Here is a 223,435-nt window from a genome sequence, read left to right as displayed (position 1 = left end):
GCCGTCGATGGTCAGGACGGGAGCGAGTGGATTCATGGGGGTCCCAGAGCGTGTGAAGGGGTCATTCTAGCCCCTGCCAGACGCCCCCAGCGGGGTCTTTTGTGCAACCACTTGAAACCACGAGGAAAAGCCCGGTAGAATGGCGGGCTTGAACGAGCGTCAACTGCCGATTGTCTTTCGCATATCGCGGCCACGCTCCACCCGAACAACTACTGTTTACGCCGAGGTATGCCATGAAAGTCCTGTCCTCCCTGAAGTCGGCGAAGGCCCGTCACCGCGACTGCAAGGTCGTCCGTCGTCGCGGCAAGATCTTCGTCATCTGCAAGTCGAACCCGCGTTTCAAGGCGCGTCAGCGCTAAGCCTCACAGCCTTCCGGCTGCGGCTGGCCCTACGCGGGGCCGACCCGATGCAAGAAACCGCCTTCGGGCGGTTTTTTGTTTATGCGGCTTTTTCCTGCCGTTTTTGCTGTAATCGCCTTTCTTGACCACTGGGGAGTAGATCGAGATGAAGCGTTACCTGTCCGCCCTGGCCGTGATGGCCACCCTGGCCGCCGCCACGCCGGCGCTGGCCGATACCCTGCTTGTCGACCGCGCCCGCGAGAAGCCGGCCGGTGCCCTGCCCGTGCGCGGCCAGAGCATGCAGCAGGTGCAGGCGCAGTTCGGCGCGCCGAGCGAGCAGCTGCAGCCGCGTGGCGGGCAGAAGCGGCAATGGCCGACCATCAACCGCTGGGTGTACCCGCAGTTCACCGTCTACTTCGAGAAGCAGAAGGTGATCGACGTGGTGGCCAACCAGGCGGACCCGAACGAAATCGGCCCGAAACCGCCGATCCGCTGATCCCCTTACCCGCCGTGGGCGGGCCTGTGTAGCGAGACCATGAACCCGACCCTTCGTTTTCCTGCCGAGTGGGAAGCCCAGAGCGGCGTCCTGATTGCCTGGCCCACCGCCGATACCGACTGGGCTGACCGCCTGGGCCAGGTGGAAGAGACCTACATCGCCCTGGTCGCGGCCATCACCCGCTTCCAGCCGGTGTTGATCTGCGTGGCCGACGACGATGTGGAGACCTACGCCGAGATGCGGCTGCGCTCCAACCGCATCGACATGGACAAGGTCCACTTCACCACGGCGGCCTACGACGATACCTGGCTGCGTGACTCCGGCCCGATCACCCTGCGCCGTGCCGACGGCGGTTTCCAGCTGCTGGATTTCCGCTTCACCGGCTGGGGCGGCAAGTTCGACGCCACCCTGGATGACCAGCTGGTGGGCGTGCTGGACCAGGCCGGCGTGTTCAACGACGCGCCGGTGCGCAGCATCCCGTTCGCGCTGGAAGGCGGCGGCATCGAGACCGATGGCGAAGGCACCCTGTTGACCACCTGGAAGTGCCTGCACGAGCGCCACCCGGACCGCGACCGTGCAAGCCTGAGCGCCGACCTGGCCAACTGGCTGCAGCAGGACCGCGTGCTGTGGCTGGACCACGGCTACCTGGAAGGCGACGACACCGACGCCCACATCGACACCCTGGCCCGTTTCGCCTCGCCTGACAGCATCGTCTACCAGGCCTGCGACGACGCGAGCGACTCGCACTACGCCGAACTGCAGGCGATGGGCAACGAACTGGCCGCGCTGCGTACCAAGGATGGGAAGCCGTACCGCCTGTTCCCGCTGCCGTGGGCACAGCCGGTGATCGACGAAGGCCGCCGCCTGGCGGCGTCGTACGCCAATTACCTGATCATCAACGGCGCGGTGCTGATGCCGGCCTACGGCGATCCGGCTGATGACCTGGCCCGCGACGTGCTGGCCCAGGCCCATCCGGGCCGCGAGATCGTGCAGGTGCCCTGCCGCTCGCTGATCTGGCAGAACGGCAGCCTGCACTGCATCACCATGCAGCTGCCGGAAGGGCTGTTGAAGGCATAAGCCGGACCGGTAGCGCCGGGCCAAGCCCGGCGAGCGCAGCGACGACCTGAAAATCCGCCGGGCATGGCCCGGCGCTACCGTGTGCGGACGCCATTCAGCGCGCAACACGCTGCGGCCGCCCATCCGCGCTAACATGCAGGTTTTCTCCCGCAGGAACGCCCCGCATGAACTCGCGCAGCCCCATTACCGTCGCCCTGATCCAGGAGCGCAACCACGGTGACGCCGCCGCCAACCTGGCGGTGATCGAAGCACGCGTGGCCGAGGCGGCTGCGCAGGGTGCCAAGCTGGTGCTGCTGCAGGAACTGCACAACGGTCCGTACTTCTGCCAGCACGAGTCGGTGGACGAGTTCGACCTGGCCGAGCCGATTCCCGGACCGAGCACCGAGCGTCTGGGCGCGCTGGCGAAGCAGCATGGCGTGGTGCTGGTCGGCTCGCTGTTCGAGCGCCGCGCCGCCGGCCTGTACCACAACACTGCGGTGGTGTTCGAAAAGGACGGCACCTTGCTCGGCAAGTACCGCAAGATGCACATCCCGGACGACCCGGGCTTCTACGAGAAGTTCTACTTCACCCCGGGCGACATCGGCTTCAAGCCGATCGATACCTCGGTGGGTCGCCTTGGCGTGCTGGTGTGCTGGGACCAGTGGTACCCGGAAGCGGCGCGCCTGATGGCGCTGGCCGGTGCCGAGCTGCTGCTGTACCCGACCGCGATCGGCTGGGACCCGGACGACGTGCAGGACGAGAAGACCCGCCAGCGTGACGCCTGGGTGCTGAGCCACCGCGGCCATGCCGTGGCCAACGGCCTGCCGGTGCTGAGCTGCAACCGCGTCGGCCACGAAGCCTCGCCGCTGGGTGCCTCGGGCATCCAGTTCTGGGGCAACAGCCACGTGCTCGGCCCACAGGGCGAGTTCCTGGCCGAGGCCGGCACGGACGCCACCGTGCTGCTGTGCGATGTCGACCTGCAGCGCAGCGAGCACGTGCGCCGCATCTGGCCGTTCCTGCGCGACCGTCGCATCGACGCGTACGGTGACCTGCTCAAGCGCTACATCGACTGAGCCGGAGCCGCGCATGGCCGTCCTCATCCGTGATGCCGGCCCGGCCGACATCGACGCGATCACCGCGATCTATGCGGTGGAAGTGACCGACTTCGTCAACACCTACGAGTACGACATTCCGGACGCGACCGAGATGCTGCGCCGCATGCGCGACATTGTCGATCGCGGCTTTCCCTACCTGGTCGCCGAAATCGACGGCCAGGTGGCCGGCTACGCCTACGCCAACACCTACCGCACCCGCATTGCCTACCAGTGGACCGTGGAGAACTCGGTCTACGTCGATGCCGCGTTCCAGGGCAAGGGCGTCGGCACCAGCCTGCTGCAGGCCCTGATCGATGCCTGCGTGGCGCGTGGCTACCGGCAGATGGTGGCCGTGATCGGCGAACCGACCAACACCGCCTCGATCAAGCTGCACGAACGCTTCGGCTTCGAGCTGGTGGGCGTGTTCCGTGGCCTCGGCCGCAAGCATGGCCGCTGGCTGGACACCGTGCAGATGCAGCGCGCGCTCGGCGATGGCGCCGAAACCGCACCTTTCAATGAATGAACCCATGACCGAAACCCTTCCCGAGACCGGCGACGATCTGTTCGCCGGCCAGCCGGTGCGCGTCGTCGAACGCGACGGCGTGCGCTACACCCTGCTGGGCACCGCCCACGTTTCACGCGCCAGCGTCGAAGCAGTGGAGAAAGCCATCGACAGCGGCCGCTTCGATGCCGTTGCCGTTGAACTGGACCCGCAGCGCCTGCAGGCGCTGAGCGACCCGGATACGCTGGCCAAGCTCGACCTGGTCGAGGTGATCCGCAAGGGCCGCGTCGCCCTGTTCGCCGCCAACCTGGCCCTGTCCGCCTACCAGCGCCGTCTGGCCGAACAGCTCGACATCGAGCCCGGTGCCGAGCTGAAGCGCGCGGTGGAGCTGGCCCGCGAGCGCAACCTGCCGGTGCACCTGATCGACCGCGAGGTCGGCCTGACCTTCCGTCGTGCGTCGCAACGGCTGGGCTTCTTCGGCAAGCTGAAGCTGGTTGCCGGGCTGGGCGCGGGCCTGTTCTCGTCGGAAGAAGTGGGCGAGAACGAGATCGAGAAGCTCAAGCAGGGCGACATGCTCGAGTCGAGCTTTGGCGAGTTCGCCAGCGAGAGCCCGGCACTGTACGAGACCATCATCGGCGAGCGCGACCGCTACATGGCCACGCGCCTGCGCGAGGAACACGACCCGCAGCAGCGTGAAGTGCTGGCGGTTGTCGGTGCGGGTCATCTGGCAGGCCTGGCGCGTTACCTGGAAACCGACACCGAGGCACCGGCACCGCTGCGCGCCGAGCTGGAGGCGGTACCGAAGAAGCGCAACATTCCGTGGTTCACGCTGGGCATCCTGGCCATCGTGGCGACCGGCATCGGCGTGGGCTTCTACCGCGGCGGGCTGGGCGTGGGTACCGAACTGCTGGCGACCTGGGCGATGTTTACCGGCGGCTTGGCGGGCCTGGGCTGCCTGCTGGCAGGCGGTCACCCGCTGAGCATCCTCACCGCGATCGCGGTGGCCCCGTTCAAGCCGTTCCGCCTGAGCATCCCGACCGGCGCATTCTCGGCACTGGTGGAAGCGCGTGTACGCAAGCCAGCCTACGAGGACTTCCTGAAGCTGCGCGACGATGCGCAGAGCCTGAAGGGCTGGTACCGCAATCGCGTTACCCGCGTGGTGCTGACGTTCATGCTGACCAACATCGGCAGCATGCTCGGCCTGTGGCTGACCACGTTCAAGGTGTGGGGCAAGGTGGCGGGGTAAACCCCTCAACCGGCCACAGAATCTGTAGCGCACGAGCCCACGCTCGGGCGACGCGGTGACTCGGCGACGCGGCAACGCGGCGAACAGCAGCCGAGCATGGGCTCGGCTCTACAGAGACAAACAGACGCGGCGAGCAGAAAAAAGGGGGAGGCCGCCCCACTACGACCGGCCTCCCCCACACCACAACACGTTGTCGCGCATTACGGTCGAGCAAGCTCGACCACTACACCGGGGTACCCGCCACGACCTCCAGGCCGCGCGCGCGGCGGATCAGCCGCGTCACGGCATTGCGCAGGTCATCCAGCACCGCGTAGATCGTCGGCAGGAACAGCAGGCTGACCACGGTCGAGAACGCCAGGCCCCCGGCAATCGCGCGCGCCATCGGCGCGTACTCCGGACCATTGCCGAACATCTGCGTATTGGTCAGCGAGATCGGCACCATCGCCAGGATCGCCGTGCCCATCGTCATCATGATCGGGCGCAATCGCTCGCGTGAGCCCTCAACCAGCGCCTGCGTGCGTCCCATGCCGCCGCGCCGCAGGTTGTTGATGTGCTCGATCATCACGATGCCGTTGTTCACCACCACGCCCATCAGCACCAGGATGCCGATGAAGGACATGATCCCGAACGAGGTACCGGTGATCCAGAACAGCCAGAACACACCGAAGATCGAGAACAGCACGCCACTCATGATCGCCGCCGGGAAAAGCAGCGACTCGAACACCGCCGCCATCACCACGTAGATCATCACCAGCGCGATCAGCAGGTTGAACACCATCTGCTGCATCGCTTCGTCGTCGTTGCCGTAGTCGCCGCCATCGAAGGTGAAGCCATAGCCGGCCGGGAAGTTCATCGGCTTGAGCACCGATTCCATCGCCTTGCGGCCATCCGGTGCGGTGACCTTCTCGGCCAGGTTGGCCTTGATGGTCAGCGTCGTCTGGCGGTTGGTGCGACCGATCTGGGTCGCCGATGAACCGACGTCAACGGTGACCAGGCTCAGCAGTGGCACGCTGCGACCGTCGCCGGTGCGCACGCTGAAGCCGGCCAGGTCTTCCGGGCTGCTCTGCTCGGCGCCAGCGAAGCGCACCCATACCGGTACTTCATTGTCGCCGCGGCGGAACTCGCGCATCGGCGCACCGCGCAGGGCCAGGCCGACGAAGCTGGCGACCTGCTCGGCATTGAAGCCGAATGCGGCGGCACGCTCGCGGTCGACGCGCACCTTCAGCTCACCGCCCTTCTCACCATTGTCGATGCGCACATCGCGCAGCTCGGCACGCTGGGCCAGCAGCGGCACCACTTCCTGGCCGATCTCCTGCAGCATCGAACTGGAGTCGCCGACCAGCTGCACCTGCACGCCCTGGTTGCCGCCACCACCGCCGTCGCCACCCTGGTTGCCGACGAAGTAGTCGGTACGCGCCGACTTCGGCAGGCCCTTGCGCAGCTCTTCCTGCAGCGCCTTGATGTCCTTGGCGTACTTCTCGTCCAGGGTGACCACGGTCGAGCTGCCTTCCTGCTCGCTGTACCAGGAGTACACCTGCTTGACGTGCAGGCGCTCGCGGTTGGCGTCGATCCAGTTCTCCACGCGCGCCACCTCCTCGGACATCTGCCGATAGGTATAGGCGCCCTTCCACATGTAGCCGATGAAGATGTCCTTGCCGCCATCACCGCCGAACATGTCGACCTTGGTCAGCTTCATCGGCACCAGGCTGACCAGCACCACCAGCACGATGCCGAGCAGGCTCCAGCCGCGATGGTGCAGCGACCAGTCCAGCAGCCTGGCGTAGCGGCGCTGCAGCCGCGCGATCAGGCCGGTCTGCGAGTGCACCAGCTTGGGCGTGGCCATGCGCGCGGACAGCATCGGGATCAGGCTGACCGCGACCAGCCACGAGGCCAGCAGCGAGACCGAGATGGTGATCGCGATCTGCGCCATGAAGATGCTGATGTTGTTGGTCTCGCCGAACAGGTTCGGCACGAACACGATGCAGTGGCACAAGGTGCCAGCGCTGAGCGCGATGGCCACGTTGCGGGTGCCGATGATCGAGGCCAGGCGCGGCTGTCCCCGCATGCGCTCGCGCTCCTGGTAGATGCTCTCCACCACCACCACGGCGTTGTCGACCAGCATGCCCACCGCCAACAGCAGGCCCATCATGGTCAGGATGTTCAGCGTCACCCCGACGAAGTACATGAAACCCAGGGTGATGGTGAAGCAGATCGGAATGGCCAGGGTCACCATCAGCGTGGACGGCCAATGGCGCAGGAAGAAGAACAGCACCGTGATCGACAGGATCAGGCCGACCGCACCGGCCTCGGCCAGTTCCAGCAGCGAGGAGGTCACCGCCCTGCCCTGGTTGTCGATCACCTTGATCTGCACGTCGCGCATCGATGCTTCGGCACGGATCGACTCGACTTCAGCCAGCGCCGCGCGCGACACCTCCACCAGGTTGGCGCTGCGCTCCTTGAAGATGTCCAGGCCGACGGCCGGGTTGCCGTCCAGGCGGCGCCCGTAGTTCATCCGCGCCGGCTTCAGGCGCACGTCGGCGATATCGCCCAGGCGCAGGCCCTTGGCGTTGATCACCAGGTCGCGCATTTCCTGCAGGTCGGTGATCTCGCCCACCGGCTGCACGCGCACGCGCTGGCCGTTGTCGTCGATCTGCCCGGCCGAGATCGAGAAGTTCAGCGTGCGCAGGCGCTCGCTCAGCTCGTTGATGCTCAACCCATGCGCGTTGAGCCGGTTCGGATCGATGGCGATCTCCACCTCGTTCGGCGGCGCGCCGGTGATGTCGACGCGGGCCACGCCGGGGATGCGCTCGATGCGCCGCTTGAACTCGCGGTCGAGCATGTCGTAAGCGGTGGTCAGGTCGGTGGTGCTGGCCAGGCGCACCTTCAGCACCGGCTGGTCGCTGCTGGACCACTTGAACACGTTGTAGCGCTGCAGGTCATCGGGCAGGTCGCTGCGGATCGCATCGATGCGCTCGCGTGCATCGGACGCGGCGATGGCGATGTCCCGGTCCCAGTCGCTGAACTCGATGAAGATCAGCGCCGCCTCGGAGGTCGCCGACGAGCGCATCCGCTTGATGCCGGTCATCGTCGCCAGCGATTCCTCCACCGGGCGGATGATGGTCCGCTCCACTTCCTCCGGGGTTGAACCGGTGTACGGAATCTGCACGAACAGGAACGGCGCGGAGATGTCCGGCAGCGCTTCCAGCGGCAGCCGGAACGAGGCTATCAGGCCGATCACCACCAGTGACACGAAACACATGATGGTGGTGACCGGACGGCGGATGGAGAACTCGGCAACACTCATGCCGGTTCCTCCGCGCCCGCCGCGCTGCCTGCTGCACCCGGCTCGATCTCGCCGGCGTGCTTGCGGCCACGCTCGCGGTAGTAGGCGTCACCACGGCGGTCCATCAGGTCGTATACCACCGGGATCACCAGCAGGGTGAGCAGGGTTGACACCAGCAGGCCACCGATCACGGTGATCGCCATCGGCGCGCGCACTTCGGCACCCTCGCCCATCGCCACCGCCAGCGGCAGGAAGCCGAACAGCGTGCACAAGGTGGTCATGATGATCGGCCGCAGGCGCGAGCGTGCCCCTTCCACCAGGGCCTCGTGCTTGGCCACGCCGGCCTCGCGCAGCTGGTTGACCTTGTCGATCAGGATGATCGCGTTCTTGGTGACCAGCCCGACCAGCAGGATCAGGCCGATGAACACCACCACCGAGATGGGCTTGCCGGTCAGTGCCAGCGCCAGGATGGCACCGACCAGCGCCAGCGGAATGGTGAACAGGATCACGAACGGGTGCAGGAGCGATTCGAACTGCGAGGCCATCACCAGGTAGACCAGGAAGATGGCCAGGCCGAAGGCGAAGATCAGCGACTTCGCCGCCTGCGCCAGCTCCTCACCCTGGCCACCGATGTGCAGGCCGACACCCGCGCCCAGCGGCTGCTCGGCCACCATCTGCTGCACTTCGCGCATGGCCGCGCCCAGATCGATATCGCGCAGGTTGGCCGACACGACGGCCACCCGGGTCTGGTCAGCGCGATGGATCTCGCTGGGACCAGTGGTGGCGACCACGTCGGCCACCGCGTCCAGCGTCACCGGACGGGTACTGCCCGGATTGACGATCAGCCGGCGGATGCTCTCCACGCTGGCACGGTCGCCTTCCTGGGCACGCACCAGCACGTCGATCTTGCGGTCGCGGAAGCTGTAGCGGGTCGCCACGTCGCCGCGCACCTTCTTCACCACCACGTCGGCGATCTGGCGGGTGGTCAGGCCCAGCGCACCGGCACGTTCCTGGTCGAAGCGGATCTGGATTTCCGGGAAGCCCTCTTCAACCGTGGACTTCACGTCGGCGTAGTGCGCGTTGCCGCGCAGCATTGCCGCCAGGCGCTGGCCGGCCACTTCCAGCGTCGCCATGTCCTGCCCACGCAGCTCGATTTCCAGCGGCGTGGAGAAGCTGAACAACGCCGGGCGCGCGAAGTCGACCTGTGCACCAGGATGCTGGCCCATGGTGTCACGCAGGCGCTCGGTGATGTCCGCCTCGGTACGCGCGTTGCCGCCGCCTTCCATCACCACGGTCAGCTTGCCGATGTTCTCGCCGCTCTCGGTTGGGCTGGCATCCAGGCGGGTGCCGCTGCCGCTGACGCCATACAGCGAGGCCACGCCCTCGCCGTTGCCGTGGGCCAGCTGCAGCTCGCGCACCAGCGCATCGGTCTGCTTCAGCGGCGTGCCGGCCGGCAGCTTCACCGTCATTTCGAAACGGTCCTGCGCCAGCTGCGGGATCAGGTCGGCACCGAGCATCGGCACCAGTGCCATGGTCGCCACGAAGATGATCGTGGCCACGCCCAGCACCTTGCCCGGATGGGCCAGCGCGCTCGGCAGCAGGCGCAGGTAGCCGCGCTCGGCACCGGCATAGGGCTTCATCGCCAGATCGCTGGCCTTGCGCATCACCGGGCCAACCACGGCCACCACGCCACGCCACGCCCGCACGACCAGCCAGGCCAGTGCATAGAAGCTCCAGCGCGCGGTCGCCACGGCACCACGGCGACCCAGCGCCACCGGCTTCTGCCAACGGTTCTGCGGCTGCCACGGTTCGTTCGGTGCCTCTTCCGGGAACGCCAGCGGCGGCCGTCCCTTCAGCGAGCTCAGCATCGGGATCAGGGTCATCGACACCAGCAGCGAGATCGCAATGGCGATCGCCACGGTCAGTGCCTGGTCGCGGAACAGCTGGCCGGCGATGCCATCGACGAACACCAGCGGCAGGAACACCGCGATGGTGGTCAGGGTCGAGGCGACCACCGCCATGCTCACTTCGCGGGTACCTACGATGGCCGCCTGCAGGATACCCAGGCCGCGTTCGCGCGCCTTGGCAATGCTCTCCAGCACCACGATCGAGTCGTCCACCACCAGGCCGGTGGCCAGCGCCAGGCCGCCCAGCGACATCACGTTCAAGCTGAGGCCGAGCTGGCCCATGAAGAAGAACGTGGCGATGATCGAGACCGGCAACGACAGGCTGATCACGAAGGTGCTCCAGCCATCGCGCAGGAACAGGAAGATGATCAGGATCGCCAGCAGGCCACCGATCACCGCATCCTTCTTGACGTCGGCGATGGCGTGCTCGATGAAGCGCGACTGGTCCTCGATGGTGGTCATTTCGACATCGGACGGGAACGTGCCCTTGATCTGCTCCAGGCGCTTGCGCAGCGCTTCGGCGGTGGACACGGTATTGGCGTCGCCTTCCTTGTAGATCGCCAGTTCCACCGATTCCTTGCCGCCCAAGCGGATCACCGCTTCACGCTCCTTGTAGCCCTGGCGCACGGTGGCCACGTCCTTCAGGCGCACCGGCACGCCGTTGGCGACCACGCTGGAGCCACTACCGGACGATGCGCTCTGTGCCGCCGACGCCGCCGCGATGGCGGCCGCCGACCCGGTCGACGCGGCGATGTTGAACATCTGCTGCAACGCCGAGTCGGCCGCGCTGCCGTTCGAGCCCTGGGTGGTGACCAGCAGGTTGCGGATTTCCTCCAGGTCGGCGAACTGGTTGACGGTACGCACCAGGAAGCGCTGCGAGCCCTCCTCCAGGCGGCCACCGGAGATGTTGATGTTCTCGTCCTTCAGGCGCTTGATGACGGTGTCGATCGGCAGGTTCAGCTGGGCCAGCTTCTGCTGGTCGATGTCGACCTGGATCTCGTCCTCGAGGCCGCCACCGACCTTGACCGCTGCCACGCCGGTGACCGGCTCCAGCTTCTTCTTCAGGTCTTCATCGGCATAGCGGCGCAGGCCGGTCAGCTCGCGGATCGCATCGGCATCGGTGGCTGGCGCGTCCTTGCTCGACAGCACCAGACGCATGATCGGCTCGGTGGATGGATTGAACCGCAGCAGTACCGGGGCCTTGGCCTCCAGCGGCAGGTTCAGCGCTTCCATCTTGTCGCGCACCTCCAGGCTGGCCTGGTCCATGTTGGTGCCCCAGGCGAACTCCAGCACCACATCGCTCTGGCCGGTGCGCGAGACCGACTTCAGCTTGCGCAGGTTCTTGACCACGCCCACCGCTTCTTCGACCGGCTGGGTGATCAGGGTTTCGATTTCGGTCGGCGCCGCACCGGTGTACTCGGTGCGCACGGTCAGCGTCGGGTAGCTCAGGTCGGGCAGCAGGTTGACCTTGAGGTTGCCCAGCGCGATCAGCCCGAACAGCAGCAGGGTGACCGTGCACATGGCGATGGTCACGCGGCGGCGGGTGGCGAATTCCACCAGGCCGCCGCGCATGCCAGCGGCGGCGCCGTCGCTCGCCGGCGAGGCACCGTGGTCGTGGCCCGGGGCGGTCATTGCTTGCTCCCGGCCTTGTCTGCCGGCTTGGCGGCCGCTGCGACCGTCTTCGCCTTTGCCTTCGGATCAGCGATCACCTGCACTGCGGTGCCGTCGCGCAGCGCGACCTTGCCGGCGGTGACCACCTGATCACCGGCCGCCAGGCCATCACGGATCTCCACCCACGGGCCCTCGGCGTAACCCAGCTTGACCGGAACGCGTGCGACCTTGCCTTCGCGCACCCGGAACACCGCCGGCTCACCGTCGTCGAGCAGCGCCAGGCGCGGCACCACCAGCGCATCGGCACGCTGGTCGTAATCGATGCGGATGCGGCCGAACATGCCGGGCTGCAGCGCATGCGCGGCGCCATCGAAGGCACTGACCACGCGAAACGTGCCGCTGCCCGAATCCACCACCGGCGCGATGCGGTCGACGGTGCCGGTGAAGCTCTGGCCCGGCAACGCGTCGGCGGCCAGGGTTACCGGCTGACCGGCGCGCAACGTGGCCAGCTCGCGCTCGGGCACGTTGAGGGTGGCTTCCAGGCGCGAGTTGTCGACGATGCGGAAGATCGGCGTGTTGATCTGCACGAAGTTGCCGGTCTTGATCGAGCGCGAGGCGATCACGCCGGAGATCGGCGCCACCACCGTGGTATAGGACAGTTCCAGCGTGGCCAGGCGGTACTGCGCGCGGACGTTCTCCAGGTCGAAACGCAGCTGGTCGACATCGGCCGTACTGACCATCTGCTGGCCGACCAGCTTCTGCGCGCGCTGGTAGTTGTTCTCCAGCTTGCGCATCTGCGCTTCGCTCTGGGCAACGGCCAGGCGCGCGCGGTCAGGGTCCAGGCGCACCAGCGGCTGGCCGGCGGTGACCCGCTGACCCTCCTCCACAAGCACCGCCAGCGCCACGCCGGAGGTCTTGGCCACCACCTGCGATTCGGCGCGCGGCTCCAGCGCGGCGGTACCCGTGTAGCTGGCCGCGACCGCGCGATGGCTGGCCACGGCCACTTCGACCGGGACCGCATCGACCTTCTTCTCCTCCTTGGTGTCGGCGGCCTTTGCTTCGGAATTGGGCCCTGCGGCGCAACCGCCCAGCAGCAGGGAGGTGAAGATCAGCAGTGCGGCAGCGCAGATTCCGCTGCGACGGCCGGACAGGAAGGTTGGGTGCGACATCGTCAGGTCCCTGGAGGATGCGTGGACAGGTGTGGTAGCAAAGTAATGCACCACTTCACGGCAACACCATATCCCAAAGGTCATGGTGTCTTCACGCCGCTGGTCGGCCCGCCCCCATTTCAGCTAGATGAAACCTGAGGCTATACTCGGGGCGTTCCGTACCCCACGCCGGAACGACCAGACCCGAATCCCCGGAAACGACACCATGCGCCCGCAGCCGCTCGCCGCTTGTCTCGCTCTGGCCGTCCTCCTGCCCCTTGGGGCCGCCGCACAGCCCGCTCCTGCTTCTGCTCCCGCCACACCTGCCCCGGCCCCGGCTCCCGCCGCCGCGCCGGCGCCTGCCACGCCCACCGGCAACTTCGACAATGGCCGCGTGCTGGCCTACACCTGCCAGGGCTGCCACGGCATTACCGGCTACAAGAACGCCTACCCCAGTTACCGGGTGCCGAAGATCGGCGGCCAGACCCAGCAGTACCTGGCCCAGGCCCTGGCCGAGTACCGCCAGGGCAAGCGCCGGCATCCGACGATGCAGGCACAGTCGATGAGTTTCAGCGAACAGGAGATCGCCGATCTCTCTGTTTACCTGTCCACCGTCAAGTAAGGCCCGCCCATGTCGAAAGCCGCGCATCCGATGCGTCACGCCATCGCCCTGTCCGTTGCCCTGCTGCTGGCCGCCTGTTCACAGTCGCAGGTGGAAAACAGCGAAAAATCCGCCGCCGACCCGGGCCATGCCAGCGGCGAACACGGTTCTTCGTCCTCCGCCGGCCTGCCCGCTGGCCGCGAGGCTGCCGGTGAAGCCCGCGCCAAGGTGAAGGGCAAGGCCACCAACCAGAGCTGCATCGACTGCCACGGGGCCGATGGCAATGCGCCGATCGATCCGACCTATCCGAAGCTGGGTGGGCAGTACGGTGACTACCTGGCGCATGCACTGCAGGCCTACCGCGCCGGTGACCGCCAGCATGCGCTGATGACGCCGCAGGCGAAGGACCTCAGCGATCAGGACATCGCCGATCTGGCGGCGTATTTCGGCAGCCGGCCGAGCCAGCTGCGGGATCTGCACGGGGTCAAATGACGGCCGGCCCCCCGGTCGGTGCGGACCGTCGGTTGGTAGGTGCGGACCGTTGGTCCGCACAGATTCCGGATATCCACGCATGGCGTGGATCTGCTGAGCCGAGCGTGGGCTCGGCTCTACATCAATCGGCGCGATCGCTGGCGCCGGTCAACGCTCAGCCTTCCAGCTCTTCCCAGCGCGCGTAAGCGGCATCCAGTTCGGCCTGCACCTTGGCCAGCTGCTGGGTGTGCGCCGTCACTTCAGCACTGCTGCGGGTGTAGAACGACGGGTCGTTCATCGCCGAGGTCAGGCCTTCGACATCGCCTTCCAGCTTCTCGATGGTCTTCGGCAGCTGCTCCAGTTCGCGCGCTTCCTTGTAGGCCAGCTTGCGCTTGGGTGCGGCCGGAGCTGCGGTAGCCGGGATGGCCGGCGCAGCGGCCGCCGGCTTGGCCGCAGGGGCCGCGGCAGGCGCTGCGATGCTGGCCGCATAACGCTGCCAGTCGCTGTAACCGCCCACGTACTCGCCGATCACGCCATCGCCCTCCATCACCAGCGTGGAGGTGACCACGTTGTCGATGAAGTCACGGTCGTGGCTGACCAGCAGCAGGGTGCCGGTGTATTCGGCCAGCAGCTCTTCCAGCAGCTCCAGGGTTTCCACGTCCAGGTCGTTGGTCGGTTCGTCCATCACCAGCAGGTTGGACGGCTGTGCGAACAGCTTGGCCAGCAGCAGGCGGTTGCGCTCGCCACCGGACAGGCGGGTAATCGGCGCACGCGCACGTTCCGGGGTGAACATGAAGTCCTGCAGGTAGGCATGCACGTGCTTGCGCTTGCCGTTGAACTCGAGGAAATCGCGGCCTTCGGCGACGTTCTCGATCGCGCTCCAGTCTTCGCGGAGCACCGCGCGGTACTGGTCGAAATACGCGATCTGCAGGTTGGTGCCGGCATTGACTTCGCCCTTGGCCGGCTGCAGCTCGCCCAGCAGGAGCTTCAACAGCGTGGTCTTGCCGCTGCCGTTGGGGCCGATCAGGCCGATGCGGTCGCCGCGCAGAATGGTCGTGGTGAAATCGCGGACCATGGTGCGCTCGCCGAAGGCGAACGAAATGTCCTTGACGTCGATGACCTTCTTGCCGGAGCTGATGCCCTGCGCGGCTTCCATCTTGACGTTGCCGCTGAGATCACGGCGCTGCGAACGCTCCACGCGCATCGCCTTCAGGCGGCGCACGCGGCCTTCGTCGCGGGTGCGACGGGCCTTGATGCCCTGCCGGATCCAGACTTCTTCCTGCGCCAGCAGCTTGTCGAAGCGGGCGTTTTCCTGCGCCTGCGCGTTGAGGCGTTCCTCGCGGCGGCGCTCGTAGTTGGCCCAGTCGCCTGGCCAGCTGGTGACCTGGCCGCGGTCGATCTCGACGATGCGGGTGGCCAGGGCACGCAGGAATCGACGGTCATGGGTGACAAACACCACGCTGCCGCTCCAGCCCTTCAGGAACGCTTCGAGCCAGTCGATGGCCTCGATGTCCAGGTGGTTGGTCGGTTCGTCCAGCAGCAGCACATCGGGGCTGGACACCAGCGCGCGGGCGAGCAGCACGCGGCGCTTCATGCCGCCGGACAGGCGGCCGAACTCGGCCTCGCCGTCCAGGTCGAGCTTGGTCAGGGTTTCGCTGACGCGCTGGTCCAGGCCCCAGCCGTTGGCGGCGTCGATCTTGGCCTGCACGTTGCCGAGGGCTTCGCCGTCGAAGACTTCGGCATGGCTGAGGTGGTGGAATTCGGCCAGCCACTGGCCCAGCTCGCCGAGGCCATCGGCGACGACGTCGAACACCGAGCCGGCGGCGCCGTGCGGCACTTCCTGCTCCAGGCGGGTGACGCGCACGCCCTGCTGCACGCGGACTTCGCCGTCATCGGGCTTGTGGTCGCCGGACAGCAGCTTGAGCAGGGTGGATTTGCCGGCGCCGTTGCGGCCGATCAGGGCGATGCGTTCGCCCGGCTCGATCGACAGTTCGGCTTTTTCCAGCAACAACGGGCCGCCGACGCTGAAGTCGACGTTCTGTAGGGTAATCAGAGGCATCCGGATATTGTACGGGTTGGGGGCGTCGGCCGGGTTGCACCCGGCACCCGCAGCGGCCACTGCTGCTGCCGAAGCAACAGCCAAAGCTGGTTTCCTGTGGGATGGCGGGGCGGTATGGGTCTGCAGGACACGCCGTAAACCCATCCATGGGGGCTCGATGGCGCCATCCATGGCGCCAACGGTCCTGCAGACCCACACCACCCCGCCTCTGACAGTTTCCCGCGATCTGTCGGAACGGCATTCTGCTCTGGTGGGTGTCGACCTTGGTCGACACGATAGATCCACCCCATGCGTGGATGAGCGCTGCAGGGACTGTCGATGGATGGAATCGACTAGGGGTCTGATGGCTTACTCCACGTCCCCCAACAACGCCTGCAATCCCGGCAGCCACTGCTTGCCCGGATGGCGTACCAGCCACAGGGTGCGCTGCAGGGCCGGCAGCGGAGTCTCGAGCACGCGCAGGCGGCCCAGGGCCAGCGGCTCTTCCAGCGCGTGGCGCGATAGGCAGGCCAGGCCGAGGCCGGCGATGGCGGCCTGCTTGATCGCCTCGGTATTGCCCAGCTGCAGGGTCTGGGCGAAGCCGCGCAGGTGCGGCAACAACGCCTGCTCCACCGCTTCGCGGGTACCCGAGCCGGGCTCGCGCAACAGCCAGCGTGCACGGCGCAGTTCGTCCAGCGACCAGCGTGCGGGGGCGTCGGCGGCGGCGACGATCACCAGCGGGTCCTGCTGCCAGGCCGTGACCTGGAGGCCACGCTCGTGGCACGGGCCTTCGATCAAGCCGGCGTCGACGTCCAGGCGCTGCACGGCGGCGACCACGCCAGCACTGTTGTCGATGCGCAGATCAACCTCGGCCTGCGGCGCCTGTCGCAGCAGCTCGGCGATGCGCGGCGGCAACAGGTAGTTGCCGATGGTGGTACTGGCGGCCAGCACCAGCCGCAGCGGCGCGCCCTGCCCCGGATCGCCGCCGGCGGCCAACTGCCGCTCCAGGTCGGCGGCGTTGACCAGCAGCGTGCGGGCCGGCTCCAGCAGCGCGCGGCCGTGGCCGTTCAGGGCCAAGCGGCGGCCGATGCGGTCGAACAACGGGGTACCGAAGTGTGCCTCCAGTTCCTGCAGCGCAGCACTGCTGGCCGACTGCGATAGCGCGATGGCTTGGCCAGCGGCGGTGGTGCTGCCGTGATCGGCGATGGCGACGAAGACCTGAAGCTGGCGCAGGGTCAGGCGCATGGCAATTATGCGTTTTATAGGTAGTTTTCACCCATATTATTCGTTTTACAGGTCAGTTGTGCAGGCGCACGCTTGCCCCATCACTCCAGCCCTGCCCCTGCCATGAACGCCCGCGCTCTCTCCTCCTGGTCCCTGCCTGCCCTGCGCCAGCGCTGGCAACCGCGCCTGCCCGGCCTGCTGCTGGTCGGCCTGATCGCAGCGGCGTCGCTGTACCTGGCCGAGCTTCCCTGGTTGCAGGCGCATGGTCTGAGTGCACTGACCGTCGCCATCGTCGCCGGCATCGTGGTCGGCAACACCTTCTACCCGCGGCTGGCGCCGAGCAGCGCGGCCGGTGTCGGCTTCTCCAAGCACTGGCTGCTGCGCGCCGGCATCGTGCTGTACGGCCTGCGCCTGACCTTCCAGGACATCGGCCACGTCGGCGTCAGCGGCGTGCTGATGGACGTACTGGTGGTCGCCAGCACCTTCGGCCTGGCCTGCTGGCTGGGCGTGCGCGTGTTCAAGATGGAACGCGAGGCGGCGATGTTGATCGGCGCCGGCAGCGCAATCTGCGGTGCAGCGGCAGTGATGGCCGCCGAACCGGTAGTGCGTGGCCGTGCGGCGCAGGTCACGGTGGCGGTCTCTACGGTGGTGGTGTTCGGCACGCTGGCGATGTTCCTGTACCCGGCGCTGTATGCGCTGGTGCAATCGCACGGCTGGCTGGTGATGGACTCGCGGCAGTACGGCCTGTTCACCGGTGCGACGGTGCATGAAGTGGCACAGGTGGTGGCAGCCGGCCGTGCGGTCAACGAAGCTGCGGCTGATACTGCCGTGATCACCAAGATGGTGAGGGTGATGCTGCTGGCACCGTTCCTGGTCGCCCTGTCGCTGTGGCTGGCGCGTGGCGGCAAGGCCAGCGCCGACGGCAGCAAGGCACGCATCGTGGTGCCGTGGTTTGCGTTCGGTTTCGTGGCGGTGGCCGGGTTCAACTCGCTGCACCTGCTGCCGGCCGGCCTGCAGGCCGGGCTGGTGCAGCTGGATACCGTGCTGCTGGCGATGGCGATGGCCGCGCTGGGCCTGACCACCCACGTCTCGGCGCTGCGCCAGGCGGGCCTGAGGCCGCTGCTGCTGGCGCTGATCCTGTTCGCCTGGCTGCTCTTCGGTGGCCTGGCGATTCATCAGGGCGTGCTGGCGGTGCTGGGCTGAGCAGGAGCGTGCCGACCAGCCGTCGGCACCCACCCGTAGATCCACGCCATGCGTGAATGGCGGGCCCAGTTGGGGGTCAGAGCCCTTTCCTGCGGAAAGGAGGCCGACCCCACCCCATCAGGCGGGACCGGCCGCGCAGGCAGGTACAATGCGCCATGACTGACTTCTCGACCCTGCCGCTGAGCCCGGCCCTGCAGCCCGGCCTGGATGCCCTCGGCTACACCACCCTCACCCCCGTGCAGGCGCAGAGCCTGCCGGCCATCCTCGATGGCCGCGATGTGATCGCACAGGCGCCAACCGGCAGCGGCAAGACCGCCGCCTTCGGCCTGGGCCTGCTGCAGGCCATCGATCCCAGCCTGATCCGCGTGCAGGCACTGGTGCTGTGCCCGACCCGCGAACTGGCCGACCAGGTCGGCAAGCAGATCCGCAAGCTGGCTACCGGCATCCCCAACCTGAAGCTGTTGCTGCTGGTGGGCGGCGTGCCGCTGGGCCCGCAGCTGGCGTCGCTGGAAGGCCACGACCCGCACGTGGTGGTCGGCACGCCCGGCCGCGTGCAGGAGCTGGCGCGCAAGCGCGCGCTGAATCTTGGCGCGGTGCGCACGCTGGTGCTGGACGAAGCCGACCGCATGCTCGACATGGGCTTCGAGGAACCGATCCGCGAGATCGCCGGCCGTACCCACAAGGATCGACAGAGCCTGCTGTTCTCGGCCACCTTCCCCGACAGCATCCGTGCCATGGCACGCGACCTGCTGCGCGACGCGGTGGAAGTGACCGTGGAAGGTGCTGACCAGGCCCCGGCCATCCGCCATATGTTCTGCGAAGTGGAACCGGCGCACCGGCAGAAGGCGCTGGCCGGCCTGCTGCTGAAGTACACGCCGGAATCGGCGGTGGTGTTCTGCAACACCCGCAAGGACGTGGACGAAGTGGCGAACTCGCTGCAGCAGTTCGGCTTCTCGGCACTGGCCCTGCACGGCGACATGGAGCAGCGCGACCGCGAGGAAGTGCTGCTGCTGCTGGCCAACCGCAGCTGCAACGTGCTGGTCGCCAGCGACGTGGCCGCACGTGGCCTGGACGTGGAAGAGCTGGCCGCGGTGATCAACTACGAGCTGCCGACCGACGTGGAGAGCTACCAGCACCGCGTGGGCCGTACCGGCCGTGCCGGTGCCAGTGGCCTGGCGATCAGCCTGGTGGCCGGCCGCGAGAAGACCCGCGCCGAAGCGATCGAAGCACAGATGGGGCAACCGCTGGATTGGCAGAAGACGCCGCTGGCGACGGCGCGCCCGGCCGAGCTGCCGCAGGCGGCGATGCGTACGCTGCGCATCGATGGTGGCAAGACCGACAAGCTGCGCCCGGGTGACATCCTCGGCGCACTGACCGGCGACGCCGGCCTGTCAGCCAAGTTCATCGGCAAGATCGCGATCTTCCCGACCCGCTCCTACGTGGCGATCGCCCGTGAGCAGGCCAACACGGCCGTGGCCAGGCTGGAAGCCGGCAAGATCAAGGGCCGTCGTTTCCGCGTGCGGATGATGTAAGGAACAGGGTGGTCGCCGGGCGTGGCCCGGCGCTACCCGCATGCCGTGCGTAGCGCCGGGCCATGCCCGGCGACAGGCTCAGAACACCAGTTCGGTGTGCAGCGGCAGGTCCGCTTCCCAGCGCGCGGCCGCCGAGGCCGTCCAGCTCGACCAGCACGCCGGCACCCACCACCTCGACACCAGGCGGCGGCGCACCAGCGACAACGCGGCGACCAGCGTGCCGCCCGTGGCCAGCACGTCGTCGATGATCGCCACGCGGGCACCGGCCGGCAGCGCATCGGCGTGCACTTCGATGCAGTCGCTGCGGTATTCGAGCGTGTATTCCTCGCGCAGCACCTGGCCCGGCAGCTTGCCCGGCTTGCGCACCGGCACGAAGCCCACCCCCAGTTCCAGCGCCATCGCGGCGCCGAGGATGAAGCCGCGCGATTCGATGCCCACCACGGCATCCAGCTTCTGGTCGCGCCAGCGGTCGGCCATCGCGGTGATGGCACCGCGGAAGTCCTCGCCATGGGCGAGCAGCGGCATGATGTCCTTGAAGAGGATGCCGGGCTTGGGGAAGTCGGCGATGTCGCGCAGGCGGGAGGCCCACTGCGGAGCGACGAGGGCGTCGGTCATGTCACGTTGGCTATCTGATGGCGGCATAGGGTACCTGTTCCGGGCGCCGGCTGCCTGTTGGGGTGTTCGGCCGGGCTGCGCCGGGCGCCTGCGGTAGTGCCGGCCGCTGGCCGGCAACCTCAACAGCAACAGCAACAGCGTGCATTCCGTGGGATGGCGGGGTGGGTCCGGCTGCGGGGGCGCCGTAGATACGTCCGTGTAGGCTCGGTCGCGCCATCCATGGCGCTCACGCCCCCGCAACCGGACCCACCCCGCCTTCGACAGATTTCTGCGATCTGTCGGGCATTGCTTTCTGTAGATCCACGCCATGCGTGGATGAATCTTCATCGAAATCGAGTATTTCGAAGATTGAACGAAGAGCATCCACGCATGGCGTGGATCTACCGTGTCGACCAAGGTCGACACCTACCCACAGCAGCGGGAATCTGTCGGAGGTGGGGCGGTGTGGGGCTGCAGGACCGTTGGCGCCATGGATGGCGCCATCGAGCCCCCAGGGGTGAGGGCGCTTTGCTTGCGAAGCACTGCTTCGCAAGCGCCCGAACGCACAGCCGCCAGCGGCTGGGCCGGTTTGGGGGTTTACGGCGTGTCCTGCAGCCCCACACCGTCCCGCCAGACCATCAGCAATCCAGAGCCGCTTTGGCTTTGGCCGTTGCTTGCGCGGTGGCCTCTGCAGGTGCAGGGCGCAGCCCTGCCGAAACCCACCCTCAGGAACTGCAGGACAGCATCGAGCAGCCGGCGCGGTTGTCGGCCCACGCCGGGCGCTTGCCGGCAAAGTGCTCCAGCCCGGCGCGTTCGGTATACGGGTCACGCAATACGTCCTGCAATGCGTGAACACCGCCGAGGTCGCCCTGCTCGGCGCGATCGATGGCCTCCTGGGCCAGCCAGTTGCGCAGCACGTACAGCGGATTGGCCGCGGCCATTTTCACCGTGCGCTCGCTGGCCGACAGCGGATCCACGCGCAGCCGCGCCGTGTAGTCCTGCAACCACTGCTGCAGCGGTGCCTGCACCGACTGCTGGCGCGCCTCGTCGTAGTACACCGCGTCAAGCACGCCCACATCGGGCGACGTTGGATCAACGCGCATCAGCGCGCGCCAGGCCAGCGTCATGTCCATGCTGCCGTCCTGCATCAGCTGCTGCCAGCGCAGGTAGAGCTGCAGGTCCTCATCATCCGCCGCTGCCAGGCCGAGCTTGGCCGCTGCATCGCGACGGGTGCAGGCAACGAACGTGGACTGGTACGCCGCCAGTCCCGCTTGCAACGGTTCGACATCGGCAAACAATGGCGACAACGCCTGCGCCAGTCGGCTCAGGTTCCAGTACGCCACCTGCGGTTGGGTGCCGAAACGATAGCGCCGGCCTTGGGCATCGGTGGTGTTCGGCGTCCAGTCCGGATCGAAGTCCTCGACCCATCCATAGGGACCGTAATCCAGCGTCTGGCCTATCACGGACAGGTTGTCGGTGTTCATCACGCCATGCACGAAGCCGACGCGCATCCAGTGCGCCATCATCTCGGCAGTGCGCACCGCGATCTGCGCGAACCAGTCACCGTACAGCGCCTCGCCCTGCCCTTCGAGCTCCGGAAAGTCGCGGGCGATGCACGCGTCGACCAGCTGCCGCAACAAGCCAGTTTCACCACGCGAGGCCGGCAGTTCGAATGAGCCGAAGCGCAGGAACGACGGCGATACACGGCATACGATGGCGCCGGGCTCGGCACGCGGATGACCGTCGTAGAACATGTCGCGCACCACGTCGTCGCCGGTACCAACCAGCGACAGCGCACGCGTGGTCGGCACGCCAAGGTGGTGCATCGCTTCACTGCACAGGAACTCGCGGATCGACGAGCGCAGTACCGCGCGACCATCGGCGCCGCGCGAGTACGGCGTCGGCCCCGCCCCCTTCAGCTGCAGCTCCCAATGACGGCCATCGGGCGCGACCAGTTCACCCAGCGAGATCGCGCGACCGTCGCCGAGCTGGCCGGCCCAGTGACCAAACTGATGGCCGCCATAATTGGCCGCCCACGGCTGCATGCCGGGGTACAGCGCATTGCCACCGAACACATCGGCGAAGCCATCGCTCTCCACTTCATCGGCATCGAAGCCGAGCATCGCCGCCACCTCCGGCGACCAGGCCAACAGCGTGGGCGCCGCCACGGGCGTCGGCATCACCGGCGACCAGGCGGCGCCCAGCACTTCACGCCTGCGCGGGCCGGACTCTGGGTCACCCGGCAGGGCATTCAGCAGGCGATTGTCGAAACGGGGGCTGTCGTTATCCATGGTGTTGAAGATGGGGGCGACGGCCGACGGCCTCAATTGCCGCTCAGCGCCTGCAGATGTCCACCGTGGGCCTCGGCGCGCTGGTAGGCCGGGCGCTCGCCAATGCGCTTGAGGAAGCCGCGAAGCGCCGGCTTGTCGTCGAGGCCACCGCCGCGCGCGGCCGCAGCCTGGATCGGAAAGCTCATCTGGATGTCGGCCGCGCTGAACCGATCACCCGCGAACCAGGGGCTTTCGGCCAGGCGGCGCTCCATCCAGTCCAGGTGCAGGCGCCGCTGCGGACCGATGAAGCCGCGCTCGGCCTTGTCGGCAACGCTGCGCGCGATCGGGCGGGCGAAGAACGGCATCGGCGCGTTGCGGATGCGGCCCATCACCAGGGTCAACAGCAGCGGCGGCATCGCTGAGCCTTCGGCGTAGTGCAGCCAGTAACGGTAGGCGATGCGCTCGGCGCCATCGGCCGGTGTCGGGGACGGCGACAGCTGGCGTTGGGTGTCATAGCGATCCGCGAGGTAGTCGAGGATGGCGCCGGACTCGGCCAGTACCAGCTCACCGTCCTGCAGCACGGGGGACTTGCCGAGCGGATGCACCCTGCGCAGCTCGGGCGGTGCCAGCAGCGTCTTCGGATCACGGGGATAACGGCGCAGTTCGTAGTCCAGCCCCAGCTCCTCCAGCATCCACAGCACGCGCAGGGAACGGGAGTTTTCCAAGTGATGGACAATGCGCATGGGGATGATCCTTGGGGAGGCCCACATCGTACCGCGCGCAGTGCATGCCCTTTGTAGAGTCGAGCGTGGCTCGACTCTACAAAAAAACAACGGGCAATAAAAACGCCGGAAGCTCTCGCTTCCGGCGTTCTGGCTACCAAACGGCAGCAGACGGATTAGACCGCCTGCACCTGGTCAGCCTGCATACCCTTCTGACCCTGGACGGCGATGAAGGTAACCTTCTGGCCTTCCTGCAGGGTCTTGAAGCCGGTGCCCTGGATGGCACGGAAGTGCACGAACAGGTCCGGGCCGCTTTCCGGGGTGATGAAGCCGAAGCCCTTGGCGTCGTTGAACCACTTGACGGTGCCGGTCTGACGATCAGACATTTGACTAACTCCTGAAACACATGTTGAAAAAAATCGCAGCCACCGGGTATCGGGGCCGAGACTGAGTTGCAGGCGTTGGTAAAGCGGATCGATGAGCGGATCGTGAGATCAACTGCACCAGGCCACGATTCACGGTGACCCTAGCAAACACAGTGGGTCGAACGATACGCGTGTTTTCTGCAAAAAGCGATAGCCCGGACGTTCATGGGCAAACCCGCCCGCTAGGCGTGGCAAGGCTTGGCAACCGGTCAAGCCTAACCCCGAGTCCCCATTCAGGTTTTTCCTACCCTACACTGGGTAAATGACTGAAGCTGAAACCCAAGCTGAACCCGCCCTCCCCCGCATCTGGGTGGACGCGGACGCCTGCCCCGCCGTCATTCGCGACATCCTGTTCCGGGCCGCTGAACGGGTCGGGATCGAACTGACTCTGGTTGCCAACCAGTGGATCCGCACCCCGCCGTCGCGCTGGTTGCGCTCGATCCAGGTGCCCCAGGGCCTGGACGTGGCCGACAGCGCCATCGTCGAACGGGTCGCCGCTGGAGACCTGGTCGTCACCCAGGACATTCCGCTGGCCGCGCTGGTGCTGGAGAAGAAGGCCGTGGCGCTGAACCCCCGCGGCCAGCTGTACACGCCGAACAACATGGCCGAGCGGCTGTCGATGCGCAATTTCATGGAAGAACTGCGCGGCGCCGGGGTCCAGACCGGCGGCCCGCCGCCACTGGGACCGCGCGACCGGCAGCTGTTCGCGGCCGAGCTGGACCGCTGGCTGGCGCGGCGCCCGGCCCGCTGACCCGCGCTAGCCGCCCTGCTCCATTCGGCACAGGCGGCGCTGGCTGCTGAACCGCCGCGGTTCCCCGGTCAGCGGATCATCGAAGACCAGCACCTGTGCCAGCAGCTGCAGTGCAGGCTCGGCGCTGCCCTCCGGCCGCGACTGCAGCTGCGGGTAAAGGTCGTCGCCCTCGATCGGAGCGCCCAGCGCGGCCATGTGCACGCGCAGCTGGTGCTTGCGACCGGTTTCCGGCTTCAGCCGGTAGCGCCAGATCGGCCCTTCGGCCTCGATCGGCTCGATCAGGCTGCGCGCATTGGGCTCGCCCGGCACTTCGGCCATGCGGAAGAACGGCTCCCCCGGCACCAGACGGCTGTCCCGCTGCAACGGGAACGCCAGCCCAGGCAGCGCCGGTGCCAGCGCCTCGTAGGTCTTTTCAACGCGGCGCTCGCGGAACAAGCGCTGATAGGCATCGCGTGTCGCCGGCTGGGTCGAAAACAACACCAGCCCCGCCGTGAGCCGGTCCAGGCGGTGCAGTGGTACCAGATCCGTGTTGCCGGTGCGGGCGACCAGGCGCGACAGCAGGGTTTCGCGCACATACCCACCGGCCGGCGTTACCGGCAGGAAGTGCGGCTTGTCGGCCACCAGCAGGTGCGCATCCAGATGCAGGAGGGTCTCGGCGAAGGGAATCACCGGCTCGTCGGCAACCTCGCGGAAGTACTGGATTTCCAGCCCCACCTGCCAGGGCATGTCCGGCGCCAGTGCCCTGCCCTGCGCATCCTGCACACGGCCTCGGGCGAAGCGGTCCTGCCATTGCGCGCGACCGATGCGCGGGAAACGCGCGCACAGGCCATCGAGCAGGCTGGGCCAGTGGCCGGGGGGCAGCTGCAGGTGGCTGGGCAGGGTCATGGCGTCCATTCCGGCCACGGGAAAGAGCGCCAAGAGTGCCACCGTTGACGCTGCGCAGACAGCCCGGCAACGGACACCCTTCGAGCAAACCTCTATCATTGACGTCTTTAGTCCACGGATCCCCCATGGCTCTTACCGCCACCATCCGCAAGGCCGAACTGCAGATCAGCGACATGGATCGCGGCTACTACGCGACCCACAACCTGACCCTGGCCCAGCACCCGTCCGAGACCGACGAACGATTGATGGTGCGCCTGCTCGCCTTCGCGCTGAACGCCGGCGACCGCCTGGAATTCGGCCGCGGCCTGAGTACCGACGATGAGCCGGACCTGTGGGAACACGACTACACTGGCGACATCCTGCAATGGATCGACCTGGGCCATCCCGACGAAACCCGCATCCGCAAGGCCAGCAACCGCAGCCGACAGGTGCAGGTGGTCAATTACGGCGGCAACGCCTCGGAAATCTGGTGGGGCAAGCAGGGCAAGGGCCTGGCGCGCTTCGACAACCTGTCGGTGGTTGACCTCGATGGTGCCTTCGTCGAACTGTGGGGCCAGCGGATCCAGCGCGCGATGCGCTGGAGCGTGCTGATCCAGGACGGTGAAGTGCAGCTGCTCAACGATCAGATGCAACTCGACGTGATCCCGAACTGGCGCAAGCGCGCCAAGGCATGAGCACGATCCGCTGCGACGTGGTGGTCATCGGCGCCGGCGCGGCCGGGCTGATGACCGCGATCACGGCTGGCCAGCGCGGCCGCCAGGTGCAGGTGATCGACCATGCCAACAAGGTCGGCAAGAAGATCCTGATGTCCGGCGGTGGCCGCTGCAACTTCACCAATACCGGCACCACCCCGGCCAACTTCCTGTCGGCCAACCCGCACTTCTGCAAGTCCGCGCTGGCGCGCTACACGCCCTGGCACTTCATCGAGCTGGTCAGCAAGCACGGCATCGCCTATCACGAAAAGGAACTGGGCCAGCTGTTCTGCGACATTTCGTCCAAGCAGATCGTGAAGATGCTGGTGGACGAATGCCAGGCGGCCGGTGCCCAGATCCGCACCGAATGCAGCGTGCAGCGCATCGAGCACGGCAGCGATGGTTTCCGCGTGCACACCACCCATGGCCTGTTCCACTGCGCCTCGCTGGTGGTGGCCACCGGCGGCCTGTCGATTCCGAGCATGGGCGCCACCGGCTTCGGCTACGAGATTGCCCGCCAGTTCGGCCACCAGGTACTGCCGACCCGCGCCGGGCTGGTCCCGCTGACGCTGAGCGGCAAGCACCAGGAGCGGCTGGCCGACCTCAGCGGCGTCGCACTGCCGGTCGAGGCGCGCTGCAACGGAAAGAGTTTCCAGAACTTCATGCTGCTGACCCACCGCGGCGTGAGCGGCCCGGCCATCCTGCAGATTTCGTCGTTCTGGCAGCCCGGCGATGCGCTGGAGCTGGACCTGTTGCCGGGCCAGGATGCGGGCGAGTGGCTGCGCCAGATGAAGCGCGAGCGGCCCGCCGCCGAGCTGCGCACCGTGCTGGGCGACGTGATGCCCAAGCGGCTGGCGCAGCGCCTGTGCGAGCACTGGCTGCCGGACCGCCCGGTGCGTCAGCTGGACGAGCCGGTGCTGCGCCAGGCCGCGCAGCTGCTGGGCGCGTTCCCGCTGGTGGCCAGCGGCACCGAGGGCTATCGCACCGCCGAAGTCACCCTGGGCGGCGTGGATACCGCCGAGGTGTCGTCCTCGACAATGGAATCCAAGCGCGTGCCCGGCCTGCATTTCGTCGGCGAGGTGCTGGATGTGACCGGCTGGCTGGGCGGCTACAACTTCCAGTGGGCCTGGGCCAGCGGCCACGCGGCCGGCGGCGTGGTGTGAACCACATCGCCGTTCGTTGCGCGCAAGGGGTGCGCGCATGGACGGTTCGCCGCGCATCGTGTATCTAGATTCGCAGATTGGGGAGCAGTGCATGCAGAACGCGAACGACATCACCATCCGCCTGCTGATCGTCGATGACAGCGGCGAGAATGCCGAAGCCATCGTCAGCACCCTGCGCAACAGCGGCATCGCGGTGCGTCCGTGGCGCCCGCAGGATGCTGCCGAGCTGGCCCAGGTGCTGGCCAGCCAGGCCATCGACCTGGTGCTGGCCTCGCCTTCGCAGGGCATTCCGCTGCCGCTGGTGGCCCAGCATATTGCCGCCAGCGGCAAGGATATTCCGCTGGTACTGCTGGCCGAGCGCATCGACGAAGACGAACTGGTACAGGCCAGCAGCCATGGCATCCGCGCCCTCGCCCTGCGCCAGCGTTCCGAGCACCTGCTGGCCGTGGTCCGTGACCAGTGGGTGGACCTGCAGGCACGGCGTGGCCTGCGCCGCATCGAGGCGCAGATGCGTGAGACCGAGCGCCGCTGCGATGCGCTGATTGCCTCCTCGCGCGATCCCATCGCCTACGTGCATGAAGGCATGCACATCCGTGCCAACGACGCTTACCTGGAGATGTTCGGTTACGAGCATTTCGACGATATCGAAGGCATCTCGCTGCTGGACATGGTTGCCGCGCAGCACGTGGAAGGCTTCAAGCAGCTGCTGAAGGGCCTCAGCCGCGGCGAAGCGCCGCCGCCGCAGTACCAGCTCGACGCGCGCCACCAGGATGGCAGTGCGTTCCCGGCGACGATGGAATTCACCGCCGCCACCTACGAGGGCGAATCCTGCCTGCAGGTGGTGCTCCGCCGCCGCATGGAGTTCGATCCCGAGTTGGCACGCGAGGTCGAGGACCTGCGCCAGCGTGACCAGGTGACCGGCCTGCTCAACCGACCGACCTTCATGCTGCAGTTGGAAAGCGCAGTGGCCCAGGCCGGGCGCAGCGAGGGCCAGTTCGGACTACTGCTGATCGAGCCGGACCACTATGCGCGCCTGCTGCCGGACATCGGCCTGGCCTCGGCCGATACGCTGATCGGCGCCCTCGCCGGCCTGCTGGCCGAAGTAGTTGGCGCGGACGCGCAACTGGCCCGCTTCGGCGAACACAATTTTGCCGTGTTGCAGGCCGGGCCCTACGCGCAGACCGTGGCGCTGGCCGAGCGCATCCGCGAAGCCTACGCCGCACACGTCTTCAGCATCGGCGCGCGTTCGGCCACGGTAACGGTCAGCATCGGTGGCGTGCAGGTGGGCGAGAAGATCGCCAGCATCGGCCAGGTGCTGGCACGCGCGAGCGAATGCACGCAGGCCGCCGCCGAACTGGGCAACACCTGCCGCATCTTCGACCCGGCCGCCGCCGACCGGGTCGAGGAAGAGCGCGTGCTGCGCTGGGTCGCCCGCATCCGCGAGGCGCTGGCTGGCGACGGCTTCCAGCTGCACTACCAGCCGGTGCTGAACCTGCAGGGCGAGCCACTGGAGCTTTACGAGGCCTACCTGCGCCTGGAACACAATGGCGAACTGCTGAGCCCGACCGCGTTCCTGGGCATCGCCGAAGAACACGGGCTGCTGGCCGACATCAACCGCTGGGTGGTCTCGCAGGCGATCGCGGTGCTGGGTGAACGCGCGCGTGCGGGTCATGCCACCCAGGTGCTGGTGAAGGTCACGCCGGAATCGTTCGATGACCCGCAGATGATCGCCACCCTGCGCCGCGAGCTGCAGGCGCAGGGTTTACCCGGCGAACGGCTGTGGCTGCATGCGCCGGAAGCCAAGGTGTTCACCCACCTGCGCAGTGCGCAGCAGTTCCTTGCTGAAGTGGCGCCCCTGGGCTGCCGCATCGGCCTGGAACAGTTCGGTTCCGGACTGGATTCGTTCCAGCTGCTCGCCCACTTCCAGCCGCAGTTCCTCAAGCTGGACCGCGGTTTCACCAGCGATCTGGCGGCCACCCGCGAGAACATCGATCGCATCAGCCAGATCACCGCACGCGCGCAGGAGGCCGGTATCCGCACCATCGCCGAGTTCGTCAGCGACGCCAATTCGATGACCCTGCTGTTCAGTGCCGGCGTGGATTACGTGCAGGGCGATTTCGTCGGCCCGGCGTTGCCGGAGATGGGTTTCGAGTTTGGGTGATGCCTCTCTGTAGAGCCGAGCCATGCTCGGCTGCGGGACTCAAGCGAAGAGCAGCCGAGCATGGCTCGGCTCTACACAAAGAGAAGGCCGGCTTTCGCCGGCCTTTTCGTTGATCAGGTCATGTCGACCAGGTTGTCGATCTTCACGTCCGGATTGACGTCGGCCTCGTAGTCGACGCCCTCCACGCCAAAACCGAACAGGCGCAGGAAGTCGGCCTTGTAACCGGCCAGGTCGCTGATTTCGTACAGGTTCTCGTTGGTCACCTGCGGCCACAGCGCGACCACCTTGCCCTGCACGTCCGCCGCCATTTCCTTGTAGTCGGCACGCAGGCGGCCTTCCTCGTCGACCAGCGCAACGGTGTGGCCATCGCCATCGACCAGATCGTGGCGCAGGCGGTCGACCGCCGTGCCATCGGCCCTGCCGCCGTAAAGGATGTCGTACAGCACGTCGAGCTGCTCGATGCAGCCTTCGTGGGTACCCTTTTCCTTCATCACCTTGAACAGCAGCGACAGGTACAGCGGCATGGTCGGAATGGCCGAGCTGGCCTGGGTCACCACGGCCTTCAGCACCGACACGCGCGCGTCGCCGCCGATTTTCGCCAGCTTCTCGCGCAGGCCCAGCACCTTGGTGTCCAGGTCCTTCTTGGCGGCGCCGATCGAGCCGTTCCAGTAAATCGCCTGGGTGATCTCTTCGCCCACGTAGGTGAAGGCCGTGGTGGTGCAGCCGTTGGCCAGCACGCCGGCATCGGCCAGCGCGTCGATCCACATCTGCCAGTCTTCGCCACCCATCACCGCAACGGTGCCGGCGATCTCTTCCGGCGTGGCAGGCTGCAGAGTGGTCTCGGTGATCACTTCCTTGTCGGTATCCAGGCCACGCAGGGTGATCGGCTCGCCGATCGGCTTCAGCGTGGAGCTGATGATCTCGCCGGTCTTGGGGTGCTTGCGGCGCGGTGCAGCCAGGCTGTACACGACCTGGTCGACCTGGCCGAGATCGGCCTTGATCATCTCGATGGTTTTCGCCTTCACCTCATCGGAGAAGGCATCGCCGTTGATGCTCTTGGCATACAGGCCGGCTTCGTCGGCGTACTTGTGGAACGCGGCCGAGTTGTACCAGCCGGCGGTACCCGGCTTGGATTCACTGCCCGGGCGTTCGAAGAAGATGCCCAGCGTTGCCGCGCCACTGCCGAACGCAGCGGTAATGCGTGCGGCCAGGCCGTAGCCGGTGGAGGCGCCGATCACCAGCACGCGCTTGGGGCCGTTCTGGATCGGCGGGCGCGCGCGGATGTAGTCGATCTGCTGCTTGACCGCGGCTTCGCAGCCAGTCGGGTGGGTAGTGACGCAGATGAAGCCGCGGACACGCGGTTTGATGACCATGGATACCTCGGGTTGGCAGATGCGGCGCACGGGGCGCTCAGCAGGAATACGGGCGCGCGCCTGTGCGCGCGAACCGCAGGATCGTAGTGTGCGGGGGCCGAATGCACAACCGACGCTGGCGTAGGGTGGGGTTTCTTTGCAGGGTTGCACCCTGCACCTGCGGTAGTGCCGGCCGCTGGCCGGCAACCTCAACAGCAACGTCAAAAGCCGGGCTACTGAGGGATGCCGGGGTGGGTCCGGTTGCGGGGGACGCCGTTAACCCGTCCATGGGGGCTTGGCCGCGGCATCCATGCCGCGGACACCCCCGCAACCCGACCCACCCCGCCTTTGACAGTCTTCCGCGATCTGTCGGAACAGCTCTTGGGGTCAGATCCGTTTTTCGAAGGAAAACGGATCTGACCCCAGAATTGTTTCGATATCTGACAAATGTGTCGTCCAAGGTCGACACCTACCCACAGCCGTGGGGATCTGTCAGAGGCGGGGCGGTGTCGGAGTGCGGGGTGTCAGCCGCATGGGCCCGAGGCATGCCTCGGGCGGGTTGGGCAGGACGCCCAACCCCGGTCTTGCCGGGCGCGCAGGACTGCGCGCACGAGCAAGCGGCTGCCAAGCCTACAGGGACGTAATTGCGGCGCCCCCGCACTCCGACACCGCCCCACCAATCCACGGAATGCCCGCTGTTGCTGTTGCTGTTGCTGTTGCCTCTGCAGGTGCAGGGCTGCAAGCCCTGCCAACAAAAAACCCCGCTTGCGCGGGGTTCTCTGCGTGTTGCGTGCAGCGGGACGCTTACGGGCGACGGGCCAGGGCCTCGACGTCCTTCGCCTTCGGCAGGAGGTCCTGCTTGCTGACGCGCAGGAAGCCGATCGTCAGCATCGGCACCGCCACCAGGATCGAGGACAGCACCACGATCACTGCACCGATCATGTGCGTCTCGGCCAGGCCTTCCATCGAGCTGCCACCGTACAGGTACAGGGCCAGCGCGGACAGGAAGAACATCACCGCGGTGATCACCGTACGCGACAGCGTCTGGTTGATCGAGCGGTTCAGCACTTCCATCGAGTCCACGCGCAGGCTGCGGAAGTTCTCGCGGACGCGGTCGAAGACCACGATGATGTCGTTGATCGCAAAGCCCATCACCGAGAGCAGGCCGGCCAGCACGGTCAGGTCGAACTCACGGCCCAGCAGGGACACGTAAGCCACCGTCACGATCAGGTCGAACATCGCCACGATGCTGGCGGTGACCGCGAACTTCCATTCGAAGCGCACCGCGATGTAGATCAGGAAGCCGGCCAGCATGAAGATGGTGGCGTACAGGCCATTCATCGCCAGGTCCTTGCCGATCTGCGGGCCGACGAACTCGTTGCGCAGCACGGTGGCCTGGTTGTCAGCCGTGGACAGTGCCTTCACCACGGCAGCGGCAGTGGCCTTGTCCTCGGCAGCGGCATCACCGGTGCCCGGCGCATGCTCGCCGTGCGGCGCCAGGCGGATGAGCAGATCGGTGTTGCCACCGACGCTCTGCACCTGCGCGCCTTCGAAGCCGTTCTGCTCGAGCTTGGTGCGGACCTGCTCGACGTCCACCGCCTTGTCGAAGCGGGCTTCGATCAGGGTGCCGCCGGTGAAGTCCAGTGCGTAGTTGAAGCCCTTGATGCCGATGATGGCGACCGAGGCCAGGAACACCACGATGGTGACTGCCATGGCGACATGGCGCCAGCGCATGAAGTCGATCTTGGTGTCGTTCGGGAGGATGTGCAGCGGAAACAGTTTCATGTGCGTGTCGTCCCGTCAGATGGCCACGTTCTGGAGCTTCTTGCGGCGGCCGTAGATCAGCGTCGCCAGCGCACGCGACACGGTGATCGCGGTGAACATGGAGGCGAAAATACCGATGATCATGGTCAGCGCGAAGCCCTTCAGCGGACCGGTACCGAATGCAAACAGCGCCACACCGACGATCAGGCCGGTCAGGTTGGCGTCGAGGATGGTGCCCGAAGCACGCTCGTAACCGGTCACGATCGCGGTCTTGCCCGGCACGCCGGCACGCAGCTCTTCTCGGATACGCTCGTTGATCAGCACGTTGGCGTCCACCGACAGGCCGACCGACAACGCCAGGCCGGCGAAGCCCGGCAGGGTCATGGTCGCGCCGAACAGCGACATCACCGCCACCACGATCAGCAGGTTGAACAGCATCGCCGCCGAGGTGATCACACCGAACATGCGGTAGTAGATGCTGAAGAACACCAGGGTGAACAGGAATGCGAACACAACCGCGCGCATGCCGTTCTTGACGTTCTCGGCGCCCAGGCTCGGGCCGACCACGCGCTCTTCGACGAAGTCCATCGGCGCAGCCAGCGAACCCGACTTCAGCAGCTTGGCCAGGTCCTCGGCTTCCTTCTTCTGCAGGCCGGTGGTCTGGAAGTTCTTGCCGAACACACCATTGATGTTGGCCACCGAGATCACTTCCTCGTTGACCTTGAAGCCACGCACTTCCTGGCCGTCGACGACGGTCACGGTCGGCACGCGCTCGGTGTAGACCACCGCCATCGGCTTGTTCACGTTGGCGCTGGTGAAGTCGAACATGCGCTGGCCGCCGACATTGTTCAGCGTCACGCTGACGGCCGGAGAGCCACTGTTCGGATCGGTCACCGCCTGCGCGCCGACCATCTGGTCACCGGTGACGATCACGCGCTTGTTCAGCAGCACCGGGCCCAGGCCGTCACGACGCTGGTACACCTTCGCCTCCGGCGGGATGCGGCCGGAATTGATGGCGTCCTGCGCATTGCCCTCGACCACCGCGCGGTACTCCAGGGTGGCGGTGGCGCCGATCATGCGCTTGGCTTCGGCGGTGTCCTGCACACCCGGCAGCTGCACGACCACGCGGTCTGCACCCTGCCGCTGGATGATCGGTTCGGCCACGCCCAACTGGTTCACACGGTTGCGCAGGGTGTTGATGTTCTGCTCGATGGCGCCATTGGCGATCTGGGTGATCTCGGTCTCCGGCACGGTGACTGTGATGCGGTTGCCACTGACGTCATAGCCCAGCGTCGGCTGCGCCTTCACCAGGGCGGCGCGCGCACGCTGCGCGGCGTCGTCGCCGGCGGACGGGCTCAGGTTGGCCACGATGCTGTTGTCGGCACGGCGTTCCACCGACTGGTACGGAATGCGGGCGTCGCGCAGCGTGCTGCGCACGTCTTCGGTGTAGGCATCCAGGCGCTTGTCGAGGGCAGCCTTCTGGTCGACCTGCAGCACGAAATGCACGCCGCCCTGCAGGTCCAGGCCCAGCACCATCGGGCGACCGCCGAGGTTGGCCAGCCAGTCCGGCACGGTCGAAGCCAGGTTCAGCGCCACGGTGTACTTCTCGCCGACGGTGTCACGCAGGACGTCGCTGGCAGCGGACTGCGACTTCAGGTCCGACAGGCGGACGATCAGGCTTTCCCCTTCCTTTTCGGCACCGATGGTGGCGATGCCGGCCTTTTTCAGGTCGGCCAGCACACGGTCGCGCAGCGCATCGTCGATCTGCCCGCCACGGTTGGCGGTGATCTGGATGGCCGGGTCCTTCTGGTAGATGTTGGGCAGCGCGTACAGCGCGCTGAGCGCCAGTACGATCAGGATGACGACGTACTTCCAGCGTGGAAATTCGAGCATTGCTTGGGTCCCGCGCGGCGCCATCCCCGGCGCCGCGGTTGTGCTTCGGAAAGGGAGTGGCTTACTGGGCCGACTTCAGGGTACCGGCCGGCAGCACGTTGCCGACAGCGCCCTTCTGCACGCGGATGCGCACGTTGTCAGCCACTTCAATGGTGATGAAGTTGTCGCCGATGTCGGTGACGATGCCGGCGATGCCGCCGTTGGTCAGCACTTCGTCGCCGCGCTTGATCTTCTCCAGCATGGCCTTGTGCTCCTTCTGCCGCTTCATCTGCGGGCGGATCATCAGGAAGTACATGATGGCGATCAGGATGATCGGGAACAGCAGCGTGGTCAGGCCCATGCCCTGCGGTTGGCCGCCGGCGGCCTGGGCGTGGGCGGCGGGAATCAGGAAGGCAAGCAGGTTCATCGTTGGTCCTTTGGTTGGGCGGCGCTCCCGTCCCTTCAGGGGCGGGGGTGTCGACCGCGGATCTGGGTCAGCCTTGAAGTATGCCACGGCCCCGGGCGTTCGTCCTTGGGCCGTTTGGCAGGGGGCGTCCGGGTTACAGGACCGGCGCGACCGCTCCGCGTGCCGCGTAGAAAGACTCACGGAAGGCCAGGAAGGTTCCCGCCTCGATGGCCGCACGGATGTCGGCCATGAGCTTTTCGTAATAGAACAGGTTGTGCAGGGTGCCCAGCATCGGCGCCAGCATCTCGTTGCAACGGTCCAGGTGGCGCAGGTAGGAACGGGTATAGCCACCGGTGCAGGCCACGCAGCCGCAGCCCGGCTCGATCGGTTCCATGTCGCGCGCGTACTGGGAATTACGGATGCGGACGGTGCCGAACGAGGTGAAATAATGGCCGTTGCGCGCATTGCGGGTCGGCATCACGCAGTCGAACATGTCCACGCCACGTGCGACACCCTCGACCAGGTCCTCCGGCCGGCCCACACCCATCAGATAGCGCGGACGGTCGCTTGGCAGCTCCGGGTCCAGGTGGTCGAGCATGGCGTTGCGCTCGTGCTCCGGCTCGCCCACGGCCAGGCCGCCGATGGCATAGCCGTCGAAGCCGATCGCCTGCAGGGCCTCGGCCGAACGGCTGCGCAGATCGGTGTGCACGCCCCCTTGGACGATGCCGAACAGGGCCGCGTCGTTGCCGAGCTCGTCATGCGCGTTGCGGCTGCGCTGGGCCCAGCGCAGGCTCAGCTCCATCGAGCGGCGCGCCACATCCTCGGTGGCCGGATAAGGGGTGCACTCGTCGAAGATCATCACCACGTCCGAATCGAGCACCTTCTGGATCTTCATGCTCTCTTCCGGGCCCAGGAACACGCGGGCACCATCGGTGGGCGAGGCGAAGGTCACGCCCTGCTCGGTGATCTTGCGGCGGTGGGCCAGCGAGAACACCTGGAAACCACCCGAATCGGTCAGGATCGGGCCATCCCAGCGGCAGAAGCCATGCAGGCCGCCGTGGTCGGCGATGATGTCCAGGCCCGGGCGCAGGTACAGGTGGAAGGTGTTGCCGAGGATGATCTCGGCGCCCAGCGCCCGCACCTGGTCCGGCAGGATGCCCTTGACCGAGCCATAGGTCCCCACCGGCATGAAGGCCGGCGTTTCCACCGTGCCACGCGGGAAGGTCAGGCGGCCACGGCGGGCACGGCCGTCGCGGGTCTGGAGCTGGAACTGCAATCGGGACATGGAGCGGTCATTCGGGCAAATAGTTGCCCATTGTCTCCCAAAACCGCCCTCCCTGCTCCGGTAGCGCCGGGCCATGCCCGGCGGAGCGGTTTGCCCGGGATGGCCGGGGCTACCGGATTCATCACGCATGGTGTGGATCTACCTGGGCAGTAGAGCCACGCCTTGCGTGGCTTTCCTGGTCTCCAGGCACCTGCAAGTGCGCACCAACGGTGCCCACCCACCACAAGCAGGCAGAGGTCAGCGCCCTACCCCCGCCTGCGGGAACAGCAGCATCGCGTCGCCGTAGCTGAAGAAGCGGTAGCGCTGCTCGATCGCGTGCCGGTAGGCCTCGAACACCCGCTCCTTGCCGGCAAACGCGGAAATCATCATCAGCAGGGTGCTTTCCGGCAGGTGGAAGTTGGTCACCATCGCGTCGACGCTGCGGATGCGGTAGCCCGGGGTGATGAAGATCTGCGTTTCACCGGCAAACGGCAGCAGCTCGCCATCGCGCATCGCACTTTCCAGCGCGCGCACCACGGTGGTGCCGACGCCGATCACCCGGCCGCCGGCGGCGCGCGTGCGCCGCACCTGCTGCACCAGTTCGGCGCCGACGTTCAGCCACTCTCGGTGCATCACGTGGTCCTTCAGGTCATCGGCGCGCACCGGCTGGAAGGTGCCCGCCCCCACGTGCAGGGTGACGTGGCCGAAGTCCACGCCCTTCTCCTTCAGCGCGGCCAGCAGCGGTTCGTCGAAATGCAGGCCGGCGGTCGGTGCCGCCACCGCGCCCACTTCGCGCGCGAACACGGTCTGGTAGCGCTCGCGATCGTCCACGCCCGGCTCACGCTGGATGTACGGCGGCAGCGGCAGGCGGCCGGCGTGCAGCAGCCACTGCTCCAGCGACTCAGGCACGTGGAACTGCAGCACGTAGAACTCGCCATCGCGACCCAGCACCTCGGCCTCCCCACCGGCATCCAGCGCAATGCGGCTGCCGGCCTTCGGCGACTTGCTGGCGCCGACCTGGGCACGGGCCTGCTGGCCACCGAGCAGGCGCTCGATCAGGATCTCCACGCGGCCGCCGCTGGCCTTCTGCCCGAACAGGCGCGCCGGGATCACGCGGGTGTCGTTGAACACCAGCAGGTCGCCCGGCTGCAGCAGGGACGGCAGGTCGCGCACCTGCAGATCGGTGAAGGCCGCAGGTGCGGCCGGCACCAGCATCAGGCGGCTGGCGGAACGTTCGGCCAAGGGAGCCTGCGCGATCAGTTCAGCCGGCAGGTCGTAGTGGAAATCGGACTTCTTCAAGGCAGTGGGCGGCAACAGGTCGACAATGGCGCGCATTGTACGTCCAGCGTCTGGGAGCCGGCGCGCTTCGCGGCGAACGTCGCGCAAAATGCTGCTATGCAGCAGGTTTCTGCGGGGTTATCGCGCAAAAAAACAAGTGCTAGCATCGAACCGGAAGTCCGCTGCACGAGCCTGCCCCCAAGCGCGCGTGATGACGCGCGTTTTGCATTTGAAGGCCCGTGCGACCCATCGTTTCAGGAGATCTGCAATGAGCTTCATCGAACGCCTCGCCCCCCTGCGCGCCCAGCCCGGCACCCGCCTCACCTCCGGCCTGGACGACGCCACGCTGACCGCCCTGTCCGCCAACCACCCGCAGCTGATCGCCGCGGTGGACGCCGCCGCCGAGGAATTCGCGCGCGTGCAGGCCGACCTGGGGCCGCTGCTGGCGCAGGACGAACAGGCGCAGATCGACGCGATGCAGGATGGTTTCGTCAACTTCTACGCCGATGACGCGGTGACCCCGTACGTGGCACTGGCTGCGCGCGGCCCGTGGGTGGTCACCCTGAAGGGCGCCGTGCTGTACGACGCTGGCGGCTACGGCATGCTCGGCTTCGGGCACACCCCGGACGCCGTGTTGGAGGCAATGGCCCGCCCGCAGGTGATGGCCAACATCATGACCCCCAGCCTGTCGCAGCAGCGCTTCATCACCGCCCTGCGCGCCGAGATCGGCCATCGCCGTGGCGGCTGCCCATTCGCCCGTTTCATGTGCCTGAATTCCGGCTCCGAAGCGGTCGGCCTGGCCGCGCGCATCGCCGACGTCAACGCCAAGCTGCAGACCGACCCGGGTGCGCGCCACGCTGGCGCTGCGATCAAGCGCGTGGTGGTCAAGGGCAGCTTCCATGGCCGTACCGACCGCCCTGCCCTGTATTCCGATTCCAGCCGCAAGAGCTACATGCAGCACCTGGCCAGCTACCGTGGCGAGGATTCGGTGATCACCGTGGCGCCGTACGATGAGGCCGGCCTGCGCAAGGTGTTCGAGGACGCCGCACGCAACCAGTGGTTCATCGAGGCGGTGTTCCTGGAGCCGGTGATGGGCGAAGGCGACCCGGGCCGCTCGGTGCCGCCGTCGTTCTACGCCGTGGCCCGCGAACTGACCCGTGCGCATGGCAGCCTGCTGCTGCTCGACTCGATCCAGGCCGGCCTGCGCGCGCATGGCGTGCTCTCGGTGGTCGATTACCCGGGCTTCGAAGGCTTGGACCCGCCGGACATGGAAACCTATTCGAAGGCGCTGAACGCCGCGCAGTACCCGCTGTCGGTGCTGGCGGTGACCGAGCATGCCGCGCAGCTGTACCGCAAGGGCATCTACGGCAACACCATGACCAGCAACCCGCGTGCGCTGGACGTGGCCTGCGCCACGCTGGCCCAGCTGACCCCACAGGTGCGCGCCAACATCGCCGAACGTGGCGCCGAAGCCGTACGCAAGCTGGAGCAGCTGAAGAACGAGCTGGGCGGCCTGATCACCAAGGTGCAGGGTACCGGCCTGCTGTTCTCCTGCGAGCTGGCGCCGCAGTTCAAGTGCTACGGCGCCAATTCCACCGAAGAATGGCTGCGCCAGCACGGCATCAACGTGATCCACGGTGGCGAGAACTCGCTGCGCTTCACCCCGCACTTCGGCATGGACAGCGAGGAGCTGGACCTGCTGGTGGGGATGGTCGGCCGTGCCCTGCGTGAAGGCCCGCACCGCGAACAGGCCGCTGCCGCGTAAGCCTGCTTGGCGTTTGTAGAGTCGAGCCATGCTCGACTCGGCCTTTGCCGCGATCTGAACGAAGAGCAGCCGAGCATGGCTCGGCTCTACAGAAGGGCTCATAATCCAAGGACACCCCGTCCCCGACCGCCCTGCGGTTGGCGACGGGGCGTTTTCGTTTCCGGCCAAGAGACAGGAAGATCCATGAAATCGATCTGTGTGTACTGTGGTTCCAACGCTGGCAGCAAGCCGGCCTACACCGAACGCGCCATTGCCCTGGGCGACCGCATTGCCCGCGACGGCCTGCGCCTGGTGTATGGCGGCGGCAACGTCGGCCTGATGGGAACCGTGGCCAATGCCGTGCTCGCCGCTGGCGGCGAGGTGACCGGCGTGATCCCGCGCCAGCTGGCCGACTGGGAAGTGGCCCACCGCGGCCTGACCGAACTGGAGATCGTCGGTTCGATGCATGAGCGCAAGTCGCGCATGTTCGATCTTGCTGACGGCTTCGTCGCCCTGCCCGGCGGCTTCGGCACCATGGAAGAGATCTTTGAAATGCTGACCTGGCGCCAGCTGGGCATCGGCAACAAGCCGTGCGCCTTCCTCGATGTGGAAGGTTTCTACGCCCCGCTGATCGGCATGATCGATCGCATGGTGGAAGAGCGCTTCCTGCACCCGGACCAGCGCCAGGACCTGTGGTACGGCTCGGACATCGAAGCGATGCTGGAGTGGATGCAGAACTACCAGCCGGCCCAGGCCTCGAAGTGGATCGACGAGAAGCGTCGCGCTGCCCTGCGTTGATGCAGCCGCACGCGGTGGGCTCAGGCCGCCGCGTGCGACCACGGGGCGGGCCGCCCCAACAGGTAGCCCTGGCCGTAGTCGCAACCCAGTTCGCGCAGGGTCTGCCGCTGCGCCTCGGTCTCGATTCCTTCGCCGATGGTTTCGATGCCCAGCGTGCGCGCCAGCGACAGCACGCCCTCGACCAGCGCGCGCGTGCTCTGCACTTCCGGCCCATGCAGGCCTGCGATGAAACTCTGGTCGATCTTCAACGTGCTGATCGGGAAACGGTGCAGGTAGGACAGCGCGGAGAAGCCCGTACCGAAATCGTCCAGCTGCACCTGGATGCCGCGCTCGCGCAGCCCCTGCAGGATGCGCAGGGTGTGCGGGGCATCATCCAGCAGCGCCACCTCGGTTATTTCCAGCCGCAGCCGCTGCGGATCGGCCCCGTATGCGTCCAGCAGGCCGAACAGGCGGCCGCTGAACTCCGCAGAGCGGAAATGCCGCGGTGATACGTTGACCGATACATAGCTGTGCCCGCCTTCGGCGAGGCCAATGATCACCTGTTCGTAGATCAGCCAGTCGACCTGCTCGATCAGGCCGCTTTCCTCGCCCAGCTCCAGGAACGCGCCGGGCAGCAGCAGGCCACGGCGCTCATGCTGCCAGCGCAGCAGCGCCTCGTGGCCGACCACTTCACCGTCGGACAAGCGCACGATCGGCTGGTAGAACGGTACGAAATCGCGGTTGTTGATCGCACGGCGCAGGTCGGCTTCCAGGTCCAGGCTGCGCATGGCTTCTTCGCGCATGTCCTCGTCGAAAATCGCACAGCGGTCATGGCCCTGCGCCTTGGCCCGGTACATGGCCGCATCCGCATCGCGCAGCAGCTCTTCTCCGGTGCGGTAGCGCGGATTCCACAGGGCAATGCCCAGGCTGCCGGACGGAAACAGTTCGCGCCCGGCGATCCACATCGATTCCTGCAACGCCAGCAGCAGCCGCTGGCCGAAATCCAGTGCCTGGGCCAGACCTTGCGGGCATTGCAGCAGCACCGCGAATTCATCACCGCCCAGCCGTGCCACCACGTCGTCGGCGCCGGCCATCGATACGATGCGCTTGGCCACTTCCTCCAGCATGCGGTCGCCGGCGGCATGCCCGATGCTGTCGTTGACCAGCTTGAAGCGATCCAGATCGAGGAACAGTACGGCGAACACCGGGCCACCCTCACGCCTGGCCAGCACCAGCGCATCCTGCAGTCGATCCAGCAGGTGCAGGCGATTGGGCAGGCCGGTCAGCGCATCGTGCATGGCCTGATGGGTGAGCCGCTGCTCGGCCCGCAGCCGCTCGCCGATCTGCCCGAGCAGCTTTTCGTTGACCTCGGCCAGCTCGCGGGTACGTTCTTCCACGCGCTTTTCCAGTTCGGCATGCGCCGAACGCAGCCGCTGCTGGTCGCGTTGACGGGCCAGGCCGGTACCGATGTTCTGCGCGACGAAGGTCAGCAGGCGCTGGTCGTGAACGCTGAACGTGCTGTTCTCGCTGTAGCTCTGCACCACGATCGCGCCGACCACTTCGTCGTCGCGCAGCAGCGGCACGCCCAGCCAGCAGTGCGAACGTGCACCGGATTCACGCACCTCGCCACTGGCCAGCAGCGCATCGATCTGCGCGCGCGAGGCCAGCAGCGGGCGCCGGTTGCGCACCACGTATTCGGTCAGGCCCCGGCTGAAGGGCCGTGGCGCGCGGCTGGCATTGTGCTCGTCCACCGAATACACGAAATCCAGGCCGTTGCCGGCAGGGTTGACCAGGGCGATGTAGAAATTGCGCGCGTCGAGCAGGCGCCCGACCACGCCGTGCACCTGCCCGTAGAACTGAGCCAGGCTGTCGGCCGACATCGCCATTTCGGCGATGTTGTACAGGGCGGTCTGCAGCTGTTCGGCACGACGACGCTCGGCTACCTCGTCCTGCAGGCTGTGGTTGGCCCGCTGCAGTTCCTGGGTGCGCCGCGCCACCTGCTGTTCCAACCGGACCTGCGCCTGGCGCCGATCCATCGCGGTCTGCACGTGCTGGGCGACGAAGCCCAGCAGTGCGCGCTCGGCCTCGCCGTAGCGGGCGGCCTGTTCATAGCTCTGAACCACGATGGCCCCGCAGACGCGGCCGTCGCGCAGCATCGGCACGCCCAGCCAGTCCAGGCTTTCGGGACCGCGCTGCGGGTCATGCTCCTGTTCCATCACCTGCGCCAGCAGTTTGCGCGAAGGGCCACTGAGCGGCTTGCCATGGCGCAGCAGCGCCACGGTCAGGCTGCGCGGCATCTCGCTGGCGTCATGGCTCTGCGTGGGATCGGCGACGAAGTCATCGACCTGATCGGCAAAGTACAGGAACCGGATCTGGTCGCGCACATCGTCGTATTCCACGATGTAGCAGTTCTCGGCATACATCAGCGTGCCGAGCACGCCATGCACGTGGCGCAGCATCTCGGGCATTTCCAGGTCGGCACCGGCCAGATCGGCAATCTGGAACAGGGCCTGCTGCAGCCGCTCGGCCTCTTCCAGTGCCTTGATCTGGCCGGCTTGGCGGCCGCGCTGCAGCGCCAGCTCCATCGCCTGCCGGGCAACCCCCCACCATGCAGGCGAAGGCGCCGCCCCGGCTACCGACAACAGCAACCGCGCACCGTCGTATTCCCAGCCATGCTGACCCTCGCCGATTCCCGGCTCCGCGGCCACCGGGCCGGCAACTGCTGGCGACGGCCAGCCGCCCTGGCCACGACCGAGCTGCGGGTCGTCCCAGCCAACGCGAACCACGGCCGTTTCCGGCAAAAGCGCATGCAACGCGCGCACCAGCGCCGTGCTCAGCACGGCCTCGTGTGGTGACTCTTCCGCCGGTTCAGCATGCGTGGACAAATGACAATCTCTTGGCGCCGTCTGTGCGTCGCCTCCCCTGAGCCGCCGAGCATAGCGCGCCACCCGGGGGGCAATGGAAGCCCGTAAACCCCGAATCGTGCACCCGTACGTTTTTCCTGCTGTCCGTAGCCCCATCCGAGCCATGACCCTCGCCCTGCCCGCCCCCGCCACCGGCTATGCGCCATCGCCCGCAGGCCTTACCCTGTACGCCGTGGAAGCCAGCGCACTGCCAACCGATGAAGCCTTGATGCTGGCCTGGGCCGGTGGCGACCTGCGCGCCTTCGAAAGCCTGTATGCGCGCCACCGCAAGCGCCTGTTCGGCTTCCTGCTGCGGCAACTGCGCGACAACGCGCTGGCCGAGGAGATCTTCCAGGACGTCTGGCAGCGGGTGATCAGCGCCCGCGCCGGCTGGCAGCCCGAGGCCGCGTTCAGCACCTGGCTGTTCCGCATCGCCCACAACCGCCTGAATGACCATTGGCGTGCCGCCCGTCATCGCCCCGCCGCGCCGGCCGACGCCGATCTGCGCCTGGCCGCGATCGAGGATGGGCAGACCCCGGAAGGCGAGCTATCCGAATTCGAGCAACGTCGCCGCATCCAGCTGGCGATGGAACAACTGCCGCCGGAGCAGCGCGAAGTGCTGCAGCTGCGGCTGGATCAGGAACTGAGCCTGGAGGAGATCGGCCAGATCACCGGCGTAGGCCGGGAAACCGTGAAATCGCGGCTGCGCTATGCGATGGACAAGCTGCGTGCGGGATTGAACGCATGAACCGAGACGAACCACTGACGCCGGAAGAACGCGAGCTGTCCCGGCTGCTCGGCCGTCGCGCCGAACAGGCACCGCCGGCTGCACTGGACACCGCCATTCTGGCCGCGGCCCGTGCCGCCGTGGATGCTCCGCCTGCCGATGCAGTGGCCTCTCCGGAGGCGCCGCGCACGCAGCGCACACGCCCGCGTTGGCCGGCCGTGTTCGGCATCGCCGCCTCGATGGTGTTCGCCATCGGCATCGCCTGGCAGCTGCGTCCGGAGCCGCCGCCGATTCCGGCCGGTGAGGCGGCCGTGGCTGCGGCACCGGCTGCGGCAGAAGACAGCGCGGCTGCCGATCAGGCCGCTGGCAACCGCGCAGCCGACAGCGCGGTGGTGGCAGCGGATCCTGCTACTGCGCCCGCAGCACCCGAGGCGGCCCCCGTTGCCGCCGCCCCGGCACCGGCCATCGCGCGGGCGTCCAAGCCCGTTCCGGCCGAACCCGATGAAGCGTCGGCCCAGGCAGCACGATCGATGGCTGCGGATGCGGCCGCCGATGTCTCCTTTGCGGCCCTCCCGCCCGCACCGGCAGCGGCGCCGCCTGCGCCACCTGCGCCGGCCGCCTACCCGGCACCCACACCGGCACCGGCCCTCGCGCCGGCAGCGTCCGGGGCACTGAAAGCACGCGCGGCCAGCGCACCGGCCGCCAATGCAGCCGAGGTCGAGCGGGCGCAGGCGCTGGATCGGGTGGAGATCACCTCGATGAAGCGTGAGGCTCCCAGCCGTTCCGCACCGGGCATCATGCGCCGCGGCAGCGATGCGCGCCTGAGCGCGGATGCCGTGCAGGCCGAAGTGGACGCCGACGCACGACTGCCGCGCCGGCAGTGGCTGCAGAAAATCCGCACACGACGCGACGACGGCCAGCGCGATCTGGCCCGTGCCAGCCTGGAGCGCTACATGCAGCAGTACCCGGAAGCGCGCCTGCCGCGCGACCTGCGGCCGCTGCTGGACGATTGAAGCGGACGGGAACACCCGGCAACCCCGTAGAATGACGGGAATGCTCGATACCCTCGCCCAGCCGGTCAGCCACACGCTGGAAGTCAAACACAGCCGTTTCATCACCCAGGCCGCGCCCATCGACGGCGCCGCAGCGGCCATGGCGTTCCTGCAGCAGGTCGCGGTGACCGATGCCACCCACAACTGCTGGGCCTACCGGCACGGCCAGGACTATCGTTCCAGCGACGATGGCGAGCCGGCCGGCACGGCTGGACGTCCGATCCTTGCGGCGATCGACGGGCAGGGCTTCGACCGGGTGATGGTGGTGGTGACGCGCTGGTTCGGCGGCATCAAACTCGGCGCCGGTGGCCTGGTACGCGCCTACGGTGGCGCCGCCGCCGAGTGCCTGCGTACCGCCCCGCGCCTGCCGCTGGTGGCGCTGGCCCGGTTGCAGCTGCTGGCTGGCTTTGAGGACCTCGGCACCCTGCACGCCACCCTGCCCGCCTTCAGCGCGGAAAAGCGCGATGAACAGTTCGATGCCAACGGTGTGTGCCTGCGGATCGAACTGCCTGCCGATCAGGTCGACGCATTGAAAATCCGCCTGCGCGACGCCACCCGTGACCGTATCCGCATAGAAGACGACCAGGATGACTGACAAGGACGACGCCCCCGCTTCGACCCCGCCGCTGCGGCGCCTCGGCAGCCTGCGCACGCTGTGGCCATTCGTACGCCGCCACAGCGGGCTGTTCACCGCCTGGCTGCTGGCCCTGGCGGTGTCTTCGGCCGCCACGCTGAGCCTGCCTCCGGCGGTGAAGCAGATGATCGATCATGGTTTCAGCAGCGGCGGCCAGATCAACCGTGCGTTCGCCCTGCTGATGCTGGTGGCGGTAGTGATGGCGTTGGGCACGGCCGCGCGCTTCTACTTCGTGTCGCTGCTTGGCGAGAAAGTCGTGGCCGACCTGCGCAGCCAGCTGTATGCCCACCTGATCCAGCTGGGCGCCGGCTTCCACGACCGCAGCCGCAGCGGAGAGCTGGTTTCGCGCCTGACCGCAGACACCGAACTTCTGCGCAGCGTGGTCGGCTCGACCATGTCGGTGGCTCTGCGCAGCACGGTCACGGTCATCGGCAGTCTGGCGATGCTGTTCGTCACCAGCCCGCGGCTGGCCGCATGGTCGCTGCTTGGCATCCCACTGGCGGTGCTGCCCATCATCATCGGCGCACGCAAGCTGCGCACGGTCGCGCGCAACAGCCAGGACCGCATCGCCGACGCCAACAGCCTGGCCAGTGAGACACTGGGAGCGGTGCGCACGGTACAGGCACATGCGCGCGAAGCCTATGAACGCGGACGCTTTGACAAGGCACTCGGTGATGCCATCGGTGCCGCTCGGCGCCGCATCGGCGCGCAGTCGCTGGTCACCGCCAGCGCCATCCTGCTGGTGTTCGGCGCCATCGTCGGCGTGTTGTGGCTGGGCGCGCACGATGTCATCGACGGCCGCCTCAGCGCCGGCACGCTGGGTCAGTTCGTGCTGTATGCATTGATCGGCGGCGGTTCGGTGGGCGCGCTGGCCGAAGTATGGAATGAGCTGCAGCGCGCCGCCGGCGGCATGGGCCGCATCGGCGAGCTGCTGCAGGAAGACATCGAGATCCGCGCGCCGGCCCAGCCGCACGCGTTGCCGCAACCGCTGCGTGGCGAGATACGATTCGACGACGTGGTGTTCCACTACCCGCAGCGACCAGACCAGGCCGCACTGGACCACTTCAACCTGCATGTGCGCCCCGGCGAGACCGTAGCGCTGGTGGGTCCGTCAGGGGCGGGCAAGAGCACGGTGCTTTCGATGCTGCTGCGCTTCCATGACCCAGCCAGCGGCCGCATCGACGTGGACGGCATCGACGTGCGCCAGGTCGACCCGGCCGAGCTGCGCGCGCAGCTGGCACTGGTGCCGCAGCAGCCGACGCTGTTCGCGGCCAGTGCACGCGACAACATCCGCTATGGCCGCCTGCAGGCCAGCGACGCGGAAGTCGAGGATGCCGCGCGTGCCGCCGAGGCCGATGCTTTCCTGCGCGCGTTGCCGCAGGGCTATGACAGCGAGCTGGGTGAGCGCGGTGCCCGCCTTTCCGGTGGCCAGCAGCAGCGTGTGGCGATTGCCCGCGCGCTGCTGAAGGATGCGCCGATCCTGCTGCTGGATGAAGCCACCAGCGCGCTGGATGCACAGAGCGAACACAGCGTGCAGCAGGCATTGGAACGGTTGATGGCGGGTCGCACCACGCTGGTCATCGCCCACCGCCTGGCCACCGTGCTCAAGGCCGACCGCATCGTGGTGATGGACCAGGGCCGCATCGTCGCCGAGGGCACGCATGCACAGCTGCTGGCCGAAGACGGACTGTACGCTGAACTGGCACGCCTGCAGTTCATCGATTGATGACGTCCGGCTAACATCGGCGCGGCCAAGCTGGCCGCGCAACAGCAGCATCCGCTGAAGGAGGTGCACGATGTCGTTCCGTCAGTTCCCCGCCGTCGACAGCAACGGCGAAAGCCACATCATCATCGAGTTCAAGCCCGAAGCGAGTGGCAGCGGGCACCACTCCGAAGCTACGCCACGCTATGAGCTGGATGACGGGCGCCAGCTGGTGCGCAATGGCCGTGAATTCACCACCAGTGGCGGCGAGTTGAGGTTGACGATCTGAGGCTCGCCGGGCATGGCCCGGCGCTACCGGATTTCATTCCGCCCCGCTCTGGTGGGTGTCAACCTTGGTCGACATGCTTTTTGCCAAAGGCGGTCGAGCATGGCTCGATGCTACAAAAAAGCATGGTCAATTTTTGACCAACCATCTTGACAGCCTTGGCTGCCAAAGGCTGCGCGCGGTTATCCACATGTTTGCTCAGAATCCATCCACACCACCTGTGGATGAATGTGTTCAACCCAGCACCCGTCCGATGCCGCTGGCGTCCACCTCGGCCGCTGCCCGACGGATCGCCGTCGGATCACTGCCGGCCACGAATCCGATACGGAAATGCACCTCGCCCCCGGGCGTGCGTGAGGAATGGATCGAGGCCAGGCTGATGCGGTGCTGCTCGAACACGTTCAACAGTTCACGCAGCGAGCCCGGCCGGTCCTCCGGCAAATGCACCGACAGCGCGTTGCGCTCGGTCAGGTCCGCCAACAGGTAACCCACGCGTTCGAAGGTGTAGTTGCCGTCAGCCAGTTCCTGCTCGCCGAAGGCATTGCGATTGGCCAACAACAGCTGCTCACGGAATGCACTGCGTGCAGTGTCGTCGCCCTGCCCGACCTGGGCCTGCAGGGCCTGCAGCTGGCCGACCAAGCGCTCCAGCATCGGCGCCACGTACGGGTTGCCGAACTGGATGTCCTCGTAGATCGCGGGGTTCAGCGACAGGATGCGCGAGATGATCGCCGTATCCAGTTCGAACGATGCCGACCGGTACGGCATCATCGCGGCCAGGTCGCCCAGCTGCGGCTGGTACTGGCGCAGCACGCCGGCCTGGGCCAGGTGGGTGGCATGCACCATCGCCTGCACCAGCGCCATCATCTGGTCGTGATGCTGCGGCGTGGCGCGCACGCACTCAGCCTGCAACGCCGTGCACAGCGTATCAACCCACGGTTGCCAGTGCCGCAGCCGCGCTTCGCAGACCACCATCACCCGGCCCTTCAGGGTCGGCGCCTTGGGCGGCGCGGTCATCGGGTGCAGGCCGACCACTTCGGCTTGAGAGGCCAACATCGCCTGCACCGGCGCTTCTTTTACCGAGGTCACGTCCAGCCACAGCCGGTCCTGCTCGCGGCCGGCCGACTGCTGCACGTACGCGGCAATCAGAGCCGGCGTATGCCGGATCGGTGCCGAGAACACCAGCACGTCAGCCTGCGCCAGCAGCTGTTCCGGCGTATGCGAGTCCCGATCGGCCGGATCGTGGCCGATCACCTGCAGCTGCATGTGCTGCTGGAAGAAGCGGGTCAGCCAGCGCCCGTAGGCGCCGGCACTGCCGATGATGCCGACCGTGCGCGGCGTGCGTGGGTCCAGGCCGCTCATGCCACGCGTTCGGCGCGGAAGCGCGTTCCTTCGGCCAGCGCCGCCGGCGCTGCAGCAATCACGTCGAACTCTTCGAAGCCGTTGTCGAGGGTCGCCTCCAGCGCCGCATGGGTGCCGGCAATCGCGCGCGAGATCGCTTGCTGCATCGATTCGCCGCGCAGCAGGAACGACACCACCAGCGACATCAGCACATCACCGGTGCCTGCCACGTCCACTGGCAGCAACGGCGAGGTCCAGCGCCAGGTTTCCTCGCGGCCAACGGCCAGGGTTACCAGTTCACCCGGGGTGCCGCCCACGCTGTGCGCGATCACCCAATGCGGGCCGCGATCCAGCAGCGTGCGCGCGGCGGCGATGGCATCGGCCTCGGCCAGCGCTGGCATGCCGGTCAGGCGATTGAGTTCAAAGGCGTTCGGGGTCACCAGCCAGGCATGGGGCAGCAGGCGCTCGGCGAAGATCGCTTCCAGGCCCGGTTCCACGTACGGGCCGGTGTGGGTGTCACCGATCACCGGGTCCAGGCAATAACGCAGTTGCGGGCAGCCCGGCAGGATCGCGTCCAGCCAGTCGGCGAAGGCGGCACCGTTGGCGGTGCTGCCGAAGTAGCCGGACACCAGCATCTTCGCGCGTTGCGGCAGGCCGCGCTCGTGGCTGCCGAGCAGCAGGTCGGCGAACCAGTCGGCCGGCAGCACGCGGCCACGCGTGGTGTCGTAGAACGGCGCGTTGCTGAGCAGCACCGTCGGAATGCTTGCCACACGCACGCCCAGCGCGCGCATCGGCGGGATTGCCGCGCTGTTGCCGGCATGACCGTAGACGAGTTGCGACTGGACCGAGATGACATCGATCGGCGACGGACCGTCGGGCCGCTGGCGGCGGCCGTGGACCAGGTGGTTATCAAGGGATTCGCTCATGGCCGCATTCTACGCCCAAGGGGGTTTTCGGCAGGGCTTGCAGCCCTGCACCTGCCGAAGCTGCAAGCAACGGCAACGGCAACGGCAACGGCAACGGCAAAAGCGAGCTATCCGTGGGGTGGCGGGGCGGTGTCGGAGTGCGGGGACGCCGCAAGTACGTCCGTGTAGGCTTGGCAGCCGCATCCATGCGGCTGACACCCCGCACTCCGACACCGCCCCGCCTTCGACAGGTTCACGCGGCTGTTGGTAACTGCGGCTGTTGGTGGGTGTCGACCTTGGTCGACACATCTGTCAGATATCGTATGAATTCATCCACGCATGGCATGGATCTACCGTGTCGACCAAGGTCGACACCTACCAGTGCCGGACGCTGTTCCAACAGATCGCGGAAAACCGTCGAAGGCGGGGTGGGTCCGGTGGCGGGGGCGTGAGCCGCATGGATGCGGCGACCGAGCTTACATGGACGTACTTGCAGCGGCCCCCGCCACCGGACCCACCCCCCCCCCCCACGGATAGCGCGCTTCGGCTGTTGCCGTTGCCTCTGCGGGTGCAGGGCTGCAAGCCCTGCAAACCAAAACCCCTCAGTGAGCAGCAGGCCGCGACGGCGGCAGCCACGCCGCCACGATGCCCAGCAGCGGCAGGAACGCAGTCAGCTGATAGACGTACTCGATGCTGGTCTTGTCCGCCAGCAGGCCCAGCACGGCGGCACCCAGCCCGCCCATACCGAACGCGAAACCGAAGAACAGGCCGGACACCATGCCGATCCGGTGCGGCATCATTTCCTGCGCATAGACCACGATGGCCGAGAACGCAGAGGACAGCACGAAACCGATCAGCACCGCCAGCACCGTGGTCCAGAACAGATCGGCATGCGGCAGCATCAGTGCGAACGGCGCAACGCCCAGGATCGAGGTCCAGATGATCGGCTTGCGGCCGATGCGGTCACCCAGCGGGCCGCCGAGGAAGCCGCCGGCCGCGGACGCCACCAGGAATGCGAACAGGTGCAGCTGCGCCTGTGCCACCGGAATGCCGAAATGGTGGATCAGGTAAAAGGTGAAGTAGCTGCCGATGCTGGCCATGTAGAAGTACTTGCTGAAGATCAGCACCAGCAGGATCGCCAGCACCTTGGCCACGGTGCGCGGCGGATGGCGCGGCGCCGTCGAGGCGGTGCTGGCCGGGCGCGGGATGCCCAGGTGCAGCGCGTACCAGCGGCCGACATAGGTCAGCAGCGCGATGCCGATCAGGGCGGCGCCGGCAAACCACGATGCGGCATGCTGGCCATACGGCACGATCACCGCCGCTGCAATCAGCGGGCCCAGCGCGGTACCGAAGTTGCCACCGACCTGGAACACCGACTGCGCGAAACCATGGCGACCGCCCGAGGCCAGCCGCGCGATGCGCGAGGCTTCCGGATGGAAGATGGCCGAACCAATGCCGACCATCGCCGCCGCCATCAGCACCACCGCGTAGTTCGGTGCGAAGCCCAGCAGCAGCATGCCGCACAGGGTCGAGGCCATGCCGATCGGCAGCGAGTACGGCGCCGGGCGGCGGTCGGTAGCCATGCCGATCAACGGCTGGAAGATCGAGGCGGTGAGCTGGTAGGTCAGCGTGATCAGGCCGATCTGGGTGAAGCTGAGGTTGAAGCCGCCCTTGATCACTGGATAGATGGCCAGGATCAGCGACTGCATCATGTCGTTGACGACATGCGAGGTGGAGATGGCGGCCAGCACGCCGGGGGCCACCGGGCGTGAGGTGGTTGCGGGAGAAGCCAGGGTCGACATGGATACAGTCAGGTTGGGGGCGAGCCACGCATGCTACGGTGACCTCCCCCTCCCTTCTGCCGCGTTCGGGTCATGGCATATCGCAAAAAGGACATCCCCTGCCAGGTCCGCGAGACTGCGCCGTGGAACGAGGTTCCGGTGCACCGCCCAGTGACCTGCCGCGCCCGCCATTACAAGCCCGGGACCCACATCGCGCCCCACCGGCACCGGCGTCACCAGCTGGTGTTCGCCATGTCCGGACTGATGGTGGTGCGTGCAGACGGCGGCCGCTGGGTAGTGCCTTCAACCCGCGCGATCTGGGTCCCGGCCGGCACGGCCCATGCGGTGGACTGCATCGCCGAAGTACACATGCGCAGCCTGTACGTGGAGCCGGACTTCGCGCCGCAGCTGCCGGACGAACCGTTCGCGGTACAGGTGGCGCCGCTGCTGCGCGAGCTGCTGCTGGCCGCCAGCCTGATCGAGACCGCGCATGTGGACGACAGCCGCGACGGCCGCGTGGTGCGCCTGCTGCTGGACGAGCTGCACCGCATGGACGTGCTGCCGCTGCACCTGCCCTCGCCCACCGACCCGCGCCTGCAGCGGATCTGCCAGCACATCCAGAAGCATCCCGGCGACGACGCCACGCTGCAGGATTGGGCGCAGGCCCTGCAGGTGGACGTGAAAACCATCCAGCGCCATTTCGCCAGCGAACTGGGCATGACCTTCGGGCAGTGGCGACAACAGGCGCGGCTGCTGGCCGCACTGGAACGGCTGGCCGTCGGCGACAAGGTCATCGATGTCGCGCTGGCGATGGGTTACGACAGCCCAAGCGCGTTCACCAGCATGTTCAAGCGGCAGCTGGGGCAGACACCTGCGGCGTTTTTCCGCTGACCGCATACGAAAACGCCGGGCATGGCCCGGCGCTACCGTTCAATGCTTGCGTTGAGAACTCAGGACGTCATGCGGTCCCAGAAGCCCTTCACGCCATCGATGAAGGTGGCCGACTTCGGCGAATGCTTGCGCGCTTCCTCACCAACGAAGGTGGCTTCGAACTGCTCCAGCAGCTTGCGCTGCTCGTTGGTGAGGTTGACCGGGGTCTCCACCACCACACGGCAGTACAGGTCACCCTCGCTGCGGCTGCGCACCGAACGTACGCCCTTGCCACGCAGGCGGAACAGCTTGCCGGTCTGGGTCTCGGCCGGGATGCGGATCTCCGCCTCGCCGCCGAGCGTGGCCACGCGCACGGTGTCACCCAGTGCCGCCTGCGAGATGCGGATCGGCACTTCGCAGTGCAGGTCGTCGCCATCGCGCTGGAAGATCGCATGCTCGCGCACGCGCACTTCCACGTACAGGTCACCCGGCGGCGTACCGGCCGGACCGGCTTCGCCCTCGCCCTGCAGGCGGATGCGGTCGCCGGTATCGACGCCGGCCGGCACCTTCACCGACAGCACCTTGTCTTCCTCGACGCGGCCGTTGCCGTGGCAGGTCTTGCAGGGCTTGGCGATGATCTGGCCACGGCCGCCGCAGTTGTGGCAGGCCTGCTGCATGGCGAAGATGCCGCGCTGGATGCGCACCTGGCCACGGCCGTGGCACACGTTGCAGGTCTCGACCTTGCCGTCCTCGGAGCCACTGCCATCGCAGTCGCTGCACTCGGCCAGGGTCGGAATCTCGATGCGGCGCTCGACGCCGCGCACGGCTTCTTCCAGGTCCAGCTCCATCACGTAGCCGATGTCGGCGCCGCGACGGGCCTGGCGCGGACCACCGCCGCCACCAAAGATGTTGCCGAAGATATCGCCGAAGATATCGTTCATGTCCGGGCCGCCCGGACCACCGCCGCCCATGCCGTGCTCGAACGCGGCGTGGCCGTGGCTGTCGTACATGCGGCGCTTGTTGCCGTCGGACAGTACTTCGTAGGCTTCCTTGCACTCCTTGAAGGAGGCTTCGGCCGCCGCATCACCCGGGTTGCGGTCCGGGTGGAACTTCATCGCGCAGCGACGGTAGGCCTTCTTCAGCTCGTCGTCGGTGGCGGTGCGGGCAACGCCCAGCACTTCGTAGTAATCGCGCTTGCTCATATCGTGAATCGGGTTCCGGAACGTCGGGATTCGTCAAAGCGGAAGAGCGGAACCAGGTCCGCTCTTGCGTCGGGCGCCCCGACACGCCGGTGGGCGGTCAGGACCCTGATGCGACAACGGGACGCTGGTGGCCAGCGTCCCGCGTCGGTCCGGATCAGGACTTCTTGTCGTCCTTGACTTCGGTGAACTCAGCGTCGACCACGTCGTCCTGCGCCTTGCCGGCATTGCCGGCGTCGGCACCCGGGGCACCGCCCTGGTCGGCCGAAGCAGCGGCGAACAGCGACTGGCCAGCTTCTTCCAGTGCCTTCGACTTGGCTTCGATCTGTGCCTTGTCGTCGCCCTTCATCGCGGTTTCCAGGTCAGCCAGCGCTGCCTCGACCTTGCCGATGACATCGCCGCCGACCTTGCTGCCGTGCTCGGTGATCGCGCTGCGGGTGCCGTGGATCAGGGCGTCGGCCTGGTTGCGGGCCTGCACCAGTTCCTGGAACTTCTTGTCTTCTTCGCGGTTGGCTTCCGCGTCGGCGACCATGCGCGCGATCTCCTCCTCGGACAGGCCCGAACCGGCCTTGATCTCGACCTTCTGTTCCTTGTTGGTCTTCTTGTCCTTGGCCGACACATGCAGGATGCCGTTGGCGTCGATGTCGAAGGACACTTCCACCTGCGGCAGACCGCGCGGGGCCGGCTCGATGCCGGACAGGTCGAACTTGGCCAGCGACTTGTTGAAGCGGGCCTGTTCGCGCTCACCCTGCAGCACGTGCACGGTCACGGCCGACTGGTTGTCCTCGGCGGTGGAGAACACCTGCGAAGCCTTGGTCGGGATGGTGGTGTTCTTCTCGATGATCTTGGTGAACACGCCGCCCATGGTCTCGATGCCCAGCGACAGCGGGGTCACGTCCAGCAGCAGCACGTCCTTGACGTCGCCGCCCAGCACGCCGCCCTGGATCGCCGCACCCAGTGCCACGGCCTCGTCCGGGTTGACGTCCTTGCGCGGTTCCTTGCCGAAGAACTCGGTCACCGCCTGCTGCACCTTCGGCATGCGGGTCTGGCCGCCGACCAGGATCACTTCGCTGATGTCGCTCGAACGCAGGCCGGCATCGTTCAGGGCGACGCGGCACGGCTCGATCGACTTCCTGATCAGGTCGTCCACCAGCGCTTCCAGCTTGGCGCGGGTCAGCTTGATGTTCAGGTGCTTCGGACCCGACGCGTCAGCGGTGACGTACGGCAGGTTCACTTCGGTCTGCTGGGCGCTGGACAGCTCGATCTTAGCGCGCTCGGCAGCGTCCTTCAGGCGCTGCAGGGCCAGCGGATCCTTGCGCAGGTCGATGCCCTGGTCCTTGTTGAACTCTTCAACCAGGTACTCGATGACGCGGTTGTCGAAGTCTTCGCCGCCCAGGAAGGTGTCGCCGTTGGTGGCCAGCACTTCGAACTGCTTTTCACCGTCGACGTTGGCGATCTCGATCACCGAGACGTCGAAGGTGCCGCCGCCCAGGTCGTACACCACGATCTTGCGATCCTTGTTGTCGCCCTTGTCCAGGCCATAGGCCAGCGCGGCCGCGGTCGGCTCGTTGATGATGCGCTTGACGTCCAGGCCGGCGATGCGGCCGGCGTCCTTGGTCGCCTGGCGCTGGCTGTCGTTGAAGTAGGCCGGCACGGTGATGACCGCTTCGGTGACCTTCTCACCGAGGAAGTCCTCGGCGGTCTTCTTCATCTTTTCCAGCACCTTGGCCGAGATTTCCTGCGGCGCCATCTTCTTGCCGTCGCTGGTGGCCACCCAGGCGTCGCCATTGTCATGGGCCAGGATGCTGTACGGGACGTGGGCGATGTCCTTCTGCACCTCGCCATCGGTGAACTTGCGGCCGATCAGGCGCTTCACCGCGTAGAAGGTGTTCTTCGGGTTGGTCACGGCCTGGCGCTTGGCCGAGGCACCGACCAGGACTTCGCCGTCCTTGGTGTAGGCGACGATCGACGGAGTGGTGCGATCGCCTTCCGAATTCTCGATGACGCGGGCCTTGCCGCCGTCCATGATCGCCACGCACGAGTTGGTGGTGCCGAGGTCGATACCAATGATCTTGCCCATGGGGGAGACTCCTGAGGATGCTAGTTGGGGTCAGTCCGGCCGTTCGGCCGGTGGATGAATACGATGTGGGGGAGGCTCGTGGAACATTCAAGCCATCCTCCGAACGCTGTGTTTCCGGTCATCCGGCGCGTTCAGCGTCGGGTCGGGTGGCGGTGGCTGTCCGCCGCCCGGCCCCGCGGGATCACTCGGCGGCCACCACCACCAGCGCCGGCCGCAGCAGGCGCTCGTTGAGCAGGTAGCCCTTCTGGAACACGGTCACCACGCTGCCCGGGGCGGCGCCCGGGGTCGGGGCCTGGCTGATCGCCTGGTGGTGTTCCGGGTTGAACGGCTGGCCGATCGGGTCCAGCAGGACCAGGCCGTTGTCGGCAGCGACCTTGAGCAGCTGCTTGTAGGTCAGCTCCAGGCCTTCGCGCAGCGGGTGCGGGTCGTCGCCGGCGGCCTTCAGGCCGGCGTCCAGGCTGTCGAACACGGGGAGCAGATCGCCCAGCAGCTTCTCGTTGGCGAACTTGCGGGCCTGTTCGATGTCACGGGCAACGCGCTTGCGCTGGTTCTCCAGGTCGGCGCGCTCACGCAGGGCATCGGCCTTGACCTGTTCGATTTCGGCGCGCAGGCGCTCGACTTCGTCGTTGACGCCGGCGGTGGCGGCCGCATCGGCGGCACTCTGCTGGGATTCGATATCTGGCTGTTCGTGGTTCATGTCTGGGTCCCTGGCGGTCAAACTCCGCCTCCAACCACCCTAGTGTGGGCGGGATGCTGCGTTTCAAGCGTCGGATGTTCCCGGCGTGCGCGAGGCCGGTGAAAAGGCCGCGCCGAGCACATCGGCCGTGGCCTGGACCAGCGGGATCACGCGGTCGTAGGCCATCCGCTTGGGACCGATCACGCCCAGCACGCCCAGCACCTGGCCGTTGGCGGTGTAAGGGGCGGTGACCAGCGAGACGCCCTGCAGCGGCATCATCCCGGTCTCCTCGCCGATGAAGATGCGCACGCCCGGCGCCTGGATGGTCCGCTCCAGCAGCTGCAGGATCTCGCGCTTGCTGGAGAACAGCTCGAACAGTTCGCGCAGGCGCTCCAGGTCAGACAGGTCCTGCACCCCCATCAGCCGGGTCTGGCCGGCCACCAGCATGTCGTCGGCCGGCGGCTGCAGGGCCTGTTCGGCCAGTTCGATGCTGTGCGCCAGCAGCTGTTCCAGTTCGGACCGGGCATCGCGCAGTTCCAGCAGCAGGCGGGTGCGGATCTCGGCCAGCGGCAGGCCGGCGAAATGCGCATTGAGGTAGTTGGCGACCTGCTCCAGCTGCCCCGGCGCAAACTCCTGGCGGGTCTCAATGACCCGGTTCTGTACCTCGTTGTCGGCGAACACCAGGATCGCCAGCACCCGCCGTCCGTCCAGCGCCACGAAATCGATCTGGCGGAAGGCGAACTGCTCCCGCCGCGGGGCGCTGACCACGCCGACGAAGTGGCTCATCGCCGACAACAGTTCCGAAGCGCTGCCGAGCAGGGCCTGGGTGCTGCCACCGCCGGCCAGCTCCTGGCGCAGCCGGGCCAGCTCGCCCTCGCCCGGCGGCTGCATCTGCAGCAGGCTGTCGACGAATACCCGGTAGCCGTGCGCGGTCGGTACCCGCCCGGCCGAGGTATGCGGCGAGGCCAGCAGGCCCAGGTCCTCCAGGTCGCCGAGGATGTTGCGGATGGTGGCCGGGCTGACCTCCAGCCCGGCCACGCGTGCCAGCGTCTGCGAGCCCACCGGCTCACCGTCCTGGATATAACGCGCGATCAGCGTGCGCAGCAGATGGCGCGCACGCGGGGCAAGCTGGTCGGGAGAACCGTGCATGGAATCAACCTGTGAGACACGGACACTAGATAATGGCGGCGCATCACCTTGGCAAGTCATTGGACCTCCCGCGCCCGCGTGCTAGCGTTGCGCGGCTGCTGATACCCCCTTACCCATGCTCAGACATCTTTCGATCAAGGATTTCGCCGTCGTCCGCGCTACCGAACTGGAGTTCGGGCCAGGCATGACCGTGGTTTCAGGCGAGACCGGCGCCGGCAAGTCGCTGATGGTCGACGCGCTGGGCTTCCTGTCCGGCCTGCGCGCCGACAGCGGCGTGGTCCGCCATGGCGCCGCCCGCGCCGAGCTTTCCGCCGAATTCGCGCTGGAGCAGCTGCAGGCCGCCCGCCAGTGGCTGGCCGACAACGAGCTGGACGACGAGGACCAATGCCAGCTGCGCCGCGTGATCCGCGCCGACGGCGGTTCCCGGGCCTGGATCAACGGCCGCCCGGTGACCCTGGCCCAGCTGGGCGACCTGGCCTCGTTGCTGGTGGAGATCCACGGCCAGCACGAACAGCAGGCCCTGCTGACGCGCCCGTCGCAGCTGGCGCTGCTGGATGCCTATGCCGGCAACGAGAACGAACGCCGCCAGGTACGGCGCGCCGCCGCGGCCTGGCAGGCACTGGTCGATGAATCGCTGGCGCTGTCGCAACAGGGCGACGTCAGTGACCGGATCGGCTTCCTCGAGCACCAGCTGCGCGAACTGGACCGGGAAGACCTTGAGCCGGAATCGATCGCGGCACTCGGCGCCAGCCACCGTCGCCAGGCCCACGCCAGCGCCCTGCTGAGTGCCTGCCAGGCGGCCAGCAACCAGCTCAACGGTGACGACGGCAGCTCCGCGCTGGACCTGTTGCAGCAGGTGCGCCACGAGCTGTCGCGCCTGATCGAACACGACCCACGGCTGGGCGAGGTGGACGGCCTGATCGAGAATGCCTCGATCCAGCTGCACGAAGCCCTGTCGCTGCTTGACCGCGTGCACGACGATCTGGATGCCGACCCGGAACAGTTCGAGGAGAACGAGCGCCGCCTCGGCCGCCTGCACGACCTGGCCCGCAAGCACCGCGTGCCGATGGACGAGCTGGGCGCGCAACGCGAGCGCATGCATGCCGAAGTGGAGCAACTGCGCGGCGCCGACGAGCGCCTGCAGCGCCTGGCCGGCGAGATCGACAAGGCCGCCGCCGCCTGGCGCGTGCAGGCTGAAGTGCTGACCGCCAGCCGCCGCAGCGCCGCCGCCGAACTGTCGGCCACCACCACCGGCATCATCGCCGAGCTGGGCATGGGCGGCGGCCAGTTCCTGATCGAGCTGGAACCCCAGGACGCCGGCAAGCCCGACCCACAGGGCGCCGAACGCGTGGAGTTCCTGGTCGCCGCCAACGCCGGCCAGCCGCCGCGCGCCCTGCGCAAGGTGGCCTCGGGCGGTGAACTGTCACGCATCTCGCTGGCCATTGAAGTGGCCGCGCTGGACCTGGATGCGGTGCCCACCATGGTGTTTGACGAGGTCGACTCCGGCATCGGCGGCGCGGTGGCCGACATCGTCGGCCAGAAGCTGCGCGCACTGGGCGAGAAGCGCCAGGTGCTGTGCGTGACCCATCTGCCGCAGGTCGCCTCCAAAGGCCATGCCCATTACCGGGTCAGCAAGGCGCCGGTGGAAGGCATGACCCAGAGCGCCGTGGAAAAGCTGGACAGCAAGGCGCGCGAAGAAGAGCTGGCGCGCATGCTGGGTGGCGTGGAAGTGAGCAAGGAAGCGCGCGCCGCCGCACGCAAGCTGCTGCAGGTGTAACGCCGCCCGAGCCGGGCATAGGCCCGGCTTCCGCGCGGTAGTGCCGGCCGCTGGCCGGCAACCCAACACGGGTGGGCGAAGATCGTGAGGTTGCCGGCCAGCGGCCGGCCCTACCCCCGTGGCTGCGTCAGATCGACCTGTTCCACCAGGAAATCGAGGAACGCGCGCACCCGCAGCGGCAGGTAACCGCCCTGCCCCAGGAACACGGCGTGCACTTCTTCCAGGTCACCCGGATTGGCCTCTTCCAGCACCGGCAGCAGGCGCCCGGCGGCGACGTCGTCCTGCACCTGGAACGCGGCCAGGCGGGCCATGCCCAGACCACCCAGCACCAGCTGGCGCAGTGCATCGCCGTTGCTCGCACGGGCGTTGCCGCTGGGCAGCACCATCCGCTCTCGCCCCTCCTGCAGCAGCGGCCAGCCCTGCATCGCACGCGCGTGGCCGATGTCCAGCCGGTTGTGCGACTGCAGTTCGTCGGCGTTGCGCGGCATCCCGTGCCGCTGCAGGTACGCCGGCGCGGCCACGATCATCATCCGCGTCGCGCCCAGCCGTCGCGCCACCAGGCTGGAGCTCTTCAGCGGACCAGCCCTTACCGCAACGTCGGTGCGCTGCTCCAGAAGGTCGATCACTTCATCATTGAGGGTCAGGTCCACCCCCACCTGCGGGTTGCGCGCCAGGAACGCCGGCAGCAGCGGCAACAGGAAATGCTGGCCGAACGGCACGTTGGAGTTGACCCGCAGGCGTCCACGCGGTTCGGCATGGGCACTGGCGCAGCGCTCTGCTTCTTCCAGATCGGCCAGCACCCGCAGGCCCCGCTCGTAGAACGCGCAGCCTTCCGGGGTCAGCTGCAGCTGGCGGGTGGATCGCTGCAGCAGTCGCGTGCCCAGCCGCTGCTCCAATCGTGCCACGAGCTTGCTCACCGCAGACGGCGTCATGTCGAGCGTGCGCGCGGCGGCGGAGAAGCCGCCGGTCTCGATGACCCGCACGAACACTTCCAGCTCGCCGGATCGGTTGATGTCGGGTCGCGCCATGACGATGAATCCAGTTCACAGATGATTATCCATGCGCAGTCTAGTTCACAGATGGCCGGAGAATCACCATGGCGATTCCTCCTTCCCGGGATTGCCCGATGAACCGCTTGAGCCAGTTCACCGCCGCCGCATTGATTGCCCTGTCCGGCGCTGCCAGCGCGGCCACGGCCCCGCACTGGGTCGCCAGCTGGCAGGCCAGCCCGCAACCGGTCTGGGGCGCGGATTTCCTCTTCCCAACCCTGGTTCCGGCCGCGCTGCATGACAAGACTTTCCGCCAGACCGCGCGCATCAGCCTGGGCGGGGCGCGGCTGCGGGTGCGGCTGAGCAATGCCTACGGTACCCAGCCGTTGCGGATCGGAGCGGCCAGCATCTCCGCACGCATGGGCGGCGCGCCTCACCCGCTCAGCTTCGACGGCCAGCCCAGCGTGGTGATCGGCCCCGGCCAGGAACGGCTGAGCGATCCGCTGGCGCTTGCCACGGATGACCGGCAGGCGCTGCAGGTCAGTGTCTTCGTGCCGGGGCCGGCGGCGGTCCAGACGTTCCATTGGGACGGTCGCCAGACCAACTGGATCGCCGCTGGCGACCAGAGCCGGGCCCAAGCGCTGCGCGCTGCCAGCAGCACCACCGCGCGCCTGCTCCTGGCCGGTATCGAGGTCGAGGCCAACGCCAGCGCGCGCAGCGTGGTGGTGATCGGCGACTCGATCACCGATGGCGCCACGGCCAGCCTCGACCAGGACCAGCGCTGGACCGACCATCTGGCCGCGCGCCTCGCCCCGCGCGGGGTGGCGGTGGTCAATGCGGGCATTTCCGGCAATCGGCTGCTGAGCGACGGCATGGGTGAGTCCGCCCTGGCCCGTTTCCAGCGCGATGCACTGGATCAACCCGGCGTGGCGAGCGTCATCGTGCTGATCGGCATCAACGACATCAGCTGGCCCGGCACGGCGTTCGCCCGGGGCCAGGCCAGGCCAACGCTGGCCGAACTGCAGGCGGGCTATCGCACCCTGGCAGAACAGGCCCGCAGGCGTGGTGTGCGGATAATCGGCGCCACCCTGCCACCGTTCGCTGGTGCCCTGCCCGGCACGCCGCTGGACGACTACTACCACCCGGACAAGGACGCCCTGCGGCGGCAACTCAATGCCTGGCTGCGTACGGACAGCCCGTTCGACGCGGTGATCGACCTGGACGCGGCGCTGCGCGACCCGGCCGAGCCGTTACGGATGGCCGCCGCCTACGACTCCGGCGATCACCTGCATCCGGGTGATGCAGGGAACCGGGCGATGGCCGAGGCGGTGGACCTGGACCTCCTGATGGGATCATCCAGGCGTGGCGGGAATCTACCGTAAGCAACGAAAAACCCCGGGCAGGCCCGGGGTTTCGTCGCATCCAGCGGGCCTGAACGGCCTACTTCCGCTTCTTGCGCACGTACAGCACCAGCGAGTGCTCTTCCAGCTCGTAGCCATGGTCGGCTGCGATCTTGCGCTGCAGCTCCTCGATCTCATGGCTCTCGAACTCGATGATCTTGCCGCTGTCCACGTCGACCATGTGGTCGTGGTGGCCACCACGGTCCAGTTCGTAAACGGCCTGGCCGCCCTCGAAATTGTGCTTGAGCACGAGGCCGGCAGCCTCGAACTGGGTCAGCACCCGGTAGACGGTCGCCAGGCCGATCTCGTCGCCATGCTCGAGCAGCTGGCGGTAGATGTCCTCGGCGGTCATGTGATGCTGGTGGTGCTGGGCATTGCGCTGCTCGAGCAGCGCCAGGATCCGCATCCGCGGATGGGTCACCTTCAGGCCGACTTTACGCAGGTCGTGGGTTTCCATAGGTCTCCGTTCATTGGCGATTTAGCGCCAGCTGCCTCGGATTGGGTCGCGGTGGCACGCCGGGAGTGTATCATCGGTTTGATTTCCCCAACCGCCAGTCCCGATGCGCAATCTCCTGTTGGTCGCCGCCGTCGCCCTGTCCACCACCGGGTGCGGCATCATCTACAAGCAACCCATCTATCAGGGCAACCTGATCCGGGAAGATGCCGTGGCCAAGCTGCAGGTCGGGCAGAGCAAGCAGCAGGTCACCGCGCTGCTGGGCACCCCGTCCATTCCCGACCCGTTCCACGCCCAGCGCTGGGACTACACGTCCAGCCAGCGCGTGAACCGCCTGGGCCGTACCGAAGTGAAGAACTTCGTGGTGTTCTTCGAGAATGACACCGTGACCCGCTGGGAGGGCGATTACTTCCCGGGCAACGACAAGGCCCTGGCCCAGCAGACCGTGCGCCAGTTCGGCCGCAACCTGCCCAAGGACAAGAAGAAGAAGGGCCGTTAAGCGCCCAGCCCCGTCCGCAGGGACGGGTTGCCGGGATCAACCGCCGAGCGCGCGACGCCGGCGGTTGTCCTTGGGATCGGCCAGCAGCGGGCGCAACAGCTCGACGCGGTCGCCATCCAGCAGCACCTGCTGCGGACGCGCCAGGACGCCGTGCACGGCAGCGGCCGGACAATCGGCACTGCCTTCCAGCGCCGCAGCGGCAATGGCGTCGGCCACGGTGGCACCCTCCTCCAGTTTCAGTCGGCGCGACAGCACCTGCTGCGGCCAAGCCAGTACCACTTCGACCTCGATCACCGCTCAGTCCTCGTCGGCGACGCGGACGAAATCGTTGACCATCCGATCGGCCAGGCCCTGGAAGCCGATCGCCAGCGCCGGACCGAGCAGGCGCGAGCTGGGCTCGAACTCCAGGGTGAGGGTGACCTTGCAGGCGTCCTCGGCCAGCGCATGGAATTCCCAGCGGCCGTGCAGCTGCTTGAACGGTCCATCGCGCAGCTGCATATCGATGCTGTGTGGGCGCTGCAGCGTGTTTTCGGTCTGGAACCAGGTGCTGAACGAACCCAGGCCCAGGTCCAGGCGTGCCACCAGGCGGTCCTCGCCCTGCTCCAGGATCTGGGCGGCCGAACACCAGCGGAAACGGCGCGGATAGGCCTGGACATCGTTGACCAGGTCGAACATGCGCGCAGCCGAATGTTCGACCAGGGCGCTGCGGCGGATAGTAGGCATGAATACAGGACGTTTCGGCAATCGACCGGGCGGGCCCGAATCGGAGACAATACGGAAATGAGCAAGAACAGCGGCAAGGATAAAGCAAAGAGCGCGACGGCCAACAAAACCATCGCGTTGAACAAGCGTGCCCGCCACGAATACCACATCGAAGAGCGCTTCGAGGCCGGCCTCGCCCTGCAGGGCTGGGAGGTCAAGTCGATCCGCGCAGGCCGCGGCAACATCATCGACGCCTACGCCTATGTGAAGCGCGGCGAGATCTACCTGATCGGCGCACAGATCACCCCGTTGATCCAGGCCTCCACCCACGTGGTGGCCAATGACCGGCGCGAGCGCAAGCTGCTGCTGCACCGGAACGAGATCGACAAGCTGATCGGCAAGGTCGAGCGCGACGGCTACACGATCGTGCCTACCGCGATGTACTGGAGCAAGAACAAGATCAAGCTTGAGATCGCACTGGCCAAGGGCAAGCAGAACCACGACAAGCGCGATGCCGCCAAGGACCGCGACTGGGCGATCGAGAAACAACGCGTGATGCGTCGCGGCAACCGCGACGCGTAAGGCGGCTGCGCAGCACCCTGTAGAGCCGAGCCATGCTCGGCTGCTTTGGCTTTCTGTAGAGCCGAGCCACGCTCGGCTGCTTTGGCTTTCTGTAGAGCCGAGCTGTGTTCGACTGCCGTGAAGCAGCCGAGCATAGGCTCGGCTCTACAACACGATGCGGCTCAGCTGGCCAGAACGCCCTGCCTGCGCATCCTCGGCGCCAGCGCCGCATGCATCACCGCCAGGTGCATCACCACCGAAAGTTCCGGAGCGTGGCGATCATCACCGGCGCGCCACTGCTGCGCCAGCCGCGCGGCGTCGACGGGCAGCAGGGCCAGCAACTGGGCGTCGTCCAGCGCATCGGCGGAAGCCTGCAACTGTCGCGCAACTTGCCGCGACTGCCACACATGCACGCCAATGCTGAGGCTGGCCAGCGACATCAAGGTCAGGGCCAGGCCATGTTCGAACCACTGTGACAGTACATCCGGGCCCCACAGCAGCGCGGCGAGCACCGCCAGCGCCGGCAGCCGCCAGCCCAGCCAATGCAAGCGCCCACGCTGCGGCCAGTGCACCACCACCGCACTGGAGACCAGCGCGGCTGCCGCCGTCGCCGGCAGCTCGGTCGGCCAGGTGGCCGCCAGCAGCACCGCCAGCACCGCCCAGACCCAGCCGGGCGGCAACGCGCGCCGCTGGTAGTCGGCCCCGACGGGTCCAACCAGCTGTCGCAGGCTGCGTTGTTGGCTTGCCTCGGTCACCCACAGTCTCCCTGTCTGTCCTGGCTTGGATGGTCGTCGCCAGTGTGTCGCAAATTCGTGCCCATGACGTTACCAATCCGCTATGACGGAGGCTCTACAACTTGTTGTGGATTGCCACGGTGACTGTTCAGCTGTTTTGGCGTAGCATTGGCAGCGTTGGGCAGGCCCCGCTCGTGGCAACACGGCATTGGCCCTGTACATTGCAGCACTGTAGAAACCGGGGGTGCATTGGTTTCGACGGGGGTTGTGAAGTCGCCTGGCGCATGCCGAGGGGGTAGCTTTCCTCGTAAATCCAGCTGCAAAACTCTAGTTGCCAACGACGACAACTACGCTCTGGCCGCTTAAGGCCTAAGCCTCGAAACCGCTTGTGTCCATGCTCGCGGTGTAGAGTCACTATCATGGAATCGCGCTGGGCGGCTGCCTGTCAGCCCGGCACTAGAACACAACAGGCTGGTTCCCGGATGCGCTTTGCGCACCGTGCTGTTCGGGGGCGAGATCCAACGGTGAGCTAAGCATGTAGTGCTGGGGATGGAGTGCCTTCGGACGGCGGTTCAATTCCGCCCACCTCCACCAACGAACGGTTCGTCAAGGACCGGAGAAGCCCGGAAACCCCCGCATCACAAGGGCTTCCGGGCTTTTTTATTGTTCGCAGCAGACCGGGGCAATCCGTTTCAATCCATGAGACGGTGGGGGTATATCAAGGGGTATCCGACCGCACCCACTGAAGCGATACCCCCAATGCCTCTGACCGACGCAGCCATCAGGCGCGCCAAGCCCAGCGACAAGCCGCAGAAGATCACCGACGGTGGTGGCCTGTACCTCTACCTCACCCCGACCGGCGCACGCAGCTGGCGCTGGAAGTACCGCATCGCCGGCAAGGAGAAGCTGCTGTCGATCGGCCTGTACCCGGATGTCTCCTTGGCGCGCGCGCGCGAGGCCCGCGACGAAGCCCGCCGGCTGCTGGCCCGAGGCGTCGACCCGGGCGCGCAGAAGAAGGCTGCTGCCCTCGCCCACTCCGCCCTTGGCTCGGACAGCTTCGAGACCATCGCCAATGAGTGGCTGGCCACACGCCCCTGGGTGCCCAGCTATGCGGAGAAGGTCGAAGCCTGGATGAAGAACGACGTGTACCCCTGGATCGGGTCACGCTCTGTCGCCGACCTCACCGCGCCTGACTTCCTCCGGGTGGCCCGGCGCATCGAGGACCGCGGCGCGATCGAGTCCGCGCACCGAATCATGCAGAACTGCGGCCAGATCATGCGGTACGCCGTGGCCACTGGCCGGGCCGAGCGAAACCCGGTTGCCGACCTGAAGGGAGCGCTCGCGCCGCCGAAGGAAGCCCACCACGCAGCGATTACCGACCCCGTGCAGCTGGGTGGCCTGCTGCGCTCCATCGAGGAATACAGCGGCTCTGCCATCACCCGCTCGGCGCTGCGGCTGGCGCCGCTGGTGTTCCTGCGTCCTGGAGAACTGCGGCATGCGGAGTGGGAGGAGTTCGACCTCGACGCGGCCGTGTGGACCATCCCTGCCAGCAAGATGAAGATGCGTGCTGCGCACCTGGTGCCGCTGTCCAGGCAGGCGCTGCAGATCCTGGAGGACATCAAGCCGATCACCGGCCGGCACAAATGGGTGTTCTCTGGCGCCCGCGATGCCAAACGCCCGATGTCGGAGAACGCCGTTACTGCGGCGCTGCGCAATATGGGTTACGACCGAACGATGATGACCGGCCACGGCTTCCGCGCGACGGCTCGCACCATTCTGGACGAGGTCCTGCACTTCCGCCCGGACATCATCGAGCACCAGCTTGCTCACGCGGTGAAGGATCCCAACGGACGGGCCTACAACCGCACATCGCACCTGCAGGAGCGCGTGCGGATGATGCAGGTCTGGGCGGATTACCTCGATGGTCTGCGCGACGGCAACGTGGTGAAGCTGCGGGCAGGATGAGGCCTACACGCCCCGCCGCATCTGCTGCAGCCCTGCCCTCACCCACGCCTTGGTGCGGACGTCCCTCGCTCGGGGTTTCGTCTCTGACGGCAGCTTGCGCGGCTCAAGCGCCGCCTTGATCCGCTCGATTTCCCTCGCCCCGGCCTCGGCCAGGCGCCGGGCCTGTTGCCGCTGCTCGCGGGTCGGAGGCAGGCCGGGCAGTGGCGGCTCCGGTTGGATCGGGGTGCTGTCGGTCAGCCGGGTGACGGCCTCACGCAGCGGGAGCTCCGGATACAGCCTGGCCGCGCACCAGCGCTCGGCGTAGCGCTTCGCCTGCCGGACGTTGGCCGCGCGCACTTCCTTCACCTGCCACATCTTCTGGCCTTCCATCCATAGCCGGACCCCGGGACCGCCATCAGGCGTGACGCTGGCCGTCTCCCGGCCGTTGTACCAAAGCGCCCAGCGCTCGCCGGTCTGGACCCAGCCAGAGGGGATCGGGGCGGTGCGGAAGCCGTGGGAAGAGCGCATGGCCTGAAGGATACGGCCGGGCGTCGCAGATCCTGCGAACGCGGCGGCGACCTGGCTGAATCGTTCGAGGAAGGAGTTGTTAAGCACTGCATCGGCGGTTTGACGAAATCGTCAATTTCCCCGAACTGCAGGGCCGAGCCTTGCTCGGCCCCCTCCGTAATCCGTCACGGCTTGCGCGGCTCAGGCTTGCAGCATCTGTTGCGCCCGGTCCAAGAAGTATTCGCGGACGGAAGGGTCATGGATCTTGTCAGCGGCGTGGAAGCTGGCATCTGCCAACCGGGCCTCGTTCGCGACCAGGCTTGCCAGGAACTCGTCAGCGATTTGGCGACTGTGGATTTCAAACTTTTCGATCATCTGCATGCTCCGTGTTTGGGAGCGCAGAACGTAGACCCAGCAAACTCGCGAGTCAACGAAAATTCCATTATTTCTCTATATTTTTCAATGTCTTGTAACTCAACCATACCAACAGTGTTATGCGCGCAGGACGGAGTCGTAACGACGGCGCTGGAGGCCATACACGCCTTGAGCACGGCAGGCCGGGCTACCCTCCGGCCATGTGCGGCCGATTCGTCCAGCTCCCCGTGATCGACTTCGGCCAGCCGGGGCTGGCTGACCTTGCCCACGGCCTGGCCGAGATCCAGCCCAGCTACAACCTCGCGCCTACGCAGCGCGCCTCGGTGATCCTGGACCGCGGCGAAGGCCGGCAGGTAACCCGGCTGGCGTGGGGCCTGCTGCCGTTCTGGGCCAAGGCCAAAGGCCTGCAGGGCTCGACCATCAACGCCCGGATCGAGACGGTAGCCACCAAGCCGGCGTTCCGGTCGGCCTTCAAGGAGCGCCGCTGCGTCATCCCGATGGCCGGCTACTACGAGTGGTCGGTCAGCCCCGAGGACGGGAAGAAGGACCCTTGGTTCATCCACGCCACCGGGCCGCTGCTGGCCGCCGGCCTGTGGGAGGACACCAGCCCCCTGCTGCCCGACGGCAACCTGGGCACCTTCACCATCATCACCGGCGACAGTAGCGGCGTCTCGGCCGACATCCACGACCGCATGCCCGTCTGGCTGCAAGCCAGCCAGATCGATGAGTGGATGGCAGCCGGCCCGGACGACGCGATGGCGATGCTGCTGGCCAGCGAGACGCCGGCAATGGAGGCCTACCGCGTCAGCCGCGCGGTGAACACGCCGCGGAACAACCACGAGGATCTGCTGGGGCAAATGGATTGATTGCGGGACCAGGAGGCGCGCTACCTCAGCGCGCGGGAGCACTTCCGCTGCGCACAACGGTGCCTCGCTCACCTTCGACTACTAGCCGCCTTCCCCACAGTATTGCCTTTCGGTCAATGAACTTCTCAAAAGCCACTGCCACTAGCACTGAGGCAGGCAGCGAAACCACCAAAGCGAACCCGACGGCAACTGATCTACCAACGCCCACCTCACTCACAGCCCACCAGAAGACAGGACACCCCACTCCGATGATGATTGGGGCGTGAACTAAGTACAGGGAATAGGAGATCCTCCCCAGGAACTGCGAAAACTTCGACGCCAGAAAGGAACGCGCCGTATCCCCCCTCACTGCCAAGAAGACCAATGCGGCGCCCGCTGTGGACAGAATCCATTTCAGCGAATCGGCCGGCACACCAAGCCGATCAAATGGCGAATAGATGACGCTGCTGCTATACCCCCCCAGATATAGCCCTGCGATGATGAGTGGCCAACCTGCCCAGGGGCTAGCCCTCAAACCTGACTGCGCCAAGAAGGCGCCCAAGAGGAATGCCAGAAAGTGCGGCCAACCAGGCACCACTCCAATAACAACAATCATAAGAACTGTTAGGGCAACAACAACTGTCTGCCTACGGCTTCCCGATAGTAGCGTGTAAGCGAACACGAGGAAGGAGCCAATGAGTTCCACCCGCATGGTCCAGAACACAGTATTGAAACGGTTGGAACCCTCTAAAAGAACACCATATGCGGCGTCCTTAAGTGCGTCCCAGAATCCCAAACCAGCCAGAGAGTTGCCGCGAAGCCAAGCTGAGCCAGTAGCGGTCGAAACCTGCTCTATAACGTCTGGCGTCGCCTTCCCAAGAGCCCAAGCAAAGAAGACCGAAGCTGCTACCGGAAGCCCAAGGCGAAGATACCGCCGACTCGCCATAGAGCGAACAACACCTGCGTCACCAGTATCAACGTAGCGCTTGCATAGGACAAAGCCACTTAATACAAAGAACACGCTAACGGCAAAGCTGCCGTTCCATAGTGTGGAAAGAACTGGAACGGCAAGAACCACCTCAACTGAGCTAGAAGGGGATCCTGATACCGATACACCTGGAAACCAAGGCTCGAACGCTACCGGGTAAAAGGGCAATAGAAAATGGGCGAAGAACACCGCCAACGATGCTACTCCCCGCAGACCGTCAGCAGCGATGTCCTTTCTCATAGCTATCTCAGTTGGATTCACAGCGGGCCAATGCGGCGGCGGCCCCATACATTGTGCAATGTTACCCTTCGGCCCCTCTAGCCGCCATGGGAGCTTAGAAGGCTCGCGCGGGAACATCCCTGCCCAGTCTTCAACCAAACCCGAGCGGCACCTCCGTCAGGTCCACGATGAAGATCGTGGCGTTCTGCGGCCCCATCGTCACGCCGCCAACCGGAAAGGTGTTGGTGATCAGGGTCTGCTGGACCGTCTGCAGCCGGGAAATGAAGATCCGGTTGTCACTGGTCATGTGGAAGTAGTCGGCCGTCATCGTGCAGCGGTCCTGCGACGGCGAGTTGTAGTAGAACCGCGGCGATGGAATGGCAATACCGATCTTGACCCCGGGAAAGAACTGGCCAACCTCCACGGGTGGGCCAGCTACTGTCGGCAGGGCCACCACTTGCAGGACCCGCAGCCCCTTCCGGCGCGAATCGTAGAACACCGTGCCGTCTTCGCCGCGCATCCGTAGCCCGACCGGTCCGCTCGCCGCTCGTTCGGCCGCGCTGAAGGTGTAGTACTCCAGCGATTTGTTGGGGGCGGCGGTGGAGGCATACACGTCGCACGTCACCCCGCTCTGAACCAGCGAGAACCCCGTGTTCGTCGATACGGCGTCGTTGATGTAGCGGCAGACATGGAGATTCGTTGTCCCGTTCGTTGAAGCCAGGGCGCCTCGCGGCGACCATGAAGCGAACGGGGGCGAGCCGCCAGTCGAGCCGCCGGAGAAAGAACCTGTGTTGAGCGTCCCGGACTTGGCCAGCTGCAGGTTGCGATAGCCGGCGCCAATCTGGATTTGACCAGTGCCCTGGTTCCGCACGCGTAGTCCAACGGCCATCAGCTGTAGATCCCGTAGTGAAGGGTGATACCGCCCACCGTGTCCGTGGTGGGCCGGCTCGGAAACATCTCCATCCTGACGTGGTAGTTCACCACGTCAGGGTCCCAGCTCCAGTTGATGCTGTTCCCCGAGATGGTCACCGAAGGCACCAGCATGCCGTAGACCGACCGCTGCCCCTCGCAGGTGAAGTAGTAGAAGGGCTCACCGCCGGAAAAGTCGTTGACGATGAGTCCCCCATTCGCTTCGGGCGGGGCCACCCACTTGTTGTTGGAGTTGACCGGGTTGTAGAGCGGGAACGTGTAGGACCCGATGATCTTGGTCAAACGCGTGGTGACTGTAGTCTCCACATACCCGCTCTCGCTCCTCACTCGCAGACCCACATCGGCCATTACAGCAGCACTCCAAGTTCGACGGCCGGGTTGCCGTTCGGGTAGTAGATGTAGACGCCCTGGTTGGTGATGTTGAGACGATACCCACCGGCCACCATTCCGTTGAACTGGAACCCGCCGCCGGCAGCCTTGTCGATCCTCCAGCCGGTCTGGCCAGCGACGTAGTCATCCGACTGGATCGTGCCGCTGATCTTCGCGTTGGTGATCGCCGCATCGGCGATCTTGGCGCTGGTGATCCACGCGGTGCCGATCAGCGCCTGGTTGATGAAGGTCTGCCCGCCCTGAATCACGAAGGGCGAGGTGACCTGCCCGTTCACCAAGTTGATCACCGCGAACCGGTCGGCCTGGAACAGGATCTGGCTCTGGTAGCTGCCGTCGGGCTGGTTCTCGATGCCGATGCCCATCCCGGCCGCGTAGTACTGGCCATTGGCCGCCACCTGCAGCTTCAGGGTCCACGAAGCGCTGATCCGGCCATCCATATCGACGACAGCCTGAGAGGTCTGCTGCACCATTGCCTGCGTGTCGCCAACCTTTGCCTCCACCGTGTCCTGCCGCTGCGACAGCGCGTAGTCGCCTTGGGCGATGACGGTCTGGATGGTGATGGTGCCGGCGAACACAGTCTCATCGCCAGCGCCCCAGTCACTGTCGCCGGCCGCCTGTACATCCAGCTGTGCGAACAGTCCGTCGGTCTTCTGGCCAATCGCCTGCAGGCCGGTTTCCGGATCATTGACCTGCAGCTCCAGCGTGTTCACCTGGCCGACGACCGCCCCAGCCTGAGCGACCGCGTCGCCGACGTCCTTCCATTTCGTGCCCGGCGGCTCCTCATTGCCTGGCGCACTGTCGTTCCACAGCCAGATCTTGCCGTTGTGCACGACCGTATCGCCGGGGTCATAGGTGGCACCCGCCTCCCAGATCAGCGGCACGATCTGGTCAATGCTGTCGATCTTGGAAAGCAGATCCTGCCCCAGCGCACTCTCGGTGATGCGGCCGGAGAAGTAGGCATCGTATTCCGACTGGTTCGTGCTGGCCTCGCCCATCACGCCAGTGCCAGCTGGATACCACGGGCCGATGTTCCCGCTGCGATCCACCAAGCGTGCCCAGAAGAAGAACCGCGCACCGGCGGCCAGCCCGTCCAGTTCGAGACGGTTCTGCGGGTAGGCATAGTCGCCCAACTTCGTGGCCGTCTCGCGGTTCGGGCTGGGGCTGCGCCAGATTTCGGTGCGCTGCGTGTCCGTTGCGCCTGGCGGGAAAGCCCAGGCCAGTCGGATGCCGAACACGATGGACGCGGCAGTCAGCGAGGTCACCGCCGGCGGCGGCTCGGTCTTGCCTGCGATGGTCGTGAGCGGGCTCATAGCCGGAAGCGACACGGCGTTGAGCGCGTTCACGGCCCTGACGCGTGCAAGGTACTGGCCGGCGTAGATCCCGGGCACCTCGATGCTGCTGGTGGCCACGCGCCCAGCGCGCACCCAGTTGAGGTCGTCGCGGCGCCACTCTACGTCGTAAGCGATGGCCTTCTCGGCGGGGTCCCACTGGATGGTCAGCGTCGGAGTGGCGATGCCCTGCTCGATCACCACGTGCGAGGACAGGGTCACGTTGGTCGGCGGCGGCTGGACGCTGGGCGGGATGATGCTGATGGGCGGCAGTTCCAGGCGCGTACCGTCGTCGATCGCCGCATACTTGCCCGGGACGTGCTTCAGCGCGGTGATGTTGTAGGTCAGTTCCTCGCCTTCAGTGACGGCGATCACGCGGAACAGCTGCAGCACCAGGTCGCTGGATTCGGTGGCCCAGACAGACTGCGGCACCGGGACCGCCGACCACGGCGCCGAGACCGTGACCACTCCCGTGGCGGCATCGATCCCGTTGATGGTCCGGCCTTCCGTGCGCCCACTGGGCAGCGTGGCTCGCAAGGTGTCGCCCACCGCCATCGTCTCGGGCACCAGGTCCAGGGTGAGACTGCTGGCGCCCGCAGCACGAATGCGGCCGGCGTTCCGGCGCCCCGCCCGGTTGGGGTCGGCCACCTGGATGACATCGCCCGGCATGCAGTTGAGTGCGTCCAAGCCCACCGCGAAGCTGACGGTCTCGGTCTCCAGGCTCTCCGTGTACAGGATGTGGTTGCCCACCCGCTGCGCCTGCGCACGCGAATGGCAGCCGATCGCCGTCACCTCGGTCTGGTTGACGCCGTAGCGCGCGATGGCGTCGAGGTGCTGAACGACCTCCACCTTCTGCCGGCCGAAGTCGTCCGGATCGGTCCACGACACCAGCGCGACGGTGTGGCGTGCCTTCCGGCCGCTACCTTCGTAATGGAAACGGCCCTCGATCACGTTGGCCTGGCTGTATGTCGGGCCCGGGTCCTTGGGCATGTCGGCCGAGGCCATGACCTGGCCAGCCGCGTAGAAGCTGATGCCTCGGAACATGCCGGCCATGTCCTGCAGCACCTTGTAGGCGTCCGCCCTGCTCTGCAGGTACAGGCTGCAGGTGAACCGCGGCTCCTGGCCGCCCATGCCATCGCTCACCAACTGGTCGCAATACTGGGCGATCTGGTACAGCCGCCACTTGTCCACCCAGTCCAGCGGGATGCGGTTGCCGAGGCCGAACCGGTCGTTGGTAACGATGTCGAAGAACACCCAGGCTGGGTTGTTCGTCCATGCCGACTTGAAGGTGCCGTCCCACACGCCACTGTAGGTGCGGGCGATGGGGTCGTAGTTGCTGGGCACGCGGATGATCCGCCCCCATACCCGGTAGGACCGCGACGGGATGTTCTGGAACTGGCTCGCGTCGACCTGCACCGCACATAGCGCGCTGTTGGGATAGCGAAGCTTCACGTCGATGATCTCGGTCATCGAAAGCACGTTCACCGTGTCCGAGATCAGCGAGTTGTTCTGGTTCGGGGTCAGCCGGCGAATGCGAACCTGCCACTGCGAGCCGGCCGGCAAGTCAATTCGACGGCTGCGCTCATACTGCGTTGTGGTCTTGCCGGTGATCGCATCGTTGAGCACGGTGGTGTAGGCGCCACCGTCGACGGAAAGATCCACGGCGTAGCTGATCGAGTAGCCGTTCCGGTCGCCGTTCTCCTCATCCACCTTCTGCAGGGCCGGGACGGCCAGCCGGATGCGCACAGCCGAGAGATCAGACCCGCTTACGGTGCGCACGACCGGCTGGTCGCTGCGCAGCTCCACGTTCACCGAGATTTCGTTCTCGACCGAGGGGAACCCGGGGATGTACTCCTGGTCCTGCGTACCTGATCGGGTGTCGACGGTGACGCCAGAAAAGTTCAGCCCGCCGTCCGGGTTCTGGATGGGAACCTGGTTCAGGTAGATCGACTGGTTGCCGGCCACCAAGCCACGGATCTCGCCCTCGCTGACGAGGTCGATGATCCTGGCCACGGCCATCGAGTGCAGGCTGTCCGGGGTCTCGACCGGCGTGCGGCCGTTGCTGCCGCTCTTGCCGCCGGCGCCGGCCAGCTGCAGCCCGCGTGCGATTGAAGTTGCGACTGGCAGGTTCAAAGCTGGTCCTCCGCCATAATGCCGCCGCTGATTACCGCGCTGCCGGTGAGCATGCCCTTCTGGTCGTGGCCGCCGTAGGCGACCGGCACAGGATTGCCCTGCGCTTGGGTATTGACGGTGCCGTTCATGCTGTAGCTCGGTCGGTTCTCGGCACTGTCTTGGGAGCCAAGCCCTTTAGGCTGAGGCCCCAGCATCTGGGCAACGCCTCCAATGACCATACCCACGCCGGCATTGATGAACGGCTGTCCCCAGCCACCAGCAATGTTCCCGTAGATGCCGACGACGATCAGGACAACCCCGAGGATGGTCTGCAGCACACCGCCTCGCTTGCTACCAAGCAGCACCGGCGCTATGCGGATGTCTTCATTTCCTGGTGGGTCCTGCAGCTGCTCCTTGGAGAGGTTCTGCTTGCCGATGAAAACAGCGAAGGCCATGCCATTCCGCTGGGCGGCATGGAGATAGCGCTCGAAGCCCGGCAGGACCGCACACAGCGCGCGCACAGCCTCGGCAGGGCTGTTCACGGCCAGGCGGAAGGAGCGGCCGAAGCGGCTGCCCAACTGACCGTACAGACGGATCGTGCGCAGGCGCTCAGACACGGGCTGCCTCCTTGTGGCGGACGATGTAACGGGTACGCTCGGCCCACATGCCGCCGTAGGTGATCACCTCCGACAGACGGCCGTGCATGTGATGGAGCAGCTGGCCGTCGCCGAGATAGACACCGGCGTGGTTCGGGACGGGCGAACGGATCTGCATCAGCACCATGTCACCGCGCTGCGGCTCACCCTCGATCAATTCAAAGCCCTCGGCGCGCAGCCGGTCCAGGCTGTAGAGGTCCTGGCCCTTATCCCACCAGTCGTCCTCCCGCTCGTACTGGCTGAGCTGGATGCCAAGCTCGCGCTCGTAGAAGTCGCGCACCAGGGTGTAGCAGTCCAGGGTGCCGTGGGCGAACTGCCGGCCGACCAGCGGCGCCTCGTAGCCGCACGGCTCGATGGTCTGCAGGTCGCCACACTCGGGATCGGCACCGGTGACCTGGCCAACGCTTACGATGTGCCACGTCAGGCCGCTTGCCTCGCACATGACGCGGTCTGCGTCCGAAGCTGTAGCGGGGGCGTTCGGATGGCTGTGCACCAGGGCCAGCACCTCACCCACGTCCTCAGCATCGGCGAAGTCCTCCGCTGGCAGCCGGAAGTGTTCGCTGGGTGTGGTCGCCACGTTCCGGCACGGGATGTACGTTTCCCCGCCGCGGCCGGCCACGATCAGGCCGCAGCACTCGCGTGGGTACTCGGCAATGGCGTGCGCCTGGAGGGCCTGCAGAGTCGTCTGTTGCATGGTCTCGCCCATGAAAGCCCGCACATGGCGGGCTGTAGTAGATAATTGGGGCACGAACCCAAGGGGTACTGCTATGTCAAGTCAGAATGCCGGGGAGGGCCCAATCCCCAACTTTCAGTTCCAGCTGGATGGCATTTCTGCAAGCCGCTTTGCCGATGAACTTGAAAAGCTGGCCCGCTCCATTCGCCAAGGCCGCATCGCCCATGTTGGCGGCGGAATGGTCATACAGCCCTCTGGCTGCACCATCCGAATAGAGAGCAACCTGGAACTGCTGGTGCTGGGCGAATCGTACTAGGTCCGCAGCAGGCCTGCGGCCGGGAAGCCACCGTAGGGCAGCGGCTTGTCGGCACCGAAGCGCAGCTTGCAGCTGCCGACCCTGCCCCCGCACTGGTCACGCGCGGGGTCAGTGGTGGGGACGTCGTTGGCATCGGCCACGGCCGGACCGTTGTAGCCGCAGTAAGGGCCGCGGTAGCCGCCCCGGATCAGCCAACCGCAGACACCGGCGATGACCTGACGGCCCGGCAGCTGCTCGCCGTTGAGGTCTATCGCTGTGGTCAGCTCGAACTCGACCGTTTCCTTCGTCTCGGAGACCTTGCGTTCGATGAACCAGATCTCATCCAAGAAGTGCTCGTTGGGATCAGCGGTGGGGTGTCTATCCTTGACGGGGTCATTCGTGGTGACTTGAAAAGTCGTTGCATTCTGGCCGAGCTCCAGCTGAGCGCCCAGCAGGATTACGTCCTGTCCAACCACGGCGCTGGTAGGCCCGACCTGCAACGTCGGCGCCGCCGAATTGGCCCCGTTGTAGACGATCCTCACCGTCACCCTAACTACACCACCTGCGCGTTGCTCAAACCCCAGAAGCTCCAGCGGACCGGCGGCCGATGTTGCAGCCGCTACGCTCCCGTCAGCATTCAGATTGAACAGAGACTCACGGTAAGCACCGCCTACCGTGTTCGACAGTACGATGCGCACCCGCTGTGAGCTGCCGAACCGAACATAGACGGTTGCAACCGCAGCCTGACCCGCCGAGACGGCGAAAGGCCGCAACGGCGCGCGACGGTTGTTGGAGGTGCCCCCGTTGCTGGAGATTCGCGTCGGCGTGAAGGTAATGCCATCCACCACTTCGCCCGGAACCGGTGCCGCGACAGCACCGTTGTTCGTCCAACCCGCACCGTTCGGATTGCTGCTGAAGTTGACCAGATTCACAATGGGCGGAAAGTTCGCCCCGTCCAGATACTTCACCAGGGTCTGCCGGCGGATGACGCGCGCGCCAACCAGATCATCGAACATCAGGCACAGCGCGGTGATGCGCCCATCAATGTTGCTGACCTTCAGCCGTGGGTTCGGTGGCTGATCGCTGGTGCGGGAAAAGCCGGTCGCCTCGATCGGCCAAGGCCCGTACTCCTGGCCCTGCCACCAGATCACGCCCGACTGCAAGTGAGCGTGGAAGAACAGCTGGTCGGCGCCGAAGCTGCTGGCGTCAAGCTCGAACAGCGTGATGCGCCCACCTGGTTCGAGCTGCTGGGCATCAGCAGTGATCATTCCAGCACCGCCGTCTCGTTAATCTTCAACGGCAGCTCAACCTCATCGGGCCACCCGAAAGTTTCTGGCTGCGGCAACAAGGGGCGTACCTGATCCCACGTGACTACGCCTGCCGGAGGGGCCAGCACCAACTGCTCCAGCGCTTGGTTGACCTGGTCGCGCCAAGCAACCATTGCGCGCGCCTCAAGCCTGTATCGCTCCACTCCGCTGTTGTAGTAGCCGACACAGGTCTCGATGGTGTCATATCGCCGTTCGTTGACCCATGCGGTCATCCAGTCCCATGCAGAGGAGCGAATCGCCTCATAGTGCTGCGGGCTCCCTACCGAATATGGAGGGGCTGCGGGAAGTGCAGTATTTCCCGCCCTGCACCAATCCTTGTAGTCCTCCCACAACCTATGCTCGGCCGGAATGAACACTCCGGTTTCAACGCAAATAACCACATCCTCTTTGCTGGTCAGCTGATACATGGTCAGATCTCCGCGTCGAAAAGCAAGCGAGCTGGATCCGACACCAGGCCCGTTATGTAGCTGGAGCTGCCTGCCGTCCCGCTTGCCACATTGCCTACAATGGCCACGCGCCGATTGCTCGCTGGGGTGAGAGAAACCGAGGTCACTGCGACGCCGTCCGAGAACCCGATCTGGCCTGATGCCAGCCGCACCGCCGGAACCATCGCCATGTCGACGGAAGTATCCAGCCATCCAATGATGGATGTCGCGCTGAGGCGAAACACCGGGGCAAAAGCGGTCCCTGCAGGGAACCGCATTTCGTAGCAGTAACGCTGGCAAAGCAGCAGTTCAATGGCTGGCGCGCGCCACTCAAAATCGCTCGCGTAGTCTCCCTCTTCTAGCTGAACCCCCCAGATCCTTACTGCTCCGCTCTTTTGTCCTGCGGCACTCGCACGACTTGCAAAATTTGAACCTGCGTCAAGCCACCAGTTGAGCGAAGTACTACTGCGATCCCCAACCGTTTTCCCAACCACGCTTGGAAGTGTGAAGGTATACGTGAATCGCTGAGCGGTAGTGGTAAGCGTGAATGACTGCTTTGCCGCTTCCATAACCTCAGCACTGCCGCCAGCGCCAAACAGTTGAGATGCCTCGAATCCAACCTTGAAGGTTCCCGATTCGCAATTGGCGTAGAAGCTGAGGGTTACCTTCTTGCCTGAAAGCTGGCGCACATCCTCCAGGCGGGTTCTTACAACTGCATAGTTGTTAGCACCGGCAACGGATGCCACTTGAATCCGCAGTGCGGCAGCCACTCCAGATGGAAGTGAGTCCGGGCTTGGCAGGCCTTCGCGTCCGATCCTGCTAGCGGCGATGGTTGTTCCCGCTGCGGCAAATCCAAATCGGTCGGCCAGAAAGCCGGCCGCAGTGGACGCCGCTCGCGTTGTCCCCCACTGCCACCACTGAAGGCCGCCGTTGATCACAAGATTCTTCCCGCTCCCATAGAGCTCCGCAAAGTTGGCGTTCGCCTTGTCAAATGCGATCTTGGCGGGATCGCCCTTGTAGGTCCCATGGTCGGTTGTGGTGTCGATTACTTGGCGTGCCATGGTGATCCCTTACGGCTGGAAGGTCTGTTCGAAGGTGGCGTTCAGCGTGAACACGCCATTGCCATGTGGAATCAGGTTGTACGTCTTGCACAGGTACAGGCCTTGGACGCCAAGCGGCGGCGTCCAGAGGAAGGACACGGCCCCTTTCCGCGCACGCAGGAAGGCCAGCGCCGGCCCGACCTTCGACTCGCGTCCGACGATGGAAATCGGCCAGGACTGCGTTTCGTTGTTCAGGCCGTCAGCAGCGGTCTGGCGGTAGCCATCGCCGAACTGCGCCTCACGGGTCAGGAAATCGCCGGTCCCGTTGATCTCGGTGCGCACGCACCAGTTGAAGACATCAGCCATTGCTCACCCTCATCTGATGGAAGAGGCCACCCGGCCGCGACTGTTGCGTGGCCCACTCGTTCATCTTGGAGGTGAAGAACTGATTGAGGCGGCGAGCGTCCTCGCTGCCGTCGCCCTGTTGGGTGCTGCTGGTGCCATCAGACGAAATGTTCATCGTGGTATTGAAGTTGTTGGTGATCCCGCCACCGCCGCCGACGGAGGATGTGGGCATGCCTGCAGTGATCGGACGAACCGAACCGGCGTCACCGGGGATCAGGTAGGTCTTGCCGCCCTGGTCGAACAATTCGGGCCGGCCACCCTCGCCCACGCGATACATGCTGCCGGCCGCGACCGGGCCACCCCCGGCGCGACCGCCAGACGAGCCGCTGATCGCACCGCCAATGGCATTGATCCAGCCCGCACCGGCCCCGTTGTAGCTGCTCGCCCAGTTTCCGATCATCTTGAAGATCTGCGAAGCGGCAGCCTGTGCAGCCATCTTCTGCAGCGTCTTGGCGAAGCTCTGAACCATCCCGCCCAAGCCCTCGGAGAACGGGTAGAACAGGAAGTCAGCGAATGCGTCCTGCATGTTCCGCGCAGCCTGATCCGCAAAGGTGCTCATCTGGCTGTTCGCGTCCTGGGTTCTGCTGGCCAGGTCCTGCAGCCCATCCCCATAGAGCGCGGCGAAATCGTCCTGCGCATCCTTTACCGCAGCAAGATTGCGAAGTGTTTCCGCCTGAGCCTCGCTCAGCGCTCCGTAGGCGTTTGCCTGGATATCGTAGTTCAGCTTTGCCGATTCGCTGAGGTCACCATGCAGGGCGATCTCGCGTTCCAGCTTTGCGATCTGGTCGTCGGCGCGACTGCTACCAGCGCTGTAGAGGGCGTCGTAGTCCTCTTGGATCTGCTCCAGCAGTGACTTCTCTTTGGTCAACGCACCCACGCGTCGGTCCGATGTTCCAGGACCGCCTGCGGCCGCCACCATCCCGCTGCCCGGGATCCGCGCTGTACTGTCGACGGATCCCGTAACGCCCTTGAAGTTCTCGCCGGCCGCCTCTGAGCGATAGCGCTTCGTCAGCTCTCGCTGAATCTCCAAGCGTTCCTGCTGAAGATCATTGATTCGCTTCAGGCGCGCTTCTTCCTGGTTGTCCGTCAGTGGCAGCCCGAACAGCCCCCGATCGTTCTTCTTGATGTAATTGATTCTGTCCGTGAGCCTAGCCATGCGGGTGTTCAGCGCTTCCTCGCCCGCGTCAGCTACAGCCCCGCCCGCATCGAGCTTTCGGATCTGGTTCACCTTGTCGATGAAGTTGACGATCAGTACCGCACCATTGGCCATCTCGGCCGCTAGATCGCCCACCCACTTTGTAATGGTGACAAAGGCGTTCTTGGTCTGGTCTGATCCGAGAAACGCCGTCAGCTCCTTGAACTGGGGCAAAAGTTCGGCAGCTACCTCGTTCTTCAGGCCCTGGAAGGCCAGATGGATCAGGTTGGACTGTTCCTTGACCTCCTTCATAGCAGCCAGCGTATCGGCATCAAGCACCGCTCCAAGGCGCTGCGCCTCGTCGCCCCACTTGCGGAAGCCCTCACCGTTGCGCGCCAGTAGCGGGGCCAGCATGGACGAGTCGCTGGCGATCGCCTCCATGTAGAAGACCATCTCGGCCTGGCTCGCGCCGGCCTGCTCCAACGCGCTGTAGTACCGCTGCAGCACCTCCGGCCCGCTCAGGTGTTGCAGCTCCTTCGCGGTCAACCCGATGCGCGGTGCGATCTGCTCGAAGAAGTCCTTCATCGCGCCGCCGCCGGTCTGCAGGAAATCACCCAGCTTGTCCTGGGTGTCCTTGAAGATGTCGGCGAGCTTGTCCTGCTGGATGCCAACGGTGGCTGCGCCAGCAGCCATGCGCTGGAACACCTGCTCGTTGGTGCCGGACAGACGGGAGAACTTCTCCAGTTCCGCCGATGCATCGACCAGCTGCCGGGTCCAACCCAGAACGGCCGTGCCGGCCGTGGCCAACCCACCAGCGATGGTTCCGCCGATTAGCCCGAAGGCACGCCCAATGTCGGCAGCAGTGTCCCCGGCATCCTTGCCCAGCTTCTTCATCTGCTTGGACGCGCGGTTGGTGTCGGTCTCGAACGACCCCGTGCGCATCAGTAGGTCGACAACGATTGAGCCGGCAGTGGCCATGGTGGGGTCCAGTCAGGTTAGAAGCCTAGGGCCTTGGATACATCGCGATCGGCGTCGCTCAGCACCGGGTCGTCTGGGCTCGGAGCGAGGAATCCGATGATGCTTTCGTACTTGCCGCCGAAAGCGGTTCCGATCACTGCAGCCGGCCGGTGGAACCGGTGCAGATCGTCGAAGGGATAAAGTTCGTAGAAGGCGCGCCAACCATTCAGCTCAGCGCCGGGCATTGCGTCGATCTCGCCGAGGGTCTTCCCGAGGCTCAGGGCGAGCTGGTATCGGAACCACTCTCCGCTTCCTCGGCGGGCGAGCTCTCCTTTCCCTGGTAACTGTGCACCTCGCTGATGGCCTTGGTCAGGGCAATCTGAACGGCGAACTTCAGTTTCTTGGCCTGTGCCAACGTCAGAGCTGGCTTGCCATCGGGGGTGCAGATCGCCTTGGCAACGAGGCGAGCCATCGATTCAGCCTGCTTGTCCGGGTCTTCACTGGCCTGCCCCGCGAAGAACCCGCGCAGCACGCCCGCCTCCTGCTCGCGGATGTAGAACGTGTGCTTGCTGCCGTCGGCAAGCTTGACCTCGCGCTCATGCACGTCGTCGGAGATGAAAAGCGAGGGGTCCAGTAGCGGCGCTGCAGTGTTGTTGGTCTCGGTCATGAGGGGTAGTTCCGTAGAGATGGCTCGCCACGGCGCCGCTAGGGCGCCGGGCGCTTGGATGGGATCAGGCCAGCGGCTTGCCGTAGCGGGTGACGCCGCCGCTGCGCTGGACTGTGACCGTGCCGCGCACGATCTCGTTGGTAGCGATGTCGATGTTCACATCAGCGATGTAGCCGGTGAACAGGAACCCCGAGCGAGCGGTGGCCAGCGGCGGAACCAACTCGTCTTCGGTGTCGAGAGTGGGCGCAGCAGTGCCATCGCTCAGGCCGATGTACCAGCTGACGTTCTCGCCGCTGTCCTTCAGTTTGAACAGCGCATCATGGGATGCGTCGCTGGGGATGTAGTTGAACGGGATGGACACCTGGCCAGGGTTTCCCAGCCCGCGCTGGAACGTCTTGTCCGTTGTTGCATCCAGGCAGGTGTCTTCGATCTGGTCGGCAGCGCCGCCCAGGCCGGACGCCCCGGTCGGGCATGCGAACTTGACGATCGCCGGCCCGCCGGCCGCGTTCGGGTCAACGAAGAACAGATGGGTGCCCTGGGTCTTGACGACGCCCTCGGTCATGGCAGTTTCCTCTGAAGGGCCGCGCGAGGGCGGCATTACGGATGACCAGCAATCAGCGCTGGTCGATGAAGTCGGCTTCGACGCCGACGCGGTACAGCTTGGTATCTGGGTCGCGGTTGTTGACGACGACGCGGTTGACGATCAGCACGCCATCCAGCGCGGCGCGAACAGCCTTTGCCAGCTGCTCTACGCCTGCGTCGGTCGCGTGGTAGCAGTCGATCTGCACAGTGGTGAAATCGCCGCCTGGAGCCGCGCTCAGGTTGTCAAATGCCGAACCTGTCACGATCTGCCAGACGACGTAGGGGCGAGTCTCGGTCTGCGCCACCTCACCGTGACGCCCTATCCGGTCATCGACGATCGCCGACACCGCCGCCGTGCGGATGGTTCGATACACCTTCGGGAACATCAGCGGCGCCCTCCGTTCTGCGCGGCCAGGCGCTTGGTGATCTGGTCGAGCCTCTTCAGCAGATCTTCGCTGACCACATCAATAATCTGGCTCCCTCGACGCTGTACGGCGGGGCGCAGCCAAGGCCGGGCGGGCTGCGTTGCGGATCCGTACTCCATCAACTGCGCCGCCCGCAGCGTTGTTGTCTTGGCGCCCTTGGCGTTGATGTAGCTGCGCCGTGACCCGCACCAGCTGACGCTCACCCTTTGTTCCAACAGGGGCCTTGCCGCGGCTGGCGACGATGCTCTCGACCGTGGTCTCTGTGCTGTCCGCTCCACCCTGTGCCACAGAGCGCCGGAAATTGTCCTTGGCTTGATCCCGGAGCAGGCGTGCACCCTTCGCCAGGGCCAGCTTCACTGGGCCGCCCCGCTTGCTCACAACCTCCGCTGGCAACGCCTCCAGCGTAGAAAGAACGCCGTCGATCCCGTGGATCTGAAGTTCGACCTTCATACCGGCTACCGCCCGTCGTTGACGCCGGCCGAAACCGGAATCGTGATGTACTCCAGCCCAGACGTCTTGTCAGGCAGCAGACCTGCAACGTTGAAGATCTCGCCGCGGTGTATCAGGCGCATCGACGGCAGCAGTCCATCGCGGTGGCGCATGGTGATGCGTGCGGTGACCGCCGATTGGGTCTGACCGGATTGGATGAACTCGCGGGCCGAGAGCGGCTCAACCGAAGCCCATACCGTGGCCACGTCGACCCACGTCGTGGTCTGCACGCCGTCCTCGTCCTTGGTCGTCACCTGCCGCTGGATCAGCACGCGGTGGCGGAGCTTACCTGCCGGCAGGCTCATGTCAGACCCCGAGGCCGATTCGATAAGGCCATAGCAGGCTATGGGCGCCCATCGGGACTTGGACCGTCGCCCCGTCGCTGCCCTGCACGTCCTCACGCGTGCGGTACAGGTGCGCCAACATCAGGAGGATTGCCGCCCTGATTGAGTCGTTGGCCAGCATAGGATCGACGCCCGCCGTACCATCCAGGACTGCGGCGGCCATGGATTCAGTGTCTTTGAACACACGGCGATTGAGAAACTGCTGAGCAGCCCCTTCTGACGCGGTCCCGTAAAGCTCCAACAGCGCGTCATCGTCCGTATCGACACGACAATGTGCTCGGGCCTGTTCCAGGGTGATCAGCTCCATGGTCAGGCCCTGGCCTTGCCTTGCCGTGCCTTCTTGCCAGCTGGCTGTTCGCTCACGGCGTCGGCGGCCTCCGCAGCGGCTTCAGTGACAGTGGTTTCTTCCGTCACCGGCTCCGGCAGCTCTGCCGGGGGCTGTTCGCTCACGGCGTCGGCGGCCTCCGCAGCGGCTTCAGTGACAGTGGTTTCTTCCGTCACCGGCTCCGGCAGCTCTGCCGGGGGCTGTTCGCTCACGGCGTCGGCGGCCTCCGCAGCGGCTTCAGTGACAGTGGTTTCTTCCGTCACCGGCTCCGGCAGCTCTGCCGGGGGCTGTTCGCTCACGGCGTCGGCGGCCTCCGCAGCGGCTTCAGTGACAGTGGTTTCTTCCGTCACCGGCTCCGGCAGCTCTGCCGGGGGCTGTTCGCTCACGGCGTCGGCGGCCTCCGCAGCGGCTTCAGTGACAGTGGTTTCTTCCGTCACCGGCTCCGGCAGCTCTGCCGGGGGCTGTTCGCTCACGGCGTCGGCGGCTCCGGTGTCGATGAAGTACTGCCCGCGGCTGCTGTCCATTCGAACGGTGGTGCCGGCGCGCGGATCCGGCTCTTTGAACTTGATCAGCATGATCCTCTCCGAACCCGGCCTGCACTGTGGCAGGCCGGGATAGCCTGGAACGGTGGATTAGGCGACGTTGCCCAGGTCGCCGTAGATGAAGGCCTGCGGCCGGTAGACCGCCAGCGCCAGGCGCTCTTCGGCCAGGATGGTCACCAGGTTCTTGACGAAGTCGTCTTCGTTCTCGGTGGCCACCTCGACACGTGCCTGCCAGCGATCGAACAGCTGCGCCCCCAGCTTGAATGCGCCAGTGAGGAACTTGTCCTCGGCGATCGCCTGGGTTGCAACGACCGGCAGGTTCCACAGCGTGGCGCCGATGACACCCTGCGGATTGCCGATGATGTAGCGGCCGGTGGTGTCCTTCAGGAGCTCGACACGTGCCCAGTCGATCGGGTTGAGCACGATGCCGCTGGCCGGGAACTCAGCCAGCTGCGCCTGCAGCATGGCCAGGCGGATCTTGTCGATTACCGTGGCATCGGCCGGCTCGAACGGTGCAGCGTAAGCCGTCGCCTGCGGGATGATGCCCAGCAGGTTCTGGCCGGTGCCGTCACCATTGAGAAGCTGCTGCTCTTCCTTGAACGCCAGACCGTAGCGCAGGCGGCCATCGATGTAGCTGGCGAGCTGCGAGGCATCGCTGAGGATCTGGCGCGATGCCTTCATGTAGTGCGCGACCACCTTTGCAGTGGTGCTCACCAGGTCGAACTTCAGGCTGGACTCGGGCTTCTTCGCACCCTCAGCCACCGGTGCGGCATTGTTGGTGAAGCCAGTTTCCTTCACGTACTCCAGCGTATTGCCGTCCATTCGGCCCGGCGTGATCAGGTCGCGGACAGTCAGGCGGCGGTCCGGCGGCGCGATGACACCCGGCAGACGGGTGGGGGTGACCAGGTCGCCGGCCGCGCCGTCGGTGTCGGTCGTGACCGAGGTGATCGCAGCACTGAACGTCATGTCGACGCGACCACGCGGGGTGGTCTTGCTGGCAAATGCCTGGAACTCGTCGCTGTTGACGAACTGCTGGCCGAACGACTGGTGCTGCACGTCGCCGCCGGCGCCGTTGGCCTCGATCTTTGCCAGCTTCTGCTCGGCAGCCTGCAGGTTGGCCTGCAGCTCACCTTGCTTGCTCAGCATTGCGTCGACGTCGGAGCGGAGGGCGGCGTTCAGATCGCCGGACTTTGCTGCAGCTTCGGCATGTGCCTTGAGCTGGTCGCCGACCGTCTTGAGGCTGGCGTTGATGCTCTGGATATCGGTTTCGATGGACATTGAGTTACTCCTTGTGGGACTCGGTGGTGTTGATGTTGGTGAGTGTTGCGGCCAATGCCGCCGCACTACTGAAAGCATCCGGCGATAGCCGGGGCTGTTCGGTGGGATCGCCCTCACCGCTGCCAGCGGGATCACCCCGGCTGGACTTGATTTCGCTGATCAAGCGCATGGCTTCTGACTTCGGCATGCCTGTCGCACGCAAGCCTGCCTCCACACGGCGCACCGCTGAGGCGTTCTCTTTGCTTGCGCCCTTCTCCACCTGGTCGGAGGCCAGAAGTTCATCTGCAAAGCCGTCCTCCACTGCGGAGGCGCCGCCGATCCAAGTCTCGGCATCCATCAGCTTGGACATGGCCTTCTGCTCGGCTCCGGTGCGCGCGGCGTAGATGCTTGCCATCGCGTCGTCGAAGGGCTTGAGCGTCGCAGCCACGTCAGCAAGGTCGTGCCGATTGCCTACGGCAACGACCCAAGCGTTGTGGATCATCAAGAAGCCGGCGCGCGCGATCTGGACCGTGTCACCGGCCATGGCGATGACGGACGCAGCCGATGCAGCCAAGCCCAGCACCTTCACAGTGACCTCGCCGTCGTGCTCGCGCAGCAGGTTGTAGATCGCCAGGCCTTCGAACATGTCGCCGCCGGGGCTGTTGATGTTGACCGTGACCGGTCCTTTCCCCATCGCACGCAGGGATGCCGCGATGCGCTTGGCGGTCACGCCTTCGCCCGTCCAGTAGTCGTAGCCGATCACGTCATAGATGCTGATGGACCGCTCCGCATCGGTGTCGGAAGCCGCCCTGACGCCAGCCTCCCAGCGGTCAAGGGCGCGCGGCTGGATCTGGCTGCTGACAGCGGCGCAGGGGCGGCCCTCCGGTACACCCGGCAGCGTCTTGATCGTCATGTGGTCAGTCCTTCTTGTCTTCGGAGAAGCCCAGGAACGCGCGGATAGCGGCCCGGGCCTGGTCAGCATCTGAACCAGCGCCGATGGAATCCAGCGTGGTCATCGCGGTTTGCACGGTGAGCACGGCGGCATTACCGCCCATCGGCTCCCTGTCTTCCAACTCGCGCACTTCATCACGGGTCAGAATGCCCTTGTCCACCATCACCCCGTAGAACGCAGCGCGTCCGGCGCTGTCCGCGCGCAGAAGGCCTTCCACGGTGAACTTAGGGTAGTAGCGCAGGCGCTCGGCCGGCGTCAGCAGGTCCTTGCTGATGGCCTGCTCGATGCGCCGCAGCCACGGCCCCAGCGTAAAGGTCAGGAAGCCGATCATCTGCTGCTCGATACCGGTTCCCCAGCTCGTCGACTTCTCCGTATGGCCAACCATCCACGGCGGCACGCGGAACCAGCGGCAGATCGACTCCACGGAGAATGCCCGCGACTCCAACAGCTGCGCGTCGGATGGCTTGATGCCAAGCGTACCGGCCTCGGTTCCACCTTCGAGCAGCGGGGTTTCACCGCGCTCAATGGAACCCATCAGGTTCTTCTTGAACTCCGTCCGCTGCTCAGGCTTCAGGAACGCTTGGACCTTGTAGTAGATCGTCTGGAGCAGCCCGTTTCGGAATGTGCGAGCCGCTGCTCGGTCTGCAGCGATGGCGTTGCCGAACACCTTGGCACCGTAGGCGATCACGGACACGCCGTTCTCGCCATCCAGCGTGAACCCGGGAATGCGCCAGATCCTCGCCGGCGCGATGATCCTGGGAGCACCGTTGGCGCGCAGGTAGCGATACACCTTGTTGCCGTTCAGGTCACGATTGATGGTGAGCCTGGCCGGATCAAGGAACTGCAGGCCGATCAGGCGTTCGCCGGCATAGAGCTTCTCAGCGAAGGCGTTGCCACGAAGCAGCATCGCGACAACCATGGCCTCCCAGAACACCGCCGCAGTCGAGTCGATGTTTGGCTGGTCGTGAACGACGAAATGCAGCGGGTGCTGGCTCGCGACGCGCTTTCCGGTCTTCGTCCTCTCATACATCGACAGGGGCAATGTGGCGATCGTCTCAGAGATCAAGCGGACACACGCCCAGGCTGCGTCGACTTGGAGAACCGCCTTTGCTGTGACGGCTACGCCGGCCTCATTGGCCATCTCGCGGTCAATGTAGAGCTCGGCGTCGCGGGTCGTGAATGACCGCACCCAGCCATCGACTGCCGCACGAACTCGCCCAAGGACGCCTTGCCGTGGTTTCGTCTTCATGCCCTACCCGCCATGACCGGATCGCTCAGCCAATCGTCCATAGTTCCTTTCGCTTCTGGGTTCCGCGACATGAGCTCGACCGCATTCATCGCCGCCATCAGCGGGTCGATCTTTCCGGTTCCGCTCGCCGCCTTGGTGACATAGAGGGCGTTCTTAGACGCTTCGACCTTGGCGTTGCCCACGCACCAATCCATCAGCCGCGAGCCGTCATGCTCCAGCAGGCCGTCGGAGAGCCAGCGCTCGAACACCTTGCAGGTTCCGGTCAACTGCCAACCCTGGCGGATGCCAATGATCAGATCGGGATCGATTTGCTCGGCCGCCAATGCGTCGAGCACAGTCCCCAGCCCTGATGGATCCACGCCGATTCCCGAAAGCAGGCCGGCGTCCTCCACCAACTTCACCATCCTGGCCATTTCGCGCAGGTCGGTGGCACCTTCTTCCTCCATGCCGCCGACGAACATGCTGCCGTCCTTGATGAAGCCGGCATATCGCTCTTGCTCGCTCTTGCGGCGCTCAACTGCCTTGGGGTGTGCAAAGGCAAAGGACACCAGCATTTTCCGCTTGGTGTACTTGTGCCGACCGCAGAATGAGAGCCCCAACAAGTCGTCCAGCCCGCCACCGTCGATCCCGGCCGTCATGACCTCGCAGACCTTCAGCATGTGCGCGAGTTTGAGCTTCTTGTTGGCCTGTTGCTCCCAGTACTCTGCCCCCGCCCAGCTGCCCTGGTGCAGCGCCACCCCGATCTGCACGTTGAGGTGCTGCGACGCCCAGCTGCGCAGCTCGGCCTCGCTGGTGCCCACGGCGTCGTCGAACTCTTCCACCATGCGCTCCAGCGTCATGGCCCGGCCGATGTTCGGGTTCAGCAGCGGCCACAGCTGCGGGTCCTTCCACTGCTGGTCCTTCGACTCCTGTATCTCCTGCGGGAACTCGAACAGCACCGGCAGCATCTTGCCCACCCGCTTTCCGTCGCGGATGTCCCGGGCCTTCTGCAGCTCGTCGGCGAAAACGCCGACCGGCTGCTCGTCGCTCTGCGTGGTGATGAACCACAGGAACGCTTCCGGGTACGGCACCATGCCGCCGCGGATCTGACGCAGCGCCTGGGCGGCCTTGGCCTTCTTGGCGCACACGTGCAGCTCGTCGATCAGCGCTCCGCCCGACACCTTCACGCCGGTCAACACCGCAGGGTCAAACGTCATGATCTCCAGCGAGGCCTTCGTCTCGCGATGGATGATCGTCTTCAGGTGGTGGCGGATGTGGAACTTGGCATCCAGCACCGGGTCCAGCTCGATCGCGCCGGCGGCGGCGTCGAACGCCAGCTGCGCCGTGTCCTGCACCGGTGCCGTCATCAGGAACGTGGCACGTGGGCGCTGGTTCATCAGCGTGGCTGTCACCATGCCCAGCGCTCCGAAGGTCGTCTTGGCGTTCTTCTTCGGTACCAGGGCGAACAGGTCGCGAATCTCGCGGTCTCCGTTCTCCGGGTTCACCGAGCCGAACATGTTGCGTGCCACGTCCTGGAACCACTCGCCGCCGGCCTCCGCCACGGTGGGCGTGCCAGGCACGTCCGCCAGACGAAGCCTGCCCAGAATGGCTGCCGCGCGTTCCGCCTGTTGGGTCCATAGGGGCAGCTGCGTGACCGGCAGCTGGCCGGCCTGCAGCTTGCCCCACCAGTCCCGACAGGAAAGGTCCCAGCTCACTTACTTGGCGGCCCGGCTGATGGGGGTGACGTTGTTGCCCAGCAGGCCTTCCCAGCCGGTACCGGTCTCCGCACCGACCGCATCAGCGTTGGCCTTCTCCTTCTTACCCACCGGCTTCTCCTGCGGCACCGGGGGCGCAGCCAGCGTGGGAACCTGCGCAAGGAACGCTTTCTGGGCGGCCACGTTGCCCTTAAGTGCCGTCCTCGCCATGGCGTCCATCACCTCCATTCGCCGGCGCAGTGCAGCTGCTGAGATCTCCTTTTCGAAGTACTTCTCCAAGGTGTTCCGAGAGATACCCAGCGCGATCGAGATCTCCTGGTGCGTCATGCCGCTGGCCGCTGCGTTGGTCACCAGCCGGCGCTGCACCGCGGTGGCCTTGAACGCCGGGCGGCCAGGTTTCGTGTTTTTGCGCATAAATGGCCCTCAGCCTGAAATTCCGGCCGAGAAAAAAACCTCTGAATGAGTGGGCGGCGGGTGTCCGTGGCAAAGGCCATGAAGTTTTCTCCCTCCCCCCCCGGGCCTATTCCCGCCGATGTGAAACCGTTGTTCCGTCGCGTGTTGTTCCACGCGGTCGGTTCAACGTCGCGCCGCACCTCGCCTTGCCTCTGCCTGCGTCTTCGCTTTGTGGCAGTCGTGGTTGATGGCGCGCAGGTTGGACATGTCGTCCGTGCCGCCCTCTGCCACCGGCACGATGTGGTCCACCTCGTCAGCCAGAAGCGGCAGCCGGCCTCCTGTCTGGCAGTTGTCGCACTGGCACAGGTACTGGTCCCGCTGCATGACTGCATCCCGCTTCCTACGCCAGGGCCTGCCACCTCTGCCCTTCCCATACCTGGGCACGACAGGCGTGGCCGGCTTTAGCCTGCTGGGCGCGCTGGCGATGCGCGGAGCAAGGGTGGTGACCCTCGCCATCAGCCAAGGCTCTGCGATTGGTCACGCTCGCCGGGCACTAGCTCACCGTCCAGGCTGCGGGCTGGCTGGTCGTGCTCTTCCTCACCCTCGGCGGCCAGCGCCTCAATCAGGGCGTCCAGCTTCCTGCCCTGCTCCTCCTGCCTCAGTTCGATGCGGCGCAAGCGGTCCGACAGGCTCATGCTGACGCCCCGTCAAAGAACCCACCCCAGTACAACAACAAGCCGATCAGCATCACAGTGATGAAACTAGTCACCGCGTTGTGACGTGCTGGCTTCTTCAGTTCACCGTGCCTGGCAATCTCAGCGCCAAGCCCTATCAGGACCAATAGAAGGTAGATCGCTTGCGGCCAACCAATGCTCATGGCTCCACCTGCTTCTGGTCGCCGGCCGGGGCCAGCTTCTCGATAGCGCTCATTCGGCTATCGCAGTCCTCCAGAGTCAGGAGATTGGCGTTGTATGCAGCGACGACGGCTTCTACGGTGCGGGAGGTGGCGCGCTTCGCCGGGCAGCGGGCGGTCAGCGCCGCCGGCACAGCCACGGTGCGCTCGACCGGGACATACACCACCTTGGGCAGGCCGGGCTTCTCGGCCTTGCTGCAGCTGCCGAACCCGCACAGCGGCAGGGCCGCTGCCAGGATCACAGCAACGGAATGGCGTCGCATAGGTTCTGCTCCAACTGCTGCCGGCATCCCGGCTGGTTCTTGGCCGCCTGCAGGGCCTGCTCGGCCTGGGTGGCTCGGCGCTGGCTCTGGGCTGCGGCTGCCTCGGCCAGCCGTGCGGCCTCCTTGGCTGCCTGCTGCTGACGGGCTGCTTCATCGATGGCCAGCTGCGTCTGCCGGTTCACCTCCTGCAGCAGCTGGCCGCAGGCGTTGGCGGCACGCAGGTTCTCGTCGGAGCGGGCCTTGGCCTGGTCGCGCTGCTTCTCGGCGGCGGCGATCAGGGCCTGATCCTTCTTCGCACGGTAGTCCGACCCCAGCCGGGCGCCCATCAGCAGGACCGCGCCGACTGCCCCAATCCATAGCCCCACGCGGATCAGGCCAATGTAAGGCCGCAGCGGGTCAGGGATCAGCATCGCCGTTGCTCAGCTTGGGCTGCACGAAGATGCGGGATACCGCAGCCAGGAACGACGTCAGGCCAGCAGATGCCAGGGCGCTGTAGGCCACGGCCTGCTTGAACCCGTCATGCACCACCGGCAGCCAGTCGGCGGGCAGCAGCACATACGCGCCGATGATGCCAAGCGCCGTTGCGCTGATGATGCCGGCCAGCAGCGACAGACGAACCGACCAGAACCGCCAGAAATGGCGCCGGTCGCTGGTGAGTTTCACGCTCTTCACTTCAGCCCCCTGAGCTGCTTCAGCTCCTTGATGTCCTGCTTGTTCTGCTCGACCTGCACGGCCTGCTTGGCCAGTTCGAGCTTCAGCGCTGGGACGTCGGCCAGCTGGGTGTTGAAGGTCTGCAGCTGCTGCTGCACCGTGGCCATCTGCTGGTTCGTCACCTGCTGCTGGGTCAGAACCGCCTGCATGGAGCTGATCAGCCAGTACCCGCCGGCGACGATGAATCCGGCAAAAGCGGTCACGAACCACTTTTCTACCGGGCCGAGGGAAACGCGGGTGCGGCCGTCCTGGCTCGGCTGGACTTCCATCGTCACGCCCTTACCGCCTCAACCGCGGCGCGGTAGTTCTTCGGCCAACGGTCGATGTGCGGCTTGCCGGGGCGCCAGGCGTCCAGGTATTGCGCCCAAGCCACCGAGACGTTGCCGATCGGCGGAAGGCGCTTGGGCAGCGTGAACAGCAGCAGGCGGGCGAACCCAGCTGCAAGGATGTCGTCCTGTTCCAGCTGGGCATACACGCCGGCCGGCGTCGCGGTGACACCGCGCGCGCCGCAGAGAAGCGCGGCCGCTGCCCGGGTCGACGGGTGGTTCAGCACCCCGCGCACGCCGCCGCCCTGTTCGAACTGCCACAGGCCACGGGCCGGCCCCGGCTGCTGCCGGCGGACTTTCAGCCCAGACTCCTGCCCGGAGATGGCCAGCAGCATCACTCGCGCCTCAGGCGAGTCGTAGCGGGCGGCACCCAGCAGGGCCAAGGCCGGGATGACCACGTGTTGCAGGCACTGCGCCGCGGTCATCGGCAGCGGTAGCTGTGACATCGGTGGATCTCCGGCGATAGGGTGCCCGTCACCGCAGCCCGGCAGGCTCGGCGAATGGGTCCGGTGAGGGTGGACGGGCGTAGGTGGTTGCGGGGCCCGGATTCGAACCGGGGACTTCCGGGTTATGAGCCCGGCGGCTTAGACCACTGGCCCACGCCCGCAGGAGACGATGCCCCGAAATACAGAAGCCCCGGCGTTGGCCAAGGCTTCAGGGGGGACTTCTCGAATGGTGCCAAGTTTCTAGGCCACATTGTCTAGACGCAATACCTTGCACAACGACCGGATCGCATCGAGGCTCATGTGCTTCCACCGGGTCTCGCTCACGCCGAAGTGTTTAACGACCAAGGCCGTTGCATCCTTCATCGCCTGCTTGTGGACGGGGTCAGACAGGTTCATGCGGAACCACTCACCCTGCGTGTGATAGGCGCGGAGCTGGTCATGAAACATGGCCTCAGCTGACCGAGCACCACGGGGCAGGTCCAGGTAGGCCACATCGGTGATGGGCATCGGGCAGCCGGTTTGCACGGCGCTGACCCGCGCAGCCAGATCGGTGGTCACCCCGATCTTGAAGAAGCTCTCACCACAGCAAGCGTCGGCGATCATCATGTATACGCGCATCTTCATGCTGCGTTCTCCTTCGAAAGTTGACCCATCACGAATGCCTTTGCGATGGCGAGATAGTCGTAGTAGGTCGGCCGCTTAATGTCGATCCCCGCGCGCCGCAGGTTCTGCAGCTTCAGTTCCAGTGGCGCCGACTTCAGGAAGTACTCGCATCGCAGCGTCCGACCGGGTCGGATGTAGCCATACGCCTCCATGGCAAGCACTGCGGATTGGACTTCGTCTCCAGGCGTGTTGATGAGAATGCCGCGGTAGCCACCGGTACCCGGCACGAACCCTTGATGCTCAATCAGGGACTGAAGCAGGTTCCGGCTGGAGTAGCCGATGTGCTCGTACCGGCCACCGCCGTACTCTTCCGCCCACTGGATCAGGCGCGCTTCGAGCTGCTTCTTATCCATGGGTCACCTCAGGATTCATCGCGCATCCCCTTCAACACGTTCTCATCGAAGCGAAACACCGGCAGCAGGCCGTCGGTGTCGCAGTTCCCCCTCCTGTCCGGCCGCCGCTGGCAGTGCGCCGGGCTGCTCCCGCGCTCCCGCATGGTGCAGACCGAGCAGACGCCATGCTGGCGCAGGTAGGCGTTGTATCTCTTCCGCGTGCGGGCCTCGGCCGTGGTCACGCGGCGGCCTCGCCGAACAGGCTGGGTGCCGCGGCCAAATGCTCGATGACCAGCTCGACGCGTGCGCCCTTGGCATCCGGCTCCATGCGTTCGAGCAGGATGCGGCGGTGCTTCTTGTCGTCCACCCACGCCACACCGTTGAGGGCGTCGGACAGAACCTTCTCGCAGTTGCCTAGGTCGATGCACTGCACCGTGTCGTCCCAGGTGTGCGGGTCGCGGCGCGCACGCTTCGCCCAGTCCTGCGGCAGGTTCGGGTACAGCCGGATGGTCAGCGCGATGCGGCCAGCATGCGGATGGCCAATCCCTGCAGCCTTGGCCAGCCAGGCAACCTCGGCCTTGTAGGCCTTCGCCTCTTTGGTCGGGACCATGACGGCATGACCCTTGATGGTCACAGCGCGCCAGTAACGGTTCGAGCTGATGGGATACGGGAGGGTCAGGTGGATCATCGTGCGGCCTCCTGGAGCTGCAGCCGGGAAAGGGTGACGTTGAGGGCGGCCAACTCGTCCATCTTCATGACCAGCCACATGCGCTTTTGGCCGTGGATGCCGTTGAAGCTGCCCTGATGGCAGTCCTTGCACAGGGCCACAGTCGTGAAGTGCTGGCCCTGGTTGATGTGGTGGGCATCGCTGGGCCCAGGGCGACTGCACACGCTGCACGGCAGCAGCTTCACGGCGTCCACGTGCCGCTTCTCGGCCTGGGTGAAGGCCTTGGCGTTCTTCGTTCTCACGCGGCCACCCCGGACGGTAGAATCCGTGCCAACAACAGGGGGGAGTCATGAAACAGGGACGAACAGACCGGGATTGGGCGGTGGTGGCTGTAATGGCCTTTGCCGCAGGTGCTCTTTTGGCATGGGCTCTGTTGAGCAAACATCCGCCTCAGCCACGCCCACCGATCAGCATTGACTGGCCTGCATGGGTTCAGGCCGTTGGGAGCGTGGGTGCAATACTGGCGGCGATTGGAATAGCCGCTCACGAGCGAAGCGTAGCAAGAGCTGAGGAAGCCAAGAAAGACGACTTGGAAATGAAAAGTCGCCACACCCGCGCGAATCGGGCGTTGGAGCGATTTCAGAAGGTGATCGCTGAACAGCTCGATTTCGCCCGAACCCAGCAGACGGGAAATGTTCATCCCGAGATCCATCCACTTCCCCTGCCCGACGAGGTGAAGGACGTGGAGCGAGACTGTTACTTGATGGGTGAAGCCGGCGGGGATTTCCTGACCGTAACTAACTCCTTCCTGGAAGCGCAGTCTTTGATTAAGGGAGACATTCTTCTTAGAAAGCACGAATGCGCTTTCATTCAGCATCTGGAAAATGCACAGAACATGAGCAATCAGGCGCTTAAGAAGATTCGAGAGCCCCTCTGGGAAAAATAGATCGCAGTTCATCACGCCACCCTCCTGTTCTGCCCTGCCATGTTCCAGAACTCGGCGCGCACGTCGTCGAGCATCACGTGGGTGTACCGGCGACCTATGTACTCGGTCAGGCCATCGAACAGTTCTTGGAACCGGGCCTGTTCCATCTCGTCGAATGACAGGCTCTCGGCCCGCTTGACCGAGATGGTGCGGATCTCCGGCAGCACGCCGGCCAGCACCTTGCGGGCGCCAGCACCCAGCAGCGCCTCGCAGGCATCCAGCACCGCGGCGATGACCGGCGTTGCGTCCATCTCCACCGTCTCGCAGCACACGTTGGCGTCCAGCTGCAGGCGCTTCACCGCGTCGTGCGCGTCCAGCTGCTCCCAGCCTTCGACGTTGTCGACCATCAGATGCCCGATCTTGTGGATCAACCGGTGCTGCCATTCCTCACGCGGCTGCTTCAGCTCGCCGCGGATCTCCCGGCCCACTCGAAACTTGCGATCGCGCAGCAAGCGCTGGTCGACGGCATTGGCCGGCACCAGGGCGCCCACCAGCTCGCCGGTGTTCGGGTCGATCAGCTTGGCCACCACCAGGTAAATCGGCCGACGCGCGCGCTTGGCGCGGATCTTCTTCGCTGCAGCGGTCAGGGTCATGCGACTTCCCCCAGCTCGTCGGCAGCGCTGCGGTTGACGTAGGACGTCGAGCCGCCGTGCCACGTCACCGGCACCACGCCGATGTTCCCGTGCCGGTTCTTCACCACGTTGATTTCTGCCGCGGTGCGTTCGGCTTGCGGGTTGGACAGGTCGCGCCACAGCATCATGATCTGGTCGGCTTCCTTTTCGATTTCCGAGCTGTCGGCCAGGTGCTTCATCTGCGGCCGCTCGCCGTCGGCCTCGCGGTTCACCTGCGCCAATGCCACCACGGGGATGCGCAGATCACGGGCCAGGTTCTTCAGGCTGCGGGTGATGCTGCCCACCTGCTGGTGCTTCGGTGCGCGCGACATCGACGCGATCTCGATGCGCTGCAGGTAATCGACGTAGAGCGCGCGGATGCCCAGCTGGTGCTTCCACCGGCGGGCCTCGCGCACCACCTCGGTGATGTCTGGCGATGGCCGATCGTGGATGCGCACCGGAAGCGCGCCGTACTGCTCGGCGGCGTGCAGCAGCGAGCCGACGTCGTCGTGGCGGAACTTGCCAGCACGCAGGCGACCGACGTTGACGCCCGAACCAGCGGCCAGCCAGCGCAGGCCCACCTGGTCGGCAGGCTGCTCGCCCGAGATCAGGCCCACCGGCCCGCCCTTGGCGCCAGCGGCAGTGGCGCCAAGCAGGAAGCCCGTCTTACCCATCGCCGGCCGCGCACCCACGATGATCAGGTCGCTGTCGTGGAAACCTCCCAGCGCCTCGTCCAGGTCGAAGATGCCGGTGGAAACGCCGATCAGCTTCCCGCCGTTGCGTTGCGCTTCCATGGCCTGAGCTACGGCGGCATCGAGCGCCGACTGCGAGGTGTGTTCGTAGCTCCGGTCTGCGGTGTGCAGGGTCATCAGCCGCTGGATCGCGGCGTCGACCGCGTCCTCCTGCCGCGCCTGCGCGCCTTCCTGCAGCTCCCGTGCGATCGCCAAGGCCTCACGGTCACGCCACGCGGACAGCAGGATCGACGCTTGATAGGCGGGCTGGCTGCTGGGGTACAGATCGCGGTCGACGCCGATCAGCATCGCCAGCTCGCTCAGTCGCGGGCTGCCCATCCGGTCGGCCACGTCCGAGATCGTCACCGCGTCCACCGGCTTCCCGCCGGCGTCCATGCTGCGGATCAGCTCCCACAGCTGGCCGTGCGCCTCGTTGCCAAAGTGACCCGGCAGCAGCGGCATGTCGGCGATGCTGGACGGGCGGCACATCGCCGTGTGCAGCACCTGGCGCTCGACCTGATGGATCGCCGCGCGGTGGTTGGCTTCGAGGGTCGTCATGCGCTGAGCCTCGGCAGTGCGCCCTTCTGCTGCGCTGGCGCTGTGCCCGGCCGGGTCGGCGCCTGGTTCTGCGCGCGGCTCAGCCAGGAATTCACGAACCGCATGGCACCGCTGCGGGTTTTCCGGTTCTTCGGGTTGGAGATCGTCCAAGCCTTGATCGCCCGAAGGGTCTGCATCACGTCGATGGCCGGGTACAGCTCGGCGAACTCACGGACTTGGACCTCGGTGATTTCGAAGTCCTTGCCGTCGTTCAGCAGGAAGCTGACGGCCACTGGCGAAGCAGGCTCCGGTGGCAGCAGGTCAGCAGCCGGAGCCGGCTCGGCCGGCGCAGCGCAAGTGGTTTGGTTTGGGTTCTCTCTGGGTTGGGTTGGGTTGGGTTCTGTTTGGGTAACCGTTGGGGGAACCGTTTCGGAAACGGTTTCTGCAACCGTTTGGAGAACGGTTCGGTAGTCGTTACCCAAGTGCTTGACGTACTTCAGGATTGCGCCGGCCACGCGGGCCTTTGCCTCCCCCTTCGGAAGCGCCTCGAACTCCGCCATGCGCGCCGCCGCCACGTTGCCGTTGGCGACCTTGTTCCAACGCAGGAATCCGGGCAGAAAAACAACCCCTTCGAAACGGTATGCGAAACCGTTTCGAGACAGTTCGGCAAACCCTTCCGAAACCCTTTCCAGAGACCACCCGAGGTCGGCCATCACGTAGCCATCCGGGCAGCGGTAGCAGCCCAGCCCGTTCGAGTGGGGGCCGGTCATCAGGTAAGCGGCCAGCAGCTTGCCGGCATCGGTCCACTCTTGCGCATCCTGGCTCTGCCAGAACGCGCACTGGATCTGTCCATACTCACGCATGGGACACCCCCATTCGCTTCTCCATGGAACGCACCTGCTCGGTAGAACGGGCTAGGACGGCCGCCTTGAACTCGGAATGGAGGCGGGTAGCCTCTTCCCTCTCCCCAGCAACCATCGCCACTCGCATAAGGGCGGCGAGCATCTGGATGCGCTCTTCTCGGGCCTGGTCGAAGTTGGTGGTCATGCCCCTACTCCACGCTGGCCGGTCACAGCCCGCAGGCGTGCCAGCAGGTTGATCATGGCCTCCACCTGCGCAGTGCCGGCGCTGCTGATGGCCTTCATCTCGTTCTCGCTGATCAGGCCGTCAGACAGTGCCTCCTGCAGCGCCTGCGCGAACGCGCCTTGCTTGGCAGCGTTCTCCAGCATCGCCCCCATCACGGACGCCATGCCGTCCGCCTGCATCTTCTGGAGGGTGTAGCCGTGCTCAGCGGCCATCGCATGCAGGATGCGGTCGTCACCGGTCACGCCCATGATCTCGCTGGCCTCGGCCAGGGTCAGGTGATGCGTGTTGTTGTTCGGGTTGACCTTGTTGCGCAGCACCGCGGCGGACATGCCGATGCGGACGGCCAGCGCTTCACTACCACCGGGGTAGTCCTTCACGGTCTTGTGTGCGGCGTCTGTGATGTTCATGGGCGGTCTCGGTGAACGTGGTTTGCGTTACGACGCCGGCGCAAGATGCGCGGCATGGAGAAGCGAGCGAAAAAGGAAGCAAGGCTGCTGTGGGCACCGAATGTGGTCAGGCTGGTGCACATGGCTGGAAGGGCGTACTCGATCAGGAGGGTCAAAGGCCGGGACGTGGTGCGATGCCTGCGCCAGCCCCGCCGAGCGCCAGGGATGGCGCTGGGGGCGGTGCTCCCCTTCCCGGCAATGGTTCCGTGAGTGGCCATTTCATGCCGTCGCTTCGTCCTGCTGAGCGCAACTTGTGCCCGGAGGGACCCCGAACACATCCGGGCGCAGTTCTCCACGCGGAACTCGCCCGCGCGTTGCCCGATGGATCTCGTTGGCGAGCTTTGCACTGGGCTGCTTGTTGCCAAGCGCAATCTGGTACAGCGTCCCGGCGCTGCAGCCTGCCTTTTTGGCCACCGAATCCAGAACCGGGCACTTGAGCGTCCCAGTTCCACCCTTGGATACCGCGTAGTTGGTCAGGTTCATGCCCAGCACATTACCGTTTTGGTTATGCGCGGTCAACACCGTTTCGGTCATTTCTTCGGCGGGCTGTACTTGTGACCATTACCCCCATGGACGCCAGTACCGCCCGAACCGAAAACATGCGCCGCTTGGTAACCCAGGCAGGAGGACCGGCGGATTGGGCCCGACAATATGGCGGGACCCGTTGGCAGCAACCCCAGGTGAGCCAATGGATCTCTGAAGCCTCGCCCAAGGGCATAGGCAACCGCCTTGCGCGGGACCTGGAGGCAGCCATGGGCTTGGAGCACGGCGAACTCGACCGCGCACCGTCTCGGCAGTCTCAGCCGGTGGGAATCGACATCGATACCCTTCGCTCAGCTCACCGCCTACTTCAGTTGGTGGCTGAGATCCGGGGGGAACCACCTGTCCCAGAAATCAACGTCACCGCCTTGGCCGTCGCGTATGAAACGGTCCGCGCGGAGGCAGCGTCTCTGGATGACAGCAATGTCCTCGACTTCATGCGGGCCTTCGTGGCCCGATTGGACAAAGTAAAGGGAGATGGCGATGGCACTGAGCGAAGAGCGGTTGAAGGAACTGGCTAACCGTATGGCAAAAGCGATGGGTACCGAAACACCCACGCCGCGCGCTCGCCTTCGCCTTGTGACCTGCACCCCAGCGGTTCGGCAGATGGACGACCTCACCAGGGAATCGCACTGCAGGATGATTCGCCACTTGCGGAGGCGGTGGGGATTCCCGATGCAGATGATCATTGACCAGGCGGTCTTCGGTCTTGCTGGCGTGGAACAGTTGGATGATGAAGCGCTGATCCAACTACACCGAGACCTAGAGCGTGCACAAGATTGCATGCGAGATGGCATCAGCTTTGAGGATGCCGGGTTGCTCAGGGCTCAGTTCTGAACGGGCCAAGCTCGCCGCTTTTTGATTTGACGAACGCAACTACAGGGAGATGAGTTTCATGAGGAAAATCCTTTTGCTCGCTACGGTCGTGCTAGGCCTTAGCGGCTGCGCGACAACTGGCCAGAACGCGGCGAACCTGAAGCAGGAGTTCCAAGCTGGTATTCCAGAGTGCCAGGGCAAGGAACAATGCGACGCCGCGTGGGAATCTGCGCAAGTGTGGGTTGCACAGAACAGCCGCCTGAAGATCCAAACGGCCACGAACGTCTTGATCGAGACCTACGGGAGCGGGCAGTACGACCCGACCTTGTCCATGCGTGTGCTCAAGGAACCGATCGGGAACGGCAATTACAGGATCGTTTTCAGCGGCGGGTGTAACAACATGTTTGGTTGTCAGCCCAATGCGTTCGAGGCTGGCATCCGATTCAACGATGCAATCAAGGCTGCCATAGCCGCAAAGCGCACCGACATACCCTGAGCCATCCCGTCGCGGCAAGTCCAGAAGCCCCGCCCTGCGGGGCTTTTTTACGCCTGCGAGGCGGGCAAGAAAAAGTAATTACCGTTTCGGTATTGACTGATCGTAACCGTTTCGGTAATGCTATACCCGTCGGCCCACCCGGGCCATCCAGACGGGGTCACCCATGGCAGTCCGCACCGCAAACGACCTGGCCCGCGCTGCTCAGCGCAGCCATGACGGCCGCGCACCGGCCGAACCGAACGACGAGGCCTTCCAGTTCGCCTGCGACCACGTGGCGGCGGAGCTGGAGCGCGAGGGCGACGTGGCCCCGCTGGTCGAGAAGCTGAGCCAGGCTCGGCACGTGATGACCCACCTCCTGACGCAGGAGGTTCCGGCCCACCTGTTGCCCCACTTCCGCGAGCTGGCCGATCTGGTCCGCGACATGTCCCGCCGCGTGGACGCCTCGATGAACGATTTCGAGGCCGGGCACATGGAGGACGCCGCATGACCGCCGCCGAACGCGAGCAGCGCCACCACGTGGTCGCCACTGTCGTCGCCAATACCCTGGCGTTCTGCCTGGGCGTGCTGGCCACCGTACTGCTGCAGGCGGTGCTGTCGTGAGCGCCGGGCTGCTGGCAATCGGCGTGGATGCCGCCCTCGACAACTGCGCGCACTACCTGCGCGAGGAACAGGGCCTGGCTGACGCCGCTGCACAGGTCGACGCCGTGCGCATGGCCTTCGCCAACGTCCGCGCCGCTGCCCGTGCCTACCGCGACTCCAGCGACCTGGTCGACGTGATCACAACCGGCGATCGCTTGGACGCTGCTCTGGCGGCCTGCGAACCCACCGACACCGATCACAACCGCGAGGCCGTGGACGGCCTGTGCGTGGAGGAATCCGACGATGAGCAGTAAGAGCTGGCAGCTGTGCGAACTGGAATGCGTTGCTGGGTTCCGCATCGTCCCCGAAGGGAGCGAGCGTGCCGTGGCGATCGCCATCCAGCGCGACCCGAACGCTCACGGTCTCGATGGAATCTCCGCGGACGAGGCATTGCGTCACGCCCGCCTGATCGCTGCGGCGCCGGAACTTCTGGAAGCGCTGATCCGGCTCGAAGCGGAGCTAGTCGAAGACAAGTACGGCGAGTGCTACGAGCCTTCCCCATTCGAGAACCTGGCACTCGCACGCGCCGCCATCGCCAAGGCCACAGGGGAAGCCGCATGCGCCTCCTGACCTTCTTCGGCTGCAGCAACTGGCGCGACGTCGCCGCCTGCCTCGCCTGCTACGCCATCACCGCCGCGCTCGCAGCCGCCATGTGCTGGCCGCTGGCCTGGTCCTGACTTCCCGCCGGCGCGGCCGGCTCCTACGAGAGGCACCACCGATGTTCCAACTCGATCAACACGATGCGGTGTTCTCGCATCTGAACCTGCGGAAGGAAAAGCACGGCGACGAAGACGCGGCCGCTGCTGACCTGAAGTTCTCGCTGAACGCTCCGAACACGATCCTCAACACCATCGACCCGGCCATCCTGCCGGCGTTCTGGAAGAAGGCCGACAAGGGCCAGCAGCAGAACCTGCCGATGGAAGGCAGCACGGACCTGGTGGCGCTGAATCTGCCGCTGCTGGGCGAGCAGGACATCACCGGCAAGTTCGAAGGCTACGAGCTGTCGATCGGCTCCCTGATGGACCACATCGAAGCGGTGTTCTTCGCCGATGCCAAGGTGAAGAAGATCACCTGGAAGCCGCTCGAAGGCGGCAGCGTGGCCATGGGTTTCACCGTCTCGGTGCTGCTGGACGAGGACGAAGACGCCGAGCTGATCTCTGCATGGCGCCGCGGTGAGGTGCGTCTGACCCTCACGCCGCCAAGCGCTGCCGCGCAGCAGGAAGACCTGGCCGCGTAACGCATTCCCCCGCCCTCACGGGCCCCGCGCCGGCCGGGATTCCACGACGCCGGCATCTATTCCCATCCGACAAAGGAACTGCCATGTCCGAAGCCCTAATTCCACTCGAATCCGTCAACGCCGTCGAGGTCTTCACCGGCGGCGGACTGGACGACCTGCTGGCCCGCATCCGCGCTGAGGCCGTCACCTTGGTACCGAACGTCAAGACGGTTGCCGGCCGCAAGGAAATCGCCTCGATCGCCTACAAGGTGTCGCGCTCCAAGATCGCCATCGATGACGCCGGCAAGGCGCTGGTGGCCGACCTGAAGAAGCAGACCGGCGACATCGACTCGGCCCGCAAGAAGGCCCGCGACACCCTGGACGCGCTGCGCGACGAAGTGCGCAAGCCGCTCACCGACTGGGAAGAAGAGCAGGCCCGCATTGAGCGCGAGCGCGCCGAGGCCGAGGAACGCGCGCGTTCTGAGGCCGAAGCGGCCCGCCTGGCCGAGATCGCCCGGAAGGAAGAAGAGATCCGCGCCCGCGAGGAAGCCGTGCGCGCCGCTGAAGAGGCAGAGCGCCAGCGCGTTGCAGCTGAGCAGGCCGAGCGTGAGCGCGTCGAGCGCGAGGCCCGCCTGCAGGCTGAGGCCGCAGAGAACGCGAAGCGCGAGGCGGCTGCTGCCGTGGAGCGTGCCGAACGTGAGGCGCGCGAAGCCACCGAGCGCGCGGCCCGTGAGGCAGCCGAAGCCGAGCAGCGCGCCAAGGATGCCGCCGACAAGGCCGAGCGCGAAAAGGCCGAGGCCGTCGCCGCTGCCGAGCGCCGCGCCCAGGAAGAAGCCGACCGCGCCGAACGCCAGCGCCAGGCCCAGGCCGATGCGCAGCGCAAGGCGGACGAGGCCCGCGCTGCCGACGTCGAACACCGCCGTTCGATCAACCGCGCCGCCATGGCCGCACTGATCGCACAGGGCATCAGAGAAGACGACGCCGCCACCGTCATCACCGCCATCGTGCAGGGCAAGGTCCCGGCCGTGGCCATCCGCTACTGAGGCCCCCATGAACCAGATGACCACCCGCGCCGCTGCCGGCGCCCTGATGACCAGCGAGCAGGCCGAAGCCATCCGCGGCGCGTTGAAGTCGAGCCTGTATCCGGGCGCCAGTGATGCGTCCATCGACATGGTGCTGAGCTACTGCCAGGCGGCCGGGCTCGACCCGATGACCAAGCCGGTGCACATCGTGCCGATGAAGGTGAAGATCGGCGAGAACCCCGACGGAAGCGCCGTCAACGGCATGCGCGACGTGGTCATGCCCGGCATCGGCCTGTACCGCATCAACGCTTCCCGCACGGGCCAGTACGCCGGCTGCAGCGAACCCGAGTTCGGGCCGACCTGCACCATGGAGTCGGTGCGGGACGTGTGGTCGGATGGACCCAATGGGCGCAGGCAGAAGACGCAGAAAGCCTTCCAGCTGCACTACCCGGAATGGTGCCGCGTCACGGTCCGCAAGCTGCTCGGTAACCAGGTAGTGGAGTTCTCCGCCAAGGAATACTGGCTGGAGAACTACGCGTCCAAGAGCGATGGCAGTCCCAATGCCATGTGGGAAAAGCGCGCCTTCGGCCAGCTGGCGAAGTGCGCTGAGGCCCAGGCGCTGCGCAAGGCGTTCCCGGAAGCGGTCGGCTCCCAGCCCACCGCCGAGGAAATGGAAGGCAAGGACATCATCGATGCCGAATCTGTGCGCGCTGATCGCCGCCCCTCGACCGCTGGCGCCATCACCCGCCAGCAGCAGGCCGAGCCGCAGGACACCCCGGAGCGGCAGGCCCTGTACGCCAGCCTGCAGGAGTTCGCGGAGTGCGGCATGGAGGAATACCAGGGCGCATGGGGCCGCCTGACCAAGGAACAGCGGCAGCTGATCGGCACGGCCGGCCACGAAACCCTGAAGGGCATCGCCGACCGCGCCAGCGCCACTGTGGTTGAAGAAGGCGGCCAGCAGACCGCAGCCGATGAAGAGGTGCCGCTGTGATCGTCATCGGGTGCGACCAGGGCAGCGAGGCGTGGCACCGCGCCCGCGCCGGCATCATCACGGCCAGCATGTTCGCCACCGCGCGCTCGCGCGTGGGCGAGCTGACCGACCAGCAACGCACCTATGTGGACGCGGTGCTGTCCGGCCTGGCCGAGAGAACCGCCATGGAGCGCGCCGGCTACAAGGCCGTGCCGCGCTCGGCCATCATTGAGAAGGCCATCGCCGGCGAGCCCATCGGCGACTTCAGCGAGGCGTCGAAGAACTACGCCTTCCGGCTTGCCATCGAACGCATCAGCGGCGAGCCGCTGGACGAGGGATTCGAGACGTTCGCCATGCGACGGGGCCATGAGCTGGAACCGCAGGCACGCGCCGAGCATGAGGTGCAGTCCGGGCTGCTGGTGAAGCGCGCAGGTTTCGTCCTGAGCGACTGCGGCGACTACGGCTGCTCGGCCGACGGTTTCATCGGCGAGGACGGCGGCAGCGAATACAAGTGCTTCATCAACCCGGAGAAGCTGCGCGCCTTCCACATCGACAACGATGCGAGCGAGGTGTTCGAGCAGGCCCAGGGATGCATGTGGTTGACCGGCCGGCAGTGGTGGCACATCGGCCTGTACTGCCCGGCGCTGGCCGCCGTGGGCAAGCAGCTGTGGTGGCGCCGCTTCGACCGCGACGAGGCGTTCATCGCCAAGCTGCGCGCCGACCTGGAGCCGTTCCGGCAGATGGTGGTCGGGTTCGAGCAGTCCCTGCGCGCTGACGACCACCAGGAGGCCGCATGAAGGGCCTGAACTACGTCTACCCGCACCGGGGAACGATCCGTGGTGGCAAGGCCAAGGCGGCGCTCTTCGCCCGAGTGGTCGAGGGCAAGAGCTACACCATGCGCCAGATCGCCGAGCAGCTGGGCGTTTCGCTCACCACCGCCGACACCAGGGTGAAGCGCGGCCCCTACCCGCTCACCCGGGAGAACCTCAGCAAGTCGCGCTTGGAGCAGCCATGAAGACCTGCACGAAGTGCACGGCCCGGCTGCCGCTGCGGTTCTTCCCGCTGATCAACGGCAAGGCCACCGCTGCGTGCGCGCCCTGCCGGAACACCGAGCGCCGCCTGCACGACCCGCTGCGCCCCCTGCGCCGCGATCCGCTGCAGGTCGAACTGAACCACCTCACCCAAAGCTGGCAGCGCCGCACCCGTTGGCCGCTGCTGGCGCATCAGGAGACGCATTCGTGACCAGCATCCACGTACAGCCGACCTTTGACCTGGCCACGCAGGCCGAGAAGGACCGCCAGCGGGCCGAGATCGCCGACGACGTTGCCCGCTGGGAAGCAGCAGGCGGCAAGGTCCAGATCCTCGGCAACAGCCCCATCGACCGATCCACCATCAGCCGCCGCCAGGTGATCGAAGGTGGCCACAACAGCCGCACGAAGAAGGGAGCATCCGCATGACCACCGACAAGAAGACCCTGGCGGACGTGCAGCCCGGTGGGAGGGTGAGGCTGGGGGATGCCCTGCCGCCGCTGCCGTGCACGGGCTACAGCGCCTACAGCGACGGAACCGAGCCGCTGTACACCGCCGAGCAGATGCGGGACTACGCACGCGCCGCCCTCTCCGCCCAGCCCTCCCCGGGTGGTCAGGGGGATGCGCTCGATCTGGACCGCGTGCTCTCGCTGGCCGACTTGCATGCCGAGGAAAGCCGGGAAGACGGCGTGCGCCTGCTGGATCGCGGGGGACTGCTGGCGTTCGCGCAGGACGTGGCTGCTGCCTTCGCCGCCCGCCAGCCGGTGGGGACCGATGACGCGACTGACCGGGCCTTGGGCGAAACCATCGACCAGCGCGACCGATGTGAAGAAGTGGCCGACGAGCTGGCCGCCCGCATCGCATCCATCACTGGCGTGGATATCGGCGAGCACAGCAGCGCCAACTGCCCTTGGCAGAACGCCATCGAGGCGGCCGAGGAATACAAGCCCGCGCAGGCCGTGGACCTTGGGCAGTTCCGGGATGCCATCACGCGAGAGTATGCAAATTCTCGGGCGCTGTGTGACATGCCGCGCATCTTGGAGTGCGAACGTCTGCTGGCCCTGATCGACAGCATGGCGGTGGGCAATGGCTGACAACGTGATTCAGATCGGCGAGCTGTTGATCCGCCGCCGTCAGGAAAAGCACACCTACCTGAAGGACGAGCGCTGCCACCACCGCAAGATGACGTGGGACGACAACGGCCAGATCGTGACCTGCGACGCCTGCGGCATCCAGCTTTCTCCCTACTGGGCGCTGCACCAGCTGGCCTATTTCTACGACAAGGAGATGTCCAAGCTCAAAGCCCGGGCGGAGCAGCTGGAACAGGACAAGTCGCACAACCTGCACCTGATCGCGGCGAAAAAGGTCGAGGCCGTGTGGCGAAGCCGGAACATGGCCCCGTGCTGCCCGCACTGCGGACGGGGAATCCTGCCAGAGGACAAGCTGGGGGACGCGCAAACTCGCCGTGATTTCGAGCTTCGCCGCCGACAAGCACGGCCCGAAGAAGGAAAGAAGGGGATGTTCCGTGGCTGACCAGCTGCTCACCGCTGCAATGGTCCACGTGTTCGCCCTGGCCGGGTTCCTGGCCGGCATCGCCACCCTGTGGGCGATCAGCCGCGCATGCCGCGCCGCGCGCAATGGGCTGCGCTGGTGCTGGAGGAGGTGCGCTCATGGCTGAGTTGCTGCCGATCCTCGTTGCCTGCGAGTACAGCGACACCGTGGCGTCGGCGTTCCGCGCCTTCGGCTTCGGCGCCTACTCGTGCGATCTGCGGCCCAGCGAGGGTGACCCGCGCTGGCACATCCAGGACGACGTGCGGAACCATCTGCAGGCCGGCCGCTGGCTGGCGATGGTTGCCCACCCTTACTGCACCTTCAACACGCTGGCCGGCATCCGCTGGATGTACCACCCGGACGACACCGCGCTGCCGCAGCCTGACCGCCGCCGGCACCCGAAGTACCCGAACCGCATGCGCGACTTCTTGGAGGGCGCACTGCTGTTCGCCGACCTGATGGCAGCGCCCGTGGAGTTCATCGCCGCGGAGAACTCGAAGCCGCATGGCTTGGCCATGAGCGTGCTGGGGCGGCCGACGCAGACTGTGCAGCCCTACGACTTCGGCAGCCCCTTCACCAAGGGCGCAACGCTCTGGCTGAAGAACCTGCCTGCGCTGGTGGCCAGCCACACGAAGGCGCAGGTGATCGAACAGCACGGGAAGATCGAGGCCCGCTGCCACCTGATGCCACCAGGACCGGATCGCGAGAAAGAGCGTTCGCGCTTCGATCCCGCGATTGCCGCGGCCATGGCCCAGCAGTGGGGGGGGCACATCCTCGAAACGAAGGCAGCAAACCGCACTCAGGTCACCGTGCCTGCCGATCTGTTTGCAGCCGCATGAACACCGCCACCGAGCAGCTGCGCGCTGCGCTGGCCACGAACTGAAGGAGGACAACATGGCTACCGAGCCGCTCGTTTTCATCAAGATGCCCGAGGTCAAGCGCCGCACGGGCCTGGGCAAGACCACGATCTATGATCGGATCAGCGCCGGCACCTTCCCGGCGCCTGTGCCGCTGGGCGGCAATGCGGTAGGCTGGATCGAGGCTGAGGTGGACGCCTGGCAGGCCGCCCGGGTCGCCGAGCGGGATGGAATTGAACCCGCCAAGGCTGCATAGAGTGGGGGTATTGCTGGGGGTATAGGTTTCGGACACCAGCACCAACCACCTGCTCCATCAACAACTTACGTTCACATTGCGGTAGGGCCCACCTCCACCATCTGTATGGCCTGTCGAGGCCGCAAGAAGCCGGATCTCCCGTCAACCGGGGTTCCGGCTTTTTTGTGCCTGCACGTCGCGGAGGATGTGTGGCGCATAATCGGGATGACACCTCCAACAGCCCCTCACCCCGCGATCGCCAGAAGGATCTGCCATGAAAGCCCCCCTCGCGATGTCCCTGCTCCTCACCGCCCTGGCCGCAGCCCCAGCCACGCACGCCTCCACACCCACCATCGCGCCGCCAGGCACCGCAACGTTGGAAGCCCTGCTGTCCTGCAGACCTGGCTCCAACTTCAGCAAGGCCGAAGCCATCGATGCCCTGCAGGCAGCCGGCCTGGCCAAGAAGCCGGGCGGTACATTCGAACCGGAGGACAAGCCGGTCGCGCTGTTTGGCGGCACGGTCACCAGTGCCGATGTGAACGTGGCCGAAGGCGAGAGGAGCCTCTTCGTGTACTTGAACGGTGTCGATGCCAAGCGCCTGGCCAAGGCCTGGTCGGTGACCGAAGTCAACGAGCACGCCAATACCGAAGAACCGTCGTACGCGAAGCGCATCGACAAGCGCCATACCCTGCACGTGATCGCGGGCGACGATTACGAGGGCTATTCGGCCGCAGTGAAATGCCAGATCAGCCGCTGATGGCGTAGCCAACGCTACAGCCAGCGCGGCACGCGACGACGGTACTGCGCGTACGCCTCGGGAAAGCGCGCCATCAGTGCCCGCTCCTCCGGCAGGATCTGCAACCGCGTGATGTACGCCAGGAACAGCGGGACCACGATCAGCGCGATCAGATGCTGCAGGTACACCATGGCTCCCAGCAGAACCAGCGCCTGGCCCAGATACATCGGATTCCGTGTGCGGCGGTAGACCCCGCTGGTAACCAGCACGCTCGAGGCCGAAGGTCGCAGAGGATTGACGGTGGTGCCTGCTCGCCGGAAGGAGACCTTGGGCAGCAGGTTGAGCATCACACCGAGCGCCATCGTCAGACCCGCCAGTAGCGCCGGCACCGGTGCCCGAAAGGCAGAACCCGGCCACAGCCTGCACGCTGCATAGCCGACAGCAGCATCACCACGGGCGGGGGAACACGTGTTTCCAGCCAGGTCATCACGATCACCAAGCACGTTCCACCACAGTGTCACACGGGAATGCCCGGATCGCACGGCGGACGCATCGGCCAGGCCCAATCCGGCCAGTGGATTCCACTTTGACAGACCGACCGCTAGAGTGGCGCCTCCGCGCAGGAGGATCGCATGGCTACCACGGGCTTGGGCTTGATCGGCCGCACGACCCTCATCATCACCGCGCTGCTCAGCCTGGGAGGTTGCGCGACGCTGCGGCAGTTCGGGCCTTCGGTGCAGGTCGCCTCGGTCACGCCCGGCCAGTACATCGCGCTCAAGCGCGGTGACATCCTCACCTCCGGCAAGCTCAGTGCGGCGACCACGGAGACGCTGCGCGTGGCCGGCCTTGATGAAGGTGTCTGCGCCAAGCCCGGCCTGCCCTGCATCGAAGCGATGGAAGCCAGCATCGTCGTGCGCGAGGAGGACAAGCGCTCCAGCCTGGCCGAGCTGTGGCTGCAGTATGCGATGACCCTGCCGGCGCCGAAGCGCGAGTACTCCGCCTCGGGTCGCGCCAAGACCGCAATCAACGAGTTGGATGCCGACTTCCAGCCGCGCCTGGACGCATGGATGCAGGTCGCGCGCCAGGCCTACGCCTACCTGTTCTTCACCGAGCGCACCGCCAACCAGCGCGGCTTCGAAGACCGCCAGACCCAAGTGCGCGACTATTACAACCTGGCCGTGCAGGAGGCGTCCGTGCAGCTGTACGACGCCTACGCCACCGGGCGCGTGCACAACGATGCCAACCATCTCCAGCTGGGCCGCTGGACGTTCGTGCTGGCCCCTCCAGGGGAAGCATCGGCGTTGGACGAGCGTACACCGACCGAACTGGTACCCGCCGCCTCGCTGTCGTTCACCGGCACGCTGCGCAGCGTGCACCGCCGCGATGGCTTCGGTGCCGAACTGGTGGCCGTGATGGATGACCCGGCCGCAACCACGCCCAGCACTACGCCGGCAGCGGTGCAGGCAAGCCCTTCCGCCACTCAGAGCTGGAGCGAGATGCCTTCGCCATCGATGACGGTGCTGCTGCGCTTCTCGGGAAAGAACCTGTGGGAAGTGCTGCACGATGACGAGCCGGAGCTGGAGATTCACGATCCCTACCAGGTTTCGGAAGTAACCCTGCACGGCCAGCACGTGCCATTGGCGGCCAACTTCACTGCCGGCTATGCGTTGTGGCTGGCCCGTTCCAATTTCAGCCGGCAGTCGCTGCGCTCGCTGTTCGGGGGCAAGGGCGGCATCGACACGCCGCATCTGTACATGATGCAGCCCTACGATCCCAACCGTCGCGTACTGCTGATGATCCATGGCCTGGCCAGCAGTCCGGAAGCCTGGGTCAACGTGGCCAACGAACTGCTGCGCGACGACGAGATCCGCCAGGACTTCCAGGTCTGGCAGTTCTACTACCCCACCAACATGCCCATCGCGATGAGCCACGATGCGATGCACCACACGCTGGATGAGGTGTTCAAGCATTTCGACCCCAGCGGCAAGGCGCGGGCTTCGCATGACATGGTCCTGGTCGGGCACAGCATGGGTGGGGTGATCGCGCGGTTGATGGTTTCCTCTTCCGGCGATCATCTGGTCGATACCCTGCTGGCAACCGCGCAGATGACGCCGGCACAGCGTGAACTGCTGCGCACCAAGGGCGCACCGGTGCTGACCTTCCTGCCGGAACCGGCAGTGTCGCGGGTGGTGTTCATCGCCACGCCACACCGCGGCACCGATGTGGCGGGCACCCGCCTGGGCCGCTGGATCGGTCGCCTGGTGCGGTTGCCGCTGACCGTGCTGGAAGACGTTGCCACCATCGCCAACGACGGCCAGATCGACCGCACCGACGGCAAGCACGGCTACCAGATGAACAGCATCCAGAATCTGGACAAGCACGATCCCTTCGTCCGCGCCGTGGCAGACCTGCCGATGTCGCCGAAGGTGCACTACCACTCGATCATCGCGCGGGCAAAGGCCGATGGTCCGCTGGGAAAGACCAGCGACGGGCTGGTGCCCTACTGGAGCTCGCACCTGCCGCATGCGGACTCGGAGAAGGTGATCGTCTCCGGGCACAGCGTGCAGGAAGCCACGCCGGCCATCGTCGAACTGCGGCGGATCCTGCATGAGGATATGCAGCAACACGGAAACCAGGCCAATTAGCCGTGGGCAGCTGAGGGAAATCCCTCATCGCGCGTGCGCACCCACGCTCCTATGCTGGCCTCACATTTCCCGCAGGAGATCTGCATGAACACGCAAGAGCCCAGCCGCCAGCCCAGCCCCGACCCGGCCGAGCGCGATGCCTTCTTCCCGTCGCCCTACTCGCTGTCACAGTTCACATCGCCCAAGAGCAACCTTTCCGGTGCCGACTACCCGGATGCGCGCCGCGATGGCCGCTGGAAGGTGCTGATGATCGCTGCCGACGAACGCTATCTGCCAACTGCCAATGGCCACCTGTTCTCCACCGGCAACCATCCGGTGGAGACCCTGCTGCCGATGTACCACCTCGACAAGGCCGGCTTCGGCATCGATGTAGCCACGCTGTCGGGCAACCCCGCCAAGTTCGAGTGGTGGGCATTTCCAAACGAGGACAAGGAAATCGGCGGGCTGTACGAGCGTTATGCCTCGTGCTTCCGCCAGCCGCTGCCACTGGACGAGGTGGTCGCCGGGCTCGATGCGGATTCGGACTATGTTGCAGTGTTCATCCCCGGTGGCCATGGCGCCCTGATCGGACTGCCGCAGAGCCGCGCGGTGAAGTCCGTCCTGCATTGGGCGATGGCCCAGCAACGCCACATCATCACCCTTTGCCACGGTCCGGCCGCACTGCTGGCTGCGGGCGTGGACGAGGCCGATGGCGGTTCGCTGTTCCGCGGCTACCGCATCTGCGCCTTCCCCGATGCGATGGACCGGCAGACGCCGGAGATCGGCTACATGCCTGGACAGTTGCCGTGGTTCTTCGGTGAGCGCCTGGCACAGCGGGGCGTGCAGATCGTCAATGACGGCATCGATGGCAGCGTGCTGCAGGACCGCCTGCTGCTGACCGGCGACAGCCCGTTGGCTGGCAATGCGCTGGGCAAACTGGCTGCACGCGCCCTGCTCGACGCCCTGGCCGGGCGCTGAGCCGGATGACCGAGCTGGTGCAGGCGCTGCTGGAGCTGGAACGCGCCCGTTCGCTGAGCGCGGTGGGTGCAGTCCTGCGAGGCATCGCGGCACCGCTCGGCTTCGACCGCGTGCTGGTGTTTGCCACCGGCACCGGGCTGGAGCGGGGTACGCAACGCGTGTACTGGATCGAGGGTGACTGGTTCGGCGATGGCAGCGATACCGACCTTGCGCGCTACCTCCACGCCTGCCCCGTCAATCGCCACGTGCTGGACAGCAACGCGCCGTTCTTCTGGAGCAAGCGCCTGGGCGTTCGCGGCGAGCGCTACCAGGTGGTGAAGCAGCCTCGCGGCGAAGGCCTGCATGGGCTGCAGGTGCCGGTGTTCGGCATCACCGGCCTGGAAGGCGCGGTCAGCGTTGCCGGTACGTCAATCGACGCGTCGGCCAACGCGCGCCTGCGGCTGGAAGCTGCTGCAACCGCAGCATTCCGGGCCGCGCGCCGTCTGGCCGAATCGCCTGCCGAGCGTTCGGGAAGCGCACTGAGCAACCGCGAGCGCGAAGTGCTGCGCTGGGTCGCCGCCGGGCGCCGGCAAGCTGAGATCGCGGCCACGCTTGGGCTTTCCACGCGCACGGTGGAGAACCACCTGCGCCACGCGCGGCAACGGCTGGGTGTGGCGACCACCGCGCAGGCAGTGCGTGCCGCCAGCCGTCGCGGCGAGATCGAAGACTGATCGCGGCGAGGCACTTCCGGAGCTCTGGTTCGCGTGTTACACACGCCACGCGCATGTGCGCGATTGCAGAAAGCAAGGATGATGCTTATGAAACTGCAACTGGCCGCGATGGCCGCATTGATGTTGGCATTGGGTAGTGGGATACCGGCGACTGGCCACGCGGCCGGGCCCCCCGGATCGACGACCGATTGCGTGCCCGTAAGACTTGGGCCCAACCTCGTGCATCAGCGCTGCACCGTCACCCGCACTCTGGCAGACGGCACCGTTTTCACGTCGGTGTACTGGATAGACGAGAACGGTCAGTGGTACCTCCCGGCAGACTGATCTGCATCGGACACCGACTACGGCTACAAGGAGTGTGATCAATGACGCTGCACAATCGAATGACCGCTTTTTCTTTCGCTGCAGTAGTTGCACTTGCGGCCCTGGTGCCCTCGCCGCCGGCGAATGCAGCCGAAGAGGTCGGCCTGCAGGAGGAGTGCGTGCCCTTCCGCATCAGCGGCAACGTGTTCCACCAGCGTTGCACGCTGTACGTGGTCCATGACGACGGCACCCGCGTGGCCAGCGACCACTACAACCGCGACGAGAACGGGATGATCTACGACCCCTGATCGGGCAAGGGGCATCTGCCGGGCGGAGCGTCCAGCGCCCGCCCGGCGTCTCCAAGTCGCCCGTCCCGGCATACCACTGCCCCCGCCTTCCATGGCATGCTCCATGAAACCGTTTTCATGGAATGGAGGGATTCCACGATGTTGTCGCGTTTCCGTCGCCCGGCGCTGAGTGCGCTGCTGGCGCTTGCTCTGCCTGCCGTTGCCTGGGCCGTCACGCCGGCGCCGTTGAAGGTGATGTCATTCAACGTCCGTACCCCGGCTGACACCGAGCCGGGCAAGCGCTGGCCCGACCGCCGTGATGCGATGGTCAAGGTGATCCTCGACGCGCACCCGGCAGTGATCGGCACCCAGGAACTGGTGAAGGAACAGGCCGACTACCTGTCAGGGCACCTGCCCGGCTACCGCTGGTTCGGTGAAGGCCGCCGCGGTGGCAGCGGCGATGAGCACATGGGCGTGTTCTACGACAGCAAGGTGCTGGCCATCGAGGAATCCGGCAACTTCTGGCTTTCGGATACGCCGGACGTCCCTGGCAGCATCAGCTGGGGCAACCTGTACCCGCGTATGGTCACCTGGGCCCTGTTCCGGCGCCTGGACGATGGCCGTCGCTTCTACTTCCTCAATACCCACCTGCCCTACCGCGACGAGGACGAACCGCGCCGGGTGAAGGGTGCCGAGCTCATCGGCAAGCGCCTGCAGGCCATGCCGGACGACCTGCCGGTGGTGTTGACCGGTGACTTCAACAGCGAGCCCGGCGGTGACACCTACAGGGCGTTCACCCGCCTGCTGCAGGACACCCGTACCCAGGTGAAAACACCGCAGGGTCCGCGCCCGACCTTCCACGACTTCACCGGCAAGGCCACCGTGCAGCTGGACTGGGTGCTGGTGCGTGGCTTCCGTGCGCGCAGCTTCCTTACCGATGATCGTCGCATCGACGGCGTGCTGCCGTCGGATCATTTCCCGCTGGTGGTCGAGCTGGACTGGCCGAAGCCCTGAATTCCCGCGGCAGCCGTGGCTACGGCGGCGGCTGCCGCGACAACAGCCGGTACAACGCCTGGTGCTGGTTGCGCGCCTGGCAGATGCGGGCGCCGACGGCAAGGAACACGGCGACACCGATCAGCCCGAGCCCCAGCATCGGATCGGGCAGCCGCAGGAAACCGATCGCAGCGGCCATCGTCGCCAGCACCAGCAGCACAACGACCGCCACCGAAAGGCCCGCACCGGGTGGCCCCGGGTCGCCAAACAGCATGCGCTGGGTATCCCGCCTGTCATCGCTCATCGTGTGTACTCCCTGGAATCTGCCCCACTAGTTACACGGCGGACACGGCTTCCGGCAGAGTCAGAAACGTCACGACTGTGACAACGTCCACAGCAGACGCCGCGCTACCCTGCCCCTGTTCCCGAACTGTGGAGAAAGGCATGGCACACCAGAGTCGCCTGGCCGGTTTCATCATCGATTGCGAGGGCATTCCCGCCGACGAAGGTGCCCGCTTCTGGGCCGCCGCGCTTGGCCTGAAGGCGCAGCCCGCCCGTGCCGAAGACGCCGCCGAGTACGCCGACCTGCTCGGTGCTCCGGCGGGCCTGGACGTTGAAGTCCAGCGCGTCGATCACCCGTCACGGGTGCATCTGGACATCGAGAGCGACGACATCGATGCCGAAGCCGACCGCCTGGAGAAGCTCGGCGCGCGACGGATAGGCTTCGTCAAGCGCTGGTGGGTGATGGAAGCACCAACCGGCCATCGCTTCTGCATCGTGCGCATGCGCGAGCGTGAGGTACCGGCCAACCACTGGCCCTGAAAGAACAAGGGGACGGAAGTCCCTGCTTCCGTCCCCTGCGGTTACTGCGCCTGCGCCACGCTTGGCGGCTGCGGTGATTGACCCCAACCACCCAGCGCCTTGTACACACCCACCACGCTGACGTTGACGTCGGCCTCGGCCGCCGCCAGCGCATCATCGGCTGCCAGCTGGGTCCGCTGCGCGTCCAGCAGGGTCAGGAAGTCCTCCGATCCCTCGCGATAGCGGATCTGCGCCAGCGATTCGGCACGCCGAGCCGCCTGCGCCTGCTCCACCACGATTGCCAACCGTGCCTGCTGCTTGGAATAGCGGGTCAGCGCGTTCTCGGTGTCCTCCAGGGCGAGCAGTACCGCCTGTTCGTACTGCGCGGCCACGCCTTCGGCTTCAGCCTTGCTGGCACGCAGGCGCGCACGCACGGTGCCGAAGTCGAACGCGGCCCAGCTCAGCGAGGGCGTCAGCGACCAGGCCTTGTTGCTGCCATTGACCAGGCCGCTGGCATCGCCGCCGAGGAAGCCGACGAAGCCTGACAGCGACAACCGCGGGAACAGGTCCGCTGTGGCCACGCCCACGCGTGCGGTCGCGGCAGCCAGGCGACGCTCGGCCATACGCACGTCTGCACGCTGGCGCAGCAGTTCGCGGGTATCACCCAGCGGCAAGGCCTTGGCGAACGCCGGGACTTCCTGCGGCGCCAGCATCGCCGTCAGCACTTCCGGGCGCTGGCCCAGCAGCACGGCCAGCCGGTTGCGCGACTGCGTCTCGGCTACTTCCAGCAGCGGGATATCGGCCTCGATCGCCTTCAGGCGGGCGCGGCTGCTCTGCACGTCCAGTTCGCTGCCGGCCCCAAGTTCCCAGCGTGCTTCGGTCAGCTTCTGCGTATCGCGCAGGTTCTCCAACGTGTGCTGGGCCACTGCGATGCGCTTCTGGGTGCCACGCAGTTCGAAGTAGTTGCGCGCCACTTCAGCGGCAACCAGCACCTGCGCGTCGGCCAGGTTGGCCTGCTCGGCGTCCAGGTCGGCGCGCGCGGCTTCTGCAGCACGGCGCTTGCGGCCGAACAGATCCAGCTCCCAGCCGGCGTCGAAGCCGAGCTGGTAGCTTTCACTGAACACCCGCTGCCCACCCAGCTGCGGATCGGGTTGCTTGCGGCGGTCGTAACTGCCGCCTGCGGTGATGTGCGGGGCCTGGTCGAAACGGCTTTCGACGAACACAGCACGGGCCTGGCTGACGCGGGCCACGGCCACGCGCAGGTCCAGGTTGTCCGACAGTGCGCCGTGCACCAGCTCTTCCAGCACCGGATCGTCGAACTGCGCCCACCAGCTGGCCACCGGCGAGACGGAACTGAAGACCGGCTGCTGCGCGCTCTTCAGCACCACCGGCTCCTGTACCGGGGCCTTGTAGTTCGGGCCGACGCTGACACAGCCTGCCAGCACCAGGCTGGAGACGGCCATCGCCAACGTGCGGATCACCATGGCAGCACCTCGCCCAGGTAGGTGAAGCTGCCGCTGGCACCGGACTCACCGATCAGCGCCATTTCCACGCTGGAACGCGCGCCTTCGCTGATTTCGATCTCGCCATTGCCGCCGTTCATGTCGGTCTTTACGTAACCCGGATGCACGGTATTGACCTTGATCGGCGTGTTGCGCAGCTCATAGGCCAGGCTCAGGGTCCAGCTGTTCACTGCGGCCTTGGACGCGTTATAGGCCGGGATCTTGAAATCGTAGATGCCCGAGGTCGGGTCGGCATGCAGGGTCTGCGAACCGAGCATGCTGGACACATTGACGATGCGCCCGGACTTGGCCTGCCTGATCAGCGGCAGGAAGGCCTGGGTGACTGCCACCAGCGCATAGACGTTGGTGTCGAAGGTGCGCTTCCAGGTCTCGAGCGATTGCTCCGACGGCGCCTGCGCGGGATTCTCGATCATGATGCCGGCATTGTTGACCAGGATGTCGAGGCGGCCATGGCGCTGGCGCACCTGCTCGACTGCCTCGGCGATGCTGGCCGCGTCGGTCACGTCCAGCTGCAGGGCTTCCACCGGCAGGCCCTCGGCCTGCAGCTTCAGGGCCAGCTCCACCGCCGTTTCGCGTTTGCGACCGGCCAGCAGCGTGTGCACGCCCGCCTGGGCCAGCTGGCGCACGGTTTCCAGGCCGATGCCACGGGTAGCGCCAGTGACCAGCGCGATCTTGTTCTGATGGGTGTTCATGGATTCATGCCTCGTGAGGGAAAAGCCGCCGCCGGCCGGTAGCCGGCGGCCGGGGTTCCATGTCAGTGATGGATGGTCGGTTCGCCATGCTGCACCAGCTGGCCGCCACCGTTGCGGGTAACCAGCTTGCGCAGTGCCACGTAGAACACCGGGGTGAGGAACAGGCCGAACAGGGTCACGCCCAGCATGCCGGCGAACACGGTGATACCGGTCACCGAGCGCACCTCGGCGCCTGCGCCGTGCGACAGCACCAGCGGCACGGTGCCGGCGATGAACGCGATGGAGGTCATCACGATCGGGCGCAGACGCAGGCGGCAGGCTTCCAGCGCGGCTTCAACGATGCCCTTGCCGCCCATCTCCAGCTCTCTGGCGAATTCGACGATCAGGATTGCGTTCTTGCATGCCAGGCCCATCAGCACCACCAGGCCGACCTGCACGAACACGTTGTTGTCACCACCGGTCAGCCACACGCCGAACAGCGCCGACAGCAGGGTCATGGGCACGATCAGGATCACCGCCAGCGGCAGCGACCAGCTCTCGTACAGCGCGGCCAGCACCAGGAAGGCCAGCATGATCGCCACCGGGAACACGATGAAGGCGGCCTTGCCCTGGGTTGCCTGCTGGTAGCTCAGGTCGGTCCATTCGGTGGTCATGCCGACCGGCAGTACCTTGCCGGCGATCTCGGTCAGCTTGGTCATCGCCTCGGCCGAGGACAGCAGGCGCGGGTCGGCCTCGCCGGCCAGGTCCGCTGCCGGGTAGCCATTGAAGCGCAGCACCGGATCCGGGCCGAAGGTCTGCTTGATGGTGACCATCGAACCGATCGGCACCATCTCGCCACGATCGTTGCGGGTGCGCAGCTTGCCGATGTCCTCGACCGTCTCGCGGAACGGACCGTCGGCCTGGGCGATCACCTGCCAGGTACGGCCGAACTGGTTGAAGTCGTTGACGTAGGCCGAACCCAGGTAGGTCTGCAACGTGTCGAACAACTCAGTGAGCTGCACGCCCTGTGCCTTGGCCTTGACGCGGTCCACCTCGGCATCCAGCTGCGGCACATTGGCCTGGTAGCTGGAAATCGGGAAGGCCATGCCCGGGGTCTGCGCAACGGTGCCCTGCATCGCCTGCACGGCATTCTGCAGTGCGCCGTAGCCCAGGTTGCCGCGGTCCTCGATGAACATCTGGTAGCCGTTGCCGTTACCCAGGCCGAGGATCGGCGGCGGCATCATCGCGAACGCGAAGCCCTCCTGCAGGCCAGCGATCTTCTGGTTGATCTCGGCGTTGATCTGCGCCGCGGTGCGGCCATGGCGCTCGGCGAACGGCTTGAGCGGGATGAACGCCACACCGGTGTTCGGCGTATTGGTGAACTGCAGCGCGTTCAGACCGGGGAACGAGATGGTGTGAGCGACGCCATCGGTTTCCTGGGCGATCTTGGCGACCTTGCGCAGCATTTCATCGGTGCGGGCGATCGACGAACCTTCCGGCAGCTTCACACCGGCGATCAGATACAGCTTGTCCTGGGTCGGAATGAAGCCCGGCGGCACCAGCTTGAAGATCACGCCGGTACCGACCAGCAGGATCGCGTAGACCACGAACACCGCACCACGACGGCCGAGGATGCGGGCCACGCCACGCTCGTACTTCTCCGAGCTGGACTTGAAGAAGCGGTTGAACGGACGGAACACCCAACCGAACAGGCGGTCGATCAGGCGGCTCGGGCCGTCCTTCGGGGCACCGTGGGCCTTCAGCAGGCGCGCGGCGAGGGCCGGCGACAGGGTCAGCGAGTTGATCGCCGAGATCACCGTGGAAATGGCGATGGTGACCGCGAACTGCTTGTAGAACTGGCCGGTGACACCGGACAGGAACGCCATCGGCACGAACACGGCGCACAGCACCAGCGCGATCGCCACGATCGGGCCGGAGACCTCGCGCATGGCCTGGTGGGCCGCTGCGGTGGGCGACAGCCCTTCCTCGATGTTGCGTTCGACGTTCTCCACCACCACGATCGCGTCGTCGACCACGATGCCGATCGCCAGCACCAGGCCGAACAGGCTCAGCGTGTTGATCGAGAAGCCCAGCAGGTACAGCGCGGCAAAGGTACCCACCACCGACACCGGCACCGCGATCAACGGAATGATCGACGCACGCCAGGTCTGCAGGAACAGGATCACCACCAGCACCACCAGGGCGATCGCTTCAAGCAGCGTGGAGACCACGGCCTTGATCGAGTCGCGCACGAAGATGGTGGTGTCATACACCGCTTCGTACTTCACATCGGCCGGCATGGTCTTCTGCATCTCGTCCATCGTCGAGATGACCTGGTCGCGGATTTCCAGCGCGTTCGCACCCGGCGACTGGAAGATGCCGATACCCACCGCGTTCTTGCCGTCCAGCTGCGAGCGCAGGGTGTAGTCGCCCGCGCCCAGTTCCAGGCGGGCCACGTCGGACAGGCGCACGATCTCGCCATCCGTGCCGCTCTTGAGCACGATGTCGCCGAATTCCTTTTCGGTCTTCAGCCGGCCCTGGGCATTGATGAGGGTCAGGAACTTGCTGTCCGGCAGCGGTTCGGCGCCGAGCTGGCCGGCCGACACCTGCACGTTCTGCTCGCGCATGGCGCGCACCACGTCGCTGGCGGTCAGGCCGCGCGACGCCACCTTGTCCGGGTCCAGCCAGGCACGCATGGCGTAGTCGCCGCCACCGAAGATCTGCGCGTCACCCACGCCCGGAATACGCGCCAGCGCATCCTTGACGTGCAGGCGCGCGTAGTTGCGCAGGTACAGAGTGTCGTACTTGCCTTGCGGCGAGGTCAGGTGCACCACCATCAGGAAGGTGGGCGACTGCTTCTGCGTGGTCACGCCCTGCCGGCGCACGTCCTCGGGCAGGCGTGCCTGTGCCTGCGCCACGCGGTTCTGCACCTTCACCGCCGCCGCGTCCGGGTCGGTGCCCGGGCGGAAGGTGACGGTCATCTGCAGCACGCCGTCCGAGCCGGCAACCGACTTCAGGTACATCATGCCTTCGACGCCGTTGATCGCCTCTTCGAGCGGGGTAGCAACGGTCTCGGCAATGACCTTGGGGTTGGCGCCCGGATAGACCGTGCGCACGACCACCGACGGCGGCACCACTTCGGGGTACTCGCTGATCGGCAGGATTGGAATCGTGATCAGGCCTGCGGCGAAGATCACGATCGACAGCACCGCCGCGAAGATCGGCCTGTCGATGAAGAAGCGGGAAAAGTCCATGGAGGAATTCCTGGGAAAGGCATTCGGCGGGCAACAGCCGCCCCGCCCCTCGCCAATATGACGAAGGCAGGGAAGGCTGCCGCTGGCGCCGGCAGCTAAGCGGGGACGCGGATCAGGAGCGGGCGGATCATTGGTTCAGCGCAGCGGTGGCATCGCGGCCCGGTGCGGGCTTTGCGGCCGGTGGCTGCATGGCCACCGCCTTGGCCTGCACCGGCATGCCCGGCATGAAGACCTTCTGCACACCGTCGATGATGACCTTGTCACCTGCGGCCAGGCCATGCTCGACAATGCGCAGGCCGTCGGCGGTACGGCCGAGCTGGATGTCGCGGCGCTGGGCCTTGCCATCCTTGTCGACCACATAGACGTACTTGCGGTCCTGGTCGGTCAGCACGGCCTTGTCGTCGATCAGCAGGGCCTGGAACTGGCCGCTGCCAAGCAGCTGCACGCGGGCGAACAGGCCCGGTGTGAACTGGCGGTCGGCGTTGTCCAGCAGCGCACGGACGCGGATGGTGCCGGTGCTGCGCGCCACCTGGTTGTCGAGGAAATCGACCTTGCCCGAGTGCGGATAGCCCTCTTCCCCCGACAGGCCGACCTTCACCGGCAGCTCGCTGTCCCGCTCGCTCGGGCGCTCGCCCTTGCGCGCCATCTGGGCGTAGCGCAGGAAAGTGCTCTCGTCGGCATCGAAGTAGACGAACACCGTGTCCAGCGAGACCAGCGTGGTCAGCACGCTGGCGCTGTCGCCAGCAGTGACCAGGTTGCCGGCGGTGACCATCGCGCGGCCGGCACGGCCGTCAATCGGCGCGCGCACCTTGGTGAATTCCAGGTTGAGCCGGGCTGCATCCAGGGCCGCCTGCGCGGCCTGCACGGCAGCCCCCGCCTGGTCGGCAGCCGCGCGACGCTGCTCGGCGGTCTCGGTGGAGATCGCCTGCTGCTCGGACAGCCGCTTGGCACGCTCTGACTCGCTGCGGGCCAGGCTGGCCTGGGTGCGGGCACGGGCCAGCTCGGCGGCTGCGCGGTCGTACTCGGCCTGGTAGCTGCGGGCGTCGATGGTGAAGAGCACATCGCCCTTCTTCACTTCCTGGCCTTCGACGTAGTTGACCTTGTCGATGTAGCCGGACACGCGCGGGCGCAGTTCAACGCTCTGTACCGCTTCGACGCGGCCGCTGAACTCGTCCCACTGGCTGACCTGCTTGACCAGCACCGGCGCGGCGCTGACCTGCGGCGGCGGCGGTGCACCGGCCTCTTCGGCATGGCCGCCGCTGCAGGCCGCCAGCACGGCCGCGGCGAGGATCGACACGCCAACCATCGCAATGCGATGGCCGAAACGATGTGGGGTGGTATTGGGGGAAGTCATGGCATGCATCCGTACGGAGGGGTGGTACAGCAATATGGGAACGTGTTGCAAAAATCGGCGGCGCATACTGCGACCTCAACCTTGGTCGAGGTCAAGCGACGCCTGCGGTATCGCGCCACAAAGGGGGAACTTCCAGGTGCAGCAGGCCCCGTGGCAGTTCGGCATCGCTGCTGTCGCAGCGGACGATGGCGCGGTTGTCCCGGCAACCATCGAGCAGCGAGACCACGCGGCGGCCGACCAGCAGCGAGCTGGGCCACTCGATGCAGGCGTTGGCCGCGTTGGCCGGGGTACACACCGGGCTGCAGACTTCCAGCATCTGCGCGCGCACGCCCAGCGCCTGCGCTTCCTGATGCACCACCTGCGCGTACATGCGCAGCGCGGCGGTAGTGATCGAGGTCTCGCCGTAGCCCGCCCAGGGCTTGGCGCTGGCCGGGCTGCCGATCATCACATAGCGCCGCGCATGCACGTTGTCCTGCAACAACGGCAGCAGGTGGCGCACCGCGTGCACATGCGGCATCAGGTCGGCCTGCATGGCCCCGAGCAGCTCCTCGCCGTTGCGGTCGATCACCCGGCCGCGACGGTAGGGCCCGCCCATGGCCGCGATCACCGCGGCCAATGGACGCGGGCGCTGCCCGATGCGTTCGGCCAGGGCGCGTGCCGAGCCGTCATCGCTGAGTGAACCCAGCAGCGTCTCCAGGCCCGGCTCATCGGCGAACTGCTCATGCAGCGCAGCCAGCCGGCCCGGATCGCGACCGACCACCAGCACCGGACTGCCGGCTTCCAGCAAGGCGCCGACCACGCCCTGGCCCACGGCACCGGTACCACCGAGGACCAGAACTTCGGGCGTCAGTATCCCATTCACGGGACATTTCCTCCCAAATCCGGGATAGTCCCGATCCGGCGCAGCCGGTCACCCTTGTGGGGGGCCAAGCGGATGGCGCCGCCACGCTGCTGACGCATGGGCGCGGTAAACTCACGAAAGTCCTTGTGTACCAAGGAACTCGGACGGGCTTCGACGGTCATCGCCAGGTCCAGGGTGCTCTGGCCGGCGTTCCGGAGTCGGGCAAGAATGTTGCGCAGGCTCATGGCGGACGGGCTCCAATTAACGAATGGCGCCACGATAGACCTCAAACCTTTACTTGATTAGTCCTGATTAAGGGGAATAATCATCCCGCTCCCGGTCCAATCGTTCTGTCACGATTGTCCCATCCCCGACGTCCAAGATCCCGACCATGTCCCACGATCTCAACGAGACGCTGATCTTCGTCAAAGTGGTCGAGCAAGGCAGCTTCATTGCCGCTGCCAAATCGCTCGGCCTGCCCAAGACCACGGTCAGCCGCAAAGTGCAGGAGCTGGAAACGCGCCTGGGCGCGCGCCTGCTGCACCGGACCACGCGCCGCCTCGGCCTGACCGAAGCTGGTTCGATCTACCACGAACATTGCCAGCGCATCGCACGTGAGCTTGAAGAGGCCGAAAGCGCGGTGAGCCAGCTGCAGTCCGGCCCGCGCGGCTGGCTGCGCTTCACCGTGCCCTATTCGATCGGCATCACCTGGATCGCCCCGCTGCTGGGCCAGTTCCATGCGCAGTACCCGGAGATCCGCCTGGACATGCACATGGGCAACGAAAAGCTGGACCTGATCGCCGGTGAAGCGGACCTGGCGCTGCGCGTGGGTGCCCTGCCCGATTCCAATCTGGTCGCGCGCAAGCTGGGCAGCCTGCGGACGCAGGTGTTCGCCAGCCCGGCCTACATCGAGCGCTACGGCGAGCCGCTGCATCCGGAAGAACTGCAGTTCCATCGCATCCTTGCGATGCGCAAGCCGTACCACACCGGCAACTCGCCGCGCTTCACCTGGCAGCTGGGCGAGAACGGTGGGGAACTGCGCGACTTCCCGGTTACCCCGCTGATGACCGCCAACGACATGTCTGCGTTGAATGGTGCATTGGTCTGTGGCGAAGGCCTGCTGCTGACCGGCGACGTGATGGCCAAGCCGTTCGTTGAATCGGGCATGGTGCGCCGCGTGCTGGCTGGCTGGACCGGCCCGGAAGTGGACTTCAACGCCGTGTTCGCCGGCGGCCGCCTGGTCTCGCCAAAGGTGCGTGCGTTTGTCGACTTCCTGGTCGAGAAGCTCAACTTCGACGCCAATTACATGCTGGCGCAGTGCCCGGGTGCGAAGCTGGCGCAGCAGCAGAAGGAAAAGGAAGACGCCGCTCTGGAAAGCAGCGGCAAGCGGATCCTGGAGAAGGTGGCCGCTTCGGCGGCGTAGCCGGGGGTATCCACGCATGGCGTGGCTCTACCCGGGCGCGCGATGCCGGTTTCTGTAGAGTCGAGCCACGCTCGACTGCCTCTGGTGAGTCGAGCACGGCTAGACTCCGCATACGCCATCGGCGTGCCGAGCAACGCTCGGCACCCACAAAAATGCCGCCTGCAAGGGCGGCATTTTCGCTCCGGCCGATGGCCGGACCGGCTCAAGCAGTAACGCTACGCGTTACTGCTTGAGCGGAATCACCCGAATCTCGACGCGGCGGTTCTTGGCACGGCCGGCGTCGGTGCTGTTGTCGGCAATCGGATACGCCTTGCCGGCGCCCAGCGTTTCGATACGTACGCTCTGCACGCCCTGGCCGATCAGGTACTGGGCGACCGAGTCGGCGCGTTCCTTCGACAGTCGGTTGTTCACAGCGTCGCTGCCGATGCTGTCGGTGTGGCCGACCACTTCGATCATGGTCTGGTTGTACTCACGCAGCGTACCGGCGACGCCGTTGAGCGAGCCGTAGAACTGCGGCTTCAGGGTGGCCTTGCCGAAGTCGAAGGTGATGCCGTCCGGCAGGTTCAGCATGATGTTGTCGCCCTGGCGCTGCACATCGATGCCGGTGTTGGCGGTGCGCTCGCGCAGCGCGCGTTCCTGGCGATCCTGGTACTGGCCGACCGCGGCGCCGCTGAGCGCACCGATACCGGCACCGATCAATGCGTGCTGACGGCGCTCGGTGGCGCTGTCGCCGGTCAACAGGCCGGCAGCCACGCCGATGGCGGTACCGATCAGCGCGTTACGACCAGTGCGGTTCTGCTGCTCGGTCGGATTGCCGTACTGGTCACTCTGCACGTAGGAGCCGCCGGTGGCGCAGGCCGACAGGACGGCCGCACTCATCAGGGCCAGTGCGACGTTGCGGGTGGTGTTGCGGATCATGAGGTTCTCCTTGGTTTCCGGACGGGCCGGCGGCTTGCGGGCGCAGAGAGAATAAACAGCCCGATGCGACGTCGGGATGATGATCCGGTGCGCCGACAGGGCCGCGTTCAGCTAACTGACCGGATCGCTCGGGTCACCCTTTACCCCGCCCCAGACTGGCGGTATGCCGCCAATGCGGCGTCGCGGCCCGCGGCCAGGTCCACCAGCGGCGTACGCGGATAGCCCGGGGCATGCGCCGCCAGCAGCAGCGGATGCTGCCACGGCGCAAACCGGGCCTTCACCGGCAGCGCGGCCAGTTCGGGCACCCAGCGGCTGATGTACCGTGCCTGCGGATCGAATTTCTCGGCCTGAGTCACGGGGTTGAACACCCGGAAGTACGGAGCGGCATCGGCGCCAGTCCCGGCCACCCATTGCCAGCCCATGGTGTTATTGGCCAGGTCGGCGTCGACCAGGGTGTCCCAGAACCAGCGCGCGCCATGCAGCCAGTGCGCGCGCAGGTGCTTGCACAGGTAGCTGGCCACGATCATCCGCACCCGGTTGTGCATGTAGCCGGTGTGCCACAGCTCGCGCAGGCCGGCATCGACGATCGGCACGCCGGTATTGCCGCGCTGCCAGTCGTGCAGCTGCGTGGCACTCGGAGTGGCCCACGGGAAACGGTCGAAGCGCGGGTTGAGGTTGTCGGTCGGCGTCTTCGGGAAGTGATGCAGCAGGTGGTAGGCGAAGTCACGCCAGCCCAGCTGGCGCAGGTAGCCGTCGATGTCGGCATCGGTGGCCGCACTGCGCAGCCCTTCCAGGGCTTGCGCGATGCGCCACGGCGCGATCTCGCCGAAATGCAGATGGGGCGACAACCGCGAGGTCCCGACACGGTCCGGCAGGTCACGCTGCTCGCGATACCCGCGAAGGGCACCGTCTTTAAAGACGGACAGTGCTTCCAGCGCACCGGCTTCACCCGGCTGCCAGTGCTCCCAGAACCCGGTATCCCAGTCCAGCGTCGGTGCCAGCTGGAGATCATCCAATGCCAGGCTGTCGACCGCGTGCGGCGCCAGTGCTTCCGGTGCAGCCTGCAGTGCCGGCAGGCGCCAATGACTGAGTACATTGCGCCAGTACGGCGTAAATACCTTGTACGGCTGGCCCTGCTGGGTGGCAATGTCCCAGGGTTCGAACAACAGGCTGCCATTGCAGCTCTGCGCGTCGATGCCCTGCTCGCGCAGCGTGCGCTTGATGGCCGCGTCGCGGGGCTGGGTGGCCGGTTCGTACTTGCGGTTCCAGTACACCGCCTCGGCGCCCGCCTGCTCGATCAGCAACTGCAGGGCCGGCAGGCTATCGCCGCTGCGCAGCACCAGCGAGGAACCCCGCGCGCGCAGGTCCGAATCCAGCGCGGCCAGTGAACGGTGGCGCCAGGCATCGGAGGCCGCACCGGGCACCCATTCGCCTTCCTCGTGCGGCGCGTGGATGTAGACCGGCACCACATCGTGACCTTCATCCAGCGCGGCCTGCAGGGCCGGATTGTCCTGCAGCCGCAGATCACGGCGGAACCATACCAACGCTACCGACACAGGCACTGCCTTCGTTGTGGAAGGCGCACATGATAGCCAGCGGTGGTGAAGGCGATGCGCGCAGACGCTGTCTGCTAGGCTGCACGGCCGCTACCCGTTGGACTCTGACATGGAAGATCTGCACGCCTCATTCGCCCGCTTCGGGCTGCTGCATGCCCAGCACGAGCGTGACTGGCAGGGCCCGTTCCCGCTGCCCCCCGTACTGGCACGTTTTTACGCGCAGGTGGGGCCGCTGGGCGAAGAGATCAATGCCAGGGTTGGCCGCGCCGGCATCACCGTTCCCGGCCTTGATGTCTGGATACCGCCACTGCAACGCCTGTGGAGCCAGCAGGCCGGCTATCGATGGCACGGCGTCAGCGGCGAACGGATCAACGACTGGCCATCGAACTGGCTGGTGATTGCCGATCGCAGCGCCGATCCGTTCATCCTCGACCTGGACGATGGCCGTGTACTGTTCAGCCATCACGGTGCCGGCCTGCTGGATGCCGGCGAGATCACCGCCGATGTGCCGACCCTGATGGCGGCTCTGGCTGCAGCGGGCACGGTATACCTCGATGCCGGCGATGACCTCTACAACGACGATGATGATGGCGGCATCCGCCCTGAACACCAGGAGGCAGCAGTACAGGCGGTGGCCCGGGTACTGGGCGACCGCCTGCAGGCCGAATCGTTCATCGAGACGTTGCTGGACTGAATCCACGCATGGCGTGGATCTACTTTTCGAAGCGCTTCATCGCTTCGCTGATCAGTGCCCTCGCCTCGGCGGCGTTGCCCCAACCGTTGAGCTGCACCGGGTTGCGCCCGGCCGGCAGGTCCTTGTAGACCCGGAAGAAGGCCTCGATGCGCTGGCGCTCGACCTCCGGCAGATCCTTCAGATCGCGGATCGTGGCGTAGGTCGGGTCGACCTTGTCGGTCGGTACGCCGATGATCTTTTCGTCGTGCTCGCCGCCATCGATCATCTTCAGGTAACCGATCGGCCGGAAGCGCACGATCACGCCCGGATGCAGGGGTTCACGGGTCAGCACCAGCGCGTCCAGCGGATCGTTGTCGCCAGCCAGCGTGCGCGGCATCGAACCGTAGTTGGCCGGATAGGCGACCGGCATCGACTGGAAGCGATCCACATGCACCAGGCCATCTTCCTTGATCTCGTACTTGGTGAAGCTGCCGGCAGGAATCTCCACCGCCAGGTGAACTTCATCCGGGGCCTGCTTCGGCTGGTCGGCCAGGAACGGGTGCAGCACTGTATCGGCAGCGGTCACTGCACTGGCCAGCAACAGCAGTGCCGCACCGATGGCAGCGAGAGGAACGATACGGCGGTGCGTGGTCATCGGCATCTCCTCATTCCCAGCAGCGGTCGGTACGACCCTTGGCCGTCTGTGCGCGCGGGCAGTCGCGTGGCGTAATGCGGCCTTCAGTCAGCTCCGTGCGCTGCTTGCCCCCCTTGGCATCGCGGCGCAACTCGAAGGCATCGTAGAGACGACCGGTCACGGTACGCGCCTCATAGCGCAGGCGCTGCGGATCGATGTTCAACACCTGGAACAGCTGGGTGTCCTCGGCCACCGGATCCATCGTCTTTCGCGCCTCGTCGGAGAGACGGTACTGCTTGGGCCCGGCCACGGTCACCACGTACTGCGGGGTTGCGGCCTGCCCTTCGCCACGGCGGCCGTAGGTGTGATCGTGGCCCTGCAACACCAGGTCAACATTGTGGCGGCGCACCACCGGCAGCAGCACGTCACGCAATGCGGCGTTCTCGCGGCCTTCGCGCGGCGAATAGAACGGCTGGTGCAGCAGCACGATGGTCCACGGCTGGGGATTTCCGGTCAGCACCTTGTCCAGCCATTGTGCCTGTGCCGTGGCGGTGCCCAGGTCGAGTGCTGACGTGCCATCGACCACGGCCACGCGCACGCTCTGCGCGTCGAACCAATAGCTGGTCTGCTGTGCAGCGGTGGCACCATTTCCCGGCAGTGCGAACGTCACCGGCCAGTGCCTGCCCAGCACGCGGCGTTCCTGCGGAGTGTCCTCGAACTCCTCGAAATACTCGTGGTTGCCGATCGCCGGCGCCACCAGGGTCTCCTGCGCCAGCCAACCGGTGGCGGCAAACCATTCGCCCCACTCGCTGTCATCGGCACCATCACCTCCACTGACCAGATCGCCAGCGAACAGGCTCATGCGCGCCTCGGGTGCGGCCTTCTGCGCGGCGCGCACCACCCGGCTGACATGGCTGACGTTCTTGTTCTGGGTGTCGCCAAAGTACAGCAGGGTCAGCGGCTGGTCGGCGGCGGCCAGCGTACGCAGCTGGTTCCAGGCGCTCCAGCTGCCGTTGCCCTGCACCCGGTAGACGTACTGGGTATCCGGCCGCAGGCCGCTGATGTCGGCGCGATGATGATGCGACAGACCGTTCTCGGTCTGTAGCGAACGGGTCGTTGCGCGCACCTGGCGGATGCCCTCGATGGCGGGCGAATCCGCGGCGGGGGCAATCTCCAGCAGCGGTGCCTGCACGCTGCCGTCGGTACGCCAGGCCACGGCGAACCCATGGCTGGGATCGGCCGACGGGGAGGCGACGATGCGGTCCGGTACCGTCGTCGCCGCGTAGTGGCGGCTGCCCGCCGGCACCTGGGTATTGGCTTCGGCTGCTGCGAACGACAGCGACGGGAGGGCCAGCAGCAGGCCCAGTGCCAACGTAGGCATCACGCAGTGCCGGCTCATGCACCACACTCCAGCGGTAGCGCCAGCTGCTTGGCGATGCTCTCCCAGTCGAAGGCCACCACGCCCTGGTCGTCGTGCACGGCGTACAGCGCACCATGCGGGAAGCGCGCGCTGGGTTGCTGCATCATCCAGATGCCATCGGTGTTGGCCACGGTATTGCCCTGGAACGCGCCGACCGGTTTCAGCGTGTGCCGGTCGAACAGGTGGAACACGCTGCGCTGCTTGCCCTGTTCGGTGGTGATCCACCAGCCTTCCTTGCCACAGGTGCGCAGGGTCACGCCTTCGGCCTGTGCCTTGAAAACGTCGCGGCCGAAGGTGGTGCCGGTGAAGCGGCCCGCCAGGGTGTAGACCTTGAACTCGCTGGCGTAGCTCTCGTCCTCTTCGGCGATCAGCAGGCGGTCGTTCTCGGGATCGCCCCAGATCGACTCGACCACGCGCAGCGCACCGGCCTCGGTGGTGTCACCGATGCTGGCGACAAGCTTCGCGTCGACCTTCGCGCCATTGCGGGACACCTGGTACTGGCGCACGCGCTTGTCCAGCTCGGCCAGCGGCGGCAGGATGTCACGCCCCTGCGCATCCTCGCCGTTGTCCCAGGAGTCGGTGACGTAGACGCTGTAGCCATCGGCACGGCGGTCGACCCACAGCCCGTACGGCTTGCGCAGGTCGTCGGCAGCGAACGTCGCCAGCGGCGTGAAGTCCGGCAGGCTCAGCACCTGCACACGGTGATTGTCGCGCTCCACGATCCACAGCAGGTCGTCGATCACCGCGATACCGTTTGGGCGGTCGAACTGCCCCGGTGCGGTGCCGCTGCTGCCGACGTCACGCAGGTGCTGCCCGGTGCTGCCGTCGTAGACCACCAGCTTGTCGGTGGCCTTGGCGGTGGCGATCAGCCACAGCGCGCCGTCCGGCGCGCGCCAGGCTGCAGGCGAGTCGATGTTGTCGGCCGGGGTCATCGGTGACAGGAAGGCCTCGGCGATGGTGGTCACCACGCGCTCGCCCCCGGCGGCCGGCGCGGCTACTCCCGCAACCGGATCGGTGCCGGTGGCCGGCGTGCAGCCGGCGACCAGCGCGGCTGCCAGCGCGGCGGCCAGGACGGTGAAGCCACGCCCCCTCACAGCGCCACCTTCAGGCCCAGCGCATAGGTGCGGCCGTACTCTTCCATCTGCAGGGTGCGCGAACGGGTGCCCTGGTAAAGCTCCAATGGCTTGTCCAGCAGGTTCTGCGCCTCGAAGTACACGCTCACGCGCGGGGTGAACTTGTAGTCAAGCGAGAAATCGAGCTGGGTGTTGGGTGCCACGTAGATGTCGAACGCGCGGCCCTTGCCGATGCTGTCCAGATACTCGCTGCGGTACACGGCCGCCAGGCGCGTGCTTACACCATACTTTTCATAGCCGATGTGTGCGCTGTAGACATGCTTGGAAGCGCGCGGCAGCGTGAAGTCCTCGCCCGCACGGTCCTTGATGCCGGCATCGAACTCGGTATCCAGCCAGGTGCCACTGGCGCCGACCAGCAGGCCATCCAGGCCCTCCGGCAGGAAGGCCAGCTGCTGCTGCCAATTGAATTCGGCACCACGCACGGTGGCCTTGCGGCCATTGATCGGTTGGGTCACGTCGTATCCGCCGTAGGCCGGATCATTGGTGCGCACGGTCTCCACGATGTAACCGTCGATCGATTTATGGAACAGGCCCAGCGAAACGATGCCACTGCTGCCGATGTACTTCTCCACCGAGAGGTCGATGTTCTTCGACTCGTACGGGTCCAGGTCCGGGTTGCCCAGGCGCACTTCCTCGTCACCCCGGCTGTAACCCACGCGCGGCGAAACGTCGCCGAAGGACGGGCGCGAAACGGTCTTGTTGGCCGAGGCGCGCAGCACCCAGTCATCGGCCGCGTCATAGCGCAGGTGCAGGCCCGGCAGCACGTTGGTGTAGCTGCTGTTGGCCACGCGCGGGGCAACGGTGAAGCTGCGGCCGTTGGCAGCGACGTCCACCTGGTTGCCGATCGCCTTGAACTGCGTGTTTTCCACGCGAACACCGCCGATGATGCGCAGTGCGCCCACGTCCCAGGTACCCATGGCATAGCTGGCGAAGATGTCCTCGCTTGCCACGTAATCCTCTTCCAGCGACGTCATCGCATTGCCACCGGCGTCCTGCGGGCGGGCGCTGTACTGGCCGCCGTTGGCCGCCCAATAGGCACGCATCGCGGGCGAATCCATGCCGTCGCCGATATCGCCGTGGCGGTGTTCCGGCGAGGTGGTGGTCCAGCCCGCCAGCGCCACCTTCGGGCCGACACGCAGTTCGCGCTCGTCCACATTCACATCGCGGTCGCGCCAGCGGCCCAGCAGGCCGAACTTGATGCTGCTGCTGTCGCCGTCGAAGCGCACGTTGACCTGCGCGCTGTGTTCCTTGTCATTCACCTGCTTCGGCGAGATCACGAAACGATCGAACGCGTAGTTGGCATTGTCCAGCCACTGCGGATTGTCGAAGCTGTAGCTGGGCAGGCGGCTGCGCTGGTCCAGCGTGCCGTTGAAGGCCTTTCCGTTGAGCTTGAAGCGCGCCTCCATCTCGTCATTTACCCGCTCTTCGGTACGGGTGTAGCCGATCCGGTAATCGACCACGGCATTGGTCAACTTGTTCTCGCCGCCCAGGCTGGCCGCGAAGGTGTTTTCCTTCTTGGTGCGATAGCGCATGCGCTTGTCGATGGAATCCTTCGGCATGCCGTCCAGGCGGTACTGGTCGGTGCCGGTCTTGACCATCTTCGCGTCATCGAAGTTGAAGATCACGCGCTGACGGGTCTCCGCATCATCGAACTGACTGTACAGCGTGCGCAGGTAGTACTTGCTGTTTTCGTTCGGCCGCCAGTCGAGGTTGAGGTTGGCGCCGATGCGCTTGCGCTCGATCTCGTACTTGCGGTGCTGCAGGTTGATCGCGGTGACGTCGCCAGGTGCGGCGTCATCCTCGCCGTCGTACTCCACTTCGGTGTTGTCCGACTCGAACTTCCGCTTCTGGTAGTTCACGCCCAGGGCCACGCCGAAGGTGTCGTTGAACACTTCGCTGTAGTTGAAGGCGGCCTTGGGGCTGGTTTCGCCGGACAACTGCTGGTGGCTGCCTTCGATCTTGCCACGCAGGCTGCGACCGTCGCGGTCGAAGGCCGAGGCCGATTCCACCAGCACTGCGCCACCGATGGCGTCGCCGGGCATGTCCGGGGTCGGCGACTTGACCACGCGCAGGCGCTCGGTGGAGTCGGACGGGATAACGTCCAGTGGCGCGGCGCGGCTGGAATCTTCCGGCGTGCCGACGGCGATGCCATCCACGCTGACGCTGTTGAGATTGGCATCCAGGCCGCGGATGACCACGAAGCGGCCCTCGCCCTGGTCGCGGGTTACGCTGATGCCCGGCAGGCGCTGCAGCGACTCGGCCACGTTCTTGTCCGGGTACTGGCCCAGTGCGTCGGAGGACACTGCATCCTCGATGGCGTCGCTGCTGCGCTTGAGATCGACTGCGCGGATCTGCGACTCGAGCTGTGCGCGTACTTCGATGCGGTCCAGGTCGACCGCGTCGGCGGCCACGGCGCCGGTGGCGGCTACCGCCTGCTGCCCGGCCGCCTGCAGCGGTGCGGCGGCCCCCATTGCCAGGGTCAGGGTGATGGCAACGGCCAACGGAGTCTTGATATGCACTGGGAATCCCCATTCCTGTTAAGAATGGGTCTGCACGATATGTCCGCAAGGTTGCATGGCCATGACATGCACCTGCACATTTCCGGTCACGCCGCTCCGGGGCCGGTTTGGGATTCGACACGCCAATCCGGCAAAATGGCCTCCTCTCTCTCCTTTCCCCCTTCCCGACCATGAAGATCGTCGAAGTGCGCCACCCGCTGGTGCAGCACAAGATCGGCCTGATGCGCAATGCCGCGCTCAGCACCAAGGATTTCCGCGAACTGGCCAACGAGCTGGGCACCCTGCTGGCGTACGAGGCCACCGCCGACCTGGACACCGAGCCGCACACCCTCCCCGGCTGGGCCGGCCCGGTGACGGTTCAGCGCATTGCCGGCGCCAAGATCACCGTGGTGCCGATCCTGCGTGCCGGCCTGGGCATGCTCAGCGGCGTGCTGTCGCTGATCCCGGCGGCCCGTGTCAGCGTGGTGGGCCTGCAGCGCGATGAGGAAACCCTGCAGCCGGTGCCCTACTTCGAGCGCCTGACCGGCCGCCTGGAAGAGCGCGACGCACTGATCCTCGACCCGATGCTGGCCACCGGCGGCACGCTGATCGCCACCATCGACATGCTCAAGCGCGCCGGCGCCCGTCGCATCAAGGGCATCTTCCTGGTGGCCGCGCCCGAAGGCATCGAAGCAGTGAAGGCCGTGCACCCGGACGTGGAGATCTACACCGCGGCCATCGATGCCCAGCTCAACGACAAGGGCTATATCCTGCCGGGCCTGGGCGACGCCGGCGACCGCATCTTCGGAACCCGCGTCGGGTAATCCCGGTGTACGGGTCGGATCCCTCTCCGCAGGAGAGGGCTCTGACCCGCCAACCACTCGCGGGCGCGCTTCGCCGCGGCACGTGAACGCCCGTGGACGCGGGCGTGGCCGACGCGTGGTTCTTCACGTGGCCTTACCGGTCGGAAGCGAATGCTCCGCGCACCCGCCACCGCTTGGAGCATTCCGATGAAAGCCGCTTTCCTGCTGGCCGCCGTCCTGCTGGTTGGCCTGCCCCTGGCTGCCAACGCCACCACCCCGCAGCAGCAGCGCATGGCCGAGTGCTCGGCCAAGAACAAGGGGCTGAAGGGTGATGCCTACAAGACCGCGCAGAGTTCCTGCCTCAGCGGCCACGCCGCCGAAACCAAGGCGGTCAATCCACAGCAGGAACGCATGCGCAAGTGCAATGCCGACGCGGGTGCGAAGAAGCTGGCAGGCGATGCGCGCAAGACCTTCATGAGCAGCTGCCTGAAGGCATCGTAACGACGAGTGATGTAGAGCCGAGCCCACGCTCGGCTCTGCCATTAACCCAGGGCGCGCGCCTTCAGCTCGCCCTGTTCGTGCAGGGTCACGAAGCGTCCCTTGTCATCACGGCCCAGCTGCGCCAGCGCCACCTGCGGGTCGTGGGTGAAGAACAGCCGCACGTTGCGCGCCAGCTTGTCTTCAAGGAACTGCCGCTTCTCGTCGATCAGCAGCTCGGCGTTGCGGTCGTAGCCCATGGTGATCGGCACGTGTACCCATGAGCGCCCCGGGATCAGGTCGGCACAGAACACCACGCCACCGTGAGCATCTTCACCGGCATGCGGATGACCAACGATCTCGGCCAGCATCAGCCCCGGCGTATGCCCGTCGCTGTAGCTGAAGCGCACGCTGCGGCCAAGTGCCTTCGAGTACTCCCCCTCCACCACTTCCAGGCGGCCACTGGCCTGCAGCAGGCCGGGCAGCTCAGGAATGAAACTGGCCCGATCGCGCGGGTGTGGCTGCACGGCGCGCTGCCAGTGCTGCGCACCGACCACATAGGTTGCGTTGGGGAACAGCAGCTCGGGCTCGCGCCCTTCGCTCCATGCGGCAAGCAGACCACCGGCATGATCGAAATGCAGGTGGCTGAGCACCACCACGTCGATGTCCTCGTGCTCGAAACCTGCTTCGCGCAGTGAATCGATCAGCACGTGCTGGCTTTCCTGCACGCCGTAGCGCTCGCGCATGCGCGGATCGAAGAACGCCCCGATACCGGTTTCAAACAGCACGGTCTTGCCTTCCAGCGGACTGGCAAGCAGCGCGCGGCAGGCCAGCTCGATGCGATTGAGCTCGTCCGGTGCCGCCCATTTTTCCCACAACGCGCGCGGCGCGTTGCCGAACATCGCGCCGCCATCAAGGCGTTGCGAGTTTCCACGAATAGACCAGAGTTTCATGTGTCGATTATCGGCGCCGTACCGTTAAATAATCGCTAGAAAGCAAACGGAAAACCCCGCCGGCGAAGACGGGGTTTCGATATCCGCCGAGGTGCCGGCCAGTGGCCGGCACTCCCACGTCAATGTGCCGGCACGACCTGGGCACTGCCCACCGGATTGCGCGGGTCGCTGCCGCCGAACAGTCGGTTCGCCTTGCGGTCCCATTCCACGGTCTGCAGGTTGCCCCACACGTGGCTGGAACCGCGGCCGCCTGCGGCGACATTGCCCGGCAGGTCGATCTTGTGGCCCATCGCCTGCAGCTGCTTCACCGTCGCCGCGTCGAATGCATCGTCCTCAGCTTCGATCAGGTCCGGCAGCCACTGGTGGTGATAGCGCGGCAGCGCAGCAACCTGCTGCGCGTCCAGGCCGGCGTCGTAGCCGAGGATGCCCAGCAGCACCATGGTGATGATGCGGCTGCCACCCGGGGTGCCCAGCACGATCACCTTGTCGCTGTTTTCCATGAAGGTCGGCGTCATCGAGCTGAGCATGCGCTTGCCCGGCTTCGGCGCATTGGCCTCGTAGCCCATCACGCCGAATGCATTGGGCGTGCCTGGTTTCAGCGCGAAGTCGTCCATCTCGTTGTTCAGCAGCACGCCGGTGCCCTTCGGAATCAGGCCCGAGCCGTACAGCAGATTGACGGTCTGGGTGGCGCCGACGCGGTTGCCGTCACGGTCGATGATCGAGAAGTGCGTGGTCTCGTCATCTTCCAGTGGCGTCGGGTTGCCCGACAGCAGGTCGCTGGGCGTGGCCTTCTCCGGATGGATGGTCGCGCGCAGGCCCTGCGCGTAGTCCTTGCTGGTCAGCACCTTCTGCGGGATCTGCACGAAGTCCGGATCGCCGAGGAAGAAGGTACGGTCGCGGTAGGCACGGCGCATCGATTCCACCACCAGGTGGGTGCGGTGCGCCGGGTCCATCTTCCTGATGTCCCAGCCTTCCAGGATCTGCAGCATGCTGGCCAGCGCGATGCCTCCGGATGACGGCGGCGGCGCGGTGGTGATCTTCCAGCCGTTGTAGTTGAACACGATCGGTTCGCGCTGCTTCACGCGATAACCGGCCAGCTCTTCAGCGGTCCAGTTGCCGCCAGCCTGCTTCACGCCGGCCAGCAACAGCTTTCCGGTCTGGCCCTTGTAGAAGCCATCGAAGCCACCCGCAGCCAGCCGCTCCAGCGTCTGCGCCAGTTCCGGCTGCTTGAACAGGTCTCCGGTAGCGATCGGCGTGCCGTTGCGCAGGTAGACCTCGCGCGTGCCGGGATAGCGCTCCATCACTTCACGGCGCGAGGCATAGCCCTTGGCCATGCGCTCGTACACCGGGAAGCCTTCGCGCGCGATGCGGATGGCCGGCTGCAGCGAGGCCGACAACGGCAGCCTGCCGTGCTTGGCCGACAGTTCGACCAGCGCTGCAGGCAGGCCCGGGATGCCGGCCGACCAGGCGCCGTTGACCGAGCGGTCACGGTCCAGGTTGCCCTGCTTGTCGAGGAAGGCCTGCGGGGTAGCGGCGGCCGGCGCGGTCTCGCGCGCGTCCAGCATCACGTCCTTTCCGGTGGCCGCATCGTGCAGCAGGAAGAAGCCGCCACCGCCCAGACCGGAACTGATCGGCTCGACCACCGCCAGCGTGGACGACACCGCCACTGCTGCGTCGAAGGCGTTGCCGCCCTGGGCCAGGATGTCGATACCGGCCTGGGTGGCCAGCGCATGGCCGCTGGCAATGGCGGCGCCATCAGGGCGCTCGGCACGGACCGGGCTGCCGGCCCAGGCAATCGGGCTCAGCAGCAGGCCGAGCAGCAACAGGGGGCGGACGATCAGCGTCTTCATTCGGATGGGGGCTCCGCGTAGAGTTCGGGGTGATCGTGCTGCAGCTGGCGCAGCTTGGCCAGCAGCTGGTCTTCCGTTTCCACGATCTCCGGGTCCGGGTCGATGCACTCGACCGGGCAGACGACCACGCACTGTGGCTCGTCAAAATGACCGACGCATTCGGTACAGCGCGCAGGGTCGATCACGTAGATGGTTTCACCCATCGAAATGGCCTGGTTCGGGCAGGCCGGCTCGCAGACGTCGCAGTTGACGCAGAGCTCGTTGATTTTCAGCGACATGGCGATACTCCTCGCCCGCGCCTTGGGACAAAGGACCGGCCAGCGCGGGCGCGCAGGCCGGTCAGGTCATCAGCGGCACCCTTGCGGGGTGCCGCCCGGGCCATGCCGGAGCATGGCCGCCATGGCTCGGTATTACTTGGCTTCGACGAAAATGTACTCGGCGCCGGTCGGCTGGACCGCCGCCTGCACGCGGGCGTTGTCGGCCGACTGGCCGATGAAGACGACGCGCACGCCCTTCATCGAATCCGGCGCCACGTCCTTGAACACAGCCTGGATCATGTCAGCCATCTTGCCCGAGGCCGACGAACCGAAGGCCAGCATGTTGCCCGGCTGCACGCCACGGGCCACCGCCTGGGTCGCGCTCTCGGTCTGGCGCTCGTACTTGGCCTGGAAGTCCGGGTCCGATTCCGGCGAGAGGTAGTACAGGAACGGGCTGTTGCTGATGTTGCCCATGTTCTGGATGGCCACTTCCTGCAGGTACTTCTTCCAGCCGGCATCGTCATCCTTGGACGGCGCGACCAGGGCCTGCTTGGCCTCGTCGACAGGAGCGGCCTCTTCCTTCTTGCAGGCGGTGAAGGCCAGGGCCAACGAAGCGATCAGCATCGCGCGCATGGTGGTGTTCATGGGTTTCCTCCCGGAATGGTGCGTGGTGGTGTACGTAATGGGGTGCGGGTACAGCGGGGCTTACGACTGTGCCGCCTTCGCTTCGCGGACCTTGCGCAGGGCTTCGAGCACCGCGGCCGGCACGAAGCCGGACACGTCGCCACCCAGGCGGGCGATCTCGCGGACCAGCGAGGACGAAATGAAGCTGTGCTGCTCGGCCGGGGTCAGGAACAGGGTCTCGACCTCGGGGATCAGGTGGCGGTTCATGCTGGCCATCTGGAATTCGTATTCGAAGTCGGACACCGCGCGCAGGCCGCGCAGCAGCACCCCGCCCTGCACCGAACGTACGAAATGCGCCAGCAGGGTATCGAAGCCGATGACCTCGACATTGCCGTGATGGGCCAGGGCGCCGCGTGCCAGCTGCACGCGCTGCTCCAGCGGCAGCGCCGGGCCCTTGGACGGGCTCTGCGCCACGCCGACCACGACTTTTTCGAACAGCGGCGCGGCCCGGCTGACCAGGTCGATATGACCGTTGGTGATCGGATCGAATGTGCCGGGATACACGGCAATGCGGCGGTTGGCCACGGTCATGGGCGGGTGCAGATGTTCAGATGAGGTCAAAGTGTAGCAGTGGCGCGGCGGTACAGGGCAAAGCGCACCTCGCGGGTGCCGCCCTCGCGGTGCAGCAGCCAGTCCGGCGGCAGCACCGGCACGTGGCCGGCCGGCGATTCCAGGTACAGCCAGGCATCGGCGGCCAGGTGCCGCGGCAGCTGGGCCAGCACGTCCTGCCACAGGCCATCGGCGAACGGCGGGTCGATGAAGACCAGATCGGCCTGCTGCGCCTGCGCCCCTTGCAGCCAGCGCAGGGCATCGGCCTGCACGACGGCGACCTGGCCGGAGGCCTGCAGCTTGGCCACGGCCGCGGTCAGATTGCGTCCCAGCTGCGCGTCGCGCTCGACCAGAGTGGCGTGGGCGGCGCCGCGCGAGACCGCCTCCAGGCCCAACGCGCCACTGCCGGCGAACAGGTCCAGCACCCGCGCCCCGCCCAGCTTGGGCATCAGCCAGTTGAACAGGGTTTCGCGCACGCGGTCGCTGCTGGGTCGCAGCCCCGGCAGGGTCGGCACCGGAAGGCGGGTGTTGCGCCAGCGACCACCGATGATGCGGACCTGGCCGTCATTGCCCCCACGGCCGCTCACAGGCGCCCCCGGCGGGGTTCATTCGAGAATTTCAGCATGAGCGGGATTGTAGTTCGGCCGGGCGGCGCCCGGGGACGCGCCAACGCATGCGCGCTGTCGCTCCCACGCTTCGCTGCGCGAAACGCGGGCCCCACTTACCAGCTTCCATACCCCCGCCGCTTCGCGGCCGCCCCCTGACTCAGGGGGCTCTACCCCAGACGCGATCCGATGCTCGACATACAGGCGGGGTCAGATCCGTTTTCCGTGGGAAAACGGATCTGACCCTGGATTGGATTTCGATATCTGAGAGATTTCATCCACGCATGGCGTGGATCTACTGGCTGCCAGCCAACTGTCGAAGGCGGGGCACTGTGGGTTTGCGGGGTGTGAGCGGCATGGATGCCGCGCCCAAGCCCCCAAGGGTGAGGGCGCTTTGCTTGCGAAGCACTGCTTCGCAAGCGCCCGAACGCACAGCCGCCAGCGGCTGGGCCGGACCGCGGAGCGGGGTTTACGGCGTCCCCGCAAACCCACAGTGCCCCGCCATCCCACGGAATGCCCGCTCTTGCCGTTGCTGTTGCAGTTGCGGTTGCTTCGGCCTCTGCAGGTGCAGGGCTGCAAGCCCTGCCGACCAACCCCTTGATTTCGGGACAATCAGCCATACCCCTTGGCGAGGCCGCACGCGCTGGCGCGGCATTGCACATGGAGCCCTATCGATGACCGACACCATCCAGACCGAAACCCTTGGCTTCCAGACCGAAGTCAAGCAGCTGCTGCAGCTGATGATCCACTCGCTGTACTCCAACAAGGAAATCTTCCTCCGCGAGCTGGTCTCCAACGCCGCCGACGCCGCCGACAAGCTGCGCTTCGAGGCCCTGACCCAGCCGGCGCTGCTGGAAGGCGACAGCGAACTGCGCGTGCGCGTCAGCTTCGATCCCTCCGCCCACACCATCACCATCGACGACAACGGCATTGGCATGAGCCGCGCCGAAGCCATCGCCCACCTGGGCACGATTGCCAAGTCCGGCACCGGCGACTTCCTGCGCCAGCTGTCCGGCGACCAGAAGAAGGATTCGCAGCTGATCGGCCAGTTCGGCGTCGGCTTCTACAGCGCCTTCATCGTTGCCGACGAAGTGGAAGTGACCTCGCGCCGCGCCGGCCTGGCCGCAGGCGAAGGCGTGCGCTGGACCTCGCGCGGCGAAGGCGATTTCCAAGTGGCCACCGTCGACAAGGCCGAGCGCGGTACCCGCATCGTGCTGCACCTCAAGGACGGCGAGCACGGCTTCGCCGATGGCTGGCGCCTGCGCAGCATCCTCAAGAAGTACTCGGACCATATCGGCCTGCCGATCCAGATGCCGAAGGAAGGTGGCGAAGAAGGCGCCGCGGCCGAATGGGAAACCGTCAACCGTGCCAGCGCGCTGTGGACCCGTCCGCGCACCGAGATCAGCGACGCCGAGTACACCGAGTTCTACAAGCACGTTGCACACGATCACAGCGATCCGCTGGCGTGGAGCCACAACAAGGTCGAAGGCAAGCTGGAGTACACCTCGCTGCTGTACGTGCCTGGCCGCGCGCCGTTCGACCTGTATCACCGTGATGCGCCCAAGGGCCTGAAGCTGTATGTGCAGCGCGTGTTCGTGATGGACCAGGCCGAGCAGTTCTTGCCGCTGTACCTGCGCTTCATCAAGGGCGTGGTCGATTCCAACGACCTTTCGCTGAACGTCTCGCGCGAGATCCTGCAGTCCGGCCCGGTCATCGATTCGATGAAGGCCGCGCTGACCAAGCGTTCGCTGGACATGCTGGAAAAGCTGGCCACCGACAAGCCGGAGCAGTACGCCACGTTCTGGAAGGAATTCGGCCAGGTGCTGAAGGAAGGCCCGGCCGAGGACTACAACAATCGTGAGAAGGTGGCCGGGCTGCTGCGCTTCGCCTCCACTCGTGGCGACGGCGATGCACAGACTGTGTCGCTGGCCGATTACCTCGGCCGCATGAGCGAAGGCCAGGACAAGATCTACTACCTCACCGGCGAGAGCTACAGCCAGGTACGCAACAGCCCGCACCTGGAAGTGTTCCGCAAGAAGGGCGTGGAAGTGCTGCTGCTGACCGACCGCATCGACGAGTGGCTGATGGGCTACCTGACCGATTTCGACGGCAAGGGCTTCGTCGACATCGCCCGCGGCGACCTCGACCTGGGCGCGCTGGAAACCGAAGCGGACAAGCAGGAACAGGAAGCGGCGGCCAAGGACAAGCAGGGCCTGGTCGAGCGCCTGAAGACGGTACTGGGCGATGACGTGGCCGACGTGCGCGTCTCGCACCGCCTGACCGATTCGCCGGCGGTGCTGGCCATCGGCGAGCAGGACCTGGGCCTGCAGATGCGCCAGATCCTCGAAGCCAGCGGGCAGAAGGTGCCGGACAGCAAGCCGGTGCTGGAGATCAATCCGGGCCATCCGCTGATCGCCAAGCTGGATGCAGAAGCCGACGGCGCACGCTTCGATGATCTCGGCCGGGTACTGTTCGACCAGGCCGCACTGGCCGCCGGTGACAGCCTGAAGGACCCCGGCGCCTATGTGGCGCGCCTGAACAAGCTGCTGCTGGAGTTGTCGGCCTGATCGAGGCGGTGGTCGCCGGGCATGGCCCGGCGATGCTCTGGTTGGTGCCAACCTTGGTTGGCACTTCAGCAGAGGCCAACCTTGGTTGGCGACCCAAAAGCGTGCCAACCAAGGTTGGCACCTACTCAGGGGGGCGAGCGTGTCAACCCAGGTTGAAACCCACCAAAGCCGGGCGGCTCAGACCTCCCGATCCAGCAGCGAACCCAGCATCTGGTCCTGGCGCCGTATCACCGTGGCATTGGCGGCGAAGGCCACCACCTCGGCTTTCGCCGCCAGCAGGTCCCCCAATGGCGCGCCAGCATCGGCGTCGGCAGGGGTCATCGCGGCCTGCACCCCGCCCTGCTCCGCCTCACTGCGCAGCAGTTGCAGGCGTCGGGCATCAGGAGTCGCCAGGTTGGCCACGTTGTGCGCGGCCACCTGCACGCCCTGGTGGGCCGCGCGCATCCCGCCGAGAGCGATTCCCATCACGTCGTTCATGGCGGTCTCCGGGCCGCGCTGCGCGGCCCTTCGGACCGGTTAACGGCCGGCGGGCCGCGACCTTGAGTCCACATCAGCCCGACAGGCCCGAGTGGTAGCATATCCCCCTGATTTCAGCGCCTTTTGCCAATGCTCAGTTTTTTCCGCCGCAAGAAGCCCCAGGATGCCCCCGCCACGGAGGCACCCAAGACCCAGCACTACTCGGCTGAAGAGCTGGCGGCGGCGTTCCCGTCAGCCGCCCCGGCCGAAGACGCCGCCACGATCCCGGTAGTCGAAGCCGCAGCACCGGCACCTGTACCGGAACCGGCGCCCCTCGCCGAATGGCCTGCCGTACCGGCTGCGCAGCCGGTCACCGCGCCGGAGGACGTCCAGGCCGAAGTGCTGGCTGCGGCCGCCGTGCTGGCCCCTCTGGCTCCGGTCATTCCGGTTGAGGAACCAACCGCCCCGGCCGCCGACCTGCCAGCTCTGGTGGATGCCCCGCCAGCCCCGGCCGGCAAGCCCGGCTGGCGCGAGCGCCTGCGCAACAGCGTCATCGCGCGCAGCTTCGGTGGCCTGTTCTCGCGCAATCCCAAGCTCGACGACGACCTGCTGGACGAACTGGAAACCGCACTGATCACTGCCGACGTCGGCGTGGGTGCCACTACCGATCTGGTCGAGGGCCTGCGCAAGCGCATGAAGTCGCGCGAGTTCGCTGATGCCAATGCGCTGCTGGCCGCGCTGCGCGCCGAGCTGATCGCGATCCTGCAACCGGTCGCCAAGCCGCTGGTGATCGACCGCACCGCCAAGCCCTTCGTGGTGCTCACCGTCGGCGTCAATGGTGTCGGCAAGACCACCACCATCGGCAAGCTGGCCAAGCGCTTCAAGGATGATGGCCACAGCCTGATGCTGGCCGCCGGCGATACCTTCCGTGCCGCTGCCGTGGCCCAGCTGCAGGCCTGGGGCGAGCGCAATGGCGTGGCCGTGGTCGCCCAGGGGCAGAACGCCGATGCCGCGTCGGTGGCGTTCGACGCGCTGCAGGCCGGCAAGGCACGCGGCACCTCGGTGCTGATCGCCGACACCGCCGGCCGCCTGCACACCCAGTCCGGCCTGATGAACGAGCTGGGCAAGATCCGCCGCGTGCTCGGCAAGATCGATCCCACCGCCCCGCACGAAGTGCTGATGGTGATCGATGGCACCACCGGCCAGAACGCGCTGTCGCAGCTGCGCCAGTTCAATGCTGCGGTGAACGTGACCGGCCTGGTGGTGACCAAGCTGGACGGCACTGCCAAGGGCGGCGTGGTGTTCGCACTGGCCCGCGAGTTCGGCATTCCGATCCGCTTTGCGGGCATCGGCGAGCGCCCGGAAGACCTGCGCGTGTTCGACCCGGAAGCCTTCGTCGACGCCCTGCTGCCCGAAGCGCTGGGCGCCTGATACACCGTGCAGCCACGCATGGCGTGGCTCTACTGCACCGCAACCGCAATGCAGTAGAGCCACCCTACGGGTGGCTGCCTTCCCCGGAACACCCATGCCCCGCCAGCCGCACGCCAGCGCCGACAACCCCCAGCAAGACGACTTCATCGCTCGCCTGCTGCACTGGTTCGACGACCACGGCCGCCACGACCTGCCCTGGCAGCACCCGCGCAGCCCTTACAGGGTCTGGTTGTCGGAGATCATGCTGCAGCAGACCCAGGTGACCACGGTCATCCCGTACTTCCTGCGGTTCCTGCAGGACTTCCCGACCCTGCCCGACCTCGCCGCCGCCAGCAATGACGCGGTGATGGCGCAGTGGGCAGGGCTTGGCTACTACGCCCGTGCGCGTAACCTGCATGCCGCTGCAAAGCGCTGCGTGGAACTGCACGGCGGCGACCTGCCGCGCGATTTCGATGCATTGCATGCCCTGCCCGGCATTGGCCGCAGCACCGCTGGCGCGATCCTCAGCCAGGCCTGGAACGACCCGTTCGCGATCCTTGACGGCAACGTCAAGCGCGTGCTCAGCCGCTATCACGGCATCGACGGCTTCCCCGGCCTGCCAGTCATCGAAAAGCAGCTATGGGCGATCGCCGAGGCACACGTGGCGAAGGTGCCGGCCGGTCGCATGGCCGATTACACCCAGGCACAAATGGACCTGGGCGCGTCCGTATGCAGCCGGGCCAAGCCCGCCTGCGTCATCTGCCCGCTGCAGGACACGTGCGTGGCACGCCGCGAAGGCCGCACCGCTGAACTGCCCACGCCCAAGCCCAGCAAGACCCTGCCGGAGCGCGAAGCCGTGGCTCTGCTGCTGCGTGACGCCCAGCAGCGCGTGCTGCTGCAGAAGCGGCCGGACACCGGCATCTGGGCGCAGCTGTGGACGCTGCCGCAGGCGGAGGCCGGCAGCGACCTGCAGGACTGGTTCGACGCACATGTCGACGGCTCGCTGGAAGATGCAGAGGAACTGCCGGTGCTGCAGCACACCTTCAGCCACTACAGGCTGCACCTGCAGATATTGTCACGGAAGGTGCGCGGCCTGCGCGTGGAAGAACCCACGCTGCGCTGGGTCGCCAACGACGAGCTACCCGCATTGGGCCTGCCAGCGCCGATCCGCAAACTGCTCGACGGCGCCACGATCAGGACGCCAAAACGAACTTCCAAGAAATCCCGCAACCACGAGTGAGTGCCATGCCCCGAACCGTCTTCTGCCAGTACGAACAACGCGATGCCGAGGGCCTGGACTTCGTGCCCTACCCCGGCGAGCTGGGCCAGCGCATCTTCAACAACATCGGCAAGCAGGCCTGGGCCGCATGGCTGGCGCACCAGACCATGCTGATCAACGAGAACCGGCTGTCGCCGCGCACCCCGGAGCATCGTGCGTTTCTTGAAGGCGAACTGGTCAAGTTCCTGTTCGAGAAGGACGCAGAGAAGCCGGCTGGCTTCGTTCCGGAAGCCTGACCTGCCGGTAGCGCCGGGCCATGCCCCGCGTCCAGGAATCCGCCGGGCATGGCCCGGCGCTACCCGTTTACTTCCCGGATTCCTCGCGCTCCTGCACCTGCGCCTGGCGCAGCTCCTGCTCGGACGCGCGCAGCGCCTTCACATCCAGCTTGCGGATGCTGTCGATGAAGCACGGCATGCGCGGGCCACCGGTAGGGTCGCGCACCAGCACCTTGTCGAAGCGCGCCGAAACACGATTCATCTGGCTGGTCAGGCCGATGGCGGTGGCATACGGCAGGTCCTGGCAGGGGCCTCTCAGCTCCAGCAGGTAGGCCTCGCTCGGGCGCGTCCAGACCGCCAGTGCGCTGTCGCCCAGTTCGGTCCAGCCATTGAGGGTGCCGAAGAACTGCATGTCGCTCTGCGGCGCACCGGCGTGGGCGCGGTAAAGGTCAAGCTTCTCGGCGCTGCTGAGCCGGCCGGTGGTCGCGCAGGCGACCAGGGCGAGGCAGAGGCCGGCCAGCAGGATCGGGGTCTTCATGGCGATCTCCTCGGGGAACTGTCGCCATCATGCGCCCGGGCTCGCAACGCTGGCGCGACGACCGGCAGCCCATTCAGCCGCCGGTCGGCGGCTGCTGGCCGGACCACGGTAGACGCCAACCTTGCTTGGCGCTTGCACTGAAGGAGCAGCCGACCCAGGTCGGCTTCCACCAAAGCGGGCCCAGCGCCTCAGACGTCGGCGTGGGCCAGTGCGTGCAGGCGCCCTTCCCGCAGTTCCAGCACCCGGTCCAGGCGACGCGCCAGGCTGCGGTCATGGGTCACCAGCACCAGGCTGGTATGGCGCGCGCGGTTGAGTTCAAGCATCAGCTCGAACACCGTTGCCGCCGTGCGGTCATCCAGGTTGCCGGTAGGCTCGTCGCCCAGCACGCAGGCCGGGTGATTGACCAGTGCCCGCGCCACCGCAGCACGCTGCCGCTCACCACCAGACAGCTCGCCCGGCTTGTGATCCAGGCGATGGCCGAGGCCGACCGCTTCCAGCAGCATGGTGGCCCGGCTGCTCGCTTCGGCCACCGCGGTGCCAGCCAGCAGCACCGGCATCATCACGTTTTCCAGCGCGGTGAACTCCGGCAGCAGGTGATGGAACTGGTAGACGAAGCCCAGCGCCTGGTTGCGCAGCAGGCCGCGCGCGGTGTCCGACAGCGCCGACATGCGCTGGCCGGTCACATAGACCTCACCGGCAGTGGGAATGTCCAGGCCACCCAGCAGGTGCAACAGCGTGCTCTTGCCGGCGCCGGAGGCACCGATGATCGCCACCGTTTCGCCGGCGGTCACGGTCAGGTCCAGCCCATCGAACACCGGGGTCTGCATGCGCCCTTCAGCGTAGGTCTTGCCCAGTGCTTCGGCACGGATCACTTCGTCGCCGCGGTTGAAGACCTTATTCATAACGCAGGGCCTCCGCCGGCTGGGTGCGTGCTGCCCGCCAGGCGGGATACAGGGTGGCCAGGAAGCTCATCAGCAGCGCGACCACGGTGATCGCCACCACGTCGCCCGTCTGCATGTCGGTCGGCAGGCCGGTGATGTAGTACACATCCTCCGGCAGCAGCTTGACGTTGAACACGCTCTCGATGGCGCCGAGGATGCGTTCCAGGTTGAGGGTCAGGGTGATGCCGCCGATCAGGCCAGCCAGCGTACCGAAGATGCCGATCAGCGAACCCTGCACCATGAACACCTGCATCACGCCACCCGGGGTCAGGCCGAGGGTGCGCAGGATGGCGATGTCGGCCTGCTTGTCGGTCACCAGCATCACCTGCGAAGACACCAGGTTGAACGCACCCATGGCGATGATCAGCGACAGCAGGATGCCCATCACCACCTTTTCCATGCGCAGTGAGTGGTAGAGGTTGGCATTCTGCTGGGTCCAGTCGCTTACGCGGTAGGCGCCACCGAGGTTCTGCGCAAGATCCACGCCCACCTCCAGCGAGCGGTCCATGTCGTGCAGTTTCAGGCGCACGCCGGTGGCACCGTCGCTGCGCAGCACGCGCTCCAGGTCCTGCATGTTGGCGAAGCCGACGCCGCGATCGACCTCGTTATAGCCGGCCTCGAAGAGGCCACTGACGGTGAAGCGTTTCATCCGCGGCACCGCGCCGGCCGGCGTGCCCTGCACTTCGGCAAAGGTCACCAGCACCTGGTCACCAACGTCCACGCCCAGCCAGATCGCCAGCTCCTTGCCCAGCAGCAGGTTGAAGCTGCCCGGCTTGAGGCTGTCATAGCTGCCCTTGGTGATCTTCTTGTCGATCACCGAGACGTTCGGCTCCAGCGCCGGATCGATGCCTTGGATGATCGCGCCCTGCACGCGCGGGCCGCTGATCATCGACTGGATCTCGATGTACGGTGCGGCGCCGGCCACACGCGGATCCTTCCTGGCCACGTCGACCACCCGCATCCAGTCCGGCATCGGTTCGCCGTCGCGGCTGATGGTGGTGTGCGCGGTCATCTGCAGCAGACGGCTGCGGATTTCCTTCTGGAAACCGCTCATGACGGCCAAGGTGGTGATCAGCACCGTAACGCCGAGCGCGATGCCCAGGATCGATGCCATCGAGATGAAGGAGATGAAGCCGTTGCGGCGCTTGGCACGCAGGTAGCGCAGGCCGATCGCCACGGGAATGGGTTTGAACATGCAGGCACGCCAGTCAATTCAGCTTATGGTGCCATTGACCGGGGCCGACGGGAAACGCCGCGTGCGGCCACGGCCAGTCGCAGTTCACGTCGCTGCCCGGAATCGAGCACATCGGGCCAGAACAGCAGGCGCCGGCGGCGCCGATCCTCACACCACAGCAACAACAGCCATGGGCCACGCACCACCAGCCGTGGCGTATCAACGTCCTGCCCGGCCACCTGCAGTGGTTCGGGAAGCGGCGCAAGAAGCACCTGTACGCGTGGCCTGCGCTGGCGCCAGGCCAGTTCGGCCAAGCCGACGCCCCAGGCCAGCAGCAGCGCTGGCATCAGCAGCCGCGCAGGCAGATCCGAGGCGCGCAACAGCCAGGGTGCGGCCAGCAGCACCGCCAACTGAGCGGCGGCCTGCAGCCTCGAAGGGCGCCACTCAAGGCTTGAGGGTGAGGATCTTCTGCATGAGGGGGATCGCGTGCGCATGCGGACAGGCCTCGTAGCCCATGAACCAGCGCCACAACTTATCGTCCTCGCAGTCGAGCAGGAACAGGAAAACCTCGCGCTCTTCGGTCGGCGCAGTGCGCCATTCGTGGTCGAGATAGCGCTCGAACAGCTGATCCAGCTCACGCATGCCGCGGCGGCAGCGCCAGCGCAGCTTCTTCAGCAGAACGTCTTCTTCCATCGTGCTTCTCCAGATACAGCAAAGCCACGCATGGCGTGGCTCTACTGAGGTGGTGCAGCCACGCACGGCGTGGCTCTACCAAGTACAGCCAGGCCTGATCAGGCGCGGCGTTCCATCATCAGCTTCTTGATCTCGGCGATGGCCAGCGCCGGGTTCAGGCCCTTCGGGCAGGTGCGGGCGCAGTTCATGATGGTGTGGCAGCGGTACAGCTTGAACGGATCTTCCAGATCGTCCAGGCGCGCACCGGTGTCCTCATCGCGCGAGTCGATGATCCAGCGGTAGGCCTGCAGCAGGATTGCCGGGCCCAAGTAACGCTCGCCGTTCCACCAGTAGCTCGGGCAGCTGGTCGAGCAGCAGGCGCACAGGATGCACTCGTACAGGCCGTCCAGCTTCTTGCGGTCTTCCGGCGACTGCAGGCGCTCGCGGTCCGGCGGTGCCGGGGTCTGGGTGCGGATCCACGGCTTGATCGAGGCGTACTGCGCGTAGAAGTGGGTCAGGTCCGGAACCAGATCCTTGACCACGTTCATGTGCGGCAACGGGTAGATCGGCACTTCCTTCTTGCCGCAGTCCGAGATGGCTCGGGTGCAGGCCAGGGTGTTGGTGCCGTCGATGTTCATCGCGCACGAACCACAGATGCCTTCGCGGCACGAGCGGCGGAAGGTCAGGGTCGGGTCGATCTCGTTCTTGATCTTGATCAGGGCGTCCAGGACCATCGGGCCACAGGCATCCAGATCGACCTCATAGGTATCGGTGCGCGGGTTGCTGTCGTCGTCCGGACTCCAGCGGTAGATCTTGAAGGTGCGCACATTCTTGCCGCCGTTCTTGACGGGGAAGTGCTTGCCCTTCGTGATCTTGGAATTCTTGGGGAGTGAAAACTCGGCCATGGCTGCTCTCGTTGGCTCAGGCGGCCCGCGCCCGTGGGCGCGGATTGCATGGTAGGCGGGGTCGGATCAGTACACGCGCGGCTTCGGTGGCACCACGGACACGTCGTCGGTCAACGTGTACATGTGCACCGGACGGTAGTCGAAGCTGCACTTGCCCTTCTCGTCGACGCTGACCAGGGTGTGCTTCTGCCAGTTGACGTCGTCGCGGTCCGGATAGTCCTCGTGCGCATGCGCACCACGGCTTTCCTTGCGCTGTTCGGCCGAGTTGATCGTCGCCACCGCGTTGAGCAGCAGGTTGTTCAGCTCGTAGGTCTCGATCAGGTCCGAGTTCCAGACCAGCGAGCGGTCGGAGACCTTCACGTCCTGGAACGAGTCGAAGATCTTGTCCATCTTCTCGCAGCCTTCCTTCAGCGTCTGGCTGGTGCGGAAGACCGCCGCGTCGGCCTGCATGGTGCGCTGCATGCGGTCGCGGATGACCGAGGTCGGGGTATCGCCGTTGGCGTGGCGCAGCTTGTCCAGCAGGCCCAGCGCCTTGTCGCAGGCATCGGCCGGCAGCGGCTTGTGCGCGGCGCCCGGCTTGATGGTCTCGGCGCAGCGGTTGGCCACCGCACGGCCGAACACCACCAGGTCGAGCAGCGAGTTCGAGCCCAGGCGGTTGGCGCCGTGCACGGAGACGCAGGCCGCTTCGCCGATGGCGTACAGGCCCGGCACCACGGCGTTGTCGTTGTCGCCGACCTTCTGCACCACTTCACCGTGGTAGTTGGTCGGGATGCCGCCCATGTTGTAGTGCACGGTCGGAATGACCGGGATCGGCTGCTTGTGCACGTCGACGCCGGCGAAGATGCGGGCGCTCTCGGCGATGCCCGGCAGCTTCTCGTCGATCACGCCCGGGCCGAGATGGGTCAGGTCGAGCAGGATGTGGTCCTTGTGCTCGCCGACGCCGCGGCCTTCGCGGATCTCGATGGTCATCGAACGGCTGACCACGTCGCGCGAGGCCAGATCCTTGTAGTGCGGTGCATAGCGCTCCATGAAGCGCTCGCCGCTACTGTTGCGCAGGATGCCGCCTTCACCGCGGACACCCTCGGTGATCAGGCAGCCGGCGCCGTAGATGCCGGTCGGGTGGAACTGCACGAACTCCATGTCCTGCATGGCGATGCCGGCACGCATGGCCAGGCCGCCACCGTCGCCGGTGCAGGTGTGCGCCGAGGTGGCGCTGAAGTAGGCACGGCCGTAGCCGCCGGTGGCCAGCACCACGCCCTGGGCGCGGAACAGGTGCAGCGTGCCATCGGACATGTCCAGGGCCAGCACGCCGCGGCAGGCGCCTTCGTCGTCGAAGATCAGGTCGAGCGCGAAGTACTCGATCATGAAGCGCGCATCGTGCTTCAGCGACTGCTGGTACAGGGTGTGCAGCATCGCGTGGCCGGTACGGTCGGCCGCCGCGCAGGTACGCTGCGCCGCCGGGCCTTCGCCGTACTTGGTGGTCATGCCACCGAACGGACGCTGGTAGATCTTGCCTTCGGCGGTGCGCGAGAACGGCACGCCGTAGTGTTCAAGTTCGATGATGGCCGGGATGGCCTCACGGCACATGTACTCGATGGCGTCCTGGTCACCCAGCCAGTCCGACCCCTTGATGGTGTCGAAGAAGTGGTAGCGCCAGTCGTCCTCGCCCATGTTGCCGAGTGCGGCCGAAATACCGCCCTGGGCGGCAACGGTGTGCGAACGGGTCGGGAAGACCTTGGTCAGGCACACGGTCTGCAGGCCCTTGGCGGCCAGGCCGAACGTGGCGCGCAGGCCGGCACCGCCGGCGCCGACCACGACCATGTCGTACTTGTGTTCGGTGATCTTGTAAGCGGACATCTAATCTGGATTCCTGTGTAGGTGCCTGGGCTCAGGCAACGCCGAGGGCGATGCGGCCCACCGCAAACACACTGACGATCATGCCGAGCACGGCGACGAACTTCACCGCGGTCTGCAGCACCAGGGCCAGCAGCGATTCGTGGATGTAGTCTTCCAGCACGACCTGCATGCCGAGCTGCGCGTGCCAGAACATGGCGATCAGCAGGCCGATCAGCGGCACCGCGTTCCACGGCTTGGCCACGGCGGCGGCGGCGGTCGCGTAGTCCGAGCCGAGCAGGCCCAGCACGAAGACCAGGAACCAGATGCCCAGCACCACCAGTGCGGCGGCGGTCAGGCGCTGGTGCACGAAGTGCTCGGTGCCGGTCTTGGCCGAGCCCAGGCCGCGCACGTTCTTCAACGGGGTACGGAACTTGCTCACGCGGCACCTCCGAACATCACATAGGCCCACACCAGCAGGGTGATCACCAGGCTGCCGATGACCGACAGCCAGCTGCTGCGGATGAAGGCCGGGATGCTGAAGCCGATGGCGAAGTCCTGCACCACGTGGCGGATGCCATTGCACAGGTGATAGGCGAACGACCATGTCCACGCGAACAGGAACACGCGGCCATACCAGGCCCCGGCATGGCCGGTGAAGCAGTTCCAGGACTCGGGCCCCATCATCAGGGCCAGCAGGCCGGCAGCGATGATGAGGGCACCAACAGACAGAAAGATGCCGGTGGCTCGATGCAGGATCGAGGTGGCCATCTGAATCTGCCAGCGATACACCTGAAGGTGCGGGGAAAGTGGGCGTTGTCTGGTCGCCATTCGCTGGGCTCGTTGTCTCGGCTGGGCGGCACGTGGCCGCGTTGGCTCAATGCTGATCAGAAATCGATGCAGCGTCCGTTTTTCTCCCAATCGCCATACCGCACCGGATCAAGTCCGCCGCGGCCGCCGAATTCCTCTGCCTTTTCCTGCTCCACGGGCACGGGTGCCGCAGGGACCAGCGGGGCTTCAGATTCGTCGTCGGGAGTGGGGGTTGTTTGGCCTATCATGTTCGGTCTCGCAACGCACAAATTTTAGACCTCGTTCACGTGCCTGACAACCTGCCCCCTGCTTTCGTCGGATATCCGCGCCTGCCCGGCCACCAGCTGCTGAGCCTGCAGGGCCCGGATGCGGCCGCCTTCGCCCACGCCCAGTTCAGCAGCGATGTCACCGCCCTGCCCCTGTTGCACTGGCAGTGGAGTGCCTGGCTGAGTGCCAAGGGCCGCACTCTGGCGGTGTTCCAGCTGCTCCGGCTGGCCGACGATCACGTGATGCTGGTGCTGGCCGACGGCGATGCCGATGCGATTGCGTCGCAACTGCAGCGCTTCGTGTTCCGTCGCAAGGTGAAGGTACAGGTGCGCAGCGATCTGGCAGCTGCCGGCGCCTTCACCGCACCCGAGGCCGCCAGCGGCGCGGCGATTGCGCAGGCCGCAGATGAGGGTTGGGAGCTGGACCTGGGCAGTGATGCACTGCCGCGCACCCTGCGCATCGGCAGCGCCGAAGCGTTCGCCGCCAGTTCTGAAGCCGATGAGACTGCTTTTGCCCTGGCCTGGCGCCAGGCCGACCTGCGCTACGGCCTGCCACGGCTGGAAGAGAGCCAGCGCGAAGTGTGGACCCCGCAGCAGCTGGGCCTGGACCGCCTGAATGGCTACAGCGTGAAGAAGGGCTGCTACCCCGGCCAGGAAATCGTCGCCCGCACCCATTTCCTCGGCAAGGCCAAGCGCGCGGTGCAACTGCTGCATACCGCGGCACCCGCACGTGCCGGCGATGGCGTGCAGCAGGACGGCGCGACGCTGGGCACAATCGCCAGCGTGGCCGGCGAGCTGGCGCTGGCGGTGCTGCCACTGGAGGCTGGCGACGCCGAGCTGCAGGTGGGTGATGCCATTGCGCAGCGCGTGCCGCTGCTGGATGGATTGGCGCGCTGAATCTGACGCGCCCTCATCCACGCATGGCGTGGATCTACTGACCGACCCGGTGGGTGCGGACCGTTGGCCCGCACGCCTTCGGTGAAGGAATGGTAGTGCCGGCCGCTGGCCGGCAACCATGCAGGGTTGAGGTTGCCGGCCAGCGGCCGGCGCTACCCGTTACAGGCGCTCGCCGCTCTCTGCGTTGAAGAAATGCAGGCCCTGCGGGTGGATCGCCACGCGGATGTCATCGCCCACCGCAGGCAACGCCTGCGGTGCCACGCGCATGGTCAGCGCATGCTGGCCACTGCTGAGGTTGACGAAGATCTCGTTGCCGACCGGTTCGATGCCCTCAATGCGCGCGATGAACGCGTGCGCATCATCAGCAGCAGCCGGTTGCAGGTGCTCCGGGCGCACGCCCACCGCGATCGGTTTCTGCAGCCATGCCGGATCGATCGTGGCCTGGCCCAGCGGTGCACGCCACTGGCCGTCGACCACGGTCACGCCACCGGCATCGCCCTGCAGCGTGCCACGCAGCACGTTCATCGCCGGGCTGCCGAGGAAACCAGCCACGAACAGGTTGGCCGGGCGGTCGTACAGCGCCATCGGCGTATCGATCTGCTGGATGATGCCGTCCTTCAGCACCACGATGCGCTGACCCAGGGTCATCGCTTCAACCTGGTCGTGCGTCACGTAGATCATGGTGGTGCCCAGCTTCCGGTGCAGCTGCGCAATCTCGGTACGCACGCTGTGACGCAGCTTGGCGTCGAGGTTGGACAGCGGCTCGTCGAGCAGGAACACCGCCGGCTCGCGCACCAGCGCCCGGCCCAGTGCCACGCGCTGACGCTGGCCACCGGACATCGCCTTGGGCAGCTTGTCCATCATCTCGGTCAGGCCCAGCGTCTGCGCCGCCTCGGCAATGCGCTTGTCGATGGTCGCCTTGTCATGCCCGCGCAGCTTCAGGCCGAAGGCCAGGTTCTCAGCCACGGTCATGTGCGGGTACAACGCGTAGCTCTGGAACACCATGGCGATGTCGCGATCCTTCGGCGCCACGTCGTTGACCACGCGATCACCAATGGTCAGCGTGCCACCGCTGATCTCTTCAAGGCCGGCCACCATCCGCAACAGGGTCGACTTGCCACAGCCGGACGGTCCGACCAGCACCATCAGCTCGCCATCGGCGACCTCGAAGGTGGCGTCCTTCACCGCGACCTGGCCGTTGTCATAGACCTTGCGCACACCCTGCAACTGCACTTTTGCCATATCACCTATCCGGTCCGCCCGAAGCCGGGCTGTCTTTTGGGACTGCCTCGGCCCTCCCGATGGCAGTGATGATTGCGCGCCTGCCGCATGACGGCGAGCACTGCAATCGAATACAGTTGCCCATTCTGCCATGTAAACGTTTTCACGTGGCACTATCCGATGATCGGTGCGCACCGATCTGCGTCGGCGGTTGAACGAAGGTTCCGCCGAGGTAGTGGTTTCGAATGGAACGATCTTCCGCAACACCGGAGATCGCCCCTGACGAACCTCGGACAGGCAGTTGCGCGGATGTCCCCCGAACCCCAGCCATGAAGCGATTGACAACGATGTCACCCGGATCTGAAACTCGAGCGATGCACGACACCCTCTTCCTGTTCGGTGCCACAGGTGATCTGGCCCAGCGCTACCTGTTCCCTTCGCTGCTTCGCCTGCTTGGCGACGGCCTGCTGCCGGAGGACTTCCGCATCCGCGCACTGGCCCTGTCCGGGCATGACACCGAAGCTTTCCATGACATCCTCCGGCCGCGCCTGCAGCAGGCCATGCCGATGGCCACGCAGGACGACATCGCTGCCCTGCTGCGCCGCATCGACTACCGTTCGGTGGACCTGCGCGATGTCGACTCGGTTGCCGCCGCCGTCTCCGACCTGGTACACCGCAAGTGCGTCAGCTACCTGGCCATTCCGCCGGGCCTGTACATCTCCACCTGCGAAGGCCTGGCCAAGGGCGGCGCCCTCGCCGCGCCGGCACGCCTGATGCTGGAGAAGCCGATCGGCAGCGACAGCGAGAGCGCCGAGGAAATCATCAGCACCATCGGCCAGTGGATCGACGAGGACCGCGTGTTCCGCCTCGACCACTACCTGGGCAAGGCCGCGGTGCAGAACCTGATCGCACTGCGCTTCGGCAACACGCTGCTGGAAGCGGTGTGGAACCGCAACTACATCGAATCGGTGCACATCCTGGTGGCCGAGAGCGAAGGCGTGGACGGCCGTGACGCCTACTACGCCCGCTCCGGCGCGCTGCGCGACATGGTGCAGAGCCACATCCTGCAGCTGCTGTGCATGGTGGCGATGGAACCGCCGGCCTCGCTGGAAGCCGACCGCATCCGCGACGAGAAGGTCAAGGTGCTGCGGGCCCTGCGCCCGCTCGATGCCAGGCACGCCGCGCGTGACAGCATCCGTGGCCGCTACACCGCCGGCACCATCAATGGCCAGCCGGCGCAGGCCTACCAGCCGCCGGAAGGCAGCGACGTGGAAACCTTCGCCGGTGTCACCGCGCATATCGACAACTGGCGCTGGAGCGGCGTGCCGTTCCACCTGGTCACCGGCAAGCGCCTGCCCGAGCGCACCACCCGCGTGGTGGTCACGCTGAAGCCGGTCACCCACTGGCTGTTCGAGCGCCCGCAGCGCGCGCAGGCCGCACCGAACCGCCTAGTGTTCCAGCTGCAGCCGCAGGAGAACATCGAACTGGGCCTGATGAGCAGCCTGGCCGGCCCGGAATGGGGTGCCCTGGAACTGCATCCGCTGGAACTGGAACTGTCGGTGCCGACCGGCCTGCACCGCCGCATCGCCTACGAACGCCTGTTCCTGGATGCCTTCAACGGCAACCACACGCTGTTCGTGCGCGACGACGAAGTGCGCGCAGCGTGGGCCTGGATCGACAGCGTTGCCGACGCCTGGAAGGAGGCCAAGCTGCCGCTGGAACCGTATCCTGCTGGCCAGTGGGGCCCGAGCAATGCAGGCGAGTTCCTGCCGCAGGGCGTGGACGCGCCGGACAGCGGGGCCTCGGCATGAGTGCCATCTCGCAGCCGGTGCTGGTTGCCGACATCGGCGGCACCAATGCCCGCTTCGCCCTGGCCGACACCTCGCAGGACGCGCCGCTGCTCAAGGAGAGCATCCGCGAGTACGCGGTGGCGGAATTCCCGTCGCTGGGTGATGCCGCGCGCCACCACCTGGAGCAGATCGGCGCTGCGGCCAGCCGCGGCGTGTTCGCAGTGGCCGGCCGCGTCGACGGTGACGAGGCGCGCATCACCAATCATCCGTGGGTGATCTCGCGCAGCCGCACCGCCGCGATGCTGGGGTTCGACGAGCTGCACCTGATCAACGACTTCGCCGCACAGGCGATGGCGATTTCGCTGCTGCAGCCCGAGGACGTCGTCCAGGTCGGCGGCGCCGCCTGGGTACCGGGCAAGCCGGGACAGCCGCGCAACTACGCGGTGATCGGGCCCGGTACCGGGCTCGGCGTCGGTGGCCTGATCATGCGCCACGGCCGCTGCTATCCGCTGGAAACCGAAGGCGGTCATGTCAGTTTCCCACCGGGCACACCGGAAGAAATCCGCATCCTGGAAATCCTCTCCGAGCAGTTCGGCCGCGTCTCCAACGAACGCCTGATCTGCGGACCCGGGCTGGTCAACATCCATCGCGCCGTGTGCGAGATGGCCGGCATCGACCCCGGCCAGCTGCAGCCGGTAGACGTGACCGCGCGTGCCCTGCACGGTGATCCGCAGGCAATGCGCACCGTGGACGTGTTCTGCGCGGTGTTCGGCGCCATCGCCGGCGATCTGGTACTGACCCAGGGCGCCTGGGACGGCGTGTTCCTGACGGGCGGCCTGACCCCGAAGATGCTCGATTCACTGCAGCACTCCGGCTTCCGCCAGCGCTTCGAACACAAGGGGCGGTTCTCTTCGATCATGGCGAGGGTGCCATCGCTTGCCGTGATGCATCCCCACGCCGGACTGCTGGGCGCTGCCGCCTATGCTGCCGACGCCGAACGTGACGCACCAGGAGTTGCCGCATGAGCCCCACCTTCCACGACGACCGCATCGAGTTCATCCAGCACGGCGACGCCGATGGCTGGATCGAGGCGGTGGCCGCCGAAATGGCGCAGACCCTCAGCCACGACATCAATGAGGTGGGCCGGGCCCGCATCCTGCTCTCCGGTGGCACCACGCCGGCGCCGGTATACCAGGCACTGGCCGAACTGGACGTGCATTGGGACCGGGTGGAAGTGAGCCTGGCCGATGAGCGGTGGCTGTCGCCGCAGGATCGCGACAGCAACGCCTGGCTGGTGCGCGAGCACCTGCTCAAGCGTGCCGAGGGTGCGCACTTCGATCCGCTGGTGCGGATCGGCAAGCCGCTGACGGAGTGCGTCTACACCGCCAACCTGCAGGCCCAGCACAGCCAGCCACCCAGCCTGGTGGCACTGGGCATGGGCAACGATGGCCACACCGCCTCGCTGTTCCCGGGTTCGAAGGACCTGGCCCGTGCACTGGAAAGCACCCTGCCCTATGCGGCACTGGATGCCACCGGCTGCCCGGGCGCGAACCAGTGGCCGCTGCGCATCACCCTGACCCCGCACGGCCTGCGCCAGTGCCGCCAGCGTCTGCTGCTGCTGCGCGGCAAGCAGAAGCTGCAGGTACTGCGCCAGGCACTGGACAGCAATGACCCCCAGCAGTACCCGATCCTCAATGCAATCAACCTGGAAGGCGCGCGCCTGCGCGTCCACTGGGCTGATTGATGTCGGCGGCGGCGCCACGCCGCCGCTTGCCTCTCGCCACCACGAACGCCGGTAGCCAATGAGCCTCCATCCGCAACTGCAAGCCATCACTGAGCGCGTCATCCGCCGCAGCGCGGCCTCGCGCGCCGCCTATCTGGCCGCGATCGACGCCTCCCTGCGCGAAGGCCCGTTCCGCAGCCGCCTGAGCTGCGGCAACCTCGCCCACGGATTCGCCGCCTGTGGCGGCACCGACAAGAGCCGCCTGCGCGGTGGGGTGACACCGAACCTTGGCATCATCACCGCCTACAACGACATGCTGTCGGCGCACCAGCCGTTCGAGACCTATCCCGAGCAGATCCGCCAGATCGCCCGCGAGCTGGGCGCCACCGCGCAGGTGGCCGGCGGTGTGCCGGCGATGTGCGACGGGGTCACCCAGGGCCGTGGTGGCATGGAGCTGTCGCTGTTCTCGCGCGATGTGATCGCGCAGGCGACGGCGATCGGGCTCAGCCACGACATGTTCGATACCACCGTCTACCTCGGTGTCTGCGACAAGATCGTGCCGGGGCTGCTGATCGGCGCACTGGCCTTCGGCCACCTGCCGGCGGTGTTCGTGCCGGCCGGCCCAATGACCCCGGGCATACCCAACAAGCAGAAGGCGGAAGTTCGCGAGCGCTATGCCGCCGGCGAAGCCACCCGTGAAGAACTGCTGGAAGCCGAGTCGGCCTCCTACCACGGCGCCGGCACCTGCACCTTCTACGGCACGGCCAACTCCAACCAGGTGCTGCTGGAAGCGATGGGCGTGCAGCTGCCGGGCGCGTCGTTCGTCAATCCGGGCACCCCGCTGCGCGACGCTCTTACCCGCGAAGCGACCGAACGTGCACTGGACATCACTGCGCTGGGCGATGACTTCCGTCCGCTGGGCCGGATCATCGACGAGCGCGCGATCATCAACGCGGTCATCGCGCTGATGGCCACCGGCGGTTCGACCAACCACACCATCCACTGGATCGCGGTGGCGCGTGCGGCCGGCATCGTGCTGACCTGGGACGACTTCGACGAGCTGTCGCAGCTGATTCCGCTGCTGGCCCGCGTCTACCCGAACGGCGAGGCCGACGTGAACCGCTTCGCCGCCGCCGGTGGCCCGGCGTTCGTGTTCGGCGAGCTGATCAAGGCCGGCCTGATGCATGGCGACCTGGTCAGCGTGGCCCGTGGCGGCATGGCCGACTACGCCCGCGAACCCCAGCTGCGCGACGGCCAACTGGTTTATCTGCCGGGCCTGGAACGCAGCGCCGATGACGAGGTGGTGCGTGGCGTCGACAATCCGTTCGAACACCAGGGTGGCCTGCGGCTGCTGCGCGGCAACCTGGGCAAGTCGCTGATCAAGCTGTCGGCGGTGAAGCCGCAGTACCGCACGATCGAAGCACCGGCCGTGGTGGTCGATGCACCGCAGGTGCTGAACAAGCTGCACGCCGGTGGCCTGCTGCCCGAGCATTTCGTGGCGGTGGTGCGTTACCAGGGCCCGCGTGCGAACGGCATGCCGGAACTGCATTCGCTGGCGCCGCTGCTGGGCCTGTTGCAGAACCAGGGCCGACGCGTGGCGCTGGTCACCGACGGTCGCCTGTCCGGCGCCTCGGGCAAGATTCCGGCGGCGATCCACGTGACGCCGGAAGCGGCGCGCGGCGGCCCGCTGGCGAAGGTCCGCGAAGGCGACATGATCCGGCTGGACGGCGAGGCCGGCACGCTGGAGGTGCTGGTGGACCCGGCCGAATGGGCGGCGCGTCCGCTGGCTCCGAACACTGCGCCGGCCGCGCATGACCTGGGCCGCAATCTGTTCGCGGTCAACCGTCGCGTGGTGGGCCCGGCCGACCAGGGAGCGATGTCGATTTCGTGCGGTCCGGCGGCGGCCGAGGGCGGGCCGTGGGAGTACGACGCGGAGTACGAGCTGGGGCATGATGCCGCGGCGGCGGCAGCGCCGCATGAGGCGAAAGACGCCTGAAGCGAAAAGCCGCGGCAGGCTTCCCGGCCTGGGCAGTAGAGCGCCCTGGCCGGGACACGCCGTAAACCCCCTACGGGGCCGGCCCAACCGCTGGCGGTTGGGCGTTCGGGCGCTTGCAAAGCGGTGCTTCGCAAGCAAAGCGCCCTCACCCATGGGGGCTCGGTCGCGGCATCCATGCCGCTCACGGTCCCGGCTGGGGCTGACCGCGCCCTTCTGACACTCTCCGGCGCATCAATGCCGCGAAGTGATCATTGAAAATCAAATTCGACAGCAAAGGCAGAAGCAGAGCTATGGGTATCGAACAACATCAGGTGAAGGCGGCGGAGCTGTTGCATGCGGCGGGCATCCTGCCGGTGGTGACGGTTCATACGCTGGACCAGGCGCGGGCGGTCAGTGCGGCGCTGCTGGACGGTGGTTTGCCGGCGATCGAGCTGACGCTGCGTACGCCGGTGGCGATGGAAGCGTTGGCGATGCTCAAGCGCGAGCTGCCCGATGTGGTGGTGGGTGCAGGCACGGTGCTGACCGTGGAGCAGATGCAGCAGTCGATCGATGCTGGCGCGGACTTCCTGGTGACCCCGGGCACGCCGCCAGCGCTGGCCGATGCACTGGCTGCTGCGCCGCTGCCGGTGGTGCCGGGTGCGGCCACGCCGACCGAGCTGCTGTCGCTCTACGCCCGCGGCTTCCGCGTGTGCAAGCTGTTCCCGGCCACGGCCGTGGGCGGGCTGGCGATGATCAAGGGACTGGCCGGCCCGGTGGCGGACCTGAAGCTGTGCCCGACCGGCGGCATCACCGAAAACACCGCCGCCGAATACCTCGAGCAGAAAAACGTGCTCTGCATCGGCGGTTCGTGGATGGTGCCGGGCAACTGGATTGCCAACGGCGAATGGGACAAGGTGCGCGCCAGCGCCGCCGACGCCGCGAAGATCATCAAGCGCGTTCGCGACCACTGAGCCCAACGCAGCTGTAGAGCCGAGCCCACGCTCGGCTCCACGCCAGCGGAATGGAAAGCAGCCGAGCATGGCTCAGCTCTACAGGACCAGCATCCAGAGCGCGACCCGCTCCCGCTCTTCCTTCTTCATTCCGCGGTGGCGGCGCACGAAAACCGTCCTTGGCCCTGCGGAGGGATTGCGCAGGGGCGTGAGCGCCATGGATGGCGCGACCGAGCCTCCAGGGATGGATTCACGGCGTCCCCTGCGCAATCCCTCCGCAGGGCCAACCCCACGAATCCTGCCGCACACCGCAAGGGGCTCAGCCGTTGGCCGAAACCCGTTACAGCGGCCGCGCCGGATCCACCAACCCGTACTGCCTGGCCATCCGCGCCAGCGCGATGTTGTCGTGGATCCCCATCTTCTCGAACAGCCGCGCCTTGTGCGTGTTCACCGTCTTCGCACTCAGGCTCAGCCGCCGCGCGATATCTTCCTGGCGCAGGCCCTGGGTCAGCAGCAACGCCACTTCCAGCTCGCGCGGCGACAGGCTGTCGAACGGCGAACCGTTGCCTTCCACCGTCGACAGTGCCAGATTCTGCGCGATGCTGGTGCCCAGGTAGCGGCGCCCACCTGCCACGTCACGCACCGCGCGCAGCAGTTCCTGCGCATCACAACCCTTGCCGATATATCCGGCCGCGCCGGCTTCGAGCAGCCGCTTCGGCAGCGGGCCATCTTCCAGCACCGACACGATCACTACGCGGGTGTTGCGGTGGCTGCGCACGATGCGCTCGGTCACTTCCATGCCGCTCACACCCGGCAGGTGCAGGTCACACAGCACCACATCCGGCAGCAGCTGGCGGACTTCACGCAGCGCGTCTTCGCCGGTCTCGGCTTCGCCCACCACCTCGATGTCGGTTTCCCCCGACAGAATCATCTTCATCCCGGTGCGGACCAGCGCGTGGTCATCCACCAGGTAGACTCGAATCGTCATTCACGTACCTCTTCGAATGCGGCCATTGCAGGTCAAGCTAGGCAGGGTGCCGATACCCTGCAAGCGCGTTCGGAATGCGGCCCCGGCAATCTGCCTTGCGCATCACAGTACCGCGCGTTGTGCTTGCCCCCTGTCTTGCAGAACCTGCTGCAACGAAACAACTGATCTATCACGTAGACGTCCCGCGCGGGGCATCCACGTCAATCCCCCTGTGATGATGCTTCGCTGGCCTTCGCTGGCCGCGTGCCATGATGCCGCCAAGGGTGCCGGCGACTGAACATGACCAGATAGCACCCTACCACCCAAACCAGCGCGGCACACCATCCGGCCAGGATATCGGAGGGGTAATGCACCCCCAGATAGACCCGGGAGACGCTGACCAGCAGGCTGAATGCCGGTGCCAGCAGCAGCACCGGCCAGCGCCAGCGGGTGTTCCAGGCCAGCAGTACCAGGGTCACCGCCAGGGTCATCGAGCCCATCGCGTGGCCGCTGGGAAAGCTGAACGTCGATTCCGGCGCGATCGATTCCCACAGGCTGGGGCGCTGGCGCTGGAAGAAGTGCTTGCTGCCCATGTTCAGCAGCGCCGAGCCGACGAAGCTGACCGCCACGAAGGTGGCCTCGCGCCAGCGCCGGTAGCCCAGCAGCACGCCGATGATCAGCACGTCGGCCGGGATCAGGAACCACTCATAGCCCAGTTTGGAAATGAGCACGAAGAAGCGGTCCAGCAGTGGCGAGTGCAGGCCATGCATCTGCCACAGCAGCGGCGCGTCGAAATGGAACGATTCAAACTCGTGCACCTCGTCCGCCAGGGCGACGAAGCCAGCCAGCGGCAGCAGCACGCCGCCGAACAGCAGGACCAGGCGCCAGGCATTGCGCGCCATCCAGTGGCGGAAACCGGAGGCGGACTCCGGTGCAGCGAGGATCGCAGGCTTATCCGGCGCTTCGGACATACGTGTGTTCGACGTAGTCGTCGATCAGGGCGACGAACTCCTGGGCGATGTTGTCGCCGCGCAGGGTCACCTTCTTCTCGCCATCGACAAACACCGGCGCTGCGGGTGTTTCGCCCGTGCCCGGCAGCGAGATGCCGATGTTGGCATGGCGCGACTCGCCCGGCCCGTTCACGATGCAGCCCATCACCGCCAGGGTCATGTTCTCCGCCCCCGGGTGGTGGATCTTCCACAGCGGCATCTTCTCGCGCACGTGGTTCTGCACGACCTTGGCCAGCTCCTGGAAGAACTCCGAGGTGGTGCGGCCGCAGCCCGGGCAGGCCGTGACCAGCGGCGTGAAGGCGCGTTGGCCGGTGGTCTGCAGCAGTTCCTGGGCGACAATCACTTCCTGCGTGCGCGACTGGCCCGGTTCCGGGGTCAGCGAGATGCGGATGGTGTCACCGATGCCTTCCTGCAGCAGCACGCCCAGCGCCGCCGCCGACGCGACGATGCCCTTGCTGCCGATGCCGGCTTCGGTCAGGCCCAGGTGCAGGGCGAAATCCGAGCGCTGGGCCAGGTCGCGGTATACCGCGATCAGCTCCTGCACGCCGCTGACCTTGGCCGACAGCACGATGCGGTCGCGCGGCAGGCCGAGTTCCACCGCCTGCTCGGCCGAATCCAGGGCCGAGCGGATCAGCGCTTCGCGCAGCACGCGGCCGGCATCCCAGGGCTGTTCGCGCAGGCTGTTCTCGTCCATCAGCTTCGCCGCCAGGGCCTGGTCCAGCGAGCCCCAGTTGGCGCCGATGCGCACCGGCTTGTTATAGCGGATCGCAAACTCGATCAACTGCGCGAACTGCAGGTCCTTCTTCTTGCCGAAGCCGACGTTGCCGGGGTTGATGCGGTACTTTGCCAGCGCTTCGGCACACGCCGGTTCGGCGGTCAGCAGCTGGTGGCCGTTGTAATGGAAGTCACCGATCAGCGGCACGTCGATACCCATCATCGCCAGCTTGTCGACGATGCGCGGGATCGCCGCAGCCGCTTCCACGGTGTTGACGGTCAACCGCACCATTTCCGAACCCGCGCGCCACAACTCGGCCACCTGCTTGACGCTGGAAGCCACGTCGGAGGTGTCGGTGTTGGTCATCGACTGCACCACTACCGGCTTGCCTCCGCCTACGGTGACCCCGCCGATCTGCACGGCATGGGTCTGGCGGCGGGGCCAGGAGGTGGCATCGGAGGGAGGCGTAGGGCGGGTCACGGCGTCGTGCATGGGCGCATTCTACCGCCCGCTCCCGCATTCGGGGTGACTCGCATTCAGCCGGCGGCACGGCTGCGGCCGATTGTCGCAGGCACGCGCGCCCGTGAACGCATACGATGAGCATGAATGACCGGTCCCGACGCCCCGTTCCTCCGTACCCTGTGCAGCCTGCGCTGGCTTGCCGTAGGCGGCCAGGCCGCCACCATCCTGGTCGCCAGCTGGGTGCTGGGCCTGCCGTTGCCCCAGCTGCCACTATGGGCCGGCGTGGCCGTGCTCACCTTGTTCAACATCTACACCCAGCTGCGCCCGGAAGCGGCCGACACCGCCCCGCTGACCGCATTCGGCCATATCCTGGTGGACGTGATCATCCTGACCTGGATGGTGGGCTGGAGCGGCGGCATGGCCAACCCGTTCAGTTCACTGTTCCTGATCCTGATCGCGCTGGCCGCCTTCGCCCTGCCCCTGCGCTGGGCACTGGCAGTGGCCCTGGCCTGCCTGCTCGGCTACGCCGCCAGCGGCATCTTCGGCCAGCCGCTGCCGGACGGCTATTTCCGCGCGCAGGACCTCAACCGTTGGGGCGTGGTCGCCAACTTCCTCATTTCCGCAGCGGTCGTGCTGACCTTCTCCACCCGCCTGGCGCTGGCGCTGCGACAGCGCGAACTGGAACTGTCGGCACTCAGGGAACGCTTCGCCCGCAACGAAGGCATCGTCGCCCTGGCCACCCATGCCGCCTCCGTGGCGCATGAACTGAACACGCCGCTGGCAACCATGACCCTGCTTGCCGATGACGTCGCCGAGCGCAGCGAAGAGCCCGAAGTGCGCGAAGACATGGAGACCCTGCGCGAACTGCTGGTGCAGTGCCGGGAACGCGTGCTGGCGCTGGCCGCACCGGCCTCGGCCGACGGACCGGGCCGCAGCCACTCCAGCGCCCAGCAGGTACTGGAACAGTGGCGCCTGGTGCGGCCGACCATCGACCTGCATCGCAATGACGATGCGCCGCTGCGGTTACCACTGGATCCGGGCGTGGGCCATCTGCTGATGGTCCTGCTCAACAATGCCGCAGATGCCGGCGAACAGGCCGGGCGGCCACGGGTAGATCTGGACCTGCGCATCGAAGGCGACGACCTGATCGGCGAAGTCCGCGACTACGGCCATGGTTTCGACGCCCGTGCCGCCGTGCTGCCGGGCAAGCTGTTCGGCAGCAGCAAGAGCGAGGGCATGGGCGTCGGCCTGGCCCTGTCCCATGCCACCATCGAACGCCTCGACGGCGAGATGTGGATGCGCCCGGCCCAGGGGGCCGGCAGCCGCGTCGGCTTCCGCCTGCCGCTGGCCCCACGCGAGGAAACCCCATGAGCGCCTCAACCCTTGGTCTGCTGGTCGACGACGACGAGCTGTACCTGCGCACCCTGCAGCGCAGCCTGGCCCGCAAGGGCCTGGAAACACAGACCGCACAGGATGCCGCCAGTGCCCTGGCACTGGCCCGCCAGCATCCGCCGGCGTTCGCGCTGATCGACCTGAAGCTGGGCAGCGATTCCGGCCTGGCGCTGATCCAGCCGCTGCGCGCGCTGCGCGCGGACATGCGTATCCTGCTGGTGACCGGCTACGCCAGCATCGCCACTGCCGTTGAGGCGATCAAGCTGGGGGCCGACGATTACCTGCCGAAGCCGGCCACGGTACCGATGATCCTGCGCGCGCTTGGCGAGGAAGACGACGGCCCGGCCGACGATGGCGAAATGGAAGTGCCGGACGCGATGACACCGATCAGCCGCCTGCAGTGGGAACACATCCAGCAGGCGATGCACGAGACCGGCGGCAACGTGTCCGCAGCGGCACGCCTGCTCGGCATGCACCGGCGTTCGCTGCAGCGCAAGCTGGCAAAGCGGCCGAGCCCGGAACGCGATCCGAGCCGTTGATCGCTGACGGACCGGTCCGGCTCAGGCCTCGACCAGCGCCGGCCGGTCCTGCGCGGCGCTGGAGCGCACCGCACACGCATCGGCCCGCGTGGCCATCGTCTCCTGCAGCAGCGGCGATGGCAGTACGCAGGCCGGATGCATGCGCAGGAAGCCGTAGATCGAACCCGCCAGGCCGATCATCAGGCCCGGGGTAAAGGCCGCGCGGGTGAGGCCGCCAACCATCCCCTGGTGCTCCTCGATCGAAGAAATGATCTCGATGGCGGCCTCGTCCTGCGGATAGGGACACCCTGCCGGATCCAGCGCAGCGGCCAGCACCAGCAGTTCCCGGGTGGACACATCGCCATGGCACAGGGTGTGGCTGAACCCCCATTTGCCGCGCGCATCGGCCACGGCGCGACGCATGTCGCGCAATTGCGCGGCATCACCGGTGCGGGCATACAGGTCCGCCGCCGCCAGGCCGATGCCCACGCTGCCGTGGCACCAGGTCGGGAAGTTCTTCTGCCCATCCTGCAGGTGGATGTCCCGCCAGTGCCCGGTATGTGGCTCGAACAGGGCTGCCTGGAATGCAAATGCTCCTTCGGCCAGCCGCCGCCATGCGGCCCGCTCGGGCACGCTGCCAGCCTCGGAGCGGGCCAGTCGTGCCAGCGCCCAGCCCATGCCCATCGCACCGTGGCCAAAACCACCGATCGGCTCGCTGAACTGTGGCGTCGGCCAGCGCGTACCGTCTGCGTCGACAATCGCAGCGTCCTGCATGCGGCGTCCCGCTGCGGCCGCCAGTTCCAGCCAGCGTGCGTTGCCGGTGGCTTCAGCCAGCGCCAGCAACGGCAGGATCATGCCGGACACACCATCAATCAGTTCGAACTTTGCCGCCTGCTGGAAACCGCGATGCTCCGCGGCTTCCGCGCAGCGCTCTGCCAGCGCCAGCAGCGCCGGTCGCTGCAACAGGTCGTGCAATGCCAGCAATGCCCACATTTGCGAACCGGTTCCGACGAATCCACCGTCAATTTCGGCGGGGTGCCGCTCGCACAGGGTCTGGAACACCGCAAGGGCGCCCTCGATGGCCGGATCCAGCCCGGCCACCGGATCGGCACGCCCCTGCTCCACTTCGTGGCGATAGGCTGCCAGTGCGAAAGCGATGCCGCCCAGCCCGAAGTACAGGTCTGGCTGCACCGGCTGGACGGTCCATCCGGTACGCGTCACTTCAGGTGTGATCCAGGTCATCGAGCCGTCTTCGCCGTGCACCGCCAGCCGCAGCAGGCTTTCCACCGCGCGCGTGGCCAGCGTGCGACGGCGTGCGTCCAGGTCGTCGGCGCGCGGATGCCGTGCTGCATAGCTGTAGCCGGACCGGGCCTCGGCTCGGGCCAGTGCATGCTGGTTCAGGTCGGTGGCGACCAGCGTGCTGCGGATCGTCACGTCTTCCAGGTCAATCCGCATCGCGCGCCAGTTGGCGACGACGGAGTGGATACGCGCCGCGTCCAGCTGCGATGCGAAGATCGGAATGTCACCGTGGCGCAGGTCATCGACCTCTCCGCGTACGGTTTCCAGGTCCGATGGCGCAGCGGGCGACACCGCCGCATTCCGCACCAGCAGGTCGATCGCGCGCTCAACCGCCCGAGCTTCGTTGTGAAGCGATGCTGGATGCCAGAGCATCCGCCCGAGCTCGGCGTAGGCCATTGTCGGCCGCCGTACATCCCGCACCTGGCAGCCTTCGAAGGCCGTCAGCAGCGGCATCAGTTCGCCGTTCGCGTCCAGCGCGCGCAGACGCCCACTGGCGTCGATGAAGCCCTCGCTGATGTGGTCCCAGTACAACGACACATCGGGCTGTGCGCTGGGATGGTTCTGCGCAATGGAGACCTCGGCCTCGACCATGCCCAACCGGGCCGGTTCGGTCCCGTCGTCGACGATCACCGGCACCTGCACCCGTGGCTGCTCGCCGGGCAGCGCGCCGGCTGCAGACAGGTCCACGCCCTCCATGCCCAGGCCGGCAGTACGGAACGGCACGATTCCGGTACGCAGCACTGAATTGCGCATCAGCTTGACGGCGGTGTCGTACGCATCGCCAAGCCCTGATGGCTCGATTTCGATTACCCGGCAGAACACGCTTTCGGCGTCGACCACCACCGGCACCGGCCCGACCGCGATCAGATTCTCCAGATGGATGTCGGTGCCACCGATCAGGCGCAGGATGGCCAGCCAGTGGCCGAGGCCGCGGTAATAGCACCGCAGTTCAGCCTCGCCGGAACAATAGCGATGCGCGGCGAATGCAGCCCAGCCGTGGCTGCCACGATCGATCACCTTCGGCACGCGCACGCGGTCAGGGGCGTCACCGAAGACCGCGGACAACAGGCCATCGAGCGTGGCATCGATGCGCAATGAGCGTGGCTTGTACATCACCGTGCCGCCTTCGAACTGCAGCCGTGCCACGGTGCGGCCGCCACCGTGCAGGTCACCGCGGCCCAATGCAACCGCATGCAGCGTGCCCGCCGGCGCACCCAGCAACTCGGCCAACGCAACACGATCACTGCCGATGCGTGCAGCGAGCTCCACCACGGCCGCGCATTGTCCTTCGAGCATGCGCGTCAGGCGCGGCAGCAGTACCGGATAACGTTGCTGCAGATGCGCGCGGAAGCCCTCGCTCGTGGCCAGGGCAACGAATTCGTCCAGCGCACCAGCACTGTCAAGCGGGCCGATGTCACCGCTGCGTGCAGCGGCGTGCAGCTCCAGCAGCAGCACGCGGTTGAGCTTGAGCTGGGCATGCTCATGCAGCGCCGCCTCGCCCTGCGAATGCAGCAGCGCACGTTCGCCGGGCTGCAGGGCAATGGCGGGATCATGCAGGCCGGCAGCCAGCGCAGCGCGCGCCTGGGCAAGGAAATGTTCGGTGATGCGCGCAAACGCGGCCGCAGCCGGAGAAGCGGTCATTACGCCCCCTGCAAGATTCAAAAGTCTGTTCCAGTCGCCGGCACGCAGCTGCATGCCTCTGCGTGCCGGCACGGGCTACATCAGCAACACAGGCAGTGGTTGATCACCGATACCGTGGTGGTGCACTCGTTGGTGCCACCGGTGATCATGGTGTCCGAAGCCCCGGTGAGGGCCGCTTCGGTGGCTGCCGCACCGTAGATGAACAGCGAACCCGCAGGGTTGGCGCACCCATCCACATCGTCCGAGCCATTGAGCCAGCCGGACACAACGTCGTCATTCAGATCCATTCGCAATCTCCTGTCATTCACAACATGAGGCGTTGAGGACATGGATCGATTCCACGTCCCTTCGGATACGGCCAGTCCCTGGCATCAACATCATGCTGCGAGCGATACTGGGTGACAGGTACAGCCGCCCATGCACACTGCATTGGCACGCCATGCGTAGTCAAGCTGCGCTGCCGCAGGCACGCGAATACGCTGCATGGGCAACGCCGCAGGGCCCCGGATGGCAGGAACGGAAGGCATGGGATGGCCGGCCTGTCGCCGGCGCATCCACGACCGGGCTCAGCGCTTCAGCTGCGCCAGTATCTCGCGGGTCATCGGATCGGCAATCGCCACATCCTCACCCTGCAGCGCTGGCAACAGGCCACTGGCCAGCTGCTTGCCAAGCTCGACACCGAACTGGTCGAAGGCATTGATGTTCCAGATCACCGACTGCACGTACACAGCGTGTTCGTACATGGCGATCAGTGCGCCCAGCGCCTGCGGGGTCAGTGCGTCGAGCAGGATCAGCGTGCTCGGGCGGCCCCCGGGGTAATCGCGGTGCGGGTCGTCGCTGCTCTGGCCATTGGCCAGTGCTTCGGTCTGCGCCAGCAGGTTGGCCAGCAGGGCCTGATGATTGATCGTGTAGGGATCGTCGCTGTGCACGCAGCCGATGAAGTCGGCCGGAACGATGCTGGTGCCCTGGTGCAGCGCCTGGAAGAAGCTGTGCTGCACGTCGGTGCCCGCCCCGCCCCACCACACCGGCACGGTGTCGGTGGTGACCGGCTGTCCGTCACGCTGCACGCGCTTGCCCAGGCTTTCCATCACCAGCTGCTGCAGGTAGGCTGGCAGCAGCGCCAGGCGCTGGTCGTAGGTCATCACCGCGTGCGTGGCATGGCCCAGCAGGTTGCGGTTCCAGATGTCGGTCAGGCCGTGCAACACCGGCAGGTTGCGCTCCAGCGGTGCATCCAGCGCATGCGCATCCATCTGCGCGGCGCCTTCCAGCAGCTGCTCGAAGCGCTCGAAACCGATGGCCAGCGCGATCGGGAAACCCACGGCCGACCACAGCGAATAACGGCCACCGACCCAGTCCCACATCGGCAGCACGCGATCGGCGGCGATCGCGAAAGCCTTGGCCGCGCGTTCCGGATTGGCGCTGACGGCATACAGGCGCTCGCTGCCCCCCAGCCAGTCGTGCAGGATCTGGCCGTTGAGCAGGGTTTCCTGCGTGCCGAAGGTCTTGGAAATCAGGATGCCCGCGGTCTTCGCCGGATCCAGCGTGGCCAGCGTGCGCTGCATGGCGGCGCCGTCCACGTTCGACACGAAATGCACGCGCAGGCGCGCACCGCTGACCGGACGCAGCGCATCGGCGACCAGGCGCGGACCGAGGTCGGAACCACCGATGCCGACACTGACCACGTCGGTTACGCCGCTGTCTTCCAGCGCGCGCACCAGCACGCCCATGCGCTGGCGGATCTCGCGCGCGGTGGCATAGGCCTCAGCGGCAACCGGTGCATCGACCACGTCGCCGCGCAATGCGGTGTGCAGTGCGGCGCGCCCCTCGGTCAGATTGACCTGCTCGCCACGGAACAGGCGCGTGATGGCGCCGCCGACATCACGTTCGGCAGCCAGCGCCAGCAACGCCTGCAGCGCGGCGGCATCGTATTTCTGCCGCGCGAAGTTGACGTACAACGGACCGACCCGCAGCGCCAGATCCTGCACGCGGCCGGGTTCGGCGGCGAGCAGGCTGGGGATGCTTGCGCCCTTCAGGCGCTGGGCGTGGGAATGCAGCGAGTCGAATCCGTTGTTCGTTGTCATGCGGCCTGGGTCGGGATCGTGTCGTTGGTGTGGGTGATCTGGTTCTTGCCATCAACGTACACCAGCTTCGGCTTGAAGCTGTCGGCTTCCTGCTCGGTCATGCTGGCGAACGCGGCGATGATGATGATGTCACCGACCTGCACGTGGCGCGCGGCGCCACCGTTGAGCGAGACAACGCCGCTGCCGGCCTCGGCGCGGATGGCATAGGTCGAGAAGCGCGCACCGTTGGTCACGTCCCAGATGTGCACCTGCTCGAACTCGCGGATGCCGGTGGCAGCCAGCAGGTTGTCATCGATGGCGATCGAGCCTTCGTAGTTCAGCTCGGAATGGGTGACGGTGGCGCGATGGATCTTGGTCTTGAGCAGGGACAGGTGCATGGGGGCGCTGCAACGGCAAAGGAAAGAGCGGATTCTAGCACCCGCACAGCGCGGGGCATCACGGCCGACAACCTGTTCAGGTAGGCGGTGAAACCGGGGGTCAGAACCCTTTCCCCTGGAAAAGGCATCTGACCCCATGCATCGCGCGGCGCCGCCGGAACTCAGAATTCCAGGTTGTCGATCAGACGGGTCGTACCCAGTCGCGCGGCGATCAGTGCCACGCGGCCACCGCCGTCGAAGGTCGGCTCGGCCAGCTCCGGGGTGCGCAGCACCGCATAGTCGACCTGGAAACCGGCCGCCTGCAGTGCGGCGGTGGCATCGGCCTCGATGCGTTCGCGCGGGTGACCGGCCACGTAGCCCTCGCGCATGCCCAGCAGGGTGCGGTGAATGGCGGTCGCGACCGGGCGCTGTTCGGCGCTCAGGTACTGGTTGCGCGAACTCTTGGCCAGGCCATCCTCGTCACGCACGATCTCGGCACCGACGATCTGGATCGGGAACGACAGCTCAGCCACCATCTGCCGGATCACCGCCAGCTGCTGGTAGTCCTTACGGCCGAACACGGCCACGTCCGGCTGCACCTGCAGGAACAGGCGCGCCACCACCGTGCAGACGCCATCGAAGTGGCCCGGGCGGCTGGCACCTTCCAGCACCTCGCTCACGCCGGGCGCGTGCATCTGCGTGGTCTTGTCCACGCCCAGCGGGTACATGGCCTCGACGCTGGGCAGCCACACCGCATCGCAGCCGACCTGCTCAAGCCCGGCCACATCGGCCTCGGGCGTACGCGGATAGCGACTGAAATCCTCGTTCGGCCCGAACTGGGTCGGGTTGACGAAGATGCTTGCCACCACCTTGTCGGCGTACTGGCGGGCCAAGGTCACCAGCGAATGATGGCCACCGTGAAGGTTGCCCATGGTGGGCACCAGCGCCACGCGCAGGCCCTCGCGCTTCCAGTGGGCGATCTGCTCGCGCAATGCGCCAAGCTCGTTGAAGGTCTGGATCATGAGGCGTAAGCGTGCTGTTCGTCGGGGAAGCTGCCGTCGCGCACGGCGTCGGCGTAGGCGCGGGTGGCACCGGCCACCGAACCGCCTTCGGCAAGGAAATCCTTGACGAACTTGGGGCGGCGATGGCCACTGTCCAGGCCGAGGAAATCGTGCAGCACCAGCACCTGGCCGTCGCACTGCGGGCCGGCACCGATGCCGATGGTCGGCACCTCCACCGCAGCGGTCACCTCGGCGGCGACCGGGGTCGGTACGCATTCGAGCACCATGATGCTGGCGCCGGCAGCGGCCACGGCCCTGGCATCTTCCACCAGCTGGCGCGCGGCATCGCCGCGGCCCTGGATCTTGAAGCCGCCCAGGCGCAGCACCGATTGCGGGGTCAGGCCCAGGTGCGCGCAGACCGGAATCTCGCGCTCGACCAGGTAGCGGATGATGTCGACCTTGAAGCCGGCACCTTCGATCTTGACCATCTCGGCACCGGCCTGCAGCAGCTGCAGCGAGGCATCCAGCGCGCGCTCCGGGGTGGCATCGGCGCCGAAGGGCAGGTCCGCCACCAGCAGCGCACGCTGCAGCACGCGGGCCACGGCGCGGGTGTGGTAGACCATGTCGGCCACGGTCACCGGCAGGGTCGAATCATGGCCCTGCACCACCATGCCCAGCGAATCGCCGATCAGGATCAGGTCAACGCCATTGGCGTCGAAAGTGCGGGCGAAGCCGGCGTCGTAGGCGGTCAACATGACCAGCTTCTGGCCATTGCGCTTGGCCTCGGCCAGGGCGGGAACGGTCCAGGGCTTGCTGTCTGCGTGGGTGCTCATGTGCTGATAACCGGGGGAGATAACCCGGGCATTATCACCCTATCGGGGCAATCCCGCAGGCGTCCACCCGCACCACTGCGTCCCGCACGCGGCCGTGGCCGGGAATGACCAGATCCGGCGCGATTTCGGCCAGCGGCACCAACACGAAGGCCCGTTCGTGCATGTACGGGTGTGGCACCTTCAGCCCGGGCTGGTCGAGCTCCTGCACGCCGTACAACAACAGGTCCAGGTCCAGCGCGCGCGGGCCCCAGTGCACTGCCGGATCGCGCACGCGACCGAAGCGCTGCTCCAGCGCCAGCATGGCCTGCAGCAGCTCATCGGCCGGCAAGGTGGTTTCGACCGAGGCCACCGCATTGACGAACGGCGGCTGGTCTTCATTGCCCCAGGCCGGCGTTGCGTAAAGCCGCGAGGCCTGGCGCAGCCGGGTCCCGGGCAGGCCGTCCAGCGCGGCAATCGCCGCGCCGACGGTGGCGGCCGCGTCGCCGAGGTTGGCGCCGAGGCCGATCCAGGCAGGGGTCATCGCCTACTCGCCCGCTGCACCGGCCGGGGCACCCGGACGACGGCGGCGACGGCGGCGCTTGCGCGGCGCTCCGCTCTCGTCATCGCCTTCTTCGCTGTGCATCGCATCCAGCGACGACTCCAGCTCACGCCCGGACTGCGCCTGCGCTTCGCGCCAGAACTCGACATCGGCGGCGTGCTCGGACGACGCCACCTGGCGCAGGCTGAGGAAATCGAACGCGGCACGGAAGCGCGGATGGGTCAGGGTGCGGAACACGCGCTTGCGCTGGCGCGAGCTGAAGCGCGATTGCAGCAGCCAGATTTCCTGCATCGGCAGCGAGAAGCGGCGCGGCAGCGCGATGGTGCTCAACTGCTGCACGGTGACGCGGTCGGCGGCGCGGCGCTGCGCCTCTTCCGGTGCCACGCCCTGCTTGAGCAGGGTCGCCTGTGCACGGCAGAACGCCGGCCACAGCAGCAGCGCGAACAGGAACGCCGGCGAGACCGGTTCGTCGTTGGCCACCCGCGCATCGGTATTGGCCAGGCCCTCGACCAGCATGCGGCGCAGCGCGCCGGTGCGGTTGGCTTTCAGCGCCTTGGCGCTTTCCGGGAACAGCACGTCGAGCAGGCCGTAACGCTCAAGGCCTTCGAAGCTGGCCACGCCGTGTCCGGACAGGAACAGCTTGAGCACTTCCTCAAACAGGCGCGCTGGCGCGGCTTCGTTGAGCAGGCCGGCCAGGTGCGGGATCGGCGCGGCAGTACCCTCCTCGATCTGGAAGCCGAGCTTGGCCGCCAGGCGCACCGCTCGCAGCATGCGTACCGGGTCTTCCTGGTAGCGCTGCACCGGGTCGCCGATCAGCTTCATCAGGCGCGCCTGCACGTCCTCGAAGCCACCGGTGTAGTCGCGCACCGAGAAGTCCTCGATGGCGTAGTACAGGGCGTTGCAGGTGAAGTCGCGGCGGATGGCGTCGTCTTCGATGGTCCCGTACACGTTGTCGCGCACGAGCATGCCGTTTTCCATCTCGCGGTCGCCGCTGCCGTCATCGCTGTTGGCGCGGAAAGTGGCGACTTCGATGATTTCGCGGCCGAACACAACGTGGGCGAGGCGGAACCGGCGGCCGATCAGTCGGCAGTTGCGGAACAGCTGCTTGACCTGCTCGGGCGTGGCGTCGGTGGCCACGTCGAAATCCTTGGGTTGGCCATTGACCAGCAGATCGCGCACCGCGCCGCCGACAAGGTAGGCGCCGAAGCCGGCATCGCGCAGGCGATAAAGCACGCGCAGGGCGTTCGGGCTGATGTCCTTGCGGGAGATCGTGTGCTGGTCGCGCGGGATGACGCGCAGGCTGAACGGTGATGTAGCAGAGGAAATGATGTTGGCGCTTCCGGTTGAAGTTTCGGGATTGCCCAATGGCATCGAGGTGCATATACTAGCGCTCCTGCCTCGGCAGCGACACAGTTACGCTCCCTTCGTCTAGTGGTTAGGACGTGGCCCTCTCAAGGCTAAAACAGGGGTTCGAGTCCCCTAGGGAGCGCCAGTCGCCGCAGCAGGAACCGAAAAAGCCCGCCTTGTGCGGGCTTTTCTGTTTTCCGGGGTTTGCATTGGCATCGGTCGGCCTGGTCGCAGTAGCGCCTTCCTGTTCCTGCGTGGGAGGGGGTGGGCCACCCTGACAGTTTCCCGCGACGGCGGCACGAACAGCCTCGCTCCTCCGCAGCCAATTCAATCCCGACGCGCAGACCTGCGTCCGCCAGAACCGCAATGCCTGACGCGAAGGCGGAGCAGCTCAAGCCGGGACCGTTGGCGCCATGGATGGCGCCATCGAGCCCCCATGGATGGGTTCACGGCCTGTCCCGGATTGGACTGCCCCGCCTTCGCCCTCGATGACACCGAGGCGCCAACGGAATGCAACCGAAGCCGGGCAGCGTCAGCCTTCCATCTGCTCCAGCTCCTTGCCCTTGGTCTCGCGCACGTAGCGGACCACGAAGAAGATCGAGAGGATGGCCGCCACCGTATAGATCCCGTAGGCCCCGGCCAGGCCGATGCCCGCCAGCAGCATCGGGAACGTCACGGTGATCGCGAAATTCGACGTCCACTGCGCCGCACCGGCGACGGCCAATGCCGGGCCGCGGATCTGGTTGGGGAACATTTCACCCAGCATCACCCACATCACCGGGCCCCAGGACATGTTGAAGAACACCACATAGACGTTGGCCGCCACCAGCGCCAGCCGGCCCATGCCGTCGGACAGTTGCAGGCGACCGTCGGCGAGACTGCCACTGGCGAACGCGACCACCATCAGTACCAGCGCTACCGACATGCCGACCGAGCCGATCCACAGCAGCGGCTTGCGTCCGATGCGGTCGATCAGCAGCACCGTCAGCAGGCAGGCACCGATGCTCAGCGCACCGGACAATACATTGATCAGCAGCGCGTCGCTTTCCGAGAACCCCACCGCCTGCCACAGCACCGCGCCGTAGTAGAACACCACGTTGATGCCGACCAGCTGCTGGAACATCGCCAGGCCGATGCCGACCCAGAGGATCGGGCGCAGCCTGCCGGTGACCTTGTCGCGCAGGTCGGCGAAGCGTGGCTTATGCTGGTCCTGGGCCAGGCTCGCCTCGATCTCGGCCTGCTTGGCCGTGGCTGCGGCCTCGCCGTACAGCCGCGCCAACACCGCCCTCGCCTGCTCCGGGCGCCCCTTCACGACCAGGAAGCGCGGGCTTTCGGGAATCACCAGCAACAGCAGCAGGAACAGCCCCGATGGCAGCGCCTGCATCCAGAACATCCAGCGCCAGGCCTCATGGCCCAGCCATAGCGGCTCGGTCGACGCCCCAGCGGCACGGGCCAGCAGGTAATTGCTGAGGAAGGCGGCGAACAGGCCGCAGATGATCGCCATCTGCTGCACCGTGGCCAAGCGCCCGCGATAGCGCGCCGAGGCCACCTCGGCGATGTAGGCCGGCGACATCACGCTGGCCGCGCCCACCGCGAAACCGCCCAGCACGCGCGCGGCGATGAACAGCCAGGAAGCGTGAGCGGCACCGGCGCCCAGCGCCGAAACCAGGAACATCAGCGCCGACACGATCAGCACGCCTCGGCGGCCCAGGCGATCCCCCAGCCAGCCTGCCAGGAAGGCACCGACCGCACACCCCAGCAGCATCGAAGCGACTTCGAAACCAAGCGCCGCCTCGCTGGAGTTGAAGGCCTGGCGAAGGCCGTCGACCGTGCCATTGATGACACCACTATCGAAGCCGAACAGGAATCCACCGAGGGTGGCCACGCAGCTGATGAGGACGATGAATGCCGTGTTTTCGCCGCCGTGGGAGGCGATGCCGGGTTGGCGCTGGGACATGGATGAACCTGTTGGGAAGGGAGGCCGGCCATCCGACGCAGCCGGCTGACCCGCAGCGTCGCACAGGCCTTGCCCTGCCGCCAATGTCCGCCACGGCCGCGCCTGCCAGGCGCCCGATTTCCGCCCCGCGCCGACACTGGGGGCCAACCTGTTCTAGAATTGGCGGGTTCAGGAATCGATCCGCCCCCAGCCCATGCCCTTTGTCGTCACCGAAAACTGCATCAAGTGCAAACACACCGATTGCGTGGAAGTGTGCCCCGTGGATTGCTTCCACGAAGGCCCGAACTTCCTGGTAATCGATCCGGATGAGTGCATCGACTGCACCCTGTGCGAACCGGAATGCCCGGTCAACGCGATCTTCCCGGAGGACGATGTTCCTGCCGGCCAGGAGAGCTTCGTCGCCCTCAACGCCGAGCTGGCGAAGGAGTGGCCGGTGCTGACCGTGCGCAAGGACCCGCCTGCCGACGCCGGCGAATGGGATGGCAAGCCGGACAAGCTGAAGCTGCTGGAACGCTGAGAAGCGCCTGCTGCGACAACGAAAAAGGGCGCCTTGGGCGCCCTTTTCCATTTCCGGTAGCGCCGGGCCATGCCCGGCGGATCCTGGGCCGCGCTTCAAGCTCGCCGGGCATGGCCCGGCGCTACCCAAGGCAGGTGCGGACCAAGGCCCGCATCCACCCGACCAGCCCTTACTGCGCCAGCTTCGCCTTGAGCGCGGCGATCAGCTTTACCGGCGCTTCGGCCGTGGCCGGCAGGCCGCGCGGGTCCACCGCGGAGATGTAGGCGCCGGCATCGACGGCCACCACGCGGACCAGGAAGTTGCTGCCTTCGTAGGCCACGTCATACGAGCCCAGCAGCTGCGCGCGGCTGGCGATGGTCACGCCTTCCACGCCTTCCAGCGCGGTGCCGACCTTGGCGAAGGCCTCATCCTTGCCACCGGCGATGGTGAAACCCGTGTTGCCCACGGCCGGGGCCGCAGCCACCGGGGCCGCCGGCTTGGTCGCCGAGGAAAGGGTCGGCACCTTGTTGTCGCCGGTGGTGGCCGGCAGGTTCAGGTCCGGCGGCACTTCCAGCGGACGCATTTCCGGGGCCAGGGCGTAGTCGCCCTTGACGCCGCGCTTGAAGCAGCCGGTGGTGCCGGCAGCGACCGCCACAGCAAGCAGGGCATAGGACAGCACGCGGACGGTGGAAACGGATTGACGCATGTGAATCTCCTGGGTCAGACCAAGACGGAAGGTCAGTGGCTGGAAAGGGCTTCGAGGGCGGCGATGTCGCCGGCAAGGTGGTCGGCGGCCGCATGGTGCGGCGCCGACAGCGGCAGCAGCGGCAGGCGCAGGTCATGGCCGACACCGATGCGGCGCAGCAGCGCCTTGACCGGAATCGGGTTCGGTTCAACGCCGCAGAAATCGTGGAACGGCTGCAGGCGCGCGTCCCAGGATTCGGTGGCTGCATGGTCGTGCGCGGCGGCCAGTTCGCACATCCGGCGGTAGGCACCCGGAAGCACGTTGGAGCCCACGGAGATCAGGCCATCGATGCCGGCCCGGATCGAGCGCGCGGCGGTGCCGTCATCGCCACTGAGGACCGCGAACTTCGGGCTGCGCAGCGCCAGCAGCGCCTGCACCCGGCCGGTGTCGCCCACCGCCTCCTTGATGCCGACGATGTTGGGGTGGCTGGCCAGTTCGGCCACGGTCTCCGGCTGCATGTCGCAACCGGTACGGCCGGGCACGTTGTACAGCACGACCGGCAACCCGCCCTGGTCGGCGACCGCACGATAATGGGCAATCAGGCCGGCCTGGGTCGGCCTTACGTAAGGCGGGGTGACCACCAGTGCATGGCTGGCGCCAAGCGCGGCCGCACGACGGGTCTGTTCGATGGTCTTGGCAGTACCGGACAGGCCGGTGCCGGCCATGACCGGGATGCGGCCGCCAATGCGTTCGACCGCGCTGGCCAGCAGCAGGTCGTACTCGGCATCGGTGAGGGTTGCCGCTTCGCCGGTCGAGCCGGCAACGACAACGCCATGGACGCCACCTTCCAGTTGCAGGTGCAGCAGGCGCTGCCAACCGTCGGGATCGAGGGCGCGGTCGGCCCGGAACGGGGTCGCCAGCGCGGTGATGAGGCCGGAAAGGGACAAGGACGTGCTGCTCTTGGCTGGAAAGGGAAAACGCCCGCCACGAAAGGCCGGGGGCGACCTGAATGTTACTTGCGGCGCGAAAGCACGGGCAAGTATGCTGGACACCGGTGGATCCCCGCCTCTGGCGGGCATTCAGACTCACGCATGCATTACCCGGAATCGCCTTGACCGACACCACCCCGCGCCCCGCGCCGAGCGAAAACCACCTCCTGATCAACGCCTACACGACGCATCCGGAGTCCCCCCTGCTGCCCGTCACCCGCCGCATCGCCGACAGCGGCTGCAATCTGGTGGACGCACGCCTGGCCACGGTCGGCCGCGACGTCTCGGTCACCGCCCTGGCCACCGGCTCCTGGGACTCGGTGGCCAAGCTGGAGGCGATGCTGACCCGGCTGGAGCGCGAGGAAGGGCTGAAGCTGGTCTGGTACCGCACCGCCGCCAAGCAGGCGCAGTCCAACCTGCTGCCCTACATCGTCGAGGTGATCGCCGCCGACAAGCCGGGCATCCTGTTCCAGCTGGCCGATTTCTTCGACCGCCAGGGCATCACCATCGAGAACCTGCAGAGCACGCGCTACCGCGCCATGCAGACCGGTGCGGAAATGTTCAGCGCACAGGTCACCATCGGCGTGCCGGCCAACATGCATATTGCCGCGCTGCGCGACGATTTCCTTGAGTTCTGCGACCACCTGAACCTGGACGCGATCATGGATCCCATGAAGTTCTGATTCTTCGCGCGTCTCTCACGCGCGCGTGGCGTTTCATGTAGCTGTAATGGCAAGAACCCAGGCTCGACAGAAGGACCTCATGAACAACGGCGACACCCTGGACAGCACTACCCTCTCCCTGCCGCTGGCCCTGTCCGGCGGCGACCACGCCACCCTCGGCGACTATGCCGGCCAATGGCTGGTGCTGTACTTCTATCCCAAGGACAGCACGCCGGGCTGCACCACCGAAGGCATCGACTTCAACGCCCTGCTGCCGAAGTTCAGGAAGGCGGGCGCGGTGGTACTGGGCGTCTCGCGCGATTCGGTGAAGTCGCACGACAACTTCTGCGCCAAACAGGGCTTCAACTTCCCGCTGGTCAGCGATGGCGACGAAGCGCTGTGCAGCGCCTTCGACGTGATCAAGATGAAGAACATGTACGGCAAGCAGGTACGTGGCATCGAACGCAGCACCTTCCTGATTTCCCCCGACAGCCGCATCGTGCAGTCCTGGCGCAAGGTCAAGGTTGCCGGCCATGCCGATGCCGTTCTCGCCGAACTGAAGGCCTCCCAGTCCAAGTGAGTCCCACTGCCCACCGTGTCTGCCATCACCCTGCCCCGCTGCAGGCCGTGGTGGTTTTTCCCTGCCCGTAACCAGGAATCGACGATGACCCGAGGCAAGCGCATCTACGTGCTGGATACCAACGTGCTGATGCACGATCCCACCGCGCTGTTCAAATTCGAGGAGCACGACATCTACCTGCCCATGCAGGTGATCGAGGAGCTGGACAACGGCAAGAAGGGCACCTCCGAAGCCAGCCGCAACGCTCGCCAGGTGAGCCGTTTCCTCAACGAGCTGGTGCAGGAATCCGGCCTGGACAACCTGGCCGACGGCATTCCACTGCAGCGTCCCAATGGCCTGCAGCTGCGCGGCAAGCAGAGCGCCGGCAAGCTGCGCTTCCAGACCAGCCATTTCGACGCGGGCAAGAGCTTTGGCAAGGTCATTCCGGACAATGCCATCCTCGGCGCGATCCTGGCCCTCAAGGAAGAAACGCCGGACCTGCCGGTGGTGTTCGTTTCCAAGGACATCAACCTGCGGATCAAGGCCGCCATCGCCGGCATCGTGTCCGAGGACTACGAGAACGACCGCGCACTGGACGATTTCAGCCTGCTCTACACCGGTGCCACCGAGCTGCCCGAAGACTTCTGGAAGCGCCACGGCGAGGATCTGCGCAGCTGGAGCGACAAGGGCCGCAGCCATTACGAGATCCAGGCGCAGGATGGCGAGGAGTGGTACCCGAACCAGTACGTCTACCTGCCCGGCGAAGACGAAGTCGAACTGCGTGTCAGCCGCGTGGTCGGCGACGGCAAGGTAGTGCTGTCGCTGGTCGATGATTTCCGCCACGGCAGCCACGCCGTGTGGGGCATCAGTGCGCGCAACCGCGAGCAGAATTTCGCGCTGAACGCACTGATGGACCCGGAGATCGACTTCGTCACCCTGCTGGGTACCGCCGGTACCGGCAAGACCCTGCTGGCGCTGGCCGCCGGCCTGGCCCAGACCATGGACCAGCAGCGCTACCGCGAGATCATCATGACCCGCGCCACGGTCAGCGTTGGCGAGGACATCGGTTTCCTGCCGGGCACCGAGGAAGAGAAGATGACGCCGTGGATGGGCGCGCTGACCGACAACCTGGAAGTGCTCACGCACAACCAGGAAGGCGGCACCTGGGGCCGCCAGGCCACCAACGACCTGCTCGCCAGCCGCATCAAGATCCGCTCGATGAACTTCATGCGCGGCCGCACGTTCCTGTCACGCTACCTGATCCTGGACGAGGCGCAGAACCTCACCCCCAAGCAGATGAAGACGCTGATCACCCGTGCTGGCCCCGGCACCAAGATCGTCTGCCTGGGCAACGTCGAGCAGATCGACACCCCGTACCTGACCGAAACCACCTCGGGCCTGACCTACGCGGTGGATCGCTTCAAGAACTGGCCGCATAGTGCGCACATCACCCTGCGCCGTGGCGAACGCTCGCGCCTGGCCGATTACGCGTCGGAGGTGTTGTGAACCGCTGCACCCGCCTGCTGCTGCCTACGGCTGCGATCGCCCTCGCAGCCGCGCTCGGCGCCTGCACCACCACGCGCGGCCCGGCCAGCGTGCCGACCGCCGAACGTACCGGACAATCCTGGGTGGTCACCCGCCCGATCATCGCCGCGCAGGTGCTCGACACCTGCTCGCGGCCCAGTCCAGGCCGCGAGGCGGGCCGGGTCAGCGGCTATTGGGCACCCAGCCGGCAGCAGATCGACCAACTGGAAGCACAGCTCTCGTCGCTGCAGGCACAGGTCCCGAAGGTGCTGGACTTCGACCGCCAGTACGTCGGCATCGAAAGCGCCGGCAAGCGGCTGATCTACGTCAACGCCTTCCATCTGCCCGATGGCAGCGGCATCAATCCGGCACGGGAAGCGATCCGCGTCTGCGACGGCGGCACGCAGTTCTGGGGCGCGGTGTTCGACCCCTCCAGCAATACCTTCAGCGAGCTGCAGTTCAACGGCGGCTTCGGCGGGCCCTGAGGGGCCTTGCCGATGGGAATACGCCTGCCCACCTGGGTCTGGATTGGTGCGGTCGCGCTCTCGTGCGTGGCCGGCATGGTCAACGTGGTCGGCTTCCTCGGCTTCGAGCATCAGGCGGTCAGCCACATGACCGGCAGCACCAGCCAGCTGGGCATGGCGCTGGCGCAGGGCGACTGGCGCGCGGTCGGCCATCTGTGGGGGCTGCTGATCGCGTTCTCACTGGGTGCGATGCTCAGCGGCCTGTTGATCCAGGACAGTACCCTGCAACTGGGCCGACGCTACGGCGTGGCGCTGGCCTTGGAGTCCGCGCTGCTGCTGGTGGCCATTCCGCTGTTCGAACGCCACCAGATCTGGGGCGCACTGGCCGCCGCCATGGCCTGCGGCCTGCAGAACGCGATGGCCACCACCTTCAGCGGCGCGGTGGTACGCACCACCCATCTCAGCGGCATGTTCACCGACCTCGGCATCGGCCTGGGCCACCTGCTGCGCGGATTGCCGCTGCAGGTACGACGCCTGACCCTCAGCGGCCTGATCATCAGCGGCTTCCTCGCCGGCGGCATCATCGGCGCCTGGCTGTTCATGCGCTGGCAGTACGACGCCCTGCTCGCCCCCGCCCTGCTGACCGGCCTGACCGGGCTGGGCTATGTGCTGTACCAGCAATGGGCACGTTGGCGGCATTGAATCAAGGACATCGGCGCATGGCGTGGATCTACCTTCCCCTGCGCGACCACGGCACAATCGCGGAATGAGCCCGACCACTCCCGTTTCCGCTCTCACCATCGCCGGCTCCGACTCCGGTGGAGGGGCGGGCATCCAGGCCGACCTGAAAACCTTCGCCGCGCATCGCGTGCACGGCCTCTCCGCAATCACCGCACTGACCGCGCAGAACACGCGTGGCGTCATCGCCGTGCATGTGCCGCCGATCGACTTCCTGCGCGCGCAGCTGGAAGCCTGTTTCGACGATTTCGACATTCACGCGGTAAAGCTGGGCATGCTGGCCAACGCCGGCGTGATCAACGCCGTTGCTGACGCACTGGAGAAGCATCGTCCGCCGCACGTGGTGCTGGACCCGGTGATGGTCGCCACCAGTGGGGCGCGCCTGCTGGAAGACAGCGCATTGCAGGCCATGCGTGAGCGCCTGATCCCGCTCGCCACGCTGATCACCCCCAACACACCGGAAGCAGAACTGCTGGTCGGACGGAAGATCAGCAATGGCGATGACGCTGAGCGCGCGGCGTCAGCCCTGCTCGATCTCGGTGCCGGCGCCGTACTGCTGAAAGGTGGCCACCTGCAGGAAGGCAACCGCGTAATCGACCGCTACTTCGACGGCGTCAGCAACGAAGAATTCATCCACGCCCGCCTGCCACTGGACGCACATGGCACCGGCTGCACGCTGGCTGCGGCCATCGCCGCGCAGCTGTGCAATGGCCTGAGCCTGGCCAACGCCTGCGAAGCCGGCATCGATTACGTCGCACGCAGCCTGCAGCGGAGCCATGCCCCTGGTCGCAGCGAGGTGCGGGTGCTCGATCACTTCGGCGCGGCACCACACGCATGAACCTGGCGCCGCGCATCCTCGCCGTACAGTGCGACGACGGCCATCGCTACGAAGTGATTGCCTGCGTGCCCGCGCACCCCATTGCGCGCCTGCTGTGGCTGCCCGCGCTGGGCGTGGCCGCGCGCCATTACCTGCCGTTGGCGCAGGCGCTGGCTGCGAAGGGCGTGGCGGTGTACCTGCACGAGTGGCGCGGCAACGGCAGCAGTTCGCTGCGCCCATCGCGCGCGCTGGACTGGGGCTATCGCGAGGTACTCGAACAGGATCTGCCAGGCAGCCAGGCCGTTCTGGCTGCAGCGGATGAAGGGGCTGGCACCCTGCCCTGGATCATCGGCGGCCACAGCCTTGGCGGGCAGCTGGCCTGCGTGCATGCCGGACGCCATCCGCAGCACTTCAACCGGCTGTGGCTGGCCGCCAGCGGCTCACCGTTCTGGCGTGGCTTCCCGCCACCACGCGGATGGCTGCTGCCGCTGGTCTACCGCTTTCTGCCGTGGATCGCGCAGCGCCAGGGCGTGCTGCATGGCCGTCGCCTTGGCTTCGGCGGCACCGAGGCGCGCGGCCTGATTGCCGACTGGGCGCGCGTGGGCCTGAACAACCACTACGCCGCGTCCGGCATGGACGAAGACCTCGATGCGCAGATGGCGCGCGTGCATGGCAGCGCGCAGGCGGTGCTGATGGAGCACGACTGGTTGGCCCCCACCGGATCGATGCAGACGCTGCTGGCGAAGCTGCCGAATGTGGACGCGCAGCTGCGCGTGCTGTCCGCGCAGGAACTGGGCACGCGCGCCGATCATTTCGCGTGGCTGAAGGCGCCGGACGCCGTGGCTGACAGCTTTTTCATTCAGTTGGATGAAAATTTTCACAAAACTGTTGACGGTCCGCGCCGACATCCGCATAATTCCGCTCCTGTCGCAGGGCGCCCGTAGCTCAGTTGGATAGAGTACCTGGCTACGAACCAGGCGGTCGGGAGTTCGAATCTCTCCGGGCGCACCACTCGACAGGTTTCCGGCATCCGCCGCTGGAAATGCAGTAAAATTTGATTGTGTACCGCGCGCCCGTAGCTCAGTTGGATAGAGTACCTGGCTACGAACCAGGCGGTCGGGAGTTCGAATCTCTCCGGGCGCACCATACACAGTCAACACCACAAGTTTATGTAATTGGCGCCCGTAGCTCAGTTGGATAGAGTACCTGGCTACGAACCAGGCGGTCGGGAGTTCGAATCTCTCCGGGCGCACCATTACACCGAAACAGCAGGCCTCGGCCTGCTGTTTTTTTATGTGTGTTTTTCGGCAGGGCTGCGCCCTGCACCCGCCGAAGCAACAGCTATGGCCGAAGCAACAGCAACAGCAACAGCTGGTGTTCCGTGGGTTGGCGGGGCGGCATGGACAGGCAGGACACGCCGTAAACCCATCCATGGGGGCTCGATGGCGGCATCCATGCCGCCAACGGTCCTGCCTGCCCATGCCGCCCCACCTCTGACAGATTTCCGCGATCTGATGGATCCACGCCATGCGTGGATGAATCTCCATCGAGTTCGAGTATTTCGATAATTGATCGAAGAGCATCCACGCATGGCGTGGATCTACCGTGTCGACCAAGGTCGACACCTACCAACAGCAGCGGGACTCTGTCGAAGGCGGGGTGGGTCCGGTTGCGGGAGTGTGCGCGGCATGGATGCCGCGGCCAAGCCCCCATGGACGGGTTTACGGCGTCTCCCGCAACCGGACCCACCCCGCCATCCCTCAGGAAACCAGCTGTTGCTGTTGCTGTTGCTGTTGCTTCGGCCATAGCTGTTGCTTCGGCGGGTGCAGGGCGCAGCCCTGCCAAACCCCTACCCCCTGGCCATTGCCTGCCACCACTGCGACAGCAGCTCCGGCCTGCGCAAGCGCTCGCGCCACCAACGCAGTGCGGCGCCGTCCTCGCCGGTGCGCCAGGCCAGCCAGAAGGTCTCTTCCGGCTTGTGCTCCTCCACCTCGCGGATCACCAGCTGGCCACGCGCCACCGCAGCGCGCGCGCACGGCTCGGGCAGGAAGCCGAAGCCCACGCCTTCGCACTGCAGCTTCAGCTTGCTGGCCATGTCCGGCACCGTCAGCATCTCCTGCCCCATCAACAGGCCGACCGTGCGCGGCAGAAGCCGTCGTGCCGAATCGGAGACCGCGATCGCGCAGTGTTCGACCAGCTGCTCGCGACCGAGCACGCCTGGCACTGCCGCCAACGGATGACCGGGCGCGACCGCGAACACGAACGCCACCGTACCCAGCGGCTCGACGACGTAGCCACCGCCGCTGGGGCCCTCGCCCGGCGCGCCGACCAGCAGGTCGGCACGGCGGTCCAGCAGGGCCTCCCAGGTGCCGGACAGGGCCTCGCCGATCAATCGCAGCCGGGTCGGTGCCTCGGCCTCTCGAAACGCGGCGATGTCCGGGCCGAGCAGCCAGGTCGGAAACACCGAGTCCACCGCCAGCGTCAGCTCGGTCTCCCAGCCCGACGCCACCCGGCGCACCCGCAGTTCCAGCTCGCGGGCTGCACGCAGCAGGTGCCGACCCTCGTCCAGCAGCGCGCGGCCAGCTGCGGTCAGCTCGGCGCGCGGGCCAACCCGGTCGAACAGCTGCACGCCCAGGTCCTCCTCCAGCTTGGCCACGGTGTAGGAGATGGTCGAGGGCACCTTGTGCAGCACCTTGCCAGCGCCCGCAAACGAGCCGCGGCGGTCGATGGCATCCAGGATCTGCAGGGCATCGAGGCTGAGCTTGAGCATTCGAATTTTTCGATGATGGCTGTCAAAACTATCCGTTTTTAAAACCCCGGGCGCAAGCGGATACTTCTCTCCAACGGGGAAACACTGCGGCTACCGGTCCACCCCGCCCCATCGAAACCATCGAACAAGGAGATTCCATCATGCTGCAGATCCGCAAGAGCGCTACCCGTGGCCTGGCCGAGCATGGCTGGCTGTCCTCGCGCCATACCTTCTCCTTCGCCAACTACTACGACCCCCGCTACGTCAGCTTCGGCCCGCTGCGGGTGATCAACGAAGACAAGGTGATCGGCGGCCAGGGCTTCGGCACCCACGGCCACAGCAACATGGAAATCATCTCCTACGTGCTGGGCGGTGCGCTGGAACACAAGGACTCGATGGGCACCGGTTCGGTGCTGCGCTATGGCGACGTGCAGCGCATGAGCGCCGGCAGCGGCGTCACCCACAGCGAATTCAACCACTCGGCCGACGAGACCGTGCACTTCCTGCAGATCTGGATCTTCCCGGACACCGAGAACATCACGCCGTCCTACGAGGAGACCCACTTCGCGCCGGAGACCAAGCGCGGCCAGCTGCGCCTGATCGCCTCGCCGGACGGTGCCGACGGTTCGCTGCGCATCCACCAGGATGCCCGCATCTTCGCCACCATCCTCGATGGCGGCCAGAAGCTGCACCACGCGCTTGGCAACGGTCGTGGCGCCTATGTGCAGGTGGCGCGTGGCCAGCTGCAGGTCAACGGCATCACCCTGGAAGCCGGCGATGCACTGCAGGTCAGCGACGAAGCCCAATTGACGCTGGAAAACGGTAACGATGCCGAAGTGCTGGTGTTCGACCTGCCGCTGTAACCACAAGGCCCTCGATGCTGCTGAGCATCGGGGGCCTTTTCGTAGAGCCCGGCCTGCGCCAGGCGTGCTACAGGAGGAGTGTTACCCACCGATGGCGGCGCAGGCCTCCAGGATCAGCGCGGTCACTTCCTTCGGCTGCGATGCCAGCGAGGCATGGCTGGCATCCAGCTCCAGCAGGCGCTTGGGCTGCATTCTTGCGGCCATGGCTTTCTGGTTTTCCGGCGCGATCATGCGGTCGTGGCGGGACAGCTGGTACCAGCTCGGCCGGTGCTTCCACGCCGGATCGCTGACCGTGTCGCCGAAAGTGCTGGCCAGCGGCGCCTTCTGGGTCACCGCCATTACCCGGCCCTCGTCGGCACTCAGGTCCTGGCAGAAGCTCTCATGGAACTTGTCCGCACGCAGCCAGAGGTAGCCATCGCTGTCCGGTGCCAGGTTCGGCGCCGCCTCCGGCAGGTGCTGCTGGGTGATGCCACCGGGACTCTCGCCGGCATCAGGCGCGAACGCGGCGATGTAGACCAGGCCCTTCACATTGGCCTCGTTGCCGGCCTGGCTGATCACTGCGCCGCCGTAGGAATGGCCGACCAGCAGCGCCGGCCCGTCGATCTGGCGGATCATCTTCTGGGTGCGCCGTGCGTCGTCAGCCAACGACGTGAGTGGCAGTTCCACCGCCTGCACGCGATCGTGGCCACTTCGATGCAGTTCCAGGATCACCTTGGCCCAATGTGCGGCCCCGCCCCAGAATCCATGGACGAGGAGGATGGTCGGTGTCGTGCTCATGAACAGGTCTCCGGCAGCGGCCGGCGGGATGCCGCCCGTGCGGCCACTGTCCGTGAGTCGCGTTAATCACTGGTGACGTCCTCGCGTCATTGCAAACGTATGCGTCGAAGGTTGTCGCCCTTGGCACTTGCCGATTCTTCTTGGGAACGTTTTCATGACGATTCCCTGGAGCTTCGTATCGCGCATGACGCCTTCATCCCCACGTGCCCAGCAGCACGCCACCCGTGCCGCCTTCTTCATTCCCGGATTCGCCACCGCCGCGTGGGCGCCGATGGTGCCCTATGCCAAGGCCAAGGCCGGGCTGTCCGATGCCAGCCTTGGTGCCGTGCTGCTGTGCCTCGGGCTCGGCTCGCTGCTGGCGATGCCGTTGGCGGGTGCGCTGACCGGGCGGCTGGGCTGCCGCCGGGTGATGGTGATCACCTGCGCGATGATGCTGTGCGCCCTGCCCTTGCTGGTGCTGGCGCCCTCGCCGGTGGCGCTGGGCGCGGCGCTGTTCGTGTTCGGCGCCGGCGTCGGTGCACTGGATTGTGCGATGAACATGCAGGCGGTCGCGGTAGAGCGCGACGCCGGGCGCGCAATGATGTCCGGCTTCCACGCCTTCTACAGCATCGGTGGCTTCGTCGGCGCCGGCTGCATGACCGGCCTGCTGATTCTGGGCACGCCGCTGTGGCTGGCCGCGCTGGCCTCAGTGGCAGCACTGCTGCTGGTTGCGGTTCTGTCGGCGCCGCACTGGCGCCCACAACGGATCCTGCATGAAGGACCGTTGCTGGCACTGCCGCACGGCGTGGTGCTGTTCATCGGCGTGCTGGCGTTCGTGGTGTTCCTCGCCGAGGGCTCGATGCTGGACTGGAGCGCGGTGTTCCTGGCCGAAGTGCGGCAGGTGCCGCGTGACCAGGCCGGCGCCGGCTTCGCGTTGTTCACCCTGGCGATGACCGCGATGCGCCTGTTCGGCGACGGCATCGTCGAGCGCCTCGGCCGCACCCGCACCCTGGTCTTCGGCGGCATCACCTCCGCAGCAGGCTTCACCCTGGCCACGCTGGTGCCCTCGTTCCCGGTGGCGCTGGCGGGCTATGTGCTGGTCGGGCTGGGCTGCGCCAACATCGTGCCGGCACTGTTCTCGATGGCCGGCCAGCAGCGGGTGATGCCGGAGAGCATCGCCATCACTGCAGTGACCACACTGGGTTACGCCGGCATCCTCGCCGGCCCGGCGGCGATCGGTGCACTGGCACACGGCACCAGCCTCGGATTCGCCTTCCTTTGCGTGGCCGCGCTGCTGCTGGGCGTAGCCGCATCCGCACGAGCACTGGCACGACGGGTGGCCTGACAAAAAAAGGGGACGGAGGGGATTAAGTCGCATCTGCCACGGGTGTGCTGCAAACGACTTAATCCCCTCCGTCCCCTTTTTCAGCCGTGTGCCAGCCATTCGGCCTGGGCCGGCAGCTGCGGCGCCGGGCATGCGCTCTGCGGGTGGTGCTCGTCGCGCGCCATCCAGTCGTCAACTACTCCGGCCAGCAGATCCAGCCGCAGCGGCAGGGTGATATGGTCTTCGCCGCGCATCTCGATGTAGTGCGCGCGCGGGTTGGCCTGGGCCAGTTCGCGGCCCTGGCTGACGGGTATGTGCTGATCGCCCTGCCCGTGCAGCAGCAGCACGCAGGCGCGGGTATCGGCCAGCGCACGCGCGACGTCGACGCGGTCCAGATCGACGTCGATGCGACGGCTGGCGTCGGCGATCACCTGGTTGATGTCCTGGCCGCCGTAGCGCCAGCGCGCGTACGACGCCATCGCCTGCGCCTTCAGGCCTTCCGGCTGCAGCCCCATCAGGTGCGGGATCATCGTGCGGATGGCCACGCCGGCGTTGGCGAAGGACTCCATCGCCACCACGCCTGCTATCTGATCGCCCAGCTTGTCGGCGGTGAACACTGCCGTGGCGGCGCCGTAGGATACGCCGAACAGGTACAGCGGGCCGGTCACCTCACCGCGTGCGCGCAGCTCGCCGATCACATCGACCACATCGTCAGATTCGTAAGTGCCATAGCCGGACGGCCCCGCACCGGACTGGCCATGATTGCGCAGGTCGAGCGTGACCACGCGGTAGCCGGATTCAGCCAGCTGCAACGACCACGGCAGCATCGAATCACCGTTCATCATCCAGCCGTGCAGCAGCACCACGGTGCCGCGCGGTGCCTGCGCGCGGAACGGTCGCGGTACTGCCAGGCTCAGACCGGTATCCAGCGGCAGGCCGTTCTCGTGGCGCTGCGGCAGGTAGTGGTAACGCGCGCCGTAATCGCCCGGATCAAACACACGCCAGAAGATCGGCACGCCATCGCGGCCCGGCGCGAAGCCGTGGCGATTGGGCAGTTCGGCAATGGCCGCGGCAATGCGCGGACGATCGAGCAGGGTCGATACGCCACCCGGCGCGATCAGCCGATCGGCGAGCGAGGTGGACGAGGCATTGAGCGAGGAGGAGCATGCAGCCAGCCACAGGCCGGCGCACGCCAGCAACAACAGCAGCAGGCGCTTCATGGGCAATCGAGGATGGGTGCGACAGCGTGGCAGGTTAGCGACGCGGGCGTGGACCATCTATCGCGCGCGGATGACGGCTTGATGACAATCCGGGATCGATTCAGGTTGTCACAATGGCGCGATTGACCTCGGCATTGATCCGGATCAATGAATACGCCGGCACGATTGCCCACAGTGCCGCCATGCGCACCTCGTTCAAGCTCGCCATTGCCCTGGTCGCCACGCTGGCCGCCGCCTACGGCGTCGCCCGCACCACGCCCTACTGGTTCGCACCGCGACAGACCGCGCAGGTCGACATCCACGATCCGGCATTGATCGCGCAGGGACAATACCTGTCGCGCGCCGCAGACTGCGCGGCCTGCCACACCGCACCGGGTGGCAAGCCGTTCGCCGGTGGCCTCGGCATGCAGACGCCGATGGGCACGATCTACTCGACCAACATCACGCCCGATCCGGACACCGGCATTGGTGCCTACGACTACGCCGACTTCGAGCGCGCGGTACGTCGCGGCATCCGTCACGATGGCCAGCCGTTGTATCCGGCCATGCCGTACGCCTCGTACGTGATCGCCAGCGACGCCGAGATCAAGGCGCTGTACGCCTACTTCATGGGCTCGGTGCAGCCGGTGAAGCAGAACAACGCCGACAGCACGATCCCGTGGCCGGCAAACATGCGCTGGCCATTGGCCTGGTGGCAGCTGCTGTTCGCGCGCCCGCGCAGCTTCAGTCCGGATCCGTCGCTGGATGCCGGTCAGCAGCGCGGCGCCGAACTGGTGGAAGGCCTGGCCCACTGCGGCGCCTGCCACACGCCACGCGGGTTGGCGTTCCAGGAAAAGGCGATGGCCAACGATGGCAGCCGCCAGTTCCTGTCCGGCTCGGTGCTGGAAGGCTGGTATGCGAAGAACCTGCGCAATGAATCGACCGGCCTGGCCAGCTGGAGCGAGGGCGAGATCGTCGACTTCCTGCGTACCGGCCGCACCGATCGGTCGGCGGCCTTCGGCGGCATGGCCGACGTGGTCGAGCACAGCACGCAGTACCTGTCCGACGCTGACCTGCTGGCGATGGCCCGCTACCTGAAGCAGCTGCCCGCCCGCGAAGGACGCAGCGCACAGTGGTCGCCCGGCAGCGACACGACCACCGCCGCACTGCGCAGCGGCGACTACCGCGTGGCCGGTTCGCTGGCCTATGCCGAGCACTGCCAGGCCTGCCACCGGGCCGACGGACGCGGCATACCCCGCGTCTATCCGGCCCTGGCCGGCAACTCGATCGTGTTCGCCGACGATCCCAGCTCGCTGGTGCAGGTGACCCTGATCGGTGGCCGCACGCCGCATACCCCGCACGACCGCATGGCCTTCACCATGCCCGGCTTCGAACAGCTGCCGAACGCGCAGCTGGCACAGATCCTGACCTTCATCCGCAGCAGCTGGGGCAACCAGGCCAGCGCAGTGAGCGAGGTCGACGTGGCACGCATGCGCCGGGTGGTGCGCGACAAGCCAGTGCACTACGTTCCGCAGGAGTCCGCACGATGAAACGTTCGCGCAAACGCTCCCGCCTGCTGATCGGCAGTGCGATCACCCTCGTGCTGCTGGCCGGCGCCGGTACCCTCGCTTACCGCCATCTGTACCCGGACCTGGATGCCGCCGTGGCCAGCACGATCGATATCCTCGATGCACAGGGCAAGGTGGTCGGCCACTACCGTGCACCCAGCGCCGAAGAAATCGCCGGGCTCGGCAATGCCGAGTCGGTGATGCTCGGCCGCCGCCTCCTCAACGAGACCGCACGGCTGCTGCCAGACAACGTCGGCAACGATCTGAACTGCAACTCGTGCCACATGGCCGAAGGCAAGCGGCCGTTCGGCAATCACTACTTCAACACCGGCGGCGGCGCCTATCCGCGCTACATGCCGCGTCCGGGCAAGGTGATCGGGCTGACCGAGCGCATCAACGGCTGCCTGCAGCGTTCAATGAACGGCAAGCCGCTGCCGAAGGACTCGCCGCAGATGCGTGCGATGCTCGACTACATGGCGTGGCTGAGCAGCCCTGTGCCAGTGGGTGCAAGGGTGGCTGCCCCCAGTGAGGGGCCCATCGACAGCACGCTGGTCCCGGACCCGATCCGTGGCCAGGCGCTGTACGCCGTGCAGTGCGCTGCCTGCCATGGCGACAACGGCGAAGGACGGCGCGACGCCAGCGGTGACATCGCCTTCCCGCCGCTGTGGGGCGACCACAGCTTCAACATCGGCGCCGGCATGGCGCGGCTGTACAAGGCCGCCGGCTTCGTCAAGCACAACATGCCACCGGCGGTGACCCGCGAGCCGCCACTGGGGCAGCAGGTGATGCCCGACCAGGACGCGGTGGACATCGCCAGCTACTTCATCAACCAGCCCCGACCGGACTTCGCCAACAAGGCCAAGGACTGGCCGCGCGACCCGAAACCCAAGGACGCGCGGTACTGACAGGCAGGCGGCCGCGGGCACGGCCGTCACACAACACGGTTCCTGCATCTCTACGTCATGTCGATGTCATTGGTGCTGCCGACACTCGGGGGCTTCTCTCCCCTCAAGGTCCGGTATCGATGCGAACGTCTGCGCGCTTTCCCCGTGTCTCGCTGCTTGCCCTGCTGATCGCCCCCGCACTGGACGCCCTGGCCGAAGCACCGCAGGGCGATGCCGCTGAAGCGCGCAGCAGTGAGGCCCGCACCCTCGACCAGGTGCAGGTGATCGGCCAGGCCACCAGCTACGCCAAGACCTCGGTGCGCGCGGAAACGCTGAACCGGCAGACGGTGATGAGCAGCGTCAACGACGCGCTCAATGAAGTGCCCGGCGTGGTGGTCAGCGAAGCCGATGCCACCGGCTCGTCGGTGTGGGGCACGCAGATCAGCATGCGTGGCTTCGTCACCAACCGCGACACCCAGCAGATCGGCACTACCATCGACGGCCTGCCCAATGGCGGCTCAGGATACGGCGGCGGCTCGCTGGCCAACCGCTACATCGACACCCTGGACCTGGAAACGGTGGAAGTCAGCCAGGGCACCGCTGATATCTCCTCGCGCTCGAACGAGGCCCTCGGCGGCACCCTGAACTTCCTCACCAGCGATCCGCTGCAGGACAGCCGTCTGCGCTTCGTGGTCGGCGCCGGTGAAAACGAGGCGCGCAAGTACTACGTGCGCTACGACACCGGCCTGCTCGGCGGCCACACCCGTGCCCGGGTCAGCGCCTCGTCGGCGCGCGTGCATGACTGGATCGATGGCAGCGGCAAGACCAGCAACGACCACATCGCCGGCAAGTTCATCACCGAACTGGACCGCTGGACGCTGACCGGCTACCTGTCCTACAACGATGCCGACGAGCCGGAATACACCAGCGTCTCACCGAAGGGCTTCGCCACCAATCCGGATCGTGACAACCTGGTGGGGACCCTCACCGGCATTCCCTACCTGGACCAGAACTACCGCTCCGGCTCGCGTGCACTGCGCGAGAACACCTTCGGCTACCTGCGTGCGGCCTTCGACGGCGGCAACGGGTTCAAGGCCTCGGTGGCCGCCTACGGGCACCGCATGGAAGGTCGTGGCGACTGGCTGCCACCCTACCTGGCGCAGGTCAGCGATGAGGGTGCGGGCCGCCCCGAATCGGAATATCTCGGTGGCAAAACCGTGTACGGCGGCAGCAACCGTGGCCAGATCTTCTTCGTCAATCCCGATGGCAGCGCCGCGCAGCGCCTGGCCAGCTGCACCCCGCGCCTGGGCTTCACCGCCGAGTACGATCCGAACTGCTACGCGGGCAACGTGCTGGGCGCGCAGTCCTACCGCCACACCCACTACGACAACGACCGCATGGGCGTGACCGCCGACGTCGAATGGCGGCAGACCTTCGGTGCGATCGACAACACCATCCGTGGCGGCCTCTGGGTGGAGAAGCTGGACCGTTCGGCACGCCGTGACTGGCACCGCCTGCTCAACGTCGGCCAGGACATCGCCTTCGACCACCAGCCGTACTGGGTGCAGTTCGAGGACAAGTACAAGGTCGACGAGCAGATGTACTACGTCGAGGACGTGGCCCGCTTCGGTCCGTTCAGCGCGCGCCTGGGCGTGAAGCAGTTCTTCGTCGACCAGTCGCGCCGCCGCGTGATCGGTGCCAGCGAGCACGTCAAATCCGATTCCAGGTCCGATCCACTGTTGTCCACCGGCGTCACCTGGGCACCGGGTGTGGAAGGCATGGAGCTGTTCGCCGGCTTCTCGCAGAACTTCGCCGCCATCCCCTCCGGCGTGCTTGGCGAGACCGACCCGCAGCGCTTCCGCAACGTCGAGCCCGAAACCGCCGACAACATTGAAGTGGGCATGCGCATCAGCCGCTGGCCGCTGACCGCCTCGGTCACGCTTTACAACATCAAGTTCGACAACCGCATCGTCTATCTGCCGGCAGGTTTCGTCAGTGGCATCGACTACCTGGGCGAGACCGATGGTGTCTACGAGAACTTCGGCGGCGTGGAAAGCAACGGCCTGGAAGCCGCGTTCGGCTATGGGTGGAACAACGGCTGGCGGATCAACGCGGCCTACACCTACAACCGCTCCAAGTACCTGGGCAGCGACAATGCCGCGCGTGATGCCCAGCTGGGCATCGTCGACGGCGCCAAGGTGATCGGCCAGCCGGAGAACACCCTGGTGCTGTCGGCCGACTGGCAGGGCGCCAACTGGAACTTCGGCCTGTCCGGCCGTTACCTGGGCACGCGCTACCTTGATGCCGCCAACGTCAACACGCTTCCCTCGGCCACCGTGTTCAACGCCAACATCGGCTTCGACCTGCAGGGGCTGTCGCCGCGCCTGAAGGGCATGGGTGCCAACCTGGTGGTGAGCAATCTCACCGACAAGCGGTATCTTGCAGGGGTGGACGGCCGCGACAACGCCTTCATCGGCGCCCCGCGCACCGTCGGCATCTCCTTCCGCGTGGACCTGTGAGTGAGCCCGTGACCGATATCGGCCGACGCCGGTTGTTGCAGGCCGGCGTTGCCGCCGGCCTTTCTCCGCTGCTGCCCAGCATCGCCCGGGCCGCAGCGATCGCCCCTGCCGCGCAGACGCGCAGCCTCGAAGACCTGCAGCACATCGTGGTGTTCATGCAGGAGAACCGTTCGTTCGACCACTACTTCGGCACGCTGCCGGGGGTACGTGGCTTCGGTGATCGGTTCGTCACCCCGGCCGCCGCGCTGCAAGCAGGTGGCCGCACCCGCAGCCTGTGGCTGCAACCCGATGCCAGTGGCACGCGGGCGATCGCACCGTTCCCGCTGGATACCGCCGCGCACTTCGGCTACATGCGGGTGGAAGGCACGCCGCACACCTGGCCAGACGCCCAGCGTGCCTGGGACCACGGGCGCATGGGGCACTGGCCGAAGGCCAAGCAGAACCACTCGATGGGCTACTTCCAGCGCAGCGACCTGCCGTTCCAGTTCGCGCTGGCCGATGCCTTCACGATCTGCGATGCGTACCACTGCGCCATGCAGGCCGGCACCAACCCGAACCGGGTGTTCCTGTGGACCGGCCACAACGATGCACAGGCCCGTGCCGGTGGCCCGGTGATCGCCAACTCGCATGACAACTTCCCCGAACACGGCGGGCATCCGGCGTCGTACCGCTGGACCAGCTATGTCGAGCGCCTGCAGAACGCCGGCGTGTCCTGGCAGATCTACCAGGACATGGCCGACAACTTCACCGACAACCCGCTGGCCGGCTTCGAGGCGTTCCGTCGTGCCTACAGCGCGGCACCCGGACATGATCCGCAGCTGCGCGCACGCGCTGTCAGCACCCGTGGCCTGCCACAGCTGCGCCAGGACGTACTCGACGGGCGCCTGCCTCAGGTCAGCTTCATCATCGCCGATGCCGCCGGCAGCGAACATCCCGGCCCGTCCAGCCCGGCCCAGGGCGCGGCCTATACCGCGCGCGTGCTGGATGCGCTGACCGCCGATCCGGAAGTGTGGAGCCGCACCGCCCTGCTGCTGATGTTCGACGAGAACGACGGATTCTTCGACCACATGCCGCCACCGGCCCCTCCCTCACCGGTGAACGGTGGATGGGCAGGTGCCTCGTCGGTCAGTACCGAGGGCGAGTATCACCGTCATCCCGCACCGGGCGACGAGAAGTACGATGCCGCCGAACTGCGCGGGCGCCCGTATGGTCTCGGTCCGCGTGTGCCGCTGTACGTGATTTCGCCGTGGAGCCGCGGCGGCTGGGTCGATTCGCAGGTGTACGACCACACCTCGGTCATACGCCTGATCGAACGTCGCTTCGGCGTAGCCGCACCGGACATCTCGCCGTGGCGCCGTGCGGTCTGCGGGGATCTGAGCAACGCGTTCGACTTCGCCCAGCGTGATACCCGTCCGTTCGTGCGCGGCCTGCCGGACATGAGCGCGGTGGCCGCGCGTGCCGCCGCCCTGCCGGGACGCACCGTGCCCGCGTTGCCCGAGGGACTGAAGCCGGCGAAACAGGAAAGCGGTGTACGCCCGGCGCGTGCCCTGCCCTACCGGCCGCAGGCGTCGATCGCTGCGGTCGACGCTGCGGGCGTGGACCTGACGTTGTCCTGCGAAGGCGCAGCGGCTGTGCTGCATGTCTACGACCGGCTGCGGCTGGATGCGGTGCCACGCCGCTACACGCTGCTGCCCGGTAGGCCGCTGCGCGAGCGCTGGCCGCTGGATGCCCAGGGCCGCTATGACCTGTGGTTGCTCGGCCCGAACGGCTTCCACCGCCACTTCCAGGGAGCGGCCACGGGTCCTGCCGTGCAGGCTTCAATCGATCGCGTCGATGACCAACTGCGGCTCCGCCTGCGCAATCTGGGTGACAGTGCACAGCAGGTGCGCGTGCACGGCGGCGCCTACGCAGGACACATGCCCGAACAGACATTGGCGCTGCCCGCACATGCGCAGACTTCATTGGCGTGGGATGCTACGCCTACCGCCGGCTGGTATGACCTGCGCGTCAGCGCGGGTGGGAGTGTGCTGCGTTTGGCCGGCCGCGCCGAGGATGGGCGCCCCGGCACCAGTGACCCGGCGATGGGCACCGAGCCGCTGCGGTTCGAGCACGATTGAAGAATCCCTGTAGAGCCGAGCCCATGCTCGGCTGCTTTCGCCCTGGTCGCATTACCCCGAAAAAAGCAGCCGAGCGTGGGCTCGGCTCTACAGCGCAGACCGGTAGATTCAGGCCTCCTGCAGCCCCGGCCGGCCGTGCTCCACCGCGTAGCGCTTCCAGCTCTGCAGCGCGCCATTCGGCTGCATCACGGTATCCAGCGTCTTCATGTCGCCGATCCACGCATCGCGGGTGACATCACACAGCACGTAGCCACGCTTGTCGGTGGTCGCCTTCAGGTAGGGGCTGTGGGCAAGCTGGTTCCTGGCATACGCGTCCACGCCCTGGCCGTCGGCACCGGAAGTGATCGAGGTGGCGAGGAACTCGCTGGAGACCACGCCCGAGTCACGGTGGTCCTGCACCAGATCGCTGGCGTAGTGGCGATGCGCGTCGCCGCAGGCGGTCACCACGTTGCCGAAGCCCACCTTCTGGATGTGATCGAGCAGGCGCCGGCGGCTGTCCAGATAGCCCGACCACTGATCGTCGGACGACTGCACCACCCCATCCTTCTCGCGCATATAGTTGCCCAGTGCCACCTGGTGGGCGATGGTATGCCAGCGCGGCGCAGCATCGGACAGGCCGTCGAACAGCCAGCGTTCCTGCTTCGCCCCCACAATGCTGCGCTCCGGCGATTCCACCTCCTCGCGCAGCATCATGTTCACCTGCTTGCTGCGGTACTGGCGGGTGTCGAGCAGGTGCAGGTCCATCAGCGTGCCGTAGCGTGCGCGCCGGTACATCTGCATGTGGCCATCGCGCGGGAATGCCGAACGGCGCAGTGGCATGTTCTCGTAGTAGGCCTGGAACGCCTGTGCGCGGCGCAGCAGGAATACTTCGCTGGGCGTGTCATCCTGGTCTTCGGCGCCGGCCCAGTTGTTGTCCACTTCATGGTCGTCAAAGGTGACGAACCACGGTGCCGACGCATGCGCGGCCTGCAGGTCGGCATCGCTCTTGTACTGGGCGTAGCGGCGGCGGTAATCATCCAGCGTGTAGATCTGCGGGCCGACGTGGTTGCGCAGGTTGGTGAACGGCTGTCCGTTCATCTTCCGCAGGCCCGGCTGGCTTTCGCCTTCGTAGATGTAGTCACCGTAGTGGAAGACGAAATCGAGTGGTTCCTCGGCGATGCGTCGCCACGCGGTGTAGTGGCCTTCTTCGTAATGCTGGCAACCGGCCACCACGAAGCGAACGCGATCCACCGCTGCCGTGGCTGCCGGCAGCGTGCGCGTGCAACCCACTGCGCTGGCGTGGCCGCCTACGGTGAAGCGGTACCAGTAGGGCCGTCCGGGCGCCAGCCCGTCCAGCTCCACGTGCATCGCGTGGCCAAGTTCGGGATGCGCCATTGCCGAACCCTGGCGTACCACCCTGCGCATGCCTTCGTCTGCTGCCAGCTGCCACTCGACCACCATCGGCCGGGCCGGCATGCCACCGCCGAACACCAGCGGCTCGGTCGCCAGCCGTGTCCACAGCACCATGCCATCGGCCGAGGGATCACCCGAGGCCACGCCCAGGGTGAATGGCGTGCTGGCAAAGCGCGGCTTGGCCAGCAGGTTGCGCGGGTTCAGCGCGGTGGCATCGGCCTGCGCGGCCAGCGCGTGTGCCGTGCCCATCCAGGCGCCGGCAGCAGACAGGCCGGCCAGGGCCAGGAATCGCCTGCGATTGATCGTATCCACGGCGCTGCCCTCAGTTGTAGATGATGTGGAAGTAGAAGAAGCGGCCGTAGTCGTCGATCTCGGTACGGAAGCGCCCATTCGGGCCGGTGCTGTAGGTCGGCTGGGTGTTGAACAGGTTCTTGGCTTCATACTTCAGCGTCACGTGCCTGCCGACTTTGTGGCTGAAGGCCATGTTGAACGTCATGTACGGGTCGTAGTACGAATCCAGCCATTCGGTGTCACCGAAGTCGACCAGCATCCGGCTGCGGTAGGTTCCGGAAAGGCGCAGCTGCGCGCTCCTCCACGGCATGCGCCAGATCACCGAACCATTGAGCGACCAGTCCGGCTGGTACAGCAGGCGATCCAGGCGGCGTGCGGTGCCATCACTGATGCGGTAGTCGGTCTGCCCTTCCAGCCGCGTGGCGTTGAAGTACATGTCGAAGCGCTGGCGGCCCCACTGCAGGTTGCGGTTGGCCACCGCGAACTCGACACCGCGTAGCTTCGACTCATCGGTGTTCATCGGCTGGGTGATCCGATAGCGGGTATCACCCACGTTCTCGAAGGTGGTCAGGGTGTAGATGTCGTCCTTGATCACCTTGTCGAACAACGCCACCGAGACCAGGCCGTTGTTGCCGTTGAAGTACAGGTCCCATGCAAGGTCGATGTTGGTGGAACGGCGCGGCTGCAGATCGGCATTGCCCTGCTTGATGGTGCAGAAGCCCCTGCCCTCCTCGTCATCGCCACAGCTGGTGCTGGTGGCCTGGGCGATGTTGCTCGGCGTCGGCCGGCCCAGCGTGCGGCTGGCGGAGAAGCGCAGGCGCTGGTCCTCGGTGAGCTTGAAGGTTGCGTTCAACGAGGGCAGCAGGTTGTTGTAGCCACCGCTCGTGTTGCGGAACGCAGAGGTATAGGTAGCGCCGCCATCATCGCTGAACGGACTGTAGGCATCGAAGCGGGTGTGGTCGTAGCGCAGGCCGCCGATCAGCAGCAGCCGGTCCCAGGCGTAGTGCGCGGATAAATAGGCATTGGTGATGTCCTCCACGTACTTGTAGTCGCTGGTGAAGTTGGCATTCGGATACGCCGCATTGTTGCTGCCCAGTTTCGGCAGCAGTTCCTCGGTCCACTTGCGGTTGTCGATCAGCGGGAAGCCGGGCACGCTGCCCAGCAGTGTCGAACCCGGATACAGGTAGTCGTTGAGCGTGGCGCTGCTCTTGAAGTAGTCGAAGTCGATGTCCTGCCAGATCTTCAGGTGGCGGTACTCGGCGCCGGTGGCCAGGCCGAAGCCACGCGCATCGGCGTCGATGTTGTAGCTGAAATCGGCGCGCAGGTTGTCGATGCTCTCCTTGGCATCGCGCGGGGAGACGTAGGCCTGCGCCGGATTGAGCTTGAACGCGGAGCTGGTCAGCAGGCTGGAATCGGAAACCGCCACCGCGTTGGGGAACCCATGGCTGTCGTTCTCGTAGTCGACGAACAGATTGCTTGGGTAGGCGCGCACACCCCAGTAGACCTGGTTGTTGCGGAAGGTCTCTTCGGTATGGCCGCCACGCAGGGTCAGCCGCGAACGGTCGCCCATGTCCCAGTTGAAACTGGCGATGGCACCACGGTTGCTGCGGTCCCAGCGGTCGTGACGGTTCTTGATGTAGATGCTGTTGATCTGGGTGGTGCCGCTGTCCTCGGTCTGGTTGCGGATCGGGAACTTGGCATTGCCGTACAGATCGGTCTTGTTCATCGTCGAGTTCTCGTAGAACCGGTACGAGTACAGCAGCAGCGATGCGTAGAACGGATCATCCGAGGGCTTCCACTCAAGCTTGGCGGAGCCACCGAAGTTGGTGATGAAGTTGGTATAGGTGCCGGTGCTGAAGTTGCCAGGCGCACGCAGCCCGTTCCAGCCCTTGGCCTCGTCCGGGCCCGTGGTACCGTCGGTGAGGTATTTGCCTGCGTCGTTGTAGTAGTAGTTCGACTCCACCCAGCGCTTGACGCTGTTGCGCGAACGCTGCTCGTAGCGTGCCACCGCAACGATGCCGAACTCCTGGTCGGCGCCGAACTGGTTGGAGAACACCATCTTGGCGCTCTTGCCGAAGTGACCCAGGGTCTCGTGGTTGCCGCCTGCGCTGCGCTCGACGTTGGTCTCGGCGGTGGAATAGATGCCTGCCACATCGGCAAACACGTACTTGCCTGACCGGTCGAAGGCACTGCGGCTGATGATGTCGATCACGCCGCCGATCGCATCCGGTGCCTGCTCCGCACTGAAGCTCTTGTAGATGTCGGTACGGGTGCCGATGTCGCTGGGAATCAGCTGCAGGTTGTTCATGCGCTCGCCGGAGCCACTGCCCCCCACGCTGGCAATCGCGATGCCATCGATGGTGGTGTAGTTGAGGTTGGCCTGTACGCCGCGCACGGTCACGTAACGTGGCTCACCGGCATCCTCCACCGCACTCAGGCCTGGAGCGGCCATCAGGCTCTCGGCCAGGGTCTCGTCGCCGTAGCTGTCCATCTCGTCGTACACCACCGAATCCTTGATCACCGGTGAGCGCTTCTTCTGGTCGATGACCTCATGTGCAGCAATCACCTTCACCGTGTCCAGGGTCGGCGCCACCATTGCCTCAGCCTCGCGCGGCTTCGGCGCGGCCGGCTTCGGCGCGTTGCTTACTGGCGCCGGATCGATGGCGATGACGTTGCCATCGACCACGGTGTAGCCCAGGCCGGTCCCTGCCAGCAGTGCGTCCAGCGCCTGCTTGACGGTGGCACCGCGCGGCACCGCACCGGCCATGCGCGCATCACCGCCGGCCGAGTACAGGAACTGCACTCCGGAACTGCGCGACAACTGCTCCAGTGCACGTGCCAACGGCTGCGCCGCGATCGGCGCCGAAACGCGGGCCTCCAGGCCATCGGCAGTGGCCGCGACCGCCAGCGGCACGCTGCAGGGAGACAGGGCGAGGATGATCGACAGGTAGAGCGTGTTGCGCATCACGGGTCCTTGGAAGAGAGGAAGGCAGCAGGCGCCGCTGCGTGGCTCGGCAGCGGCTTCTCCCAAGTAAGAGCCCGCATCCACCGAAGTGGAGAACGCGGATTCGATGAATTTTTTCTGACAGTCCACGGCCACGTCGGCCTCAGCGACTGCCGACCCGCACGGTGTCGCCTTCGCGCCTCACCAGGAAACGCGGGTCGCGTTCGAGGAAGGCCTGCAGCGCACCGATGCGATGCGCATCGAGACTGCCCGACAACCGTGCCGATGCCGCGCCTTCGTCCAGCACGCGGACCTGCACCTGGTTGTGCCGGTTGAAGGCAGCGGCCACCTCGTCCAGCCGCTCATCCAGGAAGGACACCTTGCGTTGCTGCCAATCCAGCAGCATCGACAATGGCAGGTCCAAGGACTCGACCGCATGGCTGCCCGCGTCGACCTGCACCACTCGGCCTTCGCCCAGCTGCGCAAGACGCCGGGCGTCCGCACCCTGGCTCCATACCTCCACCTCGCCGGAGACCACGCCGATGCGCGTGCTCTGCAGCCGTCGCGATACATCGAATACCGTGCCGATATCCCGGATCTCCAGGCCGTTCACCTGCACCTCGAACGGACGGCGGTCGCGGGCGATGTCGAACGTGGCCTCACCCTGCAGCAGCTCCGCCTTGCGGCTGAACCAGCCCATGCGTACCCGCAGGCGGCTGTCCGCGTTGAGCCGCACCTGGGTCTGGTCGGGCAGCACCAGGTCGCGAAGTTCACCCTGTCCGGCACTGTAAAGCTGCTCGGTGGGCATCACCTGCGGAACCAGGCCCACGCCGAGCAAGGTGATACAGGCTGCGGCAGCTGCCACCCACCAGCGCGCACGACCGCGCCGCGGCACAGCGCGCGGCGGCGCGTGCACGCCACCGAACAGCGGCACCACCTTGGCCGACGTCGCCTCCCGCAGCGGCGGCGCCTCGTCAGCCAACGACGATTGCAGCGCTTCGCCCACCTGCCGGTGCAACGAGAGGACGCGCAAGTAGGCGCGCACATGCTCCGGCGAGCGCTTCATCCAGTCCAGGAACGCGAGGCGCCCGGCCTCATCCAACGGCCCCTCGCGGTTGCCCAGGAACCAGTCCATGGCCTCGCAGGCGATCGTGTCGTCGGCCACGGGCGATGAGGTCCGGTTCATGTGAGCTCCCTGGCGCCCAGCACCTTCCTGCAGGCCTCCAGCCCCTTGCCGATGTGCTTGCGCACCATGTGCACCGACACCTGCAGCTGCTGGCTGATTGCCGGGCAGTCCAGCCCGTCGCGGTAGTGCAGCTCCATCACCCGCCGCGTGGTTGCCGGCAGTCGTGCGATGGTGCTGCGGATATCGTTCCAGCGCTGCGCACGCTCGAAATCACCTTCGATGTCTTCTTCGCTTTTCAGCACTTCGGCCAGCAGGTCGACGTCTTCCAGCGGCGGCAGCGACGACCGCGCGCGCGCATGCTCGCGCGCCAGGTTGGCCGCCACGGTGAACAGGTAGGCTTCCGGGTTCTCGACCGCATCGGCATCTTCGCCGGTGCTGCGCAGCAGGCGCAGGTAGACCTCCTGCGCCAGGTCTTCGGCATCCTCGCTGGCCGAACCGCGACGCAGGAAGAAGCCACGCAGCAGCCGGCGCCGCAGCGCGTAGCTTTTCTCCCAGATCCTCACGCTGTTCACGGCCGGCCAACCACCCCGAGGCTGGAAAGCCCCGCAGGGTGACCGCCATCGATGACAGTGGCGTTTCAACGACCGGCAGGCAGCCGCTAGAATGCGGCCCCCGCAATGTCCCGGCAGCCGGCACAAGGAGTGCCCCGCAATGAACGCCCGCACCGCCATCAACACCCTCAGCAGCCTGCTGTTCCTGCTGCTGGTCGCCCACACCACCGCCTACCAGCAGCAGATGTGGCCGCCCAGCCGGGTCATCCATGTGCATCCGGTGATCGTCGTCCTCGCCTATGCGCTAGGTGTGCTCACGCTGCTGTTGTGGATCGGCGGTCGTCGTGCACCGGAACCCGCCCAACGCCTGGCGCGCTGGTTGCCCGTCGTCGCCTGGTGCCTGCTGGGCGTCGGCGTGGCGATCATCCCGGTGTTCCTGCCGGGGCTGTCCCCGGCCTGATCAGCGGCCGCGCCCAGCGCATCGGCCCATGATACGGCGCGCGGCACCAACCCTTGCTTGCCAGAGACCCAAGCCCCGCCCGCCTATCGAAGCATGGGGGGGCAGGCCTACGCTTGTCTTCTCGGTGGCCGCCACGGTCGCCCTTCGCGTCACGGCGCCCGCCATTGCGACCCCGCTCCAGTGCTGTGCGCCCTGCCGGTGTTGTCGCCCAGGCAGACCTCCGACCGGCGCCCTCTGGAGACAGCCATGAACCAAGCCCTCATTCCCTTCGATACCGATCCACTGGAAACCCAGGAGTGGCGTGAATCGCTGGAGGCGGTGATGCAGGCCGGCGGCCGGCCGCGCGCGCACTACCTGATCGACCAGCTGAGCGATCTGGACGCCCGGCAGCACGGCGACCTGCATACCCGTGCCTGGACCGCCTACGTCAACACCATCCCGCCCGAGCGCCAGCCGGCCTACCCGGGTGACCTGGCCATCGAGCGCCGCCTGAACGCGATGATCCGCTGGAACGCGATGGTGATGGTGCTGCGTGCCGGCAAGCATTCCAACGTCGGCGGCCACATCGCCACCTACCAGTCCGCGGCGGTGCTGTACGACGTCGGCTTCGATCACTTCTTCCGTGGCCGCACCGACACCTTCGACGGCGACATGATCTACATCCAGGGCCACTCCGCGCCGGGCATCTACGGCCGCGCGTACGTGGAGGGCCGCATCGATCCGGCACGGATGGACAACTTCCGCCGCGAAGCCGGCCGCGAAGGCCTGTCCTCGTATCCACACCCACGCCTGATGCCGGAGTTCTGGCAGTTCCCCACCGTATCAATGGGGCTGGGCCCGCTGACCGCCGCCTACCAGGCGCGCTACATGCGCTACCTGGAATACCGCGGCCTGAAAGAGCACCAGGGCCGCAAGGTCTGGGCCTTCCTCGGCGATGGCGAAATGGACCAGCCCGAATCGCTGGCGGCAATTTCCCTGGCCGGCCGCGAGCGGCTGGACAACATCGTGTTCGTGGTCAATTGCAATCTGCAGCGCCTGGACGGTCCGGTGCGCGGCAACGCCAAGGTCATCCAGGAATTGGAAGGCACCTTCCGCGCGGCCGGCTGGAACGTGATCAAGCTGATCTGGGGCAGCGGCTGGGACGACCTGCTGGCCCGCGACCACAGCGGCCTGCTGCGCCAGCGCATGATGGAATGCGTGGATGGTGACTACCAGACCTTCAAGTCGCAGAGCGGTGCCTATGTGCGCGAGCATTTCTTCGGCCGCTACCCTGAGCTGCTGGAACTGGTCGCGCACATGAGCGACGACGATATCTGGGCGCTGGCGCGTGGCGGCCATGATCCGCAGAAGGTCTTCGCTGCCTACCAGCAGGCGGTGAACACCCGCGGCCGGCCGACAGTGATCCTGGCCAAGACGGTCAAGGGTTTCGGCATGGGCGAAGCCGGCGAAGGCCAGAACATCAACCACCAGCTGAAGAAGATGAGCGCCGATGCGGTGCGCGCCTTTCGCGACCGCTTCAACCTGCCGGTCAGCGACGAGCAGCTGGAGGAGATGCCCTATCTGCGTCCGGAGCCCGGCAGCGCCGAGGCCGCCTACTTCGCCGAGCGCCGCCGCATCCAGGGCGGCCAGCTGCCGGCGCGGCTGGCGAAGGTCGATCCGCTGCCGTTGCCGCCGCTGTCGATCTTCAACACCCAGCTGCAGGGCAGCGGCGATCGTGGCCAGTCCACCACCATGGGCTTCGTGCGCATCCTCACCAGCCTGCTGAAGGACCCGGACCTGGGCAAGCTGGTGATTCCGATCGTGCCTGATGAATCGCGCACCTTCGGCATGGAAGGCCTGTTCCGCCAGATCGGCATCCACTCCTACCTGGGCCAGCTGTATACCCCGCAGGATGCCGGCCAGCTGAGCTATTACAAGGAAGCCAAGGACGGCCAGATCCTGCAGGAAGGCATCAATGAATCCGGTGCGATCTGTTCGTGGATCGCCGCCGGCACCGCCTACAGCAACCACGGCCTGGCCACGATTCCGTTCTACATCTTCTATTCGATGTTCGGCCTGCAGCGTGTCGGTGACCTGGCCTGGGCCGCTGCCGATGCACGTACCCGCGGCTTCCTGCTCGGTGCCACGTCGGGCCGCACCACGCTGATGGGCGAAGGCCTGCAGCACGATGACGGCCACAGCCACGTGCTGTCGTCGGTGATTCCGAGCTGCGTGTCCTACGACCCGACCTACAACTACGAGCTGGCGGTGATCATCCACGACGGTCTGCGCCGCATGTATGTCGAGCAGGAAGACGTCTACTACTACATCACCGTGCTCAACGAGAACTACCCACAGCCGGCACTGCCGGAGGGCGTGGAAGCGGGCATCCTGAAGGGCCTGTATCTGCTGCATCCGGCAGCGGCCGACAGCGCCTCGCAGCCACGCGTGCAGTTGATGGGCAGCGGTTCGATCCTGCGCGAGGTGGAAGCCGCGGCGAAACTGCTGCTGCAGGACTTCGGACATCGCCAGCGATGTCTGGAGCGCGACCAGCCTGACCGAACTGCGCCGCGATGGCCTGGCTGCCGAACGCTGGAACCTGCTGCACCCGGCTGAGGAACCGCGCGTACCCTACGTGCAGGAGTGCCTGCAGGGCCATGATGGCCCGGTGGTGGTGGCCACCGACTACATGAAGATCGTAGGCGACCAGATACGTCCCTTCATCAACGACCGCCGCTTCATCGCACTCGGTACCGATGGCTTCGGCCGTTCCGACACGCGTGAGTCGCTGCGCACGTTCTTCGAAGTGGATCGCCACTTCATCGTGCTGGCCGCCCTGAAGTCGCTGGCCGACGAAGGCCGCATCGAACGCTCGCGGATGCAGGAGGCCATCGACAGGTACGGCATCGACGCCGGCAAGCGCGACCCGGCCGCGGTATAAGGCTGCTGCATTCACCACGCCCGCTGTGCGGGCGTGGTGCAGGCGGCGCCGCTACGGTATTCGCTTGAACAGATTGGTCTGCAGGATCGGCGTACCGTCGTGACCGTAGAACGCCTTGGTCTCGGTCATCGTCGTACGGTCGGCCGCCACGGTATAGATGCGGGTGGAGGCCGGCGTGCCGTGGTCCACCAGCTGCATCACCAGGGTGTTCGGCGCCGGCAGTTTCAGGTTGGCCTTGTCCGCGCCGTAGGTGCCGGACAAAGGCCCCGGCGTGCCGTCGAGGGACAGCGTGCCATCGGACTTCATGGTCCTGCCGTCGTGCAGCACGATGTCGACGTGCGAACTCCAGCGTCCACCCCCGGCATCCTTGAATTCCAGCACCACCTGTTTCGGGCGCTGCGCCTCGGGCAGCGCCGAGGTGGCAATGTCCAGCGACCAGCGTCCCAGCAGCGGTGAGGGCGAAGCCTCCACGGCCAGCGCCGGAACGGCGGCCAGCGAAAGCGCAGACAACAACACAGCGGACAGCAGCTTCATACGTTGCTCCGTTTCCGTGAAGAAGATGCTGCGTGAAGCGCTGTGGGGCGCAGCATCCGGATCGTGCACAGCATCGGCGCCCCGCACAAGGCAGAGCGCTGAACGGCCGGCAACCTCATTCGCGCCTCCCGTGTGTTCGGACTCGCGACTAGAGCCAAAACGCCCTTGTTGTCCGTAATAGTTACGTTATAACATTTCACGTAATCTTCACGGAGCGTGTCATGCGTCGCCATCTGCTTGCTGCTGCCATTCTGTTCGCCGTCCACACCGCCCAGGCCGCAGACGAACCCACCCTCCCCACCCTCCAAGTCCAGGCCTCCCAGCCCTCGCGCATCGACACCCGGGTCACTGTCGACAACCCACACGCGCAGAACCGCACCCTCGGCGGCCTGCTCGAACACGTCTCCGGTGTGCAGAGCAGCGCCTTCGGGCCAAACGCGGGCGCTCCGGTCATCCGCAGCCTCAGCGGCAACCGCGTGCAGATCCTGCAGGACGGCCAGTCCATCCTCGGCATGAACGCGATCAGCGGCGACATCAACATTCCGTTCGATCCGCTGTTCGTACGCAGTGTGACCGTCAACAAGTCCTCCGACACCGTGCGCTACGGCGGCAATGCGATCGGAGGCAGCGTGGAGATCGATCCGGGCCTGATCTCGCGCAGCATGGAAGACAAGGACCAGTCGATGGAACTGGTCCTGCGCAAGGGCTTCAATGCTGCGGACGCGCAGGGCTTCCGCATGAACTTCAACAACCAGCGCAACGTCTCGACCAACCTGCAGGTCTCTCGGCAGCGCATCTCGCACTACGACATCCCCGGCAATAGCAAAGCCAGTGTCTGCAACGCCGCGCTGTTCCCGCCCACTGGCGGCGTCAACTCGGCGCTGGCCGACAGCTGCCAGAAGGAGGCGCGCGTCCAGCAGATCTACAACAAGGCCTCGCAGCCCTACATCGACCAGTTCATGACCGAAAACCCGGACTGGGCCGACGGCGATTTCTCCTTCTACACCAACAATCCGACTTCGGTCTGGCAGCGCCGCACCTACATCAATCCGGTCAACCCGGCCTACGTACCCGGCACGCCTTCGTACGTGCAGAAGCAGATCAACAACGACGTGACGCCCGATTACCATCACCGGTTGGGCAACAGCTACGCGAGAAATTCGCAGGTGGCGTTCGGGTCGACCCTGTTCTTCGACCGTGGTTACGTGGGTGTCAGCATCGATGCCAAGGACAGCGAATACGGCGTGCCCGGGTTCTCGATGCAGAACCTGTCGTTCGGTTCCAACTACGCCAACGCATTGCCGGTGGGCGTAGTGATCGAGCAGGAACGCTACGCACTGGAAGCCCTATTGCGTGATCCGCTGCCGTGGTTCGAGCGCGCCGAACTGCGTGTTTCGAAGCTGGACAACACCTCGGGCGAACGGCTGGGTGCCACCCGGGCCAACGACTACGATTTCCAGAGCACCCAGGCCGAACTGCTGTTGAGCCATCAGCGTGTCGGTCCGCTCAGCGGCCTGCTCGGTTACAGCCACCAGTCGCGCGATGTCACCGGCAGCGGCTCGCTGCGCTACCTGCCTGACGTCGACACCCGCAGCAACGCGGTGTTCCTGAAGGAGACGCTGGACTTCGGCTGGGCCAGTTTCGACGCTGGCGTGCGCCACGAGCGCGTTGACCATGACCTGCAACCAAGCCGCTTCAAGACCGCGCGCAATGCCGCCAACACGAAACTGCAGGACCGCGACTACCGGCTCAACAGCTACAGCTTGGGATCGTATGTCGAGCTCGGTCCGTTGTTCGCCGCCAAGGTGCGCTACTCGTCCTCGCAGCGCGCACCGGAGATCAATGAGTTGTATGCGAGCAACGCGCACTACTCGGTGATGACCCAGGAAGAAGGCAACCAGAACCTCGAGCCAGAGCGCGCGAAAAACCTGGAGCTGACCGGCCTGTTCCATATCGGAGGGTTCGAACTGTCGGCCACCGCGTATCGGATGAAGTACGAGAACTATCTGTACCTGGGTTACTCGGGCGTGCAGACCGCCAACCGCCTGCCGCTGAAATACTGGAAGCAGACCGACACCACGGTGAAGGGCTTCGAGATCGACGCATCGCAGGCCCTGGACCTTGGCCGCTATGGCACGTTGAACATCTCCGCCTTCGCCGACCTGGTGAAGAACAAGGCCGATCACCCCGATTCGCTGCGTGCCCACAACGACGGCGAGTACCTGCCGAACATGCCGACCAACCGCTACGGCGCCAATCTGCAGTGGCAACGCGAGGGTTGGAAGGCGCAGCTGTCCAGCACCTACTACGACACGCAGAAGTACCTCGGCCGCAACGTCAGCGAGGAAGTGCCACTGGATGCCTTCAACCTGGTCGACCTGCAGGTCAGCCGTGAGCTGCCGGTACGCAACAGCTACATCGCCGGCATGGAGGTGTTCGTCAACGGCAGCAATCTGCTCAATGAAGAAGCACGCCCGCACAACTCGCCGTTGAAGTACATCGCGCCGTTGCCGGGGCGTGGTTTCCAGGTGGGGGTGACGGTTAGGCTCTGACGGTCAACCGATGGCGCCGCCCGCGGTTCGATGAACTGCGGGCTCGGCGTAGTGGCGGCAACGTTGCGCTTCAAACCCGGTCTGATCCACCATCAGCAGAAAATGGAGATGGGAATGAACTGGATGCGCCCCCTGTCACTTGGCCTGTTGCTGTGCCTGTCATCCGGCGCCAACGCGGCCTCCGCCATCGTCTACGACGACGATGGCCGCTACGGCTACGCCATGAACCACAGCACGCTGTCGACTGCGATGCGGCGCGCACTGCAGCACTGCGCCGTTCGGTCCCGCAACTGCGCGCAGACTGCCACGACTACCGCGGTGGGATATTCGGCGATCGCTACCGGCACCGTCGCCATGGGCTTTGCACTTGGGGAAAAGACGGCGGACGCCGCACAACGCAAAGCGGAAAGAATGTGCAGGCAACGTGCCAATGACTGCACACTGGCAATTCTCTGGCGCGAAACGCCAAGCGGCATTGCGCCGCCCGCTCATCCGGGTCATGCGGTGCCGGAGCCCAGGCTCTATTCCTCGCCCGAAGTCGGGCAGGACGCGGCTGGCACCACCCACTAGGCCTGCACAACGCCCGTGCGGCGCGGCCGTGTGTTACCGCGTTGAACAAAGAAAAACGCCTGCAGATCGAGGATCTGCAGGCGCTTCTTTGTATCTGGCGGAGTGAGAGGGATTCGAACCCTCGATAGAGCTTTTGACCCTATACTCCCTTAGCAGGGGAGCCCCTTCGGCCACTCGGGCATCACTCCGGGGTTTTCTCCGCGTCTGGTGCGTTGCACCTCAGCGGGGCGTGAATCATAACGTTAATCGAGTGCGAAGGTAAAGCGTTATTCGGCAGAATTTTCGCTACCGGTGCCACCAGCTTCATCACCACGCTGGATGCGCTGATAGATCTCTTCGCGATGCACAGCGACGTCCTTCGGCGCGGTGATGCCGATACGCACCTGGTTACCCTTGACGCCAAGCACGGTGACGCTCACCGAGTCACCGATCATCAGGGTTTCGCCGACGCGGCGAGTCAGGATCAACATTTTTGTAAGTCTCCATGGAACCGTGTGGAAGGGTATCCCCCACCGGCTTGACGCTCCGTCAAGAAGCGCTACCACGACAAAGGGAAAAGATTCGCAATGGTACCGTCAGCCGTCCCGCTCCTACAAGGAGGGGGACGGCCAGGTTCATCACAGGCGGGGGCTGACCCATTCGACGACTGCAGCCAGTGCAGTGGCAAGGGCGGGCCCGTCCTCGCCACCACCCTGGGCGAGGTCCGGGCGTCCGCCGCCCTTGCCCCCGATCTGACTGGCGATATGGGACAACAGTTCCCCGGCCTTGACCTTGCCCATTGCACTGCCGTTCACACCCGCAACCAGGGCAGCCTTGCCGTCCTGGGCACCGGCCAGCACGATCACCGCATCGCCCAGCTGCTGCTTCAGGCGGTCCATGGCGTCACGCAGGGCCTTGGCATCGAAGCCCTCCAGGCGGGCGGCCAGCACCTTCACGCCGGCAACCTTGACGGCCTGGCCGGACAGGTCGGCCGTGGCGCCGGCGGCGACCTTGGCCTTCACGGCCTCCAGTTCGCGCTCCAGCTGCTTCTGGCGCTGGCCGAGGGCACGGATCTTCTCGACCACGTCGGCGGCGCTGCCGCCGAGCAGTTCAGCGGCTTCGGCCAGGCGGGCCTCCTCGGCGTCCACGTAATCCAGGGCGCCCTGGCCGGTGACCGCCTCGATACGGCGCACGCCGGCCGAGACACCGCCCTCGGAGGTGATCTTGAACAGGCCGATGTCGCCGGTACGGTTGACGTGGGTACCACCGCACAGCTCAGTGGAGTAGTCACCCATCTTCAGCACGCGCACGTGCTCGCCGTACTTCTCGCCGAACAGGGCCATCGCGCCGAAGTCCAGCGCTTCCTGCATGCCCATGTTGTGGACTTCGGCCGCGTTGTTTGCGCGTACCTGCTGGTTGACCTTGCGCTCGATCAGCGCCAGTTCTTCCGCGCTGATCGGCTGGAAGTGCGAGAAGTCGAAACGCAGGCGGTCCGGCGCGACCAGCGAGCCCTTCTGCTGCACGTGGGTGCCCAGCACTTCGCGCAGGGCGGCATGCAGCAGGTGCGTTGCCGAGTGGTTGAGGATGGTGGCGCCGCGGCGCTCGCCATCGACCTGGCCGGACAGCACATCGCCCACTTTCAGGCCGCCGTCGGACAGGGTGCCGACGTGGCCATGGAACTGGCCAGCGAACTTCTGGGTGTCTTCCACCACCAGGCGCACGCCGTTGCCGGCAAGCACGCCCGTGTCACCGACCTGGCCGCCGGATTCGGCGTAGAACGGGGTCTGGTTGGTGATCACGATGACCGAATCACCGGCATCGGCCGACTGCACCGGACGGCCGTCCTTGAGCAGGGCCAGCACGCTCAGGCCGTCGGCCTGCAGGCGGTCATAGCCCAGGAACAGGGTCGGGCTGAGCGTTGCCACCAGCTCGGCCGGCAGGGTCACGCCGCCGCCGAACTTGCCGGCTGCGCGTGCGGTCTCGCGCTGCTGCTCCATTGCGGCGTCGAAGCCGGCGATGTCGACGGTCAGGTCGCGCTCGCGGGCGATGTCCTGGGTCAGGTCGAGCGGGAAACCGTAGGTGTCGTAAAGGCGGAAGGCGTCAACGCCCGGGATCACGCCGTTGCTGGCCTTGCCCGCCACGTCCTCGAAGATCTTCATGCCGGCATCGAGGGTTTCGGCGAAACGCTCTTCTTCGGCCTGCAGCGCACGGGTGACGGTGTCCACCGCCGCCGGCAGTTCCGGATAGGCCTCGCCCATCTGCTCGACCAGGGTCGGCACCAGCTTGCTGAAGAACGGCTGCCGCACGCCCAGCATCCAGCCGTGGCGCAGGGCGCGGCGGATGATACGGCGCAGCACGTAGCCACGGCCTTCGTTGGACGGCAGCACACCATCGACGATCAGGAACGAACAGGCGCGGATGTGATCGGCGATCACGCGCAGCGACTTGTTTTCCAGGTCGGCGGTGCCGGTCAGCTCGGCGGCCTTGCGGATCAGCGCCTGGAACAGGTCGATCTCGTAGTTGGTGTGAACGTGCTGCAGGATCGCCGCCAGTCGCTCCAGGCCCATGCCGGTATCCACGCACGGCGCCGGCAGCGGCACCAGGGTGCCGTCGGGCTGGCGGTCGAACTGCATGAACACCAGGTTCCAGATTTCGATGAAGCGGTCGCCGTCTTCATCCGGCGAACCCGGGGGGCCACCGGCGATGTGGTCGCCGTGGTCATAGAAGATCTCGGTGCACGGGCCGCACGGACCGGTGTCGGCCATCTGCCAGAAGTTGTCCGAGGCGAACGGTGCGCCCTTGTTGTCGCCGATGCGCACGATGCGCTCTTCCGGCACACCGACCATGTCACGCCACAGTTCGTAGGCTTCGTCGTCGGTCTGGTACACGGTAACCAGCAGGCGCTCGGCCGGCAGCTTCCAGACCTGGGTCAGCAGCTCCCAGGCCCAGGCGATCGCGTCCTTCTTGAAGTAATCGCCGAACGACCAGTTGCCCAGCATCTCGAAGAAGGTGTGGTGGCGTGCGGTGTAGCCAACCTGGTCGAGATCGTTGTGCTTGCCGCCCGCGCGCAGGCAGCGCTGGACATCGGCCGCGCGCACGTAGCTGCGCTTTTCCGCGCCGAGGAACACGTCCTTGAACTGCACCATGCCGGAGTTGGTGAACAGCAGGGTCGGATCGTTGCCCGGCACCAGCGGCGCCGACGGCACGATGGTGTGGCCTTTGCCCTTGAAGAATTCAAGGAAATCGCTGCGGATCTGGGAAGTCGTGAATTTGGCGGATGCGTTCATTGGGGGCTGGCAGTCTGCGGGCCGGCGGACCCGGACCACCGGCCGCGTTGGCCAGGGTCGCGAGGGACCGCCGAAAACCTAAAGGGTATCAGGCCCGGCGCCGCCAGTCTCAGTCATCCGGGTCGTAGCGGGTCGCGCGGCGGATGCTGTCGCCGTCGAAGCCCCGTCGGGCCAGCAGATCGGCGGCCTTGCGCCGCTGCGCCAGGTCCTGCGGGCCGGCCTCGCCAAAGCGCCTGCGGACCAGATCGCGAGCATTTTCCTCCCAGTCGCCTTCGTAGCTGTCCATTGCTACGGCAATCGCGGCACTGTCCAGGCCGTGGGTGCCAAGCTCGGCGCGGACATGGATCGGCCCATAGCCGGTGTTGGCGCGCATCCGCACCAGATTCTCAGCGAAGCGGGTGTCGTCCTGCCAGCCGGCCTCGGTCAGCTTGGCGACAGCGGCCTGCGCGGCTTCGTCTTCAATGCCACGGGCGGTCAGCTTGCGGGTGAGTTCCTTGCGCGAGTGTTCGCGGCGGACCAGAAGGCCCAGCGCCCGCTGCACGGGAGTCTGCTCACGCGGTCGGCGCTTGCGGCCGGTCGGAATGTCTTCGGCGTCGGACATGGGTACTCCAAGGGTGGCGCCATCCGTGGCACCCAGCCCATCCATGGGCGATTCGAACCTGCGGGACAGGGCGACGTCACTGACGGCGCCGCCCTGCCCCACAGCAAGCCTTACTCGTCGTCGCCTTCGTCGTCACCATCTTCGCGGGCCGCTTCGGCCGGCTGGAACTTCTCGCGCAGTTCTGCCTCGAGCTTTGCAGCGACGGTCGGGTTGTCGCGCAGGTAGCCGCGGGCGTTGTCCTTGCCCTGGCCGATGCGTTCTTCACCGTAGCTGTACCAGGCGCCGGCCTTTTCGACCAGCTTGGCATCCACGCCCATGTCGATCAGTTCGCCCTCGCGGCTGATGCCTTCGCCGTACAGGATCTCAGTGATGACCTGCTTGAACGGAGGCGCCAGCTTGTTCTTGACCACCTTGATCTTGGTCTGGTTGCCGATGATCTCGTCACCCTTCTTGATCGCGCCGATACGGCGGATGTCCAGGCGGACCGAGGCATAGAACTTCAGCGCGTTGCCGCCCGTGGTGGTTTCCGGGCTCTGGCCCGGCATCATCACGCCGATCTTCATGCGCAGCTGGTTGATGAAGATCACCAGGGTGTTGGAGCGCTTGATGTTGCCGGTCAACTTGCGCAGCGCCTGGCTCATCAGGCGGGCCTGCAGACCCGGCAGCTGGTCACCCATCTCGCCTTCGATTTCGGCCTTCGGGGTCAGTGCGGCGACCGAGTCGACCACCAGGATGTCGACCGAGCCCGAACGGACCAGCATGTCGGCGATTTCCAGCGCCTGCTCACCGGTATCCGGCTGCGACAGCAGCAGGTCGTCCACGTTAACGCCCAGCTTCGCGGCATAGATCGGGTCAAGCGCGTGCTCGGCGTCGATGAAAGCTGCGGTACCGCCCATCTTCTGGCATTCGGCGATGGCCTGCAGGGTCAGGGTGGTCTTGCCCGAGGATTCCGGCCCGTAGATCTCAACGACACGGCCCTTCGGCAGACCGCCAATGCCCAGTGCGATGTCGAGCATCAGCGAACCGGTCGGGATGGCTTCGACGGGCTCGACCACGCGGTCACCCATGCGCATCACCGAGCCCTTGCCGAACTGCTTCTCGATCTGGCCCAGAGCAGCAGCCAAGGCGCGCTTCTTGTTCTCGTCCATCGTATTGGTCCTTGCAGAGGTCATGTCGTTGGGGGTGCTGTCTTTGGGGGTCTTCTTTGCCATGGGTTCACTTTAAGTCGGACGTATCGCACAGGCTGAGATTCTGCCCGGCGCTCTGAAAAGAATTATCGGACATCCGTACCAACCTCAGTGGAACCAGAGAATCGCCACAAAAGACCGCGGGGTAATGCGCTATGGAACGGGTCAACGGTTGGGCCGCAGCAGGCCGCAATAGAGGCCCTCGATCGCGAAATCCTGGTCCGGCAGCACCTCGATCGGCTTGTAATCGGGATTGCGCGGCAGCAGGCGGATGCGGTCCTTGGCGATCTTCAGCAGCTTGACCGTGATCTCGTCATCGATGCGCGCCACCACGATCTGCCCGGAATGGGCGTCGCGGGTGCGGTGCACACCGATCAGGTCACCGTCGAAGATGCCCTCGTCGATCATCGAATCGCCCTGCACCTTCAGCAGGTAGTCCGGCGCCGGCGAGAAGAACACCCGGTCCAGCACCACGAAATCGTCCGAGCCGATGTCGGCGCCGATCGGCAGGCCGGCCGCAACCCGGCCCAGCACCGGCAGGCGCAGCACACTGTCGGGCAGGCCCGGCTCGGCCAGCTTCTCGAAGGGCGGCGCCTGCACCAGGCGGATGCCGCGGGCCTGGCCCGGGATGCGACGGATCGCACCGGCCTGCTCCAAGGCTTCCAGGTGGTACTGGGCCGCGCGCACGCCCTTGAAGCCGAACGCACGTGCGATTTCAGTCTGCGAGGGCGGTGCGCCTTCGCTCTCGATACGCTCGGCGATCAACTGCAGGATCGCCTGCTGGGTGTCGGTCAGGTCCATGGTTAGTAGTATTACTACTAACGCACACAACTGCAAGTGCCGGGTACGACAAACAGGTGATGGGGATCTGTAGTGCCGAGCCATGCTCGGCAGTTGGGCCAATGGCCGGGCGGCAAAGGCAAAAGCAAGAGCAGCCGACCAGCGGTCGGCCCTACAGGAATCGCGCAGCGATTCCACGGTTCCGATGGGGGAACCGCTGCGGCAAGCACACTATGTGTGCTTGCCGCTCCTCCATATGGAGAACAGGATCCACGCACCACAGAAGCCGGCGCCGATGAAGCCGCACACGCCCAGCGCCAGCAGCCAGCGGCTGGAAACCCCGCCGACGCTGTGCATCACGATCGACGAGCCGATGATCAGGGCAGCCGTGATCACGCCTACCACCAGCCGGTTTGCCGCACGGTTCACCTGTTCGCCGAAGCCCTGCAGCGCGGTGGTTTCGACCTTCAGCTGCAGTCGTCCGCGGCGCGCCGCCTGCACCAGCTTGCGCAGGTCGCGCGGCAGCTCACCGGCGAAGTCGACCAGCCCCAGCAGGCTGCGGCGGCCACGCTTGAGCAGCGCCCTGGGCGCATAGCGCTGCAGCACTACCCGCTCCAGGAACGGGCGCGCGGCACTGGCCATGTCGAAATCCGGGTCGAGCTGGCGGCCCATGCCTTCCAGGGTCAGGAAGGCCTTGATCATCAGCGCCAGATCGGCCGGCAACGTCAGACTGTAGCTGCGCAGCAGCTGGGTGATATCGCCCAGCATCAGGCCGATACGCAGGTCCTTCAGCGGCACGCCGCGGTACTGGTCGACGAACTGGCTGATGTCGTGCTGCAGCCGGTTCTCGTCCACTTCCACGCCACCGGCCCAGTCCAGCAACACGTCGGCCACGCCCTGCGGGTCCTGCTCGACCAGCCCGTGCAGCAGCTGCGCGACCTGGAAGCGGCGCACCTCGGACAGCGCGCCGACCATGCCGAAGTCGATCACGCCGATGCGGCCGTCGCGCAGGTAGATGATGTTGCCCGGGTGTGGATCCGCGTGGAAGCTGCCGTCCTCCAACACCATCTTCAACACGATGCCGGCGCCGCGCCGGGCCAGTTCGCGGCGGTCCAGCCCGGCCGCATCGACACCGGCAAGGTGACGGCCGGGAATGCCGTCGACGAAGTCCTGCACGTTCAGGCTTTCGCAGGTCCACTGCCAGTGCACGCTGGGAATCAGGATGTCGTCGCGGCCGCTGAAGTTGCGCGCGATGCGTTCGGCGTTACGGCATTCGGCGGCGAAATCCAGTTCGCGTCGCAGCGACACGGTGAACTGCTGCACGACCTCGGCCGGACGATAGCGGCGCAGGTCCGGCAGCCGCGCCTCGACAATCTCGGCCAGGCGGGCCAGCAGCCGCAGATCGGCCTCGACCACATCGCGGATGCCGGGCCGCCGGATTTTCAGCACCACCTCACGGCCATCGTGGAGCCGGGCGCGATGGGCCTGCGCCAGCGAGGCGGCGGCCATCGGGGTTTCATCGAGGAAGGCGAACACCTCCGTCGGCGAGGCGCCAAGGTCGGCTTCGAGCTGCTCGCGGATATCCGCGTACGGCAGCGCCGGCACCGCGTTCTGCAGTTCGGACAGTTCAGCGATCCATTCCGGCGGCAGCAGGTCAACGCGCGTCGCCAGCACCTGGCCGAGCTTGACGAAGGTCGGGCCGAGATCCTGCATCGCACTGCGCACGCGCACCGGTGCGGTCATCCGCAGCAGTTCCTGGCGGTCCTCGTTCCAGTGCAGCAGGCGCCCTGCCCGCTCCAGCGTGGTGGCCAAGCCGATGCGCCGCACCACGTCGCCGAAGCCATAGCGGATCAGGACGACGGCGATTTCCTGCAGTCGGCCCAGGTCACGGACAGTACCCAGCGTCTCCCACATCATGCGTGCTCCGGACGATTACCGGAGCAGCATGTCACAGCTGGGCGTCGATACCGCGCAATGCCGCCGCCACGGTTTGCCGGCGGATGGCTTCGCGGTCGCCATCGAACTGGAACAGCTCGGCGCGGGCATAGCCGCCACGGCGCTTCCAGCCAATCCAGACACTGCCGACCGGCTTGTCCGGGCTCCCGCCACCGGGGCCGGCAATGCCGGTCACCGCCACGGCGATGCCGGCACCGGAATTGACCAGCGCGCCGGAGACCATTTCCAGCACGGTTTCGCGGCTGACCGCACCGAACTGCTCCAGGGTCTGCGCGCGCACGCCGAGCAGGCGCTGCTTGGCTTCGTAGCTGTAGACCACCATGCCGCAGTCGAAGAACGCCGACGAGCCGGCAATGTCGGTCATGCACTTGGCGATCCAGCCACCACTGCAGCTTTCGGCGGTCACCAGCTGCAGCGAGGCCTGCTGCAGGCGCTGCCCGAGCGCGGCGGACTGGGCATTGAGATCGGCGTCGGTGGGGATGGACATCGGCATGACGGTGGGGTGAAGAACCACGTTGTACCGCAGATGACAGGCGGATGTCGCGCCCCTCCGGCACGGTTGCGTTGCCGGCCAGCGGCCGGCACTACCGGGCACCGGTCGCTACCTCACCACTCCGGCAGTTTTTCCGGCAGCAGCGCGCGGATCGGGGCGCCATCGGCACTGGCGGCCAGCTTTTCGGCTTCGGCGATCGGCAGGTCGACCTGCAGCAGCCAACCATCCTCATCGGCCTGCTCGCTGCGGATCACCTCCAGCTGGTGCAGGCGCGCGCGCAGGCGGCCTGCATCCGGGGGAAGACGCAGTTCGCCGGTGACATGCTGCAGGCCCAGGCGCTTGCCCAGCACCGCCTGCAACAGCTCCAAGCCCTGACCGTCACGCGCGGAAATCCACACCCGCTCGCGACGCGATTCGTCCGGGATACCGTCCTGGCCGTCGTGGCGCACGTCGGCGCCGTCAATGCGGTCGATCTTGTTGAACACCAGCAGCTGCGGCAGATCGCCGGCACCGACTGCGGTCAGCACTTCGTCCACCTGGGCGATGCGCTCCTCGCGGTGCGGGTCGGCAGCATCGACCACGTGCAGCAGGAAATCGGCCTCGCGCGCCTCGGACAGGGTCGAGCGGAACGCAGCGACCAGGTCATGCGGCAGGTCGCGGACGAAGCCAACGGTGTCGGCCAGCACCACGTTGCCGCCCGGCACCGCGATGCGGCGCACGGTCGGATCCAGCGTGGCGAACAGCTGGTCGGCGGCATAGGCCTCGGCGCCGGTCATGGCGTTGAACAGGGTCGACTTGCCGGCGTTGGTGTAGCCCACCAGTGCCACACGGGGCAGCTCGCTGCGCACACGCGCACGACGCATCTGGGTGCGCTGCACTTCCACCTTTTCCAGGCGCTTCTGCAACTGCTCGACCCGCTTCTGCAGCAGGCGGCGGTCGGTTTCCAGCTGGGTTTCACCCGGGCCGCGCAGGCCAATTGAACCACCGCGCTGGCGCTCCAGGTGGGTCCAGCCGCGCACCAGCCGCGTGGCCAGATGCCGCAGCTGCGCCAGCTCGACCTGCAGCTTGCCCTCGTGGCTGTGCGCACGCTGGGCGAAGATATCCAGGATCAGGCCGGTACGGTCGATCACCCGGCGCTCCAGGAACCGTTCCAGGTTGCGCTCCTGGCCCGGGCTCAACGCATGATTGACCAGGATCAGGTCGGCACCGCTGGCGTCGGCTGCAGCCTTGATCTCGTCCAGCTTGCCGCTGCCGATCAGGGTCGACGGATTCGGTCGGTCCAGGCGCGCAGTGATCGTCGCGGCGATGCTGGCCCCAGCCGAGCGGGCCAGATCACCGAATTCTTCCAGCACATCGTCTTCCAGCTTGCCGAAATGGGGCTGGATCAAGAGGGCGTGTTCGCCCTTTTTCGAGCGGTCAAACATTCACCGCTCCGGTCTTACTCGTCTGCTTCATCACCTGCCTGACCACCTTCACCGGACTGCACGTAACCACCGCCCGGACCGACCTTCACGTTACGTGCCGGAACGACCGTGGAAATGGCGTGCTTGTAGACCATCTGACTGACCGTGTTGCGCAGCAGGACCACGAACTGGTCGAACGACTCGATCGTGCCCTGCAGCTTGATGCCGTTGACCAGGTACACCGAAACCGGCACGCGCTCGCGCCGAAGTGCGTTCAAGAAAGGATCCTGCAGCGATTGCCCCTTGGACATTGCACACTCCTGATTATTGTTCTTATTGGGTTGCCGACGGTTGCCACGGCCCCCGAGCCGCCCGCCGACCGATGATGTTACACGGCTGGCGGGGGTTCAGCGTGCGACGAAGGTCGACACCGCGCCGGCCAGGCGCTCCCCATCGACATGGGGGTCGAACCAGCGCGCATCAAGCTCGCCGCGCAGCCAGGTCAGCTGGCGCTTGGCCAGCTGCCGGGTGGCGAAGATGGCCTTGTCACGGAAACGGGCAGCATCGCCCTCCCCGTCCAGGTATTCCCAAGCCTGGCGATAGCCAACCGCGCGCACCGCGGGCAGGTCCAGCGGCGCCGCCACGGCGGTCATTTCCGGCATTGCACGCAATGCCCGCACCTCGTCCAGGAAGCCCTGCGCCAGCATGGCGTCGAAGCGCGCCTCGATGCGCTGGTGCAGTACCGCGCGGTCACGCGGGGCGAGGATCAGCTTGAGGGTGCGCACCGGCAACGGCGCGACGCCCGGCCGGCGCTGCCATTCACTGATCGGCGTGCCGGTGAGGCGATAGACCTCCAGCGCCCGCTGGATGCGTTGCGGGTCGGTGGCATGGATACGTGCGGCGGCGGCGGGGTCGACCTTGGCCAGCTCGGCGTGCAGTGCCGCCCAGCCCCGCTCGGCCGCCTCGGTGCTGAGTGCTTCGCGCATCACCGGGTCGGCCTCCGGCATCGGCGACAGGCCCTGCAGCAGGGCCCGGAAGTACAGCCCCGTGCCACCTGCCAGGATCGGCGTTTTGCCGCGTGCCACGATGTCGGCCACGACGCGGCCGGCATCGGCGGCGAACTCGGCCGCCGAATAGGTCTGCCACGGATCGCGCAGGTCCAGCAGATGGTGCGGCGCCTGCGCCCGCTCGGCCGCATTCGGCTTGGCCGAGCCGATATCCAGATGCCGATAGACCAGCGCCGAATCGACGCTGACGATCTCGCCATCCAGCTGCTTCGCAAGGGCGATCGCGGTGGCGGTCTTGCCACTGGCGGTCGGCCCCATCACGGCGATCGCCAGTGGCCGCCGGTCGATGTCCATCAGTCTTCGTCCGGCCAGCGGATCGTCGGCGTGGCGTCGGCGCGCGGCGTTGGCACGGCCTCGACGGCCTGCCAGATCTTCAGCGCATCGACGGTGGCGGCCACGTCATGCACGCGCACGATGCGTGCGCCACGCTGCACCGCGATCAGGTGCGCAGCCAACGAGGCGGCCACGCGCTCGGACGGCGTGTCGCGACCGGTCAGTTCGCCCAGGCTGCGCTTGCGCGACAGGCCAGCCAGCATCGGCACGCCCAGCTCCAGGAACCGCTCGGAGCGTGCCAGCAGGGTCATGTTGTGGGCAGTAGTCTTGCCGAAACCGAAACCGAGATCGATCAGCAGGTTCTTCTTCGCAATGCCCGCCATCTCGGCAGCGAACAGGCGCTGGACCAGGAAACCGTGCACCTCGGCGACCACATCGTCGTAATGTGGATCGGCCTGCATGTGGCCCGGCTCGCCCTGCATGTGCATCAGCACCACCGGCACGCCGGTTGCAGCGGCGGCGTCCAGCGCCCCTTGCTGACGCAGGCCGTAGATGTCATTGATCATGCCGGCGCCAGCCGCCACCGCCGCGCGCATCACTTCCGGCTTGAAGGTGTCGATGCTGATCGGCACCCGGGTGCGTGCGGCCAGCTGCTCGATCACCGGAATCACCCGGCGCAGCTCTTGTTCAATCGAGACCGGCGCGGCGCCCGGGCGGGTCGATTCGCCGCCGATGTCCAGCAGGTCCGCGCCCTCCTCGACCAGCTTGAGGCCATGTGCGACCGCGGCCTCGGTGGTGTCGTGCGCGCCGCCATCGGAGAACGAGTCCGGGGTGACGTTGACGATGCCCATGACCCGGGCACGGTCGAGGCGCAGGATGCGGCCGGCGCAATCGAGCTGGGGCGAGGTATCGAACATGGGCAATCCTGCTGGGACGACGGCAGGTAGTTTAGTTCGGCAGGGCTGCGCCCTGCACCCGCAGAGGCAACGGCCACAGCAAAAGCCCAAGCAACAGCAGAGGCTGGTTTCCTGAGGGTAGGCGGGGTGGGTCCGGTTGCGGGGGC

Annotated in this window: 226 protein-coding genes, 6 tRNA genes, 1 other RNA gene and 3 pseudogenes (1 of these 236 cut by a window edge); 94 read left to right on the top strand and 142 right to left on the bottom strand. The window is 66.2% G+C overall.

Annotated elements, in window-relative coordinates:
- Positions 1-36, bottom strand: the 5' portion of a protein-coding gene (gene cmk / locus ROV95_RS18215; protein WP_019661298.1) for a (d)CMP kinase. It extends 642 nt beyond the left edge of the window; 36 of the gene's 678 nt are visible here — the first part of the coding sequence; it begins with the start codon at positions 34-36; its stop codon lies beyond the left edge, outside the window.
- A gap of 197 nt (positions 37-233) precedes the next feature.
- On the opposite strand from cmk, the gene ykgO reads away from it, so the two are divergent.
- From ykgO to ROV95_RS18185, 6 genes are all read left to right on the top strand, one after another.
- On the top strand, positions 234-359 hold the full coding sequence (gene ykgO, locus ROV95_RS18210) for a type B 50S ribosomal protein L36 (RefSeq protein ID WP_005409283.1): 126 nt from the start codon (positions 234-236) through the stop codon (positions 357-359).
- A gap of 145 nt (positions 360-504) precedes the next feature.
- A complete protein-coding gene (locus ROV95_RS18205; RefSeq protein ID WP_005416228.1) occupies positions 505-834 on the top strand; it encodes a hypothetical protein in 330 nt (109 codons plus the stop codon).
- A 39-nt stretch (positions 835-873) separates the two neighbouring features.
- Positions 874-1,911, top strand: coding sequence for an agmatine deiminase family protein (locus ROV95_RS18200; protein WP_312545651.1), 1,038 nt, complete (start codon positions 874-876; stop codon positions 1,909-1,911).
- Positions 1,912-2,075: 164 nt separating this feature from the next.
- Positions 2,076-2,963: a carbon-nitrogen hydrolase gene (locus tag ROV95_RS18195; RefSeq protein ID WP_312545649.1), complete on the top strand. Its 888-nt coding sequence runs from the start codon at positions 2,076-2,078 to the stop codon at positions 2,961-2,963.
- A gap of 13 nt (positions 2,964-2,976) precedes the next feature.
- On the top strand, positions 2,977-3,507 hold the full coding sequence (locus tag ROV95_RS18190) for a GNAT family N-acetyltransferase (protein WP_021204152.1): 531 nt from the start codon (positions 2,977-2,979) through the stop codon (positions 3,505-3,507).
- Positions 3,500-4,732, top strand: a complete 1,233-nt coding sequence (locus ROV95_RS18185; RefSeq protein ID WP_227854299.1) for a TraB/GumN family protein — start codon at positions 3,500-3,502, stop codon at positions 4,730-4,732. Before ROV95_RS18190 ends, ROV95_RS18185 begins: the two co-directional genes overlap by 8 nt.
- Before the next feature lie 223 nt (positions 4,733-4,955).
- Here the strand turns inward: ROV95_RS18185 and ROV95_RS18180 are convergent, their stop codons facing one another.
- The 3 genes and pseudogenes from ROV95_RS18180 to ROV95_RS18170 all read right to left on the bottom strand — a co-directional run bounded on the left by ROV95_RS18180 (position 4,956) and on the right by ROV95_RS18170 (position 12,702).
- Positions 4,956-8,036: an efflux RND transporter permease subunit gene (locus ROV95_RS18180; RefSeq protein ID WP_312545646.1), complete on the bottom strand. Its 3,081-nt coding sequence runs from the start codon at positions 8,034-8,036 to the stop codon at positions 4,956-4,958.
- Positions 8,033-11,488 (bottom strand): annotated as a pseudogene (locus ROV95_RS18175) (efflux RND transporter permease subunit); the annotation flags it as partial. The pseudogene ROV95_RS18175 and the gene ROV95_RS18180, both read right to left, overlap by 4 nt.
- 62 nt (positions 11,489-11,550) lie before the next feature.
- Positions 11,551-12,702, bottom strand: coding sequence for an efflux RND transporter periplasmic adaptor subunit (locus ROV95_RS18170; RefSeq protein ID WP_312545645.1), 1,152 nt, complete (start codon positions 12,700-12,702; stop codon positions 11,551-11,553).
- Positions 12,703-12,907: 205 nt separating this feature from the next.
- Between ROV95_RS18170 and ROV95_RS18165 the strand changes: the two genes are divergently transcribed.
- On the top strand, positions 12,908-13,303 hold the full coding sequence (locus ROV95_RS18165) for a c-type cytochrome (RefSeq protein ID WP_312545644.1): 396 nt from the start codon (positions 12,908-12,910) through the stop codon (positions 13,301-13,303).
- 9 nt (positions 13,304-13,312) lie between these two features.
- A complete protein-coding gene (locus ROV95_RS18160) occupies positions 13,313-13,774 on the top strand; it encodes a cytochrome c (RefSeq protein WP_005416218.1) in 462 nt (153 codons plus the stop codon).
- 154 nt (positions 13,775-13,928) lie between these two features.
- Here the strand turns inward: ROV95_RS18160 and ROV95_RS18155 are convergent, their stop codons facing one another.
- Positions 13,929-15,812, bottom strand: coding sequence for an ATP-binding cassette domain-containing protein (locus ROV95_RS18155; protein WP_312545643.1), 1,884 nt, complete (start codon positions 15,810-15,812; stop codon positions 13,929-13,931).
- A gap of 348 nt (positions 15,813-16,160) precedes the next feature.
- A complete protein-coding gene (locus ROV95_RS18150; protein ID WP_312545642.1) occupies positions 16,161-17,036 on the bottom strand; it encodes a LysR family transcriptional regulator in 876 nt (291 codons plus the stop codon).
- Positions 17,037-17,138: 102 nt separating this feature from the next.
- Here ROV95_RS18150 and ROV95_RS18145 point away from each other — a divergent pair, with 102 nt between their 5' ends.
- Entirely contained in the window at positions 17,139-18,218 is a 1,080-nt protein-coding gene (locus ROV95_RS18145; protein ID WP_312545640.1) for a YeiH family protein, read from the top strand.
- A 155-nt stretch (positions 18,219-18,373) separates the two neighbouring features.
- Entirely contained in the window at positions 18,374-19,750 is a 1,377-nt protein-coding gene (dbpA, locus tag ROV95_RS18140; RefSeq protein WP_312545639.1) for an ATP-dependent RNA helicase DbpA, read from the top strand.
- 78 nt (positions 19,751-19,828) lie between these two features.
- Here dbpA and ROV95_RS18135 read toward each other — a convergent pair.
- From ROV95_RS18135 to ROV95_RS18120, 4 genes and pseudogenes are all read right to left on the bottom strand, one after another.
- Positions 19,829-20,365: pseudogene (locus ROV95_RS18135) on the bottom strand (adenine phosphoribosyltransferase).
- A gap of 704 nt (positions 20,366-21,069) precedes the next feature.
- A complete protein-coding gene (locus tag ROV95_RS18130) occupies positions 21,070-22,635 on the bottom strand; it encodes a protein adenylyltransferase SelO family protein (RefSeq protein ID WP_312545637.1) in 1,566 nt (521 codons plus the stop codon).
- A 32-nt stretch (positions 22,636-22,667) separates the two neighbouring features.
- Positions 22,668-23,357 (bottom strand): glutathione S-transferase, encoded by a 690-nt coding sequence (locus ROV95_RS18125; RefSeq protein ID WP_155029386.1) that lies wholly within the window; start codon positions 23,355-23,357, stop codon positions 22,668-22,670.
- A 155-nt stretch (positions 23,358-23,512) separates the two neighbouring features.
- Positions 23,513-23,722 (bottom strand): cold-shock protein, encoded by a 210-nt coding sequence (locus ROV95_RS18120; RefSeq protein WP_004153307.1) that lies wholly within the window; start codon positions 23,720-23,722, stop codon positions 23,513-23,515.
- A 301-nt stretch (positions 23,723-24,023) separates the two neighbouring features.
- On the opposite strand from ROV95_RS18120, the gene ROV95_RS18115 reads away from it, so the two are divergent.
- On the top strand, positions 24,024-24,512 hold the full coding sequence (locus ROV95_RS18115) for a YaiI/YqxD family protein (RefSeq protein ID WP_312545635.1): 489 nt from the start codon (positions 24,024-24,026) through the stop codon (positions 24,510-24,512).
- 6 nt (positions 24,513-24,518) lie between these two features.
- Here the strand turns inward: ROV95_RS18115 and ROV95_RS18110 are convergent, their stop codons facing one another.
- The gene (locus tag ROV95_RS18110) at positions 24,519-25,397 is read right to left on the bottom strand and encodes a pseudouridine synthase (RefSeq protein WP_312545634.1); all 879 of its coding nucleotides are present in this window, start codon (positions 25,395-25,397) and stop codon (positions 24,519-24,521) included.
- Between the two features lie 125 nt (positions 25,398-25,522).
- Between ROV95_RS18110 and ROV95_RS18105 the strand changes: the two genes are divergently transcribed.
- From ROV95_RS18105 to ROV95_RS18095, 3 genes are all read left to right on the top strand, one after another.
- Entirely contained in the window at positions 25,523-26,071 is a 549-nt protein-coding gene (locus tag ROV95_RS18105) for a YaeQ family protein (RefSeq protein ID WP_312545633.1), read from the top strand.
- On the top strand, positions 26,068-27,252 hold the full coding sequence (locus tag ROV95_RS18100) for an NAD(P)/FAD-dependent oxidoreductase (RefSeq protein WP_312545631.1): 1,185 nt from the start codon (positions 26,068-26,070) through the stop codon (positions 27,250-27,252). Before ROV95_RS18105 ends, ROV95_RS18100 begins: the two co-directional genes overlap by 4 nt.
- 91 nt (positions 27,253-27,343) lie before the next feature.
- Complete coding sequence (locus ROV95_RS18095; protein ID WP_111104613.1) at positions 27,344-29,413, top strand: EAL domain-containing protein; 2,070 nt, start codon at positions 27,344-27,346, stop codon at positions 29,411-29,413.
- Between the two features lie 113 nt (positions 29,414-29,526).
- Here ROV95_RS18095 and fabV read toward each other — a convergent pair whose 3' ends face one another.
- The 6 genes from fabV to queA form a co-directional block, all read right to left on the bottom strand.
- Complete coding sequence (gene fabV / locus ROV95_RS18090; protein ID WP_111099175.1) at positions 29,527-30,786, bottom strand: enoyl-ACP reductase FabV; 1,260 nt, start codon at positions 30,784-30,786, stop codon at positions 29,527-29,529.
- Positions 30,787-31,569: 783 nt separating this feature from the next.
- Complete coding sequence (secF, locus tag ROV95_RS18085) at positions 31,570-32,550, bottom strand: protein translocase subunit SecF (protein ID WP_021202635.1); 981 nt, start codon at positions 32,548-32,550, stop codon at positions 31,570-31,572.
- Positions 32,551-32,565: 15 nt separating this feature from the next.
- Complete coding sequence (gene secD / locus ROV95_RS18080) at positions 32,566-34,422, bottom strand: protein translocase subunit SecD (protein WP_058981764.1); 1,857 nt, start codon at positions 34,420-34,422, stop codon at positions 32,566-32,568.
- A gap of 61 nt (positions 34,423-34,483) precedes the next feature.
- Entirely contained in the window at positions 34,484-34,828 is a 345-nt protein-coding gene (yajC, locus tag ROV95_RS18075; RefSeq protein WP_006434333.1) for a preprotein translocase subunit YajC, read from the bottom strand.
- A gap of 133 nt (positions 34,829-34,961) precedes the next feature.
- On the bottom strand, positions 34,962-36,092 hold the full coding sequence (gene tgt / locus ROV95_RS18070) for a tRNA guanosine(34) transglycosylase Tgt (protein WP_312545624.1): 1,131 nt from the start codon (positions 36,090-36,092) through the stop codon (positions 34,962-34,964).
- Between the two features lie 237 nt (positions 36,093-36,329).
- The gene (queA, locus tag ROV95_RS18065) at positions 36,330-37,406 is read right to left on the bottom strand and encodes a tRNA preQ1(34) S-adenosylmethionine ribosyltransferase-isomerase QueA (protein ID WP_111104032.1); all 1,077 of its coding nucleotides are present in this window, start codon (positions 37,404-37,406) and stop codon (positions 36,330-36,332) included.
- Between the two features lie 211 nt (positions 37,407-37,617).
- On the opposite strand from queA, the gene ROV95_RS18060 reads away from it, so the two are divergent.
- The gene (locus ROV95_RS18060) at positions 37,618-39,114 is read left to right on the top strand and encodes an aminotransferase class III-fold pyridoxal phosphate-dependent enzyme (RefSeq protein ID WP_312545623.1); all 1,497 of its coding nucleotides are present in this window, start codon (positions 37,618-37,620) and stop codon (positions 39,112-39,114) included.
- A gap of 183 nt (positions 39,115-39,297) precedes the next feature.
- Positions 39,298-39,891 carry a TIGR00730 family Rossman fold protein gene (locus ROV95_RS18055; RefSeq protein WP_019661256.1) on the top strand — a complete coding sequence of 198 codons (594 nt, stop codon included), beginning with the start codon at positions 39,298-39,300 and terminating at the stop codon, positions 39,889-39,891.
- Between the two features lie 20 nt (positions 39,892-39,911).
- Here ROV95_RS18055 and ROV95_RS18050 read toward each other — a convergent pair whose 3' ends face one another.
- Complete coding sequence (locus tag ROV95_RS18050; protein WP_188249812.1) at positions 39,912-42,755, bottom strand: EAL domain-containing protein; 2,844 nt, start codon at positions 42,753-42,755, stop codon at positions 39,912-39,914.
- Positions 42,756-43,002: 247 nt separating this feature from the next.
- Between ROV95_RS18050 and ROV95_RS18045 the strand changes: the two genes are divergently transcribed.
- From ROV95_RS18045 to ROV95_RS18025, 5 genes are all read left to right on the top strand, one after another.
- Complete coding sequence (locus ROV95_RS18045; protein WP_229301621.1) at positions 43,003-43,521, top strand: RNA polymerase sigma factor; 519 nt, start codon at positions 43,003-43,005, stop codon at positions 43,519-43,521.
- Complete coding sequence (locus tag ROV95_RS18040) at positions 43,518-44,513, top strand: hypothetical protein (RefSeq protein ID WP_111104008.1); 996 nt, start codon at positions 43,518-43,520, stop codon at positions 44,511-44,513. Before ROV95_RS18045 ends, ROV95_RS18040 begins: the two co-directional genes overlap by 4 nt.
- Positions 44,514-44,553: 40 nt before the next feature.
- Complete coding sequence (locus ROV95_RS18035) at positions 44,554-45,147, top strand: YigZ family protein (protein WP_058981751.1); 594 nt, start codon at positions 44,554-44,556, stop codon at positions 45,145-45,147.
- The gene (locus ROV95_RS18030; RefSeq protein WP_053442854.1) at positions 45,140-46,912 is read left to right on the top strand and encodes an ABC transporter transmembrane domain-containing protein; all 1,773 of its coding nucleotides are present in this window, start codon (positions 45,140-45,142) and stop codon (positions 46,910-46,912) included. The genes ROV95_RS18035 and ROV95_RS18030 overlap by 8 nt, the downstream gene beginning before the upstream one ends.
- Before the next feature lie 70 nt (positions 46,913-46,982).
- A complete protein-coding gene (locus ROV95_RS18025) occupies positions 46,983-47,177 on the top strand; it encodes a hypothetical protein (RefSeq protein WP_019661251.1) in 195 nt (64 codons plus the stop codon).
- Between the two features lie 231 nt (positions 47,178-47,408).
- Here the strand turns inward: ROV95_RS18025 and ROV95_RS18020 are convergent, their stop codons facing one another.
- The 3 genes from ROV95_RS18020 to ROV95_RS18010 form a co-directional block, all read right to left on the bottom strand.
- The gene (locus ROV95_RS18020; protein WP_312545618.1) at positions 47,409-48,533 is read right to left on the bottom strand and encodes a prephenate dehydrogenase; all 1,125 of its coding nucleotides are present in this window, start codon (positions 48,531-48,533) and stop codon (positions 47,409-47,411) included.
- Positions 48,530-49,438, bottom strand: a complete 909-nt coding sequence (gene pdxY / locus ROV95_RS18015) for a pyridoxal kinase (RefSeq protein ID WP_019661249.1) — start codon at positions 49,436-49,438, stop codon at positions 48,530-48,532. Before pdxY ends, ROV95_RS18020 begins: the two co-directional genes overlap by 4 nt.
- Positions 49,439-50,019: 581 nt before the next feature.
- Complete coding sequence (locus tag ROV95_RS18010) at positions 50,020-51,219, bottom strand: MFS transporter (RefSeq protein WP_058981748.1); 1,200 nt, start codon at positions 51,217-51,219, stop codon at positions 50,020-50,022.
- A gap of 72 nt (positions 51,220-51,291) precedes the next feature.
- Here ROV95_RS18010 and ROV95_RS18005 point away from each other — a divergent pair, with 72 nt between their 5' ends.
- Positions 51,292-52,089 carry a helix-turn-helix transcriptional regulator gene (locus ROV95_RS18005; RefSeq protein ID WP_312545615.1) on the top strand — a complete coding sequence of 266 codons (798 nt, stop codon included), beginning with the start codon at positions 51,292-51,294 and terminating at the stop codon, positions 52,087-52,089.
- Positions 52,090-52,148: 59 nt separating this feature from the next.
- Here the strand turns inward: ROV95_RS18005 and dnaJ are convergent, their stop codons facing one another.
- The 4 genes from dnaJ to hrcA form a co-directional block, all read right to left on the bottom strand.
- Positions 52,149-53,270 (bottom strand): molecular chaperone DnaJ, encoded by a 1,122-nt coding sequence (gene dnaJ / locus ROV95_RS18000; RefSeq protein WP_111104896.1) that lies wholly within the window; start codon positions 53,268-53,270, stop codon positions 52,149-52,151.
- Positions 53,271-53,424: 154 nt separating this feature from the next.
- Positions 53,425-55,347, bottom strand: a complete 1,923-nt coding sequence (gene dnaK, locus ROV95_RS17995; protein ID WP_021202053.1) for a molecular chaperone DnaK — start codon at positions 55,345-55,347, stop codon at positions 53,425-53,427.
- A gap of 181 nt (positions 55,348-55,528) precedes the next feature.
- Positions 55,529-56,044, bottom strand: a complete 516-nt coding sequence (gene grpE / locus ROV95_RS17990) for a nucleotide exchange factor GrpE (RefSeq protein ID WP_019661244.1) — start codon at positions 56,042-56,044, stop codon at positions 55,529-55,531.
- A 63-nt stretch (positions 56,045-56,107) separates the two neighbouring features.
- On the bottom strand, positions 56,108-57,172 hold the full coding sequence (gene hrcA, locus ROV95_RS17985) for a heat-inducible transcriptional repressor HrcA (protein ID WP_019661243.1): 1,065 nt from the start codon (positions 57,170-57,172) through the stop codon (positions 56,108-56,110).
- Between the two features lie 115 nt (positions 57,173-57,287).
- Here hrcA and recN point away from each other — a divergent pair, with 115 nt between their 5' ends.
- Entirely contained in the window at positions 57,288-58,949 is a 1,662-nt protein-coding gene (recN, locus tag ROV95_RS17980; RefSeq protein WP_171952123.1) for a DNA repair protein RecN, read from the top strand.
- Between the two features lie 110 nt (positions 58,950-59,059).
- Here the strand turns inward: recN and ROV95_RS17975 are convergent, their stop codons facing one another.
- Entirely contained in the window at positions 59,060-59,977 is a 918-nt protein-coding gene (locus tag ROV95_RS17975) for a LysR family transcriptional regulator (protein WP_019661241.1), read from the bottom strand.
- A gap of 98 nt (positions 59,978-60,075) precedes the next feature.
- Between ROV95_RS17975 and ROV95_RS17970 the strand changes: the two genes are divergently transcribed.
- On the top strand, positions 60,076-61,320 hold the full coding sequence (locus tag ROV95_RS17970; protein ID WP_312545610.1) for an SGNH/GDSL hydrolase family protein: 1,245 nt from the start codon (positions 60,076-60,078) through the stop codon (positions 61,318-61,320).
- Between the two features lie 58 nt (positions 61,321-61,378).
- Here the strand turns inward: ROV95_RS17970 and fur are convergent, their stop codons facing one another.
- Positions 61,379-61,795 carry a ferric iron uptake transcriptional regulator gene (fur, locus tag ROV95_RS17965; RefSeq protein WP_014646807.1) on the bottom strand — a complete coding sequence of 139 codons (417 nt, stop codon included), beginning with the start codon at positions 61,793-61,795 and terminating at the stop codon, positions 61,379-61,381.
- A 103-nt stretch (positions 61,796-61,898) separates the two neighbouring features.
- Here fur and bamE point away from each other — a divergent pair, with 103 nt between their 5' ends.
- Positions 61,899-62,291 carry an outer membrane protein assembly factor BamE gene (bamE, locus tag ROV95_RS17960; RefSeq protein WP_005409234.1) on the top strand — a complete coding sequence of 131 codons (393 nt, stop codon included), beginning with the start codon at positions 61,899-61,901 and terminating at the stop codon, positions 62,289-62,291.
- Positions 62,292-62,327: 36 nt separating this feature from the next.
- On the opposite strand, the gene ROV95_RS17955 is transcribed toward bamE, so the two are convergent.
- Both ROV95_RS17955 and ROV95_RS17950 read right to left on the bottom strand, forming a co-directional pair.
- Entirely contained in the window at positions 62,328-62,585 is a 258-nt protein-coding gene (locus ROV95_RS17955) for an RnfH family protein (RefSeq protein WP_019661240.1), read from the bottom strand.
- 3 nt (positions 62,586-62,588) lie between these two features.
- On the bottom strand, positions 62,589-63,014 hold the full coding sequence (locus ROV95_RS17950; RefSeq protein WP_312545608.1) for a type II toxin-antitoxin system RatA family toxin: 426 nt from the start codon (positions 63,012-63,014) through the stop codon (positions 62,589-62,591).
- A gap of 57 nt (positions 63,015-63,071) precedes the next feature.
- Here ROV95_RS17950 and smpB point away from each other — a divergent pair, with 57 nt between their 5' ends.
- On the top strand, positions 63,072-63,575 hold the full coding sequence (gene smpB, locus ROV95_RS17945; RefSeq protein ID WP_111099305.1) for an SsrA-binding protein SmpB: 504 nt from the start codon (positions 63,072-63,074) through the stop codon (positions 63,573-63,575).
- A gap of 161 nt (positions 63,576-63,736) precedes the next feature.
- Here the strand turns inward: smpB and ROV95_RS17940 are convergent, their stop codons facing one another.
- Complete coding sequence (locus ROV95_RS17940) at positions 63,737-64,309, bottom strand: hypothetical protein (RefSeq protein WP_019661237.1); 573 nt, start codon at positions 64,307-64,309, stop codon at positions 63,737-63,739.
- A 219-nt stretch (positions 64,310-64,528) separates the two neighbouring features.
- Between ROV95_RS17940 and ssrA the strand changes: the two genes are divergently transcribed.
- Both ssrA and ROV95_RS17930 read left to right on the top strand, forming a co-directional pair.
- Positions 64,529-64,882, top strand: a transfer-messenger RNA (tmRNA) gene (gene ssrA, locus ROV95_RS17935).
- A 165-nt stretch (positions 64,883-65,047) separates the two neighbouring features.
- Positions 65,048-66,253, top strand: coding sequence for an integrase arm-type DNA-binding domain-containing protein (locus ROV95_RS17930; RefSeq protein ID WP_312545605.1), 1,206 nt, complete (start codon positions 65,048-65,050; stop codon positions 66,251-66,253).
- A 3-nt stretch (positions 66,254-66,256) separates the two neighbouring features.
- Here ROV95_RS17930 and ROV95_RS17925 read toward each other — a convergent pair whose 3' ends face one another.
- Positions 66,257-66,760, bottom strand: coding sequence for a hypothetical protein (locus ROV95_RS17925; protein WP_312545823.1), 504 nt, complete (start codon positions 66,758-66,760; stop codon positions 66,257-66,259).
- 180 nt (positions 66,761-66,940) lie between these two features.
- Positions 66,941-67,114: a hypothetical protein gene (locus ROV95_RS17920; RefSeq protein WP_236509477.1), complete on the bottom strand. Its 174-nt coding sequence runs from the start codon at positions 67,112-67,114 to the stop codon at positions 66,941-66,943.
- 200 nt (positions 67,115-67,314) lie between these two features.
- On the opposite strand from ROV95_RS17920, the gene ROV95_RS17915 reads away from it, so the two are divergent.
- Complete coding sequence (locus tag ROV95_RS17915; RefSeq protein ID WP_312545603.1) at positions 67,315-67,980, top strand: SOS response-associated peptidase; 666 nt, start codon at positions 67,315-67,317, stop codon at positions 67,978-67,980.
- Positions 67,981-68,005: 25 nt separating this feature from the next.
- On the opposite strand, the gene ROV95_RS17910 is transcribed toward ROV95_RS17915, so the two are convergent.
- From ROV95_RS17910 to ROV95_RS17885, 6 genes are all read right to left on the bottom strand, one after another.
- Positions 68,006-69,187 (bottom strand): acyltransferase, encoded by a 1,182-nt coding sequence (locus ROV95_RS17910; protein ID WP_312545601.1) that lies wholly within the window; start codon positions 69,185-69,187, stop codon positions 68,006-68,008.
- Positions 69,188-69,317: 130 nt separating this feature from the next.
- Positions 69,318-70,055 carry a hypothetical protein gene (locus tag ROV95_RS17905; protein WP_312545599.1) on the bottom strand — a complete coding sequence of 246 codons (738 nt, stop codon included), beginning with the start codon at positions 70,053-70,055 and terminating at the stop codon, positions 69,318-69,320.
- Complete coding sequence (locus ROV95_RS17900; protein WP_312545598.1) at positions 70,055-70,378, bottom strand: hypothetical protein; 324 nt, start codon at positions 70,376-70,378, stop codon at positions 70,055-70,057. The genes ROV95_RS17905 and ROV95_RS17900 overlap by 1 nt, the downstream gene beginning before the upstream one ends.
- A gap of 65 nt (positions 70,379-70,443) precedes the next feature.
- Positions 70,444-73,947, bottom strand: a complete 3,504-nt coding sequence (locus tag ROV95_RS17895) for a host specificity protein J (protein ID WP_312545596.1) — start codon at positions 73,945-73,947, stop codon at positions 70,444-70,446.
- Positions 73,944-74,543 carry a tail assembly protein gene (locus ROV95_RS17890; protein WP_312545594.1) on the bottom strand — a complete coding sequence of 200 codons (600 nt, stop codon included), beginning with the start codon at positions 74,541-74,543 and terminating at the stop codon, positions 73,944-73,946. Before ROV95_RS17890 ends, ROV95_RS17895 begins: the two co-directional genes overlap by 4 nt.
- On the bottom strand, positions 74,536-75,276 hold the full coding sequence (locus ROV95_RS17885; RefSeq protein WP_312545592.1) for a C40 family peptidase: 741 nt from the start codon (positions 75,274-75,276) through the stop codon (positions 74,536-74,538). Before ROV95_RS17885 ends, ROV95_RS17890 begins: the two co-directional genes overlap by 8 nt.
- 73 nt (positions 75,277-75,349) lie before the next feature.
- Between ROV95_RS17885 and ROV95_RS17880 the strand changes: the two genes are divergently transcribed.
- On the top strand, positions 75,350-75,571 hold the full coding sequence (locus ROV95_RS17880; RefSeq protein WP_312545591.1) for a hypothetical protein: 222 nt from the start codon (positions 75,350-75,352) through the stop codon (positions 75,569-75,571).
- On the opposite strand, the gene ROV95_RS17875 is transcribed toward ROV95_RS17880, so the two are convergent.
- The 32 genes from ROV95_RS17875 to ROV95_RS17720 all read right to left on the bottom strand — a co-directional run bounded on the left by ROV95_RS17875 (position 75,568) and on the right by ROV95_RS17720 (position 94,382).
- On the bottom strand, positions 75,568-76,818 hold the full coding sequence (locus ROV95_RS17875; RefSeq protein ID WP_312545589.1) for a phage minor tail protein L: 1,251 nt from the start codon (positions 76,816-76,818) through the stop codon (positions 75,568-75,570). The genes ROV95_RS17880 and ROV95_RS17875 overlap by 4 nt on opposite strands.
- Positions 76,815-77,285 (bottom strand): hypothetical protein, encoded by a 471-nt coding sequence (locus ROV95_RS17870; RefSeq protein ID WP_312545587.1) that lies wholly within the window; start codon positions 77,283-77,285, stop codon positions 76,815-76,817. The genes ROV95_RS17875 and ROV95_RS17870 overlap by 4 nt, the downstream gene beginning before the upstream one ends.
- Positions 77,286-77,287: 2 nt before the next feature.
- Entirely contained in the window at positions 77,288-78,364 is a 1,077-nt protein-coding gene (locus ROV95_RS17865) for a hypothetical protein (protein ID WP_312545585.1), read from the bottom strand.
- Between the two features lie 9 nt (positions 78,365-78,373).
- On the bottom strand, positions 78,374-78,709 hold the full coding sequence (locus tag ROV95_RS17860; protein WP_312545583.1) for a phage tail protein: 336 nt from the start codon (positions 78,707-78,709) through the stop codon (positions 78,374-78,376).
- Entirely contained in the window at positions 78,702-80,861 is a 2,160-nt protein-coding gene (locus tag ROV95_RS17855) for a hypothetical protein (protein ID WP_312545581.1), read from the bottom strand. Before ROV95_RS17855 ends, ROV95_RS17860 begins: the two co-directional genes overlap by 8 nt.
- A 17-nt stretch (positions 80,862-80,878) precedes the next feature.
- The gene (locus tag ROV95_RS17850) at positions 80,879-81,085 is read right to left on the bottom strand and encodes a hypothetical protein (protein WP_043034803.1); all 207 of its coding nucleotides are present in this window, start codon (positions 81,083-81,085) and stop codon (positions 80,879-80,881) included.
- A 32-nt stretch (positions 81,086-81,117) separates the two neighbouring features.
- Positions 81,118-81,507 carry a phage tail assembly chaperone family protein, TAC gene (locus ROV95_RS17845; RefSeq protein ID WP_111191576.1) on the bottom strand — a complete coding sequence of 130 codons (390 nt, stop codon included), beginning with the start codon at positions 81,505-81,507 and terminating at the stop codon, positions 81,118-81,120.
- Between the two features lie 64 nt (positions 81,508-81,571).
- Positions 81,572-82,069 carry a phage tail tube protein gene (locus tag ROV95_RS17840; RefSeq protein ID WP_181453008.1) on the bottom strand — a complete coding sequence of 166 codons (498 nt, stop codon included), beginning with the start codon at positions 82,067-82,069 and terminating at the stop codon, positions 81,572-81,574.
- Between the two features lie 52 nt (positions 82,070-82,121).
- Entirely contained in the window at positions 82,122-82,475 is a 354-nt protein-coding gene (locus ROV95_RS17835) for a DUF3168 domain-containing protein (RefSeq protein ID WP_312545573.1), read from the bottom strand.
- Positions 82,475-82,717 carry a hypothetical protein gene (locus ROV95_RS17830; RefSeq protein ID WP_312545572.1) on the bottom strand — a complete coding sequence of 81 codons (243 nt, stop codon included), beginning with the start codon at positions 82,715-82,717 and terminating at the stop codon, positions 82,475-82,477. The genes ROV95_RS17835 and ROV95_RS17830 overlap by 1 nt, the downstream gene beginning before the upstream one ends.
- A gap of 252 nt (positions 82,718-82,969) precedes the next feature.
- A complete protein-coding gene (locus ROV95_RS17825; RefSeq protein WP_220083855.1) occupies positions 82,970-83,308 on the bottom strand; it encodes a phage head closure protein in 339 nt (112 codons plus the stop codon).
- A 1-nt stretch (position 83,309) separates the two neighbouring features.
- Positions 83,310-83,654 (bottom strand): head-tail connector protein, encoded by a 345-nt coding sequence (locus ROV95_RS17820; RefSeq protein WP_312545569.1) that lies wholly within the window; start codon positions 83,652-83,654, stop codon positions 83,310-83,312.
- Between the two features lie 2 nt (positions 83,655-83,656).
- Complete coding sequence (locus tag ROV95_RS17815) at positions 83,657-84,247, bottom strand: hypothetical protein (RefSeq protein WP_312545567.1); 591 nt, start codon at positions 84,245-84,247, stop codon at positions 83,657-83,659.
- 57 nt (positions 84,248-84,304) lie between these two features.
- A complete protein-coding gene (locus ROV95_RS17810) occupies positions 84,305-85,492 on the bottom strand; it encodes a phage major capsid protein (protein ID WP_065177538.1) in 1,188 nt (395 codons plus the stop codon).
- A 4-nt stretch (positions 85,493-85,496) separates the two neighbouring features.
- Positions 85,497-86,384, bottom strand: a complete 888-nt coding sequence (locus ROV95_RS17805) for a head maturation protease, ClpP-related (RefSeq protein WP_119007724.1) — start codon at positions 86,382-86,384, stop codon at positions 85,497-85,499.
- A 4-nt stretch (positions 86,385-86,388) separates the two neighbouring features.
- Positions 86,389-87,672, bottom strand: a complete 1,284-nt coding sequence (locus ROV95_RS17800; RefSeq protein ID WP_119007723.1) for a phage portal protein — start codon at positions 87,670-87,672, stop codon at positions 86,389-86,391.
- Entirely contained in the window at positions 87,669-89,366 is a 1,698-nt protein-coding gene (locus ROV95_RS17795; RefSeq protein WP_312545563.1) for a terminase TerL endonuclease subunit, read from the bottom strand. The genes ROV95_RS17800 and ROV95_RS17795 overlap by 4 nt, the downstream gene beginning before the upstream one ends.
- Positions 89,367-89,732 carry a hypothetical protein gene (locus ROV95_RS17790; protein WP_146257554.1) on the bottom strand — a complete coding sequence of 122 codons (366 nt, stop codon included), beginning with the start codon at positions 89,730-89,732 and terminating at the stop codon, positions 89,367-89,369. It lies immediately after the preceding gene.
- Positions 89,733-89,942: 210 nt separating this feature from the next.
- Complete coding sequence (locus ROV95_RS17785) at positions 89,943-90,143, bottom strand: HNH endonuclease (RefSeq protein WP_312545558.1); 201 nt, start codon at positions 90,141-90,143, stop codon at positions 89,943-89,945.
- 131 nt (positions 90,144-90,274) lie between these two features.
- Positions 90,275-90,454, bottom strand: a complete 180-nt coding sequence (locus ROV95_RS17780; protein ID WP_197596422.1) for a hypothetical protein — start codon at positions 90,452-90,454, stop codon at positions 90,275-90,277.
- Positions 90,451-90,636: a hypothetical protein gene (locus tag ROV95_RS17775; protein ID WP_312545555.1), complete on the bottom strand. Its 186-nt coding sequence runs from the start codon at positions 90,634-90,636 to the stop codon at positions 90,451-90,453. The genes ROV95_RS17780 and ROV95_RS17775 overlap by 4 nt, the downstream gene beginning before the upstream one ends.
- Positions 90,633-90,935, bottom strand: a complete 303-nt coding sequence (locus tag ROV95_RS17770; protein WP_312545553.1) for a hypothetical protein — start codon at positions 90,933-90,935, stop codon at positions 90,633-90,635. The genes ROV95_RS17775 and ROV95_RS17770 overlap by 4 nt, the downstream gene beginning before the upstream one ends.
- On the bottom strand, positions 90,911-91,345 hold the full coding sequence (locus ROV95_RS17765) for a hypothetical protein (protein ID WP_312545552.1): 435 nt from the start codon (positions 91,343-91,345) through the stop codon (positions 90,911-90,913). The genes ROV95_RS17770 and ROV95_RS17765 overlap by 25 nt, the downstream gene beginning before the upstream one ends.
- Positions 91,332-91,598 carry a hypothetical protein gene (locus ROV95_RS17760; protein ID WP_312545550.1) on the bottom strand — a complete coding sequence of 89 codons (267 nt, stop codon included), beginning with the start codon at positions 91,596-91,598 and terminating at the stop codon, positions 91,332-91,334. The genes ROV95_RS17765 and ROV95_RS17760 overlap by 14 nt, the downstream gene beginning before the upstream one ends.
- 5 nt (positions 91,599-91,603) lie before the next feature.
- The gene (locus ROV95_RS17755) at positions 91,604-91,915 is read right to left on the bottom strand and encodes a hypothetical protein (RefSeq protein WP_088470468.1); all 312 of its coding nucleotides are present in this window, start codon (positions 91,913-91,915) and stop codon (positions 91,604-91,606) included.
- Between the two features lie 2 nt (positions 91,916-91,917).
- Complete coding sequence (locus ROV95_RS17750; RefSeq protein WP_312545549.1) at positions 91,918-92,418, bottom strand: hypothetical protein; 501 nt, start codon at positions 92,416-92,418, stop codon at positions 91,918-91,920.
- Between the two features lie 84 nt (positions 92,419-92,502).
- Positions 92,503-92,580: transfer RNA gene (locus ROV95_RS17745), tRNA-Met, on the bottom strand.
- A gap of 78 nt (positions 92,581-92,658) precedes the next feature.
- A complete protein-coding gene (locus ROV95_RS17740; RefSeq protein WP_312545547.1) occupies positions 92,659-93,042 on the bottom strand; it encodes a GIY-YIG nuclease family protein in 384 nt (127 codons plus the stop codon).
- Positions 93,039-93,434, bottom strand: coding sequence for a hypothetical protein (locus ROV95_RS17735; protein ID WP_065197438.1), 396 nt, complete (start codon positions 93,432-93,434; stop codon positions 93,039-93,041). The genes ROV95_RS17740 and ROV95_RS17735 overlap by 4 nt, the downstream gene beginning before the upstream one ends.
- 8 nt (positions 93,435-93,442) lie before the next feature.
- Positions 93,443-93,655, bottom strand: coding sequence for a hypothetical protein (locus tag ROV95_RS17730; RefSeq protein WP_312545544.1), 213 nt, complete (start codon positions 93,653-93,655; stop codon positions 93,443-93,445).
- On the bottom strand, positions 93,652-94,101 hold the full coding sequence (locus ROV95_RS17725; protein ID WP_312545542.1) for a RusA family crossover junction endodeoxyribonuclease: 450 nt from the start codon (positions 94,099-94,101) through the stop codon (positions 93,652-93,654). The genes ROV95_RS17730 and ROV95_RS17725 overlap by 4 nt, the downstream gene beginning before the upstream one ends.
- Positions 94,098-94,382 (bottom strand): hypothetical protein, encoded by a 285-nt coding sequence (locus ROV95_RS17720; protein ID WP_088470464.1) that lies wholly within the window; start codon positions 94,380-94,382, stop codon positions 94,098-94,100. Before ROV95_RS17720 ends, ROV95_RS17725 begins: the two co-directional genes overlap by 4 nt.
- A 47-nt stretch (positions 94,383-94,429) precedes the next feature.
- Here ROV95_RS17720 and ROV95_RS17715 point away from each other — a divergent pair, with 47 nt between their 5' ends.
- On the top strand, positions 94,430-95,026 hold the full coding sequence (locus tag ROV95_RS17715) for a hypothetical protein (RefSeq protein WP_312545540.1): 597 nt from the start codon (positions 94,430-94,432) through the stop codon (positions 95,024-95,026).
- Positions 95,027-95,037: 11 nt separating this feature from the next.
- On the opposite strand, the gene ROV95_RS17710 is transcribed toward ROV95_RS17715, so the two are convergent.
- The 6 genes from ROV95_RS17710 to ROV95_RS17685 all read right to left on the bottom strand — a co-directional run bounded on the left by ROV95_RS17710 (position 95,038) and on the right by ROV95_RS17685 (position 98,959).
- Positions 95,038-95,658 carry a hypothetical protein gene (locus ROV95_RS17710; protein ID WP_312545538.1) on the bottom strand — a complete coding sequence of 207 codons (621 nt, stop codon included), beginning with the start codon at positions 95,656-95,658 and terminating at the stop codon, positions 95,038-95,040.
- On the bottom strand, positions 95,655-96,965 hold the full coding sequence (locus ROV95_RS17705; RefSeq protein ID WP_312545537.1) for a DnaB-like helicase C-terminal domain-containing protein: 1,311 nt from the start codon (positions 96,963-96,965) through the stop codon (positions 95,655-95,657). Before ROV95_RS17705 ends, ROV95_RS17710 begins: the two co-directional genes overlap by 4 nt.
- Entirely contained in the window at positions 96,962-97,807 is an 846-nt protein-coding gene (locus ROV95_RS17700) for a hypothetical protein (protein ID WP_312545535.1), read from the bottom strand. Before ROV95_RS17700 ends, ROV95_RS17705 begins: the two co-directional genes overlap by 4 nt.
- Entirely contained in the window at positions 97,800-97,991 is a 192-nt protein-coding gene (locus tag ROV95_RS17695; RefSeq protein ID WP_180853703.1) for a hypothetical protein, read from the bottom strand. The genes ROV95_RS17700 and ROV95_RS17695 overlap by 8 nt, the downstream gene beginning before the upstream one ends.
- Positions 97,988-98,437, bottom strand: coding sequence for a phage regulatory CII family protein (locus ROV95_RS17690; protein WP_180853704.1), 450 nt, complete (start codon positions 98,435-98,437; stop codon positions 97,988-97,990). Before ROV95_RS17690 ends, ROV95_RS17695 begins: the two co-directional genes overlap by 4 nt.
- Positions 98,438-98,695: 258 nt before the next feature.
- Positions 98,696-98,959 (bottom strand): YdaS family helix-turn-helix protein, encoded by a 264-nt coding sequence (locus ROV95_RS17685; RefSeq protein WP_308306835.1) that lies wholly within the window; start codon positions 98,957-98,959, stop codon positions 98,696-98,698.
- Positions 98,960-99,493: 534 nt separating this feature from the next.
- On the opposite strand from ROV95_RS17685, the gene ROV95_RS17680 reads away from it, so the two are divergent.
- From ROV95_RS17680 to ROV95_RS17595, 18 genes are all read left to right on the top strand, one after another.
- On the top strand, positions 99,494-99,853 hold the full coding sequence (locus ROV95_RS17680) for a hypothetical protein (RefSeq protein WP_308306836.1): 360 nt from the start codon (positions 99,494-99,496) through the stop codon (positions 99,851-99,853).
- A 58-nt stretch (positions 99,854-99,911) separates the two neighbouring features.
- Positions 99,912-100,328: a lipoprotein gene (locus ROV95_RS17675; RefSeq protein ID WP_312545530.1), complete on the top strand. Its 417-nt coding sequence runs from the start codon at positions 99,912-99,914 to the stop codon at positions 100,326-100,328.
- Positions 100,329-100,491: 163 nt separating this feature from the next.
- The gene (locus tag ROV95_RS17670; RefSeq protein WP_312545529.1) at positions 100,492-100,815 is read left to right on the top strand and encodes a hypothetical protein; all 324 of its coding nucleotides are present in this window, start codon (positions 100,492-100,494) and stop codon (positions 100,813-100,815) included.
- A gap of 109 nt (positions 100,816-100,924) precedes the next feature.
- On the top strand, positions 100,925-101,221 hold the full coding sequence (locus tag ROV95_RS17665) for a hypothetical protein (RefSeq protein WP_312545528.1): 297 nt from the start codon (positions 100,925-100,927) through the stop codon (positions 101,219-101,221).
- Positions 101,211-101,537: a hypothetical protein gene (locus ROV95_RS17660; RefSeq protein ID WP_312545526.1), complete on the top strand. Its 327-nt coding sequence runs from the start codon at positions 101,211-101,213 to the stop codon at positions 101,535-101,537. Before ROV95_RS17665 ends, ROV95_RS17660 begins: the two co-directional genes overlap by 11 nt.
- Positions 101,538-101,685: 148 nt before the next feature.
- A complete protein-coding gene (locus ROV95_RS17655; RefSeq protein WP_153855836.1) occupies positions 101,686-102,204 on the top strand; it encodes a hypothetical protein in 519 nt (172 codons plus the stop codon).
- An 83-nt stretch (positions 102,205-102,287) separates the two neighbouring features.
- Positions 102,288-103,226 carry a hypothetical protein gene (locus ROV95_RS17650; RefSeq protein WP_312545524.1) on the top strand — a complete coding sequence of 313 codons (939 nt, stop codon included), beginning with the start codon at positions 102,288-102,290 and terminating at the stop codon, positions 103,224-103,226.
- Between the two features lie 7 nt (positions 103,227-103,233).
- On the top strand, positions 103,234-104,196 hold the full coding sequence (bet, locus tag ROV95_RS17645; protein WP_312545522.1) for a phage recombination protein Bet: 963 nt from the start codon (positions 103,234-103,236) through the stop codon (positions 104,194-104,196).
- Positions 104,193-104,972, top strand: coding sequence for a lambda exonuclease family protein (locus ROV95_RS17640; protein WP_305099235.1), 780 nt, complete (start codon positions 104,193-104,195; stop codon positions 104,970-104,972). The genes bet and ROV95_RS17640 overlap by 4 nt, the downstream gene beginning before the upstream one ends.
- The gene (locus ROV95_RS17635) at positions 104,969-105,190 is read left to right on the top strand and encodes a sigma-70 region 4 domain-containing protein (protein WP_312545519.1); all 222 of its coding nucleotides are present in this window, start codon (positions 104,969-104,971) and stop codon (positions 105,188-105,190) included. Before ROV95_RS17640 ends, ROV95_RS17635 begins: the two co-directional genes overlap by 4 nt.
- A complete protein-coding gene (locus tag ROV95_RS17630) occupies positions 105,187-105,417 on the top strand; it encodes a hypothetical protein (protein ID WP_312545517.1) in 231 nt (76 codons plus the stop codon). The genes ROV95_RS17635 and ROV95_RS17630 overlap by 4 nt, the downstream gene beginning before the upstream one ends.
- A complete protein-coding gene (locus ROV95_RS17625; protein ID WP_312545515.1) occupies positions 105,414-105,632 on the top strand; it encodes a hypothetical protein in 219 nt (72 codons plus the stop codon). The genes ROV95_RS17630 and ROV95_RS17625 overlap by 4 nt, the downstream gene beginning before the upstream one ends.
- The gene (locus tag ROV95_RS17620; RefSeq protein ID WP_312545514.1) at positions 105,629-106,297 is read left to right on the top strand and encodes a hypothetical protein; all 669 of its coding nucleotides are present in this window, start codon (positions 105,629-105,631) and stop codon (positions 106,295-106,297) included. The genes ROV95_RS17625 and ROV95_RS17620 overlap by 4 nt, the downstream gene beginning before the upstream one ends.
- Positions 106,290-106,736, top strand: coding sequence for a hypothetical protein (locus ROV95_RS17615; RefSeq protein WP_312545513.1), 447 nt, complete (start codon positions 106,290-106,292; stop codon positions 106,734-106,736). The genes ROV95_RS17620 and ROV95_RS17615 overlap by 8 nt, the downstream gene beginning before the upstream one ends.
- Positions 106,729-106,881, top strand: a complete 153-nt coding sequence (locus ROV95_RS17610) for a hypothetical protein (protein ID WP_181453450.1) — start codon at positions 106,729-106,731, stop codon at positions 106,879-106,881. The genes ROV95_RS17615 and ROV95_RS17610 overlap by 8 nt, the downstream gene beginning before the upstream one ends.
- Entirely contained in the window at positions 106,874-107,593 is a 720-nt protein-coding gene (locus ROV95_RS17605; RefSeq protein ID WP_312545511.1) for a hypothetical protein, read from the top strand. Before ROV95_RS17610 ends, ROV95_RS17605 begins: the two co-directional genes overlap by 8 nt.
- A gap of 55 nt (positions 107,594-107,648) precedes the next feature.
- Positions 107,649-107,867 (top strand): AlpA family transcriptional regulator, encoded by a 219-nt coding sequence (locus tag ROV95_RS17600; RefSeq protein WP_065183319.1) that lies wholly within the window; start codon positions 107,649-107,651, stop codon positions 107,865-107,867.
- Between the two features lie 253 nt (positions 107,868-108,120).
- Positions 108,121-108,603, top strand: coding sequence for a hypothetical protein (locus ROV95_RS17595; RefSeq protein ID WP_312545510.1), 483 nt, complete (start codon positions 108,121-108,123; stop codon positions 108,601-108,603).
- A 14-nt stretch (positions 108,604-108,617) separates the two neighbouring features.
- Here ROV95_RS17595 and ROV95_RS17590 read toward each other — a convergent pair whose 3' ends face one another.
- Positions 108,618-108,929 (bottom strand): isoprenylcysteine carboxylmethyltransferase family protein, encoded by a 312-nt coding sequence (locus ROV95_RS17590; RefSeq protein WP_312545509.1) that lies wholly within the window; start codon positions 108,927-108,929, stop codon positions 108,618-108,620.
- A gap of 285 nt (positions 108,930-109,214) precedes the next feature.
- Here ROV95_RS17590 and ROV95_RS17585 point away from each other — a divergent pair, with 285 nt between their 5' ends.
- The 6 genes from ROV95_RS17585 to ROV95_RS17560 all read left to right on the top strand — a co-directional run bounded on the left by ROV95_RS17585 (position 109,215) and on the right by ROV95_RS17560 (position 114,498).
- Complete coding sequence (locus ROV95_RS17585) at positions 109,215-111,227, top strand: alpha/beta fold hydrolase (RefSeq protein ID WP_312545508.1); 2,013 nt, start codon at positions 109,215-109,217, stop codon at positions 111,225-111,227.
- 84 nt (positions 111,228-111,311) lie between these two features.
- On the top strand, positions 111,312-112,184 hold the full coding sequence (gene hchA, locus ROV95_RS17580; protein ID WP_312545506.1) for a glyoxalase III HchA: 873 nt from the start codon (positions 111,312-111,314) through the stop codon (positions 112,182-112,184).
- A gap of 5 nt (positions 112,185-112,189) precedes the next feature.
- Positions 112,190-112,894, top strand: a complete 705-nt coding sequence (locus tag ROV95_RS17575) for a PA1136 family autoinducer-binding transcriptional regulator (RefSeq protein WP_019661232.1) — start codon at positions 112,190-112,192, stop codon at positions 112,892-112,894.
- Between the two features lie 87 nt (positions 112,895-112,981).
- On the top strand, positions 112,982-113,218 hold the full coding sequence (locus ROV95_RS17570) for a hypothetical protein (RefSeq protein ID WP_312545505.1): 237 nt from the start codon (positions 112,982-112,984) through the stop codon (positions 113,216-113,218).
- Between the two features lie 59 nt (positions 113,219-113,277).
- On the top strand, positions 113,278-113,505 hold the full coding sequence (locus ROV95_RS17565; protein ID WP_227200225.1) for a hypothetical protein: 228 nt from the start codon (positions 113,278-113,280) through the stop codon (positions 113,503-113,505).
- Positions 113,506-113,643: 138 nt separating this feature from the next.
- Positions 113,644-114,498: an endonuclease/exonuclease/phosphatase family protein gene (locus tag ROV95_RS17560; protein ID WP_043399271.1), complete on the top strand. Its 855-nt coding sequence runs from the start codon at positions 113,644-113,646 to the stop codon at positions 114,496-114,498.
- Positions 114,499-114,517: 19 nt separating this feature from the next.
- On the opposite strand, the gene ROV95_RS17555 is transcribed toward ROV95_RS17560, so the two are convergent.
- Positions 114,518-114,781, bottom strand: a complete 264-nt coding sequence (locus tag ROV95_RS17555) for a hypothetical protein (protein WP_021203970.1) — start codon at positions 114,779-114,781, stop codon at positions 114,518-114,520.
- Between the two features lie 140 nt (positions 114,782-114,921).
- On the opposite strand from ROV95_RS17555, the gene ROV95_RS17550 reads away from it, so the two are divergent.
- Positions 114,922-115,299 (top strand): VOC family protein, encoded by a 378-nt coding sequence (locus ROV95_RS17550; RefSeq protein WP_111099300.1) that lies wholly within the window; start codon positions 114,922-114,924, stop codon positions 115,297-115,299.
- Positions 115,300-115,340: 41 nt separating this feature from the next.
- Here ROV95_RS17550 and ROV95_RS17545 read toward each other — a convergent pair whose 3' ends face one another.
- From ROV95_RS17545 to ROV95_RS17520, 6 genes are all read right to left on the bottom strand, one after another.
- Entirely contained in the window at positions 115,341-116,762 is a 1,422-nt protein-coding gene (locus ROV95_RS17545) for an efflux transporter outer membrane subunit (RefSeq protein WP_019661226.1), read from the bottom strand.
- On the bottom strand, positions 116,756-117,493 hold the full coding sequence (locus ROV95_RS17540; protein WP_021203972.1) for an SDR family oxidoreductase: 738 nt from the start codon (positions 117,491-117,493) through the stop codon (positions 116,756-116,758). Before ROV95_RS17540 ends, ROV95_RS17545 begins: the two co-directional genes overlap by 7 nt.
- Positions 117,494-117,555: 62 nt before the next feature.
- On the bottom strand, positions 117,556-120,726 hold the full coding sequence (locus ROV95_RS17535) for a multidrug efflux RND transporter permease subunit (protein ID WP_099494590.1): 3,171 nt from the start codon (positions 120,724-120,726) through the stop codon (positions 117,556-117,558).
- Between the two features lie 127 nt (positions 120,727-120,853).
- Positions 120,854-122,080 (bottom strand): efflux RND transporter periplasmic adaptor subunit, encoded by a 1,227-nt coding sequence (locus ROV95_RS17530; RefSeq protein ID WP_312545498.1) that lies wholly within the window; start codon positions 122,078-122,080, stop codon positions 120,854-120,856.
- A 91-nt stretch (positions 122,081-122,171) separates the two neighbouring features.
- The gene (locus tag ROV95_RS17525; protein ID WP_019661222.1) at positions 122,172-122,942 is read right to left on the bottom strand and encodes an SDR family oxidoreductase; all 771 of its coding nucleotides are present in this window, start codon (positions 122,940-122,942) and stop codon (positions 122,172-122,174) included.
- Positions 122,939-123,166, bottom strand: a complete 228-nt coding sequence (locus ROV95_RS17520) for a hypothetical protein (RefSeq protein ID WP_019661221.1) — start codon at positions 123,164-123,166, stop codon at positions 122,939-122,941. Before ROV95_RS17520 ends, ROV95_RS17525 begins: the two co-directional genes overlap by 4 nt.
- A gap of 146 nt (positions 123,167-123,312) precedes the next feature.
- Between ROV95_RS17520 and ROV95_RS17515 the strand changes: the two genes are divergently transcribed.
- Complete coding sequence (locus tag ROV95_RS17515) at positions 123,313-124,344, top strand: LysR family transcriptional regulator (RefSeq protein ID WP_005409107.1); 1,032 nt, start codon at positions 123,313-123,315, stop codon at positions 124,342-124,344.
- 222 nt (positions 124,345-124,566) lie between these two features.
- On the opposite strand, the gene ROV95_RS17510 is transcribed toward ROV95_RS17515, so the two are convergent.
- Positions 124,567-125,262 carry an OmpA family lipoprotein gene (locus ROV95_RS17510; RefSeq protein WP_005416156.1) on the bottom strand — a complete coding sequence of 232 codons (696 nt, stop codon included), beginning with the start codon at positions 125,260-125,262 and terminating at the stop codon, positions 124,567-124,569.
- A gap of 140 nt (positions 125,263-125,402) precedes the next feature.
- Complete coding sequence (locus ROV95_RS17505; protein WP_312545820.1) at positions 125,403-126,818, bottom strand: deoxyribodipyrimidine photo-lyase; 1,416 nt, start codon at positions 126,816-126,818, stop codon at positions 125,403-125,405.
- 109 nt (positions 126,819-126,927) lie between these two features.
- Between ROV95_RS17505 and ROV95_RS17500 the strand changes: the two genes are divergently transcribed.
- Entirely contained in the window at positions 126,928-127,512 is a 585-nt protein-coding gene (locus tag ROV95_RS17500; RefSeq protein ID WP_134730638.1) for a hypothetical protein, read from the top strand.
- A 19-nt stretch (positions 127,513-127,531) separates the two neighbouring features.
- Here the strand turns inward: ROV95_RS17500 and ROV95_RS17495 are convergent, their stop codons facing one another.
- Genes ROV95_RS17495 through ROV95_RS17480 form a run of 4 tightly spaced genes read right to left on the bottom strand, consistent with a single transcriptional unit; the run spans position 127,532 to position 133,197 of the window.
- Positions 127,532-128,146, bottom strand: a complete 615-nt coding sequence (locus tag ROV95_RS17495; protein WP_021203979.1) for an inorganic diphosphatase — start codon at positions 128,144-128,146, stop codon at positions 127,532-127,534.
- 10 nt (positions 128,147-128,156) lie between these two features.
- On the bottom strand, positions 128,157-129,506 hold the full coding sequence (locus ROV95_RS17490) for a metallophosphoesterase family protein (RefSeq protein ID WP_312545818.1): 1,350 nt from the start codon (positions 129,504-129,506) through the stop codon (positions 128,157-128,159).
- Between the two features lie 14 nt (positions 129,507-129,520).
- Entirely contained in the window at positions 129,521-130,639 is a 1,119-nt protein-coding gene (locus tag ROV95_RS17485; RefSeq protein WP_312545496.1) for a phytase, read from the bottom strand.
- A complete protein-coding gene (locus ROV95_RS17480; RefSeq protein ID WP_312545494.1) occupies positions 130,636-133,197 on the bottom strand; it encodes a TonB-dependent receptor in 2,562 nt (853 codons plus the stop codon). The genes ROV95_RS17485 and ROV95_RS17480 overlap by 4 nt, the downstream gene beginning before the upstream one ends.
- Before the next feature lie 170 nt (positions 133,198-133,367).
- Between ROV95_RS17480 and upp the strand changes: the two genes are divergently transcribed.
- Together upp and ROV95_RS17470 are read left to right on the top strand one after the other, a co-directional pair.
- Positions 133,368-134,000, top strand: a complete 633-nt coding sequence (upp, locus tag ROV95_RS17475) for a uracil phosphoribosyltransferase (protein ID WP_005409099.1) — start codon at positions 133,368-133,370, stop codon at positions 133,998-134,000.
- 186 nt (positions 134,001-134,186) lie between these two features.
- Positions 134,187-134,480 carry a PsiF family protein gene (locus ROV95_RS17470; RefSeq protein WP_019661214.1) on the top strand — a complete coding sequence of 98 codons (294 nt, stop codon included), beginning with the start codon at positions 134,187-134,189 and terminating at the stop codon, positions 134,478-134,480.
- Positions 134,481-134,521: 41 nt separating this feature from the next.
- Here the strand turns inward: ROV95_RS17470 and ROV95_RS17465 are convergent, their stop codons facing one another.
- From ROV95_RS17465 to rsmD, 6 genes are all read right to left on the bottom strand, one after another.
- The gene (locus ROV95_RS17465) at positions 134,522-135,409 is read right to left on the bottom strand and encodes an MBL fold metallo-hydrolase (RefSeq protein WP_155029342.1); all 888 of its coding nucleotides are present in this window, start codon (positions 135,407-135,409) and stop codon (positions 134,522-134,524) included.
- A gap of 119 nt (positions 135,410-135,528) precedes the next feature.
- Complete coding sequence (gene ggt, locus ROV95_RS17460) at positions 135,529-137,259, bottom strand: gamma-glutamyltransferase (RefSeq protein ID WP_134730646.1); 1,731 nt, start codon at positions 137,257-137,259, stop codon at positions 135,529-135,531.
- Complete coding sequence (locus ROV95_RS17455) at positions 137,256-137,537, bottom strand: YfhL family 4Fe-4S dicluster ferredoxin (protein WP_010484376.1); 282 nt, start codon at positions 137,535-137,537, stop codon at positions 137,256-137,258. The genes ggt and ROV95_RS17455 overlap by 4 nt, the downstream gene beginning before the upstream one ends.
- Before the next feature lie 132 nt (positions 137,538-137,669).
- Complete coding sequence (locus ROV95_RS17450) at positions 137,670-138,161, bottom strand: hypothetical protein (RefSeq protein ID WP_010484374.1); 492 nt, start codon at positions 138,159-138,161, stop codon at positions 137,670-137,672.
- Between the two features lie 60 nt (positions 138,162-138,221).
- Complete coding sequence (gene coaD, locus ROV95_RS17445) at positions 138,222-138,731, bottom strand: pantetheine-phosphate adenylyltransferase (protein WP_005416145.1); 510 nt, start codon at positions 138,729-138,731, stop codon at positions 138,222-138,224.
- Positions 138,732-138,757: 26 nt separating this feature from the next.
- Complete coding sequence (gene rsmD / locus ROV95_RS17440) at positions 138,758-139,336, bottom strand: 16S rRNA (guanine(966)-N(2))-methyltransferase RsmD (RefSeq protein WP_171952186.1); 579 nt, start codon at positions 139,334-139,336, stop codon at positions 138,758-138,760.
- Between the two features lie 692 nt (positions 139,337-140,028).
- Here rsmD and htpG point away from each other — a divergent pair.
- Positions 140,029-141,921: a molecular chaperone HtpG gene (gene htpG, locus ROV95_RS17435; RefSeq protein ID WP_058980285.1), complete on the top strand. Its 1,893-nt coding sequence runs from the start codon at positions 140,029-140,031 to the stop codon at positions 141,919-141,921.
- Positions 141,922-142,098: 177 nt separating this feature from the next.
- Here htpG and ROV95_RS17430 read toward each other — a convergent pair whose 3' ends face one another.
- Complete coding sequence (locus ROV95_RS17430) at positions 142,099-142,398, bottom strand: hypothetical protein (RefSeq protein ID WP_021203986.1); 300 nt, start codon at positions 142,396-142,398, stop codon at positions 142,099-142,101.
- Between the two features lie 129 nt (positions 142,399-142,527).
- Here ROV95_RS17430 and ftsY point away from each other — a divergent pair, with 129 nt between their 5' ends.
- The 3 genes from ftsY to ROV95_RS17415 all read left to right on the top strand — a co-directional run bounded on the left by ftsY (position 142,528) and on the right by ROV95_RS17415 (position 145,302).
- Positions 142,528-143,808, top strand: a complete 1,281-nt coding sequence (ftsY, locus tag ROV95_RS17425) for a signal recognition particle-docking protein FtsY (RefSeq protein ID WP_312545484.1) — start codon at positions 142,528-142,530, stop codon at positions 143,806-143,808.
- A gap of 94 nt (positions 143,809-143,902) precedes the next feature.
- Positions 143,903-145,027, top strand: coding sequence for an A/G-specific adenine glycosylase (gene mutY / locus ROV95_RS17420; RefSeq protein ID WP_312545483.1), 1,125 nt, complete (start codon positions 143,903-143,905; stop codon positions 145,025-145,027).
- A 5-nt stretch (positions 145,028-145,032) separates the two neighbouring features.
- A complete protein-coding gene (locus ROV95_RS17415) occupies positions 145,033-145,302 on the top strand; it encodes an oxidative damage protection protein (protein WP_019661206.1) in 270 nt (89 codons plus the stop codon).
- A gap of 67 nt (positions 145,303-145,369) precedes the next feature.
- Here the strand turns inward: ROV95_RS17415 and ROV95_RS17410 are convergent, their stop codons facing one another.
- From ROV95_RS17410 to ROV95_RS17365, 10 genes are all read right to left on the bottom strand, one after another.
- The gene (locus tag ROV95_RS17410) at positions 145,370-145,819 is read right to left on the bottom strand and encodes a DUF6491 family protein (protein WP_021202024.1); all 450 of its coding nucleotides are present in this window, start codon (positions 145,817-145,819) and stop codon (positions 145,370-145,372) included.
- A 188-nt stretch (positions 145,820-146,007) separates the two neighbouring features.
- Complete coding sequence (lolD, locus tag ROV95_RS17405) at positions 146,008-146,721, bottom strand: lipoprotein-releasing ABC transporter ATP-binding protein LolD (RefSeq protein ID WP_019661204.1); 714 nt, start codon at positions 146,719-146,721, stop codon at positions 146,008-146,010.
- A complete protein-coding gene (locus ROV95_RS17400; protein ID WP_019661203.1) occupies positions 146,714-147,955 on the bottom strand; it encodes a lipoprotein-releasing ABC transporter permease subunit in 1,242 nt (413 codons plus the stop codon). Before ROV95_RS17400 ends, lolD begins: the two co-directional genes overlap by 8 nt.
- A 23-nt stretch (positions 147,956-147,978) precedes the next feature.
- Complete coding sequence (locus ROV95_RS17395) at positions 147,979-148,428, bottom strand: hypothetical protein (protein WP_021202023.1); 450 nt, start codon at positions 148,426-148,428, stop codon at positions 147,979-147,981.
- The gene (locus tag ROV95_RS17390) at positions 148,379-148,627 is read right to left on the bottom strand and encodes a succinate dehydrogenase assembly factor 2 (RefSeq protein WP_019661201.1); all 249 of its coding nucleotides are present in this window, start codon (positions 148,625-148,627) and stop codon (positions 148,379-148,381) included. The genes ROV95_RS17395 and ROV95_RS17390 overlap by 50 nt, the downstream gene beginning before the upstream one ends.
- 98 nt (positions 148,628-148,725) lie before the next feature.
- The gene (locus ROV95_RS17385; RefSeq protein ID WP_005409079.1) at positions 148,726-149,511 is read right to left on the bottom strand and encodes a succinate dehydrogenase iron-sulfur subunit; all 786 of its coding nucleotides are present in this window, start codon (positions 149,509-149,511) and stop codon (positions 148,726-148,728) included.
- 66 nt (positions 149,512-149,577) lie between these two features.
- On the bottom strand, positions 149,578-151,368 hold the full coding sequence (gene sdhA / locus ROV95_RS17380; RefSeq protein WP_014036803.1) for a succinate dehydrogenase flavoprotein subunit: 1,791 nt from the start codon (positions 151,366-151,368) through the stop codon (positions 149,578-149,580).
- Positions 151,369-151,399: 31 nt separating this feature from the next.
- Complete coding sequence (sdhD, locus tag ROV95_RS17375; RefSeq protein WP_005409077.1) at positions 151,400-151,786, bottom strand: succinate dehydrogenase, hydrophobic membrane anchor protein; 387 nt, start codon at positions 151,784-151,786, stop codon at positions 151,400-151,402.
- Positions 151,783-152,175, bottom strand: coding sequence for a succinate dehydrogenase, cytochrome b556 subunit (gene sdhC / locus ROV95_RS17370; RefSeq protein WP_005416132.1), 393 nt, complete (start codon positions 152,173-152,175; stop codon positions 151,783-151,785). Before sdhC ends, sdhD begins: the two co-directional genes overlap by 4 nt.
- Before the next feature lie 56 nt (positions 152,176-152,231).
- A complete protein-coding gene (locus ROV95_RS17365; protein WP_005409075.1) occupies positions 152,232-152,402 on the bottom strand; it encodes a DUF1674 domain-containing protein in 171 nt (56 codons plus the stop codon).
- Between the two features lie 39 nt (positions 152,403-152,441).
- Between ROV95_RS17365 and ROV95_RS17360 the strand changes: the two genes are divergently transcribed.
- Positions 152,442-153,317 (top strand): folate-binding protein YgfZ, encoded by an 876-nt coding sequence (locus ROV95_RS17360; RefSeq protein ID WP_134730656.1) that lies wholly within the window; start codon positions 152,442-152,444, stop codon positions 153,315-153,317.
- A 159-nt stretch (positions 153,318-153,476) separates the two neighbouring features.
- On the opposite strand, the gene ugpC is transcribed toward ROV95_RS17360, so the two are convergent.
- On the bottom strand, positions 153,477-154,559 hold the full coding sequence (gene ugpC / locus ROV95_RS17355) for a sn-glycerol-3-phosphate ABC transporter ATP-binding protein UgpC (protein ID WP_019661198.1): 1,083 nt from the start codon (positions 154,557-154,559) through the stop codon (positions 153,477-153,479).
- A gap of 353 nt (positions 154,560-154,912) precedes the next feature.
- On the opposite strand from ugpC, the gene zwf reads away from it, so the two are divergent.
- From zwf to eda, 5 genes are all read left to right on the top strand, one after another.
- Positions 154,913-156,349 (top strand): glucose-6-phosphate dehydrogenase, encoded by a 1,437-nt coding sequence (zwf, locus tag ROV95_RS17350; RefSeq protein ID WP_019661197.1) that lies wholly within the window; start codon positions 154,913-154,915, stop codon positions 156,347-156,349.
- Positions 156,346-157,353, top strand: a complete 1,008-nt coding sequence (gene glk, locus ROV95_RS17345; RefSeq protein ID WP_019661196.1) for a glucokinase — start codon at positions 156,346-156,348, stop codon at positions 157,351-157,353. The genes zwf and glk overlap by 4 nt, the downstream gene beginning before the upstream one ends.
- Positions 157,350-158,072, top strand: a complete 723-nt coding sequence (gene pgl / locus ROV95_RS17340; protein ID WP_312545479.1) for a 6-phosphogluconolactonase — start codon at positions 157,350-157,352, stop codon at positions 158,070-158,072. Before glk ends, pgl begins: the two co-directional genes overlap by 4 nt.
- A 58-nt stretch (positions 158,073-158,130) precedes the next feature.
- On the top strand, positions 158,131-160,047 hold the full coding sequence (gene edd, locus ROV95_RS17335; RefSeq protein ID WP_312545478.1) for a phosphogluconate dehydratase: 1,917 nt from the start codon (positions 158,131-158,133) through the stop codon (positions 160,045-160,047).
- A 290-nt stretch (positions 160,048-160,337) separates the two neighbouring features.
- The gene (gene eda / locus ROV95_RS17330; protein ID WP_312545476.1) at positions 160,338-160,997 is read left to right on the top strand and encodes a bifunctional 4-hydroxy-2-oxoglutarate aldolase/2-dehydro-3-deoxy-phosphogluconate aldolase; all 660 of its coding nucleotides are present in this window, start codon (positions 160,338-160,340) and stop codon (positions 160,995-160,997) included.
- A gap of 319 nt (positions 160,998-161,316) precedes the next feature.
- Here the strand turns inward: eda and ROV95_RS17325 are convergent, their stop codons facing one another.
- From ROV95_RS17325 to ispG, 3 genes are all read right to left on the bottom strand, one after another.
- Positions 161,317-161,964 (bottom strand): response regulator, encoded by a 648-nt coding sequence (locus ROV95_RS17325; protein ID WP_312545475.1) that lies wholly within the window; start codon positions 161,962-161,964, stop codon positions 161,317-161,319.
- A 200-nt stretch (positions 161,965-162,164) separates the two neighbouring features.
- Positions 162,165-162,914, bottom strand: coding sequence for a phosphatase PAP2 family protein (locus ROV95_RS17320; protein ID WP_058980273.1), 750 nt, complete (start codon positions 162,912-162,914; stop codon positions 162,165-162,167).
- The gene (ispG, locus tag ROV95_RS17315) at positions 162,895-164,160 is read right to left on the bottom strand and encodes a flavodoxin-dependent (E)-4-hydroxy-3-methylbut-2-enyl-diphosphate synthase (RefSeq protein ID WP_019661189.1); all 1,266 of its coding nucleotides are present in this window, start codon (positions 164,158-164,160) and stop codon (positions 162,895-162,897) included. The genes ROV95_RS17320 and ispG overlap by 20 nt, the downstream gene beginning before the upstream one ends.
- 114 nt (positions 164,161-164,274) lie before the next feature.
- On the opposite strand from ispG, the gene ROV95_RS17310 reads away from it, so the two are divergent.
- Positions 164,275-165,501 (top strand): ATP-binding protein, encoded by a 1,227-nt coding sequence (locus ROV95_RS17310; protein WP_312545474.1) that lies wholly within the window; start codon positions 164,275-164,277, stop codon positions 165,499-165,501.
- The gene (locus ROV95_RS17305) at positions 165,498-166,061 is read left to right on the top strand and encodes a response regulator transcription factor (protein ID WP_005409063.1); all 564 of its coding nucleotides are present in this window, start codon (positions 165,498-165,500) and stop codon (positions 166,059-166,061) included. The genes ROV95_RS17310 and ROV95_RS17305 overlap by 4 nt, the downstream gene beginning before the upstream one ends.
- Before the next feature lie 21 nt (positions 166,062-166,082).
- On the opposite strand, the gene ROV95_RS17300 is transcribed toward ROV95_RS17305, so the two are convergent.
- The 8 genes from ROV95_RS17300 to pcnB all read right to left on the bottom strand — a co-directional run bounded on the left by ROV95_RS17300 (position 166,083) and on the right by pcnB (position 175,154).
- Positions 166,083-168,980, bottom strand: a complete 2,898-nt coding sequence (locus ROV95_RS17300) for a type 2 lanthipeptide synthetase LanM family protein (protein ID WP_134735421.1) — start codon at positions 168,978-168,980, stop codon at positions 166,083-166,085.
- Between the two features lie 80 nt (positions 168,981-169,060).
- A complete protein-coding gene (locus tag ROV95_RS17295) occupies positions 169,061-169,267 on the bottom strand; it encodes a DUF6229 family protein (RefSeq protein WP_010484314.1) in 207 nt (68 codons plus the stop codon).
- Between the two features lie 279 nt (positions 169,268-169,546).
- On the bottom strand, positions 169,547-171,061 hold the full coding sequence (pgi, locus tag ROV95_RS17290; RefSeq protein WP_312545472.1) for a glucose-6-phosphate isomerase: 1,515 nt from the start codon (positions 171,059-171,061) through the stop codon (positions 169,547-169,549).
- Positions 171,058-171,438: an aspartate 1-decarboxylase gene (panD, locus tag ROV95_RS17285; RefSeq protein ID WP_005409061.1), complete on the bottom strand. Its 381-nt coding sequence runs from the start codon at positions 171,436-171,438 to the stop codon at positions 171,058-171,060. The genes pgi and panD overlap by 4 nt, the downstream gene beginning before the upstream one ends.
- 161 nt (positions 171,439-171,599) lie before the next feature.
- Positions 171,600-172,439, bottom strand: coding sequence for a pantoate--beta-alanine ligase (gene panC, locus ROV95_RS17280; protein WP_312545470.1), 840 nt, complete (start codon positions 172,437-172,439; stop codon positions 171,600-171,602).
- Positions 172,436-173,251 carry a 3-methyl-2-oxobutanoate hydroxymethyltransferase gene (gene panB, locus ROV95_RS17275; RefSeq protein ID WP_005409058.1) on the bottom strand — a complete coding sequence of 272 codons (816 nt, stop codon included), beginning with the start codon at positions 173,249-173,251 and terminating at the stop codon, positions 172,436-172,438. Before panB ends, panC begins: the two co-directional genes overlap by 4 nt.
- A gap of 34 nt (positions 173,252-173,285) precedes the next feature.
- A complete protein-coding gene (folK, locus tag ROV95_RS17270) occupies positions 173,286-173,771 on the bottom strand; it encodes a 2-amino-4-hydroxy-6-hydroxymethyldihydropteridine diphosphokinase (RefSeq protein ID WP_058980267.1) in 486 nt (161 codons plus the stop codon).
- A 3-nt stretch (positions 173,772-173,774) separates the two neighbouring features.
- Complete coding sequence (pcnB, locus tag ROV95_RS17265; RefSeq protein WP_312545467.1) at positions 173,775-175,154, bottom strand: polynucleotide adenylyltransferase PcnB; 1,380 nt, start codon at positions 175,152-175,154, stop codon at positions 173,775-173,777.
- A 52-nt stretch (positions 175,155-175,206) separates the two neighbouring features.
- Between pcnB and ROV95_RS17260 the strand changes: the two genes are divergently transcribed.
- A tRNA-Glu gene (locus tag ROV95_RS17260) sits at positions 175,207-175,281 on the top strand.
- A gap of 387 nt (positions 175,282-175,668) precedes the next feature.
- Here ROV95_RS17260 and ROV95_RS17255 read toward each other — a convergent pair.
- Positions 175,669-177,093, bottom strand: a complete 1,425-nt coding sequence (locus tag ROV95_RS17255) for a sugar porter family MFS transporter (RefSeq protein ID WP_019661180.1) — start codon at positions 177,091-177,093, stop codon at positions 175,669-175,671.
- Positions 177,094-177,286: 193 nt separating this feature from the next.
- Here ROV95_RS17255 and fdxA point away from each other — a divergent pair, with 193 nt between their 5' ends.
- Positions 177,287-177,610 carry a ferredoxin FdxA gene (gene fdxA / locus ROV95_RS17250; protein WP_004153066.1) on the top strand — a complete coding sequence of 108 codons (324 nt, stop codon included), beginning with the start codon at positions 177,287-177,289 and terminating at the stop codon, positions 177,608-177,610.
- Positions 177,611-177,779: 169 nt separating this feature from the next.
- Here fdxA and ROV95_RS17245 read toward each other — a convergent pair whose 3' ends face one another.
- Together ROV95_RS17245 and dapA are read right to left on the bottom strand one after the other, a co-directional pair.
- Entirely contained in the window at positions 177,780-178,295 is a 516-nt protein-coding gene (locus tag ROV95_RS17245) for a hypothetical protein (protein ID WP_019661179.1), read from the bottom strand.
- Between the two features lie 32 nt (positions 178,296-178,327).
- Positions 178,328-179,221: a 4-hydroxy-tetrahydrodipicolinate synthase gene (gene dapA, locus ROV95_RS17240; RefSeq protein ID WP_312545464.1), complete on the bottom strand. Its 894-nt coding sequence runs from the start codon at positions 179,219-179,221 to the stop codon at positions 178,328-178,330.
- A gap of 164 nt (positions 179,222-179,385) precedes the next feature.
- On the opposite strand from dapA, the gene ROV95_RS17235 reads away from it, so the two are divergent.
- The 10 genes from ROV95_RS17235 (at position 179,386) to ROV95_RS17190 (ending at position 185,282) form a co-directional block, all read left to right on the top strand.
- On the top strand, positions 179,386-179,946 hold the full coding sequence (locus ROV95_RS17235; protein WP_019661177.1) for a glycine cleavage system protein R: 561 nt from the start codon (positions 179,386-179,388) through the stop codon (positions 179,944-179,946).
- 79 nt (positions 179,947-180,025) lie between these two features.
- Positions 180,026-180,505 carry a peroxiredoxin gene (locus ROV95_RS17230; protein ID WP_019661176.1) on the top strand — a complete coding sequence of 160 codons (480 nt, stop codon included), beginning with the start codon at positions 180,026-180,028 and terminating at the stop codon, positions 180,503-180,505.
- 84 nt (positions 180,506-180,589) lie between these two features.
- On the top strand, positions 180,590-181,990 hold the full coding sequence (locus ROV95_RS17225) for a PhoH family protein (RefSeq protein ID WP_019661175.1): 1,401 nt from the start codon (positions 180,590-180,592) through the stop codon (positions 181,988-181,990).
- Positions 181,987-182,493 (top strand): hypothetical protein, encoded by a 507-nt coding sequence (locus ROV95_RS17220; RefSeq protein WP_019661174.1) that lies wholly within the window; start codon positions 181,987-181,989, stop codon positions 182,491-182,493. The genes ROV95_RS17225 and ROV95_RS17220 overlap by 4 nt, the downstream gene beginning before the upstream one ends.
- 12 nt (positions 182,494-182,505) lie before the next feature.
- Positions 182,506-183,174 carry a YoaK family protein gene (locus ROV95_RS17215; protein WP_180877714.1) on the top strand — a complete coding sequence of 223 codons (669 nt, stop codon included), beginning with the start codon at positions 182,506-182,508 and terminating at the stop codon, positions 183,172-183,174.
- Positions 183,175-183,238: 64 nt separating this feature from the next.
- Positions 183,239-184,048, top strand: coding sequence for a bifunctional hydroxymethylpyrimidine kinase/phosphomethylpyrimidine kinase (gene thiD, locus ROV95_RS17210; protein WP_058982738.1), 810 nt, complete (start codon positions 183,239-183,241; stop codon positions 184,046-184,048).
- Positions 184,045-184,971, top strand: a complete 927-nt coding sequence (locus ROV95_RS17205) for an alpha/beta fold hydrolase (RefSeq protein ID WP_312545460.1) — start codon at positions 184,045-184,047, stop codon at positions 184,969-184,971. The genes thiD and ROV95_RS17205 overlap by 4 nt, the downstream gene beginning before the upstream one ends.
- A tRNA-Arg gene (locus ROV95_RS17200) sits at positions 184,962-185,038 on the top strand. The genes ROV95_RS17205 and ROV95_RS17200 overlap by 10 nt, the downstream gene beginning before the upstream one ends.
- Positions 185,039-185,096: 58 nt before the next feature.
- A tRNA-Arg gene (locus tag ROV95_RS17195) sits at positions 185,097-185,173 on the top strand.
- A gap of 32 nt (positions 185,174-185,205) precedes the next feature.
- Positions 185,206-185,282, top strand: a tRNA-Arg gene (locus ROV95_RS17190).
- Between the two features lie 594 nt (positions 185,283-185,876).
- Here the strand turns inward: ROV95_RS17190 and ROV95_RS17185 are convergent.
- Complete coding sequence (locus ROV95_RS17185) at positions 185,877-186,797, bottom strand: LysR family transcriptional regulator (RefSeq protein WP_312545459.1); 921 nt, start codon at positions 186,795-186,797, stop codon at positions 185,877-185,879.
- Between the two features lie 140 nt (positions 186,798-186,937).
- Between ROV95_RS17185 and ROV95_RS17180 the strand changes: the two genes are divergently transcribed.
- Positions 186,938-187,639: a pirin family protein gene (locus ROV95_RS17180; protein ID WP_005409043.1), complete on the top strand. Its 702-nt coding sequence runs from the start codon at positions 186,938-186,940 to the stop codon at positions 187,637-187,639.
- An 81-nt stretch (positions 187,640-187,720) separates the two neighbouring features.
- Here the strand turns inward: ROV95_RS17180 and ROV95_RS17175 are convergent, their stop codons facing one another.
- The gene (locus ROV95_RS17175; protein ID WP_312545458.1) at positions 187,721-188,416 is read right to left on the bottom strand and encodes an alpha/beta hydrolase; all 696 of its coding nucleotides are present in this window, start codon (positions 188,414-188,416) and stop codon (positions 187,721-187,723) included.
- Positions 188,417-188,600: 184 nt separating this feature from the next.
- Here ROV95_RS17175 and ROV95_RS17170 point away from each other — a divergent pair, with 184 nt between their 5' ends.
- The gene (locus ROV95_RS17170) at positions 188,601-189,740 is read left to right on the top strand and encodes an MFS transporter (RefSeq protein ID WP_312545816.1); all 1,140 of its coding nucleotides are present in this window, start codon (positions 188,601-188,603) and stop codon (positions 189,738-189,740) included.
- Positions 189,741-189,820: 80 nt separating this feature from the next.
- Here ROV95_RS17170 and ROV95_RS17165 read toward each other — a convergent pair whose 3' ends face one another.
- Positions 189,821-190,939, bottom strand: a complete 1,119-nt coding sequence (locus ROV95_RS17165; protein WP_312545457.1) for an alpha/beta fold hydrolase — start codon at positions 190,937-190,939, stop codon at positions 189,821-189,823.
- Between the two features lie 182 nt (positions 190,940-191,121).
- Here ROV95_RS17165 and ROV95_RS17160 point away from each other — a divergent pair, with 182 nt between their 5' ends.
- The 4 genes from ROV95_RS17160 (at position 191,122) to ROV95_RS17145 (ending at position 198,006) form a co-directional block, all read left to right on the top strand.
- Positions 191,122-192,468: a cytochrome c gene (locus tag ROV95_RS17160; protein ID WP_312545815.1), complete on the top strand. Its 1,347-nt coding sequence runs from the start codon at positions 191,122-191,124 to the stop codon at positions 192,466-192,468.
- Positions 192,465-193,391 carry a c-type cytochrome gene (locus tag ROV95_RS17155; protein WP_019658851.1) on the top strand — a complete coding sequence of 309 codons (927 nt, stop codon included), beginning with the start codon at positions 192,465-192,467 and terminating at the stop codon, positions 193,389-193,391. Before ROV95_RS17160 ends, ROV95_RS17155 begins: the two co-directional genes overlap by 4 nt.
- A 119-nt stretch (positions 193,392-193,510) precedes the next feature.
- On the top strand, positions 193,511-195,889 hold the full coding sequence (locus tag ROV95_RS17150; protein WP_312545454.1) for a TonB-dependent receptor: 2,379 nt from the start codon (positions 193,511-193,513) through the stop codon (positions 195,887-195,889).
- A gap of 8 nt (positions 195,890-195,897) precedes the next feature.
- Positions 195,898-198,006, top strand: a complete 2,109-nt coding sequence (locus tag ROV95_RS17145) for a phospholipase C, phosphocholine-specific (RefSeq protein WP_312545453.1) — start codon at positions 195,898-195,900, stop codon at positions 198,004-198,006.
- Positions 198,007-198,114: 108 nt separating this feature from the next.
- Here the strand turns inward: ROV95_RS17145 and ROV95_RS17140 are convergent, their stop codons facing one another.
- From ROV95_RS17140 to ROV95_RS17125, 4 genes are all read right to left on the bottom strand, one after another.
- Positions 198,115-199,710, bottom strand: coding sequence for an alkaline phosphatase D family protein (locus ROV95_RS17140; protein ID WP_312545452.1), 1,596 nt, complete (start codon positions 199,708-199,710; stop codon positions 198,115-198,117).
- 10 nt (positions 199,711-199,720) lie between these two features.
- Positions 199,721-202,654: a TonB-dependent receptor gene (locus ROV95_RS17135; RefSeq protein ID WP_312545451.1), complete on the bottom strand. Its 2,934-nt coding sequence runs from the start codon at positions 202,652-202,654 to the stop codon at positions 199,721-199,723.
- A 142-nt stretch (positions 202,655-202,796) separates the two neighbouring features.
- Positions 202,797-203,819 carry a FecR domain-containing protein gene (locus ROV95_RS17130; protein ID WP_312545450.1) on the bottom strand — a complete coding sequence of 341 codons (1,023 nt, stop codon included), beginning with the start codon at positions 203,817-203,819 and terminating at the stop codon, positions 202,797-202,799.
- Positions 203,816-204,331, bottom strand: a complete 516-nt coding sequence (locus ROV95_RS17125) for a sigma-70 family RNA polymerase sigma factor (protein ID WP_019658857.1) — start codon at positions 204,329-204,331, stop codon at positions 203,816-203,818. Before ROV95_RS17125 ends, ROV95_RS17130 begins: the two co-directional genes overlap by 4 nt.
- A 139-nt stretch (positions 204,332-204,470) precedes the next feature.
- Here ROV95_RS17125 and ROV95_RS17120 point away from each other — a divergent pair, with 139 nt between their 5' ends.
- Both ROV95_RS17120 and aceE read left to right on the top strand, forming a co-directional pair.
- The gene (locus ROV95_RS17120; RefSeq protein WP_019658858.1) at positions 204,471-204,770 is read left to right on the top strand and encodes a hypothetical protein; all 300 of its coding nucleotides are present in this window, start codon (positions 204,471-204,473) and stop codon (positions 204,768-204,770) included.
- Positions 204,771-205,016: 246 nt separating this feature from the next.
- Positions 205,017-207,690 (top strand): annotated as a pseudogene (gene aceE / locus ROV95_RS17115) (pyruvate dehydrogenase (acetyl-transferring), homodimeric type).
- Between the two features lie 51 nt (positions 207,691-207,741).
- On the opposite strand, the gene ROV95_RS17110 reads toward aceE, so the two are convergent.
- Entirely contained in the window at positions 207,742-208,224 is a 483-nt protein-coding gene (locus ROV95_RS17110; protein ID WP_019658860.1) for a hypothetical protein, read from the bottom strand.
- Positions 208,225-208,445: 221 nt separating this feature from the next.
- Here ROV95_RS17110 and ROV95_RS17105 point away from each other — a divergent pair, with 221 nt between their 5' ends.
- The gene (locus tag ROV95_RS17105; protein WP_312545447.1) at positions 208,446-210,776 is read left to right on the top strand and encodes a TonB-dependent receptor; all 2,331 of its coding nucleotides are present in this window, start codon (positions 208,446-208,448) and stop codon (positions 210,774-210,776) included.
- A 114-nt stretch (positions 210,777-210,890) separates the two neighbouring features.
- Positions 210,891-211,346, top strand: coding sequence for a DUF4189 domain-containing protein (locus ROV95_RS17100; protein WP_312545445.1), 456 nt, complete (start codon positions 210,891-210,893; stop codon positions 211,344-211,346).
- Between the two features lie 95 nt (positions 211,347-211,441).
- On the opposite strand, the gene ROV95_RS17095 is transcribed toward ROV95_RS17100, so the two are convergent.
- The 12 genes from ROV95_RS17095 to folP form a co-directional block, all read right to left on the bottom strand.
- Positions 211,442-211,534, bottom strand: a tRNA-Ser gene (locus ROV95_RS17095).
- 78 nt (positions 211,535-211,612) lie between these two features.
- A complete protein-coding gene (gene csrA / locus ROV95_RS17090; RefSeq protein WP_004152909.1) occupies positions 211,613-211,816 on the bottom strand; it encodes a carbon storage regulator CsrA in 204 nt (67 codons plus the stop codon).
- A gap of 147 nt (positions 211,817-211,963) precedes the next feature.
- The gene (gene alaS / locus ROV95_RS17085; protein ID WP_312545443.1) at positions 211,964-214,612 is read right to left on the bottom strand and encodes an alanine--tRNA ligase; all 2,649 of its coding nucleotides are present in this window, start codon (positions 214,610-214,612) and stop codon (positions 211,964-211,966) included.
- A 109-nt stretch (positions 214,613-214,721) separates the two neighbouring features.
- Positions 214,722-215,213: a recombination regulator RecX gene (gene recX / locus ROV95_RS17080; protein ID WP_262212462.1), complete on the bottom strand. Its 492-nt coding sequence runs from the start codon at positions 215,211-215,213 to the stop codon at positions 214,722-214,724.
- 110 nt (positions 215,214-215,323) lie between these two features.
- Positions 215,324-216,361: a recombinase RecA gene (gene recA / locus ROV95_RS17075; RefSeq protein WP_026346904.1), complete on the bottom strand. Its 1,038-nt coding sequence runs from the start codon at positions 216,359-216,361 to the stop codon at positions 215,324-215,326.
- 204 nt (positions 216,362-216,565) lie between these two features.
- Positions 216,566-217,201: a transcriptional repressor LexA gene (lexA, locus tag ROV95_RS17070; RefSeq protein ID WP_312545440.1), complete on the bottom strand. Its 636-nt coding sequence runs from the start codon at positions 217,199-217,201 to the stop codon at positions 216,566-216,568.
- Positions 217,202-217,411: 210 nt separating this feature from the next.
- Entirely contained in the window at positions 217,412-219,094 is a 1,683-nt protein-coding gene (gene ubiB, locus ROV95_RS17065; RefSeq protein ID WP_312545813.1) for a 2-polyprenylphenol 6-hydroxylase, read from the bottom strand.
- 34 nt (positions 219,095-219,128) lie between these two features.
- Positions 219,129-219,623: a nicotinamide-nucleotide amidohydrolase family protein gene (locus ROV95_RS17060; RefSeq protein WP_005409020.1), complete on the bottom strand. Its 495-nt coding sequence runs from the start codon at positions 219,621-219,623 to the stop codon at positions 219,129-219,131.
- 119 nt (positions 219,624-219,742) lie between these two features.
- Complete coding sequence (hflX, locus tag ROV95_RS17055) at positions 219,743-221,053, bottom strand: ribosome rescue GTPase HflX (protein WP_005412934.1); 1,311 nt, start codon at positions 221,051-221,053, stop codon at positions 219,743-219,745.
- Between the two features lie 14 nt (positions 221,054-221,067).
- The gene (gene hfq / locus ROV95_RS17050; protein WP_004152891.1) at positions 221,068-221,343 is read right to left on the bottom strand and encodes an RNA chaperone Hfq; all 276 of its coding nucleotides are present in this window, start codon (positions 221,341-221,343) and stop codon (positions 221,068-221,070) included.
- Between the two features lie 96 nt (positions 221,344-221,439).
- Complete coding sequence (gene miaA / locus ROV95_RS17045) at positions 221,440-222,393, bottom strand: tRNA (adenosine(37)-N6)-dimethylallyltransferase MiaA (RefSeq protein ID WP_164145216.1); 954 nt, start codon at positions 222,391-222,393, stop codon at positions 221,440-221,442.
- Positions 222,393-223,289: a dihydropteroate synthase gene (gene folP, locus ROV95_RS17040; protein ID WP_134729569.1), complete on the bottom strand. Its 897-nt coding sequence runs from the start codon at positions 223,287-223,289 to the stop codon at positions 222,393-222,395. Before folP ends, miaA begins: the two co-directional genes overlap by 1 nt.
- Between the last annotated feature and the right edge of the window lie 146 nt (positions 223,290-223,435).

It is taken from the genome of Stenotrophomonas maltophilia group sp. msm1 (assembly GCF_032025805.1).
Lineage (GTDB): Bacteria > Pseudomonadota > Gammaproteobacteria > Xanthomonadales > Xanthomonadaceae > Stenotrophomonas > Stenotrophomonas hibiscicola.
This window is presented reverse-complemented; position numbering and strand designations above follow the sequence as displayed.

Bases quoted from the DNA above. Each gene is read 5' to 3' on its own strand.
- ubiB (WP_312545813.1), bottom strand. From the start codon at position 219,094: ATGTGGGAGACGCTGGGTACTGTCCGTGACCTGGGCCGACTGCAGGAA.
- ROV95_RS17605 (WP_312545511.1), top strand. From the start codon at position 106,874: ATGGCTGAGTTGCTGCCGATCCTCGTTGCCTGCGAGTACAGCGACACC.
- bamE (WP_005409234.1), top strand. From the start codon at position 61,899: ATGCGCAATCTCCTGTTGGTCGCCGCCGTCGCCCTGTCCACCACCGGG.
- ROV95_RS18035 (WP_058981751.1), top strand. From the start codon at position 44,554: ATGCTCGATACCCTCGCCCAGCCGGTCAGCCACACGCTGGAAGTCAAA.
- ROV95_RS17840 (WP_181453008.1), bottom strand. From the start codon at position 82,069: ATGACCGAGGGCGTCGTCAAGACCCAGGGCACCCATCTGTTCTTCGTT.
- ROV95_RS17255 (WP_019661180.1), bottom strand. From the start codon at position 177,093: ATGTCCCAGCGCCAACCCGGCATCGCCTCCCACGGCGGCGAAAACACG.
- ROV95_RS17885 (WP_312545592.1), bottom strand. From the start codon at position 75,276: ATGCAACAGACGACTCTGCAGGCCCTCCAGGCGCACGCCATTGCCGAG.
- tgt (WP_312545624.1), bottom strand. From the start codon at position 36,092: ATGTCCCGATTGCAGTTCCAGCTCCAGACCCGCGACGGCCGTGCCCGC.
- ROV95_RS18040 (WP_111104008.1), top strand. From the start codon at position 43,518: ATGAACCGAGACGAACCACTGACGCCGGAAGAACGCGAGCTGTCCCGG.
- ROV95_RS17685 (WP_308306835.1), bottom strand. From the start codon at position 98,959: ATGAACCTGACCAACTACGCGGTATCCAAGGGTGGAACTGGGACGCTC.
- upp (WP_005409099.1), top strand. From the start codon at position 133,368: ATGAAGATCGTCGAAGTGCGCCACCCGCTGGTGCAGCACAAGATCGGC.
- ROV95_RS18030 (WP_053442854.1), top strand. From the start codon at position 45,140: ATGACTGACAAGGACGACGCCCCCGCTTCGACCCCGCCGCTGCGGCGC.
- eda (WP_312545476.1), top strand. From the start codon at position 160,338: ATGGGTATCGAACAACATCAGGTGAAGGCGGCGGAGCTGTTGCATGCG.
- ROV95_RS18170 (WP_312545645.1), bottom strand. From the start codon at position 12,702: ATGTCGCACCCAACCTTCCTGTCCGGCCGTCGCAGCGGAATCTGCGCT.
- miaA (WP_164145216.1), bottom strand. From the start codon at position 222,393: ATGGACATCGACCGGCGGCCACTGGCGATCGCCGTGATGGGGCCGACC.
- ROV95_RS17705 (WP_312545537.1), bottom strand. From the start codon at position 96,965: ATGACGACCCTCGAAGCCAACCACCGCGCGGCGATCCATCAGGTCGAG.
- ROV95_RS17630 (WP_312545517.1), top strand. From the start codon at position 105,187: ATGAAGACCTGCACGAAGTGCACGGCCCGGCTGCCGCTGCGGTTCTTC.
- ugpC (WP_019661198.1), bottom strand. From the start codon at position 154,559: ATGGCAAAAGTGCAGTTGCAGGGTGTGCGCAAGGTCTATGACAACGGC.
- pgl (WP_312545479.1), top strand. From the start codon at position 157,350: ATGAGCCCCACCTTCCACGACGACCGCATCGAGTTCATCCAGCACGGC.
- fabV (WP_111099175.1), bottom strand. From the start codon at position 30,786: ATGGTCATCAAACCGCGTGTCCGCGGCTTCATCTGCGTCACTACCCAC.
- ROV95_RS17915 (WP_312545603.1), top strand. From the start codon at position 67,315: ATGTGCGGCCGATTCGTCCAGCTCCCCGTGATCGACTTCGGCCAGCCG.
- ROV95_RS17320 (WP_058980273.1), bottom strand. From the start codon at position 162,914: ATGTCCGAAGCGCCGGATAAGCCTGCGATCCTCGCTGCACCGGAGTCC.
- sdhC (WP_005416132.1), bottom strand. From the start codon at position 152,175: ATGGCGACCAGACAACGCCCACTTTCCCCGCACCTTCAGGTGTATCGC.
- ROV95_RS18095 (WP_111104613.1), top strand. From the start codon at position 27,344: ATGCAGAACGCGAACGACATCACCATCCGCCTGCTGATCGTCGATGAC.
- ROV95_RS18105 (WP_312545633.1), top strand. From the start codon at position 25,523: ATGGCTCTTACCGCCACCATCCGCAAGGCCGAACTGCAGATCAGCGAC.
- ROV95_RS17810 (WP_065177538.1), bottom strand. From the start codon at position 85,492: ATGTCCATCGAAACCGATATCCAGAGCATCAACGCCAGCCTCAAGACG.
- ROV95_RS18025 (WP_019661251.1), top strand. From the start codon at position 46,983: ATGTCGTTCCGTCAGTTCCCCGCCGTCGACAGCAACGGCGAAAGCCAC.
- ROV95_RS17950 (WP_312545608.1), bottom strand. From the start codon at position 63,014: ATGCCTACTATCCGCCGCAGCGCCCTGGTCGAACATTCGGCTGCGCGC.
- ROV95_RS17920 (WP_236509477.1), bottom strand. From the start codon at position 67,114: ATGATCGAAAAGTTTGAAATCCACAGTCGCCAAATCGCTGACGAGTTC.
- ROV95_RS17550 (WP_111099300.1), top strand. From the start codon at position 114,922: ATGGCACACCAGAGTCGCCTGGCCGGTTTCATCATCGATTGCGAGGGC.
- ROV95_RS17600 (WP_065183319.1), top strand. From the start codon at position 107,649: ATGGCTACCGAGCCGCTCGTTTTCATCAAGATGCCCGAGGTCAAGCGC.
- ROV95_RS18110 (WP_312545634.1), bottom strand. From the start codon at position 25,397: ATGACCCTGCCCAGCCACCTGCAGCTGCCCCCCGGCCACTGGCCCAGC.
- zwf (WP_019661197.1), top strand. From the start codon at position 154,913: ATGCACGACACCCTCTTCCTGTTCGGTGCCACAGGTGATCTGGCCCAG.
- ROV95_RS17635 (WP_312545519.1), top strand. From the start codon at position 104,969: ATGAAGGGCCTGAACTACGTCTACCCGCACCGGGGAACGATCCGTGGT.
- ROV95_RS18195 (WP_312545649.1), top strand. From the start codon at position 2,076: ATGAACTCGCGCAGCCCCATTACCGTCGCCCTGATCCAGGAGCGCAAC.
- ROV95_RS17455 (WP_010484376.1), bottom strand. From the start codon at position 137,537: ATGTCGCTGAAAATCAACGAGCTCTGCGTCAACTGCGACGTCTGCGAG.
- ROV95_RS17690 (WP_180853704.1), bottom strand. From the start codon at position 98,437: ATGAACATCACAGACGCCGCACACAAGACCGTGAAGGACTACCCCGGT.
- ROV95_RS17970 (WP_312545610.1), top strand. From the start codon at position 60,076: ATGAACCGCTTGAGCCAGTTCACCGCCGCCGCATTGATTGCCCTGTCC.
- ROV95_RS17500 (WP_134730638.1), top strand. From the start codon at position 126,928: ATGGAAGATCTGCACGCCTCATTCGCCCGCTTCGGGCTGCTGCATGCC.
- ROV95_RS18130 (WP_312545637.1), bottom strand. From the start codon at position 22,635: ATGGATAACGACAGCCCCCGTTTCGACAATCGCCTGCTGAATGCCCTG.
- ROV95_RS17710 (WP_312545538.1), bottom strand. From the start codon at position 95,658: ATGACCCTGACCGCTGCAGCGAAGAAGATCCGCGCCAAGCGCGCGCGT.
- sdhA (WP_014036803.1), bottom strand. From the start codon at position 151,368: ATGTCCGCTTACAAGATCACCGAACACAAGTACGACATGGTCGTGGTC.
- pgi (WP_312545472.1), bottom strand. From the start codon at position 171,061: ATGACAACGAACAACGGATTCGACTCGCTGCATTCCCACGCCCAGCGC.
- ROV95_RS17775 (WP_312545555.1), bottom strand. From the start codon at position 90,636: ATGAGCATTGGTTGGCCGCAAGCGATCTACCTTCTATTGGTCCTGATA.
- ROV95_RS17565 (WP_227200225.1), top strand. From the start codon at position 113,278: ATGACCGCTTTTTCTTTCGCTGCAGTAGTTGCACTTGCGGCCCTGGTG.
- ROV95_RS17680 (WP_308306836.1), top strand. From the start codon at position 99,494: ATGGCGATGGCACTGAGCGAAGAGCGGTTGAAGGAACTGGCTAACCGT.
- ROV95_RS17165 (WP_312545457.1), bottom strand. From the start codon at position 190,939: ATGAAGCGCCTGCTGCTGTTGTTGCTGGCGTGCGCCGGCCTGTGGCTG.
- fdxA (WP_004153066.1), top strand. From the start codon at position 177,287: ATGCCCTTTGTCGTCACCGAAAACTGCATCAAGTGCAAACACACCGAT.
- hfq (WP_004152891.1), bottom strand. From the start codon at position 221,343: ATGTCCAAGGGGCAATCGCTGCAGGATCCTTTCTTGAACGCACTTCGG.
- ROV95_RS17230 (WP_019661176.1), top strand. From the start codon at position 180,026: ATGAACAACGGCGACACCCTGGACAGCACTACCCTCTCCCTGCCGCTG.
- dnaJ (WP_111104896.1), bottom strand. From the start codon at position 53,270: ATGAGCAAGCGCGATTACTACGAAGTGCTGGGCGTTGCCCGCACCGCC.
- ROV95_RS17770 (WP_312545553.1), bottom strand. From the start codon at position 90,935: ATGCGACGCCATTCCGTTGCTGTGATCCTGGCAGCGGCCCTGCCGCTG.
- ROV95_RS17575 (WP_019661232.1), top strand. From the start codon at position 112,190: ATGACCGAGCTGGTGCAGGCGCTGCTGGAGCTGGAACGCGCCCGTTCG.
- alaS (WP_312545443.1), bottom strand. From the start codon at position 214,612: ATGAACGCATCCGCCAAATTCACGACTTCCCAGATCCGCAGCGATTTC.
- ROV95_RS18125 (WP_155029386.1), bottom strand. From the start codon at position 23,357: ATGCGCATTGTCCATCACTTGGAAAACTCCCGTTCCCTGCGCGTGCTG.
- ROV95_RS17215 (WP_180877714.1), top strand. From the start codon at position 182,506: ATGGGAATACGCCTGCCCACCTGGGTCTGGATTGGTGCGGTCGCGCTC.
- mutY (WP_312545483.1), top strand. From the start codon at position 143,903: ATGCCCCGCCAGCCGCACGCCAGCGCCGACAACCCCCAGCAAGACGAC.
- ROV95_RS17785 (WP_312545558.1), bottom strand. From the start codon at position 90,143: ATGCAGCGGGACCAGTACCTGTGCCAGTGCGACAACTGCCAGACAGGA.
- glk (WP_019661196.1), top strand. From the start codon at position 156,346: ATGAGTGCCATCTCGCAGCCGGTGCTGGTTGCCGACATCGGCGGCACC.
- ROV95_RS17700 (WP_312545535.1), bottom strand. From the start codon at position 97,807: ATGCGTGAGTATGGACAGATCCAGTGCGCGTTCTGGCAGAGCCAGGAT.
- ROV95_RS18185 (WP_227854299.1), top strand. From the start codon at position 3,500: ATGAATGAACCCATGACCGAAACCCTTCCCGAGACCGGCGACGATCTG.
- ROV95_RS17060 (WP_005409020.1), bottom strand. From the start codon at position 219,623: ATGTCCATCCCCACCGACGCCGATCTCAATGCCCAGTCCGCCGCGCTC.
- panC (WP_312545470.1), bottom strand. From the start codon at position 172,439: ATGATCCAGACCTTCAACGAGCTTGGCGCATTGCGCGAGCAGATCGCC.
- ROV95_RS17860 (WP_312545583.1), bottom strand. From the start codon at position 78,709: ATGGCTGATGTCTTCAACTGGTGCGTGCGCACCGAGATCAACGGGACC.
- ROV95_RS17225 (WP_019661175.1), top strand. From the start codon at position 180,590: ATGACCCGAGGCAAGCGCATCTACGTGCTGGATACCAACGTGCTGATG.
- ROV95_RS17755 (WP_088470468.1), bottom strand. From the start codon at position 91,915: ATGGAAGTCCAGCCGAGCCAGGACGGCCGCACCCGCGTTTCCCTCGGC.
- ROV95_RS17510 (WP_005416156.1), bottom strand. From the start codon at position 125,262: ATGATCCGCAACACCACCCGCAACGTCGCACTGGCCCTGATGAGTGCG.
- ROV95_RS17385 (WP_005409079.1), bottom strand. From the start codon at position 149,511: ATGGCCGAGTTTTCACTCCCCAAGAATTCCAAGATCACGAAGGGCAAG.
- ROV95_RS18055 (WP_019661256.1), top strand. From the start codon at position 39,298: ATGAAATCGATCTGTGTGTACTGTGGTTCCAACGCTGGCAGCAAGCCG.
- ROV95_RS18150 (WP_312545642.1), bottom strand. From the start codon at position 17,036: ATGCGCCTGACCCTGCGCCAGCTTCAGGTCTTCGTCGCCATCGCCGAT.
- ROV95_RS17110 (WP_019658860.1), bottom strand. From the start codon at position 208,224: ATGAAGCTGCTGTCCGCTGTGTTGTTGTCTGCGCTTTCGCTGGCCGCC.
- ROV95_RS17800 (WP_119007723.1), bottom strand. From the start codon at position 87,672: ATGAAGACGAAACCACGGCAAGGCGTCCTTGGGCGAGTTCGTGCGGCA.
- ROV95_RS17740 (WP_312545547.1), bottom strand. From the start codon at position 93,042: ATGAAGATGCGCGTATACATGATGATCGCCGACGCTTGCTGTGGTGAG.
- smpB (WP_111099305.1), top strand. From the start codon at position 63,072: ATGAGCAAGAACAGCGGCAAGGATAAAGCAAAGAGCGCGACGGCCAAC.
- secD (WP_058981764.1), bottom strand. From the start codon at position 34,422: ATGCTCGAATTTCCACGCTGGAAGTACGTCGTCATCCTGATCGTACTG.
- ROV95_RS17870 (WP_312545587.1), bottom strand. From the start codon at position 77,285: ATGTATCAGCTGACCAGCAAAGAGGATGTGGTTATTTGCGTTGAAACC.
- ftsY (WP_312545484.1), top strand. From the start codon at position 142,528: ATGCTCAGTTTTTTCCGCCGCAAGAAGCCCCAGGATGCCCCCGCCACG.
- ROV95_RS17880 (WP_312545591.1), top strand. From the start codon at position 75,350: ATGTCAAGTCAGAATGCCGGGGAGGGCCCAATCCCCAACTTTCAGTTC.
- dnaK (WP_021202053.1), bottom strand. From the start codon at position 55,347: ATGGGCAAGATCATTGGTATCGACCTCGGCACCACCAACTCGTGCGTG.
- ROV95_RS17465 (WP_155029342.1), bottom strand. From the start codon at position 135,409: ATGAAACTCTGGTCTATTCGTGGAAACTCGCAACGCCTTGATGGCGGC.
- ROV95_RS17205 (WP_312545460.1), top strand. From the start codon at position 184,045: ATGAACCTGGCGCCGCGCATCCTCGCCGTACAGTGCGACGACGGCCAT.
- pdxY (WP_019661249.1), bottom strand. From the start codon at position 49,438: ATGAGCGAATCCCTTGATAACCACCTGGTCCACGGCCGCCGCCAGCGG.
- csrA (WP_004152909.1), bottom strand. From the start codon at position 211,816: ATGTTGATCCTGACTCGCCGCGTCGGCGAAACCCTGATGATCGGTGAC.
- grpE (WP_019661244.1), bottom strand. From the start codon at position 56,044: ATGAACCACGAACAGCCAGATATCGAATCCCAGCAGAGTGCCGCCGAT.
- ROV95_RS17725 (WP_312545542.1), bottom strand. From the start codon at position 94,101: ATGATCCACCTGACCCTCCCGTATCCCATCAGCTCGAACCGTTACTGG.
- ROV95_RS17675 (WP_312545530.1), top strand. From the start codon at position 99,912: ATGAGGAAAATCCTTTTGCTCGCTACGGTCGTGCTAGGCCTTAGCGGC.
- ROV95_RS18190 (WP_021204152.1), top strand. From the start codon at position 2,977: ATGGCCGTCCTCATCCGTGATGCCGGCCCGGCCGACATCGACGCGATC.
- ROV95_RS17590 (WP_312545509.1), bottom strand. From the start codon at position 108,929: ATGCTCAACCTGCTGCCCAAGGTCTCCTTCCGGCGAGCAGGCACCACC.
- hchA (WP_312545506.1), top strand. From the start codon at position 111,312: ATGAACACGCAAGAGCCCAGCCGCCAGCCCAGCCCCGACCCGGCCGAG.
- ROV95_RS17695 (WP_180853703.1), bottom strand. From the start codon at position 97,991: ATGACCACCAACTTCGACCAGGCCCGAGAAGAGCGCATCCAGATGCTC.
- recN (WP_171952123.1), top strand. From the start codon at position 57,288: ATGCTCAGACATCTTTCGATCAAGGATTTCGCCGTCGTCCGCGCTACC.
- ROV95_RS17820 (WP_312545569.1), bottom strand. From the start codon at position 83,654: ATGGAGCTGATCACCCTGGAACAGGCCCGAGCACATTGTCGTGTCGAT.
- folP (WP_134729569.1), bottom strand. From the start codon at position 223,289: ATGTTCGATACCTCGCCCCAGCTCGATTGCGCCGGCCGCATCCTGCGC.
- ROV95_RS17245 (WP_019661179.1), bottom strand. From the start codon at position 178,295: ATGCGTCAATCCGTTTCCACCGTCCGCGTGCTGTCCTATGCCCTGCTT.
- ROV95_RS17135 (WP_312545451.1), bottom strand. From the start codon at position 202,654: ATGCGCAACACGCTCTACCTGTCGATCATCCTCGCCCTGTCTCCCTGC.
- ROV95_RS17585 (WP_312545508.1), top strand. From the start codon at position 109,215: ATGGCTACCACGGGCTTGGGCTTGATCGGCCGCACGACCCTCATCATC.
- ROV95_RS18100 (WP_312545631.1), top strand. From the start codon at position 26,068: ATGAGCACGATCCGCTGCGACGTGGTGGTCATCGGCGCCGGCGCGGCC.
- ROV95_RS17540 (WP_021203972.1), bottom strand. From the start codon at position 117,493: ATGAACACCCATCAGAACAAGATCGCGCTGGTCACTGGCGCTACCCGT.
- ROV95_RS17570 (WP_312545505.1), top strand. From the start codon at position 112,982: ATGAAACTGCAACTGGCCGCGATGGCCGCATTGATGTTGGCATTGGGT.
- ROV95_RS18155 (WP_312545643.1), bottom strand. From the start codon at position 15,812: ATGCCTCTGATTACCCTACAGAACGTCGACTTCAGCGTCGGCGGCCCG.
- yajC (WP_006434333.1), bottom strand. From the start codon at position 34,828: ATGAACCTGCTTGCCTTCCTGATTCCCGCCGCCCACGCCCAGGCCGCC.
- ROV95_RS17735 (WP_065197438.1), bottom strand. From the start codon at position 93,434: ATGGATAAGAAGCAGCTCGAAGCGCGCCTGATCCAGTGGGCGGAAGAG.
- ROV95_RS17845 (WP_111191576.1), bottom strand. From the start codon at position 81,507: ATGACCGAGACCAACAACACTGCAGCGCCGCTACTGGACCCCTCGCTT.
- ROV95_RS17560 (WP_043399271.1), top strand. From the start codon at position 113,644: ATGTTGTCGCGTTTCCGTCGCCCGGCGCTGAGTGCGCTGCTGGCGCTT.
- thiD (WP_058982738.1), top strand. From the start codon at position 183,239: ATGAGCCCGACCACTCCCGTTTCCGCTCTCACCATCGCCGGCTCCGAC.
- ROV95_RS17765 (WP_312545552.1), bottom strand. From the start codon at position 91,345: ATGCTGATCCCTGACCCGCTGCGGCCTTACATTGGCCTGATCCGCGTG.
- ROV95_RS17130 (WP_312545450.1), bottom strand. From the start codon at position 203,819: ATGAACCGGACCTCATCGCCCGTGGCCGACGACACGATCGCCTGCGAG.
- ROV95_RS17905 (WP_312545599.1), bottom strand. From the start codon at position 70,055: ATGGCCGTTGGACTACGCGTGCGGAACCAGGGCACTGGTCAAATCCAG.
- ROV95_RS17160 (WP_312545815.1), top strand. From the start codon at position 191,122: ATGCGCACCTCGTTCAAGCTCGCCATTGCCCTGGTCGCCACGCTGGCC.
- ROV95_RS17305 (WP_005409063.1), top strand. From the start codon at position 165,498: ATGAGCGCCTCAACCCTTGGTCTGCTGGTCGACGACGACGAGCTGTAC.
- fur (WP_014646807.1), bottom strand. From the start codon at position 61,795: ATGGAAACCCACGACCTGCGTAAAGTCGGCCTGAAGGTGACCCATCCG.
- ROV95_RS17875 (WP_312545589.1), bottom strand. From the start codon at position 76,818: ATGATCACTGCTGATGCCCAGCAGCTCGAACCAGGTGGGCGCATCACG.
- ROV95_RS17910 (WP_312545601.1), bottom strand. From the start codon at position 69,187: ATGAGAAAGGACATCGCTGCTGACGGTCTGCGGGGAGTAGCATCGTTG.
- ROV95_RS17105 (WP_312545447.1), top strand. From the start codon at position 208,446: ATGCGTCGCCATCTGCTTGCTGCTGCCATTCTGTTCGCCGTCCACACC.
- ROV95_RS17490 (WP_312545818.1), bottom strand. From the start codon at position 129,506: ATGCCTACGTTGGCACTGGGCCTGCTGCTGGCCCTCCCGTCGCTGTCG.
- ROV95_RS17100 (WP_312545445.1), top strand. From the start codon at position 210,891: ATGAACTGGATGCGCCCCCTGTCACTTGGCCTGTTGCTGTGCCTGTCA.
- ROV95_RS18180 (WP_312545646.1), bottom strand. From the start codon at position 8,036: ATGAGTGTTGCCGAGTTCTCCATCCGCCGTCCGGTCACCACCATCATG.
- ROV95_RS17450 (WP_010484374.1), bottom strand. From the start codon at position 138,161: ATGAACACCACCATGCGCGCGATGCTGATCGCTTCGTTGGCCCTGGCC.
- ROV95_RS18205 (WP_005416228.1), top strand. From the start codon at position 505: ATGAAGCGTTACCTGTCCGCCCTGGCCGTGATGGCCACCCTGGCCGCC.
- ROV95_RS17650 (WP_312545524.1), top strand. From the start codon at position 102,288: ATGTCCGAAGCCCTAATTCCACTCGAATCCGTCAACGCCGTCGAGGTC.
- ROV95_RS17295 (WP_010484314.1), bottom strand. From the start codon at position 169,267: ATGGATCTGAATGACGACGTTGTGTCCGGCTGGCTCAATGGCTCGGAC.
- ROV95_RS17535 (WP_099494590.1), bottom strand. From the start codon at position 120,726: ATGGACTTTTCCCGCTTCTTCATCGACAGGCCGATCTTCGCGGCGGTG.
- ykgO (WP_005409283.1), top strand. From the start codon at position 234: ATGAAAGTCCTGTCCTCCCTGAAGTCGGCGAAGGCCCGTCACCGCGAC.
- ROV95_RS17660 (WP_312545526.1), top strand. From the start codon at position 101,211: ATGAGCAGTAAGAGCTGGCAGCTGTGCGAACTGGAATGCGTTGCTGGG.
- ROV95_RS18120 (WP_004153307.1), bottom strand. From the start codon at position 23,722: ATGTCTGATCGTCAGACCGGCACCGTCAAGTGGTTCAACGACGCCAAG.
- ROV95_RS17865 (WP_312545585.1), bottom strand. From the start codon at position 78,364: ATGGCACGCCAAGTAATCGACACCACAACCGACCATGGGACCTACAAG.
- ROV95_RS17825 (WP_220083855.1), bottom strand. From the start codon at position 83,308: ATGAGCCTGCCGGCAGGTAAGCTCCGCCACCGCGTGCTGATCCAGCGG.
- ROV95_RS17395 (WP_021202023.1), bottom strand. From the start codon at position 148,428: ATGCGCACGCGATCCCCCTCATGCAGAAGATCCTCACCCTCAAGCCTT.
- ROV95_RS17715 (WP_312545540.1), top strand. From the start codon at position 94,430: ATGAAACAGGGACGAACAGACCGGGATTGGGCGGTGGTGGCTGTAATG.
- ispG (WP_019661189.1), bottom strand. From the start codon at position 164,160: ATGCACGACGCCGTGACCCGCCCTACGCCTCCCTCCGATGCCACCTCC.
- ROV95_RS17850 (WP_043034803.1), bottom strand. From the start codon at position 81,085: ATGCCCGGCGCTGAGCTGAATGGTTGGCGCGCCTTCTACGAACTTTAT.
- panD (WP_005409061.1), bottom strand. From the start codon at position 171,438: ATGCACCTGTCCCTGCTCAAGACCAAGATCCATCGCGCCACCGTCACC.
- lexA (WP_312545440.1), bottom strand. From the start codon at position 217,201: ATGGACCTGACCGACACCCAGCAGGCGATCCTGCAGTTGATCGCCGAG.
- ROV95_RS17670 (WP_312545529.1), top strand. From the start codon at position 100,492: ATGGCAGTCCGCACCGCAAACGACCTGGCCCGCGCTGCTCAGCGCAGC.
- ROV95_RS17975 (WP_019661241.1), bottom strand. From the start codon at position 59,977: ATGGCGCGACCCGACATCAACCGATCCGGCGAGCTGGAAGTGTTCGTG.
- ROV95_RS17750 (WP_312545549.1), bottom strand. From the start codon at position 92,418: ATGTCACAGCTACCGCTGCCGATGACCGCGGCGCAGTGCCTGCAACAC.
- queA (WP_111104032.1), bottom strand. From the start codon at position 37,406: ATGCGCGCCATTGTCGACCTGTTGCCGCCCACTGCCTTGAAGAAGTCC.
- ROV95_RS17545 (WP_019661226.1), bottom strand. From the start codon at position 116,762: ATGGTGATCCGCACGTTGGCGATGGCCGTCTCCAGCCTGGTGCTGGCA.
- ROV95_RS17470 (WP_019661214.1), top strand. From the start codon at position 134,187: ATGAAAGCCGCTTTCCTGCTGGCCGCCGTCCTGCTGGTTGGCCTGCCC.
- ROV95_RS17655 (WP_153855836.1), top strand. From the start codon at position 101,686: ATGTTCCAACTCGATCAACACGATGCGGTGTTCTCGCATCTGAACCTG.
- ROV95_RS17925 (WP_312545823.1), bottom strand. From the start codon at position 66,760: ATGCGCTCTTCCCACGGCTTCCGCACCGCCCCGATCCCCTCTGGCTGG.
- dbpA (WP_312545639.1), top strand. From the start codon at position 18,374: ATGACTGACTTCTCGACCCTGCCGCTGAGCCCGGCCCTGCAGCCCGGC.
- ROV95_RS17180 (WP_005409043.1), top strand. From the start codon at position 186,938: ATGCTGCAGATCCGCAAGAGCGCTACCCGTGGCCTGGCCGAGCATGGC.
- ROV95_RS17530 (WP_312545498.1), bottom strand. From the start codon at position 122,080: ATGACTTCCCCCAATACCACCCCACATCGTTTCGGCCATCGCATTGCG.
- panB (WP_005409058.1), bottom strand. From the start codon at position 173,251: ATGAGCACCCACGCAGACAGCAAGCCCTGGACCGTTCCCGCCCTGGCC.
- folK (WP_058980267.1), bottom strand. From the start codon at position 173,771: ATGACCCCTGCCTGGATCGGCCTCGGCGCCAACCTCGGCGACGCGGCC.
- ROV95_RS18010 (WP_058981748.1), bottom strand. From the start codon at position 51,219: ATGTCGACCCTGGCTTCTCCCGCAACCACCTCACGCCCGGTGGCCCCC.
- hrcA (WP_019661243.1), bottom strand. From the start codon at position 57,172: ATGCACGGTTCTCCCGACCAGCTTGCCCCGCGTGCGCGCCATCTGCTG.
- ROV95_RS17515 (WP_005409107.1), top strand. From the start codon at position 123,313: ATGTCCCACGATCTCAACGAGACGCTGATCTTCGTCAAAGTGGTCGAG.
- ggt (WP_134730646.1), bottom strand. From the start codon at position 137,259: ATGAAGACGCTGATCGTCCGCCCCCTGTTGCTGCTCGGCCTGCTGCTG.
- ROV95_RS18160 (WP_005416218.1), top strand. From the start codon at position 13,313: ATGTCGAAAGCCGCGCATCCGATGCGTCACGCCATCGCCCTGTCCGTT.
- ROV95_RS17150 (WP_312545454.1), top strand. From the start codon at position 193,511: ATGCGAACGTCTGCGCGCTTTCCCCGTGTCTCGCTGCTTGCCCTGCTG.
- edd (WP_312545478.1), top strand. From the start codon at position 158,131: ATGAGCCTCCATCCGCAACTGCAAGCCATCACTGAGCGCGTCATCCGC.
- ROV95_RS17620 (WP_312545514.1), top strand. From the start codon at position 105,629: ATGACCACCGACAAGAAGACCCTGGCGGACGTGCAGCCCGGTGGGAGG.
- ROV95_RS17495 (WP_021203979.1), bottom strand. From the start codon at position 128,146: ATGACCACGCACCGCCGTATCGTTCCTCTCGCTGCCATCGGTGCGGCA.
- bet (WP_312545522.1), top strand. From the start codon at position 103,234: ATGAACCAGATGACCACCCGCGCCGCTGCCGGCGCCCTGATGACCAGC.
- ROV95_RS17815 (WP_312545567.1), bottom strand. From the start codon at position 84,247: ATGCTGATCAAGTTCAAAGAGCCGGATCCGCGCGCCGGCACCACCGTT.
- ROV95_RS17310 (WP_312545474.1), top strand. From the start codon at position 164,275: ATGACCGGTCCCGACGCCCCGTTCCTCCGTACCCTGTGCAGCCTGCGC.
- ROV95_RS17175 (WP_312545458.1), bottom strand. From the start codon at position 188,416: ATGAGCACGACACCGACCATCCTCCTCGTCCATGGATTCTGGGGCGGG.
- ROV95_RS18115 (WP_312545635.1), top strand. From the start codon at position 24,024: ATGACTGAAGCTGAAACCCAAGCTGAACCCGCCCTCCCCCGCATCTGG.
- ROV95_RS17615 (WP_312545513.1), top strand. From the start codon at position 106,290: ATGGCTGACAACGTGATTCAGATCGGCGAGCTGTTGATCCGCCGCCGT.
- ROV95_RS17595 (WP_312545510.1), top strand. From the start codon at position 108,121: ATGAAAGCCCCCCTCGCGATGTCCCTGCTCCTCACCGCCCTGGCCGCA.
- ROV95_RS17410 (WP_021202024.1), bottom strand. From the start codon at position 145,819: ATGAAGACCCCGATCCTGCTGGCCGGCCTCTGCCTCGCCCTGGTCGCC.
- ROV95_RS17930 (WP_312545605.1), top strand. From the start codon at position 65,048: ATGCCTCTGACCGACGCAGCCATCAGGCGCGCCAAGCCCAGCGACAAG.
- secF (WP_021202635.1), bottom strand. From the start codon at position 32,550: ATGAAACTGTTTCCGCTGCACATCCTCCCGAACGACACCAAGATCGAC.
- ROV95_RS17855 (WP_312545581.1), bottom strand. From the start codon at position 80,861: ATGGCCACTGCCGGCTCAATCGTTGTCGACCTACTGATGCGCACGGGG.
- ROV95_RS17185 (WP_312545459.1), bottom strand. From the start codon at position 186,797: ATGCTCAAGCTCAGCCTCGATGCCCTGCAGATCCTGGATGCCATCGAC.
- ROV95_RS17155 (WP_019658851.1), top strand. From the start codon at position 192,465: ATGAAACGTTCGCGCAAACGCTCCCGCCTGCTGATCGGCAGTGCGATC.
- ROV95_RS17365 (WP_005409075.1), bottom strand. From the start codon at position 152,402: ATGATAGGCCAAACAACCCCCACTCCCGACGACGAATCTGAAGCCCCG.
- ROV95_RS17325 (WP_312545475.1), bottom strand. From the start codon at position 161,964: ATGACGATTCGAGTCTACCTGGTGGATGACCACGCGCTGGTCCGCACC.
- ROV95_RS17400 (WP_019661203.1), bottom strand. From the start codon at position 147,955: ATGTTCAAACCCATTCCCGTGGCGATCGGCCTGCGCTACCTGCGTGCC.
- ROV95_RS17780 (WP_197596422.1), bottom strand. From the start codon at position 90,454: ATGAGCCTGTCGGACCGCTTGCGCCGCATCGAACTGAGGCAGGAGGAG.
- coaD (WP_005416145.1), bottom strand. From the start codon at position 138,731: ATGACCGTGGCCAACCGCCGCATTGCCGTGTATCCCGGCACATTCGAT.
- ROV95_RS17805 (WP_119007724.1), bottom strand. From the start codon at position 86,384: ATGACGATCAAGACGCTGCCGGGTGTACCGGAGGGCCGCCCCTGCGCC.
- recX (WP_262212462.1), bottom strand. From the start codon at position 215,213: ATGTCCGACGCCGAAGACATTCCGACCGGCCGCAAGCGCCGACCGCGT.
- ROV95_RS17415 (WP_019661206.1), top strand. From the start codon at position 145,033: ATGCCCCGAACCGTCTTCTGCCAGTACGAACAACGCGATGCCGAGGGC.
- lolD (WP_019661204.1), bottom strand. From the start codon at position 146,721: ATGAATAAGGTCTTCAACCGCGGCGACGAAGTGATCCGTGCCGAAGCA.
- ROV95_RS18200 (WP_312545651.1), top strand. From the start codon at position 874: ATGAACCCGACCCTTCGTTTTCCTGCCGAGTGGGAAGCCCAGAGCGGC.
- ROV95_RS17120 (WP_019658858.1), top strand. From the start codon at position 204,471: ATGAACGCCCGCACCGCCATCAACACCCTCAGCAGCCTGCTGTTCCTG.
- ROV95_RS17520 (WP_019661221.1), bottom strand. From the start codon at position 123,166: ATGAGCCTGCGCAACATTCTTGCCCGACTCCGGAACGCCGGCCAGAGC.
- ROV95_RS17300 (WP_134735421.1), bottom strand. From the start codon at position 168,980: ATGACCGCTTCTCCGGCTGCGGCCGCGTTTGCGCGCATCACCGAACAT.
- ROV95_RS18165 (WP_312545644.1), top strand. From the start codon at position 12,908: ATGCGCCCGCAGCCGCTCGCCGCTTGTCTCGCTCTGGCCGTCCTCCTG.
- ROV95_RS17430 (WP_021203986.1), bottom strand. From the start codon at position 142,398: ATGAACGACGTGATGGGAATCGCTCTCGGCGGGATGCGCGCGGCCCAC.
- ROV95_RS18045 (WP_229301621.1), top strand. From the start codon at position 43,003: ATGCTGGCCTGGGCCGGTGGCGACCTGCGCGCCTTCGAAAGCCTGTAT.
- ROV95_RS18005 (WP_312545615.1), top strand. From the start codon at position 51,292: ATGGCATATCGCAAAAAGGACATCCCCTGCCAGGTCCGCGAGACTGCG.
- ROV95_RS17390 (WP_019661201.1), bottom strand. From the start codon at position 148,627: ATGGAAGAAGACGTTCTGCTGAAGAAGCTGCGCTGGCGCTGCCGCCGC.
- hflX (WP_005412934.1), bottom strand. From the start codon at position 221,053: ATGTTTGACCGCTCGAAAAAGGGCGAACACGCCCTCTTGATCCAGCCC.
- htpG (WP_058980285.1), top strand. From the start codon at position 140,029: ATGACCGACACCATCCAGACCGAAACCCTTGGCTTCCAGACCGAAGTC.
- ROV95_RS18020 (WP_312545618.1), bottom strand. From the start codon at position 48,533: ATGAGCGGCCTGGACCCACGCACGCCGCGCACGGTCGGCATCATCGGC.
- recA (WP_026346904.1), bottom strand. From the start codon at position 216,361: ATGGACGAGAACAAGAAGCGCGCCTTGGCTGCTGCTCTGGGCCAGATC.
- ROV95_RS17555 (WP_021203970.1), bottom strand. From the start codon at position 114,781: ATGAGCGATGACAGGCGGGATACCCAGCGCATGCTGTTTGGCGACCCG.
- ROV95_RS17170 (WP_312545816.1), top strand. From the start codon at position 188,601: ATGACGCCTTCATCCCCACGTGCCCAGCAGCACGCCACCCGTGCCGCC.
- ROV95_RS18060 (WP_312545623.1), top strand. From the start codon at position 37,618: ATGAGCTTCATCGAACGCCTCGCCCCCCTGCGCGCCCAGCCCGGCACC.
- ROV95_RS18145 (WP_312545640.1), top strand. From the start codon at position 17,139: ATGAACGCCCGCGCTCTCTCCTCCTGGTCCCTGCCTGCCCTGCGCCAG.
- ROV95_RS17835 (WP_312545573.1), bottom strand. From the start codon at position 82,475: ATGTTCCCGAAGGTGTATCGAACCATCCGCACGGCGGCGGTGTCGGCG.